This is a genomic window from Streptomyces barkulensis (genome assembly GCF_002843305.1).
Taxonomy (GTDB): domain Bacteria; phylum Actinomycetota; class Actinomycetes; order Streptomycetales; family Streptomycetaceae; genus Streptomyces; species Streptomyces barkulensis.
Window position 1 is genome coordinate 1 of the sequence record NZ_PGSG01000090.1, and the last position, 182,297, is coordinate 182,297.

Here is a 182,297-nt window from a genome sequence, read left to right on the forward strand (position 1 = left end):
CTGCCGAGGTCTACGCCCGCATCACCGACCGCAGGCGTGACCACCTGCACAAGCTCACCACTCGGCTCGTTCGTGAAAACCAAACGATCGTGATCGAGGACCTCACCGTCCGGAACATGGTGAAGAACCGGAGCCTGGCCCGCGCCATCAGCGACGCGGCCTGGTCGGAATTCCGGAGCATGCTGGAGTACAAGGCCCAGTGGTACGGCCGCGAGGTGATCGCGATCGACCGATGGTTCCCCTCCTCCAGGCTGTGCTCGACCTGCGGCACCTTGCAGGACAAGATGCCGCTGAACGTCCGCACCTGGACGTGCGACTGCGGGACGGCCCACGACCGGGACGTGAACGCGGCGAAGAACATCCTGGCCGTCGGGCTGACGGCGTCTGTCTGTGGAGCTGGTGTAAGACCTCAACGGAGTACTCCGGGCGGGCAGTCGGCGATGAAGCAGAAAACCCCACGGCGCGAGCCGTAGGAATCCCCCTCCTTCAGGAGGGGGAGGAAGTCAACGCACCGTAGGCATATGCCGGGGCATGGCGGCGGCCCCGGAAGGGAATACCCCTTCCAGGCCGGCTCCCGGCGCAGGGAGACGGCCCCGGGAGGGCCCCTTGCACACCACGGACGACCGTGCGGGCGGACGCACGCGAGGACGCGGAGGGCCGGCGCCCGGCCCGTGCACGGGCCGGAGCCCGGCCTCATCCCCCGCGACGCCGTCGCACCCCGACCTCTTCCGAGGGGGTAGGTCCATCCGTGGTGACCAGCACCAAGCGCCGGGAAGACCGGCGCACCTACGTCATCGACACCAGCGTCCTGCTCGCCGACCCGGCGGCCGTGACCCGCTTCGACGAGCACGAGGTCGTGCTCCCGGTGGTCGTGGTCACGGAGTTGGAGGCCAAGCGCCACCACCCGGAGCTGGGCTACTTCGCCCGCCAGGCCCTCAGACGGCTGGACGAGTACCGCGTACTGCACGGGCGGCTGGACGCCCCGATCCCGATCGGTGAGCTGGGCGGCACGCTCAGGGTCGAGCTCAACCACTCGGATCCGGCCGTGCTGCCCTCCACCATGCGCGGCGACCACGGCAGGCCGCTCGACAACGACTCGCGCATCCTGGCGGTGGCCAGGAACCTCCAGGCCGAGGGGTACGACGTCACGGTCGTCTCCAAGGACCTGCCGCTGCGCATCAAGGCGTCCTCCGTCGGCCTGCTGGCCGAGGAGTACCGGGCCGAACTGGCCGTCACCGAGTCCGGCTGGACGGGGATGACGGAGCTGACCCTGGCGGCCGAGGACGTGGACGAACTGTTCGCCGCGGAGAGCGTGTACGTGCCCGAGGCGGCCGAACTGCCGGTGCACACCGGCCTGGTCCTGCAGTCCGAGCGCGGCAGGGCCCTGGGCAGGGTCACGCCCGAGGGGCGGGTCGGGCTGGTGCGCGGGGACCGTGAGGCGTTCGGCATCCACGGGCGCAGCGCCGAGCAGCGCGTCGCGCTGGATCTGCTGCTCGATCCGGAGATCGGCATCGTCTCGATGGGCGGCCGGGCCGGCACCGGCAAGTCCGCGCTGGCGCTGTGCGCCGGGCTGGAGGCCGTGCTGGAGAGGCGGCAGCACAGCAAGGTGATGGTGTTCCGGCCGCTGTACGCGGTCGGCGGCCAGGACCTGGGCTATCTGCCGGGCACCGCCGACGAGAAGATGAACCCCTGGGCGCAGGCGGTCTTCGACACCCTCTCGGCGGTGACGACACGCGAGGTGATCGAGGAGATCACGGCCCGCGGCATGCTGGAGGTGCTGCCGCTCACGCACATCCGCGGCCGTTCCCTGCACGACGCCTTCGTGATCGTCGACGAGGCCCAGTCGCTGGAGCGGAACGTGCTGCTGACGGTCCTCTCGAGAATCGGGCAGGACTCACGGGTCGTCCTCACCCACGACGTCGCCCAGCGCGACAACCTGCGCGTGGGGCGGTACGACGGGGTGGCCGCGGTGGTCGAACGGCTCAAGGGCCACCCGCTCTTCGCGCACATCACCCTCACCCGGTCCGAGCGGTCGCCGATCGCGGCGCTGGTGACCGAAATGCTGGAGGACGGCCGGATCTGAGCCGGTTCGCGAACGGCCCCGTGCGGCGAAGCGCAGCAGCCTAGCCGTGCGGGGCTTTTCGCGCGCCCTTTCCTGCCAACCGGTCCGTGAAACGGAATGTGAGCTTTCCCACGTGTCACAGAATTGCATCCACGGTTCCGTCTCCGGCAGTGTGTGGGTCCTGTCAGGCCCCGCATACGGCACACGAACACCGTCCGCACCATCCGGCGCGGACCCACAAGTCAACAGCAGCGCGCCGTATGCCGCCCGAAGCACCACGCGGCCCCTCCCCTGCGGGGAAGGGTCCGGCCGGGCCAGCGCCTCCCGTGGCCAGTACGTGGGGAGGCCCGAGACAGGGGCACGATTGCGCCCGCGGGGTCACCTGAGCGGGCAGTGTGGAAGGAAACCGTGTGACTCGGATCTCGGTCCGGGGGTTCGCAGTGGCGTCCGCCACCGCGGTCACCACCGTCGGCGCCGTCGTCGGTGTGGCCTCGGGCAGTGAGCAGGGAACGGCCGAACCGGTCGAGGCCACTGCCGCTGACGCGACGCTCCTCGCCGACATACCCGCAGGCCAGCAGGCTCAGACAGCTTCCCTCACACAGCAGGCGGACAACGCCGTGGCCGCGGCCGACGCCGAGGCGAGGAAGGCCGCCGAGGAGGCGGCCCGCAAGCAGGCGGCCAAGGACGCACAGGCCAAGAGGGAGGCCGCCGAGAAGGCCGCCGAGGAGGCGAAGAAGCGGGAGGAGGCCAGGCAGCAGGCCGCCAGCCGTTCCGCGGAGCGCACCGACTTCGCGGTGCAGAGCTCCTACACCGTCGCCCAGGTCAAGGCGATGGCCCAGCAGATCGTGGGCGCCGGTCAGTTCCAGTGCTTCTCCAACATCGTCGAGCGCGAGAGCGGCTGGAACTACAAGGCCCAGAACCCGTCCTCCGGTGCGTACGGCCTCGTCCAGGCACTGCCCGGCTCCAAGATGGCCTCGGCCGGAGCCGACTGGCAGACCAACCCGGCCACCCAGATCAAGTGGGGCCTGAACTACATGAACGACCGCTACGGCAGCCCTTGCGGCGCCTGGGAGTTCTGGCAGGCCAACCACTGGTACTGAGCCGGTACCGAGGCCTTCGCGCCGAGCCGTCCCGGCTTCCGCCCCGAACCCCCCGCCCACCGGCGGGGGGTTTGGCATGTCTGCGAAGGAGCAACCCTTTACCCCGGTAGCGTCGTCCCCATATGGGACGGGTCGATGCGGCGGAAACGCCGGATCGGGGCGGAACCGGCCATACTGGGTCCGGTCGAACAGAACACCGGGGGCGAAGGAAGCGGCATGTCGAGACTTCAGAGTCTTAGGGCGGGGGTGTCGCGTGCCGCCAACCGGCTGTCCGAGCGGCTGGCACGCGCCGAGGAGAAGGACGGTCCCGACGGGCCGATGCCGCCCTCACCTCCCACCGGGCCGCCGCCGGGCGACCCGGCCCCCGCTCCTCTCCAGTCGCCCCCGGATCCGCCCCCGCCCGCGAGCATGGTGCCGTGGGGGGTGAGGGTGGCGGCCGAGGCCGGGTGGCGGCTGCTGGTCCTGGCCGGGGTCATCTACGTCCTGATGAAGGTGATCAGCGCCATCAGCCTGGTGGTCCTGGCCTTCACCATCGGTCTGCTGCTGACCGCGCTGCTCCAGCCGACGGCCGCCTGGCTGCGACGGCTGGGGATAAGCCGCGGACTGTCCGCCGCGATCACCTTCGTGGCGGGCGTGGCGATGCTGGGTCTGGTGGGCTGGTTCGTGGTCTGGCAGGTCCTGGAGAACCTCGACGACCTCACCCGGCAGGTCCAGGAGGGCATCGACGAGCTGAAGACCTGGCTGCTCAACAGCCCCTTCCACGTCACCGAGGCGCAGATCAACAACATCGCCGACAGCCTCAACGACTGGCTCGGCAGCAACAGCCAGGAGATCACCAGTGCGGGGCTCCAGGGCGTGACCGTGATCCTGGAGTTCTTCTCCGGCGCGGTGCTGGCGATGTTCGTGACGATCTTCCTGCTCTACGACGGCCGGAACGTGTGGAACTGGTCGCTCAACTTCGCGCCCCGGGCCGCCCGCGACGCCGTGGCGGGCGCCGGGCCCAGGGCGTGGATGACGCTCACCAGCTATGTGCGCGGCACGGTGCTGGTGGCCTTCATCGACGGTTTCTTCATCGGTGTCGGGCTGTACTTCCTGGACGTGCCGATGGCCGTGCCGCTGGCCGTGTTCATCTTCCTGTTCTCCTTCGTCCCCATCGTCGGTGCGGTGGTCTCCGGAGCGCTGGCGGTGGTCGTGGCGTTCGTGGCCAACGGTGTGGTCTCCGCGCTGCTCGTCCTGGCGGTCGTGCTGGCCGTGCAGCAACTGGAGGGGCATGTGCTCCAGCCGCTCATCCTGGGCCGGCTGGTGCGGGTGCACCCCCTGGGCGTGGTGCTGGCGGTGACCGGGGGCAGTCTGATCGCGGGCATCCCCGGCGCGGTGACGGCGGTGCCGCTGGTGGCGGTGCTCAAGTCCGTCGTCGTCTCCATGAAGTCCTACGCGGCGGCCCATGAGGTGCCGGCCGGAACGGCCGAACCGTCGTCCGTCGTGCCGCCGCCCGCCGTCGAGGCGCCCAGGTCGCCCAGGTCGCCCAAGTCGCCCGGGGACGAGCCGCCTCCGAAGCCGGGGGAGGGCGGGGAGCGGTAGACCGTCCCGAGCACGGGCTTTTTCCGTCCTTCCGTCCCGGGCCCCGCCGTACGGCGGGGCCCGGGCTTTTCGCACCCCACTCTTCCGCGAGGGTGAGGCACCACGATAAAGTGCTATCACTTTGCTAGAGAGTCGCTTCATGGAAACGGGGAACCGTCATGTCCGTCGAGACCGCGCAGTCCGCGCAGGCCGCCAGAGAACTTCCCGAGATGCCCGCCCCGCAGGTGCGCGAGAGGCCCGCGCACTCCGTCCCCGGCGGGCTCGCCCTGCTGCTGGGCCTGCTGGGACTGCTGGCCGGGGGCGGCGCCGTGGTGGGAGGTGCGCTGCTCGTCGAGGACGGCGCGCGCGGCATCGGGGCGACGCTGATCGTCGCCGGGGTGCTGCTGATGATCGGCTCGGTCTTCGCCATGGCCGGCCTCAACATGGTCGCGCCGGGGGAGGCCCGGGTCGTCCAGCTCTTCGGGCGCTACACCGGCACCATCCGCAAGGACGGCCTGCGCTGGGTGAACCCGCTGACCACCCGCAAGAAGGTCTCCACCCGGGTGCGCAACCACGAGACGGCGATCCTCAAGGTCAACGACGCCTACGGCAACCCGGTCGAGCTGGCGGCCGTCGTCGTCTGGCAGGTGGAGGACACCGCCCAGGCCACCTTCGAGGTGGACGACTTCGTGGAGTTCGTCTCCACTCAGACCGAGGCGGCCGTGCGGCACATAGCCATCGAGTATCCCTATGACGCCTACGACGAGGACGGCCTGTCGCTGCGCGGCAACGCCGAGGAGATCACCGAGAAGCTCGCCGTCGAACTGACCGCCCGGGTGCGGGCGGCGGGCGTGCGGATCGTCGAGTCGCGCTTCACGCATCTTGCGTACGCCCCCGAGATCGCCGCCGCGATGCTCCAGCGCCAGCAGGCGGGCGCGGTGGTCGCGGCGCGCCGGACCATCGTGGAGGGGGCCTGCGGCATGGTCGAGGACGCCGTGGAGCGGATCGCGTCCCAGGACTTCGTCGAACTGGACGAGGAGCGCAAGGCCGCCATGGTGAGCAATCTGCTGGTGGTGCTCTGCGGCGACCGCTCCCCGCAGCCGGTCCTCAACACGGGGTCGCTCTACCAGTGAGCACCCGGCCGGAGGGGCCGCCGGAGGGCGGCCCCGAGCAGGAGCGGCCGCGGCGGCCCCGGCGCGAACGCCGGCAGATGCTGCTGCGGCTGGACCCCGCCGTCCACGACGCACTCGCGAAGTGGGCGGCGGACGAGCTGCGCAGCACCAACGCCCAGGTCGACTACCTGCTGCGCAGGGCCCTGAACGAGGCGGGGCGCATGCCCGGCGAGGCCCGTCCCCATCCGCGCCGGGGCCGCCCGCCGCGCTCGGAGGAGTAGCCCGCAGCGCCTGTTCCTGTCCGTCCCGGCCTGCCCCGGTCCGCCCGTGCCGGACCCGCGGGTCCGGCACGGGCGGACCGGGGCGCGTGCACCGCTCGTATGCATAGTGTGTATGCACCGCGCGTATACATCGTGTGTATACACGTGGTGTACAGTCGTCGGCATGTCCATCGGCCACACTCTGCTGGGGCTTCTCGAAGCCGGGCCCCGCCACGGCTACGACCTCAAGCGCGCCTTCGACGAGCGCTTCGGCCACGACCGCCCGCTCCACTACGGGCAGGTCTACTCGACCATGTCCCGGCTGCTGAAGAACGGCCTGGTGGAGGTCGAGGGCGTCGAGCCCGGGGAAGGTCCCGAGCGCAAGCGCTACGCCATCACCGACGCCGGGGTCACCGACGTCGCCGGATGGCTCGGCCGGCCCGAGAAGCCCGAGCCGTACCTCCAGTCCACCCTCTACACCAAGGTCGTCCTCGCCCTGCTGACCGGGCGCGACGCGGGAGAGCTGCTGGACGTCCAGCGCTCCGAACACCTGCGCCTGATGCGGGAGCTGACGCGGCGCAAGAGAAACGGCGACCTGGCCGACCAGCTCATCTGCGACCACGCCCTGTTCCACCTCGAAGCCGATCTGCGCTGGCTGGAGCTGACCGCCGCGCGCCTGGACCAACTCGCCCGGGAGGTACGCGGATGACCACCGCCGACCCGCTGCTGAACGCCGCCGGACTGCGCAAGTCCTACGGCCCCACCCCCGCCCTGGACGGGGCGGACTTCTCCGTCCGCCCCGGCGAGGTCGTCGCGGTGATGGGCCCCTCCGGCTCCGGCAAGTCCACTCTGCTGCACTGCCTGGCCGGGATCATCCGGCCCGACTCCGGCACCGTCCACTACCGGGAGCGCGAGCTGTCGGCCATGTCCGACGCCGAGCGCAGCGCCCTGCGCCGCTCGGAGTTCGGCTTCATCTTCCAGTTCGGTCAGCTCGTGCCCGAGCTGACCTGCACCGAGAACGTCGCCCTGCCGCTGCGGCTGACCGGCATGGGCCGCAGGGAGGCCGAGAAGCGGGCCGCCGGGTGGCTGGAGCGGCTGGAGGTGGACGATGTGCGCCACCACCGCCCCGGACAGGTCTCCGGCGGCCAGGGGCAGCGGGTCGCCGTCGCCCGGGCCCTGGTCACCGGGCCGCGCGTGGTCTTCGCCGACGAGCCGACCGGCGCGCTGGACTCCCTCAACGGCGAGCGGGTGATGCAGCTGCTGACCGGCGCCGCCCACGACACCGGCGCGGCCGTCGTGCTGGTCACCCACGAGGCCCGGGTCGCCGCGTACTCCGACCGCGAGATCGTCGTCCGCGACGGCAGGGTGCGCGACATGGCGGGCGCCCTGTGAGCGCACTGGATTCCAGGGCGCCGCAGACACCCCCCGCCCCGGAGTCCGCTCCGGAGCCGGCTTCGCCCACCGGCCCGTCGGGGGCGGCCCGCTGGGCGGCCGACCTGGCGATGGGCGTCCGCTTCGCGCTCGCCGGAGGCCGCGAGAGCTGGGCGCGCACCGTGCTCACGGCCGTCGGCGTCGGCCTCGGTGTCGCCGTGCTGCTGGTCGCGGCCTCCGTGCCGAACATGCTGGGGGCCCGCGACGCACGCGGGGAGGCCCGGGAGACCTTCGGCTTCGAACAGGTCGAGCGCTCCGACCGCAGCGCCCTCTACACCTGGAGTGACACCGAGTTCCGCGGCGAGGGCGTCCGCGGTCGCTACATCGAGCCGGAAGGCGGCAATCCGCCGGTACCGCCGGGCGTGGAGCGGCTCCCCGGTCCCGGCGAGATGGTCGTCTCACCGGCGCTGGGTGAACTGCTCGCCTCCCCGGAGGGGGAGCTCCTCAGGGAGCGGCTCCCCCAGCGCATCACCGGCACCATCGGCGACGAGGGCCTGCTCGGTCCGAGGGAGCTCACCTTCCTGGCGGGCAGTGACACCCTCTCAGACTTCCCGGGCAGCGCGATGAGGATCGACCGGTTCGACGAGGTGGGCGAACCGGAGCCGCTGGACGCCGTACTGCTGCTGCTGGTGGTCGTCGTCTGCGTGGTGCTGTTGTTCCCGGTCTGGGTGTTCATCGCCACCTCGGTGCGCTTCGGCGGCGAACGCCGGGACCGCCGGCTGGCCGCACTGCGCCTGGTCGGCGCCGACAGCCGGATGGTTCGGCGCATCGCGGCCGGCGAATCGCTGGTCGGCGCGCTCCTCGGGCTGGCCGTCGGCGCCGCGCTCTTCCTGCCGGTGCGCGGGCTCATGGGACGGGCGGAGGTCTTCGACATCAGCGTCTTCCCCGCCGACGTACGGCCCAGCGCCCTGCTGGCCGCGCTGATCGTGGTGGTCGTCCCCGTCTCCGCCGTCGCCGTCGCCCTGTTCGCGCTGCGCGGGGTCGCCATCGAACCGCTCGGCGTCGTGCGCGACGCGGGCGTCCGCAGGCGCCGGCTGTGGTGGCGGCTGGTGCCGCCCGGGATCGGGCTGGTGCTGCTGCTGCCGCTGGTCGGCGGGGTCGACGCGGAGCGGGGGACGATCGACACCTACCGGATCGCCGCGGGCGTCGTCCTGCTGCTGGCCGGCGTCACGGCCGTGCTGCCCTGGCTGGTGGAGTGGGTCGTCAACCGGATGCGCGGCGGCCCCCTGGCCGTCCAGCTCGCCGTCCGCCGCCTCCAGCTCGACAGCGGTCCCGGGGCCCGGGCGGTCAGCGGCATCACCGTCGCGGTCGCCGGCGCCGTCGCCGTCCAGATGCTGTTCGGCGGGGTCGAGGACGACTACGTACGCCCCACCGGTCACGACACGTCCCGCGCCGACTTCCAGGTGATGCGGGACCTCCGGGACGGACCTCAGGCCCGGGAGCTGACCGAGCGGCTGGAGAAGACCCCCGGGGTGGAACGGGCACTGGGGACTGCGGTCCTGCACGTCCCGGAAGCCGGAGCGGCCCTCGACGTCGACGCCCCGTGGACGAGGGTCACCGTCGCCGAGTGCGCCACCCTGGAGCAACTGGCGCGGCTGCGTTCCTGCGAGCAGGGGGATGTCTTCGTCGTGCCCCCGGCCGAGGACGGGACGCAGGAGTCCGGCGCCCACCCCGGCGCCCGCCCCGGCGCCCGCCTCGACCTGAACAGCCCGGTCTACTCGCAGACGGAGGAGGCGTACGAACAGGCGGGCCGGCCGCGTCCCTGGTCCGTCCCGGCCGACGCCCCCGTGGTCGAGGCCCGGCCGGACGCCATGGGCCGGTACTCCGCGGGCGTCCTGGCCACCCCCGGGGCGCTCGACCTCACCCGGGCCACACATGTCCGCGCCGACATCTTCGTCAAGGCCGACCCCGCCGTGCCGGACGCGGCCGAGCACATCCGCAACGCGGTGGAGACCGGATCACCCCGGACCCAGGTCCTGAGGCTGAGCGAGACAGACCAGTCGAGCAGGTTCGCCGCCGTCCAGCGGGCGCTGTACGCGGGGGCGGCCGGGGTGATGCTCCTGATCGGCGCCAGCATGGTCGTCTCCACCCTGGAGCAGTTGCGCGAGCGCAGGAAGCTGCTGTCGGTGCTGGTCGCCTTCGGCACCCGGCGCTCCACTCTGGGCTGGTCGGTGCTGTGGCAGACCGCGCTGCCCGTGGCGCTCGGCCTGTTCCTGGCGGCCGCGGGCGGGATCGGGCTGGGCGCGGTGCTGCTGAAGCTGGTCTCCGTGCCGGTCGCCGTCCACTGGACGAGCCTGGGCGTCATGACGGGCATCGGCGCCGGGGTGGTGCTGCTGGTGACCGTCCTCAGTCTGCCGCCGCTGTGGCGGATGATGCGCCCGGACGGGCTGCGCACGGAGTGACCGCCCGCGCGCGGCACCGGGCGTGAGCCCGCCGCGCATAGCCGCGCACACCGCCCGTACGGCCCGGAGGAGGGCCGTACGGGCGGTGTGCGCGTGCACGCATCCGGCCGGCGGAGCGGAAGGCGGTACGGAGACGGGGTGTCAGCGGCGCAGGTCCCGCAGGCGCTTGCCGCGCTCCGCCTTCGCCTCGACCCCGCCGAAGACCGCCACGCCGCGCACCACGACCACCGGGGCGTCCGGATCCTCCGACTCCCCGGCCTCCACGTCGTAGCCGCCCATGATCCCGCTGCCCGAGCCGCGCAGGGTCACGTTCTCCGGCACCTTGATCTCGATGCCGCCGAAGACGGCCGTGGCGTTGACGACGAGTTCCCGCCGCTCGAAGAGCGCCTCGGTCAGGTCGATCTCGATCCCGCCGAACAGCGCGAAGGCGCTGGTCCTCGCGCCCACCCGTCGGCGTCCCTTGCGCGAGGCCCCGCCGAAGACCGCGATCACGCTGTCGCCGTCCCCGCCGGACGCCGGGCGGCTCGAGTGGGGAGCAGCCTCCCGCCCGGCCGGGAGGTCGCGCACCAGCGGCCGCAGCTCGCCCACCGTCCTGGCCCGGTACACCGCCTCGATCCGCTCGGCGTGCTCGTCGGTGTCCAGCCGCCCCTGAGCGAGCGCCTCGCGCAGGATCTCCGCCACCCGGTCGCGGTCGGCGTCGGAGGCGCGTACGTCCGCCGGGGACGCGGCCGAGGGCCGTGCCGCGGGCTGCTTGCGCAGGGAGGTCTTCTCGTCCACACCGCCACCCTAGCGAACGCGATACATCGCGACCAGTGCCGCGTCGGCCAGGGGTCGGTCAGGGGTCGGTCAGGGGTCGGTCAGGAGCCGGCCGGTCTCGGCCGGGAGCCCGGGCCGGGAGCCCGGCCCGGCGGCTGAGCCGCACCTCACACCACCGCCACCCGTTCGGGGGTCATACCCTGTGAGGCGCCACCGTCGAGAGGAAGAGACCGTCCATGCCTGCCGACCCCCGCCCGTCCCACGCGGCCTCCCGCCCGGCCTCCGAGGAGTTCGACTACACCGAGCTCCTCCCCCTGGGCGAGGACACCACCCCCTACCGCCTGGTCACCGCCGAGGGCGTCAGCACCTTCGAGGCGGGCGGACGCACCTTCCTGAAGGTCGAGCCGGAGGCCCTGCGCAAGCTCGCGGCCGAGGCGATGCACGACATCTCCCACTACCTGCGCCCGGCCCACCTGGCCCAGCTCCGCCGCATCCTGGACGACCCCGAGGCGTCCCCCAACGACCGCTTCGTGGCGCTGGACCTGCTGAAGAACGCCAACATCGCCGCCGCCGGCGTCCTGCCGATGTGCCAGGACACCGGCACCGCGATCGTGATGGGCAAGCGCGGCCAGAACGTGCTGACCGGGGGGGATGACGAGAAGGCCCTGTCCGGCGGCGTCTTCGACGCCTACGACCAGCTCAACCTGCGCTACTCCCAGATGGCCCCGCTGACCATGTGGGAGGAGAGGAACACCGGCACCAACCTCCCGGCCCAGATCGAGCTGTACGCCGCCGACGGCGACGCCTACAAGTTCCTTTTCATGGCCAAGGGCGGCGGCAGCGCCAACAAGTCCTTCCTCTACCAGGAGACCAAGGCCGTCCTGAACGAGGGCGCCATGATGCGCTTCCTGGAGGAGAAGATCCGCTCCCTGGGCACGGCCGCCTGTCCGCCGTACCACCTGGCGATCGTCGTCGGCGGCACCTCGGCCGAGTACGCGCTCAAGACCGCCAAGTACGCCTCCGCCCACTACCTGGACTCGCTGCCCACCGAGGGATCCCCGGCCGGCCACGGCTTCCGGGACCTTGAGCTGGAGGAGAAGGTCTTCGAGCTCACCCAGAAGCTGGGCATCGGCGCCCAGTTCGGCGGCAAGTACTTCTGCCACGATGTGCGCGTCGTCCGCCTGCCGCGCCACGGCGCCTCCTGCCCGGTGGCCATCGCCGTCTCCTGCTCCGCCGACCGCCAGGCGCTGGCGAAGATCACCGCCGAGGGCGTCTTCCTGGAGGAGCTGGAGAGGGACCCGGCGCGCTTCCTGCCCGACACCACCGACGCCGACCTCGACTCGGACGTGGTGCGCATCGACCTCAACCGGCCGATGGACGAGATCCGCGCCGAGCTGTCCAAGTACCCGGTCAAGACCCGGCTGTCCCTGAGCGGCCCGCTGGTCGTCGCCCGCGACATCGCCCACGCCAAGATCAAGGAGCGGCTGGACGCGGGCGAGGAGATGCCGGCCTACCTGCGCGACCACGCCGTGTACTACGCGGGCCCGGCCAAGACCCCGCAGGGCTACGCCTCGGGCTCCTTCGGCCCGACCACCGCCGGCCGCATGGACGCCTACGTCGAGCAGTTCCAGGCCGCGGGCGGCTCCTTCGTGATGCTGGCCAAGGGCAACCGCAGCAAGCAGGTCACCGACGCCTGCGCGCAGCACGGCGGCTTCTACCTCGGCTCCATCGGCGGCCCGGCCGCGCGCCTGGCCCAGGACTGCATCAGGAAGGTGGAGGTCCTGGAGTACGAGGAACTGGGCATGGAGGCGGTCTGGCGGATCGAGGTCGAGGACTTCCCCGCCTTCGTCGTCGTCGACGACAAGGGCAACGACTTCTTCACCGACCCGGGCCCGGCCCAGCCCTTCGTCACCTCCATCCCGGTGCGCTCCGCGGACTGACCGGCCTGGTCCGGTTAGATTCGTCCCCATGACCGGGACGAGCGACGACAAGCGGCAATACCGGATCGAGCACGACTCCATGGGCGAGGTGCGGGTGCCCGCCCACGCCAGGTGGCGGGCGCAGACGCAGCGCGCCGTGGAGAACTTCCCCCTGTCCGGCCGGCGCCTGGAACGCGCGCACATCCAGGCGCTGGCCCGGATCAAGGCCGCCGCGGCCCGGGTCAACGCCGAGTTCGGCGTCCTGGACGCGGGCCTGGCCCGGGCCGTCGAACAGGCCGCCGAGGAGGTCGCCGAGGGCCGCTGGGACGACCACTTCCCCGTGGACGTCTTCCAGACCGGCTCCGGCACCTCCTCCAACATGAACATGAACGAGGTGCTGGCCACGCTCGCGAGCGAGAGCCTGGGCGCGCCGGTGCACCCCAACGACCACGTCAACGCCAGCCAGTCCTCCAACGACGTCTTCCCCTCCTCCATCCACATCGCGGCCACCGCCGCCGTCACCGGCGACCTGATCCCCGCGCTGGAACACCTGGCACAGGCGCTGGAGCGCAAGGCCGGGGAGTTCGCCGAGGTCGTCAAGTCCGGCCGGACCCATCTGATGGACGCCACGCCCGTCACGCTCGGCCAGGAGTTCGGCGGCTACGCGGCGCAGGTGCGCTACGGGGTGGAGCGGCTGCGCGACTGCCTGCCGCGCCTGGCCGAGCTGCCGCTGGGCGGCACCGCGGTGGGCACCGGCATCAACACCCCGCCGGGCTTCCCGGCGGCCGTCATCGCCGAGATCGCCCGCGCCACCGGGCTGCCGCTGACCGAGGCCCGTGACCACTTCGAGGCCCAGGGCGCCCGGGACGCCCTGGTGGAGACCTCCGGGCAGCTGCGCACCGTCGCCGTGAGCCTGACCAAGATCTGCAACGATCTGCGCTGGATGTCCTCGGGCCCGCGCACCGGGCTGGCCGAGATCCGCCTGCCCGATCTCCAGCCCGGCTCCTCGATCATGCCCGGCAAGGTCAACCCGGTGGTCCCCGAGGCGGTCCTGATGGTCGCCGCGCAGGTCATGGGCAACGACGCCACGGTCGCGGTGGCCGGCGCGTCGGGCAACTTCGAGCTGAACGTCATGCTCCCCGTCATCGCCCGGAACCTGCTGGAGTCGGTCCGGCTGCTGGCGAACTCCTCCCGGCTGCTGGCCGACCGCACGGTCGACGGCATCGAGGCCGACGCCGAGCGGGCCCGCGAGTACGCCGAGTCCTCCCCGTCCGTGGTGACCCCGCTCAACCGCTACATCGGCTACGAGGAGGCCGCGAAGGTGGCCAAGCGGTCCCTGGCCGAGCGCAGGACCATCCGCGAGGTCGTCCTGGAGGCCGGTTACGTCGAGCGCGGCATGCTCACTCTGGAGCAGCTCGACCGGGCCCTGGACGTGCTGCGCATGACCCGTCCCTGACCCGTCCCGGGCCTGCCCGCGGCCCGCGCCGCGGGCCGCGGGCAGGCCCGGATCCTGGGCCCGGCCCCCGGAGCGGGCCTAAGATCCGTGCATGACGGCGGACACGGCGGATCACACACACGCGGCGGGCGGCACCCGCTGGAGGGTCGGCGAGCACATCCTGTGGCGGTACCGGGCCAACGGCGGCGACGCCCTGCACATCTGCCGTCCGGTGACCGTCGTCCGCGACACCCCCGAACTGCTCGCCGTGTGGATGGCGCCGGGGACCGCCTGCGTCAAGCCGGAACTCGCCGACGGCACGCCCGTGCACCGTGAGCCGCTTGCCACCCGCTACACCAAGCCGCGCCGGGCGGTGCGGTCGCGGTGGTTCGGCACCGGGGTCCTCAAGCTCGCGCGGGCCGGTGAGCCCTGGTCGGTGTGGCTGTTCTGGGACCGCGGCTGGCGGTTCAGGAACTGGTACGTCAATCTGGAGGAGCCCCTGCACCGCTGGGCGGGCGGAGTGGACTCCGAGGACCACTTCCTGGACATCACCGTCCACCCCGACCGAACCTGGCAGTGGCGGGACGAGGACGAGTTCGAGCAGGCGCAGCGCGTCGGCCTGATGGACGCCGCCCAGGCCGGGCGTGTACGGGCCGCCGGGCGGCGCGCGGTGGAGGTGGTGCGCGACTGGGGCAGTCCCTTCCGCGACGGATGGGAGGACTGGCGGCCCGATCCCGGCTGGCGGATTCCGCCGCTGCCGGGCGACTGGGACCGCGAACCCGCACGGATCGGTTGAAAGGGATGGTGGGGCGGCCGCGCGTCTCGCATGATGGCGGAGGACGTTCCGCATTCCCTTGCTGTGCCCCCGGGCGTCGAAAGTAGGATCACCCCCGGACTCGGCGGAAAGCCCATCACAGCCAACTACCTTTCCATACAAGGTATTTGGCGCACCGCCGCGAGAGGAGCCCCAGCGTGAGCGACACGGAAGGCCACCAGGTGTACACGGGCTACGACAGAGCGGCGATCGACCGCGCCGGACAGGCCGAGGCGTTCGACGCGATCGGCGACCGATACGACGACGTCTTCCCCCACAAGGAGGGGCAGCTGACCGCCGGCGCCTGGCTGGCGAAGGAGCTGCCCGCCGGCTCGCGGGTGCTCGACGTCGGCTGCGGCACCGGGGTCCCCACCGCCCGGCAGCTCGCCGACGCCGGCCACCGGGTCACCGGCATCGACATCTCGCCCGGCATGATCGAGCTGGGCCGGGCCAACGTCCCCGGCGCCGACTTCCGCCTGATGGACCTGGCCGACCTGGAGACCGCCGGTCTGGGACCCTTCGACGGCATCGCCGCCTTCTTCTCGCTGCTGATGCTGCCGCGCAAGGAGATCCCCGTCGCCCTGCGGATGCTGCACGGGCAGCTGCGCCCCGGCGGGCTGCTGGCGCTCGGCATGGTCGAGGCGGACGTGGACGACTTCGCCATCCCGTTCCTGGGCCACACGATCCGGGTATCCGGTTATCTGCGGGAGGAGCTGCGCCAGGTGGTGTCCGACGCGGGCTTCGAGATCGACGGGGAGGAGTCGTTCGCGTACGCGCCGGCCAGTACGGACGTCTCTCCCGAGATACAGGTCTTCCTCAACTGCCGACGCCCCTGAGTCCTCAAGCGCTGGGCCCGCCCGATGCACGGCGCGGCCCCGGACGGATGGAAACCCAACGCGTGACGGAGTATCCGACCCCCCGACAGTCCGCTGCCCGGCCGACGGGCGGCGGTGCTCGTACGGCCGCGCCCGCGCCGGAGAGAACGGCCGGGCGCGCCGACGCCGCGCACGCCGCGCTTCCCGATCCCCGGGACGAGCCGGGCGCGTCGGATCTGGCGGCCGCCGCCCCCAGGGACGCCCCCGTCCCGCCGGAGGTGCCCGCACCGGCCGCCGGGCGCCGCCCGCACACCGGCCACGCCCGGCCCGCGGGCGGCGACGAGCCGGCCGGCCGCAGCCGCCCCGCCGAGCCGGAGCCCGCCGATCTGGGCGCCGGGCCGGCGGCGGCCGGGCACCCCGGCACGGAGGAGCCGGACGAGCGGGCCGAGCGGGAGCGGCGCGGGGGCGACCGGCTGCGCTTCGTGGGAGCCGCCACCCGGCGGATCGCCCGCGGCGTCGACCTGGACGAGACGGTGCTCGGGCTGTGCCGGGCCAGTGTCCCGGCGTTCTCGGACGCGATCCTGGTCTATCTGCGCGATCCGCTGCCGGTGGGGGACGAGCGGCCCACCGGGCCCTTCCTGCTGCGGCTGCGCCGCACCGACCGGCTGCCCGACTACGCCGCCCCGGCGTCCGCCGACGCCGACCCCTCCGACACCGGGGAGTTCCCGCTGCCCCTGCTCAACACCGTGCCGGAGGGCGCGGCGAGCGGGACGCCGGAGCTGATCGAGGTGCGCGGTGGTGGTCCGCTGGCCGAGGTGCTGCGCGGGGTGCGCCCGGTCTTCGGCGACGCGCCCACCGTCCGCGAGGCACTGCCCGAGCTGCTCGGCCCCGCCCGCGAGATCCCGGCCGGGCGCCGGGCGATCCTCGCCCCGCTGCGGGGACGCCGCCGGGTCATCGGCGCGGCCGTGTTCCTGCGCCGCGCCGACCGGGCCGCCTTCGAGGGCGACGACCTGCTGGTGGCCGCGCAACTGGCCACGCACACCGCGCTGGGCGTGGACAAGGCGGTGCTCTACGGACGCGAGGCGTACATCGCCGACGAGCTCCAGCGCACCATGCTCCCCGACGAGCTGCCCCAGCCCACCGGGGTGACGCTGGCCAGCCGCTACCTCCCGGCGGCCGAGACCGCCCGGGTGGGCGGCGACTGGTACGACGCGATACCGCTGCCCGGCGGCCGGGTGGCCCTGGTCGTCGGGGACGTCATGGGCCACTCCATGACCTCCGCGGCGATCATGGGCCAGCTGCGCACCACCGCCCAGACCCTGGCCGGGCTCGACCTGCCGCCGCAGGAGGTGCTGCACCACCTCGACGAGCAGGCCCAGCGCCTGGGATCGGACCGGATGGCGACCTGCCTGTACGCCGTCTACGACCCCGTGGCCCACCGGATCGTGGTGGCCAACGCCGGGCACCCGCCGCCGGTGATGCTGCACCGCGACGGCCACGCCGAGGTGCTGCGCGTCCCGGCCGGGGCGCCCATCGGGGTGGGCGGCGTGGACTTCGAGGCGGTGGAGCTGGACGCCCCGGCCGGCGCCACCCTGCTGCTCTACACCGACGGCCTGGTGGAGTCCCGTCACCGGGACGTGTGGACCGGCATCGAGCAGCTGCGCGAGAAGCTGACCGACACCGCCGGGCTGACCCGCCCCGACACCCCGCCGCCGCTGGAGCCTCTGTGCGACGAGGTGCTGGACATCCTCGGCCCCGGCGACAGGGACGACGACATCGCGCTGCTGGCGGCCCGCTTCGACGGCATCCCGCCCAGCGACGTGGCCTACTGGTACCTCGATCCGCGCGCCCAGACCGCGCGGCAGGCCCGCCGCCTGGCGCGGCGGGCGCTGGAGCGCTGGGAGCTGCAGGAGCTGTCGGACTCCGTGGAGCTGCTGGTCAGCGAGGTGGTGACCAACGCCGTCCGCTACGCCGAGCGGCCCATCACGTTGCGGCTGCTGCGCACCGACACGCTGCGCTGCGAGGTCGGCGACGACGTGCCGCAGCTGCCCAGGCTGCGGCAGGCCAGGGCGACGGACGAGGGCGGCCGGGGTCTGTACCTGGTCAACCGGCTGGCCCGGCGCTGGGGCGCGACCCGGCTGAGCACCGGCAAGGTGGTCTGGTTCGAGCTGCCCATGCCGTAGCGCGGCCGCAAGGCGAACGGAACGGACCCCGCACCACTGGTGGTGGTGCGGGGTCCGGTCCGTTCATGCGGAGGATTCCCGGCGGCCCGTCAGGCCGCGGCGCTCCCTCAGGCCGTGGCGGCCCGTCAGACCGCCGCGGCCGCCGGGACGTCCGCCTGCGCTCCGGCCAGCGTGGCCTCGGCGTCCAGCACCGTGCCGACGGCCTGGACGACGGATGCGATCTTGAAGGCCTCCTGGACCGTCTCGCGGTCCACACCGGCCTTGCGGAGCACCTGCTCGTGGGAGTCCAGGCACTGTCCGCAGCCGTTGACCGCGGAGACGGCCAGCGACCACAGCTCGAAGTCGGTCCTGTCCACGCCCGGGTTGCCGATGACGTTCATCCGCAGGCCCGCGCGCAGGGTGCCGTACTCCGGGTCCGACAGCAGGTGCCGGGTGCGGTAGAAGACGTTGTTCATCGCCATGACGGCCGCGGCGGCCTTGGCGGCGGTGTACGCCTCGGGGGAGAGGTTGGCCTTCGCCTCCGGCTCCAGCTCGGTGAGCACCTTCGGCGAGCGCGAGGCGATCGCGCAGGCCAGCACCGTGCCCCACAGCTGCTGCTGGGGCAGGTCGGAGTTGCCTATCACGGAGCCGAGGTTGAGCTTGAGGTCCTTGGCGTAAGCCGGCAGGGCCGACTTCAGGTCGTCGAGAGCCATGTCGTCGTCTCAGTCCCTCACTCGCCCGAGAGCAGCTTGACCGGGTCGAGGGTCTCCTCGCCCTTGGACCAGTTGCAGGGGCACAGCTCGTCGGTCTGCAGGGCGTCCAGGACCCGCAGGACCTCCTTGGGGTTACGGCCGACGGAGCCGGCGGTCACCATGGTGAACTGGATCTCGTTGTTCTGGTCGACGATGAAGACGGCGCGCTGGGCGTAGCCGTCCTCGCCCTCGACGCCGCAGTCCCGCATCAGCTCGTGCTTGGGGTCGGCCAGCATCGGGAAGGGCAGGTCGCGCAGGTCGGCGTGGTCCTTGCGCCAGGCGTGGTGCACGAACTCCGAGTCGCCCGAGACACCGAGGATCTGGGCGTCGCGGTCGGCGAACTCGTCGTTCAGCTTGCCGAAGGCGGCGATCTCGGTCGGGCAGACGAAGGTGAAGTCCTTCGGCCAGAAGAAGACGACCTTCCACTTGCCCTCGTAGGTCTTGTGGTTGATCTGCTCGAACGCCTTGTCGGCGTCGAGGTCCACACAGGCGGTCAGATCGAACTCGGGGAACTTGTCACCGACAGTGAGCACGCTCGCTCCTTGTTGCGTGGAAACGCCCCATGGCGGGGCTTTCCTGAGGGTTGGACGCGATCCACACTGCCATAGCCCACATTGATCACAGAAATAGCTAGACTCACTGGCATTGATCGGAGGTGGTTATCAGTGGCCCTGTCGGCACACAGGCCGCGCCGGGAGTCCCGCGGACACCCCCAGCAGGGGACGGCGCCCCACGGCCGGCGGACCCGCCGGCCCACGCTGTCCCAGTTGCGGGCGTTCGCGGCCGTGGCGGACAACCTTCACTTCCGGGAGGCCGCCGCGGAGATCGGGATGAGCCAGCCGGCTCTCTCGGGCGCCGTCGCGGCGCTGGAGGAGTCGCTGGGCGTGAGGCTGCTGGAGCGTACGACCCGAAGAGTACTGCTCTCACCGGCGGGTGAGCGTCTGGCGTCCAGAGCCCGGACAGTGCTGGACGCGGTGGAGGACCTGCTGGAGGAGGCGGAGGCGGCGCGCGCCCCCTTCACGGGCGCGCTGCGACTGGGAGTGATCCCGACCTGCGCCCCCTATCTGCTGCCGACGATCCTGAGGCTCGTTCACGATCGCTATCCGGCACTGGACCTGCAGGTGCACGAGGAGCAGACCGCCTCACTGCTCGACGGCCTGGTGGCCGGGCGGCTCGACCTGCTGCTGCTCGCGGTGCCGCCCGGCGCGCCGCAGGCCGCGGGCGCCGGCGGGGTGGAGACGGTGCCCCTGTTCGACGAGGACTTCGTGCTGGTGACCCCGTCCGGACACGAACTGGCCGGCCGGGACCGTCTGCCCCGCGAGACGCTGCGCGGTCTGGAACTGCTGCTTCTGGACGAGGGGCACTGCCTGCGGCAGCAGGCCCTGGACGTGTGCCGGGAGGCCGGGCGGACCGAGGGGGTGCCGGCCACCACGAGCGCGGCGGGGCTGTCCACCCTGGTCCAGCTCGTCGCCGGCGGCCTGGGCGTGACGCTGCTGCCGCGCACCTCGCTGCACGTGGAGACGGAGCGCAACGAACTGCTGGCGACCGCGTGCTTCGCCGACCCCGCGCCCGCGCGTCGGATCGGCCTGGCGATGCGGGCGGGAACGGCCCGGCGGGACGAGTTCGCGGTGCTCGCCAAGGATTTGCGGGAGGCAATGCGTCCGCTTCCGGTGCGCCTCGTGGACTGACGGTGCGCCGGATGCGCACCCCGGCCCGGCCCGCCGCACGTCACGCTGCGCACACGGCGGCCGTACGCCCTGCCGGGCACCTCCGGAAGGGTGCGCGGCGGGCCGTCCGGCCGTACGCCACCGTATGCATAAGCGTGCGCACAGTGGGTAGAGCCGATGCATCGTCTCTCGTACGGCCGCAGCGCGAACTGCCGTGCGCAGCAAGGCGGGTCAGGGTGACTCAATCGAAAGATCGAACAGCCGTAGCCGTCGTCAGGAGTGGACCGTGCTGCAAACGCCGCATCAGTCTCCGCAGGCCGCCGTCGTCCCCGTCCAGCGCACCTCATCGCGCGAGCAAACCGGACCGTGGCACTCCGAGGCGGTCTGCCGCAGGGACGAGGCCGGCCTGTTCTTCGCGCCCTCCAAGGAGCCCACGGCGGCCCGTCTTTCGCGCGAACAGGCGGCCAAGCGGGTCTGCGCCCGCTGCCCGGTGCTCGTCGAGTGCCGTGAGCACGCGCTGCTCCAGCCCGAACCGTACGGAGTGTGGGGCGGGCTGACCGCGGCCGAGCGCAGAGTGATGCTCGCCCGCCGCCGTCGCCGCGACGCCGAGCTGGGGCAGCCGGCCCAGGTGTCCCGTATCGCCTGACGGTTCCCGCCGTACCCCGGCCCCGCCCCGCGGCGGCGGGCCCGGCGGCCCGCCGCCGGGCGCGTCAGCGGGCCCGGTCGAAGTCGACCGCGCTGTAGGCGCGCAGTTTCGACAGCTTGTGGGTGGAGTCGATCTGGCGGATGGTGCCGGACCTCGACCGCATCACCAGGGACTGGGTGGTGGCCGTCTCCGCGCGGTAGCGCACCCCCCGCAGCAGGTCGCCGTCGGTGATGCCGGTGGCGACGAAGAACACGTTGTCGCCGCTGACCAGGTCGTCGGTGGTCAGGACGCGGTCCAGATCGTGACCCGCGTCGACCGCCTTGTGCCGCTCCTCGTCGTCCTTGGGCCACAGCCGGCCCTGGATCACACCGCCCAGGCACTTGATCGCGCAGGCGGCGATGATGCCCTCCGGTGTACCGCCGATGCCCAGCAGCAGGTCCACGCCCGTGCCCTCGCGGACGGCCATGATCGCGCCCGCCACGTCGCCGTCGGAGATGAACTTGATCCGGGCGCCGGACTCCCGGACCTCCTTGACGATGCCGTCGTGGCGCGGCCGGTCGAGGATGACGACGGTGACGTCCTCCGGCGTGCCGCCCTTGGCCTTGGCGACCCGGCGGATGTTGACCGCCGGCGGGGCGGTGATGTCGACGAACTCGGCCGCCTCCGGGCCGGTGGCGAGCTTGTCCATGTAGAACACGGCCGACGGGTCGAACATCGAACCGCGCTCGGCCACGGCCAGCACCGACACCGCGTTGCCCATGCCCTTGGCGGTCAGTGTCGTGCCGTCCACCGGGTCCACGGCCACGTCGCACTCCGGGCCGGTCCCGTCGCCCACGCGCTCGCCGTTGTAGAGCATCGGGGCCTCGTCCTTCTCCCCCTCGCCGATGACGACGACGCCGTTCATCGAGACGGTGGAGACCAGGGTGCGCATCGCGCGGACGGCCGCCCCGTCCGCGCCGTTCTTGTCGCCGCGGCCGACCCAGCGGCCCGATGCCATGGCGCCCGCCTCGGTCACGCGGACGAGTTCGAGGGCGAGGTTGCGGTCGGGTGCCTCGGGGCTTACTTCGAGCTGGGAGGGAAGGTGGTGGTGATCGGTCATCGTGACGCACCTTTCTGCACGTCTGTACGGCGTCCGAACGCGACGGCCGAAGTGTTGAGGGTGCCTTCGACCCTATCCGGAGCAGTGGCAAAGTGAGCAGGCTGCCCCACGGATGAGCGCGATGGGGGTGGTGGTCCGGGCGGAAACGGGCATGGGGGACGATGGAGGCGTGGCAAGCACGGAGAACAAGCGCGGTAGGCAGACGGCCCGGGACATGGTGCTGTCGTTGCTGGTGATCCTTCTGGGTGCGGGGTTCGTGTACCTGCTCGTCCCGCACGACGACTCACTGGACCCGGTGCGTCCGATCAGCTACGACGTGGAGCTGGTCACGGCGCGGCGCGCGGCGCCGTACCCGGTGGCGGCGCCCGCGGGGCTGCCGGACACCTGGCGCGCGACCTCGGTGAGCTACAAGCGGCAGAGCGACCTCGGGGCCGTGTGGCACCTGGGCTTCATGGACCCCGGCGACCAGTACGCGGCCGTGGAGCAGAGCGACGGCGAGCCGGAGAAGTTCATCAGGAGCGTCACCCACGGCGCGGAACCGGCCGACCGCACCCAGACGGCCGGCGGCGAGGAGTGGGAGCGCTACGAGGGCGCGAAGTACGACGCGCTGGTCCGGCGGGAGTCCGGGGTGACCACGGTGGTGACGGGCACCGCGCCCTTCGAGAGCCTCACGCGGCTGGCCGCCGCGCTGGAGGCGGAGCGGGCCGGGGAACCGGGGGAGAGCCCGGAGGAGAGCGGAGAGGCCGGGGCGGGCGGTGAGCCGGGTGAGCCGGGTGAGTCCCAGGAGACCACCGGGGCGCCCGGGAAGGACTGAGCGGAAGCACCGGCCGGCGGTGGGCGGCGTCCCCGCCCGCCGTGCGCGGCAGCGCCCGGACCGCCCGGGCCGTCCCCGTCACTCCCGCCCGTTCGCGGCTCCCGCGCCGTCCGCCGCCCCCTCGTCGTCCTCGGCGACCCCGTCGGCGGTGCCGTCAGCGGTCCCCTCCCCGTCCTCGGCCAGCACCGCGTCCAGCCGCGCACGGGCGCCCTCCAGCCGGCGGCGGCAGACCGCGGCCAGCTCCTCGCCCCGCTCCCACAGCGCCAGCGACTCCTCCAGCGTGGAGCCGCCCGCCTCCAGCCGGCGGACCACGGCGACCAGCTCGTCGCGCGCCTGCTCGTAGCCCATCTCCCCGGCCGGCGGGGCATCCGTGCTCGTGTCTGTCATGCCGCTCAGCCTAGTGTCGGGTCCTGACAGCGAGGCTTGCTCACTCCTCCTCGCCGCGCCGCGCGACCACCGTCAGCTCGCCGTCGGCCACCCGGGCGCGCAGCCGCTCGCCGTCGGCCACCTCCCGCGCCGTCCGCACCGCGCTCCCGTCGGCCCGCTGCAGCACCGCGTAGCCGCGTGCGAGCGTCGCGGCGGGGGAGAGGGCGACGACCCGGGCGGCGGTGTGCTCCAGCTCCGCCTCGGCCCGCGCCAGCAGATGCCCGAACGTCCGGCGGGCGCGGTCGAGCACCGCCGCGACCTGCTCCTCGCGCTCGGCCACCATCGCGTGCGGCCGGGCCATCACCGGGCGGCTCATGGTGTCCGCCAGCCCCCGCTCCTGCCGCTCCAGCATCCCCTCGACCGCCCGCAGCGCCCGCTCGCGCAGCTGCCGCACCCGCTCCAGCTCCTCGCGCACGTCCGGCACGACGTCCTTGGCGGCATGGGTGGGCGTACGGGAGCGCAGGTCGGCGACCAGATCCAGCAGGGGGGTGTCCGGCTCGTGCCCGATGGCCGAGACCACCGGGGTGACGCAGCCGGCCACCGCCCGCACCAGCCGCTCGTCGGAGAAGGGCAGCAGATCCTCCACGCTGCCGCCGCCCCGGGCCACGATGATCACGTCCACGGCCGGGTCGGCGTCCAGCTCCCGCACCGCGTCGATCACCTGCGGCACCGCGTGCACGCCCTGCACGGCCACGTTGCGCACGGCGAAGCGGACCGCGGGCCAGCGCTGCCGCGCCGTCTCCAGCACGTCCCGCTCGGCCGCGGAGGCACGGCCGGTGACCAGGCCGACCAGACCGGGCAGGAACGGCAGCGGCTTCTTCCGCTCGGCCGCGAACAGCCCCTCGGCGGCCAGCGACCTCTTCAGCTGCTCCAGCCGCGCCAGCAGCTCGCCCATCCCCACCGGCCGGATCTCGCCCACCCGCAGGGAGAGCTGACCGCGCGGCGCGTACCACTCCGGCTTGCCCAGCGCCACGATCCGGGCGCCCTCGCCCACCACGTCCGCCACCTTGTCGAAGACGGCGCGGTAGCAGGTCACGGTCAGCGAGACGTCGTAGGAGGGGTCGCGCAGGGTCAGAAACACCATTCCCGCGCCGGGGCGCCGGGAGAGCTGGGTGATCTGCCCCTCGACCCACACCGCGCCCAGCCGGTCGATCCATCCGCCGATCAGCCGCGACACCTCGCCGACGGGGACCGGCGCCTCGGGCGACGTGTTGAGAGCCATGGAAGGAGGCTAGCGGCACCCGCCGACAACCGGGGCCCGCCCGCCTGTCGGCCCGCCCGTCCCGCCCCGCCGGGCGCCCGCGGCCCGGGCCCGTACGATGGCCCCATGACTGCTACGACCGCACGCCGGGTCCTCCTCGCCGCGCCCCGCGGCTACTGCGCGGGCGTCGACCGCGCCGTGATCGCCGTCGAGAAGGCGCTGGAGCAGTACGGCGCGCCGATCTACGTGCGCAAGGAGATCGTCCACAACAAGTACGTCGTGGAGACCCTGCGGAAGAAGGGCGCGATCTTCGTCGACGAGACGGAGGAGGTGCCCGAGGGCTCCATCGTGATCTTCTCCGCCCACGGGGTCGCCCCGGTCGTCCACGAGGAGGCCGAGCGGCGGAAGCTGGCGACCATCGACGCCACCTGCCCCCTGGTGACCAAGGTCCACAAGGAGGCCGTCCGCTTCGCCAAGGACGACTACGACATCCTCCTGATCGGCCACGAGGGCCACGAGGAGGTCATCGGCACCAGCGGTGAGGCCCCCGACCACATCACGCTGGTCGACGGCCCCGGGGACGTGGAGAACGTCGAGGTGCGCGACCCGGAAAGGGTCGTCTGGCTCTCCCAGACCACGCTGTCGGTCGACGAGACGATGGAGACGGTCGACGCGCTCAAGGAGCGGTTCCCGGCGCTGATCAGCCCGCCGAGCGACGACATCTGCTACGCCACCCAGAACCGCCAGACCGCGATCAAGCAGGTCGCCGCCGAATCCGACCTGGTCATCGTCGTCGGCTCGAAGAACTCCTCCAACTCCGTCCGCCTGGTCGAGGTCGCCCTCGGCGCGGGCGCGAGGGCCGGCCACCTGGTCGACAACGCCTCCGAGATCGACGAGGCATGGCTGGAGGGGGTCGCCACCGTCGGCGTCACCTCGGGCGCCTCGGTGCCGGACGTGCTGGTCGAGGGCGTCCTGGAGTGGCTGGCCGAGCGCGGCTACGGCGATGTGGAGGTCGTCCAGCCGATGGAGGAGAAGCTGACCTTCTCCCTGCCCAAGGAGCTGCGCCGGGACCTGCGGGCCGAGGCCGGGAGCAGGGCCGCCGGCTAACCGGCGGGCTGCTCCCCGGCATCCCCGGCCCTCGCGCCGGCGGAGGCGGCCGGGGCCGCGGGCCGCTCCCGCGCCCCGTCCCCACCCCTTCCGGCCGCAGCCCTTCTCACCCCGCGGGGCCCGGCACGCCTGGTGCCGGGCCTGCGGCCGGCCCGCCCGCGGGCGACTGCGACGGCCACGGCGGTCAGGGTGCCCCCGTAGAGCCATCCGGCGTGTACGGCCAGCGCGGTCACCAGCTCCACCAGCCGGTCCGCAGGCCCGCCCGAGCCCGCGCTGACGAAGACCAGCCCGGCGGTGAACGCGATCGGCGCGGCGATCGGCGCGGCGGCCAGGTCGGCCGGGCGCACCCACAGCGCGCACACGGCGCTGACCAGTACGAAGGAGATCCCGTAGACGGCGGGCCGGCCGTCCAGCAGCAGCGCGTCCAGCCCGCCGGCCAGCAGCATCGCGCCCGTGGCCAGCAGCCCGCAGCCCAGCCCGGTCAGGCGCGCGCCCGGCGGCCACTCGCGCCGGGCGTCCCGTGTGGCCCGTGCGGCCCGGGCGTCCGTGCGGAGCGGGCCCGGAGCGGGCCGCTCCGGCGCGCTCCGGCGCGTGCTCTCCCCGGTTTCGGGGGACGAGCCGGTTTCGGGGGACGAGGACGAGGACTTCGTCGTCCGGCGTCGCGGACGGAGACGGGGGATGCGCGCACTGTGTTGCTCCACCGCACCAACGTAGGCCGGGCACCGGCCCGGAGCCCGGGACGGACACGCCAGGGCCGCCCTTTGGAGTGCCCGTAGACTGGTGGATCGGCCCCCATCCGGGCCGGTCCACCAAGATCCTCTCGCTACGGGAAGTCGCCACGTGTCGCTCACGATCGGAATCGTCGGCCTGCCCAACGTCGGCAAGTCGACCCTGTTCAACGCCCTGACCAAGAACGACGTCCTGGCGGCCAACTACCCGTTCGCCACCATCGAGCCGAACGTCGGCGTCGTCGGCGTCCCCGACTCCCGGCTCGCCCGGCTCGCGGAGATCTTCGGCTCCCAGCGCGTCCTGCCCGCGACCGTCGACTTCGTCGACATCGCCGGCATCGTGCGCGGCGCGAGCGAGGGGGAGGGGCTGGGCAACAAGTTCCTGGCGAACATCCGCGAGTCGGACGCGATCTGCCAGGTCATCCGCGCCTTCGACGACGAGAACGTGGTCCACGTCGACGGCAGGGTCTCGCCGAGGGACGACATCGAGACGATCGACACCGAGCTGATCCTCGCCGACATCCAGACCATCGAGAAGGTCCTGCCCCGGCTCCAGAAGGAGTCCCGGATCAAGAAGGACGTCCAGCCCAAGGTCAAGGCCGTCGAGGAGGCCAAGGCCATCCTGGACGAGGGCCGCACGCTGTTCTCGGCCGGCATCGTCCAGGGCTCCGAGCGGGCCGAGCTCCTGCACGACCTGCACCTGCTCACCACCAAGCCCTTCCTCTACGTCTTCAACGTCGACGAGGACGAGCTGACCGACGAGGCCTTCAAGGAGGAGCAGCGCAAGCTGGTCGCCCCGGCCGAGGCGATCTTCCTCAACGCCAAGCTGGAGTCCGACCTCGCCGAGCTGGACGAGGACGAGGCCCTGGAACTGCTCCAGTCGGTCGGCCAGGAGGAGCCGGGCCTGGCCACCCTCGCCCGCGTCGGTTTCGACACCCTCGGCCTCCAGACGTACCTGACGGCGGGCCCGAAGGAGGCCCGCGCCTGGACGATCAAGAAGGGCGCCACGGCCCCCGAGGCGGCCGGCGTGATCCACACCGACTTCCAGAAGGGCTTCATCAAGGCCGAGGTCATCTCCTTCGAGGACCTGGTCGAGACGGGCTCGGTGGCCGAGGCCCGCGCCAAGGGCAAGGCCCGCATGGAGGGCAAGGACTACGTGATGCGCGACGGCGACGTGGTGGAGTTCCGCTTCAACGTCTGATACGTCCGGTGAAAGGCTGTCTGACTTGCGGCGGAGCGAGTCGGGCAGCCTTTGCGGTCCACGCAGGGTCCGCGAGGACTCCGCGGTTGCTCCCTGCTGCCGTCACTGCTATGCCCCTCGGGACCGCGGGCCGGTCTGTGTCAGGGCCGTGATCAGCCAACGAGAGAGGAGATCGGGGTGCAGGGGCCGTCCTTATCACGGCGTTCAATCAAAAAGTGCGAGCAGGCGTGGCTCCAAGGGGTTACGCAGCTGAGACTGGGAAATCGGACTGCTGCGGCCGAATCCTTTCACGCCGCCGTCGCGCACAACCCGGTTGCCGCTGATGCTTGGCTGGGACTCCATGCCACGGGGGAGCTCCAGAGCCAATCCATCGAGGCCATGCACGGTCAAGCCCAGTCCTTCGGCGCCATGCGCATGAAACTCCGAACCCCTTTGTCCTCCCGGTTCCAGATCGGGAGCTACGTGACCTTCCGGCTGGAGACCTCCCGCGACCTGTGGCTCGCAAGGGCGGCGAACCTCTTGGACGACGGCCTGCTCGATCAGGTATGGAATATGCTCTCCCAAGCGGTGCTCGACTGTGACGAGACCCGCTTCGTCTGCGCACGCTACGCCGTCTTGAAGAAGAACTGGCCACTCCTTCTGACATTTGCCGAGGGAATCCGGGACCCTTTCCTGCGAGATGAGTCGCAGCTCTACGTTGCGGCCGGTCTCATCGCCCAAGGTGTATCCCATGAGGCGCTCAACGTGCTGAACCCACTTCCGCAAGTGCTTGCTGAAAACGCTGGGTTTCTCGGGGAGATCGCTTATCTGCGAGGCCATGCGTATGAGCAGCTCGGCCGGGCTGAGGAAGCTCTGAAGCAGTTCCAGACAGCGTTCCGGTACAGCCCGACCCTGGGCGATGTGGCCCAGCGGGCGAAGGCGGTGACCTCGCCTGCTACGCGCATGCCCGCCCAGGCTGCTGGGGTTGCGCAGGCGCAGGAACAGTGTGAGGACTCCTCCAGTGCGGTCTTGAGCGACGATGAACGTTCGGCGCTGCTGGACGAGGCGATGGCCGAACTGGACGAGATGGTTGGTCTGGTCTCGGTGAAACGCCAGGTCCGGAGCCTGTCGGCACAGCTGAGGATGGCGGCGGTACGCAGGAACCGGGGCCTGACTGCAGCGCCTGCTCCACAGCACTTGGTATTTGCTGGGCCGCCCGGCACAGGCAAGACCACGGTCGCCCGCGTCGTGGGCAAGGTCTTCGCAGGGCTCGGTTTGCTGGCCCGAGGCCACGTCGTCGAGGCCCAGCGCGTTGACCTCGTGGGGCAGCACCTCGGAGAGACGGCGATCAAGACGTCCAGGATCATCGACGAGGCCCTGGACGGAGTTCTCTTCATCGACGAGGCGTACGCACTCTCCAACACCGGGTACTCGGGCGGTGACGCCTTCGGCAAGGAAGCCCTGCAGGTGCTCCTCAAGCGAGCTGAGGACGACAGGCACCGCCTGGTTGTGGTTCTCGCCGGGTATCCGAACGAGATCGCCGATCTCCTGTCCACCAACCCAGGCCTCGCCTCCCGCTTCAACACCCGGGTGGATTTCCCCGCTTATTCGGCCGACGAGCTGGTGCTGATCGCGGAGTCGTTCCTGGAAGCTCAAGGTGATGCCCTCACTGACGAGGCAGCGGTTGCACTGCGCACATCATGTGACCTCGTCGTCACCAATGGCATGGTCGACCAGCTCGGTAATGGCCGCTTCGCGCGCGAACTTGCCCGGAAGGCTGCCGCGGCTCGGGACTTGCGGCTCTACGACGCGCATGGCAGCTCCGGAGTCCCGTCGGAGGACGAGGTGACCACACTGCATGTGGGTGATGTCATGGGCGCGTACCAGGAACTCGCTGATGGCCTTCCGCCGAACCGCTGACTGATCGCTCATGGCTTTCCCCGCACTCCGCAGGGCAGCCATGAGCGGTCGGCGAGCCCCAACGCCTGTCTGCGGCGAGGCCCCTGGGCTGTCTCCCGTGCTGGGACAGCCCAGGGAGGACCGATGCCTCTTCACCTGAGAACCGGGTCTCGACAGGGTTGCCCGTCGCCCCTTCCGTCCGTGCCGCAGAGAGGGCTGACGACTGTCCGGTATGTCCTCTGGTCGAGGAAGACGCGGCGACGGTCGGTGACTGTGGGTGCGGTCGAGACCGGACGCTGAGGCAGCGTACTAACATTCATGTAAGTAACATTACTGTTAGTGCCTTGCGTGGGAGTCGGAGAGCGTGGTGAATTTTGTAGGCCGTCGGCGGGAGCTGGCGACTTTGGAACGGGAGCTGCAGAAGGTGGCAGCAGGGGCGGGCGGGGAGCGCCCCGGCCGGTGCGTGATGTTGCGTGGGCGGCGCAGAGTGGGCAAGTCGCGGCTGGTCGAGCGGTTCGCAGAGCGCTCTGGGGCCCCGTTCCTGTTCTACGCGGCCACGGGCGCGTCCCCTCGGGACGACCTGGCACGGCTGGCCAGAGACGCCCAGGCGTCGACGCTGCCGCTGGCGCAGTTGGTGGCCGCAGCACGGCCGGAGAGCTGGGACGCCGCGTTCGACGTGCTGGCCGCAGCGCTGCCCGCCGACCGGGCGAGCGTGCTGGTCATCGATGAGGTGCCGTATCTGATGGATGCCGATGGTGCCTTTGAGGGAATGTTGCAGCGAGCTTGGGACCGGGTGCTGGAGACCAAGCCGGTGCTGCTGATCCTCATCGGCTCCGATCTATCGATGATGGAGGCTCTGAACAGCTACGGACGCCCCTTCCACCAGCGTGGCCGGGAGATGGTGCTCGGACCGCTGAACCCCGCCGAGGTGGGGCGGATGCTTGGACTGGGGCCGGCGGAAGCCTTTGACGCCGCGCTGGTCACCGGCGGGCTGCCGCTGATCTGTGCGGAGTGGCCGTACGGCGCGGGGCTGTGGGACTTTCTGGGTGAGGCCCTGAACGACCCCGTCTCGGCCCTGTTGGTGTCGGCCGAGCGCTCGCTGGCTGCCGAATTCCCCCCGCAGGCTCAGGCGCGTACGGTGCTGGCGGCCATCGGCAGCGGCGAGCGGACCTTCACCAACATCGCCCGTGCGGTCGGCGGAATCAGGGCCACGCCGCTGCAGCGAGCGCTGGAGCTGCTTGCGGACAAGCGGATCGTCGCCGCGGAACTGCCCGTATCACCGCGTCCGTCGAAGGACCGCCGCTACCGGGTGGCGGACCCGTACCTGCGCTTCTGGCTGTACCTGCTCGGCCCTTCCATCGAGGAGATCGAGCGGGGGCGGGGCGATCTGACCTTGGCGCGGATCCGGGAGAGCTGGACCAGTTGGCGCGGCCGGGCGATCGAGCCGCTCGTCCGCGAGGCGCTCGTCCGGATACTGCCCGACGACCGGCTCCCCGCGGCCCCCGTGGTGGGGGGCTACTGGACCCGCACCAACGACGTCGAGATCGACGTCGTTGGTGCGGATCGTGCTCCCATCGCCAAGGAACTGGTCTTCGTCGGTTCCGTCAAGTGGCTGGAGCAGTCGCCCTTCGACCGGCATGACCTGGCAGCTCTCCATCGGCACCGGGCTGCCCTCACCAGCGACCCCGTTCCAGTCGTGGCAGTCTCGCGCAGCGGAGTCGACTGCTCAGGGCTCGATGCCGTCTACGGCCCCGGGGATCTGCTGACCGCGTGGCCGCTGTGAGAGGCGGACGGCAGGAGGGGAGCGGGAACCGGTGAGCGCGATCGGGCCGCTCTCGCTATCCCGAGCCCGCCAGGGCCGCTCCGCACAGCATGAGGCCGGCGGCCAGACAGCAGGTGCCCCACCGCAGCCAGCGGTACTTGGAGTCGAGGATGAGGCTGACGTCCACCAGCTGCACCGTCAGCCACGACACCCGGTCGCGGGCCGCCGCGGTGATCGCCCGGACGAGCCGCTCGGTGTCCGGCGGCGCCACGACGATGTCCTTGAAGAACGTCATCCCGGGCCCCGGCCGGGCGGTGCCGGTGCGGGGCATGACGACCCAGGCCAGCAGCGCCGTGCCGACGGCCCACAAGGCGCCCCCGGCGGCGAACAGGACCTTCATGGCGCCGGTCACCGAGGACGGGGCCCACACTTCTCCGCCGAGGAGGAGCACGGGCACCGCGAAGGCGCCCGAGAGCAGCACGGCCGCCTTGCTGTCGGCCCGGGCGAGGTCCTCCCGAGCGGTGGCCAGAAGCCGTTCGGTCACGTAGACGGCCGACTCCTGGCCGGCCGGAGGCACGCCGGTGGCGGGCTCACCCGTCGTGCTCATCGGTGCCCTCCCGCTCCGGCCGGTACGGCTCCTGCCTGACGTGGTTCGCCTCCCCGTCGGCGGGCGACGCCGGCGGCTCCTCCCGCGTCCGCGCCGTGTCCGGCGGCATGGCGGGCGGAACGGGCGGCATGGGGGGAGCGCCCGGCGCGAGCGGTGCGGGCGGCGTGTCCGCGACCGGCGCGGCCGGCTCCCGGACCGTGGTGATCCACTGTCCGGTCGCCTGGTCGGCCGGCGGCACCGGCAGCGCCGTCGGGGGCTGCGGCAGACCGCTGTCGAACAGTGCTCTGCCGGTCGCCCGGGCGTAGTCGATGAGCTGCTGCACCTGCCCCTCCACCTGGTGGCGTTGTACGACGCCCTGGTCGATCAGCCGCGTGAGGTACTCCAGGGCCCCCTGCCGCTGCTGCCGCGCCTGGCCCTGCAGTTCGTGCAGGATCTCCTGGGCGCGGGCCGGGTCCTGCGCGAGCATGTGGGCGTACTGCCCGGCCTCGCCCGCGGCGATGAGCTCCTGCGCGGCGGCCAGGTTGGACTGCACCCGGGCGGCGTCCGCCTGGTCCTTCGCCGACTGCACGATCGCGGTGTGCTGCACGTTCAGCAGGGCCTGCTTGTGGTCGGCGGCGGCCCGGCCCAGGTCGATGCGCACGTACACCGTGGTGGTCAGGCCGAGGTCGGCACCGAGGGAGGCCTGGTTTCCGGTGGCCAGTTCGGCCTGGATCGCCTCGTCGGCCTGCTGGGCGCCGTCGAGTCCGTAGCGCCTGGTGAAGGTCCGCAGCCGGGCCAGCAGAGGGGCGCGCAGCATCTTCTCGACGTCCACCACCCGCTTCTCCGCGGCCAGCAGGAAGTCCTGGACCTCCCAGTGGATGTCCACCGCGCAGGTGAAGTCGCCCTCGTCGCCCCGGGTGGGCAACCGCATCTCGAAGGAGGTCTGGTGCCGGCCCTGGGCGATCATGCAGACCGACACCGGCCGCCTTCCCAGCCGGGGCCTGCCGTGGTGCCGCGCGCCGCGTACGGTGATGACGCTGTGGCCGCCGTTGCGGTAGTGCACGACGGCCGCCTGCTGCAGCCCGATGTGCTGGTAGGGGCCGTCCGGCGTGACCTCGAACAGGAACGGCCCCCGCAGGTCGCCCGGCAGCATCACACTGTTGTCGAAGGGCCTGCCTGCCGGTACTCGGTGGTGGATGTTCTGGTTCATCGGGTTCTTCCTGTCCGGACCGTCTGCAGGAGGCGGTGGGTGTATTCCTGGGCCAGCGGGTCGTCGGGGTCCTGGGCGAGTTTTCCGATCAGCGAGAGCATCCGCTGCCGGTCGTCGTCGGTCAGCACCAGCAGGGGCAGGAAGCCGAGCACGGCCGCCTCCCACGGCTTGCCGGGGCATGTGCGCAGCCAGGTGGCCACGGCATCCAGCGCCGCCCGGTAGGAGCGGCTGGTGTTGAGGGCGGTCCACAGCAGCCCGGCGACCTCGGACGCCTGGTCCGGACGTGTCGCGCAGATCGCCAGCGCCAGCGGCCACTTCCCGTGACCGGCGAGCTCCGCGGCCGGGTTCCACACGTTCTCCACCAGCGTCTCGGCCAGGAACAGCGTGCTGACCAGGCCGAGGTTCTGATGCTGCCGCCTGCTGTCGCCGAGCCACGCCCGGATCCTGGCCAGCGGTTCCCGGCCGGAGGCGGAGCCCGCCAGGTGTGCGACGCTCTCCGCCGCGATGGACCGCAGCCGGCCGTCCTCCCAGGTGCCGATCCGGCCGAGCCTGCCCAGCGCCTCTGCCATGGTCCGGGTCGCGGTACCCCGGCTGAGCACCGCGGCGGCCGTCCACCGGAGATTGCCGTCTCCGCGGGCGCCCCAGTTCTTCACCAGCGACCGCAGCGCCTCGCCGACCGCCGGGTCGTCGAGCACGTCCTGCAGGGCGGTGGCGACGAACAGGCCGCGACGGGCCTGGTCGGACTCGGCCATCGGGATGAGCAGTTCCCCGAGCGTGTGGGCGCAGTCGAGCCGGCACAGTTCGCCCGCCGCCACGGCGGCCCTGGTCCACACGTCCTCGCGCGGATCCCCGCAGAGCGAGTCCAGCCAGCGCAGCACCGGGCCGCGCATGTTGTGGTGGTGCTCCCACAGATGGGCGAGCAGGGCCGGAGCGAGGGCGGGGCCGAGGAACCGTACGGTGCGGACCGGGATGTCCTCGCCCGCCACCACCGGCTGGAGGCTGATCCGGGTGGTGGCGCGGGCCGAGGTGAGCCTGGTCTCCAGGCCGTCGCCGAGCAGCGGCCGTCCGGGCACCCGCTCGGGATCGGCGGTCACCGCCAGTTCCCAGGTGAGGAGTTCCGCGGCCTCGGCGGCGACGTTGAAGGAGCTGTTGCCGAACACCGCGAGTGCGATCCGGTATGCCGCGTCCCGCAGCGCGGGCAGGGTCTCGGACGCCGCGCCGCCCGCGAACCACTCGCGGACCTGCTCGGCGGCGAATCCGCGGCACGCGGTCAGCAGCTCCTCCTCGGTCAGCTCGCCGGTGACGTGCCGCGCCACGAGACCGGCGAGCCTGGCGGCCTCTGCGGGCAGCAGCGTCTCCAGTCCCAGCGCGGCCCGTACGGTGTCCCGGCGGGCCAGCAGCCGGGCCGCCTCTCTCGCCTCGGCGGGCGCGCTGTCGAGTTCGGCGGCCAGGTGTCCGTCGAGTACGGCGTCCTCGTCGGCGGGTGTGTGCGCGCGGCGGTAGCGGGCCTGCGGTGCGCCGGGGACGCCGGCGGCGGGTACGGACAGCAGCACGGCGTAGGCGCCGCGGTCGGCCAGCAGGCGGCACAGCCGGTCCAGGTGCAGTTCCGCGGGCAGCCGGCCGTCGGCCGGCTCCAGGGTGTAGCCGTGGCCCTCGGCGATGCGACCGCCCTCGTCGTCCGAGTCCAGGGCGGCGAGGTCGGATCCGGGGTCCAGCCGGGAGACCTTCCCGCGGGTGAGGTCGTCGAGGAGCGACAGGGCGGTGTACGTCCGTCCGCCGCCGGGCTGACCGCAGAGCACCAGCAGGCGGTCGTCACGCAGTTGCCGCTTGAAGTCCTCGTAGTCCGGCGGCCGGGTGAACCGCCGCCGCAGCCGCCGCAGTTCGTCCTCGGGCAGTGGTCCGGCGAGCAGGGACGCCCGGGCGGTGTCACCGAAGCGGAAGTTGACCGCCCCGATGGTGCCGCCGACGTAGGTGCTGGAGTCGCGCAGGAAGAACGCCCGGGACTCGCGCGCGATGCGGGCGGCGGCCCCTCCCGCCGCTGCCCGCCCCTCCTTGGCCGACGGGGCGGTCTCAAAGTCGCCGAAGAGTTCGTCCTCCGGGGGCCCGCCGGGCGCGGCGGGGCCGTCGTCCTGCCGTGGTCCGCGGTCCTGCCCTCCGGGCCGGTCCGACTGCGGTCGGCCGCCGCCTCCGCCGCTTCCGCCGCTTCCGCCGCCTCCGTCCGTTCCGGGCGCGCTGTCCGCCCGGGCCTCGGGGGCGTCCGTGTCACCGGCGCTCATGCGCGTCCTCCGGAGCCGTCGGCACCGCCGCGACGCCGGTCGAAGGTGAGGTCACCGAACTTGCCCTGCAGCACTTGCCCGGAGCCGTAATGGGTCACGGTGCCGAACCGGAAGTCGTCCCCGGCGCCGTCCCGCCGTCCGGTGTCCTCCTCCGGCGGCCCGTCCTCCTCCGGCGGTACGGCGCTCTCCTCCCGGCCGGGGAGCGGTGGCGGTGCGGTGCGGCCCGGCACCGTGAACCAGGGCTGTTGCGCCCCCTCCCGGAGCGGGACGTGGTACTGGCGGTAGTGGTCCGGCTCGATCCACCGGCCGCCGTGCCGGACGACGTCCCGGTAGAGCTGCTCGGTGACGGCCACCAACAGCGGCGAGTCCGGTGCGGCGGCCAGTACGGCCTTGGCCTCGGGGCAGTTGCCGATCCGGCAGGCGAGGTCGACCGCGGCGCCGGAGAAGCCCTGTCCGTCCGGGGTGAAGGGGCCGACGTTGAGCCCGGCGCGCAACCGCAGCGGCCGGTTCAGCTCCCTGTTGACCTGGCGCAGGTTCTGGTGGAGGTACTCCACCCACTCGCCCGCGAGTGCTTCGGTGCGACGCGGCTCCACCACGGCGAGAATGCCGTCGCCGCGGTCCTCCTGGGCCAGCCTGGCGTCGCTGATGCCCGCCCTGTCGAAGGCGTCCTCCGCCACCTGGTAGATCCGCGCGCGCAATCCGGGGCGGTCCGGATCGGGGACCGTGCCCGACCCCTGGGCGTCCAGGCTGATGATGAATCCGTACCGCGTCTCGCCGTGCATCGCCTCACTGCCTCTCGCCCCGGGCTTCCCGGTGTCCGCTTCGGCCTCGTCGTCACTGTCCCGCAGCGGGTGGGGCCGCGCTGTAGCCGTTTACACACCCCGCCCGTCACGTCGGCGCCGCCGAACCGCCGAGCAGCCGCAGCGGTTCCGGATCGGTGACCGTGATGACCTTCGGCCCGGTGCGCACCAGCCCCTCCTCGCGGAGCAGCCGCAGCGCCTTCGCCACCGCCTCACGGGTCGCGCCCACCGCCGCGGCGATCTCGTGCTGCGACAGCGGGAGCCGGATCACCGTCGAGCCGCTCTCGGGGCGGCCGGTACGGTCGGCGAGTTCGACGAGGCAGGCGGCGAGCCGTTCCAGGACGGTGGCCGAGGCCAGGGAACGGCGCTGGTCGTCGGCGCTGCGCAGCCGCTCGGTGAGCTGCGCCATCACGAGGCCGGTCACGAAGGGGCGGGCCGACATGAAGTGCCGGAAGCGGTCGCCCGGCACCACGAGGGCCTCCACGGTGCCCAGCGCACTCACAGTGGCGCTGCGCGGGCGTCCGTCCAGGGCGGCCATCTCGCCGACGATCTCCCCGGCCTGACGCAGCGCCAGGATGAGGCGCCCCCGCTCGGTGGCCCGCCACACCGTGCACCAGCCGGTGAGGATCAGCAGGACGAAGGTGGTCGACGAGCCCTCACCGACGAGTTCCTCCTGCGACCGGTAGACCCGCCGGTGTCCGAGAGCCAGCAGCGACTGCCGGTCGGCATGGGCCAGTCTGCTCAGGAAAACCTGATTCTCTCCGAATAACCCCACGGTCCCCCCATGGTGCTCGGCAGGGCACACAGAGTAGTTCAGCGGGTGCCGTCTTTCAGCCGGGTGACCGAAGTGGCACAGGGCATCGGTGAGCGGTGTCCGGCGAACCGGCGCGGAGCCCGCGCGGCGCCCCGGTCCTCCCCCGTCCGTACCGCCCGGTGGCGGAGGAGGCGTGGAGGCCGAGGAGCGTGGACGTCCCGGCCGTCGTCAACGGCCCGCAGGGCCGTCCGAGGACGCCCGCACGGCACCCGTACGACACCTCGGGGACGGCCGGCGTCCGCCGCGGAGAGCGGCGTTCCGCGCGCACCTGTCCGAGGCCCTCGTACGCCAGTACGCTGTGCCCCCGAGCCACGGACCGTCGCGGAGGGCGCGTGGATGGGGGATCCGACTTTCGGGGTGCTGGGGCCGCTGAGGGTGAGGGGGCGCGGTGCCGAGGTCCGCATCGGCGGCCCCAAGCCGAGGGCGGTCCTCGCCACGCTGCTGCTGCAGCCCGGGGCCTTCGTCTCGCTCGACATGCTGATCGAGGTCCTGTGGCCCGGCGGCGCCCCCAGGTCCGCCGTCGCCAACGTCCGCACCTATGTGCGCGCACTGCGCCGCGCCCTGGAGGAGGCGGGGGTCGCCACCGGCGGGCTGAGCACCCGGCCGTCGGGGTACGCGCTCGACGCCGCGCCCGGCGACATCGACATGTCGCTCTTCGAGCAGCGGCTGGAGCGGGCCCGCGCGGAGCGCGACCGCGGCGACGACGAGGCGGCGCTGCGCCGCTACGAGTCGGCCCTCGGTCTCTGGCGCGGCAGCGTGCTGCAGGACGTGCCGTCCAGCGTGGTGTGGGATCCGGTGGTCGCCAGGGCCGAGGAGGCGCGGTCGGCCGCGGTCGGCGAGTGCCTCGAAGTGCGGCTTCGCATGGGGGAGTACGCGCCGCTGGTCGCGGAGCTGCGCTCCCGCCTCGCCGAGGACCCGTTGCGCGAGGACCTGTGGCAGATGCTGGTGCGGGCGCTGCACGGGGCGGGCCGCACCGCGCAGGCCCGTGCCGCCTACGCCGAGGCCGAGCGGATCCTGGCGGCCGAGCTCGGGGTCGAACCGGGCGCCTCCCTGCGCCGCACCGGGGAGGAGGTAAACGGCTACACCGGCCGGCGCCGGCCGGTACCGGCCGAGCCGGTGCGCCAGCTGCCGATGGACGTACCGGACTTCACCGGCCGGTCGGAGGAGGTCGGCGCGCTGGAGCGGCTGCTGTCGGCGGCCGGCCGGCAGCCGGTCGTCGCCGTCCTGTCGGGTCCGCCGGGCTCGGGCAAGACGACCCTGGCGGTCCATGTGGCCCACCGGGTGTGCCACGCCTTCCCCGACGGCCAGCTCTTCGTGGACCTGGGCGGGATGAGCGACCGCCCGCGCGAACCGGCCGACGTCCTGGCCGAGATGCTGCGGGGGCTCGGCGTCATCGACAGCGCGGTTCCCGGTGAACCGGGCGAGCGGGCCGCGCTGCTGCGCTCGCGTATGGCGCAGCGCCGGTTCCTCGTCGTCCTCGACGACGCGGCGGGCGCCGCGCAGGTGCGCCCCCTGCTCCCGGGGACCGGCGGATCGGCGGTGCTCGTCAGCTCGCGCCGCCGGATGCCGGGGCTGCCGGCGCACCACTTCCCCATCGGCGTGATGAGACACGACGAGGCCCGCGCGCTCCTCGGCGCGATCGTGGGGGAGGACCGGCTGCGCCGGGAGGGCGCCGACGCCGACCGGGTGCTCGCCGGCTGCGGCTCGCTGCCGCTGGCCGTACGGATCGCCGGCTCCCGGCTGGCCAACCGGCCGGGCTGGAGCGTCGGCACGCTGGCCGACTTCCTCCACGACGAGCGCGGACGGCTGGACCAGCTCCAGACGGGCGAGATGGAGGTGCGGGCGAGCGCGGAGCTGAGCTACCGCCATCTGCCCGAGCAGGCGGCGGCGGCCTTCCGGGCCTTCGGGCACCTGACCGGCGACGCGGTGCCCGGCTGGCTCGTCGCGGTGGCGATGGGCCGCCCCGACGGGGCCGCGGGAGAGCTGGAGGCGCTGGCCGACGAGCATCTGGTCGAGGTGGTGGGCACCGACCGGCTGGGGCTGCAGCGTCACCGGATGCACGACCTGCTGCGCTGCTACGCCCGGGAGCTGGCCGAGGCGGACGGAGCGGGTGTGCTCCGGCGGCGCCGGCTGCAGGTCGTCGACGCCCTGATCGCGCTCGCCCGCTGCGCGAACTCGGCGATGCCCACCCGCTTTCTGGGGGTGCTCGGGGAACCGGCCCGGCCGACCGGGCCGGCCGCCGAGGTCGCGGGCGCGGTGCGCGCCCGGGCCGTCGAGTGGTTCGAGACCGAGCGCCGGCTGCTGGTCCGGTCGGTGGAGTCCGCGCTGCGGCTGGGCGATGTCTCCCGGGCCGCCGATCTCGCCATCGAGCTGGCGGGCTTCTTCGACATGCGCGGCTACTACGGCGACTGGCTGAGAACACACCGGCTCGTACTCGACGCGATGCCGGAGCCGGCCGGCGCCCGGGCCGCGGCGCTGCTGCGCAACCTGGGCCAACTCCACCTCTACCAGGACCGGTACACGGACGCGCTGGAGTCGTTCGTCACCTCACGGGCGCTCTTCGCCCGGCTGGGGCATCCGTCGGGCGAGGCGGTCGCCGCGGTGGGGGCCGGTTCCGTGCACCGGGTGGTGGGCGATCTCGACGCCGCTCTGAAGGAGTTCACCGACGCGCTGCGCGGGTTCGGCGGCGCGGGCGACCCGCACGGCGAGGCGGTCGCGCACAACGCGATCGCCTCGGTGTGGCTGGAGCGCCGGGCCCCGGACGCCGCGGCGCCGTGGCTCGACGGCGCCCTGGAGCTGTCCCGTGCCGTCGGCGACCGGCACCGGGAGGCGCAGGTGCGCCGCCGGATCGCGGTGCTGCACGAACTGCGCGGCGAACCGCACGCCGCGCGGGCCGAACTGGAGCGGGCGCTCGGCATCTTCGACGAGCTGGCCGACACGCACTGCGCGGCCTATGTGCAGCAGAGCGTCGGGGAGCTGTGCCTGCGGCAGGGCGACGCGGGCCAGGCGTCGGCGCTGCTGGTGGACGCGCTCGCCGTGCAGCGGCAGCTCGGCGACCGCCGGGCCGAGGCGCGCGTCGCGTGTCTGCTGGGCGAACTGCACCGGGCGACCGGCCGGGAGCAGACCGCCAGACGCTATTTCCACCGTTCCCTGTCGACGTGGCGCCGGCTCCAGGTGTGCGAGCAGGCCGAACTCGTGGACGCGAAGCTGCGTTCGCCGTGCTGACGTGTTCGCGGGGCGTGCCGCCTCCGGCGCCGGAGGCGGCACGCCCCGCGGGGGCGGACGTCAGGTGCGGCGGACCCGGCCGCCCGTCACGGCGCGGGCGTCACCTCAGCACCTGTTGGTGCTCTTCTGGTAGCGCGTCGTGTAGTCGGGGTAGCTGACCCCCTGCACGACCGCGGTGACGACCGACCCGTTGTAGATCTGCTCGTAGTGCAGGTGGGGGGAGAGGTTGTACTTGGCGGACGACTTGCCGACCCGGCCGATCCGCTGGCCGGCCGTGACCTTGTCGCCCTTGCTGACCCCCCGGCTGTACAGGTGCGCGTAGCGCGTCCGCCAGCCGTTCCCGTGGCCGATCACGATGGTGTGGCCGTAGCCGGTGGTGGTGGAGTAGTGGGAGGAGAGGACGGTGCCGCCGGCGCTGGCGAACACCCGGCGCTTGAAGTCGTCCGGGTTGCCGTTCGCGTCGTAGTGGTTCCAGTCGATGGAGCGGGCCGGGCTGTGTCCGTTCCAGTTGCTGCCGCGCCAGACCTGGCCGCAGAGGAACGGCATCTTGAAGTTGGGCCGGGCCAGGGCCTGCACGGCGTCCGGTGAGCTCTCCTGCGGTGTCGCGACGGCGTTGGGGGCCGTGGCCGCGAGGGCGGCGACCGCGCTCGCGGCCGCGAGTATCCGACGGGAACGTCTCTGCATGGGCTTCCCCTTGTGGTCGGTGACGGGGCGATTGAAGGGGGCGCTCATACAAAGCGGATACAACCGCCGGGCCCCGTCCGGCGGCCGGGCGGACCGGCGCGGCGGCACCGGTTCCGGAAGCCGGCGTCCCGTGGCCGGAAGTGTGTTGACGGCATGTGACATGTACGTGTCTTCGTGCACGCACCCTTGTGTCTTTCCTATGGATCGGCGAATCTTTCGAGCGGCGAACCGTTCGGGCACCGCGCACCTCCCGGTGCCTGGTTTGTCATGCTCATGCGCAATCCCTCAGTAGCGCACCCCACAGGAGGAGGACCCCCACATGGCAGCGATGCGTCCCACCCGACGCAGACGTGCCCGTGCGGCCACGGTGACCGCCGCGGCCCTGGCCATCGGCTTCGTGCCCGCGGTGACCGCCGTGGCCGCTCCGCCCGCCGAAGGCGTGATCCAGAACGCCGGCGCCCCCGGAGCGATCAAGAACAGCTACATCGTGACCCTCGACGAGGACGCGGCCGACGCCGGCTCCTCGAAGGGCAAGTCGCTGGTGAAGAAGTACGGTGCCAGCATCAAGCGCACCTACCGCGAGGCGCTCAACGGCTACGCGGTCCGGCTGACCGAGGCCGAGGCGAAGAGGCTCGCCGCCGACCCGGCCGTGGACGCGGTGGCGCAGGACCAGAAGGTCTCCATCGCCGGCACCCAGACCAACCCCCCGTCCTGGGGCCTGGACCGCATCGACCAGCAGTCCCTGCCGCTCGACGACAGCTACACCTACCCGGACTCCGCCGGCCAGGGCGTGAACGCCTACATCATCGACACCGGCGTGCGGATCAGCCACAGCGACTTCGGCGGCCGGGCCGTGAACGGCTACGACGCCGTGGACGGCGACAACGTCGCGCAGGACGGCAACGGCCACGGCACCCACGTCGCCGGCACCGTCGCGGGCACGTCCCACGGCGTCGCCAAGAAGGCGAAGATCGTGGCCGTGCGCGTGCTGGACAACAACGGCTCCGGCACCATCTCCGGCGTGGTCGCGGGCGTCGACTGGGTGACGCGGAACGCCGTCAAGCCCGCGGTGGCCAACATGAGCCTGGGCGGCGGCGCCAACTCCACCCTCGACACCGCCGTGCGCAACTCCATCGCCTCCGGCGTCACCTACGCCGTGGCCGCGGGCAACTCCAACACCAACGCCTCGACATCCTCGCCCGCCCGGGTCGCCGAGGCCATCACCGTCGGATCCACCACCAGCTCCGACGCGCGCTCGTCGTTCTCCAACTACGGCAGCGTCCTGGACATCTTCGCGCCGGGTTCGTCCATCACCTCCACCTGGCACACCTCGGACAGCGCCACCAACACCATCTCCGGTACGTCGATGGCCGCGCCGCACGTCGCCGGCGCCGCCGCGCTGTACCTGGGGGACAACCCCGGCGCCACCCCGTCCCAGGTCGCGTCCGGGCTGGACTCCGCCGCCGTCACCGGCGCGATCTCCGGCCCCGGCAGCGGCTCCCCGAACAAGCTGCTGAACGTGGGCGAGGGCGACCCGGGCGACCCGGGCGACCCCGGTGACCCGGGCGACCCGGGTGACCGCTTCGAGAACACCGCCGACTACCCGGTCCGCGACAATTCCACCGTGGAGTCCCCGATCACCGTCTCGGGTGTCAGCGGCAACGCCCCCTCCGACCTGAAGGTCGAGGTCGACATCCGGCACACCTACAGCGGCGACCTCCGGGTCGACCTGGTCGCCCCCGACGGCAGCGCCTACCGCCTCAAGGACTACGGGACGGGCGGCAGCGCCGACAACGTGATCGGCACCTACACCGTCGACGCCTCCTCGGAGACCGCGAACGGGACCTGGAAGCTGCGGGTCAGCGACAACGCCTGGTGGGACACCGGCACGATCAACTCCTGGGCGCTGCAGTTCTGAGCCCCGCGGTTCCCACTTCGCGGTCCGGCCTCCGGACCGGCGTCCGGAGCGATCTTCGGACCGGCCTTCGGCGGCTCTGACCGCTTCGCACCGCCCCGGCCCCCACGGCTCTGCCGTGGGGGCCGGTTCCGTGCTTGAAACCTGCCCTGAGCAGCACTTCATCACATCGGGTGAAACCCTGGCCGATTATTGCGGCGTACAACCTTCCGTTGCCAAGCTGTTGCACACCGTCAAGCCGTTGGGAGGACATGTGCCTTTCGGTGAGCAGCCCGCATATCTGCGTGTGGCCGGGGATCTCCGCCGGAAGATCGCCGACGGCACGCTTCCGCCGCGCACCCGGCTGCCGTCGCAGGCCCGCATCCGCGCGGAGTACGGCGTCTCGGACACCGTCGCGCTGGAGGCCCGCAAGGTGCTGATGGCCGAGGGGCTGGTCGAGGGCCGCTCCGGGTCGGGGACGTACGTGCGCGAGCGGCCCGTGCCGCGCAGGGTGATCCGCACCGGCTACCGGCCGGCCGGCGAGGTCGGTCCGTTCCGTCAGGAGCAGGCAGACGAACGGGTGTCGGGCACCTGGGAGTCGCACAGCGAGCAGGAGGAGGCGGGCCCGGCGGTCGCCGAGCGGCTGCGGATCAAGGAGGGGGAGCGGGTGATGCGCACCCGCTACCTGTTCCGTGTCGGCGGGGAGCCCTCGATGCTCTCCACCTCCTGGGAGCCGCTGGCCGTCACCGGGCGCACCCCCGTGATGCTGCCGGAGGAGGGACCGCTCGGGGGGCGGGGGGTGGTGGAGCGGATGGCGGCCATCGACATCGTCGTGGACAACGTGGTGGAGGAGGTCGGGGCCCGTCCCGGGCTGGCGGAGGAGATGCTGGCGCTGGGCGGGGTGCCGGGGCACACCGTGCTGGTGATCGAGCGGACGTACCGCGCCGGCGGGCGTCCGGTGGAGACCGCGGACGTGATCGTGCCCGCGGACCGCCACCGCGCGGTGTACCACCTCCCGGTGCGCTGAACCACTCCCGTGCGCCCCTCCGGACGCCGCCGCCAGTCGCACACATGGCCGAAATCATGCCGCATTGTGCCAACGCGAATGCGCTGAGTGAAGTCCGGGCGTAGGCTCGGGCATATGCAGACCGGTGGATCGTTGGGGGAAGTCGCACGGCGCGGGGCGCCGGGCGGGAGGGGCGCACGATGAGTGAGAGCAGGACCGTGCTCCCCTGGATGGTCATACGGCAGGATCCGAACGGCAACCGCTACCGCGTCGGCCGTTACGCCACCCGGGCCGAGGCCCAGAGCATGGCCGAGCGGCTGGGCGGGGGCCGGGCGGACGGCGCCGGGGCGGAAGGGGCGGAAGCGGCGGACGGAAGGGCACAGGAGCGGCGCTACCTGGTCGAGCGCCTGCGCCGTGGAGGCGGTGATCACGCCTGACCCATTGCACAATCGGGTATACGGACAAACAGTCCCAAAGGCCCGGGTGCGCGCCCGGGCGAGAGCCCGAGCGTGGACGAGGACGGCGTGAACGACCCACCCAAGGCATTCCACGGCGCGGTCGAGGGCGTGACCACCTCGCTGCTCGACACCCTGCGCGTCGGTGTCGTCATGTTCGACACCGACGGCTACATCATGCTGTGGAGCCCCACGGTCGAGGAGATCCTCGGATGGCCCGCCCAGGCCATGGTCGGCCACTACTACGGCGGCTACCTCACCGAGGCCCCCGTCGAGGCGGCCTCGGGAACCCCCGTCCCGCACGGCGAGATCTACCGGGCGCTCCGGGAGAACGGGTACTGGCGCGGCAGCATGCGCGTGCGCCATCGCGACGGCTACACCGTGGAGGTCGAGGGCCGCGCCTCCCTGCTCACACCCCCCGACTGCAAACCGTTCGTTCTGGCCAACATCGTCGAGACCTCCCGGCTGCGCGCCGTCGAACAGGACCTCGCCGCGCTCGACGCCCTCTTCGCCACATCCCCGCTCGGCATCGCCGTCTTCGACACCGAGCGCCGCTACGTCCGCGCCAACGAGGCACTCGCCCGGCTCAACGGGAGGCCGGTCCACGAGACCCTCGGCAGGACCGTCCACGAGGTCCTGCCGCAGAACATGGCCGACACCCTCGCCCATATCCAGTCCCTCGTGCTGGAGACCGGCCGCCCCGTGGTGGACACCGTCCTGGCCGCACCCGACGGGCACGGCTGGCGCTCGGTGTCGTACGGCCGGCTCACCAGCCCCGACGGACGCGTCCTCGGCGTCAGCTCCACGGTGATGGACGTCACCGAGCGGCGCGACGCGATGGAGAAGATCGAGCGCGCCCGGCAGCGGCTGAAACTCCTGGACGACGTCGGCGTGGCCCTCGGCGACCTGCTCGACGTCCCCAGAATCGCCAGGACGCTCGCCGGCGCCCTCGTCCCGCGCTTCGCCGACTACTCGAGCGTGATGCTCTACGGCGCCGTCGCCCACGGCGGCGAACTGCCCCGCGCCGCCCGGCCGTCCGGCGCCCCGCTGCTCCAGCTCGGCGCCGCGGCCAAGGACCGCGGCCCGGTCGTGGAACGGATGCTGAGGGTCGGCCAGGACATCGCCCTGGAGAGGGGGTCGATCTTCGAGAGCGTGCTCACCTCCGCCGCCCCCCATCTGGTGATGTCCCGAGAGGAACTGGTCTCCGCCTCCTACCCGGGCGACCCCAAGGTCCAGGCCGCCCTCGACCTGGACATCCACTCCCTGATGGTCGTCCCGCTGCGCGCCCGGGGCACCGTTCTGGGACTGCTGCTGCTCAACCGGGCCGAGGGCCGCGCCGCCTTCGACCGCGACGACCTCGCGCTCGCCATGGAACTGGCCGGGCGCGCCGGCATCAGCCTGGACAACGCCCGCCTCTACGCCCGCGAGCGCGAGAGCGCCCTGATGCTCCAGCGCAGCCTGATGCCCCAGCAGGTGCCCTCGCCGCCCGGAGTGCAGATCGCCTACCGCTACGTCCCCGGGGGCAGCCACGCCGAGGCCGAGGCCGAGGCGGGCGGCGACTGGTTCGACGTGATCCCCCTGGCGGGCGGCCGGGTCGCCCTCGTCGTCGGCGACGTGATGGGCCACGGGCTGCGCGCCGCGGCCACCATGGGGCAGCTGCGCACGGCGGTGCGCACCCTGGCCGCCCTCGACCTGCCGCCCGACGAACTGCTGCGCCGCGTCAACGACCTGGCCGACGACCTCGCACAGGGCCCCGACGAGCCCCTGATGGCCACCTGCGTCTACGCCGTCTACGACCCCTCCACCCGCCAGTGCGTCCTGGCCACCGCCGGGCACGTGCCGCCGCTGCTGCTGACCGGCCGGGGCGACGGCTGGGAGGTCACCCAGATCGAGGCGCCCTCGGGCGCCCCGCTGGGCGTCGGCGGGGTGGAGTTCGAGTCCCTGACCCTGGAGGTGGAGGACGGGTCGGTCCTCGTGCTCTACACCGACGGACTGATCGAGCACCGCGGCGAGGACATCACCGAGGGGCTGGACCGCCTGATGTCCCTGCTCGGCGGCCTGCCCGCCCAGCCGTTCCTGGAGGACGTCTGCGACCGGGTGCTCGGCGACCTGGACCCGGGCACCGCGTCCTCCGCCTCCGCCTCCGCCGGGCCCGCCGGCCCGGCGGGCTCGGTGGATGACGTGGCGCTGCTGCTGGCCCGGCTCGGCGGCCTGCCCGAGGACAGCGCCGCCTCCTGGACCTTCCCCGCCGAGACCTACGCCGTGCGCCGGGCCCGTGACGCCGTCCGCGGCGTCCTGCGCGGCTGGGGACTGGAGCCGCTGACCGACGACACCGTGCTGCTCGTCAGCGAACTGGTCACCAACTCCATGCGCCACGCCCACGGGCCCATCGGCGTACGGATGGTGCGCGGTGCCTCCCTGCTGGTGGAGGTCTCCGACCCGCTGCCCGTCCCGCCCCGCGAACGCAACGCCGCCGTGGACGACGAGGGCGGGCGCGGCATCCAGCTCGTCGCCCGAGGGGCGCGCCGCTGGGGAACCCGCCACGGCCCGATCGGCAAGACCGTGTGGTTCGAACTGAGCCTGCCGTGACGGCGATGGGCTCGGTTCCATCCCCGTACCCCGGAACAGCGGTCCCACCTGCGCCTTGACGCTGTGTCCAACACACCGGAAAAATTGCGCCACGCCACATCGTGCGCCCTGCGCTTCCGGCCGCGGTGCCGCCGCCGGGCCCGGTCGGGGACGGCCACGCCGTCACGGCGCGTGGTTCGAGCGGACTCCGTCTGGTTAGGAGAGAGGGGACGGGAGCGGCCCGGTCCCGCCGGAAGTGGCGGAAACCGTGCGGCGGACGGGACCAGCGGGTTCCGGGCGGAGCGCGCCCGGAAGGATGCTGGACCGGAACAGGAAGGGGCGGCGTTGAGCGACATTCCGGCCGAGGCGGGAAAGCCCGACGACGTACGCCGGGCCCTGGCGCTGCTGAACGCCGCGGGGGCCCGGATAGGCAACTCCCTGGATCTGGACACCACCGCCCGCGAACTCCTCGACGTGGCCGTGCCCCAGTTCTGCGACCTGGCCTCCGTGGACCTGTATCCGGAGGTGTTCTCCGGGGAGGACCCCCGGGTGGCGGACGGCCTGGACGGCACCCGTCCGCTGCGGCGCGTGGCCTTCGCCAGCGCCGTCTCCGACGGCCCGATCACCCTCGGCCACCACACGGGCGGCGCCCCCGACCCGGACCACGTCGAACCCGGCGGCATCCACCGCTACCCCGCCGGCTCCCCGTACGCCGACGCGCTGCGCACCGCCCGCGTCCAGCGCGTCACGGGCACCCTGGTGCGGTCCACCCTCGCCGTGCCGATGGTCGCGCGCGGCCGGGTGCTCGGGCTGGTGCAGTTCTCCCGCACCATGGGCAGCGAGCCCTTCGGCGAGCGGGACGCCGCCCTCGGCGCGGAGTTGGCCGCCCGCGCGGCCGTGTGCGTCGACAACGCGCGGCTGTACCGCAGGGAGCACGAGCGCGCGCTCATACTCCAGCGCAGCCTGCTGCCCCCGGACGACCCCGAGGCCGCCGGGCTCGACATCGCCTGCCGCTATCTGCCGGGCAGTACGGCCAGCGAGGTGGGCGGCGACTGGTTCGACGTCATCGAACTGCCCGGACACCGCACCGCCCTGGTGGTCGGCGACGTGATGGGCCGCGGCCTGCGCGCGGCCGTGGCCATGGGCGAACTGCGCACCGCGGTGCGCACCCTGGCCCTGCTGGACCTGGAACCCGCCGAGGTGCTGGGCGCGTTGGACGAGATCGCCCGGGGACTGGGCGCCTCCCGAGACGGCCGCGGCGGCCGCGACGGTCACTGCGGCCCGGCCGCGGACCTCTCCGAGGTGTACCTGGCCACCTGTGTCTACGCCGTCTACGACCCCGTCACCCGCCGCTGCACCTTCGCCAACGCCGGGCATCTGCCGCCCGTACTGGTCGAGCCGCGCGACGACGGCGGCGAGCAGTCCGCGCTGCTGCTGGAGGTCCCCAGGGGCGTGCCGCTGGGGGTGGGCGGCGAGCCGTTCGAGGAGACCGAGGTCGAGCTGCCGGACGGCGCCCTGCTCGCCCTCTACACCGACGGCCTGGTCGAGTCCCGCCACCAGTCCCTGGACGAGGGGCTCCAGGCGCTGCGCACCACCCTGTCGGGCCCCGACCGCCCGCTGGAGGACGTCTGCGACGAGGTGCTGGGCGCACTGGAGACCCATCACGGCGAGGACGACATCGCCCTGCTGCTGGCCCGGATCCAGGGGCTGCCCGCCGATTCGGTGGGCGACTGGCGGCTGCCGGCCGAGCCCCGTTCGGTCGCCCGCGCCCGTGATCTGACCCGCCGCCTGCTCGCCGCGTGGGATCTGGAGGACCTCGCCGACACCGCCGAACTGCTCGTCAGCGAGCTGGTCACCAACGCCCTGCGCCACGGCATGGGGGTCTCCTCCGCGCAGCCGGGGACGGGAGCCCTTCCCGCGCAGCCGGGGGTGGGGGTTCCCCCGGCAGGGCCGAGGGGAGAGATACGGCTGCGCCTGCTGTTGGACCGCACCCTGGTCTGCGAGGTGTGGGACTCCGGGCTCGTCCAGCCCCGCCGCCGCCGCGCCCGCGACACCGACGAGGGCGGCCGCGGTCTGCAACTGGTCGACCTGCTCTCCTCGGGCTGGGGCAGCCGCCGCACTCCGCGGGGGAAGACGGTCTGGTTCGAGCTCGCCCTCCCCCGGGAGGGTGAGCCCAAACCGCCGGACTCGGCCGAGGCCCTGCTGAGCATGTTCTGAAAGGGGCCGCCGACGCCGTCTCAGCTTCCGCCCGCCGTGCGCGCGGGCGGGAGTGCCGCACGTCACACCGCCCTCGCGGGGGAGCCGCGCCCGCGTCCCGGCGCGGGGCGAAGCTCCCGGTCGGCGGGCGGTCACCCCGGCGTCACCGGGCGGACACGGGCAAGGCCTACGGTCGCGGCAGGCGCGGTCCGGGGGCCATGGGGAGCCGCGGGGCCCCGTCCACCGGCGCCGGGCCCGTAACATGGAGGGATGACAGGCCGTGGCGATGATCAGCCCGGCGGGCGCGCGACGCACCGGTCGCGCCGCCATCCACGATTCCGGGAGAAGCGCCCCCAGTATGCCCACGCGCCACGACATCCGTAACGTCGCCATCGTCGCCCACGTCGACCACGGCAAGACGACCCTGGTCGACGCCATGCTCAAGCAGGCCGGCGCCTTCGCCGCCCACCAGCTCGACCAGGTGGACGACCGCGTGATGGACTCCAACGACCTGGAACGCGAGAAGGGCATCACCATTCTCGCCAAGAACACCGCGGTCAAGTACCACCCCAAGGACGGCGGCGCCCCCGTCACCATCAACATCATCGACACCCCCGGCCACGCCGACTTCGGCGGCGAGGTCGAGCGCGGCCTGTCCATGGTGGACGCGGTGGTGCTGCTGGTGGACGCCTCCGAGGGCCCGCTGCCGCAGACCCGCTTCGTGCTGCGCAAGGCGCTCCAGGCCCGGCTGCCGGTCATCCTGTGCATCAACAAGACCGACCGGCCCGACTCCCGTATCGACGAGGTCGTCGACGAGGCCTACGACCTCTTCCTGGACCTGGACGCGGACGAGGAGCAGATCGAGTTCCCCATCGTCTACGCCTGCGCCCGCGACGGCGTGGCCTCGCTGACCAAGCCGGCCGACGGCACCGTCCCGGCCGACAGCGACAGCCTGGAGCCGTTCTTCTCCACGCTGCTGGAGCACGTCCCCGCCCCCTCCTACGAGGAGGGCGCCCCGCTCCAGGCCCATGTCACCAACCTGGACGCCGACAACTTCCTCGGCCGCATCGCGCTGCTGCGCGTGGCCCAGGGCGAACTGCGCAAGGGCCAGACGGTGGCCTGGATGAAGCGCGACGGCTCGGTGCAGAGCGTGCGCATCACCGAGCTGCTGATGACGGAGGCGCTCACCCGCAAGCCGGCCGAGGTGGCGGGCCCGGGCGACATCTGCGCCGTCGCCGGAATCCCGGACATCACCATCGGCGAGACGCTGGCCGACCCGGAGAATCCGGTCGCGCTGCCGCTGATCACCGTCGACGAGCCGGCGATCTCCATGACCATCGGCACCAACACCTCGCCGCTGGTCGGCCGGGGCGGCACCGGCAAGGGCGCGGACGCCAAGGCGGCCGTCAAGGACCGCAAGGTCACCGCCCGCCAGGTCAGGGACCGCCTCGACCGCGAGCTGATCGGCAACGTCTCGCTGCGAGTGCTGGACACCGAGCGCCCCGACGCCTGGGAGGTGCAGGGCCGCGGCGAGCTGGCGCTGGCCATCCTGGTGGAGACCATGCGCCGGGAGGGCTACGAGCTGACCGTCGGAAAGCCGCAGGTGGTGACCAAGGAGGTCGACGGCAAGGTCCACGAGCCGGTCGAGCGCCTGACCATCGACGTGCCCGAGGAGCACATGGGCGCCGTCACGCAGCTCATGGGCACCCGCAAGGGCCGGATGGACAACATGTCCAACCACGGCTCGGGCTGGGTCCGCCTGGAGTTCGTCGTGCCCTCCCGCGGCCTGATCGGCTTCCGCACGGAGTTTCTGACCCAGACCCGCGGCACCGGTATCGCGCACTCCATCCACGAGGGCCACGAGCCCTGGTTCGGCGAGCTGAAGACCCGCAACAACGGCTCGCTCGTCGCGGACCGCGCAGGGGCCGTCACCGCCTTCGCGATGACCAACCTCCAGGAGCGCGGCGTGCTCTTCGTCGAGCCGGGCACCGAGGTGTACGAGGGCATGATCGTCGGTGAGAACTCCCGCTCCGACGACATGGACGTCAACATCACCAAGGAGAAGAAGCTCACCAACATGCGGTCCTCGACCGCCGACGTGACCGAGTCGATCGTCCCGCCGCGCAAGCTGTCGCTGGAGCAGTCCCTGGAGTTCTGCCGTGACGACGAGTGCGTGGAGGTGACCCCGGAAGCCGTGCGCATCCGCAAGGTCGTCCTCGACCAGAAGGAGCGCGCCCGCGCCGCCTCCCGGGCCAAGCACGCCTGACGCGCCCGGCGATCCCTTCCGGAGGGGCGCCGCGGACCGCACCGGTCCGCGGCGCCCCTCCGCGCCGTCCGGGACCGTACGGGACCGTCCGGGACCGTCCGGGACAGCCCGGGGCCGTACGGCCCCGGGCTGTCCCGGCGGGGTGCGGGAGCCGTGCGGCATCCGGGCGGCCGCCGGAGCACTCCGCGAGCCCGTTCGGCGTAGCGGCGGGAAAAGTCTCTTATGGGGTGATATGGCTCCGGAGAGAGGATGTCCAGGCCCTGAAGGAGGCGCTCGTGCGAGGAGCCGTTCCCACCGCTTCGGCGGAGGCGGTCCGCCGTGTCCGCGCGGCGCCGCCGCGCGGCCGGGCCCGCCCGCTCCCGCTACCGCGCCCGGGGGAGGGTCCGGGGGCGGGCCCGGCGGACGTCTGCGGGGCCTGCGCGGCGGGCGGGTGGAACGGGTGGTTCCGCGAGGCTCCGCCCCCGTCGGCACCATGGCGTGGAACGGGCCGCGCGAACATGCCATTGTTTGCCATCGCAACGGCTCTGGCGGCCGCCTGCGCGAGGTGGGTCTACGCGCGTCCGCTCTTTCGGGGGACATCTCCGGGGTTGCGGGCGTGTCACGAGAGGTCCGTACGCAGTTCAGAACGGCGCGTTCGTATATCGGCGCAGCGACGGCTAGGTTGCGGATTCATTAACTCTTTATGAGTCCAATGTGGCTATATGTCCGACTCTTCTGGAGCTTGTCAAGCACGCTGGGACCTCAATCTGCAAAACCTTCGCTCAAGATGTGCGGAGAGTGGCCGACCGAGGGCCAAGACCTCTTGACTGAGCTGGGAACCGATTGCAAAAGTCCGCTCAGCCCATGGCATTTCCCAGTGCCGAAGAAAGAGCGGGTTCCGCCAACACCCACAGCGCGGGGGCGCAACGCGATGACGAGTCCAACCCAGGCTGCGACAGCCCAGGCCGACAACCCTGGCCCGGACGCCGAGAGCCTGAGCAAAGAGCAGACCGCCGGCAGTGGCGGCCAGCTCGCCGGCCGTTCACCCGGCCAGCTGATGTGGCTGCGCTTCAAGCGCGACCGTGTCGGTGTGATCAGTGCTTTCGTGGTGATCTTCTTCTTCCTGATCGCCGCGCTCGCACCGGTCGTCTCCTGGCTCTACGGCAAGGACCCGTACACGCTGTACGGTCAGGAGCAGTACGACCTGCTGGACGAGTTCGGCTTCCCGGCCGGTCCCAACGGAGGCATCTCCTCCGAGTTCTGGTTCGGCATCGAGCCGGAGCTCGGCCGCGATGTCTTCATGCAGCTGCTGTACGGCATGCGGACATCGCTGTACACCGCTCTGCCGGTGACGATCCTGATGGTGGCCACCGGTGTGCTGATCGGTCTGGTCGGCGGCTACTTCGGCGGCAAGGTCGACTACTGGATCGGCCGGGTCACCGACTTCATGATGGCCCTCCCCAGCCAGCTCACCCTGATCGCGGCGATGCCCGTGGTGGTGGCCGTCTTCGTGTCGCCCGTCGACGAGACCCCGGTCTACGTCCGGGCGTCCGCGATCATCGTCGTCCTGTGGCTGCTCGGCTGGATGGGCATGGCGCGCCTGGTGCGCAGCCAGGCCCTCACCCTGCGCGAACGCGAGTTCGTGGAGGCCGCCAAGGTCTCGGGGGCCTCGCCCTGGCGGATCATCCGCAAGGAGCTGCTGCCGAACCTGGTCACCCCGATCCTGGTGCAGGCCACCTACATGCTTCCCGCGACGATCCTCTCCGTGGCCTTCCTGTCCTTCGTGGGCGTGGGCTACGTGGAGCCGACGCCGGACTGGGGGCGCATGTTCAGGACCGCCGCCACGATCTACCAGGACAACCCGACGTACATGTTCTTCCCCGGTATCGCCATGGTGATCTTCGTGGTGGCCTTCAACCTTCTCGGCGACTCCGTGCGGGACGCCTTCGACCCCAAGTCCGGACGCTGATCACGTCCATCTGAGGGGGGCTGCCACCCCCGCACCCGGGCGACCGGAGGCGACAGGGCAGCAGACGGATCCCAACTGACAGGCAGGTGCACAAGCATCATGAATCCCATCCGATCGCGCACACTGAGGGGCGCGCTCATCGCCCTCGCGGCAGGCTCGCTGGTGCTGACCGGCTGCGGCGGCGGCAGCAGCGACAGCGGCGACAAGAGCAATGAGAGCGCCAAGGACAAGGAGGCCGCCAAGGCCCAGTCCGCGGCGGTCGAGTACGGCGACGCCGCCGCCTCCAAGGGCCCGGCCAAGCCGGTCGAGGGCGCCCAGGAGGGGGGCACCATCCGGGTCTACCAGGAGGACGACTTCTCCCACCTGGACCCGGGCCAGATCTACGTCAGCGACGCCGGCCAGCTCTCCGGTCTCATCCACCGCGGTCTGACCACCTACACCCAGGCCGAGGACGGCAGCCTGACCGTCGTGGGCGACCTCGCCACCGACTCGGGCAAGCAGTCCGACGACGGCAAGACCTGGACGTACACGCTCAAGGACGGCATCAAGGACCAGGAAGGTGACCCGATCACCTCCAAGGACGTCCGCCACACCATCGAGCGCCTGTACGCCAAGCACATCACCGACGGCCCGACCTACATCCAGCAGTGGCTGTCCGGTGGCCCCGGCTACCGCGACGAGCTGCCCGACGGTCCGTACGAGGGCGACCACCTGCCCGACTCCGTCCTGGAGACCCCGGACGAGAAGACGATCGTCTTCCACTTCGAGACCGCGCAGCCCGACCTGCCGCAGGCGCTCGCGATGCCGGGCTACTCCATCGTCCCCGAAGAGGACGACACCAAGGCGAAGTACGACCAGAAGCCCGTGGCGCTCGGCCCGTACAAGATCGCCGAGTTCAAGCCCGGCAAGTCCATGAAGCTGGTCAAGAACACCGAGTGGGACCCGAAGACGGACCCCTCCCGCCACCAGTACGTGGACGGCTGGAACATCACGTTCAACCACGACCGCGCGGACCAGACCGAGCGCATCCTGGCCGACCGCGGTGAGTCCGCCAACGCCATCCAGATGAGCGGCTCGGTGGACTCCACCAAGATCAAGCAGGTCATCGAAGAGGCCGACAAGCGCACGATCAAGGGCTACCAGCCCTACGTGTGGCAGCTCAACATGAACATGGACCGCCTCAAGGACAAGAAGGTCCGCGACGCGATCACCCACGCGCTGCCCAACGGCCAGATCCTGCGCCCCGACGGCGGCTCCTACGCCGGTGAGCCGGCCGGCGGTCTGCTCGCCCCGACCCTGCCGGGCTACGAGGACGGCTACGACCCGTACGGCAAGCTCGACAAGCCCAACGGCGACATCGAGAAGGCGAAGCAGCTTCTGAAGGAAGCCGGCAAGGAGGGCATGAAGCTCACCTACGCCTACGCCAACGCCCCGCACCGCCAGAAGCAGGCCGTCATCATCGAGACCGCCCTGGAGAAGGCCGGCTTCGACGTCCAGAAGAAGGACATCGACCCGTCCACCTGGTACGAGCAGGTCGGCAAGGTCGACAACAAGCTGGACATCTACATGACCGGCTGGGGCCAGGACTGGCCGTCCATCTCCACCGTCATCCCGCCGGTCTACGACGGTGACCAGATCGCCGACGGCGCGTCGAACTACTCGCACATCAACGACAAGCACGTCAACGGCGAGATCGACCGGATCTCCAAGATCCAGGACCCGGAAGAGGCCACCAAGGAGTGGGTCGAGCTGCACAAGTACATCGTGGAAGAGGTCAACCCGGCCGCTCCGCTGTACTACACCAAGCAGCTGCAGATCTACGGCTCCAACATCGGTGGTGCCCGGTACAGCACGGTCAAGAGCTACATCGACCTCACCCAGCTGTACCTGAAGAAGTAACCGGCTCATGAGGTGGGTCCCCGGGGGAGAACCCCCCGGGGACCCGCCCACGGGCTTTCGCTTCGCACGTCCCACCCCCGTCGTCGTTGTCGCCGTGCTGAGAGCTGCGAACCACCACCATGTTTAAATTCCTCATTCGCCGGTCGGTCGGCGCCCTCGTCATCCTGATCCTGATCAGTGCCTTCACCTTCGCCATGTTCTTCGCCATCCCGCAGGACCCGGCCCTGCTGGCGTGCGGCAAGAACTGCACCCCGCAGAACCTGGCGATCATTCACGAGAACCTCGGACTGGACAAGCCGATCACGGCGCAGTACTGGGAGTTCATGAAGGGCATCGTGGCGGGGCGGGACTTCGCCGTCGGCCACTGCGACGCCCCCTGCTTCGGTGTGTCGTTCAACGACGACCGGTTCGTGTGGGACACGATCATCGACCGGCTGCCCCTGACCCTCTCCCTGACCGTCGGCGGCCTGGTCATCTTCCTGACCCTCGGTCTCGGCGCCGGCATGATCGCCGCCCGCAACAAGGGCACCTTCATCGACAAGGCCTTCAGCTCCGCCTCGCTGGTCCTCAGCTCGATGCAGATCTACTTCCTGGGCCCGATCGTGCTGGGCCTGCTGGTCTACAGCACCGGCTGGCTGTCCTCCCCGAAGTACGTGCCGATAACGGAGAACCCGGCGGCCTGGTTCGTAGGCCTGCTGATCCCGTGGTTCGTGATGTCGCTGATCTTCACCGCGAACTACACCCGTATGTCGCGGTCCACCCTGATCGAACAGTTGCAGGAGGACCACGTCCGCACGGCGAAGGCCAAGGGCATGTCCGAGAAGTACGTCTTCTTCCGCTACGCCTGGCGCGGCTCGCTGACCCCGATCGTCACGATCCTGGGCATCGACCTGGGCGCGCTGCTCGGCGGCGCCATCGTGACCGAGCTGACCTTCAGCCTCGCCGGCGTCGGACGCCTGGCCGTCGAGTCGGTCCTCTACAAGGACCTGCCCCTGACCATGGGCGTCATGCTGGTCAGCGCCGCCTTCATCCTGCTCTGCAACCTCGTCGTGGACGCCGTGTACGGGTTCATCGACCCGCGTGTGCGCCTGTCCTAGGAGAACGACCGTGACCACACTCACCAAGACCGAGGGCGCGCCGTCCCCGACCGGGGCGGGTTCCTTCCTCTCGGTTCGCGACCTCCACGTCCGGTTCTCCACCGAGGACGGCATCGTCAAGGCCGTGAACAACCTCTCCTTCGAGGTCGAGCGCGGCAAGACGCTCGGCATCGTGGGCGAGTCCGGCTCCGGCAAGTCGGTCACCAACCTCGCCATCCTGGGCCTGCACAACCCGCGGTCCACGGAGATCACCGGCGAGATCGTCCTGGACGGCCAGGAGCTGACCGGCGCCTCCGAGAAGACGATGGAGGGCCTGCGCGGCAACAAGATGGCGATGATCTTCCAGGATCCGCTGACCGCGCTGTCGCCGTACTACACCATCGGCCGCCAGATCGGGGAGCCCTTCCGCAAGCACACGGGCGCCTCCAAGCGCGAGGCGCGCGAGCGCGCCATCGAGATGCTGGAGAAGGTGGGCATCCCCCACCCCAAGACCCGCGTCGACGACTACCCGCACCAGTTCTCGGGCGGTATGCGGCAGCGCGCGATGATCGCCATGGCGCTGGTGTGCGACCCCGACCTGCTGATCGCGGACGAGCCGACCACCGCCCTGGACGTCACCGTCCAGGCCCAGATCCTCGACCTGCTCAAGGACCTCCAGCAGGAGTTCGGGTCGGCGATCATCTTCATCACCCACGACCTCGGCGTGATCGCGGACGTGGCCGACGACATCATGGTGATGTACGGCGGCCGGGCCGTGGAGCGGGGCACCACCGGCGAGGTGCTGCGGGCCCCCCAGCACCCCTACACCTGGGGTCTGCTCAGCTCGATGCCCCGGCTCGGCGGGGACGTGAACCAGAAGCTCCGGCCGATCGAGGGCACCCCGCCCAGCCTGCTCAACCCGCCGTCGGGCTGCCCCTTCCACCCGCGCTGCGAGTTCAAGGACAAGGTCCCCGGCGGTGTGTCCTGCGCCGGCGACAGGCCTCTGCTGCCCGAGGGCCGCGGAGCCGCCTGCCACCTGACGCCGGAGCAGAAGCGGACGTACTTCATCGAGCAGATCAAGCCCCGGCTGGGCTAGGGAGCAACGAGACATGAGCGACGAACTCACCCTGACCAGGCCGGCGGCCCCGGCCGCGGGCACAGGCGAGCCCCTGCTTGAGGTCAAGGGGCTGACCAAGCACTTCCCGATCAAGGGCGGCTTCCCGATCAAGCGGACCGTCGGCGCGGTCCAGGCCGTGGACGGGGTCGACATGAGCGTGCTCGCGGGCGAGAGCTTCGGCCTCGTCGGCGAGTCGGGCTGCGGCAAGTCCACCACCGGCCGGCTGCTGACCCGGCTGCTGGAGCCGACCGGCGGCACGATCAACTACCGGGGCCAGGACATCACCCACGCCAAGCGCAAGCAGCTGGCGCCGATCCGGTCCGAGATCCAGATGATCTTCCAGGACCCGTACTCCTCGCTGAACCCGCGCCAGACGGTCGGCAAGATCATCAGCGGGCCGATGGAGATCAACGGCATCAACCCGCCCGGGGGCCGCGAGAAGCGGGTCCAGGAGCTGCTGGAGATCGTCGGGCTCAACCCCGAGCACTACAACCGCTTCCCGCACGAGTTCTCCGGCGGTCAGCGCCAGCGCATCGGAGTGGCCCGCGCGCTCGCGCTGGAGCCGAAGCTGATCGTCGCCGACGAGCCGGTCTCCGCGCTGGACGTCTCCATCCAGGCGCAGGTCGTCAACCTGCTCCAGCAGGTGCAGCGGGACATGGGCATCGCCTTCGTCTTCATCGCGCACGACCTGGCGGTCGTGAGGCACTTCTCGCAGCGCGTCGCGGTGATGTACCTCGGCAAGATCGTGGAGGTCGGGGACCGCGAGTCGATCTACAACCGGCCGCGGCACCCCTACACCCACGCGCTGCTGTCCGCCGTCCCCGAGGCGGTGCTGCGCGACGAGGACGAGACCGAGGGGCGCGAGCGCATCCGCCTCGCCGGCGACGTGCCCTCGCCCATCTCGCCGCCGTCCGGCTGCCGCTTCCGCACCCGCTGCTGGAAGGCGCAGGACAAGTGCGCCACGGAGGCCCCGCCGCTGGTGCAGATCGAGGGCAACGCCCCGGGCCACCTGACGGCGTGCCACTTTCCGGAGGAGGGGACCACCGGGGGCGGCAGGGAGGTCGTCCTCGACCCGGGCCTGGCCGCCATGGAGCACAGGGACATCGGGTCCGCGGGGGCCGCCGGCTCCGGCAAGGAGTCCTGAGCACAGCGCCGACACGACGCGGACGCCGCCGCGCCCCCGAAAGGGGCGCGGCGGCGTCCGCGTCGTGTCGGCCGTGCGGTCCGGGCGCGGCCCGGCGCGCCCGGTGCGGTCACGCCACGCCCAGCGACCTCTTGAGGAAGGCCACCTGGAGCAGCAGCAGGTTCTCGGCCACCTGCTCCTGCGGGGTCATGTGCGTCACCCCGGACAGCGGCAGCACCTCGTGCATACGGCCCGCGGCCAGCAGCGCCGAGGACAGCCGCAGGGTGTGGGCGGCCACCACGTTGTCGTCGGCCAGACCGTGGACGATCATCAGCGGCCGGTGCGGATCGGCCGGCGCCGACAGCCCCTCGTCGGTGACCAGGGAGTTGGCCGCGTACACCTCCGGCCGCTCCCGGGGCAGGCCGAGGTAGCGCTCGGTGTAGTGGGTGTCGTACAGCCGCCAGTCGGTGACGGGCGCGCCGGCCACCGCCGCGTGGAAGACGTCCGGGCGGCGCAGCACGGCCAGCGCGGCCAGGTAGCCGCCGTAGGACCAGCCGCGGATGCCGACCCGGCCCAGGTCCAGGGGGTGGTTTTCGGCCAGCGCGTGCAGGGCCTCGACCTGGTCGTCCAGGGTGGTGCCCGCCAGATCGCCCGCGACCGCCTTCTCCCAGGCGGGGGAGTTGCCGGGGGTGCCGCGGCCGTCCGCGACCACCACGGCGAACCCCTGGTCGGCGAACCACTGCGAGGTCAGGTGCGCGTTGTGCGCGGCCACCACGCGCTGGCCGTGCGGGCCGCCGTAGGGGTCCATCAGGACCGGCAGCACCCCGTCGCCGTCGCGGTACCCGGTGGGCAGCAGCACGGCGGCCGGAATCCGCCGCGCGCCCGCGCGCAGCAGCCGGGGGCGGGCGGTCAGCACGGGCGTCTCGGCGTGGGAGGCGATGACGGCCAGCGGCGTCGGGGCGCCCTTGCCGGTCTCGGGCAGGCGCAGCGCCTCGGCGCGGGCGCCGGGGCGGTCCGGGGCCGCGGTGGACAGCACCACGGTGTCCCCGCCGCGGACGGCGGAGGCGATGTGCGCGCCGCCCTCGGGGGAGACCCGCTCCCAGCCGCCCTGGTCGCCGCTGCCTCGGAACCAGGCCCGGTAGACGGCGATCTCGCCCACGGGGGAGTCCTGTGGCGCGTCCGGCCCGGCCGAGGCGGAGAACAGCACGTCCTCGTCGCCGACGTCCAGCACCGCGCGTACGTGCAGGGCGGCCGAGGTCAGCGGCCGGTCCCCGACCACCAGGACGCGCGCCCCGCCCTCGTCGGCGATCCGCACCAGGCGCCCGTCGGGCGTCCAGACGGGCACGCCGGGGAAGAGCTCCAGCCAGGCCGGGTCCTCGTCCGCGTGCAGCGGCGCGGTGCGGCCGGTGGCGGTGTCGACGGTCAGGTAGAGGTGGCTGCGCTGGTCGCGCGACTGGACGAGCAGCAGGGGCGGTCCGGCGGCCGACCAGTGGACGCGCGCCAGGTAGGGGTAGCGGACGCGGTCCCAGACCACCTCGGTGCGGCCCGCCTCCCCGGCCGCCCCTCCGGTGTCTTCCCCGGTTCCCTGCCCGTCCCCGACGTCGAGCAGATGGAGCGTCACCTCGGCGTTGTCCGTGCCGGCGGCCGGGTAGGCCACCTCGGCCGGCTCGCTCTCGGGATCGGCCGGATCGGCGATCCACCAGCGGCGCACGGGCGAGTCGTCCACCCGGGCGGCCAGCATCCGGGTGCCGTCCGGGGACCACCAAAAGCCCCGGGAGCGGTCCATCTCCTCGGCCGCGGCGAACTCCGCCAGCCCCCAGGTCGTACGGCCGCCGCCGCGGGTCTCCTCCGGCTCGGCCACCGCCCGGTCGCCCCCGCCGTCGCGGTCCGCCACGCGCAGGGCGCCGTCCGCCACGTAGGCGACGCGCCGGCCGTCCGGACTGGGTCGGGGATCCACCACCGGGGTGGGGGTGGGCAGCTCGCGTACGGCGGCCGTGCGCAGGTCGGCGGTGAACAGCCGTCCGGACAGGGCGAAGGCCGCCGTCTCCACCGCGGAGTCGGTCGCGTAGCCGACCACCCCGGCCGACCCCTCGCGGCTCCGCTCGCGCCGGGCGCGCTCCTCGGGCGACAGCTCCTCGTCCGCACCGCCGAGCAGCTCCGCCGGATCGGCCACCGGGCGCTCCCCGTCCCCGTTGCCGCCCCCGTCGCCGTCCGGGCCGGGGCCGCCGGGGCCGCCGAGATCCCGCACCCACAGCAGGTTCGCCCGGTCGGTGCCGCCGCGGGAGCGGAGGAAGACGATCCGGGAGCCGTCCGGGGCCACGGTGAAGGCGCGCGGCGCCCCCAGGGAGAAGCGCTGCGTTCTGGCGTACTGGCGTGGAAACGACATGACCATGGGGCGAGCGTACGGCGTCGCGGGACCGTGCTCCCGGGGGTGCGTCCGCCGTCGGCCCCCGCGCCTCCTCCGGGGGGTCTTCGGAGATTCTCCGGAGCCCCTTCGGGATCCTTTCGGGGTCCTTTCGGGGTCCTTTCGAGAGGCCCTGCGGCCGGTCGGGAGAAGGGGACGTGTCCAAGGTCACACAGGTGTGCGCCCCTCTTCTGCACCCGTGCACCGATCCGTGCCGACTCACGGAAAGTTATGATCCGTTGCGCATGGTTCGCGGCGGGGTATGTAGCTTCAGAACTGCCCTGTCGTACAAGCATCCTGATTCCGTGTCGACCGCGCGCTCTTGGAGGTGAACCGCCGTGGCACTCTCGATTTCGGCGGTGGTGCTGCTGGCGATCATCGTCTTCCTGCTGATCAAGAAATCAGGGCTGAAGACCGGACACGCACTGGTCTGCATGCTCCTGGGCTTCTACATGGCCAGCTCGTCGATCGCTCCCACCATCAGCGAACTGACCTCGAACGTCGCCGGCATGATCGGCAGCATCAAGTTCTGACACCGGCGGCGTAGGCTCGCCCTCATGACCGAGCTTCCCGCGCGCCGCCTGATGCTGGTCCACGCGCACCCCGACGACGAGTCGATCACCAACGGCGTCACCATGGCCCGATACGCCGCCGAGGGTGCGCTGGTCACCCTGGTGACCTGCACGCTGGGGGAGGAGGGCGAGGTCATCCCGCCCGCCCTGGCGCATCTCGCGGCCGACCGCGAGGACGGTCTGGGGCCGCACCGGATCGGCGAGCTGCGGCACGCCATGCGGGAGCTGGGCGTGGCCGACCACCGCTTCCTGGGCGGCCCCGGCCGCTACCGGGACTCGGGGATGTTCGGCACCCCGGCCAACGAGCGCCCCGACTGCTTCTGGCGGGCGGACGTCGACGAGGCCGCATCCCACCTCGTCGAGGAGATCCGCCAGGTGCGCCCCCAGGTGCTGGTCACCTACGACCCGAACGGCGGATACGGCCACCCCGACCACATCCAGGCCCACCGGGTCGCGACGCGCGCGGTGGAGCTGGCGGCCGACCCCGCGTACCGCACGGAGCGGGACGGGACGCCGCACCGGGTCGGGCGCGTCTACTGGAGCTGCGCGGCACGCTCGGTGGTCGAGGAGGGCTTCGCCCGCCTGCGCGCCGCGGACGGCGGCCCCTTCCCCGAACTCGCCTCGGCCGGGGACGTCCCCGGCGTGGTGGACGACGCCGAGGTGGACGCCGTCGTCGAGGGCGGTGAGGCCGAGGTCGTGGCCAAGGCCGCGGCGATGCGGGCCCACGCCACCCAGATCGTGGTGGCCGACTCCCCCTCCGGGCCGCCCGAGTCCTTCGCCCTGTCCAACCGGCTCGGCCAGCCGCTGCTGCACACCGAGCACTTCCGGCTGGCCGACGGCGCGGAGGTTCCCGGCGGGCCGCTGCGCGACCTCTTCGAGGGGCTGGTGGGGACGGCCGGGGGCGCGAGGGGTCCGAGGTGAGGGCGCGCGGGGCGCGGATCGCCGCGTACGCCGCGCTGGCCGTGCTGGGCGGTGCGGTGGCCGTCGCGGGCTCCCTCGTCCAGGCCGGCTGGTTCCCGCTGGGGCTGCTGCTGGCGCTCGGCGGGTCCGTCGCGCTGTTCCACGGCGGCGCGCGGCTGACGGGCACGAGGGTCGGAGCGGCGGCTCCGGCGGCCGGCTGGACGCTGGTGGTGCTGCTGCTGACCGCATCGCGCCCCGAGGGCGACTTCCTGTTCGGCACCGGGACGGGCACCTACCTCTTCCTGCTGGGCGGGATGTTCGCCGCCGTGATCTGCGCCACGGTCACGCCCGCCGGGCAGCTTCCGCCCGCGGGGACCACGGGCCCCGCGGATCTCGTGAAAGGACGGTGAAACGGCCGGAGGCGACCGGCCTCCGGTCGACAACCGGCCCCCGGTTGGCCGAGAATCCGCGCGGCGACATGCCGGCGCGGCATCCGCACACACGGTCCGCCGGGGCGGTGATTCGGCACTCCCGGGGCCCCGGTCGGCGGCCCCCCAGTAAGGTGGTGCGCGCCGGCGAGCCGCTCGTGCGAGCCGATCGGAACCATGACGGGCGGCGAATCCAACCGGGAGATCCTGCATTGAGCCGTGAAACTGACAGTTCGTCCTCCGGGCCCCAGGCGCGGGGCGGTGCCCCCCACCCGCCGGGGAGCGAGCCGTACCCCGCGCCGGCGGGCGAGCCCACCGCGCAGCCGGGCGAGCCGAAGACCGAGACCACGCTGACCACCCGTATCCGGATCAACATCCCGGGTTCCCGCCCCATCCCGCCCGTCGTCGTGCGCAAGCCCGTCGGCGAGGCCGGTGGTGAGAGCGGCGAGGAGGCCGGCGGTGAGACGTCCGGCGCCGACGGGAGCACGGCGGGGCCTGGAGGTCCGTCGGGCGCCCCGGGCGGCGCGGCGCCGTTCACGGCGGGTACGCCGGGGCCGAACGGGGCGCCCGGGAAGCCGGGTTCGCCCGGTCCCGGGGGTTCCTCGGCCAACGGCGGCGGAAAGCCGACCAGTTCGTGGTTCGCCCCGCGCAAGTCCCCGCCCGGCGGCGCGCAGGGCGACCCCGCCGGCGCGAACGGCGGCGCGCCCGCCCCGGGGGCCGCGGCCCCCGCGGGACCGCCGCGGCAGCGCACCGACACCCCGCCCCACGGCTTCTCGGCCGACCGGGCGGACACCGGACCGATCGGAGTCCGCCCGGTCGGCACACCGCCGCCCGGACCGGAGGGCACCGGGCCGCACGGCTTCCCCGCCGCGCCGCCGCCGGCCCGGGGCGAGGGCCCCAACGGGCCGACCACCGGACCGGCCACCGGCGGAATGCCGTTGCTGCCGCCGGGGTTCCGGCAGCAGGGCGGCGCCGTGCCGCCGCCCGGTCCGGGCGACACCGGGCCGCAGCCCACCGTGTCCGCGGCCCCCGGCCCCTTCGCGGCCCCGTCCCCCGGCCCCGGCCCCGGCGCGGCTCCGGCCCCCGGCCCCGCCACCGCGCCCGAGCCGCCGCGCACCGGCGGACCGGCGCTCGACCTCGGCGGTCCCGCCGGCGGACCCGGCTTCCCGGCGGACCCGGCGGCGGCCCCCGGTCCCTCCGAGGCCCCGGGCCCCGGCCCCGCCGGCGACAGGGCCTTCGGCGACACCCTGGTCAGCGGCATCCCGCGGGTGCCCGCGGCCGACGACGACGGTCGGCCCGCCCCCTCGGCGGACGACCACGACTCCCGGCCGCCCGCGCCGGCTCCCGCCAAGCGGGGCCGCTCCAAGCTGGTCCTGCTCGGCGTCGCCACCTTCGGCGTGCTCGGCGTCGCGTACGGCGCCGGCCTGCTGCTGGACCACGCCGACGTCCCCAACGGCACCACCGTGCTCGGTGTGGACATCGGCGGCACGGACAAGGACGAGGCGATGAACAAGCTCGACGCCGTTCTCGGCGAGCGGGCCCGTATGCCCCTGGTCCTGGAGGTGGAGGGCGAGCAGAAGACGCTCAAGCCGAGCGTCGCGGGCCTGTCGCTGGACACCGAGAACACCGTGCGGGGCGCCTCGGGGCGGGACTACAACCCCGTCTCCGTGATCGGATCGCTCCTCGGCGGCGCCCGGCAGGCCGAGCCGGTCTTCAAGGTCGACGAGGAGAAGCTCACGGCGGCGCTGAAGGACCTCGCCGGATCGTCCGGCGGCGCGCCGCGGAACGGAATGGTGAAGTTCGCCGACGGCAAGGCCGTCGGCGTCCCCGGCAAGCCGTACAAGCAGGTCGACGCCGACAAGGGCGCCGGCGTGCTGGAGGACGCCTACCGGACGCAGGTGGCCACCGGGAGGAGTGAGGCGGTCGAGCTGCCGGTCGCCCTCACCCAGCCCTCGGTCGACCAGGAGGAGATCGACCGGGCGATCCGGGAGTTCGGCGAGCCGGCGATGTCCGGGCTGGCCACGGTGAGGGCGGGCGACAGGTCGATCCCGTTCAGCCCCACCGGGTCGCTGCCGAAGTTCCTGTCCATGAAACCGGTGAACGGCAAGCTCGTGGACACCTACGACCTCAAGGTGCTCAAGGAGCTGTACGGCAGCACCTTCGACGGCATCCTGGTCACCCGCGGCAACGGGACCAAGACGCCGGTCACCCCCCAGGACGTCGCCGGCGCGCTGCGCGAGGCGCTCCGCGAGACGGACCCGGCCAAGCGGGTCGGCGTCATCGAGCTCGACCCGCAGTAGCGGGCGGGCCCGCCTCCGGCCGGCGCCGCAGTCGCGCCGGCCGGAGGCGCCCCCACGCCGTGTTGTCGGGGTTGTCGGGGTTGTCGGGCCTGGGCGCAGCACGCTGTGCTCCCGGCCCCGCCCTCTCCGCCCTGCCGTCGCACGCACCTGGCGCCGCCCCGCGCGCCCTGCGGGCGCACGGCGCCGCTTTCACGACACGCCCTAGTTGAGCCGGGAGCGGGCCGCCCGCGCCTCGTGGCGCACGACGGTCGCGGCGTTGGGCTCCATCGTGGCGACCATGCCGGCGTACTCCTCCAGCTCCCGCGCGCCGCCGGTGAAGTCGCCCCGCTCCACCAGCAGCCGTGCCCGCTCGTAGCGCAGCCGGGCCGGGTGGTGCGGCAGCAGCAGGGACAGCTCCACCGCCCACAGCTGGACGTCGGTGTGCTCGGGGCGGGCCGCCGCCCACGCGCGGATGTTGTTCAGCACCCGCAGCACGATCTCCACGGGGCCGGCCGGCTGGAGCATCGCCTCCGACAGCGGCGTTCCCGCCGTTCCCGCCACCAGCAGTTCGACGTCCTGCCCGGTCAGCGGCAGACCGCCCGCGAAGGGGTCGGCGAGGACGTGCTCGCCGCGGGGGTCGCCGAAGCCGACCACGAAGTGCCCGGGCAGGGCGACCCCGTACACCGGCGCGCCCGCCCGGCGCGCGACCTCCAGCCACACCACCGACAGCAGGATCGGCAGCCCGCGCCGCCGCCTGAGCACCTCGTTCAGCAGTGAGGACTCCAGCCGGCGGTAGTCGGCGGGCGTGCCGTGGAAGCCGTGGCGCCCGCCGAGCAGTTCGGCCAGGGCGTGTGCCCACTGCGCGGGGGTGTGCGAGGGCGCGTACGGCAGCAGGCCCGTCAGCCGGTCCAGTTCGATCTGGGCGGCGTCGACGAGGCCGTCCACACCCTTGCCGCCCTCCGCTCGTACGGCGGGATCGGCCTCGGCGCCGATCAGCAGGCACAGCAGTGCCAGATCGGGCCGCTCGGCCCGCGCCGCCCGTGCGAAGCGCTCCCGCACCGAGTCGGCTCCCGCGATGTCCGGACTGTCCACAGGCCCTCCCTGCCCGGCTCAGCCGTGCGGCGCCCGGCGGTAGTGGTAGGAGTGATGGTCGGTGAAGCCCATCCTGGCGTACATCGCCCGTGCGGCGGTGTTGTCCGGCTCAACCTGGAGGTACGCGGCCGAGGCGCCCTCCGCCAGCGCCGTGCGGGCCAGCTCTGCCATCACCGCCGTGGCCAGCCCCTCGCGCCGCCGCTCGGGGGCGGTCTCGACGGCGGCGAATCCCGCCCACCGGCCGTCCACCACGCACCGTCCGATGGCCGCCGGCGCGCCCCGCGGGCCGTCTCCCGGCACGGTGGCGAACCATACCGACGGGCCGCCGGCCAGCACCTTCAGCGCGTCGCCGGCCGCTGCCCGGGCGCCGCGGCCGTAGGCGGACAGCCAGGCCGCGTCCGGTCGCCGCGACAGCCTCACCCGGCCGTCCGGCTCGCGGTCGGCCAGCGGCGCGAGCGCCCCGGTGCACAAGACCGCGAACCGTTCGGCCGTCCAGCCGCGCCGCTCCAGCTCGGCGGCCAGCAGCTCGTCGGCCCCGGCGGCGCCCGTGGCGATCCGGACCAGCGCGGGCAGCCCGCGCTCGCCGTACCAGCGCACGGCCTCGGCCAGGGCCGCGTCCAGGTCCGTGCCGGGGTCGCCCAGGGGGAGGACGGAGTTGGCGCGGCCGGTGAAGCCGCCGGAGGCCCGCAGTAGCCACTCGCCCAGGCGGGCGGTCTCCACCGCGGGCCAGCCGCGTGCCGCCGCCTCCGCCAGCTCCCGCACCCCCGCCGCCGGGCCGCGGCGGCGGGCGGGTTCGGCGGGCACGGTCTTCCCCGCGACCAGGGCCGACTCCTCGATCACCACGCTCTGCCCGCCACGCCGTGTGATGGAGAGCACACCGTCCTTCCAGGATGTGAGAACGCCGACCGTGTCGGTGAAGGCGGCACCGGTGTCCGCGGAACCGGTCAGACTACGCACAGAGACACGTTTCCCCACGTCGTCGGCGCTGATGCGAAGCTCGAGTCGTCCGCCCACGGTGAACTCCACGGTCGTTGTCACCCCTCCTGTTCGTCTCCTGCCCGGGAACGGAGATACTAGAGGCGGGCATCGACGACGCCGCGCTCCCGCGCGCCACGCGGCTCAGCCACAACCGGACCGGCTGCCCGCGCCCTACCGAGGAGGAACGACAGCGTGACCTACGTCATCGCGGAGCCTTGTGTGGACCTGAAGGACAAGGCATGCATCGAGGAGTGCCCCGTCGACTGCATCTACGAGGGCCAGCGGTCCTTGTACATCCACCCGGACGAATGCGTCGACTGCGGGGCCTGTGAGCCGGTCTGCCCGGTGGAGGCGATCTTCTACGAGGACGACGTCCCGGAGGAGTGGAAGGACTACTACAAGGCCAACGTGGAGTTCTTCGACGAGCTGGGCTCGCCCGGCGGCGCCAGCAAGCTCGGCCTGATCGAGCGCGACCACCCCTTCGTCGCCGCGCTCCCGCCGCAGAGCCACGACGAGTGACCCCGCGCCACCCGCAGCACTGACCCCGGTCCCGTACGGCCCCGCCGTGCGGGACCGGGGCTTTTCCAGGAAAGAGAGCGAAGCCAAGTGCCACCCCTGTCCTCACGCCTGCCGGTCTTCCCGTGGGACCGGCTGGAGCCGTACAAGAAGACCGCGGCCGAACACCCCGACGGCATCGTGGACCTGTCCGTGGGCACCCCCGTCGACCCGGTGCCCGAGGTGGTCCGCCGGGCGCTGGCCGGGGCCGCCGACAGCCCCGGCTACCCGACGGTCTGGGGCACGGCCGAGCTGCGGGACGCGATCGTCGGCTGGAGCGAGCGGCGGCTGGGCGCCCGGGGACTGGCGCACACCCACGTCCTGCCGGTCGTCGGCTCCAAGGAGCTGGTGGCCTGGCTGCCGGTCCAGCTCGGTCTCGGAGGCGGCGCCGGCGGGGACGCGGGCGGGGACAGGGTGGCGTACCCGCGGCTGGCGTACCCGACGTACGAGGTGGGGGCGCGGCTGGCGGGTGCCGAGCCGGTCGCCTACGACCGGTCGCCGCGCGAGCTGGACCCGGAGGGCCTGCGGCTGCTGTGGCTGAACTCCCCCTCCAACCCCACCGGCCGGGTGCTGCCCAAGGAGGAGCTGAGGGCCACCGTCGCCTGGGCGCGCGAGCACGGGGTGCTGGTCTTCAGCGACGAGTGCTACCTGGAGCTGGGCTGGGAGGCCGAACCGGTCTCCGTCCTCCACCCGGACGTCTGCGGCGGCAGCCACGAGGGCATCGTCGCCGTCCACTCGCTGTCCAAGCGCTCCAACCTGGCCGGCTACCGGGCGGCGTTCCTGGTCGGGGACGAGGCGATCCTGGAGGAGCTGCTGCGGGTGCGCAAGCACGGCGGGATGATGGTGCCCGCCCCGGTGCAGGCCGCCACGGTGGCGGCGCTCGGCGACGACGCGCACGTGGCCGAACAGCGCGAGCGCTACGCGGCACGGCGCGCGGCGCTGCGCACGGCGCTTCGGGCGAGCGGTTTCCGGATCGAGCACAGCGAGGCGTCGCTGTACCTGTGGGCGACGCGCGACGAGCCCTGCTGGGACACGGTCGGGGAGCTGGCCCGGCGCGGCGTGCTGGTGGCGCCCGGCGACTTCTACGGCTCCGCGGGCGAGCGGTTCGTACGGGTCGCCTTCACGGCCACCGACGAGCGTGTCGGGGAGGCGGTGCGGCGCCTGACCGCGTGAGGTGAGCGGGGAAGAGCGGGTGGGGCCCGGGGATCGCTCGATCCCCGGGCCCCACCCGTCCGCGGTGCGTGCGCCCGTCGGCGCCGGGCCGGCGCCGGAGCGGTGTCAGAGCAGCGGCAGGTTCTTGCCGACCGGCGGCAGCTTGCCGACCGCCGGCAGGCCGTCGGTCAGCGAGTCGGCCTTCACCCGCTTGCCGACGGCGGGCACCTTGCCCTTGGCGGACTTGACGGCCTTGCCGGCCTTGGTGGCCCTGCCCTTGCCGCCGGTGGCGGGCCCGGTGGTCTCACCGAGGAGGGAGCCGGCGGTCTCCACCGTGTCGTCGGCGGTCTTCTGCACGGCGGGGACGGCGGCCTTGCCCGCGGCTCCGACGGTCCTGCCCGCGGCCGGCACGGTCTTCTTCACGGCCTTGCTGCCGGTGTCGGCCACCTGGCTGCCCGCCTTGCGCGAGGTGTCGTCGATGGTGTCGCCCAGGTTCGCGCCGTCCAGGTTGCTCACTCCGCCCAGGTTCTTGGCGGGCGGCAGGAGTTCGGCGGCGTTCGCGGAACCGGCCGCACCGACTGCGGAGGCGGCACCCGCTGCGACCAGCAGCGCGGTCCGTGCGATCCGGCGCGAGAGGGGGAGGGACATGTTGCTCCTTCGACGGAGAAGAGGCTTGCTGAGGTTTCCCGCGGGCCGTCGGGCCCGGAGGGCGTCGTTGCGCATCCGGCCGGGGCGGCGCCCCCCGGACGCTGTGCCTATCGGGCCGGGAGGCCCGGAGGTTGCGGCCGTCCGGGTAAAGGATTGGCAATGCGCGGGTCGCTCCGGCGGTGGGGGAGGCGGGGGGCGGGGCCGCCCGCAGGGGGCTCCGGAAAGCACCGGATCCCGGTGCGGCCATGGGTTTTCCGCGATTTCGCCGGGCCGGGCCGGGGACCGCGCAGATGGCTTCCGGGGGCCTGGCCGCCGTGACGCACGATCCCCCGTTCGGGTGACGGGGGGAGACGCCGTGCGGTGACGCGGCCGATGCCCCTCGGCCCCGGCGCCGCGTCACCGCACGGCGGCCGGGGCGGGGCCGGCGTGGAGGCCGGGGGGTGGAGGTCAGCGCGAGGTGGCGATGACGACCTCGGTGCCCGCGCCGTCCCCGGCCGTGCGCCAGCCCTCGGCGGCTCGGCCGGCCTCCCAGACACGCTTCCCGTAGGAGACGCGCTCGATCCCGAGCTCCTGGGAGTGGGCCACGGCCCAGTGCGCCAGTTCCCAGCCGCGGCGGTCGGCCTCCGCCTCGCCGGCGCGCGCCGGGGTGTGGACGGGGACGGAGACCACCGGTCCGGGCGCGCTGCGCCCGGCGCCGCCGTCGAGGCCGGGGGCATCCGGCAGGACGTCCGCGCCGAACTCGCGTACCAGCCGCTCGCGCACCCGCACCGGGTCGCCGGCGGCCGTCTCCTTCGGAGCGGCCTTCGCGGGCACGCAGCTCAGGGCCGCGGCCCGGCGACCGGTCAGCGCGGCCGTCAGAAGCGCCGCTTGGGGCTCGTGCTTGGCGTAGGCGTCGGGGAAGCCGCTGCGCTGCACCCGCTGGGCGGCGACGGTCAGGGGAAGCCGGGAGTAGCCCGGGATCTCCACCAGATGCTCGTAGAACTTCCCGGCCGAGTACACCGGGTCCATGATCTGCTCCGCGGTCCCCCACCCCTGGGAGGGCCGCTGCTGGAAGAGACCGACGGAGTCGCGGTCGCCGTAGTCGATGTTGCGCAGCGCCGACTCCTGCATGGCCGTGGCCAGGGCGATGGTGACGGCCCGCTCGGGCAGCCCGCGGGCGGAGGCGACGGCCTGGATGGTCGAGGCGTTGGCGGCCTGCTGCGGTTCGATGACGTACGGCTCGCCGCCTGCCGCGGTCACGGTGCAGCGTGCCGGTCCGGACCCGCCGGGATCGTGGCGCACGAGGAGGTACCCGGCGAGTCCGAGCAGTACGACACACGCGGCGGCCAGGCGCAGCAGCCTGCCGCGGCGCGGAGTTGAAGCTCGCTCGGACACGCGACAAAGGTACCGGCCCCGCCGTGTCCGGGACCCGGACGTGACGCGGATCCCACGGAAGGACGCCAGGTAGGGTCGGCCGCATGGAGAGTGCTCCCGAAATCCCAGGAACCGCCCACCGGGAGGACCCGGTCCTGGACCTGAGCCTGGACGGGGCGTCGCTGACCGCGCGCCTGGTCGACATCCCCTCGGTCAGCGGGGACGAGAAACCGCTCGCGGACGCGATCGAGACCGCGCTGCGCGCCCTGCCGCACCTGCGTGTGGACCGGTACGGCAACAACGTCGTCGCCCGTACCGCGCTCGGCCGGGCCGAACGGGTCGTCCTCGCCGGGCACATCGACACCGTGCCGGTCGCGGACAACGTGCCCTCGCGGCTGGAGGACGGCGTGCTGTGGGGCTGCGGCACCTCCGACATGAAGGCCGGGGTCGCCGTCCAGCTCAGGATCGCCGCCACCGTGCCCGAGCCCAACCGCGACCTGACCTTCGTCTTCTACGACAACGAGGAGGTCGCGGCCCACCTCAACGGTCTGGGCCACCTGGCGAGCGACCGTCCCGACTGGCTGGCCGGGGACTTCGCGGTGCTGCTGGAGCCCTCCGAGGGGCAGGTCGAGGGCGGCTGCCAGGGCACGCTGCGGGTCGTGCTGCGCATGGCCGGTCAGCGCGCCCACTCGGCGCGGAGCTGGAAGGGCGCCAACGCCATCCACGCCGCCGCGCCGGTCCTGGCCCGGCTGGCCGCGTACGAGCCCAGGCGCCCGGTGGTCGACGGGCTGGAGTTCCGCGAGGGCCTCAACGCCGTGGGGATCACCGGCGGCGTCGCGGGCAACGTCATCCCCGACGAGTGCACCGTGACCGTCAACTACCGCTACGCGCCCGACCTCACCGAACAGGAGGCGCTCGCCCATGTGCGGGAGGTGTTCGCCGACTGCGGTGTGGCGCGGTTCGAGGTGGAGGACAGCTCCGGCCCGGCGCGGCCCGGTCTGACGCACCCCGCCGCGGCGGCCTTCGTCGAGGCGGTCGGCGGCGAGGCACGGCCGAAGTACGGCTGGACCGACGTCTCCCGCTTCAGCGCGCTGGGTGTGCCCGCCGTCAACTACGGCCCCGGGGACCCGAATCTGGCGCACAAGCGGGACGAGAGGGTCGACACGGCTCTGATCGGCCACTGCGAGGAGCGGCTGCGCGCCTGGCTTACGGCCTGACCCGCCGGGTATCGGCTGATCCGCGGGGCCCGCACCGTCGGTGCGGGCCCGCGACATCCGGTGGCCGCCGGTGCGTCCGGGAGAGTTCCGCTCCGTGTGATCCGGGCCTGCGTACCCTGGCGGCCTGTACGTCGGCGTAGACATAGGGAGTACGGCATGGCCAGTGCGGAGGAGTTCGAGCAGGGGGAAGCGCCGCGGGAGCAGCGTTTCGGACCGGTGTTGCGCCGCCACGGCCAGGTGCAGCACAGCACCACCGACCAGCGTCTGCTGGACACCGCCGGCCCCTCGGACTGGCTGCACCAGGACCCCTGGCGGGTCATGCGCATCCAGTCGGAGTTCGTCGAGGGTTTCGGCACCCTGACCGAGATCGGTCCCGCCATCAGCGTCTTCGGCTCGGCGCGCACGCCCGGGGGATCGCCCGAGTACGAGGCCGGGGTGCGGATCGGACGGGCGCTGGTGGAGGCCGGCTTCGCGGTGATCACCGGCGGCGGCCCGGGTGCGATGGAGGCGGCCAACAAGGGCGCCAGGGAGGCGGGCGGCACCTCGGTCGGCCTGGGCATCGAGCTGCCCTTCGAGCAGGGGATGAACCGTTATGTCGACATCGGCGTCAACTTCCGCTACTTCTTCGTGCGCAAGACGATGTTCGTGAAGTACGCCAGCGGCTTCGTCGTCCTGCCGGGCGGCATGGGCACGATGGACGAGCTGTTCGAGGCGATCACCCTGGTCCAGACGCGGAAGGTCACCCGCTTCCCGATCGTGCTGTTCGGCACGGACTACTGGCAAGGGCTGGTGGACTGGCTGCGTGCCACCGTCGTGCCCAGCGGGAAGATCAGCCCTCACGACATGGAGCTCTTCCACCTCACCGACGATGTGGACGAGGCGATCGCGCTGGTCACCAAGGAGACCTCCGGCAGTGGCGCGCCGGGGGACGGGTTCAGGGCGGAGGACCCGGACTGACCGTTCCGGCCGTTCCGGCCGTTCCGACCGGTCCGGGCCGACCGGTCGGCCCGGACCGGCCGGAACGGGACGCGGAAGCGGCTCAGGCCAGGCCGCGGCGGGCCACGGCCGGCGGGCGCAGACCCGCGATGGAGGCCACCATGTCGAGCACCTGCCGGGTCTCGGCCACCTCGTGGACGCGGTAGACCCGCGCGCCCAGCCAGGCGGAGACCGCGGTCGTGGCCAGGGTCCCGGTCAGCCGCTCCCTGACGGGCCGGTCCAGGGTCTCCCCGACGAAGTCCTTGTTGGACAGCGACACCAGCACCGGCCACCCGGTGGCCACCATCTCCTCCAGCCGCCGGGTGACCTCCAGCGAGTGGCGGGTGTTCTTGCCGAAGTCGTGGCCGGGGTCGATCAGCACCGCCTCCCGCCGCACCCCGGCCGCGACCGCGCGTTCGGCGAGCGCGACCGTGCGGCGCAGCACGTCGGCCATGACGTCGTCGTACGCCACCCGGTGCGGGCGGGTGCGCGGCGCGGCGCCGCCGGTGTGGGTGCACACCAGCCCGGCGCCGTACCGCGCCGCCACCTCGGCCAGCTTCGGATCCACGCCGCCCCAGGCGTCGTTGAGCAGGTCCGCGCCCGCCTCGCAGACCGCCTCGCCCACCTCGTGCCGCCAGGTGTCCACGCTGATCACCACGTCCGGCCAGCGCCGCCGCACCTCGGCGACGAAACCCGCGGTGCGCCGCACCTCCTCCTCGGCGGAGACCTCCTCGCCGGGGCCGGCCTTCACACCCCCTATGTCGATGATGGCGGCACCCTCCGAGACCGCCTGCTCGACCCGGTCCAGGGCCGGTTCGTCGCGGAAGGTGGCGCCCCTGTCGTAGAAGGAGTCCGGAGTCCGGTTCACGATGGCCATGACCACCGTCTCGCGCTCGCCGAACTCGCGCCGTCCCAGCCGCAGCATCCGCTGTCCTCTCCTCCCGCGGTCCCCCGGCACCGCACAGTGCCCCGCAGCCGACCCTAGCCGTCCCGCCGTGGCACGATCGCAGCAGACCTGTACCTGCCGTTTGGTGTGTCTGACCCGGGGAGATGGCGTGTTCTGGTTTCTGCTGATCGCGTTGGTCGTGGTGGTCGCCGCGGTCGCGCTGGCCGTGGCGGGGGGCGGTGACGGGCCGGGCCGCACCGCGACGGGCGGACTCGCCGACGCCCTGCCGGACCGGACGGAGGCCTGGCTGCCGCCCGACCGTCCCCTGAACCGCTCCGACCTGGAGGCGCTGCGGCTGCCGCAGGCCGTACGGGGCTACCGGATGGAGGAGGTCGACGACGTGCTGGACCGGCTCGGCGCCGAACTGGCCGAGCGCGACGCCCGGATCGCCGAGCTGGAGGCGTCGCTGGCGGGCGCGCAGGCGACCGCGCTGGGCGGGCCCGACATGTTCGGCGAGCCCGGCGGCGGCCCCGGGGACCGCCCCGGCGCGGCTCCCGGTGAAGAGCCCGGCGGACCGGGGGAGGCGCGGTGACCGCCGAGGGCACGGCGCTCCCCGGCCCGGACGGGCGGCTGCGCTGCCCGTGGGGCCTGTCCACCGAGGACTACACCGCCTACCACGACACCGAGTGGGGCCGCCCGGTGCACGGCGACGACGCGCTGTTCGAACGACTGTCCCTGGAGGCGTTCCAGTCCGGGCTGTCCTGGCTGACCATCCTGCGCCGGCGGGAGGGTTTCCGGGCGGCGTTCGCGGGCTTCCGGATCGCGGAGGTGGCGGAGTTCACCGACGCCGACCGGGAACGGCTGCTCGCCGATCCGGGCATCATCCGCAACCGCGCCAAGATCGACGCGACCATCGCCAACGCGAGGGTCGCCGCCGGGTGGGAGCCGGGCGAACTGGACGCACTGGTGTGGTCCCACGCCCCCGACCCGTCCGCCCGTCGCGCACCGCGCACGCTCGCCGAGGTGCCCGCGATCACACCGGAGTCCACGGCGCTGTCCAAGGAGCTGAAGAGGCGTGGCTTCCGCTTCACCGGTCCCACCACGGCCTACGCCCTGATGCAGGCGTGCGGCCTGGTCGACGACCACCTGGCGGACTGCTGCGCCCGCGCCCCGCGCGCCGCCGGCTGAGCCCGGCGCCCGGCGCCCGGCGTCCCCGGACGCCGGGCGCTTCCCGACGGGGCGTCAGCGTCCGCGGTGGACGGGCTTCTCCTTGGCGACGAACGCCTCCACCGCGGCCTTGTGGTCCTCCGAGGCGCCGGCCCGGGCCTGGAGTTCGGCCTCCTTCTCCAGCGTCTCGGCCAGTGAGTGCGAGGAGCCGTGGGCGAGGGACTCCTTGAGCGCGGCGTACGCGACCGTCGGCCCCTCGGCGAGCCGCCGGGCCGCGTCCTCGGCCTCGGCCGCCAGCCGGTCGGCCGGGACGACCCGGTTGGCGATGCCCAGCTCCAGGGCCTCCTGCGCCTTCACGCTGCGCGGGAAGAGCAGCAGTTCGGCGGCGCGGCCCGGGCCGACCAGGCGCGGCAGGGTCCAGGACACCCCGGAGTCGGCGGTGAGCGCCACCCCGGCGAAGGAGGTGTTGAAGGAGGCGGTGTCGGCGACCACCCGGTAGTCGGCGGCGAAGGCGAACCCCGCCCCCGCGCCGGCCGCGACGCCGTTGACGCCCGCCACCACCGGCTTGGGCATGGAGGCGATCGCCAGGGTGATCGGGTTGTAGTGCTCGCGCACGGTGTCCAGCGCTGCGCCGCCGCTGCGCCGCAGCTCCTCGACATGCTCCCTGAGGTCCTGCCCCACGCAGAACGCCCGCCCGTTGCCGGTCAGCAGCACCGCGCGTACGGCCGGGTCGCCGGCCGCCTCCCGCAGGGTGTCCCGCAGCGCCTCCTTGAGCGCGGTGTCGAGCGCGTTCATGGCGTCGGGGCGGTTGAGGGTGACGGTCGCCAGCCCTCCGGACACTTCGTAGACGACGTTGTCTGACATGGGGGCCAGCATGGCAAGGAACGGTGGGGGCCGGTACGGGTCCGTACACGAGCCGCGTGTGACCTGCGTCAAACGGCCGCGGTGCTCTCCGGGGGGAGAAAGGGCGCAGTATTGCAGCCTGATCCCCGAATTGGGTGGTTTTGCGCGAGGGTGTTGTGCAAGGGATACGGACCGATGTTGGTCACGAGGTCGTGCGATGCGGGATAATGGCAGGGAAGCAATGTGTTCGACGCCGGCGACACCTGGGTTGCCCGGCTGAGATCAGCTGGTTTCAGGAAGGGGAACGAGCATGGCGGCCATGAAGCCGCGGACGGGCGATGGCCCGCTCGAGGTGACCAAGGAGGGGCGGGGCATCATCATGCGCGTTCCGCTCGAAGGCGGTGGACGACTCGTCGTCGAGCTCACCCCTGACGAGGCGGATGCACTCGGCGAAGCTCTGAAGAAGGCCTGCGGCTGAGGAGCGATCGAAGACCTCCGGCGCCACACCGCCTTCGCACCACCACCGCCGCCCCCGGGAGAGCACGGCCCGGGGGCGGCGGTGTGCTGTCGGCCGGCCCGGTGGTCCCGGCGGCCGGCCCGGTGGTCCCGGCGGCCCGGGGCCGGCCCGTGGTCAGCGGTGGCGCTTGACCGCGCACAGCAGGCCGTCGCCCACCGGCAGCAGCGAGGGCAGCAGCGAGGTGCTGTCCCGGACGGTGCGCAGCAGCTCGCGCAGTCTGAGGACCTCCGCGGGCTGTGACGAGGAGTCGACGGTGCGGCCGTCGGCGAAGACGCCCTCGAAGCAGACCAGCCCGCCCGGGCGCAGCAGGCGCAACGATTCGCCCAGGTACTCCAGGCACTCCATCCGGTCGCCGTCGCAGAAGACCAGGTCGTAACCGCCGTCGGCGAGCCGGGGCAGGACGTCCAGGGCGCGGCCGGGGATGAAGCGGGCGCGGTTGGCCGCGAAGCCCGCGGCGCGGAACGCCTGGCGGGCGATCTGCTGGCACTCCGGCTCGGTGTCCACGGTCGTCAGCACGCCGTCGGGCCGCATGCCGTGCAGCAGGTGGATGCCCGACACCCCGGTGCCGGTGCCGATCTCGGCCACCGCCTTGGCGTCCACGGCCGCGGCCAGCAGCCGCAGCGCGGCGCCCGTGCCGTCCGACACCGCGCGCAGGCCCGCCTCCCGGGCCCGGTCACGGGCCCAGCGCAGCGCCGCCGAGTGCTCGGAGCGCTCGGCGTGCTGGACGTTCTCCGCGCCGTACGCGTCGGCGAACGCCCAGCTCGTCTGCCGGTTGCCGGTAATCGCCCTCTCCTGTCCCCGTGGTGCCCGCATCCGTGACTGTATCCGTTGGCGCCGGGAACCCGCAGATGGGACCGCGCGTTGGTTGTGCAGGGGCCGTGCGGCGAGCGGCGGGGGAACGTACATGGCACATGGCCGCAAGAGGGTCAAAGAAACTTATCCGGAGCTAACGGGCGAGGTGGCTATGGTAGGGACTCCACTGGACACCACCAGAGCCGACAGGGGAGGTGCGGCTGCGGCCGGTGACCGGAAAGTGCGCAGGCGCTTTTTCAGGTCGTCCGGCGAGCCGAAATCCGTGAACGACACCGCTGACCACCGCCGCGCCGCCGACTCCGTGACCACCGCGACCTTCGCAACCGACGCGGACGCTCCGGCGTGGACGCCTCCCACCTGGGAGGAGATCGTCAGCACCCACAGCGCACGGGTCTACCGCCTCGCCTACCGCCTCACCGGGAACCAGCACGACGCCGAGGACCTGACCCAGGAGGTCTTCGTCCGGGTCTTCCGCTCGCTGTCCACCTACACCCCCGGCACCTTCGAGGGCTGGCTGCACCGCATCACCACGAACCTCTTCCTGGACATGGTGCGGCGCAAGCAGCGCATCCGCTTCGACGCCCTCGGCGACGACGCGGCAGAGCGGCTGCCCAGCCGCGAGCCCTCGCCGCAGCAGCACTTCAACGACACCCACTTCGACGCCGACGTCCAGCAGGCGCTGGACACCCTCGCCCCGGAGTTCCGGGCGGCGGTGGTGCTCTGCGACATCGAGGGGCTGTCGTACGAGGAGATCGCCGCGACGCTCGATGTGAAGCTCGGCACGGTCCGCAGCCGCATCCACCGCGGTCGCTCCCACCTGCGCAAGGCCCTCAAGCACCGGTCCCCCCGGGCACGCGCCGAGCAGCGCGCCCTGGCCGGGGCGCTCCCCGGTGCCGTGGGAGGGGAGGGCGGCACCGCGTGAGCGGCACACACGACGGCGTACCCGATCCGGAGCCGACCCCGGCCGAGCAGCACCTGGGCGACCGGCTGGCGGCCCTGGTGGACGGCGAGCTGGGGCACGAGACGCGCGAGCGCGTCCTGGCGCACCTGGCGACCTGCCACACCTGCAAGGCGGAGGCCGACGCACAGCGCAGGCTGAAGAGCGTCTTCGCGGACGCCGCGCCCCCACCGCCCTCGGAGGGGCTGCTCGCCAGGCTCCAGGGGCTGCCCGGAGGGCTGGGCGACGACTCCGGGCGGGGCCGGGGCGGGCCGCGGGACTCCTCCTCGTCCGCCTCCCCGTCCCCCTGGGACTTCGAGTACCTGCCGGCCGGCGGCGTGCTCACCTCCGACCGCGGATTCCGCATCCACCGGGTCCACGAGACGGACCGGCCGTCCTCGCGCGGCCGCCGCTTCGCCTTCGCGGCGGCGGGCGCGGTCTCGCTGGCGGCCTTCGCCATCGGCGGCGCGCTCACCTCCGCGGCCACCGGCGGCTCCACGGTCGCCGCGGGCGGGGACGGCGGTACGAGCGCCCGCTCGCCGCGCACGGCGGCCGTCGGGCCGGAGCGCGGCAGCGAGCGGAGCGGCGGCAGACCGGGACAGCGAGCGGCCGGTACACCGAGCGGACCGGCCGTGGCGCCGAGCGGACCGGCCGTGGCGCCGACGCGGCCGCCCGTGCTGTCGGTGTCACCGCTGGAGGCCGCCTACGCCCCCCGGCCCCACGGGCTGACGGTGGTGCCGGTGATCGATGTGCTGCCCACCCTGCACCCGCCGCTGATACACCCCACGCAGTACCAGGCACCGTCCGGCGAGGAGTCGCCGGAGCAGTACGTGTCCGTCAGGCAGCCGCTCATCGCGGCCACGCCCATGGCCGCCGCTCCCACGGCCACGGCTCCCACGGCCACGGCCACCGCTCCGGTGGGCGCCACCCCGGCGCCCACGCTCCCGCCGGGCCGCTGACCGGCTCCGGGCCCGCGCGGACCACCCGTCCGCGCGGCACCCGCGTACGGTCTGCCCGTGTCCCTGACCGGTCCCCGTGAGTCAGCCGCCCGCAAGGGCCGCCGGGGCGCCGGCGCGCCCCGGCGGCCCTTGCGGGGGAAACCCCGCGGGCCCCGGCCGGTCCGGCTTCGCCGGCACAGGCGGAACTGGTTGAATCGTGGGGATGTGGTGCGAGTCCGCGCGGAGCGCGACGCGGGCCGATGCTGGGGAGAACATGGATGAGGGGAAGGCCGCCGGACAGCGGCCGACGTGGTGGAGCCGTCCACGCGGGGTCTCGGCCCCGCGTCCGGTGGCGAAGGACGCCCGTACGGCCCGGGGCGCGCCGGCGCCACTGCACGGGGAGGACCCGTACGGCACCCCGCCCTACGGCGGCCCCGGCCCCTGGGCCCCGGCCCCGCCCGTCCAGCGGCCCACGGCGACACCGGCCCGGGGCACCCTGCTGCCGCCCCAGGCGCAGGCCGCCGGGCCCGCCCCCGAGCACACCGCCGGGTCGGTCCCCGAGCACGCCGCCGGACACACCGCGTCGCCGGGGGTCTTCGCGCGCTACGACCCCTGGGCGCCGCCGTCCGCGGCACCGCGCCCGTCCGCCCCGCACACCACTCGCCCGCCGCACCCGGAAGCCCCCTCGCGGCGCCGGGGCCGGCCGGCCGCCACCGTCGCCGGGGCCGTCCTGCTGGCACTGGTCGCCGGGACGGTGGGCGGCGGCATCGGGGCGTACGCGCAGCGCCAGGGCGACATCGGCACCGTCCGGCTCTCCCAGGCCCCGGCACAGGACACCGGCCGCGCCCCGGACAGCGTGGCCGGCATCGCCGGGCGGGCCCTGCCGGGCGTGGTGACCATCCAGGTGCGCGGCGCCGGGGAACCCGGAGAGCTGGGCACCGGCACCGGCTTCGTCCTGGACGGCCGAGGCCACCTCCTCACCAACCACCATGTGGTGGAGTCCGCCGGGAACGGGAACGGGGACGGCGGCGGCGTCAGGGTGGTCTTCCACGGTGGCGAGACCGCCACCGCCGAGATCGTCGGCACCGACAGCGGCTACGACCTCGCCGTGCTGAGGGTGGAGGGGGTCAGCGGCCTCAGTCCGCTGCCGCTGGGCAACTCCGACTCCGTGCGGGTGGGCGACCCGGTCGTGGCGATCGGAGCGCCGTACGGCCTGGCGGGCACGGTCACCACCGGGATCGTCAGCGCCACGGAGCGCCCCGTCACCGCGGGCGGCGAGGGGGAGGGCGGAGGCAGCGACATCAGCTACGTGGAGGCGCTGCAGACCGACGCCCCGATCAACCCCGGCAACTCCGGCGGCCCGCTGATGGACGCCGGGGGCCGGGTGATCGGCGTCAACAGCGCGATCCGCTCCGCGGGCGGCGACCTGCCCCGGGCGGACACCGGCGGCAGCATCGGCCTGGGCTTCGCCATCCCCGTCAACCAGGCCAGGCGGGTGGCCGAGGAACTGATCAACACCGGCCGCGCCACCCATCCCGTGATCGGCGTCACCATCGACATGGGACATCCCGCGGAGGGCGCCCGGGTCGGCCTGCCCGCCGGGCGTGAGGGCACGGCGGTCGTGCCGGGAGGGCCCGCCGACACGGCCGGCATCGAGGAGGGCGACGTGATCACCGAGGTGGACGGCGTCCGGGTGCGCAGCGGTGAGGAACTGATCGTCAGGATCCGTGCCCGGCGCCCCGGCGACCGGCTGGAACTCACGGTCGAGCGCGGTGGCGGCCGGCGCTCGGTGGAGGTGGTCCTCGGTTCGGCGGGCGGCCCGTGAGACCCGTCACGCCTGCCGCCACGACGGCCGTTGTTCGCCCCGCCGACTCCCGCCCCGCCCCCGCGCCGGGTACCGTGACTGTGGCCGCACGGGTCGTGGACGCACATGAGGGAGCTGAACGGTGTTCTTCGACATAGGACCCCTCGAGCTGATCGCTCTCGTCATCCTCGCGATCCTCGTCTTCGGTCCGGAGAAGCTGCCGAAGGTGATCCAGGACACCGCGCGGTTCGTCCGCAAGGTCCGGGAGTTCTCCGACAGTGCCCGGGACGACATCCGCAGGGAACTGGGACCGGAGTTCAAGGACTTCGACTTCGAGGACCTCAATCCCAGGAACTTCGCGCGCAAGCACCTGCTGGAGAACGAGGACCTGGGGCTGAAGGAGATCCGCAACGGTTTCGACCTGCGCCAGGAGCTCGCCGAGGTCACGGACGCGGTCAACGGCAGGGAGATCACCTCGGGCGGCCCGGCCGCGCCCGCCCCGGGCGGTTCCGCGGTCGACCTGCGCAAGGACGGCACGGCGCCCAGGAACGACCCTCCGCCGTACGACGCCGACGCCACCTGAGGCCGCCTGACGCCACCTGAGGCCATCCCGCCGGTGAACCGTGAGGGCCACCTCCCGTACTCCGCAGCCGGTCCTGCCCGGTTCGGTGCACAGGGGTGGCTATCCTCCCTGTGTCCGGGGTCGGGCCGCCCGAGGGGGGCGGGCCTCCCACGACACGGGGCACACGAGGAGGCGTCGCACAGATGGAGACGACGGGCCGGGTAGGGCCGAGAGACGTACCCGCGTCCGGGGCGGACCGGGTGATCGACGGCTATCTGATGGCCGGCTTTCCCTGGTACGGCCTCGACGAGGCCTTCACCGGCCCGCGCTGGCTGATGCGGGTGGGAGCCGCCGCCGACGGCACGGTCGAGCACGGCTCGACCGGCCACGGGGACGAGCCCTCCCTCCGGGCCGAGCCGGGTCCGGAGGGCCGGCGCTTCGCCGTCGTCGTGACGGTCGCCGACCGCCCGGTGCGCAGCAGCCCGGACGGCACGGGGGTTCTGGAGGCCACCTCGGTCTCGTCGGCCGCCTGGCTGGCCGGATCGGGGCTGCTGTCATGCACCTGGCCGTCACAGATGGAGCGCGGACTCAGACAGAGCTGGCTCGACCAGCAGACGGCGATCGCCTGGGAACTGGCCGACGACCTGGACGGCTCCGCCTGGTCCACCCTCTCGCTGCCGGTCGACGGCCTCCCCACCGACTTCCGCTACCGGGAGTCGGAGTACGGGTGGGTGCTGGCCGGCCCCGCGCACGAGGGCGTGCACATCGGCGCCTACGGGCGGGGGATGAGCGCGTACGGACTGGGCTTCTCGGTGATCAAGGACCTCGGCGAGTACGAGCGCTGAACGCCCGCGCGCCCGTACGCCCGGCCGGGCGTACGGGCGCGCGGGGGGAAGTGCGCCGGAGGGCCTTCAGAACTTGTTGCGCGGGGTGATCCCCAGCGACATGCCCGCCAGCCCGCGCTGGCGCCCGCCCAGCTTGCCCGCGACCGAGCGGATCGCGGAGCCCGCGGGGGAGTCCGGGTCGGTCAGCACCACCGGCCGGCCCTCGTCGCCGCCCTCGCGCAGCCGTACGTCGATCGGGATGGAACCGAGCACGGGCACGGTGGTGCCGGTGGTCCGGCTCAGCCCGTCGGCGACGCGCTGGCCGCCGCCGGTGCCGAAGACGTCCACCATCTCGTCGCAGTGCGGACAGGGCAGCCCGGACATGTTCTCGACCACGCCCACGATCTTCTGGTGGGTCTGCACCGCGATGGACCCGGCGCGTTCGGCCACCTCGGCGGCCGCCTGCTGCGGGGTGGTCACCACCAGGATCTCGGCGTTGGGGACGAGCTGCGCGACCGAGATGGCGATGTCGCCCGTGCCCGGCGGCAGGTCCAGCAGCAGCACGTCCAGGTCGCCCCAGTAGACGTCGGCCAGGAACTGCTGGAGCGCGCGGTGCAGCATCGGTCCGCGCCACACCACCGGGGCGTTGCCCGGGGTGAACATGCCGATCGAGATCACCTTCACGCCGTTGGCGGACGGCGGCATGATCATGTTCTCGACCTGGGTGGGGCGGCCGTCGGCGCCCAGCATGCGCGGCACCGAGTGGCCGTAGATGTCGGCGTCCACGACGCCCACCTTCAGACCGTCGGCCGCCATCGCCGCCGCCAGGTTGACCGTCACCGAGGACTTGCCGACGCCGCCCTTGCCGGAGGCGATCGCGTAGACGCGGGTCAGGGAGCCGGGCCTGGCGAACGGGATCTCCCGCTCGGCCTGCCCGCCGCGGAGCGTGGCCGCCAGCTCGCGGCGCTGCTCGTCGCTCATCACGTCCAGGGAGACCGTCACGTCCGTGACGCCCGCCACACCGCGGACCGCCCGGGTCACGTTCTCGGTGATCGTCTCGCGCATCGGGCAGCCGGACACCGTCAGATAGACCGTGACCGCGACCGAGCCGCCGTCGCCGATCTCCACCGACTTCACCATGCCCAGATCGGTGATCGGACGGTGGATCTCGGGGTCGTCGACGGTCGCGAGCGCGGCGCGGACCGCGTCCTCGGAGGGGGCGGGGCTGGATGCCGCGGACGTGTCAGTAGCCATGCCCCGATGGTACGGCGCGCCGGCGCCGGCGCCGAAGACGGCGGATGAGACGCGGGTCACCGCCGGGGGCGCCCGCCCGGGGCCGGATCACCGCTCGCGGTCGGGCGGCGGCTCCAGGGCGCCGCGCTGCTCCAGCTCCTTGAGCAGGTCCTGGAGTTCGGAGCGGATCCAGTCCCGGGTGGCGACCTCGCCCATGCCCATCCGCAGCGCGGCGATCTCCCGGGTGAGGTACTCGGTGTCGGCCATCGAGCGCTCGGTGCGCTTGCGGTCCTGCTCCAGGTTCACCCGGTCCCGGTCGTCCTGCCGGTTCTGCGCCAGCAGGATCAGCGGTGCCGCGTAGGAGGCCTGGAGGGACAGGGCCAGGGTCAGGAAGATGAAGGGGTACTCGTCGAAGCGCAGATCCGGCGGGGCCACGATGTTCCAGATGACCCACACCACGATGGTGAACGTCATCCAGACGATGAACCGCCCGGTCCCCAGGAAACGGGCGATCCGCTCCGACAGCCGCCCGAACGCCTCCGGGTCGTACTCCGGCAGCGGGCTGCGGCGCGGCACCATCGGCTGGTCCAGCCTGGCGCGGGCCGCGCGCCCGGTGGCCGGCGGAAGGCTCCGCTCGCGTTCCCTGCGCGCCATGCGCTCGTCCCGTTCCCTGTCACCCATCGGCGGGCCCCCGGCCGTCCTGTCGGCTCTCCGTCGGCTCGTGCACTGCGAACATCTCCCGGGCGGCGGCCTCCCGCCAGTCGTCGGGCAGCAGGTGGTCCAGTACGTCGTCGACGGTGACGGCGCCCAGCAGCGATCCGCTCTCGTCCACCACCGGCACCGACACGATGTTGTACGCGGCCAGATAGCTGGTCAGCGTGGGCAGCGGGGTGTCCGGCGGCAGCGGCCGCAGATCGGTGTCCACGACCGAGCCGACCAGGGTGCCCGGCGGCTCGCGCAGCAGCCGCTGGAAGTGCACCAGCCCCAGGTACTTGCCCGTCGGGGTCTCCTCCGGCGGCCGGCACACGTACACCTGGGCGGCCAGCGGCGCCGAGAGGTCCTGCACGCGCACCCGGGCCAGCGCGTCGGCGACCGTGGCGTCGGGCCGCAGCACGATCGGCTCGGTGGTCATCATGCCGCCCGCGGTGCGCTCCTCGTACGTCAGCAACCGCCTCACCGGGGCCGCGTCCTGCGGCTCCATCAGCTCCAGCAGCCGGTTCATGTCGCCTTCCGGCAGCTCGGACAGCAGGTCGGCGGCGTCGTCGGGGTCCATCGCCTCCAGCACGTCCGCGGCGCGCTCCTCCTTGAGCTTGCCGAGGATCTCCACCTGGTCGTCGTCGGGCAGTTCCTCCAGCACGTCCGCCAGCCGGTCGTCGTCCAGCGCGGCGGCGACCTCCGCCCGGCGCTTGGGCGACAGATGGTGCAGGACGTTGGCCAGGTCGGCCGGGCGCAGCTGCTCGAAGGTGGCCAGCAGGTTGGCCGCGCCCTGGCCCTCCTCCTCCAGCGACAGGCCGGTCACCGCCGACCACTCCACGGTCAGCGTCTCGCCCGACCGCCGCCGGCGCAGCCCGCCACCGCCGCCGCGGCGCACGAAGACCTTGTCGATCAGCCAGTCGCGGCGCCCGGGGACCTGGGTGAGGCCGACGTCGAGCACGGTGACCTTCTCGCCCGTCTCGACCAGCGTCACCTGGCGGTCCAGCAGTTCGCCCAGGACCAGCGTCTCGGTGGGCCGCTGCTCGAAGCGCCGCATGTTGACCACGCCGGTGGTGATCACCTGCCCCGACGCGACGCCGGTCACCCGGGTCATGGGAAGGAAGACGCGCCGCCGGCTGACGACCTCGACGACCAGTCCGAGCACGCGCGGCGGACGTCCGCCGACGCGCAGCATCGCCACCACGTCCCGCACCCGGCCGACCTGGTCCCCGACGGGGTCGAAGACGGCCACGCCGGAGAGGTGCGAGACGAAGACCCGCTGGGCGCCCAGCACCATGGTCCATCCTCCGCTTCCCACTCGTGTCCGCCGCGCGCGGCGATCTCCCCGCCCGCCGTGCGCGCCGTGCCTGCCGTGTGTGCCCGTGTACCCGCGTGTGCCCGTGTACCCGCGTGTGGCCGAGTGTCCGCATGTGGGACGTGATCCGAATGCGGCTTCAAGGCTAACGCGCCCCGTTGTCGGCCCCGTGCGACGGCACCGGCCGCACGGTCGCCCGCGACCCGGTCCCGGGCCCCCGGTAGGGTGCCGTCGTCCTGCCCCGGCATCAGGAGGAAGAGCTGACGTGACTGCGTGGGTCCACGGTGTTCGCGCCCGGAGTACGGCCGTGTCGGTGGGGGCGGTCTGCGCGGTCCTGCTGACCCTGCTCACGGGGTGCGGTTCGAAGGATCCGAACGAGGGGACCAACGGGGTCGGCAGGCTCCCGGCCGCCGAGATCGAGGAGAGGGCGGGCAAGGCCGCCCGGGCGGCGCAGTCCGTACGCCTGTCGGGCAGTGTGGTCAGCAATGGACGCACCTACCGGCTGGACATGCGGCTGAAGGACGACGGCGGCCTGGGCGAGGTCTCGGCCAGGGGCGGTCCCCGCTTCGAGCTGCTGCGGGCCGGCGAGGACCTCTACCTCAAGGCGAACGCCGACTTCTGGGCGAACCAGGGCAAGGACGGCGAGAAGCCGGACGAGACCGATCTCGCGGCGGCCCGCAAGCTGGAGGGCAAGTACGTCAAGGTGCCCCCCGGCGACCCCGCCTACAAGCAGCTCAGCGGATTCACGGACAAGGACGTGCTGCTCGACGGGCTGCTCACCCTGAACGGCGAGCGCGGGGTCGGGGACCACGGCGAGGTCGACGGCGTACGGACGGTCGAGGTGCGGGCCGCCGAGGGCGACGGCGGGATACTCAGCGTCTCGCTGATCGGCACGCCCTACCCGCTGCGGCTGGAGCGCGGCGGCGACGCGGGCGTGGTCCAGATGCTGGAGTGGGACAAGGAGTTCACCCTGCGCGCCCCGGAGAAGGACCAGATCGTCGACTACGGCAAGAAGATCTCGGCGGCCGAGTGACGTTCCGGCTCCTTCCCCCGGTTCCTTCCCCCGGTGTTCCTCCCGCCCGGCTCCTTCCCCCGGTTCCTCTCCGGTGTCCTACCGGTCCTTCCTCCCCGGCCGGCCGCGGCGCAGCAGCTTCGGCAGCCCGGCCGGGGCCGGGCGGCGCGTGGTCGCCGGCGTCGGCGGCGGGACGGCGGCCCGCAGATCCTCCGGCATCGAGCCGGGCCCTTCCGCAAGCGGCCCGGCCGGTTCCAGCCGCAGCACACGGCACTCGCGGGCCCAGCGCTCGGCGATCGTCGTGGCGTCCGGTGCGTTGAGCCGCTTGCCCGCCAGCCCGGCCACCGCCTCCCGCCACTGTTCGCCGCCCGGCGGCAGTTCCACCACCCGGGCCGGCCAGACGGCCAGCAGCCCGCCCTTGTCCTTGCTGCGCACCGAGACCGTGGCGGTGGCGCCGTCGGCGAGCCCCAGGGGCTCCAGCGGCTGCTCCGCGGGCCCGTCGCCCACCAGGTGCACGGCGCCGTCGTGCCAGACGTGCCACAGCGCGCGCCGCGGCCCCCGGGGGCCGCGCACCCACACCAGCGCGGACTTCTTCGCCGACTCCTCGATCAGCGCCCGGTCGGACACGGACAGGGGCGCCCGGGGCGTTCGGGAGCCGGCGGGAACGGACGGATCGGCCATGGGGCGACCCTACCGCCGCGCCCGGCACCCGCACCGTGCGCGCCGTGGGCCCGGGGCGGGATTCCGGCAGCCGGACGGTCAGTACCGCGGCATGGTCACGCGCCTTACGCTGGTGGCCGGCGGCGCGGCCCACCGAGCGCCCCGACCCGTTCTCGTCCCCGAACCCGGACTCCGGAGCCCCGGTTCGGACCCCAGCCCCGGAGAGGAGCCCCGTGCGCGCCGTCAGGACCCGTACCGCCGCGCCCCGACAGGCGGCCGGAGCCGTGGCGGGAGGCCCGGGCACCGGCCTGGACCTGTTCCTGCTGGCGGTCGCCGTGTCCGGCATCTCCCTGTCCGCGCCCCTGATCGCGGCCACCGCCGCCCCGGCCCTGGCCATCGCCTTCTGGCGCAACGCCATGGCGGTCGGCGTCCTCACCCCGCTGGCCCTCGTCCGCCACCGGGCCGGGCTGCGCGCCATGGGGCGCCGCAACGTGCTGCTGGCCGCCGCCGCCGGGGCGCTGCTCGCGCTGCACTTCGGGCTGTGGCTGCCCAGCCTCCACATGACCTCGGTCGCCTCCTCGACCGCGCTGGTCACCACCACCCCGATCTGGACCACCCTGCTGCTGCGGCTGCGCGGCCGGAGCTCGCCCGGCCTGGTCTGGGCGGGCACCGCGGTCGCCTTCGCCGGAGTGGTGATCCTCACAGGGGTCGACCTGTCGCTCTCGCCGCGGGCGCTGGCGGGCGACGCCCTGGCACTGGGCGGCGGCATGGCGGCGGCCGGGTACGTCCTGCTGGGGGCGGAGGTGCGCCGCACGGTCTCCACGACCGCGTACACCTACGTCTGCTACACCACCACCTCCGTACTGCTGCTGGCCGCCTGCCTGGTCTCCGGCGCCGACCTCGGCGGCTACAGCGGCGAGACCTGGATCAAGCTCGCCGTCCTCACCGTCACCGCGCAGCTGCTGGGCCACTCGCTGCTCAACCGGGTGGTGCGCGGGCTCGGACCGTCGGTCACCTCCACCGCGATCCTGCTGGAGACACCGGGCGCGGCGCTGATCGCGGCGCTCTGGCTGGGACAGAACCCGCCGGCGGCCGTCTACGGGGCGCTGGCGGTGATCCTGCTCGGCCTGGCCCTGGTGGTCCGGGGCAACGCCGGGCCCGCGCGAGGCGCGCGGGCCTGACGCCCCGTCCGGTCCCGTTCCCCCGCCCGTCTCCGGGCCTTCCGCGACCGGCGGGCCCGGTGGGCCCTACAGCCAGCCGTTGCGCTTGAAACCGCGGTGGATGGCGTAGCAGATCCCGACGATCACGGTCATGACGGCCGGATAGCCGTAACGCCACTGGAGTTCCGGCATGTACTCGAAGTTCATGCCGTAGATCCCGGCGATCATCGTCGGGACGGCGAAGATCGCCGCCCATGAGGTGATCTTCCGCATGTCCTCGTTCTGCGCGACCGTCGCCTGGGCCAGGTTCGCCTGGAGGATGGAGTTGAGCAGGTCGTCGAAGGAGAGCACCTGCTCGTTGACCCGGGTCAGATGGTCCGCCACATCGCGGAAGTACTTCTGGATGTCGGGGTCGACCAGCCGCATCGGCCGCTCGCTCAGCAGCTGCATCGGCCGCAGCAGCGGCGAGACCGCCCGCTTGAACTCCAGCACCTCGCGCTTGAGCTGGTAGATCCGCCCCGCGTCGCGGCCCCGGCGGCCCTTGCCCGCGCTCTCGGAGAAGACCTGGATCTCCACCTCGTCGATGTCGTCCTGCACCGCGTCGGCGACCGCCAGATAGCCGTCCACCACCTGGTCGGCGATGGCGTGCAGTACGGCCGAGGGGCCCCTGGCCAGCAGCCCGGGGTCGTCCTCCAGCCGGTGGCGCAGGGTGCGCAGTGAACCCTGGCCGCCGTGCCGGACGGTGATGATGTAGTCCCGGCCGGTGAAGCACATCACCTCGCCGGTCTCCACCACCTCACTGGAGTCGGTGAGTTCGGCGTGCTCGACGTAGTGGATCGTCTTGAAGACGGTGAACAGGGAGTCGTCGTACCGCTCCAGCTTCGGCCGCTGGTGCGCGTGCACCGCGTCCTCCACGGCGAGCGGGTGCAGGCCGAACTCGCGGGCGATGCCGGAGAACTCCCGCTCGGTGGGCTCGTGCAGGCCGATCCACACGAACGCCCCGCCGCCCGGACCGTCCTGCCGCCCCTGCTGCCCCTGAGCCTCCCCCGGCTCGCGGTGGCGCAGGGAGCGCAGGGCCTCGGCCGGGGTCATGTGCCGCGACTCGCGGCGACCGTTCCGGTAGACGGCGCAGTCCACCACCGCGCTGGTCGCGGTGGCGTCGACGACGGAGCCGTCGTGGACGTAGGGGTAGGGGGAGCGGCCCCCCCGGCGCAGGGCGGGGCGGACCGCGGCGCGCAGGTCACGGATCATCGACATGCTGGGCTCCTTCGCGTGCCGAGCCGCCGGTGAACGGGCGCAGCGCTGCCCGGAATGGGGGCCTACGGGACCGAGGGACGGGAAGTCCACGGGCCGGAGGTCTGCAAAGCGGGCACCACGCGGGACCGTACGCACAGGCGGCATTCGCTGAGAACGTCGGTCGAGCAGGGGGACTCACGCGCTCTTCCGCGAAGCCGGTCCGCAGGGGAAAAAGGAGGGGACTTCCAAGGTTTCACCGCCCGGCGGTGGGGGGAGGAAGGCCCTCAGGCAAGGGGACGTGGCTGCCGTACGGAAGAGCGGCTGGTACTGCACGGTCGACTCGGATCCATCGCAGCCCCACCTCCTCCGGCCGGTCCCCGCTGGGGGAAATCTGTGTACACGCCTTGACCAGCAGTCAACGGTAGCACTCGCAGGCGCCCGTCCATCCCGTTCCGGGGCCGACGCGTACCCTCTTTGCCTGATCAATACACGATCTATGCTCGCCGTATGGCACACGTTCTGGAACTGGTCGAGGCCCGGCTGCGCAGCGCCCTGGGGGAGCCCGACGCACGGGCGGCGGTGACCTTCCTGGGCGCCGACCGGATCGAGGTGCTGCGCTTCCCGGACGCCGGGGAGGGCCCCGGCGGCGGGAACGGCCTGGTGCGCTACGCCACCCTGGGGATGTCGGCGGCCCCCATGGCCGACCCCTCCGACGTACTCGCCGACCCCGAACGAGGGCCCCGCGCCGAGCTGGTGCTGACGGTGCGCGCCGGGGCGGCCGACACCGACAAGGTGCTGCGCCCGCTCGCCGTGCTCGCCGCCTCCCCCCAGGTCGAGGGTGTGGTCGTGGCCCCCGGAGCCTCGCTGGACGTGGGCGAGCCGCTGTGGCCGGGCGCCCCCTTCACCTCCGTGCTGGTCGCCGAGCCCGGAGGTCTGGTGGAGGATCTGGAACTCGATCCGCCGATGGACCCGGTGCGCTTCCTCCCCCTGCTGCCGATGACGCCCAACGAGGCGGCCTGGAAGCGGGTGCACGGCGCGGCGGAGCTCCAGGAGCGCTGGCTGGCCCGCGGCACGGACCTGCGCGATCCACGCCGGGCGTCCGTGCCCCTGACGGACTGAATCCGGCCGGAGGGACGCGGCCGATCCGTACGGGTGACCGTCCTTGACGCGCGGCTCCCCGGGGAGGAGCGTGGGGCCCATGAGGGGCGAACCCAGTTGCCCGAAGTGCGGCGGCCGTGTCAGGGCGCCCGGTCTGTTCACCGACTCCTGGCAGTGCGACGTGCACGGCGCGGTCCATCCGCTGCAGCCGGTCCTCCCGCCGAGCGTCGAGGCGCTCGGCGTGGTCCTCCACAGAGCCCAGGTCCCGGTGTGGATGCCCTGGCCGCTTCCGGTCGGCTGGCTGTTCACCGGGATCGCCTACGCGGGCGACGACCGCAGCGGCGGCCGCGCCACGGCAGTGGCCTGCTCCGGCCCCGGCCCGCTCGGCGGCCCCGGCGAACTGCTGCTGATCGCCGAGGAGCTGGGCGTCGGGCTCGGGGCGCGCTACGCCGGAGTGCCCGGCCCCGACCCCGGCCCGCTGATCGACGTGGACCGGCCCCCGCACGCGAAGGTCCTGGCGGCGGGACGGCCCACCCCGCTGTGGCTGGTGGGCGAGGCTCCCGAGGACCGCGCGGTGTTCGCGGGGGAGGCGCGCGGCCTGTGGCTGTGGGCGATCGTCTGGCCCGAGCAGTCCGGGATGCTGATGTACGACGAGCTGGTGCTCACGGATCTGCGGGAGGCGGGGGCCGAGGTGGAGCTGGTGCCGTGCGGGGCGCTCTCCCCCCAGCTGCTCACACGCCCCGGGGGCTGACCGGCGGTCGTGCTCCGGCGGCTGTGCTCCGGCTGCCGGCCGGGCGCGGGACGGACCGGGCGCGCGTCTGTTCTACCCTGGAGTGTCCGCCTCAGCCGTCCGCCGTGGGAGCTACGTACCGTGCGCATAGACCTGCACACCCACTCCACCGCTTCGGACGGCACCGACACCCCCGCCGAGCTGGTGCGCAACGCCGCGGCCGCCGGACTGGACGTGGTGGCGCTGACCGACCACGACACGGTCGCCGGGCACGGCGAGGCGATCGCCGCCCTCCCCGCGGGCCTCACCCTCGTCCCCGGCGCGGAGCTCTCCTGCCGTCTGGACGGTGTGAGCCTGCACATGCTGGCCTATCTGTTCGACCCGGCCGAGCCCGAGCTGGCGCGCGAGCGCGAACTCGTCCGCGACGATCGGGTGCCGCGGGCGAAGGGCATGGTGGCCGCACTCCGCGAGCTGGGCGTGCCGATCACCTGGGAGCGGGTGGCCGAGATCGCCGGGGACGGCTCGGTGGGCCGCCCGCACATCGCGAGCGCGATGGTGGAGCTGGGCGTCGTCGAGACCGTCTCCGACGCCTTCACCGCCGAGTGGATCGCCGACGACGGCCGCGCCTACGTCGGCAAGCACGAACTGGACCCCTTCGAGGCGATCCGGCTGATCAAGGGCGCCGGCGGAGTCGCGGTCTTCGCACACCCCCTGGCCGTCAAGCGCGGGCGGTGCGTGCCGGAGAGCGCCGTCGCGGAACTGGCCGCAGCCGGGCTCGACGGCATCGAGGTGGACCACATGGACCACGACGCCGCGGCCCGCGAGCGGCTGCGGGGCATGGCCCGCGACCTCGGCCTGCTGGCCACCGGCTCCAGTGACTACCACGGCAGCCGCAAGACCTGCCGGCTCGGGGAGCACACCACCGACCCCGACGTCTACGCCGAGATCGCCGCCCGCGGATCAGGCGCGGCGCCCGTCTCCGCCTGAACCGCCCTCAGAACCACACCGCGCGCACCGCGCACCTCACGCAAGGCAGCACCGTGTTCGACGTCGCCCTCTTCGGATCCGTCTTTGTCACACTTTTCGTGATCATGGACCCGCCCGGCATCATCCCGATCTTCCTCGCCCTCTCCTCCGGACGCCCGGTCAAGGTCCAGCGGAGGATGGCGCTGCAGGCCACCGCCGTCGCCTTCGGGGTGATCGCCGTCTTCGGCCTGCTGGGGCAGCAGATCCTGGACTACCTGCACGTGTCGATCCCCGCGCTGATGGTCGCGGGCGGTCTCCTGCTGCTGCTGGTCGCCCTGGACCTGCTCACCGGCAGGGCGGAGGAGCCCACGCAGACCAAGGACGTCAACGCCGCGCTGGTGCCGCTGGGCATGCCCCTGCTGGCCGGGCCCGGCGCGATCGTCTCCGTCATCCTGGCCGTGCAGCGGGCGGACGGTCCGGCCGACCACGCCGCGGTGTGGACGGCCATCGCCGCGCTGCACATCGTGTTGTGGCTGGTGATGAGGTACTCGCTGCTGATCATCCGCGTCATCAAGGACGGTGGCGTGGTCCTGGTGACCCGGCTGTCGGGCATGCTGCTGTCGGCGATCGCGGTCCAGCAGATCGCCAACGGTGTCACGCGGTTCATCCAGGGCGGCGGCTAGACGGAACCGGCCCCGGCCCCCGCCCCGGTTCCGTGCCCGTCCCCCGCGCCGTTCCGGCAGCCGTGCCAGAAGGCGGCCAGCGCCTCGGCCGTCTCCCCCGGGCGCTCGGCCCCCGGCGAGTGCTCGGCGCCCGCCACCACCGTGCGCCGGGCGTCCAGCCGCCGCGCCATCTCGTCCATCAGCGGTACCGGCCAGGCGTAGTCCACCTCGCCCGACAGCACGTGCTTGGGCAGCGGTACGGCCGCCAGCTGACCGACCCGGTCCGGCTCGGTCAGCAGCTGGCGGCCGGTGGCGACGAGCTGCTCGGGGACGGTGGCCAGCCAGCGGCGGTGCAGGAACTCGGCCACGGCCGTGCCGGTGGACTCGTCCGCGGCCTCCGGCGGGTCCAGGTCGCGCATGGCCCGCCACACCGACTCCATGTCCAGCACCGCCAGCGCTTCGATCAGCATCCTGGTGCGCTCCTGCTGGAGACGCGTGATGGCGGCGGGCCCGGAACTCATGATCGTCAGGGAGCGGAAGGGGGCCGCGTCCCGCAGCACGGCGGCGCGGGCGATCAGTCCGCCCAGGGAGTGTCCCAGCAGATGGACGCCCCCGCCGTCCCCGCCGAGCGCCTCCGCCTGGGCCAGTACGTCCAGGGCCAGCTCGTCCTGGGCGTACGCGCCGAGCTCGCGCGGCCCCTCGGTCTCGTACTGCCCGCGGCCGTCCACGGCCACCACGCGGAAGCCGGCGCGGGCCAGCGGGGCGAGCAGGGCGATGAAGTCCTCCTTGCTGCCGGTGAACCCGGGCACCAGCAGGGCCGTACCGGCACGCGGCTCACCCGCGTCGTGCACGGCGAACCCGCCGCGCGCGGTCCGAAGGCGGTACGCCCGGGCGCCGGGCGGCAGGGTCAGGGTCGGCGGCTTGCTCATGAGGGCGAGGCTAGCGCCGCGTCGGCCGAGAACCCAGGTGGAACAACTACACGCGGCTTCCGGCCGCCTTGCGATCGCGTCCCCTCGGCCCTGCGGGCCTGGGGAGGCCCCAGCACCTGGGGGTCCCCCCGGCCGGAGGCCGGGGGGACCTCGCTACCGGGCAAACCTTGACCGGCGCGGCACCAGCGGCCCTCCGCCCGCGCCCATGACGGCGCCCGCCCCCGCCGCGGGTGCGGCGGGGGCGGGCATCGTCGTGATCACGGGCACGCGGCGGTGTACGCCGCCGCGCATCCGTCAGCTCTCCGGGGTGGCCTCCGTGGCCGCCGGGCGGGCACCGGCTCCGGCGCGGGTGCGGCGGCGGCGGCGCGGCCTGCGGGCCTCGCCGGAGGAGTCCCCCGGTCCGTCCGCGGAAGCGCTCTCGCCGCCCTGCGCGGCCGGGGCCTCGGCGTGCGCGGAGTGCTCGGCCCGGCCCGTCTGGGAGGCGGTGCCGGCTCCGGCGCGGGTGCGGCGGCGGCGGCGCGGCCTGCGGGCCTCGCCGGAGGCGTCGGCCGGCGCACCGGAGTCCTCCGCCTCACCGGCCGGACCCGCCGGCTCCGGGGCGGTGCCGGCACCGGGGTGCTCCAGGGCCTGGCCGCCGCGGGTGCGGCGGCGCCGGCGCGGGGTGCGGGTGCGCGGCGCGGGCTCCTCGGTGGCGGTGGCCCCGCGGCCGCGGCCCCTGCCGCGTCCCCCGGTCTCGCCCAGGTCCTCGACCTCCTCGGCCGCGAGCCCGGCACGGGTGCGCTCGGTGCGCGGCAGTATCCCCTTGGTGCCCTCGGGGATGCCCAGCGCCTCGTACAGGTGCGGGGAGGTGGAGTACGTCTCCGGCGGGTCGTTGAAGTCCAGGACGAGCGCCTTGTTGATCAGCTGCCAGCGCGGGATGTCGTCCCAGTCGACGAGGGTGACGGCCGTACCCGTGTTGCCCGCGCGGCCGGTGCGGCCGATGCGGTGCAGATAGGTCTTCTCGTCCTCCGGCGTCTGGTAGTTGATCACATGCGTGACACCCTCGACGTCGATGCCGCGGGCGGCGACGTCGGTGCAGACGAGCACGTCGATCTTGCCGTTGCGGAAGGCGCGCAGAGCCTGCTCGCGCGCCCCCTGGCCGAGGTCGCCGTGCACCGCGCCCGCTGCGAAACCGCGGCGGGAGAGCTGGTCGGCCACATCGGCCGCCGTCCGCTTGGTGCGGCAGAAGATCATCGCCAGTCCGCGGCCGTCGGCCTGCAGGATCCGGGAGACCATCTCCACCTTGTCCAGCGAGTGCGCCCGGAAGACGTGCTGCGCGGTGTTGGCCACCGTCGCGCCCTCGTCGTCCGGCGCGGTGGCGCGGATGTGGGTGGGCTGCGACATGTAGCGCCGGGCCAGGGAGATGACCTGCCCCGGCATGGTCGCGGAGAACAGCATCGTCTGCCGCTTGACGGGCAGCTGCTGGATGATCTTCTCGACGTCCGGCAGGAAGCCGAGGTCGAGCATCTCGTCGGCCTCGTCCAGCACCAGCGTACGGATGTGCGCCAGGCTCAGCTTGCGCTGGCCGGCCAGGTCGAGGAGGCGGCCCGGGGTGCCGACGACCACGTCGACGCCCTTCTTCAGCGCCTCGACCTGGGGCTCGTAGGCGCGGCCGCCGTAGATCGCCAGCACCCGGACGTTGCGGACCTTGCCCGCGGTCAGGAGGTCGTTGGTGACCTGCTGGCACAGCTCGCGGGTGGGGACGACCACGAGCGCCTGCGGGGCGTCGGTCAGCTGGTCCGGTGCGGCCCGGCCGGCGTCGACGTCGGCCGGGACGACGACGGACTCCAGGAGCGGCAGACCGAAGCCGAGGGTCTTGCCGGTGCCGGTCTTGGCCTGGCCGATGACGTCCGAGCCGGACAGCGCGACCGGGAGGGTCATCTCCTGGATGGGGAACGGGGACGTGATGCCGACGGCTTCCAGGGCCTCGGCGGTCTCGGGAAGGATCCCGAGCTCTCGGAATGTGGTGGTCAGGATGCTTGCCTCTTCCGTGAGACGCGGGACGGGGGAGCGAGGGCGCACCCCGGGGGAGCGGGGTGGGTCGTACCGCACCGGACGCCGGCTGCCTGTCGGGCGGCCTCGCGGCGCGGGACCACGGGCTCTCGCTCAAGCGCTCGTACCGCGCGAGCGGGCCCCTCACCGCGGCCCGTGCGGAACGCCCGGCCGTGTGTGTCCACAGCCGTCACTCCGCATACGGCCCACGTGGAGGGCGGTCGTGTCGGAGCCGATCGGGCCACCGACCGGGCATCCGTTGCGGGCCCGGAGGACGTCCCCGGAGCCCGGATAACACAGTATGCGCAGAACCCGCTGTCAGGAAGCGGGCCCAATATCACTGTACCCCCTGATCCCGCATCCGCGCCCGGCCGATCTCCGCAGAAGGCCGCCGCCGGGGCGGCGCCGGACCGCGCCGGACGCCTCCCGGGCAGGTCGGACGGCCTGGCGGCGGGCTATTGTGCCCGGCATGGAGACGTCTGACACATCCCCCGCCGACCCCGAGGGAACCGAGGGAACCGGGAGAGCCGAGAGGGCCGAGAGGGCCGCAGGAACCGGGGACACCGAGGGGACCGCCGTCCAGGACTGGGCCGCGGCCTCGGCCGACCCCCAGTACCGGGCGGCGGTCGTGGACCTGCTGGGCGCACTGGCCTACGGGGAGCTGGCCGCGTTCGAACGGCTCGCGGAGGACGCCAAACTGGCCCCGACCCTTGTGGACAAGGCGGAGCTGGCCTCCATGGCGTCGGCGGAGTTCCAGCACTTCGAGCGGTTGCGCGGCCGGCTCGCGGAGATCGGCGAGGACCCCGCGGCGGCGATGGAGCCGTTCGCCGCCGCGCTGGACGAGTTCCACCGCCAGACCGCGCCGTCGGACTGGCTGGAGGGCCTGATCAAGGCGTACGTCGGCGACTCGATCGCCTCCGACTTCTACCGGGAGGTCGCCGCCCACCTCGACTCCGACACCCGGGCCCTGGTGCTGGGTGTGCTGGACGACACCGGGCACTCGGGCTTCGCGGTGGAGAAGGTGCGCGGGGCCATCGAGGCCGATCCCCGGGTCGGCGGCCGGCTCGCCCTGTGGGCCCGCCGTCTGATGGGCGAGGCGCTGTCGCAGGCCCAGCGGGTGGTCGCCGAGCGCGACGCGCTGTCGATGATGCTGGTCGGCGGGGTCACCGCGGGATTCGACCTGGCCGAGGTGGGCCGGATGTTCTCGCGGATCACCGAGGCCCACACCAAGCGCATGGCCGCGCTGGGGCTGGCGGCCTGACGAGTGCGCCCCGTCGCCCGGCGCGGCGGGGCCCGCCCGGGCGGCGCCGCCTCAGGCAGCGCCCACGTGAGGCCGGCCGGCCGCCGGACCGCCGCGGCGGACCAGCAGGGACAGCAGGGCCGCCGCGACCAGGGCGGCGGCCACGAAGGTGGGAAGCGCGTACCCGGGGCCCAGCACCACGCGCGTGATCACGCCGCCGCAGAGGGCGGCCGCGGGCCCGGTGACCAGAACCAGGGACCGGTCGCGGAACCGGTCCGCGAAACGGCGGCCTGCGACGAGCGCGACGGCGAGACCGACGAGCGCCGAGCCGAGCACTTCCCAGAGCATTGGGTCCTCCTGCGGGCCGGTGGGGTGCGCATCGGGCTACTCGGTCCTACCCAGGGTGTGCCGAGGGCGAAACGGAAAGCACGGAAAGGGCCGGGCGGGATTCCCGCCCGGCCCTCCGCAAGCCGCTGTCACCGGCCTCACGGCCGGTCTCCTCACCGGATTCCGCGGTCCCGCGGGGTTTCGGCAGAGCCTTGCGGGGCTCTGCCGAAACACCGCGGATCCTGCGCTCCTCCACAGAGCCCCGTGTCTACAGAGCCCCGAAGCCCACCTTGCGGCCGCTGGGCTCGCCGATGTCCACGTAGGCCAGCCGGTCGGCCGGGACGACCACCCGGCGACCGTGCTCGTCCACCAGGCTGAGCAGCTGCGACTTGCCGGTCAGCGCCTCGGCGACGGTGCGCTCGATCTCCTCGGCCGTCTGCCCGCTCTCCAGAACGATCTCGCGGGGCGCGTGCTGCACGCCGATCTTGACCTCCACGGCTATGTCCCTTCCGAACGGTTGGTGATTCTCCCTGGCTGAGCCGGGGCGGGGTGCGCGGGCAGGCCGCGCCGTCATGCCAGCAACACTAGTCCTCGCGGGGGCGGTGGGCCGCTCGTGAACGCACGCCGACAGCGAACACCGGGCGGCCGCGAGCCCCGGGCGGCCGTGGATCAGCCGTGCATCGGGAAGCCCGCGATACCCCGCCAGGACAGCGATGAGATGAGCCTGGTGGCGGTGTCGCGCGGGACCTTCTGTCCGGCGCTGAGCCAGTACCGGGCGGTGATCTGCGCCATGCCGCACAGCCCGACGGCCAGCAGCATCGCCTGGTCCGGCGGCAGATCGGTGTCCTCGGAGATCACCTCGCTGACCGCCTCGGCGCAGTCCAGGCTCACCTTGTCCACCCGGTCGCGCACCGCGGGCTCGTTGGTCAGGTCGGACTCGAAGACGAGACGGAAGGCCCCGCCCTCGTCCTCCACGTACGCGAAGTAGGCGTCCATCGTCGCCGCGACCCGGTGCTTGTTGTCCGAGGTCGAGGCCAGTGCCGCGCGCACCGACCGGACCAGCGCCTCGCAGTGCTGGTCGAGCAGGGCCAGGTACAGGTCGAGCTTGCCGGGGAAGTGCTGGTAGAGCACCGGCTTGCTGACGCCCGCGCGCTCGGCGATGTCGTCCATGGCCGCGGCGTGGTAGCCCTGGGCGACGAACACCTCCTGCGCCGCACCGAGCAACTGGTTGCGTCGGGCCCGGCGTGGCAGCCGTGTGCCACGCGGGCGTGCCTCGGTCTGCTCGATGGCTGTCACGCTCGCCTCCTGGGGTCTCCCTGGAACGCCTCCCGGGCAGGGCCCGGACCGAGCCCCGGGGGTTTGGGTGCCCGGGGAATCCGGAGAGAGGTCGTCGGTACTTCCGCGCGCGGGGTGCGCTGCGTCCGCCATCGTACTTTTGGGTAAACCTTCTGTGCGTCCGGCGGGCACAGAAATCCGTGTCCCGAACGCACGATGTCGCGGTTTAGCGGTAATCGTCCTCGTCCAGTTCGACGACGCGTGCCTGCTCGGCGGCGTCCGCGGGGTTCACCTCCGACGAGCCGGCGGCCAGTAGCCGGGCGTTCTCACGGGGCAGGACCTCCGCGTGCTGTTCGGCCGCGTCCGCCTCGGGAGCCTCGACTCCGAACCGATCGGCCGCGGGCCTCTCGTCCTCGTCGTCGAACCGGTCGAAGGTGTCGGGATCGGTGGGGTCAACAGACATGACGATCCCCTTTCCAGCCCGGAGGGGTTCCACACGGGCCCGGCGGAGGAGAATTCCGGCAGGCCGGGAGGTGTGATCCCGAACACGTGAGAGCGGCAGTGATCGTCTCGTAACATTGCCCCATGTCATCGACCGAGCAGCCGCAGGCGGCGGCCCCGTTCGAGGTCCCCCCTTCGGGCCGGTCGCGCGCAGGGGAGGGCGAGACGCACAGATCCGTGTCACTGCCCGGCCTGACCCTGTCGGTGCGCGGGCGGCCGGGCCGGCGCGCGGGACTGCCCGCCGCGCTGTACGTCCACGGTCTGGGCGGGTCCTCCCTCAACTGGTCCGCGCTGATGCGGGAACTGGCCGACGAGGTCGACGGCGAGGCGGTCGACCTGCCGGGCTTCGGCCACTCGCCGCCGCCCGACGACGGCGACTACTCGGTCTCCGGGCACGCGCGCGCCGTCATCCGCTACCTCGACGCCTCCGGGCGAGGGCCGGTGCACCTGTTCGGCAACTCCCTGGGCGGCGCGGCCGCCACCCGGGTCGCGGCGGTCCGGCCGGACCTGGTGCGCACCCTCATCCTCGTCTCGCCCGCCCTGCCCGAACTGCGTCCGCAGCGCACCGCGGTGCCCACCGCCCTGCTGGCGGTGCCCGGGGCCACCAGGTTCTTCGGGCGGATGACCCGCCACTGGACCGCCGAGCGGCGCACCCGGGAACTCCTGGCGCTGTGCTACGGAGATCCGGCGGCGGTGTCGCGGGAGGAGTTCGAGGCGGCCGTGGCGGAGTACGAGCGCCGCCTGGCGCTGCCGTACTTCTGGGACTCGCTCTCCCGGTCCGCGCGCGGTCTGGTGAACGCCTACACCCTCGGCGGCCAGCACGCGCTGTGGCGCCAGGCCGAGCGGGTGCTGGCGCCGACGCTGCTGGTGTACGGCGGGCGGGATCTGCTGGTCTCGTTCCGCATGGCGCGCAGGGCCGCCGCCGCGTTCCGCGAATCGCGGCTGCTGGTGCTTCCCGACGCCGGGCACGTCGCGATGATGGAATACCCAAAGGCGGTGGGGGGCGCCTTCAGGGAACTGCTGGGAGAAACCGATACGGGCAGGGGTTGACGAGTCGTGGGACGTCACAGTCGCCGGGGCCGGCCGGGCAGCGTGAAGCCGGCGGTCACGGCCACCGGGCAGCGGCCCGCGGCCCGGCCGGCGGCGGAGGAGGCCCCGCGTCCCCGCCCGGCCCCGGCCCCGCCGCCCCCGCCGTTCGAAGGCCGCCCCGCCGGCCCGCACGGCATGCCCCCGGTCCGCGGCGGCCACCCCGAACAGCGCGAGCCGGGCGGCGGCTGGGGGGCGCCGCGGCGGCCACCCGCCCCGGACCCCGGGCGCGGGCCCGCCGGACCGCCGCGGGAGACGGTGTACGGGACGGGGCGGATGCCGCGGCGCGAGTACGTCGAGGCGTTCGAGGACGGTGTCTACGGCGCGCCGGGCGTACCGCGCGCGGACGGGTCCGGGCCGGGGCCCGCTGCGGAGGCCGAACGGCCGGGAAGCGTCCCCCGTACGGATGCGGACGAGCCGGACGGTGACGGCGGCGACGGCAGTGACGGCAGTGACGGCGGCGGCCGGGGCGGGCGTGCCGCACACGGCGGGCGCGGCGGCCGCGGCCGGGCCTTCACCGGCGTCGCGGCCGCGGCCGTGACCACCGTGCTGGCCGTCGTGGTGGCCGGACAGGTCGCCGACGACCGAAGCGGCATGGACCGGCAGTTGCGGGCGGGCGGCGAGGCCCCGCGAGAGGGAGCCCCGGACACCTCCCGGTTCGAGACGCGCCCCACCCCCTCGGGCGGAAAGGACGAGGGGAAGGCCCCGTCCGGGACACAGGCCTCCTACGGCGAACGGATGGGGCGGCTGTTCGACCTGGCCCCGGACTTCCGGGGCTCGGGCCGGCTCGCCGCCGTCGCCGGACGGGACGAGGCGCCCGGCAAGGGGGAGGTCGTCCGCTACCGGGTCGACGTCGAGGACGGGCTGCCGCTGGACGGGGAGCTGTTCGCCGAGGCCGTCCACCGCACCCTCAACGACGAGCGGAGCTGGAGCCACGGGGGCGCCCGCACCTTCGAGCGGGTCTCCGGGAAGCCGGGGGAGTCCGGGAAGCCGGGGGAGTCCGAAGGCGACGCCCCGGTCTTCGTGATCACGCTCGCCTCCCCCTCCACCACCGCGAAGTGGTGCGCCAGATCGGGCCTGGACACCACGGTCGACAACGTCTCGTGCGACTCGGCCTCGACCGAGCGCATCATGATCAACGCCTACCGGTGGGCGCGCGGCGCGGAGACCTTCGGCCCGGACCGGATCCGGGAGTACCGGGAGATGCTCATCAACCACGAGGTGGGCCACCGGCTCGGCAAGGGCCATGTGAACTGCCCGAGGGAAGGGGCCCTGGCGCCGGTGATGATGCAGCAGACGAAGTACCTGACGGTGGGCGGGGCGACCTGCCGGCCCAACGCCTGGCCGTTCCCCGACGCCTGACGGCCCCTTCGGTCCGCGGTAGGCGACCGAACGTTCAATCGCGTCGAAAGTCACGGTAGTTCACCCCTTCCGGTGGTGTGACGGACAACCGTCCGCCGCGCCGCCCCACCTCGCGCATAACGTCTTCCCGCGACGCCACGGCGACGGCCGGTGGCCTGGAGGAGGAACGGGGGTGGACAGGTGCGCATCGCACTGCTCACGGAGGGTGGTTATCCCCATCCGCGCGGTGACTCGTACGCGTGGTGCGACCGGCTGGTGCGCGGCCTGGACGGCCACGACTTCGAGGTCCACGCGCTCGGCAGCGACGAGCGGCACAGGGAGGGCGCCTGGCCCGCGCTGCCGGACAACGTCCGAAGGGTGCGCACCGCACCGCTGTGGGGCCCCGCCCCCGGGGGAGGCGGACGCCGGGGCGGATACGGGCGGCGCCTCGGGCGCCGCTTCGGCGAGCACTTCGCGGACCTGGCCCGCGCGGTCTGCGCCGGGGCGGGCGGCGCGGGAGCGCGGGACACGGAGGGCGGGGACGGAGGGGCCGCCGCCGAGGCGGACCGTTTCGCCGACGGCCTCCACGGGCTGGCCGACCTGGCCCGGGAGCACGGCGGGCTCGCCGCGGCCCTCCGCTCCGAGCAGGCGGTCCGGCTGCTGGAGGGGGCGTGCCGCGCCCCCGGCGCACTGCGGGCCGTGCGCTCCGCGACACCGGCCGACCTGCTCACGGTCGCCGAGCAGTTGGAGAGGGCGCTGCGACCCCTGTCGCTGGACTGGTACGGGGCCGGGGAGACCTGCGGGCTCGCGGCCGCGGACGTCTGCCACGCGGTGGGCGCAGGCCCCGCCGCACTCCCCGGTCTGCTGGCCCGGCGCCTTTTCGGCACCCCCCTGCTGGTGACCGAGTACGGTGTGCGGCTGCGCGAGCACTACCTCGCCAGCGCCGCTCACGCCGTCGCGCCGGACGCCGTGAGCGCGCCGGTACGCGCCCTGCTCGCCTCCCTCCACGGGAACCTGGCGCGCGAGGCGTACCGCCGCGCCGAGATCGTCACCTCCGGCAACACCCACGCCCGGCGCTGGCAGGAGAGGTGCGGGGCGGACCGCGGGAGGCTGCGCACGGTCTACCCGGGCATGGACGCGCCGGAGCTGACCGGGATCGAGGAGGACACGGGGCGGCGGCGGCCGGACCCGGTGCTGGTGTGGGTCGGGCGGACCGGTCCCGCCAGGGACCTGATCGGCCTGCTGCACGCCTTCGCCGAGGTCCGCAGGGCCGTGCCCGGCACCCGGCTGCTGATCGCCGAACGGCCCGGCGGCCCGGCCCCGGAGGAGGACCCGGAGCCGGCCCGGTACCTGGCGCACTGCCGGGCGCTGGCCGCCCAGCTCTTCCCCGACGAGGCCGCCGGCCCCCTCAGCGTCGGGGAGAACCCGGTCTGCTTCGCGCGGATCGGCGACCCCGCGCTGCCCCGCCTCGCCGACGCCTACGCCGCCGCCGACGTCGCGGTGCTCTCCAGCGTGGTGGAGGGCTTCCCGGTCTCCCTGGTCGAGGCGATGCTCGCCGGCCGGGCCACGGTCTCCACGGACGTCGGCGCGGTGTGCGAGGCCATCGGCGGCACGGGGCTGGTGGTGCCGCCGCGCAACCCCCGCGCCCTGGCAGACGCCTGCACGGCCCTGCTGCGCGACCCGGCCCGCCGCGCCCGGCTGGGCGCCGCGGCGCGGGCCCGGGCGCAGGAGCTGTTCACCGCCGAGCAGAACGTCGCGGCGTTCCGCGGCGTCTATCTGGAGCTGCTCTCACAGCGCCCGATGCCCGCCGGACCGGCCGTCGCCGCGCTGCCGTTCGCCCGGCCGCCCGAGGCCGGCCTCCCCGGCCGCTGGACCGCGCCCGCCGCACCCGCCTCCCCGGCGGCGGCCGCCCGCCTCGGCGGACGCCCGGCCCGCACCCCGAGCTGGGCCCGTACGGCCGCGGCGGGCGTGCCCGCCGGGCAGGGGAGGGGAGACCGGTGAACGCCCCGCCGTACCCGCACCGGCCCGCCGACCCCGTGCGCTCGCTGCTGCACCGCCACCGGGAGCTGTGCGCACGGGCCGTGGACCCGCTGGAGATCGCCGCGGCCCTGGAGGCGCACGGGATCACCGACCGCACCGCGGCGCGCTACCGGCACCGGGACGTGTTCTCGCTCGCCGAGGAGCTGTACGCCCGCACCCCCCGCGAAGCGGACGGAGCGGACGGAGCGGACGGAGCGGACGCGGCTCACGGGGCGGACGGGCCCGACGCCGGAGGTCCCGGGGGCGGGGCGCCCGCCGCCCGGGCCCCACGGCACGGCCGGGGAGCCGGACGGGCGCGCTCGGCGGGAGCCGCGCTGCTCCCCCTGCTGCCCGGCGGGCTGTGCGCGGCGGCACCGGCCGCGTACGCCCTGTCCGCGGGCCTCCCGGCGCCCGCCCGTACCGTCGCCGGCGCGGCCGGGGTCCTGCTCGTCCTGCTGTCCGTGCGGCTGTGCCTGCGCGGTACGGCCCTGAACCGGACCGCCGTGCTGGGCGGCTGCCTGCTGGCCGGACACGCGCTGGCCGGCGGTCTCCCCCTGGCCTGGGCGCTGGACGGACACCCGCCCGCGGCCGACGTCTTCGCGGACGCCTTCCCGGGCGAGTGGTGCGTGCCGCTGGGCCTGGCGCTGGCCGTCGCGCCCGCCGTGTGGTGCGCGCGCTGGTTCGCCGCGCGGGCGAGGCGGCGGCTGGGCACCAGCCGCGGCCTGGAGGAGTTCGCGGCCCGGACGCGTCCGCTGTTCGCCGCGGCCGTCGCGCTGTTCGCGGTCGCCCAGCTCGCGGTGCTGGCCGTCGCGCACGCGGTGGTGGACGGCGGCCCCTCCGGCGGCCCCTCCGGCAGTCCGTCGGGGGGCCCGTCCGGCGGTGTGGCCGGCGCCGTGACCGCCGCCGCCACCGGACCGGAGGGCGCGCGGATCGCCGGGGCGGCCGCGCTGGGCACCCTGCTGTTCGTCGCCATGCTGCTGTCCGCCCACGGCTTCCCGGCCGCCGCCGCGGGAGGCGTCGTCGCGGCCTGCGCGCTGGAGGCCGCCGCGCTCGCCGCGGCGGCGGCCTCCGGGCATCTGCGCCCGGCGCTCCCGGGCCACCCCGTGGAGGCGCTGGCCACCGCCTGGGGACCGGCGGCCGTACCCGCCGCGGCCTGCGCCGGCGCGGCCATGGCCCTGTCGGTGTTCGCCGCCTCCCGCCTCACCGGCGCGTCCGCCCACCACCGGGAGGGGCCGTGACCCGGCCTTCGGTCCCTCCCGCCCCCTCGACCGTCTCAGCCGGCGCACACCACCCTCGTGCGCCGCGCACCATCGACCAAGGAGCACACCCGATGACCGTTTCGCGCCCCACCGGCGTCACCGCAGCAGTACGGGAGGACGTCCGATGAGAGTGCTGCTGATCGGTGCGAACGGATACCTCGGCCGCCATGTGGCCGACCGCCTGCTCGCCGACCCCGCCGTCCAGCTCACCGCGCTGGGCCGGGGCGACGACGCCGACGTCCGCTTCGACCTGTCCACCGGAAGCCCCGGAGCGCTCACCCGCTTCCTGGACGCCGTCCATCCCGGCGTCGTCGTCAACTGCGCCGGCGCCACCCGTGGCGGCGCGCGGGACCTGATCCGGCACAACACCGTGGCCACCGCCACCGTCTGCGAGTCGCTGCGCCGCAGCGGCTGCGGGGCCCGGCTGGTCCATCTGGGCTGTGCCGCCGAGTACGGGCCCTCTCCGGCCGGCTCCTCCACCGGGGAGGACGCGGTGCCGCGGCCCGGCAGCCCGTACGGCGTCAGCAAGCTCGCCGCCAGCGAGCTGGTGCTGGGCTCCGGGCTGGACGCCATCGTGCTGCGCGTCTTCTCCCCGGTCGGCCCCGGCACCCCCACCGGCTCGCCGCTGGGGCGGCTGGCCGAGGCGATGCGCCGGGTGATGCAGCAGGGCGAGGGTGAACTCAGACTGGCCGGGCTGTCCGTCCAGCGCGACTTCGTGGACGTGCGGGACGTGGCCAGGGCGGTGCACGCCGCCGCCCTGTCGGCCGCCCAGGGCGTGGTCAACATCGGCTCCGGCCGTGCGGTGCGGCTGCGCGAGGTGGTCTCCGTGCTGGGCCGGGTGGCCGGCCACACCGGAGCGGTGCACGAGATGGACGAGCAGCCCCTGGCCGGCGGCGGTCCGCAGGTGCCCCCGTACCCCGACGGCTGCGGCCCCTGGCAGCAGGCGGACGTGCGCAGCGCGCGCGACCGGCTCGGGTGGCGGCCCCGGATCGGACTGGAGGAGTCGCTCGCGGACATCTGGATGGAGGCGGCATGCCGTATCTGACCAGTTCCGGCCGGCGCAGACCGGCCGCCGGAGTGCCCGGCCGCCTCGGCGTCGGGGTGCCCGGCTACGCGCACCCGATGGTGGCGCCCGTGGAGTGGGCCGAGCTGAACAGACCGGGCGCACCGGTGCACTGGGCGGTGCTCAACGTGGCGCGCGGGCCGGGGGAGCGCTCCGACCCGTACTGCGCGGCGGCCGTCACCGGGCTGCACGAGGCCGGGGTGCGGGTGCTGGGCCATCTGGACCTGCGGCACGGCACCCGCGACTTCGGCCCGCTGGTCCACGACGCGCACCGTTTCCTCGACTGGTACGGGGTGGACGGCTTCTACCTGGACCGCTGTCCGGGCGACCGCGCCGCCCTGCCGGAGGTGAGCCGGGTGACGGCCGCGCTGCGCGCCCTGGGCGGGGACGCCCACATCGTCCTCGGGCACGGCACCCATCCCTTCCCCGGTTACGCGGAGCTGGGTGACCAGCTCGTGACGTTCTCCGGGTCGTGGTCCGACTACCGCTGGTCGCAGGTGGCCGAGTGGACGGCGGACCACTCGCCGGAACGCTTCTGCCACCTGGTGCACGGGGTGCCGCGCACCCATCTGGAGGAGGCCGTGCGCATCGCTCGCTGGCAGGGGGCGGGCACCGTCTGGTTCACCGACCGCACCCGCCGCGGGCGCCGGGGCGAGGCCGTGGACCCCTGGGAGGCCATGCCCGGCTACTGGGACGAAATCGTCTCGCGCCTCGGACCGGGTGTCTCGGAATGAGATCGGGCGTGGCAGTGTTACGGAAGGAACAACCGTCCACCGACCAACCCTGTTGAGGTCTCCGTGTCGCTGCCACCCCTGGTCGAACCGGCCTCCGAGCTCACTGTCGACGAGGTCCGCAGATACTCCCGTCACCTGATCATCCCGGATGTCGGGATGGACGGGCAGAAGCGTCTGAAGAACGCCAAGGTGCTCTGCGTGGGCGCGGGCGGCCTCGGCTCGCCCACCCTGATGTACCTGGCCGCCGCGGGTGTGGGCACGCTCGGCATCATCGAGTTCGACGAGGTCGACGAGTCCAACCTCCAGCGCCAGGTCATCCACAGCCAGGCGGACATCGGCCGCCCCAAGGCCGAGTCCGCGCGGGACACGGTGCTCGGGATCAACCCGTACGTGAAGGTCAACCTCCACACCGAGCGGCTGGACTCCTCCAATGTGATGGAGATCTTCGCCGACTACGACCTGATCGTGGACGGCACCGACAACTTCGCCACCCGCTACCTGGTCAACGACGCCTGCGTGCTGCTGAAGAAGCCGTACGTGTGGGGCTCGATCTACCGCTTCGACGGACAGGCGTCGGTCTTCTGGGCCGAGCACGGGCCGTGCTACCGCTGCCTGTACCCCGAGCCCCCGCCGCCGGGCATGGTCCCCAGCTGCGCCGAGGGCGGCGTGCTGGGCGTGCTGTGCGCGTCCATCGGCTCGGTCCAGACCACCGAGGCGATCAAGCTCCTGGCGGGCATCGGCGAGCCGCTGCTCGGCCGCCTGATGATCTACGACGCCCTGGAGATGACCTACCGCCAGGTCAAGGTCCGCAAGGACCCCGAGTGCGCGGTCTGCGGCAAGAACCCGACGGTCACCGAGCTGATCGACTACGAGGCGTTCTGCGGTGTGGTCTCCGACGAGGCCCAGCAGGCCGCGATGGGCTCGACCATCACCCCGCAGCAGCTCAAGGAGTGGATCGACGAGGGCGAGAACATCGACATCATCGATGTCCGCGAGCCCAACGAGTACGAGATCGTCTCCATTCCGGGCGCGCGTCTGATCCCGAAGAACGAGTTCCTGATGGGCAACGCGCTGGGCGAGCTGTCGCAGGACAAGCGGATCGTCCTGCACTGCAAGACGGGTGTCCGCAGTGCGGAAGTCCTCGCGGTCCTGAAGAACGCGGGCTTCTCCGACGCCGTCCACGTCGGCGGCGGCGTCGTCGGCTGGGTCACCCAGATCGAGCCGGAGAAGCCGGTCTACTGACGGTCTGTTCGTTCCGCGCCCGCGAGCGGGCGCGGAACGAACACCGGAGCGGCCCCGGGACGACACCGTCCCCGGGGCCGCTTCCACGCGTCAGCGCGAGTGGCCCAGCCAGCGTCCGCGCAGTGCGACCAGGACGGCCGCCGCCACGGCGAGCAGCAGCAGCGAGACCGAGGTCGCGGCGGCCGGGTCCTGCTGGAGGAGCAGATAGACCTGGAGCGGCAGGGTCTGGGTGGTCCCAGGCAGATTGCCCGCGAAGGTGATCGTCGCGCCGAACTCGCCCAGCGCCCGCGCCCAGCACAGCGCGGCGCCCGCCGCCAGGGAGGGCGCCACCATCGGCAGGGTGACGTACCGCAGGGTCTGGGGGAGGGTCGCGCCCATGGTGGCGGCGGCCTCCTCGTAGCGCGGGGCGATCCCGGCCAGCGCCCCCTCCAGGCCGATGACCAGGAACGGCATCGCCACGAAGGCCGCGGCGACCACCGCGCCCGCGGTGGAGAACGGCAGCGTCACCCCCACCGCCTCCAGCGGTCCGCCCAGCAGACCGCCGCGGCCGAAGCCGCGCAGCAGGGCGACGCCCGCCACGGTCGGCGGCAGCACCATCGGCAGCAGTACCAGGGAGCGCACCAGGGCCTTGCCGGGGAAGTCGGCGCGGGCCAGCAGCCACGCCAGCGGCACGCCCAGGACGAGGGAGAGCAGCAGGGCGAGGACGGAGACCAGCAGGGACAGCCCCAGTGCCCGGAGGACGCCGGGCGAGGTGAGCTGCCCGGCCAGGTCCCGCCACGGCGTGTGGGCCACCACCCCGGCCAGGGGCACGGCCAGGAAGGCCGCCGCCAGCGCGGCAGGCCCGCCGAGCGCGGCGGGTGTGCGGGTGCGTGCCGCGGGTGTGCGGCCGCGTACGCGTGGCGGCAGGGCGCGGGGTTCGGTGCGGTGGTTCACGGCAGCAGGAAACCGGCCTCCCGCAGCAGGCCGCGGGCCGGTCCGGAGCTCAGCCAGGCGATGACGTCCGAGGCGTGCCCGGGGTGGGCGGTGTCCTTCAGCGGCGCGGCGGGGTAGCGCACGCCGGCCCCGCCGCCGGGGACGGGCACGGCCTCGACGCGGCCGGCGGAGGCGGCGGCGTCGGTGGCGTACACCAGCCCGGCGTCCGCCTCGCCCAGCGCCACCTTGCTCAGCACCGCCCGCACGCTCGGCTCCCGGGAGACCGGGTGGACGGTGACGCCGTGCCGCTCCAGCAGCCGCTGCCCGTACCGCCCGGCCGGTACCTCGGGGGCGGCGAGCACGGTCGTCACCCCCTCGCGGGCGAGGTCGTCCGGGGCGCCGATGCCCAGGGGGTTGCCGGGGGCGGTGGCGATGACGAGCCGGTTGCGGGCGATCACGGTGGGCGGGCCGGTGAAGTCCCGCAGGGACTCCATCGTCGCGGTGTCGGCGGTGACGACCAGATCGGCGGGCGCGCCCTGGCGGATCTGCGCGGCCAGCTCCTGGGAGCCGGCGAAGGACAGGCGCAGCCGTACGCCGGGGTGCTCCTCCTCGTACGCGGCGCCCGCCTCGGTGAGGACGTCGGTGAGGGAGGAGGCGGCCAGGACCGTCACGGTGGCCGTCCGGCCGCCCTCGCCGGTGCGGCCGAGAGCCCCGCCCCCGCAGGCCGCCGTCAGTGCGGCCAGCACCAGCAGGACGGCCGGCAGCAGGGCGGCCGCCCCGCCGGCCGCGCGCGGTCGGCGCGGCCGGCGGGAGGGCCGCCGGGGCGAGCGGGGGGCGCGGGGGGCGCGCGTACCGGTCGTGTCGGGCATGCCGGTCCGCCTCACGCCCGGTCGATGTGCACGTTGGTGGACTTCACCCGGGCCACGGCCTCCATGCCGACCGCCAGCCCCAGTTCCTCCACGGCCTCCCGGGTCAGCAGGGAGACCAGCCGGTGGGGACCCGCCTGGATCTCCACCTGGGCCGCGACGTCGCCGAGGCGGACGGCGGTGACGATTCCGGGGAAGGAGTTGCGGACGCTGGTGTGCGGCCCGTCGTCGTCCCGCTCGGAGCCCCCGGAACCCCCGGAGCCCCCGGGCCCCTCCGACGCGAGGGCTACGGCGAAGGCGGCCAGGTCCTCGCCCGCCACCAGCCGCCTGCCGCCCTCGTCCCGGCTGGTGGGCAGCCGTCCGGCGTCCGCCCAGCGGCGCACCGTGTCGGGACTGACACCGAGCAGCCGGGCCGCCCGGCCCATGGAGTAGGAACGCATGCGCACGACGTTATGGCGTACCGGCTCGCACATGCAAGGCGGACCGGGCCTCGGGCCTCGCAGTCGCGAGTCCGGCGGGAGGCGGTGCGCCCGCGCCGGCTCAGGCGGTCAGAGCGACTCCCGGCGCGTGAGGTGGGTGAAGGAGAGCCAGCCGGGCAGGACCGGCAGCCAGAAGGTCATCAGGCGGAAGAGCAGGACCGCCGGGGTGGCGATCTCCTGCGGCAGCCCGAACGCGATCAGACCCGCGATCAGCGCCGCCTCCACCGCGCCCAGACCGCCCGGGGTGGGCGCCGCCGAGCCCAGCGCGTTGCCCGCCAGGAAGACCACCGCGATGCTCGCGTAGCTCAGCTCGCCGCCGAAGGCGCGCACCGACGCGTCCAGGCACAGCACGAACGACACCGTCAGCAGCAGCATGCCGCCGATGCCGCTGAGCAGCTTCTGCGGGCGCTGGACGACGTCCAGCATCCGCGGGACGACGCCGGCGAACAGCGCCCGCACCCGCTCCACCACGAACTTCCGCAGCGCCGGGACCGCCGTCACGATCAGGGACAGCACCGCCACCGTCAGCAGTCCGGCGATCACCGTACGGGACGGGGAGAGGGTCGGGGTGCGCTCCGTGCCCGTCAGATAGCCGAAGACCAGCAGCAGCAGGACGTGGCTGCCCAGGCCGAACAGCTGGGAGGCGCCGACGCTGGCGACCGCGTGGCCGGGCCGGACCCCGGCGCGCTGCAGGAAGCGGGTGTTGAGCGCGACGCCGCCGACCGCCGCCGGCGCCACCAGCTTGACGAAGGAGCCCGCCACCTGGGCGACCACCGTGCGCAGGAAGGGGACCTTCTCGGGCACGAAACCGAGCAGGCTCATCGCCGCCGCGAAGTACGTCAGGGCGGAGAACAGCAGCGCGGCGGCCACCCAGCCCCAGTTCGCCTCGACGACGACCTGCCGGAAGTCCACATGGGTGAGCTGGGAGAGCAGGAAGTACGCGGCGAAGGCCCCGGCGATGAAGCTGACCAGGGTGCGCGGCCTGACGCGCTCCAGCCGGGCCGGCTGTATCGGGGCCTGCGGCCGGACCAGCAGCACCTGCCCGCGGATCTGCGCCAGCAGGTCCTCCTCGCGCGCCTCCTCCAGGGCCTCCATGACGGCCTGTTTCTCGGCGTGCTTCTCCGCCCGGAGCGACTTGCGGTCGCCGGCGGGCGCGTGCCCCTGGGCGTGGCGCGTCTCGCGGCTGTGGCGGGACGCCTCGATGGCCGCCTCCCGCTCGCGCTGCGCCCGCTCCTTGGCCAGTCTGCGCAGGGTGGCGCGGGTGCCGCGGCTGAGCGCGATCGGCTGGAGCAGTGGAAGGCTGTCGGCCACCGCGTCCGGACCGAGCACCTCCACCGCCGCCGCGACCGAGCGCTCGGCGCCGACGCGCAGACCGAAGGTGGTCAGCAACTGCGCCACGTCCATCCGCAGCACCAGATCGCCGGCCGCGATCTCACCGGCGCTGAGGTCGGTGAGGAACACCTCGCCGGAGGGGGCCACCATCAGCGCGTCGTCCTCCAGCCTGCGGTGGGCGATCCGCCGCGACTGGAGCGCGCGCACCTGCCGCCAGACCGCGCGCATCAGCTCGTCGGTGACCTCCTCGTCGGGCAGGGAGCCCAGACTGTGCCCCTCGACGTGCTCGTAGACGAGCATGACGGCGTCGGGGCCCAGCTCGGAGGTGGCGATCAGCTTCGGTGCGTTGGCCCCGGCGGCTATGGCCGCGTACGCCAGCAGGGCCTCCTGCTCCAGCGCCTGGCGCAGCGACTGGAGGCTGCGGCGCTGGGTGATGCCGCGCAGCGCGAGGCGGCGCCAGGCGCGGTAGAAGTAGCCGTGCGCCTGCTGCTCGCGGTCCACGACGGTGACGTCGAGCGGCGGGCCCTCCTCCAGGGTGACCAGATAGCGCCGGGCCCGGTCGCTCTGCTCGGTCCGCTCCGGATCCACGGGGTCGGCGGGGTCCAGCCGCAGCGCCCTCACCGGCCTGAAGCCCACCCGCCGCAGCCCGGCCAGCAGGTTCTGGCCGGTGGGGCGGACGTTGGGGGAGCCGACGGCGTAGAGCGTGCCGTAGGCGACGGTCCAGCCGATCAGCACGGTGACCAGGATCGAGAACGGCGTGGTGTATCCGCCGACCAGCACCGCGAAGGCGTCCAGCAGCAGCACCGCCCACAGCAGCACCCGCCAGCGCGGTCGGCGGGCCATGCCGACGGCCGTCATGTAGGCGATGACGGGGGCCAGATAGCCGTGCACCGGGTCGGTGAGCCCGCCTTCCGGGGCCGGGCTGGTCAGCGCGTTCCGGATGGAGCCGGGGGCCTGCTCGGCGACCCACAGGTCGGTGGCGAGCGACGCGCCGTGCGCCAGGACGGCGGCGAGGACGCCGTCGGCGATCCGCAGCCCGTCGCGTTTGATCAGCCGCTCCAGCGCGAAGGCCACCGGCACGATGAGCACGGCGACGCTGGAGGCGAAGCCGGCGAAGCTGATCAGCAGGGGAGGGGCCTGGCCCGCCCCCTTGCCGATGTCCTGCTCCAGGCCCGCGGTGGTGCCGTGCGCGAAGGCGGCGACGATCAGGACGACGGCGATGCCGAGGGTCCCGAGCAGCAGCCGCATCAGGTCGGAGGGGCGGTGCACCCGGGCGGGGAGGATCGGCTCGTCGCCCTCGACGTGCTCCGGGCCCGTCTCCCCGACGGCCCTGCCGGTTCCGCCGGTTCCGCCGGTGTCCCGCCGCGCGGGCCCCGGGCCGGGGCCGCCGGTGTGCGGGGACGAGTGAGCGGAACGGGGCTCCTCCCGCGGAGGGGGCCCGCCCTGGTCCTCGGACCGCTCTCCGGTCCCTTTTCGCTCTCGTATCACCTGTCACCGCCGGGACGATGGTGGCACGAGGAGGCGGCGGGCCGGTCAGGGAGGTCGCTTTTCTCCGCGGAAAGCCGAGTTTGCGCGTGTCGTGCGCACCCGCGTGCCGCCGCCGGCGCGGGCCGGCGGCCGTATGGGGCACCATGGCCGCCATGACCGGGCCCGCCGGCGAGCTGCCGGACTACGCGGAGAGGGTGCTGGCCGTGGTGGAGCGCATCCCGCCCGGCCGGGTGATGACGTACGGCGACGTGGCCGAGTGGCTGGAGGAGGGAGGCCCGCGGCAGGTGGGCCGGGTGATGTCCCTCTACGGCGGCGCGGTGCCGTGGTGGCGTGTGGTGCGGGCCGACGGGACGCCGCCGCCCTGCCACGAGGGCCGGGCGCTGGCCCACTACCGCCAGGAGGACACCCCGCTGCGCGGGGGCCGGGGCGGTACGGCCGGTCAGGCCGCCGCGGCGGTACGCGTCGACATGCGCCGGGCCCGGTGGGACGGGGAAGCGGGCGGGAGCGGGGACGGGGCCGGCGCCGCCGAGCGGCCCGACCGGCGTTCGTGACCGCCCGGTTGTGGGACTCCTCACACGTACCAGCTTCCGCCATGGCCCCGCCGTACACGTCGCCGTGCACGTCGCCGTGCACTTTGCCGTGCACGCGGTGAGCCGTCCGAACGGGGTGCGGGCGGGGGTGCGACGCCGTGCGCCACGACTGTCCCCTGGCGTACCGTCTGCACCATCCAGCACAGCGACCAGGACCGGCGATCCACGTGAGTTCCTCCCTCAAGTCCGATACGTACCGGTTGGTGCGTACCCCGCCCGGTCCGGCGAGCCTCCCTGCCTTGGACGCAGCCCAGCGCTCGGTGGTTGACCACCGCGGCGGACCGCTGCTCGTCCTGGCCGGGCCCGGCACCGGCAAGACCACCACCCTGGTGGAGTCCGTCGCCGAGCGCGTGCGGCGCGGGGGCGATCCGGAGCGGATCCTCGTACTGACCTTCGGCCGCAGGGCGGCGGTCGAACTGCGGGACCGGATGGCGGCCCGCCTGCCCGGACCGGCGCCGCGGACCCCGCAGATCACCACCTTCCACTCGTACTGCTACGCCCTGGTCCGCGCCCACCAGGACGCCGATCTGTTCGCCGAACCGCTGCGGCTGCTGTCCGGCCCCGAGCAGGACCTGCGCATCCGCGAACTGCTGGCCGGCCAGGCGGAGCTGGAGGACACCGGCCGGGAGCGGGCCCGCTGGCCAGAGGAGCTGCGCGCCTGCCTGACCACCCGCGGTTTCGCCGACGAACTGCGGGCCGTCCTCGCCCGCAGCCGCGAGCTGGGGCTGGGACCGGAGGCGCTGGACGCCTTCGCCCGCCGCACCGGCCGCCCCGACTGGCGGGCCGCCGCGGCCTTCCTGGCCGAGTACCTCGACGTGCTGGACCTCCAGGGCGTGCTCGACTACGCCGAACTGGTCCACCGCGCGGTGCTGCTCGCCGAACGGGAGGAGGTGGGTGCGGATCTCGCCGCGCGCTACGACGCGGTGTACGTCGACGAGTACCAGGACACCGACCCGGCGCAGGTGCGGCTGCTGCGAGCGCTGGCCGGCCAGGGCCGCACCCTGGTCGCCTTCGGCGACCCCGACCAGGCGATCTACGCCTTCCGGGGCTCGGACGTCAACGGCATCCTCGACTTCCCCGGCGTCTTCCGGCAGCGCGACGGGGCCCCGGCCCCGGTGGCGGTGCTGCGCACCGGCCGCCGCTCGGCCTCGGTGGTGCTGGAGGCCACCCGGCGGATCACCCACCGCATGCCGCTCACCCGGCTTCCGGCCGAGGCCGTACGCGCCCACCGGGGGCTGTCGGCGGCCCGGGAGGGCGGCCGGGTGGAGGTGTACACCTATCCGACCCCCGGGGCCGAGCTGGACAACATCGCCGACCTGCTGCGCCGCGCCCGTCTGGAGGAGGGAGTGCCGTGGCGGGAGATGGCGGTGCTGGTGCGCGCCGGCCACCGCACCATCCCCGCGGTGCGGCGGGCGCTGTCGGCCGCGGGCGTCCCGGTGGAGACCGACGGCGACGATGTGCCGCTGAGCCGGGAGCCGGCGGTGGTGCCCCTGCTGACCGCGCTGCGGGTGGCGGCGCGGGCCGCCGTCGCGGACGCCGCCGGAGCGGACCGGGCCGGCGGAGCCGGGCGGCCCGCGGGGGAGGACGGCGGCACGGACGGTGGTGCGGGTGGCGGTGCGGACGGCGGCACGGACGGTGGTGCGGGCGGTAGCGCGGACGGGCCCTGGATCGGGGTGGAGACCGCGCTCACCCTGCTGACCTCCCCGCTGGGCGGCATGGACGGCGCCGACCTGCGCCGTCTGGGCCGGGCCCTGCGCGAGGAGGAGCGCGCCGCGGGCCGCGCCGTACCCCGCCCCTCGGACGAGCTGCTGGCCGAGGCGCTGTCCGAGCCCGAACGGCTGGTCGCGCACGACCCGTCGTACGCGCGCGGCGCACGTGAGCTGGGGCTGCTGCTGCGCCGGGCGCGCGAGGCGCTGGCCGGCGGCGCCACGGCCGAGGAGGCGCTGTGGCTGCTGTGGAACGACGGCCTGGGCGGCGACCGGGACGGCCGGTGGCCCGCCCGGCTGCGGCGCGCGGCCGCACGCGGCGGCGCCGCCGGCCGCAACGCCGACCGGGACCTGGACGCCGTCTGCGCGCTGTTCGCCGCCGCCGCCCGCGCCGAGGAGCGGGCCGGCGGGCGCGGCGCGCTCAACTTCCTGGAGGAGCTGGACGCCCAGGACATCGCCGGCGACACCATCGCCCCCCGCGCGCTGCGTCCCGACGCGGTGCGGCTGATGACCGCGCACCGGGCCAAGGGCCTGCAGTGGCGGCTGGTGGTCGTCGCCGGGGTGCAGGAGGGGCTCTGGCCCGACCTGCGGCGGCGCGGCTCCCTGCTGGAGCCCGACCGGATAGGCCGCGACGGGCTGGCCGAGCCGCTCACCCCCGGCGCGATGCTGGCCGAGGAGCGCCGGCTGTTCTACGTGGCGGCCACCCGCGCGGCCGACCGCCTGGTCGTCACCGCGGTGAAGACGGCGGCCGAGGACGGCGACCAGCCCTCCCGCTTCCTGACCGAACTCGGCGTCGAGCCCAGGGACGTCGCCGCCCGCCCGCGCCGCCCGCTGTCGGTGTCCGCGCTGGTCGCCGAGTTGCGCGCCACCACCGTCGACCCCGCCGCCACCCCCGCGCTGCGCGAGGCCGCCGCCGAACGGCTGGCCGCGCTGGCCGCGCTGCGCGACGACGACGGCGTCCCCCTGGTCCCCGCCGCCCATCCGCACCGCTGGTGGGGGCTGTACGAGCCGACCCGCGGCGAGGTGCCGCTGCGGGACAGGGACCGGCCGGTCGCCCTCTCCGGCAGCGCGCTGCACCAACTGGCCACCACCTGTTCGCTCCAGTGGTTCCTGGGCCGCGAGGTGAGGGCGGAGCCGCCCGCGACCGCGGCCCAGGGCTTCGGCAACGTGGTGCACGTCCTGGCCGACGAGGTCGCCTCCGGCGGCACCCCCGCCGACCTGTCCGTCCTGCTGGAGCGGCTGGACTCGGTGTGGGACTCGCTCGCCTTCGACGCGCCCTGGAAGTCGCGCCAGGAGAGGGAGAACGCCCGCGCGGCCCTGGAGCGCTTCCTGCGCTGGCATGTGATGGAGCGTGACCTCGGGCGCGAGACGGCCGCCACCGAGCACGACTTCGACGTGACGCTGGAGGCGGGCGGCCACCGGGTCCGCGTGCGCGGCTCCATGGACCGGGTCGAGCGCGGGCCCGACGGCCGGGCCTACGTTGTCGATTTCAAGACCGGCAGGAACAAGCCGACCGCGGCCGAGGTCGAGCGCCACCCCCAGCTGGCCGTCTACCAGATCGCGGTGCGCGAGGGCGCCCTCGACGGGGTCGAGGGCTTCACCGGGCGTCCGGAGCCGGGCGGCGCGGAACTGGTCCAGCTCAGGATCGGCGCGCCCAAGCGGGAGGGCGGCGACGAACTCCCGGCCGTGCAGCGGCAGCCCGCCCTGTCCTCCTACGACGGGGACGGGGAGTGGGTCGGCGAGCTGCTGGCCGACGCCGCCGGGCGGGTCCTGGACGAGCGGTTCACCCCCTCTCCCGGACGGCACTGCGACACCTGCTCGTTCAGGGGGGCGTGCAGCGCCCGGCCCGAGGGGCGCCACGTCGTGGAGTGAGTGTGCGGGCGAGCACCGCCCCGGGCCGGAGCCCCGGCTTCGGCCCCGGTCCCGGGCCCCCGGAACCGGTTGTCGGCGCGGTGTGGTCCCATGTTCCGGTACGGCATCGCGGAAACGGAGGCGGCACAGCGGTGGGGGACAAACGGGGGACTCTGGCGGCGGCACTGGTCTGCGCCATGGCAGCGGGACTGACGGGCTGCTCCGGAGGGCCGGGCGGTACGGGCGGACCGGACTCCGGGCCGGGAGGCGGCCTTCCGGCGGGGATCGGCAGGGCGGATCCGGACGCCCCGGAGAAGCCGGGCCGGGAGGGGGACGCCCCCTTCGCCGGGGGATTCGGCGGGACGAGGCTGGAGCGGAGCTCCGCCGGGGAGATCATGGAGCGGTCCGCCGAGGCGATGAAGCGGGCCGAGTCGCTGCGCATCACCGGCTGGGTGGCCGGGGACGACGGCAGGATGACGATCGACCTGGCACTCGCCGGGGACGGCGACTGCACCGGCACCATGACGATCGGCGAAGGCACCGCCGAGGTCCTCTCCGCCGACGGGCGGATGTACATGAAGGGCGACGAGGGTTTCTGGGAGAGCCAGAGCGACGGCGGCCCCGGTGAGGACATGGCCGTCGAGATGCTCTCGGAGCGCTGGGTGAGGACGGACACCGGGAAGTCCGGCGCCGGCCCGGGCGGCTTCTGCGACCTCGACGAGCTGCTGGAGGACATGGAGTCCGGCGGCTCCGGGGAGACCGGGAAGCGCGAGCTCGCCGACCTCGACGGCCGGGAGGTCATCCCGCTGGTCCAGGAGGAGGACGGCGAGGGGACCACCACCGCCTATGTCGCCAACGACGACGACCGGCCCTATCTGCTGCGGATGGAGAACGAGGGGAGCGACGAGCCGGGTGTGATGGACTTCACCGGCCACGGGGAGAAGGTCGTCGTCGAGGCGCCGGATCCGGACGAGGTCCTCGACCTGGGCGAGATGCGTGAGGACTCCGGCCGACACGAGTCGGTCTGAGGGCGGTTGACGCCCCGTCGGAACGGGAGCGCCGTACGGCCGGCGGCCTCCGCCCGACTTCGCCCGCCACCGCCGCGCCGCGGCTGTCGGCGCGGCGCGCTAGCGTCTGGTGGGTGCCCGCACAGCTCAACGACCCCGACGACCTCCGGCGGCTCCTCGGCATCCCCTTCACCGCCGAGCAGATGGAGTGCATCACCGCTCCGCCCGCGCCGCAGGTCATCGTGGCCGGAGCCGGGTCGGGCAAGACGACGGTGATGGCCGCCCGGGTGGTCTGGCTGGTAGGCACCGGGCAGGTCGCGCCCGAGCGCGTGCTGGGCCTGACCTTCACCAACAAGGCGGCGGGCGAGCTGGCCGACCGGGTGCGCGGGGCGCTGCGCAGGGCGGGAGTGCTCGACCCCGACCCGGCCGCCCCCTCCGCCCCCTCCGACCCCTCCGACCCCGAACAACCGCCCGGCGAGCCGCGGATCTCCACGTACCACGCCTTCGCCGGGCAGCTGCTGGGCGACCACGGGCTGCGGCTGGGCATCGAGCCGTCCGCCCGGCTGCTGGCCGACGCCACCCGCTACCAGCTCGCCGCCTCGGTGCTGCGCACCGCGCCCGGCCCCTTCACGGCGCTGACCAAGTCCGTCGGCGAGCTGGTGCGCGACCTCCTCGCCCTCGACGGCGAGCTGTCCGAGCATCTGGTGGAGCCGGAGCGGCTGCGCGCGTACGACCGTGAGCTGCTCGACCTGCTGGAGAGCGGCGAGGTGAAGCTCACCAACGCCGCCCTGCGGAAGGTGCCCGAGACCGCGCGGGGCCGCCTGGAACTGCTGGGGCTCGTCGAGGAGTACCGCAGGCGCAAGCGGGAGCGCGAACTGCTCGACTTCGGCGACCAGATGGCCCTGTCGGCGTCCCTGGCGCGTGATGTGCCCGAGGTCGGGCGGATCCTGCGCGAGGAGTACGCCGTGGTGCTGCTGGACGAGTACCAGGACACCTCCGTGGCCCAACGCGTCATGCTGGCGGGCCTGTTCGGGGCAGGGGCGGCCCCGAACAGGACAGGGGGGAGCACCGGCCACGCCGTCACCGCCGTCGGCGACCCCTGCCAGGCCATCTACGGCTGGCGCGGCGCGTCCGTGGCCAACCTCGACGACTTCCCCGAGCACTTCCCCCTCGCCGACGGCACTCCCGCCCGCCGCCAGTCCCTGAGCGAGAACCGGCGCAGCGGCGGACGGCTGCTGGACCTGGCCAACACCCTGGCCGCGCCGCTGCGCGCCCGCCACGCGGGCGTGGAGGCGCTGCGCCCCGCACCCGGCGCCGAGCACGACGGCCTGGTGCGCTGCGCGCTGCTGCGCACCCACGCCGAGGAGATCGCGTGGCTGGCCGACTCCGTCGCCCATCTGGTGAACACCGGCACCGAGCCCGGCGAAATCGCCGTGCTGTGCCGCACCGCCGGCGACTTCGCGCAGATCCAGGGCGCGCTGGTGGAGCGCGGGGTCCCGGTCGAGGTCGTCGGCCTGTCGGGCCTGCTGCATCTGCCGGAGATCGCCGATCTGGTCGCCATGTGCGAGGTCCTCCAGGACCCGACCGCCAACGCCTCCCTGGTACGCCTGCTCACCGGCCCGCGCTGGCGCATCGGCCCGCGCGACCTCGCCCTGCTGGGCCGCCGCGCCCGGCTGCTGGTGCCCGGCGGCCCGCGCACCGGCGACGGGGAGGCCGGCGTCCAGGAGCGGCTGGCGGCGGCCGTGGAGGGAACCGACCCGGCCGAGGTGGTCTCGCTCGCCGACGCGCTCGACACCTTCCTGGGCACCAGCGGCCACGACGACCCGCTGCCGTTCTCGGCCGAGGCCCGGGTGCGCTTCGCCCGGCTGGCCAAGGAGATACGCGATCTGCGGGCCTCGCTGGCCGACCCGCTGATGGACGTGCTGCACCGGGTGCTGTCCGTCACCGGCCTGGAGGTCGAGCTCTCCGCCTCTCCGCACGCGCTGGCCGCCCGCCGCCGGGAGACCCTCGGTACCTTCCTGGACATCGCCGCCGGATTCGCCTCGCTGGACGGGCAGTCCACCCTGCTGGCCTTCCTGGGCTTCCTGCGCGCCGCGGCCGAGTACGAGAAGGGACTGGACAGCTCGCTGCCCGGCGCGGAGAACACCGTCAAGGTCCTCACCGCGCACAAGTCCAAGGGCCTGGAGTGGGACGTGGTCGCCGTTCCCGGGCTGGTGGCCGGCAACTTCCCCAGCGGGCAGGCCCGCGAGTCCTGGCTCTCCCAGCCGAAGGTGCTGCCGCCCGCGCTGCGCGGCGACGCGGCGACCCTGCCGGAGCTGTCCGGCTGGACGGCGAAGGACCGCAAGGCCTACGACGAGGCGGTCAGGGACCACCAGCACACCGAGGAGCTGCGGCTGGGCTACGTCGCCTTCACCCGCCCCCGCTCCCTGCTGCTGGGCTCGGGCCACTGGTGGGGGCCCAGCCAGAAGAAGCCGCGCGGCCCCTCCTCCTTCCTGGAGGCGCTGCGCGCGCACTGCGAGGCCGGCCCGCGGCACGGCGAGGTCGAGCACTGGGCCGCAGAGCCTGCCGAGGGCGAGGAGAACCCGGCGCTGGAGGAGCCGGCCGAGGAGCGAGCCTGGCCGCTGCCGCTGGACGAGGAGGCCTGGGCGCGCCGCCGTGCCGCCGCCGCGCGCGTCATGGCCCACCTGGACGGACGGACGGGCGAGCGGACCGAAGGGCGGACCGAAGGGCGGACGGACGGGCGGAGACTGCCCCGCCCCCGTACGGCCCCGGAGCCCGCCCCGGCGGAGGAGCCCGCACCGGCCCCGGCGGAACCTGCCCCGCAGGACGCGCCGGAGCCGGAGCTCGCCCCGGAGGACGCGCGGACCGTCGCCTCCTGGGACCGCGACATGGAGGCGCTCACCGCCGAACTGCGCCGGGCCCGGTCGGGCGTGCGGGAGGTGCCGCTGCCCCCGGCGCTCTCCGCGACCCAGCTCGTACGCCTGGCCGCCGACCCCGAGGCCTTCGCACGGGATCTGGCCCGACCCATGCCGCAGCCGCCGCGGCCCGCCGCGGCCCGCCGGGGCGCCCGCTTCCACGCCTGGGTGGAGTCCCGCTTCGAGGAGCTGGAGCTGCCTCTGCACGACCCCGAGGAGCTTCCGGGGGTCGGGGAGGAGGGCGAGGCGTATCCCGGCGGCGACGACGGGATCGCCGACGAGAAGGACCTCGCCGCGCTCAAGGAGGCCTTCGGCCGCACCCCCTACGCGCACCGCACCCCGTACCGCGTCGAGGCGCCCTTCCGGCTGGTGCTCGCGGGCCGGGTGATCCGGGGCCGGATCGACGCGGTGTACCGCGACGGGGAGGGCCGCTTCGAGATCGTCGACTGGAAGACCGGGCACTCCGGCAGGGCCGACCCGCTCCAGCTCGCCGTCTACCGCCTCGCCTGGGCCGAGCGGCACGGGCTGCCGCCCGAGGCCGTGAGCGCCGCCTTCCTCCACGTCCGCAGCGGGGAACTGGTCCGGCCCGCCCGGCTGCCGGGCCGCGCCGGTCTGGAGAGGCTGCTGCTGCACGGCACGCAGGACACGGCCGTCCCGGACCGGGACGCTCCGGACATCCCGGGCGGCCGGGAGGCGCCCGGCGTCCGGCGGGACGCGGCGACCGATTCCGGGGCGGGCGGAACGGCCGGATAGGCTCGGGGCATGAGCACCACCCCGGCCGCTCGTGGACACCGCCGTCCGCGCGCGCACCGCAGGCCGGCCCGCCGTCCCCGCGGACGGTCGGCGCCCCCCTTCCCCCGGCACGGGGGAGCGGCAGGGACGGCTGTGCGCGGGCGCCGCCGCGGACGGAGAGGAACGGGTCTTCCATCGCACCCGGATCGCACGGAATGGTCCGGCGGCCGTCGTACGCACCCGAACCACCGCTCACGCAGCAGGGGAAGTTGGTAGCAGCCGTGATCACCTGGCCCGACCACACCACCGACCGTCCTCCGATCACGCTCACCGCCACCGGCGGCATAGACCGGGCCTCCCACCACCGGCTGGACGAGGCCTGGCTCGGGGCGGCCTGGAGCCACCCGACGACCCGCTGCTTCGTGGTCTCCGGCGGGCAGGTGCTGATCGAGGACACCGGTGACGGGGGCGCGGAGCTGGTGACCATGCCCTCCTTCGACGCCCCGCTGACCGAGGCGCACCGCTACTTCCTCGGCATCGACGAGGACGGCGTGCGCTACTTCGCGCTGCAGAAGGACGCGCTGCCGGGCCGGATGGACGACGCGGCCCGGCCGGCCGGGCTGCGGGAGGCGGGCACGCTGCTCTCCGAGCGCGACGCCCAGCTGATGGTGCACGCCGTGGCCCTGGAGAACTGGCAGCGCATGCACCGTTTCTGCTCGCGCTGCGGCGAGCGCACGGTCATCGCCGCCGCCGGCCACATCCGCCGCTGCCCGGCCTGCGGCGGCGAGCACTACCCGCGCACCGACCCGGCCGTGATCATGCTGGTGACGGACCCGGAGGGCCGTGCGCTGCTGGGCCGCCAGGTGCACTGGCCCAAGGGCCGCTTCTCCACGCTCGCGGGCTTCGTGGAGCCGGGCGAGTCCATCGAGCAGGCGGTCGTCCGCGAGGCGGGCGAGGAGGCGGGCGTCACGATCGGCAGGGTCGAGTACGTCGCCAGCCAGCCGTGGCCCTTCCCGTCCAGCCTGATGCTGGGCTTCGTGGCGCACGCCACCTCCACCGAGATCCGGGTGGACGGCGAGGAGATCGAGGAGGCCCGCTGGTTCTCCCGCGAGGAACTGCGCGCCGCGTTCGCCTCCGGCGAGGTGCTGCCGCCGTCGGGCATCTCGATCGCGGCCCGGCTGATCGAGCTGTGGTACGGGCAGCCGCTGCCGGGCCCGCTGTGACGAGCGGTCCGCCGCGGACCCGGTGAACCGGGCCCGCGGCGGACCGCCTGCGGTGGTGCGTCAGGCTCCCAGAACGGCCTTCACCGTCGCGATCGAGGGGTTGGGCAGGGCCGAGCCGTCGGGGAAGAGCACGGTCGGGACCAGCTGGTTGCCGTTGTTGACCTTCTCGACGAAGGCCGCGGCCTCCGGGTCGTGCTCGATGTTGACCTCGGTGTACGCGATTCCCTCGCGGTCCATCTGGCCCTTGAGCCGACGGCAGTAGCCGCACCAGGTGGTGCTGTACATCGTGACCGTTCCCGCCATGGGTTCTCGTGCTCCTCGTCTCGGCGTGTCGGCGTACTGGCATCGGTGGAACGTTCAACCGGCCGGACCCATTCCCGGCCCAGTCCGGACCCATTCCCGGCCCCGGTCCGGCCCCGGCCCGGAGCGATCCCGGACCGGGGCCGGCGCGGGGCCGGCGCGGGGTGCGTTCCTGTTACGAGTTCCCGCCGCCTGTGGACGACGGTTACGGGCCCCTCGGCCGACCTGGCAGCATGGCGGGGTGACAGCAGCAACGCCCTCCTCCCTCTTCCCGCACGTCCCCGACTCGCCCGACGCGGTGCTCGAAGGGCTCGATCCCGAGCAGCGCGAGGTGGCGACGGCACTGCACGGCCCGGTGTGCGTGCTGGCGGGGGCCGGTACGGGCAAGACCCGCGCGATCACGCACCGGATCGCGTACGGGGTGCTGGCGGGAGTGCTCCCGCCCGCGAGCGTGCTGGCCGTCACCTTCACCAACCGCGCGGCGGGCGAGATGCGCGGGCGGCTGCGCCAGCTCGGCGCGGGCGGTGTGCAGGCCCGCACCTTCCACTCCGCCGCCCTGCGCCAGCTGCAGTTCTTCTGGCCGAAGGCGATCGGCGGCGACCTGCCGCGTCTGCTGGAGCGCAAGGTTCAGCTCGTCGCCGAGGCAGCGGCGCGCTGCCGCATCCGGCTCGACCGCAACGAGCTGCGCGACGTGACGGGCGAGATCGAGTGGGCCAAGGTCACCCAGAGCGTCCCGGAGGACTACCCGGCCGCGATGGCGAAGTCCTCGCGCGAGGCCCCGCGCGACCCGGCCGAGATCAGCCGGATCTACGGGCTCTACGAGCAGCTCAAGCGCGAGCGGTCGGTCATCGACTTCGAGGACGTGCTGCTGCTCATGGTCGGCATCCTCCAGGAGCGGCCGGACATCGCCGACACCGTGCGGCGGCAGTACCAGCACTTCGTGGTGGACGAGTACCAGGACGTCAGCCCCCTGCAGCAGCGGCTGCTGGAGCTGTGGCTCGGGGACCGGGAGAGCATCTGCGTCGTCGGCGACGCCAGCCAGACGATCTACTCCTTCACCGGGGCCACCCCCGACCACCTGCTCGACTTCCGTGCCCGGCACCCCGGCGCCACGGTGGTCAAGCTGGTGCGCGACTACCGCTCCACACCGCAGGTGGTGCATCTGGCCAACGGGCTGCTGGCCCAGGCCCGGGGCCGGGCCGCCGAGCACCGGCTGGAGCTGGTCTCCCAGCGCGAGACCGGGCCCGAGCCCGTCTACACCGAGTACCCGGACGAGCCCGCCGAGGCCGAGGGGGTGGCCCGCCGCATCCGGGAGCTGATGGACGCCGGGGTCCCCGCGAGCGAGGTCGCGGTGCTCTACCGCGTCAACGCCCAGTCCGAGGTCTACGAACAGGCCCTGGCGGACGCGGGAGTGCCCTACCAGCTGCGCGGCGCCGAGCGGTTCTTCGAACGGCCCGAGGTGCGTGAGGCCGGGGTCGCCCTGCGCGGCGCGGCACGCGCCGGGGACAACGACCCGCTGCTGGCCGACGCGGTGGACCTCCCCTCCCAGGTGCGTGCGGTACTCGGCGGCACCGGCTGGACGCCGCGGCCCCCGGCCGGATCCGGGGCGGTACGCGACCGCTGGGAGTCCCTGGCCGCCCTGGTGCGGCTGGCCGAGGACTTCGCACGGGCCCGGCCGCGGGCGACGCTGGCCGACCTCGTGGCCGAACTGGACGAGCGGGCGAACGCCCAGCACGCCCCCACCGTCGAGGGCGTCACCCTCGCCTCACTGCACTCCGCCAAGGGCCTGGAGTGGGACGCGGTCTTCCTGGTCGGGCTGACGGACGGGACACTGCCGATCAGCTACGCGAAGACCGACGAGCAGGTCGAGGAGGAGCGCCGGCTGCTCTACGTGGGCGTCACCCGGGCCCGGCGCCACCTGTCCCTGTCCTGGGCGCTGTCACGCTCGCCGGGCGGCCGGGGCGGCCGCCGCCCGAGCCGGTTCCTGGCGGGGCTGCGGCCCGGCTCCTCGCCGGGCGGCCGCCCCGGCGGCGCCGCCGGGGTGGAGCGCGGCGGCGGACGGTCGCGCAGGCGGCGCGGTCCGGTGCGGTGCCGGGTGTGCGGGCGCACCCTCACCGACGCGGGCGAGATCAAGCTGATGCGCTGCGAGGGCTGCCCCTCCGACCTCGACGAGGAGCTGTACGAGCGGCTGCGCGAGTGGCGTTCGGCCCAGGCGCGGCAGCTCGGTCAGCCCGCCTACTGCGTCTTCACCGACAAGACGCTCATGGCGATCGCCGAGGCCCTGCCCGACAACGAGACGGAGCTGTCGCGGATCCCCGGCGTGGGCGGGCGCAAACTCCAGAGGTTCGGCGCCGATGTGCTGGCCCTGTGCGCGGGCGAGGAGATCGGTGCGGACGCCGGGGAAGCCGCCGGCGAACGAACGGACGAACAGGCGGACGAACAGGCGGACGAAGGGATTCCGGAATCTGTCACAGAGGCTGTTACGAATCCGCCGGGAAAATAGTTTGCGCGGGCCGTCCAAACCCTCATAGCCTTCCGGACATGGACGAGCGGGGCCTACTGGCTCCATCGGATCCATGCTGTACTGAACCCTGAACGTCCGGATCGACACACACGTCGATCCCCAAAGCGCCGAGAGGAGGCGAGCTTCGATGACCACCACGATCACCACGATCACCACGATCACGACGGAACCGACCGGTCGCGAGGTCCTCGCCTCCTGCCTGTTCGGCTCCCGTCTGTCCGGCACCCGTGCCTTCGGCTTTACGGCCGCGCGTCCGGCATCCCTCGCGGTTCTGTCGATTCGCGAGCGGGCCGGCGAGCGACCGACCCAGGCACCCGCGGTAGTGGCGGCGGCACAGGCTGATGCCTATGCCCTCACCGACGCGGCCAACGGTGCCGGCAACGGACAGAAGCAGGCCAAGCACCACACGATGTGGGCCTTCCGTGGGCTCGAACCCTGGAGAGATCCAGCCTGATCGGCACGATCAGGTCGGCACCTTCCAGGGCCGCGGAACCCACACCGGGATCCGCGGCCCTTCTGTTTTCCCCAAGTGGCCCGGCCACCAGCCGGGTCGAAGAGACGACACACAGACGAGGAATCCACCGCCGTGCACATCCAGACGCACGCCCCGTCCGTACAGCCCGACCCGATCCGAACGTCCGATTCCACGGAGGACTCCTTGACCCCGCTCACCACGCTCACCGAGCTCGACGACGCCATCGAGCGTCTCGGTGTGGCCGTGCCCTGCCGCAGCTACGACCCGGAGGTCTTCTTCGCCGAGTCGCCGGCCGACGTGGAGTACGCCAAGTCCCTGTGCCAGACCTGCCCGCTGCGCGAGGCCTGCCTCGCCGGTGCGAAGGACCGCCGTGAGCCCTGGGGCGTCTGGGGCGGCGAGCTGTTCGTCCAGGGGGTGGTCGTTCCCCGCAAGCGGCCGCGTGGCCGCCCCCGCAAGAACCCGGTCACGGCATGAACACCGTCGGCACGATCGATCACCCCGCGACGCACGGTCCCGCGATGCGTCCCTTCCCGAAGCCGGAATCCGCGATGACCCTCAACACCGACAACCACGCGAGCACACAGCCCGGCGCCACCGCCTCGCTCCAGAACAGGACCCGCGACATGCAACTCATCCCAGAAGCCATGGCCCGTGCCCATATGCGTGAACGCATGCGGGAGGCCGAGTCGGAACAACTCGGCCACCGGGTGATCACCGCCCGCCGTATGCAGCGCCGCGCCGAGCGGGCCTCCCTGCGGGCCCGCCGTGCTCTGGCCCTGGCCATCATGCAGTGACGGCTCGCCGCCCCGGTCGCCGCCGGGGCCGGCGACCGTTCCTGCCCGCCGCCCTGACGGGCCGGAGCCGAGACCGGACAGGCCGGACAGAAGAGACCGGTGGAGGCCGGAGGGGCGGCCGGGGCGGCGGACGGCGGCAGACGGCAGACGACAACAACGGACGGGACGGGGGCCGGGGCGGTGACGCCACGGCTCCCGCGTCCTTCCGGGCGGGCGCGGCGAGCCCCGCCCGGGGCCCTCAGGCGGAGGTCTCCGTCACCTCCGCACCCTCCCCGGCATCGTCGGAGTACTCCTCCTCGTCCTCCTCCGGAAGGAAGCCGGGCACCCACGCCTCCATCTCCTCGTGCATGCGTACCTGTGCGCCGAGCTGGCACAGCACACCGATCGTGCTGAGCGTCACCCGGTGGATCAGCAGGTAGGAAGGCGGCAGGTTGAGCTGCTTGCCCAGCTGGTAGGCGGGGGAGCGCGGATCGGCGACCCGCGCGGCCTGCTCCCGCATCCAGTCCCGGGAGAAGACGAACTCCTCCTCCTGTGCAGGCTCGATGATCGGCAGGAGGTACTCCAGCACCGCGTCCGGATCCAGCTCGACGGACGGCTTGATGAACCCCTCGTCGCACAGCAGCTCGTGGACCGCCTCCGCATCGCCGTCGAGCGCCATCCGCAGCGCGACGCCGATCGTCGGCGGCAGTCCCTCCGGCAGCCGGTCGACCGTGCCGAAGTCCATCACCCCCAGCCGCCACTGCTCGGGCGGCCCGTCGGGCGCGTCGCCGGTCAGCAGCCGGAAGTTCCCCGGATGCGGGTCGGCGTGCAGCAGTCCGGTGCGGGCCGTGCCGGAGAAGAGGAAACGCGCCAGCAGCTGCCCGGCCCGGTCCCGTTCCGCACGGCTGCCGTCCCTGATCACATCGGCCAGCGGCACACCCTCCAGCCACTCGGTGACCAGCACCTGGTCGCACTGGTACACCACGTCCGGCACCCGCACGTCCGGGTCGTCGGCGAACTCCTCCGCGTACGCCCGCTGGGCCCGCGCCTCCAGTTCGTAGTCCAGCTCCTCGCTGAGCCGGTCGCGCATCTCCGACACCAGCGGCTTGATGTCCACACCGGGGATGAGCGGGCCCAGCAGCCTGACGAAGCGCCCCAGCTGGTTCAGATCCGACAGCAGCGCCTCGCCGGCGCCGGGGTACTGCACCTTCACGGCCACCGGGCGGCCGTCGTGCCAGACACCGCGGTGGACCTGCCCGATCGAGGCCGCCGCCGAGGGCTTGTCCTCGAACTCCTCGAACAGCTCCCGCCAGTCCTCGCCCATGCGCTCGGCCAGCACGGCGTGCACCGTGGCCACCGGCATCGGCGGTGCCGCCTCCTGGAGTTTGGTCAGCGCCGCGCGGTAGGGGCCGGCCACCTCCTCCGGGAGCGCCGACTCGAAGACCGACAGTGCCTGGCCGAACTTCATGGCACCTCCCTTCAGCTCCCCGAGGACCTTGAACAGCTGCTCGGCGGTCCGCTGCTGCAGTTCCTGCCCGACCAGGTCCGCGGAGTATCCGCCGATCCGCTTGCCCAGGCCCCAGGTCGCACGCCCCGCCATCCCCAGCGGCAGCGCGGCCAGCTTGGCGGTACGGGTGACGGCCTTACGCGGAAGATCCGACATGTGCCCCTCCAACTTCCCGACAGCACGACCAGGTGGCAGCGCCGAGGACAGCGGTCATGTGGCCATTGTGGACCGCCGGGCCCCGTCCGCCGAGAGTGGGCGGCCGCCGTGCCCGGAAGCCGCACCGCACGGACACTCCGGACGGGGCGGCACCGGCTCGCACTCGGCGCGCAGCCGCGGCAGCACCCAGTGCTGCCGCGAGTCCGTGACACAGTTCTCGTCCCCGTCCAGGAAGCTCAGCGCACAGGAGGCGGTGGCCCCCGCGACCACCGTCGCCAGCGCCACGTCGCAGGCGGGCACCGCCGACCGCCGTGCCGACCTCCACTGTGCCACCACCAGCGGCCAGGTGGGTTCCCGCTCGGTGCACCCGAGCATCAGGCACTCCGCGCAGGCCGCCGTGCCCGGCAGCACCAGCGGCCCCACGAAGCCGGTGGCCTCGACGACACCGGCGTACAGATGAGGCTGCCCGATCCGGACCAGCTCCTCGGCCGCGGCGGGATCCGGGGCGTAGGCGGCCAGGCCGTCGCGCGGGGCGATCACCACCAGGGCGAGCGCCGCGGCGCCGTCCCCCCGGCCGGGGCGGGGCGGCCGGGCCCCGGCGGCCGCCCGCCGTACCGCCCGGTGGGCGGCCGAGGCCCGCCGCTCGCCGGCCTGCTCGGGCGCGATGCCCCCGGGCGCGGTGTCCCACGGTGCCACGCAGCCTCCGTCCACCACGTCCACCTGCCCCACCCCGGCCGCCGACAGCAGTGCCGCCACCGTCGCCCCGACCCGTCCCGCGCCGCGCACCTGTACCCGGGCCGCCGCCCGGGCGGCCAGCCGGCGCACCCCGCCGCCCGGCTCGGGCCGGAGCACCGAGAGCGACCCCAGGTCCGGACGGAGCCGGTCGTCCACCCGGGCCGCCGCCCGCCGGTGAGCGGTGGCGTCGTCCAGCAGCCCCGCGGCCGTCAGCCGCGCCACCAGCCGGTCGGCCGCGTCCGCCCCGAGCCCCATCGCCTCGGCGGCCTGTCTGAGCTGGGGGAGGCTGCGGGTGCCGTCGAAGAGATCCAGGAAACCGCCGGTCGCGGTGTCCACCGGACCCAGCAGTACCGCGTGCGCGGGCGCCACCCCGTACCGCACGGTGTTCCGGTCCCGCCAGGCACGCCGGAGTGCGGGTTTGATCATCGGATGCACGGCAACTCCCCGAACCACTGCTGAACCACTGCTGAGCCCCTCCTGGCGGCGGCGCACCCGGCGCCGGGAAGAGGGCCGGACGGACCCAGCCTGCGTCCTTCAGCGCGTCCGCCGCGGAGAGCCGTCCACAGGGTGCGGCGTTCGTCATACCGGGTGTGCGGGGGCGCTCGGGGGGCGCGCCACCGGCTCGCACGCAGGCGCGCGGCCCCGCGAGTGACCCGGAGGCGGGACTTCCGCCGATGTCGGCGGGTAACGTCGTGGCATGCCCGCAGACCCGCTGAACAGCGTCGAGAAGCCGCGCCCCGGCCCGGACGGCGCGGCCGCGGGCGGCACGGCGCCGCGGCCGGACGCGGTCGAGGTCCGCCGCAGCACACGCCGCCGTCGTACGGTCTCCGCCTACCGGGAGGGCGGCCGCACCGTCGTCCTCATCCCGGCCCGGATGTCGAAGGAGGAGGAGCGGCGCTGGGTGGGCGTCATGCTCGACAAGCTGGCCGCCCAGGAGAGCCGGAGGACACTCGACGACGGAGAGCTGGCCGCCCGTGCGGTGCGGCTGTCCGAGCAGTACCTGCTCGGGCGCGCCCGCCCGGCCACCGTGCGCTGGGTCACCAACCAGAACACCCGCTGGGGCTCGTGCACCCCCGCCGAGGGCAGCATCCGCCTCTCCCACCGTCTGCAGGGAATGCCGGAGTACGTCCTGGACTACGTCCTCCTGCACGAGCTGGCCCATCTGCTGGTCCCCGGTCACGGCCCGGAATTCTGGCGGCTGTTGGAGACCTATCCGCGTACGGAGAGGGCCCGGGGATTCCTCGAGGGCGTGATCGCCGCGGGCCGGCTGCCGAATCTTCCCCGCGACGGGGGCGAGTGAGCCGCGGGGAGCACCGGTTAGCCTGGCGCAACGCAATTCACCGCTTCGGATGGGGGACGGTCGTTACGCATGGCCAGGGAATTCCAACGAGGCCACAAGGCCAAGATCAGTGATCTGACGGCCGGGACGGACCTGTACGTGGGCGTACGGATCTCCGCGCCGGGGCTGTCCTTCGACATCAGCTGCTTCGGGCTCGACGCCGACGAGCGGCTGTCGGACGACCGCTACTTCGTCTTCTTCAACCAGCCCGAGTCGCCGGAGGGGTCGGTCCGGCTGCTGGGAGCCCAGGCGGGCGACACCGAATCCTTCAGGGTGACGCTGGACCGCATTCCCGCGAATATCCGGAAGCTCTCCTTCACCGCCACGATCGACGGCGACGGGCAGATGTCCCGGACCGATCCCGGCTATCTGCGGATCGTCGCGGGCGGTGAGGAGGTCGCGCGCTATTCGTTCGACGGCTCGGAGTTCACCACCGAGCGGGCCGTGATGCTCGGCGACTTCTACCTCAAGGACGTCTGGCGCTTCGCGGCGGTCGGGCAGGGGTTCGACGGAGGACTGGAGGCGCTGCTGAAGCACTTTGGCGGTGAGGTCCTGGAGGAGGAGCCCGCCCCCGCCCCCGCTCCGGCTCCGCAGGCGGCGCCCGGTTTCGCGCCGCCCGCCGGACCGGCGCCCGGCTTCGCGCCCCCGGCGGCCCCCGCGGCTCCGCAGCAGGCGCCCGCACCGGCGCCCGCCCCCGCCCCCGCACCAGCACCGCAGGCGGTGCCCCCGCCCGCACCGGCTCCCGCACCGGCGCCCGCCCCCGCCCAGCCGCCCTTCGGGCAGCCGGCGCAGCCCGCCGGACCCTCCTACGGAGGCGGGCCCACCCAGCCGGGCTTCCCGGGACAGGCGGCCCCGCCCGCCATGCCCCCGTCCGCCCCGACACCCCCGGCCCCCACCGCTCCGGGCCAGGCCGTGCCCAACCCCTTCGGGCAGCCGCCGGCTCCGCAGCCGCCCTTCGGGCAGGCCCCCGGCCACCCCGGCGCCCCGCAGATACCCCAGGGACCGGCGGCCGGTATCGGCGCCGCGCTGGAGAAGTACCGCGAGGCGCCCACCGGGCAGCGCTGGACCCTGCAGAACCCGGCACTGATCCGCGCCGATCTCTCCCACGACGGCCAGGGCGTCCTGGCGCGCCAGGGCAGCATGGTGCTCTACCAGGGCAAGGTCGACTTCTCCTACAAGGGCGCCGGATTCGCCGGCCGGATCGTCGGCAACGCCACCGGCCAGGAGATGCAGCTCATGCGCTGCACCGGCCGAGGCCAGGTGTTCTTCGCCGAGAACGCCGCGCACGTCCACCCCATCGAACTCCAGGGTGACGCCGTCTGCGTCTCCGCCGACAACGTGCTCGCCTTCGACGAGACCCTCCAGTACGAGGTGCGCCGGATCGACGGCCACGGCATCCCCGGCGGCGCGCTGTTCACCATGCAGTTCCAGGGCACCGGCACCGTCGTGGTCAAGACGCAGGGCACCCCGGTCGTCCTGCCCGTCACCCCGACCACCTTCGCCGACTGCCAGGCCGTCGTCGCCTGGTCCGCCGGTGCCCAGGTGATCATCTCCAGCCAGGTGCGGCTGCGCCGCAACGCCTACCCGGGCCACAGCGGGGAGACCGTGAACCTCCAGTTCCGCGGCGCGCCCGGCAACTTCATCGTCGTCCAGCCCTACGAGGTCTGAGGGAGCCCGTCATGGACCAGACAGTGACCCCGGGGGTCTCGGGCTACGCCCCGACCCCGCCCGCCGCCCGCATGGAGAACCACGGCTCGCACATGGTGAAGATCGCCATGGCCGGCGGCCAGGACGTCTTCGCCCGCTCCGGCTCGATGGTCGCCTACGAGGGCTTCGTCCAGTACGAGGCCAACCCGCCGGCCGTCCGGCAGGCCGCCTCCCAGTGGCTCACCGGAGAGGGCGCCCCGCTGATGAAGTGCAGCGGCGACGGACTGCTCTACCTGGCCGACTACGGCGCCGACGTCGTCTGCCTGAACCTCGACAACGAGGCGATGTCCGTCAACGGCACCAACCTCCTCGCCTTCGACGCCCACCTCCAGTGGGGCGTCGAGCGCGTCAAGGGCCTGGCGAAGTTCTCCGGACAGGGCATGTTCAACGTCGGGATATCCGGCACCGGCTGGGTCGCCCTCACCTCCCGCGGCACCCCGATAGTCGTGGACTGCGGACGCGGCGAGGACGAGACGTACGTCGACCCCGACGCCCTGGTGGCCTGGTCCTCGGGGCTGAAGATGAAGGGCAAGCGGAGCATGAAGGCGGGCGCGCTGATCGGCCGGGGCAGCGGAGAGGCGTACCAGATCGCCTTCTCCGGCCGGGGATTCGTCGTCGTACAGCCCAGCGAGGACAGCACCGACCGCCTGCGCGTGCGGGGCTGAGGGGGGAAGGAAGAACCATGCAGAGTCCGCTCTTCGGCCACACCGAGGTGCAGAGCCAGGACCGCTACGCCCTGCAGAACCCGCAGCTGCTGCGGGTCCTGCTCGGCGGCCAGGACGACGTACTCGCCCGCAAGGGCGCGATGGTCGCCTATCAGGGCCTGATGGAGTTCGACGGGGAGTACCAGAGCGGTGGGCAGCGCCGCAGACGGTCCCGGACCGGCGAGAACCTGGAACTGATGCGCTGCTCCGGGCAGGGCACGGTCTACCTGGCCAACCTCGCCCAGTACATCCACATCATGGACGTGGACTCCGAGGGCCTGACGGTCGACAGCGCCTACGTGCTGGCGCTGGACTCCTCCCTGCACTGGGAGGTGATCGCCGTGGACAGCCAGTTCGGGATCTCCGGCTCCGGCGCGTACAACCTCAACATCACCGGGCGCGGCAAGGTCGCGCTGATGACCTCCGGCCAGCCACTGGCGCTCCAGATCACCCCGGACCGGTACGTCAGCGCCGACTCCGACGCGGTGGTCGCCTGGTCCAGCTCGCTGCGGGTGCAGATGCAGGCCCAGACCAGCTCCCAGAGCGTGTTCCGCCGGCGCGGCAGCACGGGGGAGGGCTGGGAGCTGAACTTCATGGGCCAGGGCTTCGCCCTCGTCCAGCCCAGCGAGCTGCTGCCGCCGCAGAACGCGACGGCCGGCCTGGGCGCGCAGTACGGCATGGGCCAGCACGGCGCACGCGGCCAGAACCAGGGCAACATCTGGACCAACTGACCGGCCGGAGGACATCGGGGCGCGCGGCCCCACTTCAGAGGACTGCCCGCGCGCCCCGGCGTCAGAGCAGTGCGCGGGTGCGCTCCGCCAGCCGTACGACGGAGTCGTCGGCCACGCCCGCGACCTCGTCCCAGCCGAACCAGCGCAGCTCCAGCGACTCCTCGCTGACCTCCTCGGCCGCGTCCTCGGGCGCCAGGGCGGCGTACTGCACGTCCAGGTGCCAGGCGCACGGCGTGTGGTGTCGGTCGAGCCGCACGGGCCCGTCCGGCAGCAGGGCGAGCCCCGCGATGCCCGACTCCTCGGCGGCCTCCCGCAGAGCGGCTCCGGCGAGGACGGTGTCACCGGGCTCGCAGTGCCCGCCCGTCTGGAGCCACATCCGCAGCTTGCGGTGGTGCGTCAGCAGGACACGGCCGCGGCGCGGGTCCACCACCAGCGCGCTCGCCGTGATGTGCCCGTCCGCGCAGGACCGCCACACGCCGTCCGGGCGGGCGGCCAGATGGTCGAGGTAGGCCAGGCGCAGTGCCTCCTGGGCGTCGTCCGGCGCGGACCACTCCTTGAGCGTCCGCGCCGCGTCCTCGTGCAGGCTCACCGGGCGCCGCCGCGCTCGTCCCCGCCGTCCCCGCGCTCGTCCTTCTCGCCGTCCGAGTCCGAGTCCGGCTCCGAGCCGCGCCCGCTCTCCGCGCCGCCTTGCGCACCGGACTCCTTGCCCAGCAGCCCCTCCAGCTCGGAGAAGTCCAGCTGCTCGCGGTGGACGAAGCCGTCCGGGTCGTCGAGGTCCCCGGCGGTCGGCAGCATGTCCGGGTGCGCCCACAGCCCGTCGCGGCCGTCCACCCCGCGGGCGTCGGCGAGCGAGGCCCACAGCCGGGAGGCGTCGCGCAGCCGCCGGGGCCGCAGCTCCAGGCCGATCAGCGTGGCGAACGTCTGCTCGGCCGGGCCGCCGCCGGCACGGCGGCGCCGCAGCGTCTCGCGCAGGGCGGAGGCGGACGGCAGATGGGGCTCGGCCGCGGCGTGGACCACCGCGTCCACCCAGCCCTCGACCAGTGCCAGCGCCGTCTCCAGCCGGGCCAGGGCGGCCTTCTGCTCGGGGGTGTCCTCGGGCTGGAACATGCCCTGCTGCAGCGCCTCCTGCAGCTCCTCCGGGCGTGAGGGGTCGAGCTGCCCGACGACGTCCTCCAGCTTGGCCGTGTCCACCCTGATCCCGCGCGCGTACCCCTCGACCGCGCCGAACAGGTGCGAGCGCAGCCACGGGACGTGGGCGAACAGCCGCTGGTGCGCCGCCTCGCGCAGCGCCAGGTAGAGCCGCACCTCCTCCAGAGGCACGCCCAGGCCCTCGCCGAAGGCCGCGATGTTGGCCGGCAGCAGCGCCGCCCGGCCCTTCGGCCCCAGCGGCAGCCCGATGTCGGTGGAGCCGACCACCTCGCCGGCCAGCACGCCCAGCGCGTGACCGATCTGGGTGCCGAACATCGCGCCGCCCATGGAGCGCATCATCCCCAGCAGCGGGCCGGCCATGGCCTGCATCTCGTCGGGGAGCACGTCGCCCATGGCCGCCCCGACCCGCTCGGCGACCGGGTCCACCAGGTCCTTCCACACCGGGAGGGTGGACTCCACCCACTCGGCGCGGCTCCAGGCGAGGGCCGAACCGGAACCCGAGGGCAGCGAGGTCACGCCGTCCAGCCACAGGTCGGCCAGGCGCACGGCCTCCTCCACGGCCTCCCGCTCCCGCGGACCGACGCTCGGGTCCTTGGTGCCGTCGGGGGCGCCGGCGGCGACGGTCTGCCGGGCGATGTCCTTGGCCATGTCCCAGTTGACCGGCCCGCCCTCGTAGCTGAGCATCTGGCCGAGCCGCTGGAACGCGGCGCCCAGGTCGCTCGGGTCGAACCCGCCGGGGCCGCCGCCCAGCGATCCGAACATCGCCGCGAGCGGGTTGTCGGCGCCGCCCGTGCCGCCGAACCCGAACGGGTTCTGCGGGCCGCCCTGGCCGCCCTTGTCGCCCTTCTTCCGCCCGTCGTCGCCCTCCTCGGGCTCCTCGGGCGGCATGCCGAATCCGAATGGGATGTCACTCACGGGGTTCCTCGGCTCTGGTGGATGGGACGGTGGGACGTCGGTGGGATGGTGTGCGATGTGGCGGGCTCTACGTCCAGCCTAGACACCTCTCGTGCAGGATGGAGCCTGCGCAGGTCGTACCCACAGACAACCGCGGGAGACACCGGGTGAGTTCCCAGGAGCCAAACGTTCGCGGTCCGCGTAACGGATCCGCAGGGTCCGTCGTCGCGGTCACCGGCGCCGCATCGGGGGTCGGCGCGCTGCTCACCGAGCGGCTCGTCGCCTCCCCCGAGGTGGGGCGGGTCATCGCGCTCGACGAGCGCCGCGGCGCGGTGGACGGCGCGCGGTGGCACGTCCTGGACGTGCGGGACCCGGCCATCGCCGACCGGCTGCGCGGTGACGGCGAGCCGGTGGACACCGTGGTCCACCTCGCCCTCGACCTGGACCTGGAGACCGACCCCGCCGCGCGTACCGCCTACAACGTGCGCGGCACCCAGACCGTGCTGACCGCGGCCGCCGCCGCGGGCGTGCGCCGGGTGGTGCTGTGCACCTCGGCGATGGTCTACGGGGCCCTGCCCGACAACGACGTGCCGCTGGCCGAGGACGCGGAGCTGCGGGCGACCGCCGAGGCCACCGGGGTGGGCGACCTGCTGGAGATCGAACGCCTCGCCCGGCGCGCCCCCCGCGCGCACCCGGGGCTGAACGTCACGGTCGTGCGTCCCACCGTCCTGGTCGGCGGCACCGACACCGCCCTGACCCGCTACTTCGAGTCCCCGCGACTGCTGGTCGTGGCCGGCTCCCGGCCCTGCTGGCAGTTCTGCCACGTCGAGGACCTGGCCGGCGCCCTGGAGTACGCGGCGCTGGAGAAGGTGGAGGGCGAGCTGGCGGTCGGCTGCGACGGCTGGCTGGAGCAGGAGGAGGTCGAGGAGCTGTCCGGCATCCGCCGCATGGAGCTGCCCTCCGCCGTCGCGCTCGGCGCCGCCTCCCGGCTCCACCGCCTGGGGCTGACGCCCTCCCCGGCCGGTGACCTGGCGTACACCATGCACCCCTGGGTGGTCAGCGGCTCCCGGCTGCACGAGGCGGGCTGGCGGCCGAAGTGGACCAACGAGGAGGTGCTGGCCGCGCTGCTGGAGGAGGCGGCCGGGCGCCACGCGGTCGCGGGCCGCCGCCTGGGCCGCAAGGACGCCACGACGCTCGGCGCCGCGGGCGCGACCGTCGCCCTGGTGGGCACCGCGGCCCTGGTCCGGCGTGCCCGCAAGGCCCGCCGCCGGGTGTGACGCCGCAGGGCGGCACCGGTGTGTCGGCGGGCCGCCGCCGCGCGTCCGCGCCCGTACGGCACCATGACCCCATGGCACAGACGTACGACCACCCCGGGGAGCGGGCGGCGCCCGACCCGATCCGCCTCCTGGCGATCCGCGACACCCCGCTCTCCGTGGACGAGGTCCTCACGGCCGTCGGCGACGCCTCGGCGGGCGGTACCGCGCTGTTCGCGGGCACCGTGCGCGACCACGACGGGGGCGCGGGGGTGACCGGGCTCGGCTACTCCTGCCACCCCACGGCCGTCGCCGAGCTCCGCCGGGTCGCGGAGGAGGTCGCGGAGGCCTTCCCCGTACGGGCGCTCGCCGCGGTCCACCGGGTGGGGGACCTGTCGGTCGGCGATCTGGCCGTGGTCGTCGCCGTCTCCTGCGCGCACCGCGCCGAGGCGTTCGAGGCGTGCCGCCGGCTGATCGACGACCTGAAGCACCAGGTGCCGATCTGGAAGCACCAGACCTTCGCGGACGGCACCGAGGAGTGGGTGGGGGCCTAGGGACCGGCCGGAGGGAACCGGCCGGAGCTCGCCGGTGCGTCTTCCGGGCGGCCGTGCCGGGGCCGCGCGGGGTGTGCCGCGTCGGCGGCCGGGAACAGTCCCCGCAGAGCCGGCGCCGAGGAGCGGGCGGTTTCCCGGGGCGCGGAGTTGCGGAAGGGCACCCCTGCCGGAACGGTTGACTCATCCGGGATCTAGTCTGCTCATAGGCCGTATCTCCGGCGCACTCGAGGATCGGGAGGTCACTGTGGCGGCACTCGCCTGGTTGCTGATTCCGTTCGTCGCCGCGGTCGGGGCGGCCGTGTGGTCCGTGTGGGCCTCGCGCAAACCCAGCGGTTTCGGGGACGCCGACGGGGTCGCCGGATACGAGGCCTTCCGTGCGGCCATGGAACGTCCGCACGGCCACGGGACGGGCCGGGAGGACTCCGCCGCCATGTCCCGTACGACCCCGGACGGCCGGGCCCCCGCAGCCGACTGACGCGCGGTTCCCGTACTGTCGTGCCATGCCACGCCGGACCGCGACGATGCTCACCTCGACCCTGCTGCTCATAGCCGTGCTCTGCGCCGCGGTCCTGATCAGGGTGCCGTACGCCGAGATGTCACCGGGCCCCACCGTCAACACGCTCGGCGAGCACGACGGCGAACCGGTGCTGAGCATCGAGGGCAGGAAGACCTACGAGCCGTCCGGGCATCTGAACATGACCACCGTCCGCGTCACCGGCGCCGACTACCGGATGAACCTCGTGGAGGCCGTCTACGGCTGGCTGGCCGGGGACAGCGCCGTCGTCCCGCACGAGACCCTCTACCCCGACGACAAGTCGGCCGAGGAGGTGCGCGAGGAGAACGCCGAGGAGTTCACCCAGTCGCTGGAGAGCGCCAAGGTCGCCGCCCTGCGGGAGCTGGAGGTCCCGGTCGGCGAGCGGGTGGTCGTCGCCTCCGTGGTCAGGGGCGGGCCGGCCGAGGACCGGCTGCACGCCGGGGACGTGATCACGGCCGTGGACGGCGAGGCGGTGAAGCAGCCGGGAGACGTCGCCGAGCTGGTGACCGAGCACGAGCCCGGCGAGGACGTGGTCTTCACCGTCGTTCCGGCCAAGGCCGCCCGGGCGGCCGAGAAGACGGGCGAGGAGCCCACCGGCTTCCGGAAGGTCGCCGTCACCACCGGTGAGGCCGACGACGACGGGCGGGCCGTCGTCGGAATCCGGGCGGGACTCGACCACACCTTCCCGTTCGAGATAGACATCGAGCTGGCCGACGTCGGAGGTCCCAGCGCCGGGCTGATGTTCGCCCTCGGCATCATGGACAAGCTCACCCCCGGCGATCTCACCGGCGGCGAGTTCGTGGCCGGTACGGGCACCATCGACGGCGAGGGGCGGGTCGGCCCGATCGGCGGCATAGGGATGAAGACCATCGCCGCCCGGGACAAGGGCGCCGAGTACTTCCTCACCCCCGAGGACAACTGCGCGGGCGCCGCCCGCGACGTCCCCGAGGGCCTGACCCTGGTGAAGGTCGGCACGATCGACGACGCCCTGGGCGCCCTGGAGGACATCAGGGAGGGGGAGACGGCCGGCCTGCCGCGGTGCACGGCGGGCTGACCCCCTCCCCTCCCGCGGGCGCCCTCCCGGCGGGCACCCGTCCGCGGCCTCCGCCGCGGGCCGGCCGTCAGTCGCCGAAGGTCGCGGCCAGCGCCTCGGTGAGCCCGGGCACCAGATCCGGGCCGGTCAGCACCTCGGTCGGCGAGTCCTTCTCGCGCAGCCGCAGCGCGGACTCCCGTGCGCCGTCGCGCAGCACCGCCACGGTCATCCGGACCTCCTGGCGCTCGGGGTGCTCGGCCACCCAGCGGGCCAGCCGCTCCTCGGCGCCCTCCTCCTGGAGGTTCTCGGGAACGGACGCCTCCGCCGAGGGCGGCAGCATCAGCCGCTCCACCGTCATCGCGCATCCGGAGACCGCGTCGGGCCAGGCGATGGTGCCGAGGAACTCGTCCAGAGGGATCCCGGCGGGCAGCTCGTCCTGCTCGACCGGGGTGAGGGGGGCCGGGGCGGGGGTCTCGCCGCCCTGCCGCTCCTCACCCTCCAGTCCGAGCTGCTCGGCCAGGGCGGGTTCCTCGGTGCGCAGCCGGTCGGTGTCGACCAGGGCGAACAGTCGGGCGGGCTGGTCCCAGCCCAGGCCCGCGACGTACTCGTCGATCTCGAGCACGGCACGGGTCAGCGGGCTGGCGGCCACGGGTGTGCCGTCGATTGGAAGGTTGTTCATCCTCATATCGTGCCGCTGAACCCCCCGGGACCGGGAACCGGGTAAAGGTTCAGTAAGTTGCATGGGTGGGGCCCTAGCATTCGGGGCCAGTCCCATCCGCTGCGATTCTCGAGGTGCGCACCTTGGCTTTCCAGATGCCGGACCGGGGCCCGGGCGGGCCCTCAGGACCACGGATCAGTGTCGGCAGGCCCTCCAGGCGCGCCAAGACCCTGCTCATGACGGTGGGGGCGCTGGCCGTGCTGGCCATGCTCTTCGTCATGTTCGCGGGGTTCTGGACCGACTGGCTGTGGTATCGCTCGGTCCGATACACCACCGTCTTCACCACCACCCTGTGGACCAAGATCGGCATGTTCGCCGTCTTCGGTCTGCTGATGGCCGCGGCCGTCGGCTTCAACATCTGGCTGGCCCACCGCCTGCGGCCCCCGCTGAGCGCGATGTCGCTGGAGCAGCAGAGCCTGGACCGTTACCGGATGGGCATCGCCCCGTACAAGAAATGGGTACTCCTCGGGGTCACCGCGCTGGTGGGACTGATCGCCGGCGCGTCGGCGGCCGGCCAGTGGCGCACCTGGCTGATGTGGGTGAACGCCGTCCCGTTCGGCACCGCCGACCCGCAGTTCGGCAAGGACGTGGCGTTCTACGCGTTCGACCTGCCCTGGTACCGCTTCCTGCTGAGCTTCGGCTTCGCGGCCGCGGTGCTCTCCCTGCTGGCCGCCGCGCTGGTGCACTACCTCTACGGAGGGCTGCGCCTGACCACCCCGGGCGCCCGCGCGACGTCCCAGGCCACCGGCCACCTGTCGGTGCTGCTCGGCGTCTTCGTGGCGCTCAAGGCGGTGGCGTACTGGCTCGACCGCTACGGCCTGGCGGTGAAGTCCGGCGACTTCAAGGCGACGGACAACTGGACGGGACTGCGGTACGTCGACGCCAACGCCTACCTCCCGGCGAAGACGATCCTGTTCTTCATCGCCGCCATCTGCGCGGTGCTCTTCTTCGCCACCCTGTGGCGGCGCACCTGGCAGCTGCCGGTGATCGGCTTCGGCCTGATGGTCCTCTCGGCGATCCTGATCGGCGGCCTCTACCCGGCGATCGTGCAGAAGTTCCAGGTCCAGCCGAACGAGCAGGCCAAGGAGGCGCCGTACATCAAGAAGAACATCGACGCCACCCGTGACGCCTACGACATCGACGACTCCAAGGTCTCGAACTACTCGGGGGAGAGCGAGGCGAGCAACGAGGAGTTGCGGGAGGCGGCCGACACCACCGCCAGCATCCGGCTGCTCGACCCGAACGTCGTCTCGCCCAGCTTCCAGCAGCTCCAGCAGGTCCGCAGCTACTACCAGTTCCCGGCCACCCTGGACGTGGACAGGTACTCCACCGAGGACGGCGCGGAGCAGGACACCGTCGTCGGTCTGCGCGAGATCAACATCAACGGCATCACCGAGCGCAACTGGATCAACGACCACTTCAAGTACACCCACGGCTTCGGCATGGTGGCCGGCAAGGGCACCGAGGTGGCCTCGACCGGGGCGCCGGCCTTCATCGAGAAGAACCTCCCGCCGGAGGGCGAGCTCGCCGAGGACGGCTACGAGCCGCGGGTCTACTACGGCGAGAAGACCACGCAGTACTCCATCGTCGGCGGCCCGCAGAAGGAACTGGACTACATCGCCGGCAGCGAGGAGAAGACCTACAGCTACAAGGGCGACAGCGGGGTCAGCCTGGGCAGCATCGCCAACCGCGCGGCGTACGCGGTGACCTTCAACGAGCCGCAGATCCTCTACTCGGGCGCGATCGGCGAGGGCTCGCGGGTCCTGTACAACCGCACGCCCAAGGAGCGCGTCGAGGCGGTGGCCCCCTGGCTGACCATCGACGGCGACCCCTACCCGGCGGTGGTGGGGGACCGCATCCAGTGGATCGTGGACGCCTACACCACGACCAACCAGTACCCCTACTCCTCCCGCACCACCCTGGGCGAGACCACGGCCGACGCGCTGACCGACGGCCAGCGGGCGGTCATCGCCCAGCAGAACCGGGTCAACTACATCCGCAACTCGGTCAAGGCGACCGTGGACGCCTACTCGGGCGAGGTGAAGCTCTACGAGTGGGACGAGCGGGACCCGGTGCTGAAGACCTGGACGAAGGCCTTCCCCGGCACGGTCGAGCCGAAGAGCGAGATCGACGAAGAGCTGATGGACCACTTCCGCTACCCGCAGGACCTGTTCAAGGTCCAGCGCGAGCTGCTGACGCGCTACCACGTCACCAGCGCGAGCCAGTTCTACAGCGGCAGTGAGCGCTGGCAGGTGCCGGACGACCCGACGCAGAAGGGCAACGCGGTCCCGCCGTACTACCTGAGCATGAAGATGCCGGACCAGGAGGAGCAGACCTTCTCCCTGACCACGACCTTCAACCCCAGCGGCCGTGAGACGCTCGGCGCCTTCATGGCGGTCAACGCCGACGCCCGCAGCGACGACTACGGGACCATCAGGATCCTGAAGCTGCCCTCCAACACCACGGTGTCCGGCCCGCAGCAGGTGCAGAGCCGGTTCAACTCCGACACCGACATCGCCAACGAGATCAACATCCTCAGGCGCGGTGACTCGGAGGTCGAGTACGGCAACCTGCTCACGGTGCCGCTGGAGGGCGGCCTGCTCTACGTCGAGCCGGTCTACGTCCGCGGCGCCGGCACCAACTACCCGCTGCTGCGCAAGGTGCTGGTGACCTACGGCGAGGAGACCGCCTTCGAGGACACCCTCGGCGAGGCGCTGAACTCCGTCTTCGGGGTCGAGGGCACCGAGGAGCCGCCCCCGGGCGAGGAGGAGACCACTCCGCCGCCCGCGGAGGGCTCTGAGGACCCGACGGTCCAGGAGGCCCTCCAGGACGCCCAGGAGGCGTTCGAGGCGGGTCAGGAGGCGCTGGGCAACCAGGACTGGGACGCCTACGGCCAGGCCCAGCAGGATCTGGAGGACGCGCTCGAGCGGGCCGCCGAGGCACAGGAGTCGGCGGGCGGCGACGGCGGCTCCGACGGCGAGAACTCCGACGGCAAGAACTCCGACAACGACGAGGGACGCAAGGAAGAGTGAACCGGTGGTGAGCGAGCTCCCTCCGCGCCGTGGTAAGGTTGTGAACACAACGGCGCGGGGTGGAGCAGCTCGGTAGCTCGCTGGGCTCATAACCCAGAGGTCGCAGGTTCAAATCCTGTCCCCGCTACTGACGAAGAAGGACCCGGAGTCACTGACTCCGGGTCCTTCTTCATGCCCTGGGCATGGGAGAAGAGAGGCGCGTGGTAGCGCTTTGCGTTTGGATGGTAGCTGTATCGGGAAGTCGACAAAACGCTGAAGTGACTTCCTTGGCGGCGGTATACCAGATGTACGCGGGTTGCGGGTGGTGCGACGATGGGCCTCATGGGGGACAAGGCGAGGGATGAGGGTACGGGGGGCGGTGTGAGCCGCACGGACCTCCGGGACCACCGCGACACGGACGCCATCAGCGCGCTCGGTGCCCGGCTGCTGCGCCGGGGCGACCTTGAGGGGGCCGAGCCGTATCTGCGCGCCGCCACCGCCGCCGGCGACCGCGCCGCCGCGAACAACCTGGGGGTCCTGCTCCACCAGCTCGGCCAGGCCGAGGAGGCCGCCGGCTGGTGGCGGGTCGCGGCCGTCGCGGGTTCGGCGGCCGCCGCCCACTCCCTGGGCCGCCACCACCGCGAGCGCGGCGACGAGACGGCCGCCGAGTACTGGCTGCGGCAGTCCGCGGAGTCCGGCCACCCCCTCGGCGCGTACGCCCTCGCCGACCTGCTGGAGCACCGGGGCGAGGACGGCGCCGAGGAGTGGTTCCGGGCCGCCGCCGAGCGCGGTCACCGCGAGGCGTCCTACCGCATCGCGCGGATTCTGGCGCGCCGTCAGGAGGGTGGCGCCGAGGCCGAGCAGTGGTACCGCCAGGCCGCGGCGCGCGGCCACCGGCGTGCCGCTCTGCGGCTGGGCACGCTCCTGGAGGAGCGCGGCGAACTGCGGGAGGCGGCCCGCTGGTATCTGACGGCGGCCAAGGACGGGGAGGCGCGCGCCGCGCGTGCCCTGGGCTTCCTGCTGCGCGACGCGGGCGACACCGACAGCGCCGCCGAGTGGTGGCGCCGTGCGGCCCAGGACGGCGACGGCAGCGCGGCCAACGCCCTGGGCGCACTGCACGCCGAGCGGGGCGAGCGGCAGACCGCGGAACGCTGGTACCGCGCCGCGCTGGAGGCGGGCGACATCAACGGCGCCTTCAACCTCGCGCTGCTGTGCGCCGCCGAGGACCGCACCGCCCAGGCCGAGCAGTGGTACCGCCGCGCCGCCTACGCCGGGCACCGCGAGGCCGCCAACGCGCTGGCCGTGCTGCTGCTCCAGCGCGGCGACGCGGCGGGGGCGGAGCCGTGGTTCTCCAAGGCCGCCGAAGCGGGCAGCGTGGACGCCGCGTTCAACCTCGGCATCCTGCACGCGGGCCGCGGCGAGGAGGAGGCCGCCCGGCAGTGGTACGAGCAGGCGGCCGCGGCCGGCCACACCGAGGCGGCGCTCCAGGTGGGCATCGCGCTGCTGCGCGAGGGCGACACCCACACCGCCGAGCGGCATCTGCGCCGCGCGGCCGGCGGCGGCAGCGTGGAGGGCGCCTTCCGGCTGGCGGCGCTGCTGGAGCGCCAGGCCCCGACGGCCGACGCCCTGGACGCGCACGGTCCGCCGGCCGAGTACGAGGAGTGGTACGAGCGGGCCGCCGAGCAGGGGCACCGGCGGGCACAGGTACGGCTGGGCATGTGCGCGGCGGCGCGCGGCGACGTGGTCCGGGCCGCGCACTGGTACCGGGTCGCGGCGGAGGCGGGCAGCAGCAACGGCGCCTTCAACCTCGGGCTGCTGCTGGCCCGTGAGGGCAGTGAGCCGGAGGCCGCCCTGTGGTGGACGCGTGCGGCCGAGGCGGGCCACGGCCGGGCCGCTCTGCGCCTGGCGCTGCTGAACGCCCGGCGCGGTGAACTGGCCGCCGGGCGTCACTGGTGCGCCCGTGCGGTCGAGCTGGGGCCGCCGGAGGTCGCCGACCGTGCCGCGCGGCTGAGCGAGGCCCTCCACGAGGAGCTGACGGCCTGAGAGGCGGGCACGGTCGCGGGCGGTCGCGGGGTGCCCTCGCGGTTTGCGTTGATCGCCGCGGTGGGTTAAGGTTGTGAACACAACGACGCGGGGTGGAGCAGCTCGGTAGCTCGCTGGGCTCATAACCCAGAGGTCGCAGGTTCAAATCCTGTCCCCGCTACTGATGGGCCGGAGCCCGGATCCGAATCAAGGATCCGGGCTCCGGCCGTTTTGGCGTATCCGCAAGGAGGGGGGAGACGCGGTCCCCGGGAGTTCCGGGCGCGTCAGGCGGAGGCGCAGGAGGGGCACAGCCCCCGGTAGGTGACCGTCGCATCGCCGAGAGTGAACCCGTAGCGTTCTTTCTCGGGGAGCAGGGCGAGCGGATCGCCGGAGGGGCGGACGTCGCGGATCACGCCGCACCGCGAGCACACCAGGTGCTGGTGGGAGTGGTGAGCGTTCGGGTCGTACCGCTTGGCGCGGCCGTCCGTGCTGACCTCGATCACCTCGCCGATCGAGACCAGCTCGCCGAGGGTGTTGTAGACGGTGGCGCGGGAGATCTCCGGCAGTTTCTCGGTCGCGCGCGCGTGCACCTCGTCGGCGGTGTAGTGGACATGCTCACCATCGAGGACCTCGGCGACCACCCGCCGCTGGGCGGTCAGCCGCCAGCCGCGATCCCGGAGACGTTGTAGCAGGTCACTCATGTTTCCACCTTAGCAGTGCGTGTCCATGGCCGGATCGTGTCAGCTCTTCGCCATCTTCTTGACTTAGACAATGTCCAATGTAGGATCGCGTTCGGCTCAAGCCAAGGGGACAGGACAGATTCAGGAGGCGCATGTGACTGCCCAGATCGAGAACACCGGGCCGCTGACCACGGAGGCCGGTGCTCCCGTCGCGGACAACCAGAACAGCGAGACCGCCGGTTCGGGCGGCCCGGTCCTGGTCCAGGACCAGCTCCTGCTGGAGAAGCTCGCCCACTTCAACCGCGAGCGCATCCCCGAGCGGGTCGTCCACGCCCGCGGCGCGGGCGCCTACGGCACCTTCACCGTCACCGCCGACGTGACGAAGTACACCCGGGCGAAGTTCCTCTCCGAGATCGGCAAGGAGACCGAGGTCTTCCTGCGCTTCTCGACGGTCGCCGGCAACCTGGGGGCGGCCGACGCGGTGCGCGACCCGCGCGGCTTCGCGGTGAAGTTCTACACCGAGGAGGGCAACTACGACCTCGTCGGCAACAACACCCCGGTGTTCTTCATCAAGGACGCCATCAAGTTCCCCGACTTCATCCACACCCAGAAGCGCGACCCGTACACCGGCTCCCAGGAGGCCGACAACGTCTGGGACTTCTGGGGCCTGAGCCCGGAGTCCACGCACCAGGTGACCTGGCTCTTCGGCGACCGCGGCATCCCGGCCTCGTACCGCCACATGGACGGCTTCGGGTCGCACACCTTCCAGTGGAACAACGAGGCGGGCGAGGTCTTCTGGGTCAAGTACCACTTCAAGACCGACCAGGGCATCAAGTGCCTCACCCAGGACGAGGCCGACCTCCTGGCGGGCAAGGACCCCGACAGCCACCAGCGCGACCTGCGCGAGTCCATCGAGCGCGGCGACTTCCCGAGCTGGACCGTCGGCGTCCAGATCATGCCGGCGGCCGAGGCGGCGAACTACCGCTTCAACCCGTTCGACCTGACCAAGGTCTGGCCGCACGCGGACTACCCGGTCATCGAGATCGGCAAGCTGGAGCTGAACCGCAACCCGCAGAACATCTTCGCCGAGGTCGAGCAGTCGATCTTCTCCCCGCACCACTTCGTGCCGGGCATCGGCCCCTCCCCGGACAAGATGCTCCAGGGCCGGCTGTTCGCCTACGGCGACGCGCACCGCTACCGGGTGGGCATCAACGCCGACCACCTGCCGGTGAACCGCCCGCACGCCGCCGAGGCCCGCAGCCACGGTCGGGACGGCTTCATGTACGACGGCCGCCACGGCGGGGCGAAGAACTACGAGCCCAACAGCTTCGGCGGTCCGAACGAGACCGGCCGCGCGCTGTGGCAGCCGGTCCCGGTCGCCGGGACCACCGGTGACATCCCCGCGCCCTCGCACGCCGAGGACAACGACTTCGTCCAGGCGGGCAACCTCTACCGCCTGATGACGGAGGAGGAGAAGGGGCGCCTGATCGACAACCTGGCCGGCTTCATCTCGAAGGTCTCGCGCGACGACATCGTCAAGCGGGCCATCGAGAACTTCCGCCAGGCCGACGAGGACTACGGCAGGAGGCTGGAGGCCGCGGTCAAGGCCCTGCGCGGCTGACCCATCGGCTCCTCGCCGTACGAACCCGGAGGGACCGGACGCCAGTGGGCTCCGGTCCCTCCGGTGCGTCGCAGGGCGTGTTCCGGGGTGCGCCGAGAGGCGTGTCCCCGGCCGCCCTCAGGCGGCCACCGTGCCGGCGGGCGCGGCCGGTGTGTCCCGGCGCGCCGAGGACCAGCAGCGGACGATGTCGCGCACCGACACCACCCCCACCGGCTCCCGGTCGTCGAGCACGATCAGATGGCGGAACCCGCCGAGGGTCATGGCCCGTGCGGCGTCATCCAGGGTCCAGCCGGGGGCGGCGAAGACCACGTCGGTGGTGGTGTGCAGATGCGCGGGCTCCCGGTCGGGGTCCTGCCCGGCCCCCACGGAGTTGAGGATGTCGCGTTCGGTGAGGATGCCGACGCCGCCGGCGTCCGGGTCGAGGACGACGGCCGCGCCGACCCGCCGGGCGGACATCAGCCGGGCGGCCTGGCGGAGGGTGTGGGCGGGGCCGATGGTGAGAACCACTGTGCTCATGGCGTCACGGACGAGGGTGGTCATGACGGTTGGTGCCACCTCCTTGGTGAACCCCCGCACTGGAGAAGGGATTCACAAGCTCACAAGCGGGCGGATTCTCATGTTCACATGCCGCGGGAGCCGCAACAAGGGGCGTGCGGAGGCGGATTGACCTGGATTCAGCGGCGTGCTCAGTCCCCGATGTAGGCGAGCAGATCCTCGTGGAGCAGCCCGTTGGAAGCCGCCGCGTTCCCACTGTGCGGACCCTCGCGCCCGTCCAGACCGGTGAAGGAGCCGCCCGCCTCCTGCACGACGATCGCGTTCGCCGCCATGTCCCACAGCGACAGCTCCGGCTCCGCGCACATGTCCACCGACCCCTCGGCGACCATCATGTACGGCCAGAAGTCGCCGTAGCCACGGGTGCGCCAGCAGTCCCGGGTCAGGTCGAGGAAGCCGCCGAGCCTGCCGCGCTCCTCCCAGCCGCCGAGCGAGGAGAACGCGAACGAGGCGTCCTGCACCCGGGCCACCCGCGAGACCGACAGCCGGGTCGCGGACGTCAGACTGCGGCCGGTGTACGCGCCGGCGCCCAGCGCCGCCCACCAGCGCCGGTTCAGGGCCGGGGCCGACACCACGCCGACCACCGGCCGGTCGCCCTCCTCGGTCCGCTCCATCAGCGCGATCAGCGTGGCCCACACCGGGACGCCGCGCACATAGTTCTTGGTGCCGTCGATGGGGTCGATCACCCAGCGGCGCGGCCCGCGCCCCTCGCTGCCGAACTCCTCGCCCAGCACCGCGTCGCGCGGCCGTGCCCGCTGCAGGGAGGTGCGGATCAGCTCCTCGGCCGCCTTGTCGGCCTCGCTCACCGGCGTCATGTCGGGTTTGGTCTCGACCTTGAGGTCGAGGGCCTTGAACCGCTCCATCGTCGTGGCGTCGGCGGTGTCGGCCAGCACGTGGGCGAGACGCAGGTCATCGTGGTAGTCGGGCATGAACGAACAGTATCCAGCGGCGCGGGCGGCCAGCCACAGGGGAGTGGCCAACCGGGTGTGCGGCCGTACCCCCGCGGCGGTGAGGCGGTGCGAGGCGTCTTGACACCCTCCGCCACCGCGCCGATGCTGTGCGCGACCCGCCGTGTCCGGGGAGGCGCTGATGACCTCGGTGACGCCCTCTGCCGAAGACCCCGCCGAAGACTTCCCCGGGGGACCGGCCCGGCCGCCCACGGCGCGCCAGGCCCTGCTGCGCGCCGCCCGCGCCGAACTCCACGACAGACCGTGGCCCCGGGTCCGCATGGTCGAGGTCGCCGCGGCGGCCGGCTTCTCCCGCCAGACCCTCTACAGCGAGTTCGGCTCCAAGGACGGGCTCGGCGCGGCTCTGGTGGCCCGTGAACTGGAGGTCCTCCTCGACCGCTCCGCCCGTGCCGCGCGGCTGGCGGCCCGGTCGGCTTCCGGCCCGGCCACCGACCCCGTCGCGGGCTGCGCCGCGGCCGCCGTCTCGGTGGTGCGTGCCGCATGCCGCGACCCGCTGGTGCGCGCCGCACTCACCGGCTGCTGGGATTCCCGGCTGCCGCCGCCCGGGCCGGAGGCGGACCGGGCGGCGGCGGGACTGCGCGACCGTACCGCCGCCGCGCTGGTGTCCGCGGGGGCCACCGCCGACGGCGCGACCGGACCCGCCGCGCTGCGCCACGCCTGCGAGGTCGGCCTGCGGCTGGCGCTGTCCTACGTCGTCGCGCCCTGTGACGGCCCGCCCGAGGCGACCGAGGAGGCCGCGGGTACCCATGTCACCCAGGTGCTGCGGGCGCTGCTCCACTGATCCCCGGGGGCGGTCCGGGGCGGCGTACAGCGGTCAGTCGCCCTCCCGGCGCTCCCGTGTGGCCAGCAGACGGCGCAGGGAGAACAGCCGGGCCGGGTCCGCGTGGCCGTCGGCGACCCAGGAGTCCAGCGCGCAGTCCGGCTCGTCGTGGCCGCAGGCGCGCGGACAGCCGGCCGTGCCCGGCTCCAGGTCCGGGAAGGCGTGGATCACCCGGGACGGGTCGATGTGGTTCAGACCGAAGGACCGCACACCCGGGGTGTCGATCACCCAGCCGCCCCCCGGCACCGGCGGGAAGGAGACCTCGCCGGGCAGCGGCAGCGCCAGGGCCGAGGTCGTGGTGTGGCGGCCGCGCCCGGTGACCGCGTTGACGTGGCCCGTCGCCCGCCTGCGGTCGGGCGGGACGAGCGCGTTGACCAAGGTGGTCTTGCCGACTCCGGAATGGCCCACGAAGGCGGTGGTCCGGCCCCACAGGAACTCGCGAACCCGGTCGGCGGCGGCGCCGTCGGCCAGTTCGTCGCGGTCGGTCACCACATGCCGCACCCCCAGCGGGGCGTACGTCTCCAGCAGCGTGTCGGGTGGCGCCAGGTCCGACTTGGTGAGGACCAGCAGCGGTTCCAGGCCCGCGTCGTAGGCGGCCACCAGACAGCGGTCGATCAGCCGGGGGCGGGGCTCGGGGTCGGCCAGGGCGGTGACGATGGCGAGCTGGTCGGCGTTGGCGACGACGACCCGTTCGTAGGGATCGTTGTCGTCGGCGGTGCGCCGCAGCACCGAGGAACGCTCCTCGACCCGCACGATCCGCGCCAGGGTGTCCCTGGCCCCCGACAGATCGCCGACGACCGCCACCCGGTCGCCGACCACGGCGCCCTTGCGGCCCAGCTCGCGGGCCTTCATGGCGGTGATCGTGCGGCCGTCCACCAGACAGGTGATCCGGCCCCGGTCGACGGTCAGGACGAAGCCGGGAGCGGCGTCCTCGTGCTTGGGCCGGATGCTGGTGCGCGGGCGGCTGCCCCGGCGGCCCGGACGGATCCGGATGTCGTCCTCGTCTGTGTGCTTGCCGTAGCGGCGCATGGCCGGTCTCGCCTCTTACCCTCTGTCCCCGTCCCCTTCGAGGTCCCCTTCGAGTGCTCCTTCGAGCATGGCGCTCCACAGCTCTGGGAAGTCGGGCAGGGTCTTGGCGGTCGTCGCGACGTTCTCCACCTCCACACCCCCGACGACCAGGCCGAGCACCGCGCCCGCCGTGGCCAGCCGGTGGTCCTCGTAGGTGTGGAAGATCCCGCCGCGCAGCGGGCGCGGGCGGATGACCAGCCCGTCCCCGGTCTCGGTGACGTCGCCGCCGAGCCCGTTGATCTCCTTGGTGAGCGCGGCCAGCCGGTCGGTCTCGTGCAGCCGCAGATGCGCCACGCCGCGCAGCCGCGACTCGGAGTCGGCCAGCGCCGCGACCGCCGCGATGCCGGGGGTCAGCTCGCCCACCTCGCTCAGGTCCACGTCGATGCCGTGGATCCGGCCGGTGCCGGTGAGGGTCAGACCGCGCTCGTCCAGCTCGCAGCGCCCGCCCATCTCGGTGAAGATCTCGCGCAGCGCGTCCCCGGGCTGGGTGGTGTGCGCCGGCCAGTCCGGGACGGTCACCCGGCCGCCGGTGACCAGCGCGGCGGCGAGGAACGGCTGGGCGTTGGACAGGTCGGGCTCGACGACCAGATCGCGGCCGAGCAGCGCGCCGGCCGTGACCCGCCAGACGTTCGGTTCGCCCCCGGACTCGGGGGTGTCCACCTGGGCGCCCGCGGCGCGCAGCATCTCCACCGTCATCCGGATGTGCGGCATGGACGGCAGCGGGCCGCCGGTGTGGCGGACCTCCACACCCTGGTTGAAGCGGGCGCCGGACAGCAGCAGGGCGCTGACGAACTGGGAGGACGAGGAGGCGTCGATCTCCACCGTGCCGCCGGTCAGGGAGCCGCCGCCGTGCACGGTCATCGGCAGCGCGCCGCGCCCCCCGTCGTCGATACGGGCGCCCAGCGCGCGCAGCGCGTCGATCACGCCGTGGAGGGGGCGCTCGTGGGAGCGCTTGTCGCCGTCGAAGCGGACCGGGCCGTCGGCCAGGGCGGCCACCGGCGGCAGGAAGCGCATCACGGTGCCGGCGTTGCCGACGTCCACGCTCGCGGGACCGTGCAGCCCCGCGGGGATGACGCGCCAGGCCTCGCCGCCGCCCCCGGGGCCGGCGGCGCCGGACGCGACGGGCGCGGAGTTGGAGGACACCGTCTCCTCGACGCCCACCCCCATGGCACGCAGCCCCTCGGCCATCAGCAGGGTGTCACGCGAACGCAGCGGACGGCGCAGCCAGCCGGGCTCGGAGGCGAGGGCGGCGAGCACCAGACCGCGGTTGGTGACCGACTTCGATCCGGGCACGGTGACGGTCGCGTCGACGGCGCCGGACGCGAGCGGCGCAGGCCAGAGGGCGGTGTGGTCGGTCATGGGGGCAACTTTAGTGGCTCCGGCGGGGCGGGAATCCTGACCGGACACGGAGAGGGCGCGGACGAGGGCCGCCGCATGGCGCACCACCGGGCGGGACCGGGCGGCGTCCGGGTGAGCCGGGCCGTGCGGGAGGCCGCGGGCCCCGGGCCCGCGGCGGGCACCCGCCGCGGGGGCGTCAGAGCCCCAGCAGCCACCGTCCGCCGCCGGTCAGCGAGCACAGGGCGACGGCGTGGAAGAGCAGCAGCCACAGCGGCGCGGGCGCGTTCGTCAGCCGCGCGAGCTGGTCGGCGTCGGAGTCCGGCGCCTCGCCCCGGCGCCGTTTGCCCTGGAGCTCGAAGACGGGCCGCACGCCGCCCAGCAGCAGGAACCACACCACCCCGTACGCGAACGCCGCCTGCACCTCGGTTCCGGTGAACCACGAGACCAGGAAGAACACCCCGCCGGTGAGGACGACGGTGAGCACCCCGTAGGCGTTGCGCACCATCACCAGCATCGCCAGCAGCAGCGCCGTGGCCCCCCACAGCAGCGCGGTGACGTGCCCGGCGGCCAGCAGCCACGCCCCCGCCAGGCCGAGCAGCGACGGCGCGGTGTACCCGGCGGCGGCCGTCAGCACCATTCCGATCCCGTTCGGCCGCCCCCGGGAGACGGTCAGCCCGGAGGTGTCCGAGTGCAGACGTATGCCCTCCAGCCGCCGCCCGGTCAGCAGCGCCACGATCCCGTGCCCGCCCTCATGGGCGATGGTCACCGCGTTCCGCGCCACCCGCCACGGTCCTCGCGCGGCGACGACGGCCAGGGCCACCAGCCCGGTGGCCGCCACGACCGCGAACGACGGGTCGGGCTGCGTCCCGACGACGCGGTCCCAGACCTCGGTGATGCTGTCCGTGTCCATGCCCGGCCGGCCCCTTCCCCTGCGGTCCGCCGCGTCCGCCTCGGCCTGTCGCGGCCCGTTCCGCCCCGTTCCGCCCCGTTCCGCCGCCCCGCGCGCCGTGCTCCTCCGGCCGCGAAGCGGTGCTCCGCAGTGTGTCACGGCCTCTGTGCGGAGCCCGTACGGCCGTTCACGGTGCCGCCGGCCGCACGGGCGTGGCAGGGTGGCGTACATGTGCGGACGGTATGCGGCGAGCCGATCGGCCGGTGAACTGGCCGGGCTCTTCGGAGTGGAGAAGCGGGACCCGGCCGAGGAGCTGGCGCCCGACTGGAACGTGGCCCCGACCAAGCAGGTGTACGCGGTGCTGGACCGGCCGCTGAAGGACAGCGGTGATCCGAGCCCCGTACGCCAGCTCAGGACGCTGCGCTGGGGGCTGGTGCCCTCCTGGGCGAAGTCCCCGGACGTGGGCGTGAAGATGATCAACGCACGGGCCGAGACGGTGCACGAGAAGCCCTCCTACCGCCGCCCCTTCGCCGCCCGGCGCTGTCTGCTGCCCGCCGACGGGTACTACGAGTGGGTCACCGGGACGGCCGAGCGGCAGGAGGAGGAGAAGGGCAGGCGCAAGCGGCCGCGCAAGCAGCCGTACTTCGTGACCCCCGCCGACGGCTCGGTGATGGCGATGGCCGGGCTCTACGAGTTCTGGCGGGACAGGACGCTGCCCGAGGACCACCCCAGGGCCTGGTGGTCCACCTGCACGGTGATCACCACCGAGGCGCAGAGCGAGCCGTTCGCGGGCGCCGGCGAGGAGGGGCCGCGCTCCCTGGCCGACATCCACCCCAGGATGCCGCTGGTGCTCACCCCCGACCGCTGGGACGCCTGGCTGGACCCGGCCCGCACCGACGCCGAGGACGTGCGCGGACTGCTGGTCCCGCCGCCGCCCGGGGCCATGCGGGCCTATCCGGTGCGCGGCGAGGTCAGCAACGTGCGCAACAACGGGCCCGAGCTGCTGGAGGAGCTTGACGCGCCCGAGGCCGGGACGCTGTTCTGAGCCGGTGAGCACCGACAGCACCGACAGCACCGACAGCACCGACAGCACCGACAGCACCGGAACCGGCGCGGGCACCACCGGAACCACCGAGGAGGTCGCCACGCCGGCCGGCCCGGCCCGGATCACCTGGCGGCGTGCCGCCCGGCCGCGCCTGGTCCTCGCGCTCGGACACGGCGCCGGGGGCGGGGTCGAGGCGCGGGACCTGCGGGCCCTGGCGGACGCGCTGCCCGCGCACGGCGTCTCGGTCGCCCTGGTCGAGCAGCCCTGGCGGGTGGCGGGAAGGAAGCTGGCGCCCGCACCCGGGAAGCTGGACGAGGGATGGCGGGCGGTGTGGCCCGTTCTGGAGGGGGAAGGGCTGCCGGTCGTCTCCGGGGGGCGCAGCGCCGGGGCGCGCGTGGCCTGCCGGACCGCGGCCGGACTCGGTGCGCGCGCCGTGCTCGCGCTCGCCTTCCCCCTGCACCCCCCGGGGAAGCCGGAGCGTTCCCGGGCCGGCGAGCTGCTGGAGGCGGGGGTGCGGACCCTGGTCGTCCAGGGCGGTCGCGATCCCTTCGGGCGGCCCGGGGAGTTCCCCGGGGGCACGGAGGTCGTCGAGGTGCCCGGGGGCGACCACGGCTTCGCCGTGCCGAAGCGGGCGGCACTCGGCCAGGAGGAGGCGCTCGGCGTGATCACCGGCGCGGTGCGCGAATGGCTGGCGCGGGAATGATCCTCCGCGCGGCCGTGTTGTCCTGCTGCAGGACACGTACGGACCGCACGCACGCGCGAGGAGAGGGAGTCCACCCGACATGGGTTCGATCGCATGCCCGTCCCGCCCTGTGGGTACCCGTGCCACAGCCGCCCAGGTGGACTGGGCGACACTGAGGCTCGCCGGACCCGTCGGGGACGTTCCCTTCCCGGCAGCGGAGGGGACGGACCGTCGTCTATTCTCCGGTTCGAATGGGTCCGGCAACGGACTCGAAGCCGCATCGGAGGAGGTGGGTCCGGTCGCCGCGACCGACGACGCTGCGCCCAGGGAGCCCGTGGAGACGGACGCCGAACGGAACGCGCGCTTCGAACGGGACGCCCTCGCCTTCCTGGACCAGATGTACTCCGCCGCGCTGCGCATGACGCGCAACCCCGCGGACGCGGAGGACCTGGTGCAGGAGACGTACGCGAAGGCGTACGCGTCCTTCCACCAGTTCCGCGAGGGCACCAACCTCAAGGCGTGGCTGTACCGCATCCTCACCAACACCTTCATCAACTCGTACCGCAAGAAGCAGCGCGAACCGCAGCGCAGCGCGGCCGAGGAGATCGAGGACTGGCAGCTCGCGCGCGCCGAGTCGCACATGTCGACCGGGCTGCGCTCGGCCGAGTCGCAGGCGCTGGACCGGCTGCCCGACTCGGACGTGAAGGAGGCGCTCCAGGCCATCCCCGAGGAGTTCCGGATCGCGGTCTACCTCGCGGACGTCGAGGGGTTTGCGTACAAGGAGATCGCGGACATCATGGGGACACCCATCGGCACGGTGATGTCCCGCCTGCACCGCGGTCGCCGGCAGTTGCGGGGCATGCTGGAGGACTACGCCCGCGAGCGCGGGCTGGTTCCGGCGGGTGCGAACGGCGCCGCCGCACCCGAGGAGTCGCACGACCGGAAAGGCTCGGGCTCATGAGTTGCGGAGAGCCGCACGAGACGGACTGTGCCGAGGTCCTGGACCACCTGTACGAGTACCTGGACTGCGAGATGCCCGACGGCGACCTGACGAAGTTCAGGGAGCACTTCGAGGAGTGCTCGCCGTGTCTGGAGAAGTACGGCCTGGAACAGGCCGTGAAGAAGCTGGTCAAGCGGTGCTGCGGGCACGACGAGGTGCCCGGTGGCCTGCGCTCCAAGGTGATGGGCCGCATCGAGATGATCCGTGCCGGGCAGGCCGTGCCGGAGCAGCCCGTGACGGAGCCCGGGGCGGGGCGGCCGGACCAGCCCCGCACCGCTCCCCTCGGGAGTCCGGGCGAGGCCGGCGGGGAACGGCTCTGACGGCCGCCCGGGCCGAACCCGTGTCCGCGCCGCCCCGCACCGTGCTCCGTGCCGTACGGGCGGCGTCCCGGCCGCGGTTCCGGGCGCAGTCCCGGCCGTAGTCCCGGCGCGGACGCCTCCGCGCGCCCTGTGCGCCGCGTCGGCCCGCGCCTTCGCAACATCACCCGAACGTGTTAACCCGCTCGGCTTCGACCCGGCTGTGACACGGGCGGTCGAGGGTCCCTCCGCGACGCCGTGCCGGGCGTTCCTCCGCGCCCCGGACCGCTCGGTACCCCCACGACCGACGGGTAATGAGCGCGCACCGGGGTGGGCATGGTTGGATGCGAACCGGGAACCGCGGCTGGGAGAAGATCGCGGCACGGACACCGCGGCGGGGACCGCGGGAAGACGGCCGCGAGGACGGTCGGGAGCAGCAGGCGGGAGTCAGGCGGGAACATCGTGAGGATCTTCGGCAAGGCAAGGCACCGGCCCTCCGCCGACTGGCGGGTGGTCACCGACCGCGCGTTCACGCTCATCGGTGACGGACGCTACGAGGACGCCGGCACGCTGCTGACCCGTGCCGCCGATCTGGAGCCGTGGCTGTCGGAGTCCTGGTTCAACCTCGCGCTGTTGCACAAGTTCCGGCACGACTGGGAGCAGGCGCGCGCGGCCGGACTGCGCGCCGTCGCGCTCCTGGACCGGTCGGCCGGGGCGCCCGACTGGTGGAACGTGGGCATCGCGGCCACCGCGCTGCAGGACTGGGCCCTGGCCCGGCGTGCCTGGCAGGCGTACGGCCTGCGGGTGCCGGAGACGGCGGCCGGCGGTGACGACGCCCGTACCGGCCCGCCGGCCGGCATGGACCTGGGCAGTGCCGCGGTGCGCCTGTCGCCGGAGGGCGAGGCCGAAGTGGTGTGGGGGCGGCGGCTGGACCCGGCCCGCATCGAGGTGCAGAACATCCCGCTGCCGTCCTCCGGGCGCCGCTGGGGCGAGGTGGTGCTGCACGACGGGGTGCCGCACGGCGAGCGGACCACGGCCGCGGGCCACGCCTATCCGGTCTTCGACGAGATAGAACTCTGGGCGCCCTCGCCGGTGCCCACCTGGGTGGTGCTGCTGGAGGCGGCGACCGAGACGGACCGGGACGCGCTGGAGCGGCTGGCGGCGGACGCGGGCTTCGCCGCCGAGGACTGGTCCTCGTCGGTGCGGCTGCTGTGCCGCTCCTGCTCGGAGAGCCGGATGCCCAGCGACGAGGGCGAGGGCGCCCCCCGGCACGATCCGCACGACCACAGCGTGCCCGGGCATCCGGGGCCGCTGGGGCACATGACGTCGGGAGAGCTGTGGGTGCCCGAGCGCGAGTGCGGGCTGGCGGCCCCGGCCTCCCTGGTGCGCGGGCTGCTGGACGGCTGGGTCGCCGACAGCCCGGACACCCGCGAGTGGCGGGACCTGGAAGAGGTCTGCTGATACCGGCCGGCCGCGTACGGAGCCGGGAGTCTGCCCGTACTCTGTACGGGTTGTGGTGGAGCACCGAGGAAGGCGTACGGCGAAGATGGCGGAGCACGAGACCGGGCAGCGGGTGGACGACGAGGGGTTCGTCGTCGACACGGAGGACTGCGAGGAGCGCGAGCGGACCCACCGCGAGCGCGGCACCGCCCGTCCGATCACCGTCGTCGGCAACCCGGTGCTGCACCGGGAGTGCCGGGACGTCACCGAGTTCGACGGCGAACTGGCCAAGCTGGTCGACGACATGTTCGCCAGCCAGCGCGCGGCGGAGGGCGTCGGCCTGGCCGCCAACCAGATCGGTGTCGACCTGAAGGTCTTCGTCTACGACTGCCCGGACGACGAGGGCGTGCGGCACGTCGGCGTCGTCTGCAACCCCGTGCTGGAGGAACTGCCCGCCGAGCGGCGGGTGCTGGACGACTCGGGCGAGGGCTGTCTGTCGGTGCCGGGCGCGTACGCCTCACTCGCGCGCCCCGACTACGCCGTCGTGCGCGGGCAGGACGCCGAGGGCAGGCCGATCACGGTGCGCGGCACCGGGTACTTCGCGCGCTGCCTGCAGCACGAGACGGACCACCTCTACGGCCGCCTCTACATCGACCGCCTCTCCAAGCGCGAACGCAAGGACGTGCTGCGGCAGATGGCCGAGAACACCCCGCGCTACGAGACGGTGCCCAACGACTGAGCGGTGCGGTTCCCGGGCCCGCGGGCCGGTGGTGAACGTCGTGTGACGGTGGGCGGGCCTCCAGTGGCCCGCCCATTGGCATTTCCGGAAGGATGTTGACGCGGGTAGACATCCTCCGCCACTCTCAAAGTCCCCACTGTTCCAACACGGAGGCACCATGCTCAGAGGCACCGTCCGTCTCATCCTCAGTGTTGTCATGCTCGCGGCAGCAGCACTGGTCGGCACGGTCACCACCGCGGGCACCGCCCAGGCCGACACCTGCTACACCTGGAACCGCACCCTCTCCCAGGGCGCGTCCGGCTCGGACGTCGCCCAACTCCAGATCCGCATGTCCGGCTATCCCGGTTACGGCAACGTACTCGCCATCGACGGCTCCTACGGCCCGGCCACCGCCGCCGCCGTCAAGCGGTTCCAGGCCGCGTACGGCCTGTCGGCCGACGGCGTCGCCGGCCCGCAGACCTTCAGCAAGATCTACGCCCTCCAGGACGCCGACTGCACCCCGGCCCACTTCTCCTACTCCGAGCTGAACAGGTGCAACTCCACCTGGAGCGGCGGCGCGGTGAGCGCGGCGACCGCCAAGCGCAACGCCCTGATCTCCATGTGGAAGCTGGAGGCGATGCGCCACGCCCTGGGCGACGCGCCGATCCGGGTGACCAGCGGCTTCCGCTCCTACTCCTGCAACAGCGCGGTGGGCGGCTCCTCCAACAGCCGCCACCTCTACGGTGACGGCGTCGACCTCGGCGCCGGCTCGCACACCCTGTGCAGGATGGCGAAGCAGGCCCGCTACCACGGCTTCCGGGGCATCCTCGGCCCGGGCTACCCCGGCCACAACGACCACACCCACGTCGACCACCGCTCCAGCCGCTTCTGGTCGGCGTCCAGCTGCGGCATCTGACCGCGCCCGCCCCCTTTCGGAGCGCATCCGGAGCGCATCCGGAACGCACCCGGAGCGCACCTTCCCCCAACGGCGCCTGCCCCCGGAAAGCCCCGCACGGGACTTTCCGGGGGCACGCGTCCGACCGGAGGCGGGAGATCAGAAGTCGTCGTCGAAGGAGACCGAGCCCTCGACCGCGACCTGATAGGCCGAGGCGCGGCGCTCGAAGAAGTTGGTCAGCTCCTGGACGTTCTGCAACTCCATGAAGGAGAACGGGTTGCGGGCGCCGTAGCGGGCGGGGAAGCCCAGCCGGACCAGCCGCTGGTCCGCCACGCACCGCAGGTACTCGCGCATCGACTCGGTGTTCATCCCCGGCAGGCCCTCGCCGCACAGGTCCCGGGCGAACCGCAGCTCGGCCTCGACGGCCTCCTCCAGCATCTCCTCGATCTGCCGCCGCAACTCGTCGTCGAACAGCTCCGGTTCCTCCTGCCGGACGGTGTCCACCACGTCGAAGGCGAACGACATGTGCATCGACTCGTCGCGGAAGACCCAGTTGGTACCGGTGGCCAGCCCGTGCAGCAGACCGCGGGAGCGGAACCAGTAGACGTAGGCGAAGGCGCCGTAGAAGAACAGGCCCTCGATGCACGCCGCGAAGCAGATCAGGTTCAGCAGGAAGCGGCGGCGGTCGGCCCGGCTCTCCAGCCGGTCGGTCCTCTCGATCTCGTCGATCCACTTGAAGCAGAACCGCGCCTTCTCCCGGATGGAGTCGATGTTCTCCACCGCGTCGAAGGCGGCGGCGCGCTCGTCCGGGTCGGGCAGATAGGTGTCCAGCAGGGTCAGGTAGAACTGGACGTGCACGGCCTCCTCGAACAGCTGCCGCGACAGATACAGCCGCGCCTCGGGCGAGTTGATGTGCTTGTACAGCGTCAGCACCAGGTTGTTGGCCACGATCGAGTCGCCGGTGGCGAAGAAGGCGACCAGCCGCCCGATCAGGTGCTGCTCTCCCGGGGAGAGCTTCGCCAGATCGGCCACGTCGGAGTGGAGGTCCACCTCCTCCACCGTCCAGGTGTTCCTGATCGCGTCCCGGTACCGCTCGTAGAAGGCCGGGTAGCGCATCGGCCGCAGGGTGAGCTCGAAGCCCGGGTCCAGCAGGTTCCGGGGGCGGTCGGCGAAGGGTCCGGCGGCGGGGGTCTCGGGGGTGGTGGCGGTCACTGGCATGCCTCGCAGGACTCGGGGTTCTCCAGGGAGCAGGCGGCGCCGGCGGCCGGCGCTGCCTGCTCCACGGAAACGGGTACGGGGGTGGGGGAGGTGGGGGCGGGAACGGCCGCGGAGGCGCCGCCCGCGGCTCGTGCGATACGGGTCGCGGGACGCGAGCGCAGGTAGTACGTGGTCTTCAGACCGCGCTTCCAGGCGTAGGCGTACATCGAGCTGAGCCGGCCGATGGTCGGCGACGCCATGAACAGGTTGAGCGACTGGCTCTGGTCCAGGAACGGGGTGCGGTCCGCGGCCATGTCGATCAGGGCGCGCTGCGGGATCTCCCAGGCCGTGCGGTACAGCGCGCGGATCTCCTCCGGGATCCAGGGCAGTTCCGCGACCGAGCCGCTGGACTCGCGCAGCGCCTCGCGGGTGCGCTCGTCCCACAGACCCAGCCGCTTGAGGTCCGCCACCAGACAGGGATTCACCTGGAGGAACTCGCCGCTGAGCGTCTCGCGCTTGAAGAGGTTGGAGACCTGCGGTTCCACGCACTCGTAGACACCCGCGATCGAGGCGATCGTCGCGGTCGGCGCGACGGCCAGCAGCAGGGAGTTGCGCAGGCCCGCGGCGGCGATCCGCTCCCGCAGCGCGGCCCAGCGCTCCGGCCAGGTGATCTCCGCCTGCGGGTAGTGGTCGACGTGGAGCACCCCGCGGGCGGCGCGGGTCGCGGACCAGGCCGGGTGCGGGCCGTGCCGCTCGGCGAGGCCGGCGGACGCCTCGTAGGCGGCGAGCATGATCCGCTCGGAGATCCGGGTGGACAGCCGCCGGGCCTCGGGGGAGTCGAAGGGCAGGCGCAGCCGGAAGAACACGTCCTGCAGGCCCATCAGCCCCAGACCCACCGGACGCCAGCGGGAGTTGGAGGCGGCGGCCTGCCCGGTCGGGTAGTAGTTGACGTCCACCACGCGGTCGAGGAAGAGCACGGCGGTGCGGACGGTGGCGTCCAGCCGCTCCCAGTCCAGCTCCTCACCGGGGCGCGGGTCCCCGTCGGCGCCGGCGCGCAGATGGGCGGCGAGGTTGACCGAGCCCAGGTTGCACACGGCCGTCTCGCCGTCGTCGGTGACCTCCAGGATCTCGGTGCAGAGGTTGGACGAGTGGACGACGCTGCCCGGCTCGGCGGTCTGGTTGGCCGTGCGGTTGGCGGTGTCCTTGAACGTCATCCAGCCGTTGCCGGTCTGGGCGAGGGTGCGCATCATCCGGGCGTAGAGGGTGCGGGCCGCAACCGTCCGCACCGCCAGCCCGGCCGCCTCCGCCCGGCGGTAGGCGGCGTCGAACTCCTCGCCCCACAGGTCCACCAGCTCGGGGACGTCGGACGGGGAGAACAGCGACCAGTCGGCGTCCGACTCGACCCGGCGCATGAACTCGTCCGGGATCCAGTGGGCGATGTTGAGGTTGTGGGTGCGGCGGGCGTCCTCGCCGGTGTTGTCGCGCAGTTCGAGGAACTCCTCGACGTCGGCGTGCCAGGTCTCCAGGTACACGCAGGCCGCACCCTTGCGGCGGCCGCCCTGGTTGACGGCCGCGACCGAGGCGTCCAGGGTCTTGAGGAACGGCACGATGCCGCCGGAGTGGCCGTTGGTGCCGCGGATCAGCGAACCGCGCGAGCGGACCCGGGAGAAGGGCAGCCCGATGCCGCCGGCGTGCTTGGACAGCCGCGCGACCTGGTGGTAGCGCTCGTAGAGCGAGTCCAGCTCGTCCCGGGGGGAGTCCAGCAGATAGCAGGAGGACATCTGGGGGTGCCGGGTGCCGGAGTTGAACAGGGTGGGGGAGGAGGGGAGATAGGACAGCGTGCCGGTGAGCCGGTACAGCTCGGCGACCTCCTCCAGCGCCCGCTCGGAGGAGTCGGCGGCCAGCCCGCAGGCCACACGCAGCAGGAAGTACTGCGGGGTCTCGATCACGGCGCGGGTCACCGGGTGGCGCAGCAGATAGCGGGAGTGGACCGTGCGCAGCCCGAAGTAGCCGAAACGGTCGTCGGCGCCGCCGGCGAGGGCTTCCTCGGCCAGCGCGTCGAGCCGCCGCGCGTGCTCGGCGACGAAGCCGGCCGTGCGGTCGGCGATCAGCCCCTGCCGGTGGCCGACCGCCACCGACGCGGAGAAGGACACCGCGCCCTGCCCGGCCGCCTCCCGGCGGATCGCCGGAGCGAGCAGCCGCGCCGCGAGCCGCGAGTACTCGGGCTCCTCGGCGATGAGGCCGGCCGCGGCCTCGGTCGCCAGGGAGAGCAGCCGGGCCTCGTCCGCGCCGGGGTGGCGCCCGCGCAGCGCGGCGGCGGCGACCCGCCCGGGGTCGGTGGCGGGCAGGTCGGAGGCGAGCTCGGTCAGGGTGCGCAGCAGCGCCGCGCCCGGGCGGTCGTCCTGTGGTGCGCGGGCCGGTGCGGAGGCCGGCGTACAGGCCGTGGCGGGCTCCGCTGATGAGATGGTCACTCGGTGCTCTCCCTCGTGGGCCGGCGGCCCCGGAGGGAGGAGGAGCAGGCGCGTACGGGCACACCCGGCCGGAGGAGGGCGCACCGCTCGCGTCCGCCGGCCCAACCCACGAGGCCCGGACGTGTCAATGAACACCGTCGGCAGGTCCTCGGACTCGCGGCGGACGGCCCTGACCGTGCGAACGACACGGGGGCAGCCCGCCGCACACCGTTGCGGGACAGCTCCGGACTCACACCGGATTCCCCTGCGGCGACAGCGAGATGAGCATACATCTAGTGCCGCTCCGGCGAAGTGACCCCAGATGTTGTGTTGGAGGGCTTCTCAGGCGGAGTGCCGCACCACGGCCCGGCGCCCTGTGCTCACCTCAGGTCCAGGGCGAAGGTCAGCAGGGGGACGTCCTTGACGGGACGCCAGTCGCGGTCGGGGGTGCGGACGAACCCCAGTCGCCCGTAGAGGCGGTGGGCGGTGTGCATCATGGGATGGCTGGAGAGCGTCAGCCGCTCCAGGCCCAGCGCGCGGGCCCGGTCCACGCACTCGCGCACCAGGGTCTCGCCCACGCCCCGGCCGCGTGCCCCGGGGCGCACCGCCAGCATCCGGAACTCCCCCTCGCCGGGGCGTGCGATCTCCGCGTACTCGCCGCCGTGCACCGCGAAGGTGACGGTGCCCAGAACCTCCTCGGCCCCGTCGTCCCCGGGGCCCGCGGCCACCAGCAGTTCGGCGTGCCCGGCCCGGCGCCGGGCGTCGCGCAGCACGGCGAGGTACGGGTCCCGCGCGCCGAGGTCCAGCAGTCCGTCCCCGAGGTACGCCCCGGCCGTCAGCTCCCCGACGGCCTCGAACTCGTGCGGGCGCGCGGCCCTGATGGTGATGTCCATGGCGGTCATCATGCGGCATCCCGGCCGTGGTGGTGCAATGGCTCTGCGCAGGCGTGACGACCGGGGGAGGGCCGGGAGAGAGCCGGGGCTTTTCCGCGGTCCGGGCCGGTGGCCGGCCCTCCGCTCACCGCCCCCGGCCGGGGCGCTGGAGGCGGGCGACGAACTTGTAGCGGTCGCCGCGGTAGACCGAGCGCACCCATTCCACCGGCTCGCCCTCGGTGTCGCGCGAGTACCGGGAGAGCATCAGCATCGGCAGGCCGACGTCCGTGCCCAGCAGGCCCGCCTCGCGCGGGGTGGCCAGGGAGGTCTCGATGGTCTCCTCCGCCTCGGCGAGATGGACGTCGTACACCTCGGCCAGGGCCGTGTAGAGGGAGGAGTACTTCACCAGACTGCGGCGCAGGGCCGGGAAGCGCTTCTGCGACAGATGCGTGGTCTCGATGGCCATCGGCTCGCCGCTGGCCAGCCGCAGCCGCTCGATGCGCAGGACGCGGCCCCCGGAGGGGATGTCCAGGAGCCCGGCGAGCCGGTCGTCGGCGGTGACGTAGCCGATGTCCAGCAGCTGGGAGGTGGGCTCCAGCCCCTGGGCGCGCATGTCCTCGGTGTAGGAGGTGAGCTGGAGCGCCTGGGCGACCTTGGGCTTGGCCACGAAGGTTCCCTTGCCCTGGATGCGCTCCAGCCGTCCCTCGACCACCAGCTCCTGGAGTGCCTGGCGCACGGTGGTGCGGGAGGTGTCGAACTCGCCGGCCAGTGTCCGCTCCGGCGGGACCGGAGTGCCCGGGGGCATCGTCTCGGTCATCTCCAGCAGATGGCGCTTGAGCCGGTAGTACTTGGGCACGCGCGCGGTGCGTCCGGCGGCGCCGCCCCCGGCGGAGCGGGTGCCCGCCCCGGCAGTGGTGTCCGTGGCCCCGTCGCCCTCCATCGCGCGCCTTTCCGAGTCGTGTCGTGACTTCTCCAGTGCCGTCACCGGCTTCCTCCGTACGTAGCGGATCACATCGTGGCACGGCCGCCGTCCCCGGGGGCGTCCCGGCTCAGATGTCGGTCCGGTAACGGATGCGACCGCGAGCTTTATACACCGTTGACAGCGATATAGGTCTAGGCCAAGCTGCGGGCACTGGTCTAAACCACTATAGGCCAGCCCAGCCCCACGGGCCGTACTCGTCGCATGTCGACGCACCCCGGCGCCCGCCACGCACGGTACGGCAGACGCGGCCATCCGGCGGGAGCGGAGATCTCGGACGGCGGGCGGGGGGACTTCTGGCATCCCGAAGGAGAAGCACGTGAAGCACAAGCTCGTAGCGGCGATCGGTGCCGCGGCGATGATGACCGGCCTCGTCGCCTGCGGCGGGGACGGTGGGGACAACTCCTCCAAGGCCCCCGAGGAGCGTGACGAGACGCTCACCGTCTGGCTGATGAACGACGCCCAGAGCACCTGGCCCGAGCTGGTCAAGGACGTCAACGCCCAGTTCAAGAAGAAGTACCCCAAGGTCAAGGTCAAGGTCCAGTACCAGCAGTGGGGCGACAAGGCCAAGAAGCTCGACACCGCGCTGGGCGGCGACAAGTTCCCCGACGTGGTCGAGCTCGGCAACACCGAGACCATGACCTACATCCTCAACGGGGCCCTCGCCGAGATCGATCCGGAGAAGTACGACAACTCCGACACCTGGATCCAGGGCCTGAAGGACACCTGCACCTTCGAGGGCAAGCTCTACTGCGTCCCCTACTACGCCGGGGCGCGCGTGGCGATCTTCAACCAGGAGATGTTCGACAAGGGCGCGGGCACCAAGGAGCTTCCGCAGACCGAGGACGAGCTGAAGAAGGCGCTGGACGAGGTCGCCGACGAGTACGGCGACGACAAGGCCTTCTCCCCCCTCTACCTGCCCGGCCGCTACTGGTACGCCGCCATGTCCTACGTCGCCGCGTACGACGGCCGGATCGCCGAGTACGACGAGGGCAAGGGCGAGTGGAAGGCCACCCTGAGCACCCCCGAGGCGCGCAAGGGCATCGAGCACTTCATCAACCTGGTCAACGAGTACAACAACGGTGACCGGACCAAGGACGAGCAGGACCACGCCAACGTCATGGCGAACAAGAAGGCCGCCCTGATCTACGGCAACGGCTGGGAGGCCGGCTCCGTCTTCGGGGGCGAGAACGGCAACCCCGAGCTGGAGGGCAAGATCGCCACCGCCGGCATGCCCGGCCCCAACGGCAAGGCCCTGCCGTCCTTCATCGGCGGCTCCGACCTCGCGGTGATCCAGAAGTCGGAGGCGAAGGACCTCGCCGAGGAGTGGATCTCGCTGTTCACCAGCGAGAAGTCGATGGAGGTCCTGGCCTCCAAGAACATCCTGCCGAACAACACCAAGCAGCTCGAACCGCTGAAGGAGAAGCCGGAGACCGCTCCGATCGCCAACGCGGTACCGGACGCCTGGTTCACCCCGATCGCCCCCGGCTGGACCGCGATCGAGAGCCAGAACGTGCTGGAGAACATGCTGCTGGACATCCTCAAGGGCACCTCGGTGGCCGACGCCACCGAGAAGGCCGACGAGGAGATCGACAAGCTGATCAACAACGAGGTCTGAGCCGCGGCCGGGGGCCCGCACCCCCCGGCCGTCCCTGCGGCAGGCGGGAGCCGCGATCCTCGGCTCCCGCCTGCCGCACCCCTTCGGTGAAGAGAACGAACGGAAGGCCAGCACCGTGACCGCCGCCGACACCAAAGCCGCCGACCCGCCGGCAGCCCCACCGCAGAAGCCGGGGAAGGTCGCCCCCGGGCCGTCAGGGGGCGGAGTGCGCCCCAGCCGGAAACCGCGCCCCAAGCTGCCGTACCTGCTGATCGCCCCGGCGATCGTGGCGATCGGCGCGGTCTTCGGCTACCCGCTGGTCGAGACCGTGATCATGTCCTTCCAGGACATGCGCCGCGCGCATCTGTGGGGCGGCACCACGCCGCCGTGGGTGGGGTTCGAGCAGTTCACCAACATCCTGGGCGACCCGGAGTTCTGGTGGGTCGCCTTCCGTACCGTGCTCTTCATGGTCGTCTGTGTGGTGGCGACCATGGGGCTGGGACTGCTGACCGCCCTGCTGATGCAGCGGCTGTCCACCTGGGTGCGGCTGCTGCTCACCGGCGCCCTGGTCGCGGCCTGGTCGATGCCACTGCTGGTGGCGACCTCGATCTTCCGGTGGCTCTCCGACTCCGACTACGGCGTGGTCAACAGCACGCTGAGCAAGATCCCCGGCCTGGACTTCCAGGGCCACAACTGGTTCCTCGACCCCTGGCAGGGATTCACCGTCATCGGCGCGGTGGTGGTCTGGGGAGCGATCCCGTTCGTGGTGGTCACCCTCTACGCCGCGCTCACCCAGGTGCCCAGGGAACTGGAGGAGGCCGCGCAGCTCGACGGCGCCGGAGTGATCGGGGTCTTCCGCAACGTCACCTTCCCGGTGATCAAGCCGGTCTTCCAGATGGTGGCCACCCTCTCGGTGATCTGGGACTTCAACGTCTTCGGCCAGATCTTCCTGATGCGCGGCAACAAGCCGGAACCCGAGTACGAGCTGCTGGGCCTTTACTCGTTCAGCAAGGCGTTCGACAGCGCCTCGTTCAGCCAGGGCACCGCCATCGCCCTCATCACCGTGCTGCTGCTCTCCGGTGTGGCCGTGTACTACCTGCGTCAGCTCATGAAGACAGGAGAGGTCGAGTGAGCACCTCCGTAACCTCCACCACGCCCGCCAAGGCACCCGAGGCCGCCACCAGCGGTACGGGCGTCTACGAGCTGCGCCCCGACCGCAAGAAGCACCGCCTGGCCTACAACGTGCTGGGGCTGGGAATCTTCGTGGTGATGGCCTTCCCGGTCTACTGGCTTCTCGTCAGCGCCTTCCGGCCGAACCACGAGATCCGCAGCTACGACCAGACGCTGTGGCCCAGCTCGTTCACCGTCGACAACTTCGTCCGGGCCACCGAGGCCCCGAACTTCTGGACCGCGATCCAGAGCAGCCTGATCATCTGCGTCACCTCGGTCGCCGGCGCCATGCTGATCGGGACCATCGCCGCCTTCGCCATCGGGCGTTTCGACTTCTACGGCCGCAAGCCGTTCATGACGGTCCTCATCCTGGTGCAGCTGCTGCCGCCCACGGCGATGCTCATCCCCATCTACATCCAGCTCAACAACATAGGCGCGCTCAACGAGTACTGGGGCGTGATCATCGTCTACCTGGTCTCCGTCCTGCCCTTCACCACCTGGATGATCCGCGGCTTCGTGATCAACGTGCCCAAGGAGCTGGAGGAGTCCGCGATGGTGGACGGCTGCACCCGGATGGGCGCGTTCTGGCGGGTCATCTTCCCGCTGGTCGCCCCGGGGCTGGCCGCGGCGTCCATCTTCGCCCTCATCACCGCCTGGAACGAGTACCTGTTCGCGTACATCCTCCTGCAGGACAACGAGAAGTACACGCTCAACGTGTGGCTGATGAACTTCACCACCGACCGCGGCACGGACTACGGCGCGCTGATGGCCGCCTCCGTCCTCATCTCCATCCCCGTGGTGGTCTTCTTCATGATCGTCCAGAAGAAGATGGCGGCGGGGCTCACCTCCGGCGCAGTGAAGGGATGACGTCGCCCATGACGACTCTCACCGGCACCACCGGCAGCACCCTGGTCCGCGACGCACTGGCCGTACTCCAGCCGGGCTTCACCGGCACCACCGCACCCGACTGGCTGCTGCGCCGCCTGGACGAGGGGCTCGCGGCGGTGGGCCTGTTCGGCCGCAACATCACATCCCCCGCGCAGCTGGCCGCGCTCACCGCCCAGCTGCGCGGTGTCCGCCCCGACGTGCTGGTGGCCATCGACGAGGAGGGCGGCGACGTCACCCGGCTGGAGGCGCGCACGGGCTCGTCCTTCCCCGGCAACCACGCCCTGGGCACGGTCGACGACACCGCGCTGACCCGCGCCGTCGCCCGCGAACTGGGGCGCGGGCTCGCCGAGTGCGGGGTCAACCTCAACTGGGCGCCCTCGGCCGACGTCAACTCCAACCCCGACAACCCGGTCATCGGCGTCCGCTCCTTCGGCTCCACACCGGATCTGGTGGCCCGGCACACCGCCGCCTGGGTCGAGGGGCTGCAGTCCGCCGGAGTCGCCGCCTGTACCAAGCACTTCCCCGGGCACGGCGACACCTCGGTCGACTCCCACCACGCCCTGCCGCGCATCGACGCGGACCCGGCCACGCTCGCGGAGCGCGAGCTGGTCCCGTTCCGGGCGGCGGTCGACGCGGGCAGCAAGTGCGTGATGAGTGCGCACATCCTGCTGCCCGCCCTGGACCCGGCGCTTCCGGCGACGCTCAGCCCGGCCGCCCTGACCGGCCTGCTGCGCGCGCCCCGCGGCGAGGGCGGGCTCGGCTTCGAGGGCCTGATCGTCACCGACGGCATGGAGATGCGGGCCATCGCGGCGACCTACGGCATCGAGCGCGGCAGCGTACTGGCCGTCGCCGCGGGCGCGGACGCCCTGTGCGTCGGCGGCGGACTGGCCGACGAGGAGACCGTGCTGCGCCTGCGCGACGCCCTGGTACGGGCCGTGACCGAGGGCGAACTGTCCGAGGAGCGGCTGGCCGAGGCGGCCGACCGGGTCCGTGCCCTGGCCCGCTGGACCGCCGAGGCGTCAACCCGCGCCGGGGGAGTGGTGCCCTTCGAGCCCGGGGTCGGGCTGGAGGCCGCCCGCCGCGCGCTGAAGGTCACCGTCCGGCAGGACCACACCCCCCTGACCGGGCCGCCGTACGTCGCCGCCTTCACCCCCGTGGCCAACATCGCCGTCGGCGACGAGACGCCCTGGGGGCTGGCCGCCGAACTGGCCGAGCTGCTCCCGGGCACCGCGACCGGCTCCTGGAGCCGGTCGCGGGCCGAACGGGCCGGGCAGGGAGGACCGGCCGCACAGGTGCTGGAGGAGGCGGCCGGCCGCAGGATCGTCGCGGTGGTGCGCGATGTCCACCGGCACCCCTGGATGGCGAACGCCCTGGACGCCCTGCTCGCCGCCCGGCCGGACACGGTGGTGGTGGAGATGGGCCTGCCCCAGGCACCGCCCCGCGGAGCACTCCACATCGCGACCCACGGGGCCGCCCGCGTCTGCGGACAGGCGGCCGCGGAGGTCATCGCCGGCCGGGAGACCGACGGCTGAGTCCGCTCCCCCCACGACAGCCGGGCCCGCGCCTCCCCTGACCCGCGGGCCCGGCCACCGTCGTGTTCGCCTTCCGTACGCACGCCGCGGGGCCGGACAGGACACGGCGGGAGGCAGGGGCAGACGGCGGGAGACGGGGGACGCGGCGGAAGGCCCCCCCCGGGGGTGGCACCGGAAAGCCCGGAGGATCCGGGGAGGCTGCTCAGGACACCCGCGGGCCGCGGCGCCGGGACGGGACCCTCAACCCGTCCGGCACCGCAGCCCGGAGCGATCGGAGACCCGGCGCAGTCAGGGCAGAGAGCGCCCGGTCTCGTTCCACCCTCCTGTGCGGGGAGGGCGGAAGCCCGCCGCCATTGTGGACTGGACCACAGGCCCGTGTCCACGCCTTGAACGCACCACCGGTTCGCCGGGGCGGCTGCCGTCAATTCTTGCGCACGACGGCGCGTATGCACAGACGTACGACCGGATCGGTCGCCGGTTAGGCTCACACCGTGCCCTCCATGAACGACCTCGTACGCCAGCACACCGCCCTCAGCGACTCCGACCTGGAGTGGCTGCACCTGCTGGTCTCCGAGTGGCAGCTGCTGTCCGACCTCTCCTTCGCCGACCTGGTGCTGTGGGTCCCGACCCGGGACGGCACGCGCTACGTCTCCGTGGCGCAGATGCGCCCCAACACCGGGCCCACCTCCTACCAGGACGACATGGTCGGCCATCTCGTGCCCAGAGGACGCCGGCCGCTGCTGGACGCCGCCCTGGACGAGGGACGGATCGTCCGCGAGGGCGACCCCGAGTGGCGCGAGGAGGTGCCGGTGCGGGTGGAGTCCATCCCCGTACGCCGTGAGGGCCGTGTCCTGGGCGTCATCGCCCGCAACACCAACCTGCTGACGGTGCGCACGCCCAGCCGGCTGGAGCTGACCTATCTGCAGAGCGCCTCGGATCTGGCACAGATGATCGCCGCGGGATCGTTTCCCTTTCCCGATCAGCAGGTCGACATGGACGCCTCCCCGCGGGTCGGCGACGGACTGATCCGGCTCGGCGCCGACGGCGCCGTCCAGTACGCCAGCCCCAACGCGCTCTCCGCCTACCACCGGCTGGGCCTGGCCGCCGATCTGGTCGGACTGCACCTGGGCCGGGCCACCGCCGAACTGGCGCCCTCCCGGGGCCCGGTGGACGAGTCGCTGGTCAAGCTCGCCAGCGGCTGGGCGCCGCGCGAGACCGAGATCGAGGGCAACGGCTGCGTCGTCCAGTTGCGGGCCATCCCGCTCAAACCGAAGGGGGTGCGCATCGGTTCGCTCATACTGCTGCGCGACGTCACCGAACTGCGCCGCAGGGAGCGGGAACTGATCACCAAGGACGCCACCATCCGGGAGATCCACCACCGGGTGAAGAACAACCTCCAGACCGTCGCCGCCCTGCTGCGGCTCCAGGCCCGGCGGATCGGCGCGGGCACCGGCGGCACCGCGCGGGAGGCGCTGGAGGAGGCCGTCCGCCGGGTCGGCTCGATCGCGATCGTCCACGAGACGCTCTCCCAGACACTGGACGAGCGCGTGGAGTTCGACGAGATAGCCGACCGGGTGCTGGCGATGGTGGCCGAGATCTCCCCGGGCATGGTCACCGGGCGGCGCACGGGCCGCTTCGGCGTGCTGGCGGCCGAGGTGGCCACCCCGCTGTCCATGGTGCTCACGGAGGTGCTGCAGAACGCCCTGGAGCACGGTTTCCGGCCGGGGGAGCGGGGCACGGTCGAGGTCGCCGCCGTCCGCGGCACGGGCGCCGACCGCGGGGAGGGGCGGCTGCTGGTCACCGTGCAGGACGACGGGCGCGGTCTGCCGGAGGACTTCGACGTGCGCACCGCCGGGAACCTGGGGCTGCAGATCGTGAGGACGCTGGTGGAGGGGGAGTTGGAGGGAGGCTTCGACATGCTCCCGGCCCCCGGGGGCGGTACCCGGGTGGTCCTGGACATCCCCGTGGAGCCGGAGAGGCGCTGACGCCCGCCCGGCGGGGGCTCGGTGCTGTGCGGGGTCCGGCGCCGGGCGGCGGTGCCGGACCCCGCACGGCGCCGAGCCCCGGACCGTGGGCACGGTCCGGGGCTCGGTGTCGTCGTTGCGGTGCGCACTGTGGGCACTGCGTGCTGCGGCTCGGGGGCAGCAGGTGGCGGGGTGGGCGTCAGGCAGTGGCCTTGCGCGCCCGGTTGCGGGCGGCGCGGCGCTTCATCGCGCGGCGCTCGTCCTCACTGAGGCCACCCCAGACACCGGAGTCCTGGCCGGACTCCAGGGCCCACTGCAGGCACTGCTCCATCACGGGGCAGCGGCGGCAGACGGCCTTGGCTTCCTCGATCTGCAGCAGCGCAGGACCGGTGTTGCCGATCGGGAAGAAGAGCTCGGGGTCTTCCTCGCGGCAAACGGCGTTGTGACGCCAGTCCATGGCTGCTCCATCTCCTACGCGTTGCGGTAATTGCTTGTGAATGTGAACGCTTTCACGAATCCCTCCACAAGGGAAGGGGCATCGCCCGGCTTCGCCGGGAGTGTCCCGAGGGATGAGGAGGTGGATTCGGGGCTCTCAAGGGGGTCGGCGTCGACCGTCCCGATCGCCATGAAGAGACTCGCAAACCTCGGCGGCGGATACAACCCCTTCCGGAAAGTTTTTTTTGATTCCTTGGTGTCGACTAGGTCACAGCCGTACTTCCAGGGGGTGGAACCTGGCCTAAACGTTCGAGTGAAAGGACTTTCACCACATCCACTTACACAATCACACGCAGTGCACGGCGTACGCCTGTGAACGTCACGCTCGTACGCAGTCCCAGGTGGTCGCCGTCCATCTGAAACGGCAATGGCACCTGCGATTCCAAGGTGAAGTCGGTCAGGTCGTGGAGCGAGACCGTGTGCTTGCCGTGCGGGCCGCGCTCGGGCGAGGAGGTCAGCAGCTGGGTGCCGTAGCGGGTCACCGCGGAGGGGGTGAGCCGGGTCAGTCCGAGCACGTCGAGGGCGGTGTCGAAGGAGGCGCGGGGGGCCGCGTACACCGGGCGGTTGCCCAGATAGGTCCAGGGCGCGGTGTTGCAGACTATGGACAGCGCCAGCTCCTCGACCGGCTTCTCGCCGGGCCGCCGCAGGGTGATCGTTCCGTGGCGGCGGTAGGGGTCGCCCAGGAACTGCCGTACCACCTGGCGCACGTAGAGGGCGTGCGTCGAGCGCCTGCCGCCCTCGCGCTTCTGTTCGACCCGCCCCACCACACCCGCGTCGAAGCCGAGGCCCGCGCAGAAGGTGAACCATCGGGGCGGCACCTCCGCGTCCTCCGTCCCCGGCGTACCGGCCGCCAGGCCCAGGCCCACCGTGCGCTCGCCGCCGGAGTTCAGCGCGTCCAGCAGTGCGCCCGTCGCCTCCACCGCGTCGTTGGGCAGCCCCAGGGCGCGGGCGAAGACGTTGGTCGAACCGCCCGGCACGACGGCGAGGCGGGGGAGGGCGTCGGGGGCGGGGCCGGCGTGCAGCAGCCCGTTGACGACCTCGTTGACCGTGCCGTCGCCGCCGAGCACGATGACCAGCTCGATCTCCCCGCGCTGGACCGCCTGCCGCCCCAGATCGCGCGCGTGCCCCCGGTACTCGGTGGTGGCGACCTCCAGCTTGAGGTCGCTCGCCAGGGCGTGGATGAGTACGTCGCGGGTGCGGGCACTGGTGGTGGTGGCTGCCGGGTTGACCACGAGGAGCGCGCGCATGGTGTGCAGCGTACCCAGCCGTTCGCGGCCGAGACGGGCGGCCCCGGGGCGGGCGGCCCCGAGACGGACGGCCCGGAACCGCAGTGGACGGACGGCGGTCCGGCAGGCCCCGCTACCCTGGCGGTGTGACCACGGAAGCATCCTCCGCAGACGGCCCCCGCACCCCCGAGTCCCCCCGGCCCGGGCGGATCACCGCCGCGGCCGCCGTGGTGGCGGCACAGGGAGTGGTGGTCGCCGGCCTGGGGGTGACCATGCTGGTCATGCTGCTGACCGGCAGCCGGGCCGACGACACGGTGCAGGCCCTCACCGGAGCCGTGACCGTGCTGGCACTGGCGGTGCTGCCACTGGCCGCCGCACGGGGACTGTGGCTGCGGCGGCGGTGGAGCCGGGGGCCGGCGGTGATCGTCCAGCTGATGGCGCTTCCGGTGGGCTGGCAGATGGCGCAGAACGGCGGTGTGTGGCTCGCGGCCGGGGCGGCCATCGCGCTCACCGCGCTGGCCGTGCTGGGCTCCCTGATGAGCCCGGCGGCCGCCGGGGCACTGGGCATCGGCCCGCACGAGCCCCGGGACGCCTGACCGGACCGGCAGGCGCCCTGCTCCAGGGCTGCCCCCGAGGCTGCCCAGGGGTTCTCCGCCCCCGCTACTCCTCGATCAGCAGCCGGTCGCGCAGCTGGGCCAGGGTGCGGGCCAGCAGGCGTGAGACGTGCATCTGCGAGATGCCGACCTCCTGGGCGATCTGCGACTGGGTCATGTTGCCGAAGAAGCGCAGCAGCAGGATCTTCTTCTCGCGCGGCGGCAGCTCCTCCAGCAGCGGCTTGAGCGACTCCCGGTACTCCACGCCCTCCAGGGCGTCGTCCTCCGCGCCCAGGGTGTCCGCGACGGCCGGGGACTCGTCGTCGGTGTCCGGGACGTCCAGGGAGAGCGTGCTGTAGGCGTTCGCCGACTCCAGGCCCTCCAGAACCTCCTCCTCGGAGATCGACAGCCGCTCGGCCAGTTCGTGGACGGTCGGGGCGCGGCCGTGCTGCTGGGACAGCTCGGCGGTGGCCGTGGTCAGCGACAGCCGCAGCTCCTGGAGCCGGCGGGGCACCCGCACCGCCCAGCCCTTGTCGCGGAAGTGCCGCTTGATCTCGCCGACGACCGTGGGGGTGGCGTAGGTGGAGAACTCCACGCCGCGCTCCGGGTCGAAGCGGTCCACCGACTTGATCAGGCCGATCGTGGCGACCTGCGTCAGGTCGTCCAGCGGCTCTCCGCGGTTGCGGAAGCGCCGCGCCAGATGCTCCACCAGCGGCAGGTGCATCCGCACCAGGGCGTCGCGCAACTCGGCGCGCTCCGGGGAGCCCGCCGGGAGGCCGCGCAGTCTGACGAACAGGTCCCGCGCGCCGCTGCGGTCCTGGGGATCCGGCTGGCGGTGCACATAGGCGGCCTTCTCGCCGACCCCTTCGTCCTCGCGCATGTCGTGCTGCTGGTCCTCCATGGCAACCGCCCGCTCCGCCCGCTGATCAGGTTCGACCGGGTGGGGCCGGGCGTACTGCTCGGGAATGACCGGGCCCGCCGCCTTCTCGTGGCGGCCCGTCCGCGTTTCGCTCTCCAGGTCGTTCACACCGACCCCCTTGTCCCGTACCGGCCCGTGTGTGCCGGTCACGGCGCCCCTGGGCCGGCGCCGCGCTTCTTGTGCAGGCTGATGCTGACCGTGCGGTCCTCGGCCACGGCCGAGTCGACCTCGCCCGCCAGTGCGGAGAGCACCGTCCAGGCGAAGGTGTCGCGCTCGGGGGCGCGGCCGTCCGTGGTGGGTGCGGAGACCGTCACCCACAAAGAGTCCCCGACGAGGTTGAAGACGCAGCTCAGTACGCTGCCGGGGACCGCTTGCTGGAGCAGGATGGCGCACGCCTCGTCGACGGCGATGCGCAGATCCTCGATCTCGTCGAGGGTGAAGTCCAAGCGGGCCGCGAGACCGGCGGTGGCGGTACGCAGAACCGAAAGGTAGGCGCCCGCAGCGGGCAGCCGGACCTCGACGAAGTCCTGCGTCCCGGGCTCGCCTGCGATCTGGGACACCCTCACCTCCAAGGTGGCACAAGCTGGTGGCTGCCGTGTACGCCCGCCCGGCGACCCCGTCACGACGGGGCAACAGGTCAACGGACGGGCGCGGCAGATCGTTCGACTGCGACGCTATCGCGATCCGGGGCATGCTGTCGCCCGGGCCGAGGAGGCACCCTTCCTGCGGTAGTCACCCATAGTAAACACATGGGCACTGTCCGTGGCTAGGGGTCTGCGATACCCAATTCATCTCCGCTCACGCCGGGTTCACAGCGTCGCGGGGCCGCGGTTTGTTCCCGGCGGCCCCGGGGATCCCGGTGCCGGCCCGGCCGCCGGTTCGGCACCGGGCGGCTCGTGGAAACCGATGGCGGGCTCGTTCCAGTTCACTACCCACCACCGGAGGCGTTCGTAACTCCGCCCGGCGCGGACGCGCGCGAGTTCGGCCGGACCGGGCTCGGCCGGACCGGGCACGGGGACTGACCGGTGACCACGGCGGCCACCGCCGTTCCCCGGGGGAAGGCGCCCTCGCCGGCCAGGGCCGCCAGGCCGTACAGCGTCTTGGCGACGTACACGCGGTCCAGGTCCGGCAGTCCGTGCCGGGCGGCGAAGCCCCGGGCGAAGGACTCCAGCGCGTCGGTGGTGCGGGCGAAGCCGCCGCAGTGGAAGCGGTCCTCCACACTCCACGCGCCGCGGCGTCCGCCGAAGGCGGCCCGCTGGAGCCGCTCCACCTCCCCGGCGAGGAAGCCGCCGCGCAGGGCGGCGAAGCCGATCGCGCGCTGCCCGTCGGCGAGTCCGGCGGCGAGCCCGGCGAGGGTGCCGCCCGTGCCGCAGGCGACGGCCACCACGTCCGCCGCGCCGCGCAGTTCCCGGCCCAGCTCCGCGGCGCCCCGCACGGCCTCGGCGTTGCTGCCGCCCTCCGGTATGAGGCGGAACGGGCCGAAGCGGTCGCGCAGCGCGGCCGTCCACTCGGGGTCGTCCCTGCGGCGGTAGTCCGCCCGTGTCACGAAGTGCAGCCGCATGCCGTCGGCGGCGCAGCGGGCCAGGGAGTCGTTGAGGGGCCGGCCGGCGAGTTCCTCGCCCCGTACGACTCCGATCGTCGACAGGCCCAGCAGGCGCCCGGCGGCGGCGGTGGCGCGCAGATGGTTGGAGTAGGCCCCGCCGAAGGTCAGCAGCGTGTGCTCGCCGGCCCGTGCGGCGGCGCGCAGATTGGGCACGAGCTTGCGCCACTTGTTGCCGACGAGGTCCGGGTGGATCAGGTCGTCGCGTTTGAGCAGCAGCCGGACGCCGTGGCGCGAGAAGTGTTCGTCGGCGGCCTCGGTCAGGGGGGAGGGCAGGCGCGGTGCGAGGGACTCCAGGGACTCCAGGGGCTTCAAGTGCTCCAGGGTCTTCGGGGGCGTCTGTGACGCGGGGGACCCCTGGGGGGCGGACGGGGGAGGCGGTGCGCTGCTCACCCCGCCATTGTCACGCCGGTGTGGCACCCCGTGTCACCGGTCGGCCGGCACGGCGGGACGCCCGTGCGGAGGCAGCCGGGACCGCGGCCGCCGCACGGGCGTCGCCGAGGCCGCCGCGCGCCGGCAGGGGATTGCGTTCGTGACGGCATATGCCCGCCGGAAGGCGCGGAGCCGGAACCTCCGGGGGTGTGTTGGGGTACGGCCCGCCGCGTGGAAGGGCGCGCCCGGCACGGGGGCGAGAGGGCGAGGACTTCGCCGCCTCTTCGAGAGCGGTTGTGAGATCGGTCATACGACGCATCGGACTTTTCCTTCCCCAACGCACTCCGGGGTGAAGGCCGGCGGCCCAGGGGGCGGAAGGAGGCCGAGGTCGACGACGCGGTGGGCGGAAAGGGGAGGGTGTCGGACGGGGGTGCTCCGGTGCACCGTCATCGCAGGTGACCCGTATGCCTTCGCGAACGCCGCGACCCGTGCCGTATGAAAGCGCTTTTCCCGGGCACATGGGTGTATGCCCCGGTCGACGGAAGCTCGCTGTCGCGCCTCCCCCGGGCCAGGGCTGATACGAGGTGGCTGCGCACCTCTGAGCCGTCTGTTGTCAAGTTTTCTTGACCTGGGCTATACAGATGGACGGAGGGCATTGCACTCAGTGCCGCACCGCCGACTGCCCCGCGCTCCTGGCGGGGCAGCGGGCGACGGCCCGTGCCGACCACCTCACCGGTACCAGTCAGTACGGAAGGGGAGATGGATCATGCGGTGGAGCGAGTTCGTGGCGCAGGTACGCGAGCGGGGGCAGTACCCGACGGCCAAGGAGGCGGAGCGCGTCTCCCGGATCGTGCTCTCGGCGCTCGGCGGCCATCTCACCGGTGCCGAGCGCACGGAACTGGCCGTCCGCCTTCCGCAGGAGGGCATGCGTGTGCTGACCGACCAGCTCAAGGTGGTCAAGCCGCTCAGCGGCGCGCAGTTCGTCGACAGCGTCGCGGCCCGCATCGAGGGCGCGACCCCGGCGACGGCGCGCTGGGACGTCAGCTCGGTGCTGAGCGTGGTCGCCGAACTCGCCGACGAGGAGCTGCTCGACCGGATCATCGACCGGCTGCCGCCCGGCTACGCCCTGCTGTTCGGGCGCGCCCAGCTCGCCCGCAGGACCGGCCAGCTCGTCTGAGAGACGACGACCGGCCGGGCCGGCGGTCCGCCGCTGCGTCCGGGGGCGGGCACGGATCCCGCGAGCCCCCGGACCGTGGGCGGGGTGGCGCCGGGAGGCCTCGGCGGCCAGCATGGCCCGCATGACGGACACAGGGGGACCGGACAGTGGTCGGGGCGGCATGCCCGCCGCGGCGTCGGACAGCCTGCGCGGTCTGGCGCTGGGCGACGGTTTCGGGCAGCGGTGGTTCTTCCGCGAGCCGCCCGAGGCGGCCGCGATGATCCGTGCCCGCCGGATCCCGGACGAGGCGCCATGGCACTGGACCGACGACACCGCCATGGCGCTGTGCGTGGTGCGGGTGCTGCTGCGGGCGCGGGCGGTCGACCCGGAGGCGCTGGCGCGCGAGTTCGCCGCGGCGTACGCGGCCGATCCGGGACGGGGCTACGGCTACGGCATGCACGAACTGCTGCCGCGGCTCGCACTCGACCCGGGCGGCTGGGAGAGCGGGGCGCAGGCGCTCTTCGGCGGCGGAGGCAGCCTCGGCAACGGCGCCGCCATGCGGGCCGCCCCACTGGGCGCCTGGTTCGCGGGGGACCCGGAGCGCGCCGCCGCCGAGGCCGCCGCCTCGGCGGCCGTCACCCATGCCCACCCCGAGGGCATCGCCGGGGCCGTGGCGGTCGCGGTGGCCGCCTCCCTGGCCGCCGGCGGACGCGGCCGCGAGCCGCACAACCCCGGCGACCTGCTCGGCGAGACGGCCGGGGCCACTCCCGGGGGACCGGTGCGCGACGGGCTGCTGGCGGCCGCCGCCCTGCCGGCCGGCACCCCGGCCCACCGCGCCTCGGACATCCTGGGCAACGGGGCGCGCGTCAGGGCCGCGGACACCGTGCCGTTCGCCCTGTGGAGCGCCGCCCACCACCTCGGCGATCTGGTGTCGGCACTGTGGAGCACGGCCGAAGGGCTGGGGGACGTGGACACCACCTGCGCGATCACCGGCGGCGTCGTGGCCGCCCGTACGGGCCTGGAGGCCGTCCCCGCCGCCTGGCGCGAACTGTGCGAACCCCTCCCGGACTGGGTGGACGCGCCGGGGAACGGCGAGACGCCCTGAGCGGGGCCTCACGGACGGGGCAGGGGCCGGTCACTGCAGTTCGCTGAAGCGCTCGGTCTGGCGGGTGTGGCCGGCCACGATGATGGTGTCGCCCTCCTCCACGACGGTGTCGGCGGTGGCGTAGGTGAAGCCCTCACCGGGACGCTTGACGGCGACGACGGTGACGCCGTGGCGGGTGCGCACCCCGCTGTTGCCCAGCGTCAGGCCGATGATGTCCTCCGGAGGGCTGGTCTTGACCATGGCGAAGTCGTCCTCGAACTCGATGTAGTCCAGCATCCGGCCGCGCACCAGATGGGCGACGCGCTGGCCCATGTCGTGTTCGGGGTAGACGACGTGGTGGACACCGAGCTGGGTGAGGATGCGGCCGTGGGGCTCGCTGATGGCCTTGGCCCACACGTTGGGGATGCCGAAGGAGACCAGCAGGGAGGCGGTCAGGATGCTGGCCTCCAGATCGGTGCCGATGCCGACCACGGCCCGCTCGAACTCGTGCACGCCGAGCTGCCGCAGGATCTCCTCCTTGGTGGAGTCGGCGCGTACCACGTGGGTGAGGGAGCCGGACAGGCTCTGTACCACTTCGGCCCGGTGGTCGATGCCCAGGACCTCGGTGTCCTCGTCGGCCAGCTCCATGGCCAGGGCGCTGCCGAAGCGGCCCAGGCCGATGACGACCACGGAGTCGCGGCGGGCCTCGCGGCGACGCGCCTCGCGGCGGCGGGGCCTGGCACCGCGCCCCTGGTCCGGTGCCGCCTTCTTGCTCGATGCGGGGTGCTTAGCCAATGACGGGTCGCTCCTCGGGCAGGTCGTACATGCGGACGCGGGGGCGCAGGGCGAGCGCGGAGGCCACCGTGATCGGGCCCAGGCGGCCGATGAACATCAGCACCACCAGCAGGACCTGCTCGGTCGAGGGCAGGTCCGCGGTGATACCGGTGGACAGCCCCACGGTGGCGAAGGCGGAGGTGACCTCGAACAGGGACCGGTCGAGGTTGATGTCGGTGAAGACCATGAACACGATCGTGGAGGCGGCCACGGCGGCCACCGACAGAAGCACCACGGTGAGCGCCTGCCGCTGGACGTCGCCGTGCAGACGGCGGTTGAAGATGTTGACCGCGCCCTCGCCGCGGACTTCGGCGTATATAACGAAGAACAGTACGGCGAAGGTCGTGATCTTGATACCGCCGGCCGTTCCCGCGCTGGATCCCCCGACGAACATCAGTACGTCCGTGACCAGCCAGCTGGCGGGATTCATCTGCCCGACGTCGAGGCTGTTGAAGCCGGCGGTGCGCGGCATCGCGCCGCCCTGGAAGAAGCCGGCCAGCAGCTTCCCCGGCACGTCCAGCGGTCCGAGAGTTGCGGGGTTGGACCATTCCAAGGCCGTGATGAACACGGTGCCGCCCGCCAGGAAGATCCCGGTGCCCCACAGCACGATCTTGGTGTGCAGCGACCAGGCGCGCGGTCGGCGCAGGCGGCGGCGCAGCTCGAACAGCACGGGGAAGCCCAGTCCGCCGGCGATGACGGCGAAGGCGATGGGCAGGCAGATCCACGGATCGGTGACGAAACCCATCAGACTGTCGGTGTAGAGGGCGAAACCGGCGTTGTTGAACGCGGAGACCGCGTGGAAGACGCCCAGCCACACCGCCCGCGGCCACGGCTCGTCGTAGCCCAGGGCGAACCGCAGGGTCAGCGCCAGGGCGGTGACCGCCTCCAGCACCAGGCTGACCTTGACCACCCCGGCCACGACGGAGCGCACCTCGCCCAGCCCCAGAGTCTTGGTCTCCGCCGCGGCCGTGAGACGGGCGCGCAGCCCGAGGCGGCGGGAGACCAGCACCACCAGCAGGGACGCGAAGGTCATGATCCCGAAGCCGCCGACCTGGATCAGCGCGAGGATCACCGCCTCGCCGAAGCCGGTCCAGTAGACCGGGGTGTCCACCACCACCAGCCCGGTCACGCAGACCGCCGAAGTGGCGGTGAACAGGGCCTCCAGCACGCTCGCGCCGCCGGGGCCTTCTCTGGCCACGGGCAGCATCAGCAGCACCGTCCCGACCAGGACGGCCGCGGCGAAGCCGGACACGACGACCTGGGCCGGATGCCGGAACCGCAGCCGGTGCCAACCCAGGCGGGCTACCACAGCGCTCCCGTTCCACCACAGGAACGGCTCTCGCTCGTATGCACCAGAAGACGATAGCTACTCCGGCGCCGGGACTCGTGCCAGGGGCGCGGCTTGCCTACAGTGCTGCCCATGACACCTGTCCTCCGGTCGGTGCCGGAGCTGCCCACGACAGTCACCGGGGGGCCGGTGCGCCTCCTCGCCCACCGGGTGCGCGCCGCCGGCCGCACCGGTGCTCGGATGTGATCGGGTGAAGGGACCCCTCTTCGACAGCGGTGTCCGCAGGATCATCGCCGCCCTGGCCGTCGCCGCCGTTGTCCTGGTCACCGTGGGCTTCGTCCTGGAGATGGTCTGGCTCCTCGGCATCGGCGCGTGGTTCCTGATCACGGCGGGCCTGCTGGAGATGATCTACCGCCCCTGAGGCCGCACCCCTGCTCCGGCCGGCTGCCGGGGCCGGGGGGCGGGCGGAGCCCACTCCCGTGCCGGTGGACCCAGGTCCTGCGGGTGCGCTCGGCGCGCAGTCCGTGGTCGAGTTCGTCATTGACGGAGACCTCAGCGTGCGCCGGGTACGGCACGTTGTCGGAGCGGGGTCCCTCAAGCGGTCGGCAGGAGGTGGTGGCTGCGGCCGGTCGAGCCTCGTCACGAGAACGGTACCCATGCCGACGGGGCTACGGAGTGGATCCTGCCCGGGCAACCGCTTCGGCAGGGACAGCGCCGGCGAACTCATCCGCTCCTGGGCGTCCTGCGACCAGTGGTGGTTGTCGCGCTGCCGGCTGTGGCGGAGGCGGACCCGCGTCCGTCTGAGCCCGGAGAAAGGGCCGCGCCCGGCCCGCGGGTTCCGGGTGGGGAACTGGCGGGCCGGGCGCGGAAGGAAGGACCGGTGGGTCCTGGACGGGCCGGGGACGGGCCCCGGAACCCGGGTCAGGCCTTCTTGGTCTCC

Annotated in this window: 158 protein-coding genes, 2 tRNA genes, 1 pseudogene and 1 riboswitch; of the genes and pseudogenes, 102 read left to right on the plus strand and 59 right to left on the minus strand. The window is 73.2% G+C overall.

Going from position 1 to position 182,297, the window contains the following annotated elements; genetic code table 11:
• The 9 genes from CUT83_RS17800 to CUT83_RS17840 form a co-directional block, all read left to right on the plus strand.
• Window positions 1-473: RNA-guided endonuclease TnpB family protein (locus CUT83_RS17800; RefSeq protein ID WP_143688532.1), on the plus strand; the 473-nt coding region annotated here is incomplete at its 5' end.
• A gap of 275 nt (window positions 474-748) precedes the next feature.
• The gene (gene phoH2 / locus CUT83_RS17805) at window positions 749-2,083 is read left to right on the plus strand and encodes an RNA 5'-3' helicase PhoH2 (RefSeq protein WP_101256850.1); all 1,335 of its coding nucleotides are present in this window, start codon (window positions 749-751) and stop codon (window positions 2,081-2,083) included.
• Between the two features lie 389 nt (window positions 2,084-2,472).
• Complete coding sequence (locus CUT83_RS17810) at window positions 2,473-3,162, plus strand: aggregation-promoting factor C-terminal-like domain-containing protein (RefSeq protein WP_101256851.1); 690 nt, start codon at window positions 2,473-2,475, stop codon at window positions 3,160-3,162.
• 216 nt (window positions 3,163-3,378) lie between these two features.
• Window positions 3,379-4,743 carry an AI-2E family transporter gene (locus CUT83_RS17815; protein WP_101256852.1) on the plus strand — a complete coding sequence of 455 codons (1,365 nt, stop codon included), beginning with the start codon at window positions 3,379-3,381 and terminating at the stop codon, window positions 4,741-4,743.
• Between the two features lie 158 nt (window positions 4,744-4,901).
• Window positions 4,902-5,855: an SPFH domain-containing protein gene (locus CUT83_RS17820; RefSeq protein WP_101256853.1), complete on the plus strand. Its 954-nt coding sequence runs from the start codon at window positions 4,902-4,904 to the stop codon at window positions 5,853-5,855.
• A complete protein-coding gene (locus CUT83_RS17825; protein WP_101256854.1) occupies window positions 5,852-6,115 on the plus strand; it encodes a type II toxin-antitoxin system antitoxin in 264 nt (87 codons plus the stop codon). Before CUT83_RS17820 ends, CUT83_RS17825 begins: the two co-directional genes overlap by 4 nt.
• A 163-nt stretch (window positions 6,116-6,278) precedes the next feature.
• Window positions 6,279-6,803, plus strand: a complete 525-nt coding sequence (locus tag CUT83_RS17830) for a PadR family transcriptional regulator (protein WP_101256855.1) — start codon at window positions 6,279-6,281, stop codon at window positions 6,801-6,803.
• Complete coding sequence (locus CUT83_RS17835; protein ID WP_101256856.1) at window positions 6,800-7,486, plus strand: ABC transporter ATP-binding protein; 687 nt, start codon at window positions 6,800-6,802, stop codon at window positions 7,484-7,486. Before CUT83_RS17830 ends, CUT83_RS17835 begins: the two co-directional genes overlap by 4 nt.
• Window positions 7,483-9,927: an FtsX-like permease family protein gene (locus CUT83_RS17840; RefSeq protein ID WP_158239030.1), complete on the plus strand. Its 2,445-nt coding sequence runs from the start codon at window positions 7,483-7,485 to the stop codon at window positions 9,925-9,927. The genes CUT83_RS17835 and CUT83_RS17840 overlap by 4 nt, the downstream gene beginning before the upstream one ends.
• 141 nt (window positions 9,928-10,068) lie before the next feature.
• Here CUT83_RS17840 and CUT83_RS17845 read toward each other — a convergent pair whose 3' ends face one another.
• Window positions 10,069-10,704 (minus strand): DUF1707 SHOCT-like domain-containing protein, encoded by a 636-nt coding sequence (locus CUT83_RS17845; protein WP_101256858.1) that lies wholly within the window; start codon window positions 10,702-10,704, stop codon window positions 10,069-10,071.
• A gap of 215 nt (window positions 10,705-10,919) precedes the next feature.
• Between CUT83_RS17845 and CUT83_RS17850 the strand changes: the two genes are divergently transcribed.
• The 5 genes from CUT83_RS17850 (at window position 10,920) to CUT83_RS17870 (ending at window position 17,849) form a co-directional block, all read left to right on the plus strand.
• Entirely contained in the window at window positions 10,920-12,623 is a 1,704-nt protein-coding gene (locus CUT83_RS17850; protein ID WP_101256859.1) for a fumarate hydratase, read from the plus strand.
• 28 nt (window positions 12,624-12,651) lie between these two features.
• Complete coding sequence (locus CUT83_RS17855; RefSeq protein WP_101256860.1) at window positions 12,652-14,058, plus strand: class II fumarate hydratase; 1,407 nt, start codon at window positions 12,652-12,654, stop codon at window positions 14,056-14,058.
• A gap of 91 nt (window positions 14,059-14,149) precedes the next feature.
• A complete protein-coding gene (fomD, locus tag CUT83_RS17860; protein WP_101256861.1) occupies window positions 14,150-14,833 on the plus strand; it encodes a cytidylyl-2-hydroxypropylphosphonate hydrolase in 684 nt (227 codons plus the stop codon).
• Between the two features lie 176 nt (window positions 14,834-15,009).
• Window positions 15,010-15,687: a class I SAM-dependent methyltransferase gene (locus CUT83_RS17865; protein ID WP_101256862.1), complete on the plus strand. Its 678-nt coding sequence runs from the start codon at window positions 15,010-15,012 to the stop codon at window positions 15,685-15,687.
• A 47-nt stretch (window positions 15,688-15,734) separates the two neighbouring features.
• A complete protein-coding gene (locus tag CUT83_RS17870; protein WP_101256863.1) occupies window positions 15,735-17,849 on the plus strand; it encodes a SpoIIE family protein phosphatase in 2,115 nt (704 codons plus the stop codon).
• Window positions 17,850-17,974: 125 nt separating this feature from the next.
• Here CUT83_RS17870 and CUT83_RS17875 read toward each other — a convergent pair whose 3' ends face one another.
• Both CUT83_RS17875 and CUT83_RS17880 read right to left on the minus strand, forming a co-directional pair.
• Window positions 17,975-18,541, minus strand: a complete 567-nt coding sequence (locus tag CUT83_RS17875; protein ID WP_101256864.1) for an alkyl hydroperoxide reductase — start codon at window positions 18,539-18,541, stop codon at window positions 17,975-17,977.
• Between the two features lie 17 nt (window positions 18,542-18,558).
• On the minus strand, window positions 18,559-19,113 hold the full coding sequence (locus CUT83_RS17880; RefSeq protein ID WP_093847990.1) for a peroxiredoxin: 555 nt from the start codon (window positions 19,111-19,113) through the stop codon (window positions 18,559-18,561).
• Window positions 19,114-19,338: 225 nt separating this feature from the next.
• On the opposite strand from CUT83_RS17880, the gene CUT83_RS17885 reads away from it, so the two are divergent.
• Both CUT83_RS17885 and CUT83_RS17890 read left to right on the plus strand, forming a co-directional pair.
• Window positions 19,339-20,268 carry a LysR substrate-binding domain-containing protein gene (locus CUT83_RS17885; protein WP_240957928.1) on the plus strand — a complete coding sequence of 310 codons (930 nt, stop codon included), beginning with the start codon at window positions 19,339-19,341 and terminating at the stop codon, window positions 20,266-20,268.
• A 265-nt stretch (window positions 20,269-20,533) separates the two neighbouring features.
• Complete coding sequence (locus CUT83_RS17890; RefSeq protein WP_101256865.1) at window positions 20,534-20,893, plus strand: WhiB family transcriptional regulator; 360 nt, start codon at window positions 20,534-20,536, stop codon at window positions 20,891-20,893.
• A 64-nt stretch (window positions 20,894-20,957) separates the two neighbouring features.
• Here the strand turns inward: CUT83_RS17890 and glpX are convergent, their stop codons facing one another.
• Window positions 20,958-21,992 (minus strand): class II fructose-bisphosphatase, encoded by a 1,035-nt coding sequence (glpX, locus tag CUT83_RS17895; protein ID WP_101256866.1) that lies wholly within the window; start codon window positions 21,990-21,992, stop codon window positions 20,958-20,960.
• A gap of 169 nt (window positions 21,993-22,161) precedes the next feature.
• On the opposite strand from glpX, the gene CUT83_RS17900 reads away from it, so the two are divergent.
• Complete coding sequence (locus CUT83_RS17900; protein WP_338104165.1) at window positions 22,162-22,806, plus strand: DUF4245 domain-containing protein; 645 nt, start codon at window positions 22,162-22,164, stop codon at window positions 22,804-22,806.
• Window positions 22,807-22,884: 78 nt separating this feature from the next.
• Here the strand turns inward: CUT83_RS17900 and CUT83_RS17905 are convergent, their stop codons facing one another.
• A complete protein-coding gene (locus CUT83_RS17905) occupies window positions 22,885-23,193 on the minus strand; it encodes an exodeoxyribonuclease VII small subunit (RefSeq protein WP_101256867.1) in 309 nt (102 codons plus the stop codon).
• 40 nt (window positions 23,194-23,233) lie between these two features.
• Complete coding sequence (xseA, locus tag CUT83_RS17910; RefSeq protein WP_101256868.1) at window positions 23,234-24,454, minus strand: exodeoxyribonuclease VII large subunit; 1,221 nt, start codon at window positions 24,452-24,454, stop codon at window positions 23,234-23,236.
• 105 nt (window positions 24,455-24,559) lie between these two features.
• On the opposite strand from xseA, the gene CUT83_RS17915 reads away from it, so the two are divergent.
• The gene (locus tag CUT83_RS17915; RefSeq protein ID WP_101256869.1) at window positions 24,560-25,540 is read left to right on the plus strand and encodes a 4-hydroxy-3-methylbut-2-enyl diphosphate reductase; all 981 of its coding nucleotides are present in this window, start codon (window positions 24,560-24,562) and stop codon (window positions 25,538-25,540) included.
• Here CUT83_RS17915 and CUT83_RS17920 read toward each other — a convergent pair.
• Window positions 25,537-26,241, minus strand: coding sequence for a DUF6542 domain-containing protein (locus CUT83_RS17920; protein ID WP_101256870.1), 705 nt, complete (start codon window positions 26,239-26,241; stop codon window positions 25,537-25,539). The genes CUT83_RS17915 and CUT83_RS17920 overlap by 4 nt on opposite strands.
• A 139-nt stretch (window positions 26,242-26,380) precedes the next feature.
• On the opposite strand from CUT83_RS17920, the gene ychF reads away from it, so the two are divergent.
• The 3 genes from ychF (at window position 26,381) to CUT83_RS17935 (ending at window position 31,130) form a co-directional block, all read left to right on the plus strand.
• Window positions 26,381-27,469 (plus strand): redox-regulated ATPase YchF, encoded by a 1,089-nt coding sequence (gene ychF / locus CUT83_RS17925; RefSeq protein ID WP_101256871.1) that lies wholly within the window; start codon window positions 26,381-26,383, stop codon window positions 27,467-27,469.
• Between the two features lie 255 nt (window positions 27,470-27,724).
• On the plus strand, window positions 27,725-29,368 hold the full coding sequence (locus CUT83_RS17930; protein ID WP_101256969.1) for an AAA family ATPase: 1,644 nt from the start codon (window positions 27,725-27,727) through the stop codon (window positions 29,366-29,368).
• A gap of 343 nt (window positions 29,369-29,711) precedes the next feature.
• The gene (locus CUT83_RS17935; protein ID WP_101256872.1) at window positions 29,712-31,130 is read left to right on the plus strand and encodes an ATP-binding protein; all 1,419 of its coding nucleotides are present in this window, start codon (window positions 29,712-29,714) and stop codon (window positions 31,128-31,130) included.
• A 55-nt stretch (window positions 31,131-31,185) separates the two neighbouring features.
• On the opposite strand, the gene CUT83_RS17940 is transcribed toward CUT83_RS17935, so the two are convergent.
• From CUT83_RS17940 to CUT83_RS17960, 5 genes are all read right to left on the minus strand, one after another.
• The gene (locus tag CUT83_RS17940) at window positions 31,186-31,716 is read right to left on the minus strand and encodes a Pycsar system effector family protein (protein ID WP_240957911.1); all 531 of its coding nucleotides are present in this window, start codon (window positions 31,714-31,716) and stop codon (window positions 31,186-31,188) included.
• Complete coding sequence (locus tag CUT83_RS17945) at window positions 31,700-32,905, minus strand: hypothetical protein (protein WP_101256873.1); 1,206 nt, start codon at window positions 32,903-32,905, stop codon at window positions 31,700-31,702. Before CUT83_RS17945 ends, CUT83_RS17940 begins: the two co-directional genes overlap by 17 nt.
• Entirely contained in the window at window positions 32,902-35,181 is a 2,280-nt protein-coding gene (locus CUT83_RS17950; protein WP_101256874.1) for a hypothetical protein, read from the minus strand. Before CUT83_RS17950 ends, CUT83_RS17945 begins: the two co-directional genes overlap by 4 nt.
• A complete protein-coding gene (locus tag CUT83_RS17955; RefSeq protein WP_101256875.1) occupies window positions 35,178-35,963 on the minus strand; it encodes a hypothetical protein in 786 nt (261 codons plus the stop codon). Before CUT83_RS17955 ends, CUT83_RS17950 begins: the two co-directional genes overlap by 4 nt.
• Before the next feature lie 106 nt (window positions 35,964-36,069).
• Window positions 36,070-36,756, minus strand: coding sequence for a Crp/Fnr family transcriptional regulator (locus CUT83_RS17960; protein ID WP_101256876.1), 687 nt, complete (start codon window positions 36,754-36,756; stop codon window positions 36,070-36,072).
• Between the two features lie 375 nt (window positions 36,757-37,131).
• On the opposite strand from CUT83_RS17960, the gene CUT83_RS17965 reads away from it, so the two are divergent.
• On the plus strand, window positions 37,132-40,020 hold the full coding sequence (locus CUT83_RS17965; RefSeq protein ID WP_101256877.1) for an AfsR/SARP family transcriptional regulator: 2,889 nt from the start codon (window positions 37,132-37,134) through the stop codon (window positions 40,018-40,020).
• A 105-nt stretch (window positions 40,021-40,125) separates the two neighbouring features.
• Here CUT83_RS17965 and CUT83_RS17970 read toward each other — a convergent pair whose 3' ends face one another.
• Complete coding sequence (locus CUT83_RS17970; RefSeq protein ID WP_173915094.1) at window positions 40,126-40,704, minus strand: M23 family metallopeptidase; 579 nt, start codon at window positions 40,702-40,704, stop codon at window positions 40,126-40,128.
• A gap of 319 nt (window positions 40,705-41,023) precedes the next feature.
• Between CUT83_RS17970 and CUT83_RS17975 the strand changes: the two genes are divergently transcribed.
• The 11 genes from CUT83_RS17975 to CUT83_RS18025 all read left to right on the plus strand — a co-directional run bounded on the left by CUT83_RS17975 (window position 41,024) and on the right by CUT83_RS18025 (window position 58,273).
• The gene (locus CUT83_RS17975) at window positions 41,024-42,622 is read left to right on the plus strand and encodes a S8 family peptidase (protein WP_101256878.1); all 1,599 of its coding nucleotides are present in this window, start codon (window positions 41,024-41,026) and stop codon (window positions 42,620-42,622) included.
• Window positions 42,623-42,872: 250 nt separating this feature from the next.
• Window positions 42,873-43,625: a GntR family transcriptional regulator gene (locus tag CUT83_RS17980; RefSeq protein ID WP_101256879.1), complete on the plus strand. Its 753-nt coding sequence runs from the start codon at window positions 42,873-42,875 to the stop codon at window positions 43,623-43,625.
• Window positions 43,626-43,804: 179 nt separating this feature from the next.
• On the plus strand, window positions 43,805-44,041 hold the full coding sequence (locus CUT83_RS31740) for a hypothetical protein (protein ID WP_101256880.1): 237 nt from the start codon (window positions 43,805-43,807) through the stop codon (window positions 44,039-44,041).
• Between the two features lie 87 nt (window positions 44,042-44,128).
• Window positions 44,129-46,648, plus strand: a complete 2,520-nt coding sequence (locus CUT83_RS17990; RefSeq protein WP_240957912.1) for a SpoIIE family protein phosphatase — start codon at window positions 44,129-44,131, stop codon at window positions 46,646-46,648.
• A 324-nt stretch (window positions 46,649-46,972) separates the two neighbouring features.
• The gene (locus CUT83_RS17995) at window positions 46,973-48,844 is read left to right on the plus strand and encodes an ATP-binding SpoIIE family protein phosphatase (RefSeq protein WP_101256881.1); all 1,872 of its coding nucleotides are present in this window, start codon (window positions 46,973-46,975) and stop codon (window positions 48,842-48,844) included.
• A 337-nt stretch (window positions 48,845-49,181) separates the two neighbouring features.
• Complete coding sequence (gene typA / locus CUT83_RS18000) at window positions 49,182-51,089, plus strand: translational GTPase TypA (RefSeq protein WP_101256882.1); 1,908 nt, start codon at window positions 49,182-49,184, stop codon at window positions 51,087-51,089.
• Between the two features lie 910 nt (window positions 51,090-51,999).
• Window positions 52,000-53,037, plus strand: a complete 1,038-nt coding sequence (locus CUT83_RS18005; RefSeq protein WP_101256883.1) for an ABC transporter permease — start codon at window positions 52,000-52,002, stop codon at window positions 53,035-53,037.
• A 99-nt stretch (window positions 53,038-53,136) separates the two neighbouring features.
• Window positions 53,137-54,936: an ABC transporter substrate-binding protein gene (locus CUT83_RS18010; RefSeq protein ID WP_101256884.1), complete on the plus strand. Its 1,800-nt coding sequence runs from the start codon at window positions 53,137-53,139 to the stop codon at window positions 54,934-54,936.
• Between the two features lie 119 nt (window positions 54,937-55,055).
• The gene (locus tag CUT83_RS18015) at window positions 55,056-56,033 is read left to right on the plus strand and encodes an ABC transporter permease (RefSeq protein ID WP_101256885.1); all 978 of its coding nucleotides are present in this window, start codon (window positions 55,056-55,058) and stop codon (window positions 56,031-56,033) included.
• A gap of 10 nt (window positions 56,034-56,043) precedes the next feature.
• Complete coding sequence (locus CUT83_RS18020; RefSeq protein ID WP_101256886.1) at window positions 56,044-57,108, plus strand: ABC transporter ATP-binding protein; 1,065 nt, start codon at window positions 56,044-56,046, stop codon at window positions 57,106-57,108.
• A gap of 13 nt (window positions 57,109-57,121) precedes the next feature.
• Window positions 57,122-58,273, plus strand: a complete 1,152-nt coding sequence (locus CUT83_RS18025; protein ID WP_101256887.1) for an ABC transporter ATP-binding protein — start codon at window positions 57,122-57,124, stop codon at window positions 58,271-58,273.
• Between the two features lie 109 nt (window positions 58,274-58,382).
• On the opposite strand, the gene CUT83_RS18030 is transcribed toward CUT83_RS18025, so the two are convergent.
• Entirely contained in the window at window positions 58,383-60,644 is a 2,262-nt protein-coding gene (locus tag CUT83_RS18030) for a S9 family peptidase (protein WP_101256888.1), read from the minus strand.
• Between the two features lie 350 nt (window positions 60,645-60,994).
• On the opposite strand from CUT83_RS18030, the gene CUT83_RS18035 reads away from it, so the two are divergent.
• The 4 genes from CUT83_RS18035 to CUT83_RS18050 all read left to right on the plus strand — a co-directional run bounded on the left by CUT83_RS18035 (window position 60,995) and on the right by CUT83_RS18050 (window position 64,856).
• Window positions 60,995-61,189 carry a hypothetical protein gene (locus CUT83_RS18035; protein ID WP_093661216.1) on the plus strand — a complete coding sequence of 65 codons (195 nt, stop codon included), beginning with the start codon at window positions 60,995-60,997 and terminating at the stop codon, window positions 61,187-61,189.
• Between the two features lie 24 nt (window positions 61,190-61,213).
• On the plus strand, window positions 61,214-62,149 hold the full coding sequence (mshB, locus tag CUT83_RS18040) for an N-acetyl-1-D-myo-inositol-2-amino-2-deoxy-alpha-D-glucopyranoside deacetylase (protein WP_101256889.1): 936 nt from the start codon (window positions 61,214-61,216) through the stop codon (window positions 62,147-62,149).
• The gene (locus CUT83_RS18045) at window positions 62,146-62,538 is read left to right on the plus strand and encodes a DUF6113 family protein (protein ID WP_101256890.1); all 393 of its coding nucleotides are present in this window, start codon (window positions 62,146-62,148) and stop codon (window positions 62,536-62,538) included. Before mshB ends, CUT83_RS18045 begins: the two co-directional genes overlap by 4 nt.
• A 230-nt stretch (window positions 62,539-62,768) precedes the next feature.
• On the plus strand, window positions 62,769-64,856 hold the full coding sequence (locus CUT83_RS18050; protein WP_101256891.1) for a peptidoglycan binding domain-containing protein: 2,088 nt from the start codon (window positions 62,769-62,771) through the stop codon (window positions 64,854-64,856).
• 201 nt (window positions 64,857-65,057) lie between these two features.
• Here CUT83_RS18050 and CUT83_RS18055 read toward each other — a convergent pair whose 3' ends face one another.
• Together CUT83_RS18055 and CUT83_RS18060 are read right to left on the minus strand one after the other, a co-directional pair.
• Window positions 65,058-65,927 (minus strand): transglutaminase family protein, encoded by an 870-nt coding sequence (locus tag CUT83_RS18055; RefSeq protein WP_173915095.1) that lies wholly within the window; start codon window positions 65,925-65,927, stop codon window positions 65,058-65,060.
• Window positions 65,928-65,945: 18 nt separating this feature from the next.
• Complete coding sequence (locus tag CUT83_RS18060) at window positions 65,946-66,953, minus strand: GNAT family N-acetyltransferase (protein ID WP_101256892.1); 1,008 nt, start codon at window positions 66,951-66,953, stop codon at window positions 65,946-65,948.
• Between the two features lie 144 nt (window positions 66,954-67,097).
• Between CUT83_RS18060 and fdxA the strand changes: the two genes are divergently transcribed.
• Window positions 67,098-67,424, plus strand: coding sequence for a ferredoxin (fdxA, locus tag CUT83_RS18065; RefSeq protein ID WP_071372957.1), 327 nt, complete (start codon window positions 67,098-67,100; stop codon window positions 67,422-67,424).
• Between the two features lie 87 nt (window positions 67,425-67,511).
• Window positions 67,512-68,633: a succinyldiaminopimelate transaminase gene (dapC, locus tag CUT83_RS18070; protein ID WP_101256893.1), complete on the plus strand. Its 1,122-nt coding sequence runs from the start codon at window positions 67,512-67,514 to the stop codon at window positions 68,631-68,633.
• Between the two features lie 105 nt (window positions 68,634-68,738).
• On the opposite strand, the gene CUT83_RS18075 is transcribed toward dapC, so the two are convergent.
• Both CUT83_RS18075 and CUT83_RS18080 read right to left on the minus strand, forming a co-directional pair.
• Window positions 68,739-69,260, minus strand: a complete 522-nt coding sequence (locus CUT83_RS18075; RefSeq protein WP_101256894.1) for an ATP-binding protein — start codon at window positions 69,258-69,260, stop codon at window positions 68,739-68,741.
• A gap of 447 nt (window positions 69,261-69,707) precedes the next feature.
• Window positions 69,708-70,634 (minus strand): VldE C-terminal domain-containing protein, encoded by a 927-nt coding sequence (locus CUT83_RS18080; protein WP_101256895.1) that lies wholly within the window; start codon window positions 70,632-70,634, stop codon window positions 69,708-69,710.
• Window positions 70,635-70,717: 83 nt separating this feature from the next.
• Here CUT83_RS18080 and dapE point away from each other — a divergent pair, with 83 nt between their 5' ends.
• A complete protein-coding gene (dapE, locus tag CUT83_RS18085) occupies window positions 70,718-71,830 on the plus strand; it encodes a succinyl-diaminopimelate desuccinylase (protein ID WP_101256896.1) in 1,113 nt (370 codons plus the stop codon).
• A 156-nt stretch (window positions 71,831-71,986) separates the two neighbouring features.
• A complete protein-coding gene (locus tag CUT83_RS18090; RefSeq protein WP_101256897.1) occupies window positions 71,987-72,787 on the plus strand; it encodes an LOG family protein in 801 nt (266 codons plus the stop codon).
• 82 nt (window positions 72,788-72,869) lie between these two features.
• On the opposite strand, the gene folP is transcribed toward CUT83_RS18090, so the two are convergent.
• Window positions 72,870-73,730, minus strand: coding sequence for a dihydropteroate synthase (gene folP, locus CUT83_RS18095; protein ID WP_101256898.1), 861 nt, complete (start codon window positions 73,728-73,730; stop codon window positions 72,870-72,872).
• Between the two features lie 130 nt (window positions 73,731-73,860).
• Here folP and CUT83_RS18100 point away from each other — a divergent pair, with 130 nt between their 5' ends.
• Both CUT83_RS18100 and CUT83_RS18105 read left to right on the plus strand, forming a co-directional pair.
• Window positions 73,861-74,283, plus strand: coding sequence for a DivIVA domain-containing protein (locus tag CUT83_RS18100; RefSeq protein ID WP_101256899.1), 423 nt, complete (start codon window positions 73,861-73,863; stop codon window positions 74,281-74,283).
• The gene (locus CUT83_RS18105; protein WP_101256900.1) at window positions 74,280-74,879 is read left to right on the plus strand and encodes a DNA-3-methyladenine glycosylase I; all 600 of its coding nucleotides are present in this window, start codon (window positions 74,280-74,282) and stop codon (window positions 74,877-74,879) included. The genes CUT83_RS18100 and CUT83_RS18105 overlap by 4 nt, the downstream gene beginning before the upstream one ends.
• A gap of 54 nt (window positions 74,880-74,933) precedes the next feature.
• On the opposite strand, the gene CUT83_RS18110 is transcribed toward CUT83_RS18105, so the two are convergent.
• Window positions 74,934-75,722 (minus strand): enoyl-CoA hydratase/isomerase family protein, encoded by a 789-nt coding sequence (locus CUT83_RS18110; RefSeq protein WP_101256974.1) that lies wholly within the window; start codon window positions 75,720-75,722, stop codon window positions 74,934-74,936.
• Between the two features lie 289 nt (window positions 75,723-76,011).
• Between CUT83_RS18110 and CUT83_RS18115 the strand changes: the two genes are divergently transcribed.
• Window positions 76,012-76,179, plus strand: coding sequence for a DUF3117 domain-containing protein (locus CUT83_RS18115; protein WP_014137929.1), 168 nt, complete (start codon window positions 76,012-76,014; stop codon window positions 76,177-76,179).
• Window positions 76,180-76,332: 153 nt separating this feature from the next.
• On the opposite strand, the gene CUT83_RS18120 is transcribed toward CUT83_RS18115, so the two are convergent.
• Entirely contained in the window at window positions 76,333-77,031 is a 699-nt protein-coding gene (locus tag CUT83_RS18120; protein WP_101256901.1) for an O-methyltransferase, read from the minus strand.
• A gap of 151 nt (window positions 77,032-77,182) precedes the next feature.
• Here CUT83_RS18120 and sigE point away from each other — a divergent pair, with 151 nt between their 5' ends.
• The 5 genes from sigE (at window position 77,183) to CUT83_RS18145 (ending at window position 82,117) form a co-directional block, all read left to right on the plus strand.
• The gene (gene sigE / locus CUT83_RS18125; RefSeq protein ID WP_101256902.1) at window positions 77,183-77,953 is read left to right on the plus strand and encodes an RNA polymerase sigma factor SigE; all 771 of its coding nucleotides are present in this window, start codon (window positions 77,183-77,185) and stop codon (window positions 77,951-77,953) included.
• The gene (locus CUT83_RS18130) at window positions 77,950-78,927 is read left to right on the plus strand and encodes an anti-sigma factor family protein (protein ID WP_101256903.1); all 978 of its coding nucleotides are present in this window, start codon (window positions 77,950-77,952) and stop codon (window positions 78,925-78,927) included. The genes sigE and CUT83_RS18130 overlap by 4 nt, the downstream gene beginning before the upstream one ends.
• Before the next feature lie 253 nt (window positions 78,928-79,180).
• Entirely contained in the window at window positions 79,181-80,731 is a 1,551-nt protein-coding gene (locus tag CUT83_RS18135; RefSeq protein ID WP_101256904.1) for a trypsin-like peptidase domain-containing protein, read from the plus strand.
• Window positions 80,732-80,852: 121 nt separating this feature from the next.
• The gene (locus CUT83_RS18140) at window positions 80,853-81,293 is read left to right on the plus strand and encodes a sec-independent translocase (protein ID WP_101256905.1); all 441 of its coding nucleotides are present in this window, start codon (window positions 80,853-80,855) and stop codon (window positions 81,291-81,293) included.
• A 182-nt stretch (window positions 81,294-81,475) separates the two neighbouring features.
• Entirely contained in the window at window positions 81,476-82,117 is a 642-nt protein-coding gene (locus tag CUT83_RS18145) for a hypothetical protein (RefSeq protein ID WP_101256906.1), read from the plus strand.
• Between the two features lie 66 nt (window positions 82,118-82,183).
• On the opposite strand, the gene CUT83_RS18150 is transcribed toward CUT83_RS18145, so the two are convergent.
• From CUT83_RS18150 to CUT83_RS18160, 3 genes are all read right to left on the minus strand, one after another.
• Window positions 82,184-83,350, minus strand: coding sequence for an Mrp/NBP35 family ATP-binding protein (locus CUT83_RS18150; protein ID WP_101256975.1), 1,167 nt, complete (start codon window positions 83,348-83,350; stop codon window positions 82,184-82,186).
• 87 nt (window positions 83,351-83,437) lie between these two features.
• Complete coding sequence (locus CUT83_RS18155; protein WP_374228502.1) at window positions 83,438-84,010, minus strand: DUF1003 domain-containing protein; 573 nt, start codon at window positions 84,008-84,010, stop codon at window positions 83,438-83,440.
• A complete protein-coding gene (locus CUT83_RS18160) occupies window positions 84,003-85,319 on the minus strand; it encodes a magnesium transporter MgtE N-terminal domain-containing protein (RefSeq protein WP_101256907.1) in 1,317 nt (438 codons plus the stop codon). Before CUT83_RS18160 ends, CUT83_RS18155 begins: the two co-directional genes overlap by 8 nt.
• Before the next feature lie 283 nt (window positions 85,320-85,602).
• On the opposite strand from CUT83_RS18160, the gene CUT83_RS18165 reads away from it, so the two are divergent.
• The gene (locus tag CUT83_RS18165; protein WP_173915096.1) at window positions 85,603-86,370 is read left to right on the plus strand and encodes a hypothetical protein; all 768 of its coding nucleotides are present in this window, start codon (window positions 85,603-85,605) and stop codon (window positions 86,368-86,370) included.
• 78 nt (window positions 86,371-86,448) lie between these two features.
• Here the strand turns inward: CUT83_RS18165 and CUT83_RS18170 are convergent, their stop codons facing one another.
• Window positions 86,449-87,030 (minus strand): hypothetical protein, encoded by a 582-nt coding sequence (locus CUT83_RS18170; RefSeq protein WP_173915097.1) that lies wholly within the window; start codon window positions 87,028-87,030, stop codon window positions 86,449-86,451.
• Window positions 87,031-87,242: 212 nt separating this feature from the next.
• On the opposite strand from CUT83_RS18170, the gene CUT83_RS18175 reads away from it, so the two are divergent.
• Window positions 87,243-88,190 (plus strand): DMT family transporter, encoded by a 948-nt coding sequence (locus tag CUT83_RS18175; RefSeq protein ID WP_101256908.1) that lies wholly within the window; start codon window positions 87,243-87,245, stop codon window positions 88,188-88,190.
• 66 nt (window positions 88,191-88,256) lie between these two features.
• Here the strand turns inward: CUT83_RS18175 and CUT83_RS18180 are convergent, their stop codons facing one another.
• Window positions 88,257-89,426, minus strand: coding sequence for a magnesium and cobalt transport protein CorA (locus tag CUT83_RS18180; RefSeq protein WP_101256909.1), 1,170 nt, complete (start codon window positions 89,424-89,426; stop codon window positions 88,257-88,259).
• Between the two features lie 486 nt (window positions 89,427-89,912).
• Here CUT83_RS18180 and CUT83_RS18185 point away from each other — a divergent pair, with 486 nt between their 5' ends.
• The 4 genes from CUT83_RS18185 (at window position 89,913) to CUT83_RS18200 (ending at window position 92,882) form a co-directional block, all read left to right on the plus strand.
• Window positions 89,913-90,524 carry a suppressor of fused domain protein gene (locus CUT83_RS18185; protein WP_101256910.1) on the plus strand — a complete coding sequence of 204 codons (612 nt, stop codon included), beginning with the start codon at window positions 89,913-89,915 and terminating at the stop codon, window positions 90,522-90,524.
• Window positions 90,525-90,603: 79 nt separating this feature from the next.
• On the plus strand, window positions 90,604-91,254 hold the full coding sequence (locus CUT83_RS18190; RefSeq protein WP_101256911.1) for a DUF6758 family protein: 651 nt from the start codon (window positions 90,604-90,606) through the stop codon (window positions 91,252-91,254).
• 120 nt (window positions 91,255-91,374) lie between these two features.
• Window positions 91,375-92,220, plus strand: coding sequence for a PHP domain-containing protein (locus CUT83_RS18195; protein ID WP_101256912.1), 846 nt, complete (start codon window positions 91,375-91,377; stop codon window positions 92,218-92,220).
• Window positions 92,221-92,273: 53 nt separating this feature from the next.
• Window positions 92,274-92,882 (plus strand): MarC family protein, encoded by a 609-nt coding sequence (locus CUT83_RS18200; protein ID WP_093847891.1) that lies wholly within the window; start codon window positions 92,274-92,276, stop codon window positions 92,880-92,882.
• Here the strand turns inward: CUT83_RS18200 and CUT83_RS18205 are convergent.
• Window positions 92,879-93,790, minus strand: a complete 912-nt coding sequence (locus tag CUT83_RS18205; protein WP_101256913.1) for an alpha/beta fold hydrolase — start codon at window positions 93,788-93,790, stop codon at window positions 92,879-92,881. The genes CUT83_RS18200 and CUT83_RS18205 overlap by 4 nt on opposite strands.
• A 294-nt stretch (window positions 93,791-94,084) precedes the next feature.
• A complete protein-coding gene (locus CUT83_RS18210) occupies window positions 94,085-95,881 on the minus strand; it encodes a DEAD/DEAH box helicase (RefSeq protein ID WP_101256914.1) in 1,797 nt (598 codons plus the stop codon).
• 409 nt (window positions 95,882-96,290) lie between these two features.
• On the opposite strand from CUT83_RS18210, the gene CUT83_RS18215 reads away from it, so the two are divergent.
• On the plus strand, window positions 96,291-97,082 hold the full coding sequence (locus CUT83_RS18215) for a ferritin-like fold-containing protein (RefSeq protein WP_101256915.1): 792 nt from the start codon (window positions 96,291-96,293) through the stop codon (window positions 97,080-97,082).
• A 51-nt stretch (window positions 97,083-97,133) separates the two neighbouring features.
• Here CUT83_RS18215 and CUT83_RS18220 read toward each other — a convergent pair whose 3' ends face one another.
• From CUT83_RS18220 to CUT83_RS18235, 4 genes are all read right to left on the minus strand, one after another.
• Window positions 97,134-97,409 carry a hypothetical protein gene (locus CUT83_RS18220; protein ID WP_101256916.1) on the minus strand — a complete coding sequence of 92 codons (276 nt, stop codon included), beginning with the start codon at window positions 97,407-97,409 and terminating at the stop codon, window positions 97,134-97,136.
• 247 nt (window positions 97,410-97,656) lie between these two features.
• Window positions 97,657-97,884, minus strand: a complete 228-nt coding sequence (locus tag CUT83_RS18225) for a DUF3107 domain-containing protein (protein ID WP_093661275.1) — start codon at window positions 97,882-97,884, stop codon at window positions 97,657-97,659.
• Between the two features lie 173 nt (window positions 97,885-98,057).
• The gene (locus tag CUT83_RS18230; protein ID WP_101256917.1) at window positions 98,058-98,684 is read right to left on the minus strand and encodes a TetR/AcrR family transcriptional regulator; all 627 of its coding nucleotides are present in this window, start codon (window positions 98,682-98,684) and stop codon (window positions 98,058-98,060) included.
• Window positions 98,685-98,889: 205 nt separating this feature from the next.
• Window positions 98,890-99,126, minus strand: coding sequence for an Rv3202a family protein (locus CUT83_RS18235; RefSeq protein ID WP_101256918.1), 237 nt, complete (start codon window positions 99,124-99,126; stop codon window positions 98,890-98,892).
• Window positions 99,127-99,248: 122 nt separating this feature from the next.
• Here CUT83_RS18235 and CUT83_RS18240 point away from each other — a divergent pair, with 122 nt between their 5' ends.
• From CUT83_RS18240 to moeZ, 7 genes are all read left to right on the plus strand, one after another.
• Window positions 99,249-100,214: an alpha/beta fold hydrolase gene (locus CUT83_RS18240; protein ID WP_101256919.1), complete on the plus strand. Its 966-nt coding sequence runs from the start codon at window positions 99,249-99,251 to the stop codon at window positions 100,212-100,214.
• Window positions 100,215-100,526: 312 nt separating this feature from the next.
• Window positions 100,527-101,612, plus strand: a complete 1,086-nt coding sequence (locus CUT83_RS18245; RefSeq protein ID WP_240957913.1) for a DUF3152 domain-containing protein — start codon at window positions 100,527-100,529, stop codon at window positions 101,610-101,612.
• A 180-nt stretch (window positions 101,613-101,792) separates the two neighbouring features.
• Window positions 101,793-103,592: a DUF3492 domain-containing protein gene (locus CUT83_RS18250; RefSeq protein ID WP_101256920.1), complete on the plus strand. Its 1,800-nt coding sequence runs from the start codon at window positions 101,793-101,795 to the stop codon at window positions 103,590-103,592.
• Window positions 103,589-104,848, plus strand: a complete 1,260-nt coding sequence (locus tag CUT83_RS18255) for a hypothetical protein (protein WP_101256921.1) — start codon at window positions 103,589-103,591, stop codon at window positions 104,846-104,848. Before CUT83_RS18250 ends, CUT83_RS18255 begins: the two co-directional genes overlap by 4 nt.
• 145 nt (window positions 104,849-104,993) lie before the next feature.
• Window positions 104,994-105,914: an NAD-dependent epimerase/dehydratase family protein gene (locus tag CUT83_RS18260; RefSeq protein WP_101256922.1), complete on the plus strand. Its 921-nt coding sequence runs from the start codon at window positions 104,994-104,996 to the stop codon at window positions 105,912-105,914.
• Window positions 105,902-106,666: a spherulation-specific family 4 protein gene (locus tag CUT83_RS18265; RefSeq protein WP_101256923.1), complete on the plus strand. Its 765-nt coding sequence runs from the start codon at window positions 105,902-105,904 to the stop codon at window positions 106,664-106,666. The genes CUT83_RS18260 and CUT83_RS18265 overlap by 13 nt, the downstream gene beginning before the upstream one ends.
• A 63-nt stretch (window positions 106,667-106,729) precedes the next feature.
• The gene (gene moeZ / locus CUT83_RS18270) at window positions 106,730-107,908 is read left to right on the plus strand and encodes an adenylyltransferase/sulfurtransferase MoeZ (protein WP_101256924.1); all 1,179 of its coding nucleotides are present in this window, start codon (window positions 106,730-106,732) and stop codon (window positions 107,906-107,908) included.
• Window positions 107,909-108,010: 102 nt separating this feature from the next.
• On the opposite strand, the pseudogene CUT83_RS18275 reads toward moeZ, so the two are convergent.
• From CUT83_RS18275 to CUT83_RS18290, 4 genes and pseudogenes are all read right to left on the minus strand, one after another.
• Window positions 108,011-108,814, minus strand: a pseudogene (locus CUT83_RS18275) (ABC transporter permease); the annotation flags it as partial.
• Between the two features lie 23 nt (window positions 108,815-108,837).
• On the minus strand, window positions 108,838-109,689 hold the full coding sequence (gene modA, locus CUT83_RS18280; protein ID WP_101256926.1) for a molybdate ABC transporter substrate-binding protein: 852 nt from the start codon (window positions 109,687-109,689) through the stop codon (window positions 108,838-108,840).
• Window positions 109,690-109,700: 11 nt separating this feature from the next.
• Window positions 109,701-110,126 carry a TOBE domain-containing protein gene (locus CUT83_RS18285; protein ID WP_093847859.1) on the minus strand — a complete coding sequence of 142 codons (426 nt, stop codon included), beginning with the start codon at window positions 110,124-110,126 and terminating at the stop codon, window positions 109,701-109,703.
• A gap of 108 nt (window positions 110,127-110,234) precedes the next feature.
• Window positions 110,235-112,745 carry a lysylphosphatidylglycerol synthase transmembrane domain-containing protein gene (locus CUT83_RS18290; RefSeq protein ID WP_240957934.1) on the minus strand — a complete coding sequence of 837 codons (2,511 nt, stop codon included), beginning with the start codon at window positions 112,743-112,745 and terminating at the stop codon, window positions 110,235-110,237.
• Between the two features lie 383 nt (window positions 112,746-113,128).
• Between CUT83_RS18290 and CUT83_RS18295 the strand changes: the two genes are divergently transcribed.
• From CUT83_RS18295 to nudC, 5 genes are all read left to right on the plus strand, one after another.
• Window positions 113,129-113,536: an MGMT family protein gene (locus tag CUT83_RS18295; protein WP_101256928.1), complete on the plus strand. Its 408-nt coding sequence runs from the start codon at window positions 113,129-113,131 to the stop codon at window positions 113,534-113,536.
• A 278-nt stretch (window positions 113,537-113,814) separates the two neighbouring features.
• The gene (locus CUT83_RS18300; protein ID WP_173915098.1) at window positions 113,815-117,153 is read left to right on the plus strand and encodes an ATP-dependent helicase; all 3,339 of its coding nucleotides are present in this window, start codon (window positions 113,815-113,817) and stop codon (window positions 117,151-117,153) included.
• Window positions 117,154-117,284: 131 nt separating this feature from the next.
• Window positions 117,285-118,160, plus strand: coding sequence for a LolA-like protein (locus CUT83_RS18305; RefSeq protein ID WP_101256929.1), 876 nt, complete (start codon window positions 117,285-117,287; stop codon window positions 118,158-118,160).
• A 113-nt stretch (window positions 118,161-118,273) separates the two neighbouring features.
• Window positions 118,274-121,807 carry an ATP-dependent DNA helicase gene (locus CUT83_RS18310; protein WP_101256930.1) on the plus strand — a complete coding sequence of 1,178 codons (3,534 nt, stop codon included), beginning with the start codon at window positions 118,274-118,276 and terminating at the stop codon, window positions 121,805-121,807.
• Window positions 121,808-122,067: 260 nt separating this feature from the next.
• Window positions 122,068-123,009: an NAD(+) diphosphatase gene (gene nudC, locus CUT83_RS18315; RefSeq protein ID WP_173915099.1), complete on the plus strand. Its 942-nt coding sequence runs from the start codon at window positions 122,068-122,070 to the stop codon at window positions 123,007-123,009.
• A gap of 60 nt (window positions 123,010-123,069) precedes the next feature.
• Here the strand turns inward: nudC and CUT83_RS18320 are convergent, their stop codons facing one another.
• Window positions 123,070-123,312, minus strand: coding sequence for a mycoredoxin (locus CUT83_RS18320; protein ID WP_093661309.1), 243 nt, complete (start codon window positions 123,310-123,312; stop codon window positions 123,070-123,072).
• Window positions 123,313-123,550: 238 nt separating this feature from the next.
• Here CUT83_RS18320 and CUT83_RS18325 point away from each other — a divergent pair, with 238 nt between their 5' ends.
• The 4 genes from CUT83_RS18325 to CUT83_RS18340 all read left to right on the plus strand — a co-directional run bounded on the left by CUT83_RS18325 (window position 123,551) and on the right by CUT83_RS18340 (window position 127,102).
• Window positions 123,551-125,812: a UvrD-helicase domain-containing protein gene (locus tag CUT83_RS18325; RefSeq protein WP_173915100.1), complete on the plus strand. Its 2,262-nt coding sequence runs from the start codon at window positions 123,551-123,553 to the stop codon at window positions 125,810-125,812.
• Between the two features lie 148 nt (window positions 125,813-125,960).
• Entirely contained in the window at window positions 125,961-126,287 is a 327-nt protein-coding gene (locus CUT83_RS18330) for a hypothetical protein (protein WP_101256931.1), read from the plus strand.
• A 132-nt stretch (window positions 126,288-126,419) separates the two neighbouring features.
• A complete protein-coding gene (locus CUT83_RS18335) occupies window positions 126,420-126,782 on the plus strand; it encodes a WhiB family transcriptional regulator (RefSeq protein ID WP_093661313.1) in 363 nt (120 codons plus the stop codon).
• Window positions 126,779-127,102, plus strand: coding sequence for a putative WhiB-interacting protein (locus CUT83_RS18340; protein ID WP_101256932.1), 324 nt, complete (start codon window positions 126,779-126,781; stop codon window positions 127,100-127,102). The genes CUT83_RS18335 and CUT83_RS18340 overlap by 4 nt, the downstream gene beginning before the upstream one ends.
• A gap of 238 nt (window positions 127,103-127,340) precedes the next feature.
• Here the strand turns inward: CUT83_RS18340 and CUT83_RS18345 are convergent, their stop codons facing one another.
• Entirely contained in the window at window positions 127,341-128,744 is a 1,404-nt protein-coding gene (locus CUT83_RS18345) for an ABC1 kinase family protein (protein ID WP_101256933.1), read from the minus strand.
• Window positions 128,745-128,798: 54 nt separating this feature from the next.
• A complete protein-coding gene (locus CUT83_RS18350; RefSeq protein ID WP_194074718.1) occupies window positions 128,799-129,914 on the minus strand; it encodes a ThiF family adenylyltransferase in 1,116 nt (371 codons plus the stop codon).
• A gap of 262 nt (window positions 129,915-130,176) precedes the next feature.
• Between CUT83_RS18350 and CUT83_RS18355 the strand changes: the two genes are divergently transcribed.
• The 4 genes from CUT83_RS18355 to CUT83_RS18370 all read left to right on the plus strand — a co-directional run bounded on the left by CUT83_RS18355 (window position 130,177) and on the right by CUT83_RS18370 (window position 133,960).
• On the plus strand, window positions 130,177-130,779 hold the full coding sequence (locus CUT83_RS18355) for a M48 metallopeptidase family protein (RefSeq protein ID WP_101256934.1): 603 nt from the start codon (window positions 130,177-130,179) through the stop codon (window positions 130,777-130,779).
• Between the two features lie 69 nt (window positions 130,780-130,848).
• Window positions 130,849-132,486 carry a TerD family protein gene (locus tag CUT83_RS18360; RefSeq protein ID WP_101256935.1) on the plus strand — a complete coding sequence of 546 codons (1,638 nt, stop codon included), beginning with the start codon at window positions 130,849-130,851 and terminating at the stop codon, window positions 132,484-132,486.
• A gap of 11 nt (window positions 132,487-132,497) precedes the next feature.
• Entirely contained in the window at window positions 132,498-133,190 is a 693-nt protein-coding gene (locus tag CUT83_RS18365) for an AIM24 family protein (RefSeq protein ID WP_093847829.1), read from the plus strand.
• Window positions 133,191-133,207: 17 nt separating this feature from the next.
• On the plus strand, window positions 133,208-133,960 hold the full coding sequence (locus CUT83_RS18370; RefSeq protein ID WP_101256936.1) for an AIM24 family protein: 753 nt from the start codon (window positions 133,208-133,210) through the stop codon (window positions 133,958-133,960).
• A 61-nt stretch (window positions 133,961-134,021) separates the two neighbouring features.
• On the opposite strand, the gene CUT83_RS18375 is transcribed toward CUT83_RS18370, so the two are convergent.
• Window positions 134,022-134,549, minus strand: coding sequence for an NUDIX hydrolase (locus CUT83_RS18375; RefSeq protein ID WP_101256937.1), 528 nt, complete (start codon window positions 134,547-134,549; stop codon window positions 134,022-134,024).
• Complete coding sequence (locus CUT83_RS18380; RefSeq protein ID WP_101256938.1) at window positions 134,546-136,024, minus strand: zinc-dependent metalloprotease; 1,479 nt, start codon at window positions 136,022-136,024, stop codon at window positions 134,546-134,548. The genes CUT83_RS18375 and CUT83_RS18380 overlap by 4 nt, the downstream gene beginning before the upstream one ends.
• 146 nt (window positions 136,025-136,170) lie before the next feature.
• On the opposite strand from CUT83_RS18380, the gene CUT83_RS18385 reads away from it, so the two are divergent.
• The 4 genes from CUT83_RS18385 to CUT83_RS18400 all read left to right on the plus strand — a co-directional run bounded on the left by CUT83_RS18385 (window position 136,171) and on the right by CUT83_RS18400 (window position 139,399).
• Window positions 136,171-137,280, plus strand: coding sequence for an SDR family oxidoreductase (locus CUT83_RS18385; RefSeq protein WP_101256939.1), 1,110 nt, complete (start codon window positions 136,171-136,173; stop codon window positions 137,278-137,280).
• 71 nt (window positions 137,281-137,351) lie between these two features.
• A complete protein-coding gene (locus tag CUT83_RS18390) occupies window positions 137,352-137,810 on the plus strand; it encodes a molybdenum cofactor biosynthesis protein MoaE (protein ID WP_101256940.1) in 459 nt (152 codons plus the stop codon).
• 244 nt (window positions 137,811-138,054) lie between these two features.
• A complete protein-coding gene (locus tag CUT83_RS18395) occupies window positions 138,055-138,285 on the plus strand; it encodes a hypothetical protein (RefSeq protein WP_101256941.1) in 231 nt (76 codons plus the stop codon).
• Between the two features lie 25 nt (window positions 138,286-138,310).
• Window positions 138,311-139,399, plus strand: a complete 1,089-nt coding sequence (locus CUT83_RS18400) for a YlbL family protein (RefSeq protein WP_101256942.1) — start codon at window positions 138,311-138,313, stop codon at window positions 139,397-139,399.
• Between the two features lie 67 nt (window positions 139,400-139,466).
• Here CUT83_RS18400 and CUT83_RS18405 read toward each other — a convergent pair whose 3' ends face one another.
• Window positions 139,467-140,063 (minus strand): PPA1309 family protein, encoded by a 597-nt coding sequence (locus CUT83_RS18405; protein ID WP_420882416.1) that lies wholly within the window; start codon window positions 140,061-140,063, stop codon window positions 139,467-139,469.
• Between the two features lie 128 nt (window positions 140,064-140,191).
• Between CUT83_RS18405 and CUT83_RS18410 the strand changes: the two genes are divergently transcribed.
• From CUT83_RS18410 to CUT83_RS18425, 4 genes are all read left to right on the plus strand, one after another.
• Complete coding sequence (locus CUT83_RS18410) at window positions 140,192-143,128, plus strand: UPF0182 family membrane protein (protein WP_240957935.1); 2,937 nt, start codon at window positions 140,192-140,194, stop codon at window positions 143,126-143,128.
• A 53-nt stretch (window positions 143,129-143,181) separates the two neighbouring features.
• A tRNA-Met gene (locus CUT83_RS18415) sits at window positions 143,182-143,255 on the plus strand.
• Window positions 143,256-143,440: 185 nt separating this feature from the next.
• Window positions 143,441-145,150 carry a tetratricopeptide repeat protein gene (locus tag CUT83_RS18420; protein ID WP_101256944.1) on the plus strand — a complete coding sequence of 570 codons (1,710 nt, stop codon included), beginning with the start codon at window positions 143,441-143,443 and terminating at the stop codon, window positions 145,148-145,150.
• An 86-nt stretch (window positions 145,151-145,236) separates the two neighbouring features.
• Window positions 145,237-145,310: transfer RNA gene (locus tag CUT83_RS18425), tRNA-Met, on the plus strand.
• Window positions 145,311-145,413: 103 nt separating this feature from the next.
• On the opposite strand, the gene CUT83_RS18430 is transcribed toward CUT83_RS18425, so the two are convergent.
• Window positions 145,414-145,830 (minus strand): Fur family transcriptional regulator, encoded by a 417-nt coding sequence (locus tag CUT83_RS18430; protein WP_101256945.1) that lies wholly within the window; start codon window positions 145,828-145,830, stop codon window positions 145,414-145,416.
• Window positions 145,831-145,963: 133 nt separating this feature from the next.
• Between CUT83_RS18430 and CUT83_RS18435 the strand changes: the two genes are divergently transcribed.
• Window positions 145,964-147,430, plus strand: a complete 1,467-nt coding sequence (locus tag CUT83_RS18435; protein WP_101256946.1) for a catalase — start codon at window positions 145,964-145,966, stop codon at window positions 147,428-147,430.
• A gap of 117 nt (window positions 147,431-147,547) precedes the next feature.
• Here CUT83_RS18435 and CUT83_RS18440 read toward each other — a convergent pair whose 3' ends face one another.
• Both CUT83_RS18440 and hisN read right to left on the minus strand, forming a co-directional pair.
• Window positions 147,548-147,970, minus strand: coding sequence for a CBS domain-containing protein (locus tag CUT83_RS18440; RefSeq protein WP_101256947.1), 423 nt, complete (start codon window positions 147,968-147,970; stop codon window positions 147,548-147,550).
• A gap of 146 nt (window positions 147,971-148,116) precedes the next feature.
• Window positions 148,117-148,911 carry a histidinol-phosphatase gene (gene hisN, locus CUT83_RS18445; protein ID WP_101256948.1) on the minus strand — a complete coding sequence of 265 codons (795 nt, stop codon included), beginning with the start codon at window positions 148,909-148,911 and terminating at the stop codon, window positions 148,117-148,119.
• 160 nt (window positions 148,912-149,071) lie between these two features.
• On the opposite strand from hisN, the gene CUT83_RS18450 reads away from it, so the two are divergent.
• A complete protein-coding gene (locus CUT83_RS18450) occupies window positions 149,072-149,731 on the plus strand; it encodes a TetR/AcrR family transcriptional regulator (protein WP_101256949.1) in 660 nt (219 codons plus the stop codon).
• Between the two features lie 33 nt (window positions 149,732-149,764).
• Here CUT83_RS18450 and rsgA read toward each other — a convergent pair whose 3' ends face one another.
• From rsgA to CUT83_RS18465, 3 genes are all read right to left on the minus strand, one after another.
• The gene (rsgA, locus tag CUT83_RS18455) at window positions 149,765-150,799 is read right to left on the minus strand and encodes a ribosome small subunit-dependent GTPase A (protein WP_101256950.1); all 1,035 of its coding nucleotides are present in this window, start codon (window positions 150,797-150,799) and stop codon (window positions 149,765-149,767) included.
• A 15-nt stretch (window positions 150,800-150,814) separates the two neighbouring features.
• Window positions 150,815-152,197, minus strand: a complete 1,383-nt coding sequence (aroA, locus tag CUT83_RS18460; protein ID WP_101256951.1) for a 3-phosphoshikimate 1-carboxyvinyltransferase — start codon at window positions 152,195-152,197, stop codon at window positions 150,815-150,817.
• Between the two features lie 175 nt (window positions 152,198-152,372).
• A complete protein-coding gene (locus CUT83_RS18465; protein WP_101256952.1) occupies window positions 152,373-153,086 on the minus strand; it encodes a M50 family metallopeptidase in 714 nt (237 codons plus the stop codon).
• A 208-nt stretch (window positions 153,087-153,294) separates the two neighbouring features.
• Here CUT83_RS18465 and CUT83_RS18470 point away from each other — a divergent pair, with 208 nt between their 5' ends.
• The 7 genes from CUT83_RS18470 to CUT83_RS18500 all read left to right on the plus strand — a co-directional run bounded on the left by CUT83_RS18470 (window position 153,295) and on the right by CUT83_RS18500 (window position 159,162).
• Window positions 153,295-154,110, plus strand: coding sequence for an SOS response-associated peptidase (locus CUT83_RS18470; protein WP_101256953.1), 816 nt, complete (start codon window positions 153,295-153,297; stop codon window positions 154,108-154,110).
• 121 nt (window positions 154,111-154,231) lie between these two features.
• Window positions 154,232-154,813: an alpha/beta hydrolase family protein gene (locus tag CUT83_RS18475; RefSeq protein WP_101256984.1), complete on the plus strand. Its 582-nt coding sequence runs from the start codon at window positions 154,232-154,234 to the stop codon at window positions 154,811-154,813.
• A 268-nt stretch (window positions 154,814-155,081) separates the two neighbouring features.
• Window positions 155,082-155,753, plus strand: a complete 672-nt coding sequence (locus tag CUT83_RS18480) for a sigma-70 family RNA polymerase sigma factor (protein WP_165869470.1) — start codon at window positions 155,082-155,084, stop codon at window positions 155,751-155,753.
• Window positions 155,750-156,112, plus strand: a complete 363-nt coding sequence (rsrA, locus tag CUT83_RS18485) for a mycothiol system anti-sigma-R factor (RefSeq protein ID WP_101256954.1) — start codon at window positions 155,750-155,752, stop codon at window positions 156,110-156,112. The genes CUT83_RS18480 and rsrA overlap by 4 nt, the downstream gene beginning before the upstream one ends.
• 438 nt (window positions 156,113-156,550) lie before the next feature.
• A complete protein-coding gene (locus tag CUT83_RS18490) occupies window positions 156,551-157,549 on the plus strand; it encodes a tetratricopeptide repeat protein (protein ID WP_101256955.1) in 999 nt (332 codons plus the stop codon).
• Between the two features lie 85 nt (window positions 157,550-157,634).
• Window positions 157,635-158,267 carry a peptide deformylase gene (gene def, locus CUT83_RS18495; protein ID WP_101256956.1) on the plus strand — a complete coding sequence of 211 codons (633 nt, stop codon included), beginning with the start codon at window positions 157,635-157,637 and terminating at the stop codon, window positions 158,265-158,267.
• 157 nt (window positions 158,268-158,424) lie between these two features.
• Window positions 158,425-159,162, plus strand: a complete 738-nt coding sequence (locus CUT83_RS18500) for a D-Ala-D-Ala carboxypeptidase family metallohydrolase (RefSeq protein WP_101256957.1) — start codon at window positions 158,425-158,427, stop codon at window positions 159,160-159,162.
• 138 nt (window positions 159,163-159,300) lie between these two features.
• Here the strand turns inward: CUT83_RS18500 and CUT83_RS18505 are convergent, their stop codons facing one another.
• The 4 genes from CUT83_RS18505 to CUT83_RS18520 form a co-directional block, all read right to left on the minus strand.
• Window positions 159,301-160,359 (minus strand): ribonucleotide-diphosphate reductase subunit beta, encoded by a 1,059-nt coding sequence (locus tag CUT83_RS18505; RefSeq protein ID WP_101256958.1) that lies wholly within the window; start codon window positions 160,357-160,359, stop codon window positions 159,301-159,303.
• Complete coding sequence (locus CUT83_RS18510) at window positions 160,350-162,809, minus strand: ribonucleoside-diphosphate reductase subunit alpha (protein WP_173915102.1); 2,460 nt, start codon at window positions 162,807-162,809, stop codon at window positions 160,350-160,352. The genes CUT83_RS18505 and CUT83_RS18510 overlap by 10 nt, the downstream gene beginning before the upstream one ends.
• A 122-nt stretch (window positions 162,810-162,931) precedes the next feature.
• Window positions 162,932-163,112, minus strand: a riboswitch (cobalamin riboswitch).
• A gap of 56 nt (window positions 163,113-163,168) precedes the next feature.
• On the minus strand, window positions 163,169-163,681 hold the full coding sequence (locus tag CUT83_RS18515; protein ID WP_101256986.1) for a GNAT family N-acetyltransferase: 513 nt from the start codon (window positions 163,679-163,681) through the stop codon (window positions 163,169-163,171).
• Window positions 163,682-163,805: 124 nt separating this feature from the next.
• A complete protein-coding gene (locus tag CUT83_RS18520; protein WP_173915104.1) occupies window positions 163,806-164,600 on the minus strand; it encodes a GntR family transcriptional regulator in 795 nt (264 codons plus the stop codon).
• Between the two features lie 358 nt (window positions 164,601-164,958).
• Here CUT83_RS18520 and CUT83_RS18525 point away from each other — a divergent pair, with 358 nt between their 5' ends.
• From CUT83_RS18525 to CUT83_RS18545, 5 genes are all read left to right on the plus strand, one after another.
• Complete coding sequence (locus CUT83_RS18525; RefSeq protein WP_101256959.1) at window positions 164,959-166,257, plus strand: sugar ABC transporter substrate-binding protein; 1,299 nt, start codon at window positions 164,959-164,961, stop codon at window positions 166,255-166,257.
• A 115-nt stretch (window positions 166,258-166,372) separates the two neighbouring features.
• Complete coding sequence (locus tag CUT83_RS18530) at window positions 166,373-167,368, plus strand: carbohydrate ABC transporter permease (protein WP_101256960.1); 996 nt, start codon at window positions 166,373-166,375, stop codon at window positions 167,366-167,368.
• Window positions 167,369-167,439: 71 nt separating this feature from the next.
• Window positions 167,440-168,273 (plus strand): carbohydrate ABC transporter permease, encoded by an 834-nt coding sequence (locus tag CUT83_RS18535; protein WP_101256987.1) that lies wholly within the window; start codon window positions 167,440-167,442, stop codon window positions 168,271-168,273.
• A gap of 8 nt (window positions 168,274-168,281) precedes the next feature.
• On the plus strand, window positions 168,282-169,826 hold the full coding sequence (locus CUT83_RS18540) for a glycoside hydrolase family 3 protein (RefSeq protein ID WP_101256961.1): 1,545 nt from the start codon (window positions 168,282-168,284) through the stop codon (window positions 169,824-169,826).
• Window positions 169,827-170,326: 500 nt separating this feature from the next.
• On the plus strand, window positions 170,327-171,811 hold the full coding sequence (locus tag CUT83_RS18545) for a PAS domain-containing sensor histidine kinase (RefSeq protein WP_101256962.1): 1,485 nt from the start codon (window positions 170,327-170,329) through the stop codon (window positions 171,809-171,811).
• A 178-nt stretch (window positions 171,812-171,989) separates the two neighbouring features.
• Here CUT83_RS18545 and CUT83_RS18550 read toward each other — a convergent pair whose 3' ends face one another.
• Window positions 171,990-172,247, minus strand: a complete 258-nt coding sequence (locus tag CUT83_RS18550; RefSeq protein WP_028427873.1) for a WhiB family transcriptional regulator — start codon at window positions 172,245-172,247, stop codon at window positions 171,990-171,992.
• Between the two features lie 316 nt (window positions 172,248-172,563).
• Window positions 172,564-173,532: a diacylglycerol/lipid kinase family protein gene (locus tag CUT83_RS18555; RefSeq protein ID WP_101256988.1), complete on the minus strand. Its 969-nt coding sequence runs from the start codon at window positions 173,530-173,532 to the stop codon at window positions 172,564-172,566.
• Window positions 173,533-173,657: 125 nt separating this feature from the next.
• On the opposite strand from CUT83_RS18555, the gene CUT83_RS18560 reads away from it, so the two are divergent.
• On the plus strand, window positions 173,658-174,107 hold the full coding sequence (locus CUT83_RS18560) for a hypothetical protein (RefSeq protein WP_101256963.1): 450 nt from the start codon (window positions 173,658-173,660) through the stop codon (window positions 174,105-174,107).
• A gap of 64 nt (window positions 174,108-174,171) precedes the next feature.
• Here CUT83_RS18560 and CUT83_RS18565 read toward each other — a convergent pair whose 3' ends face one another.
• From CUT83_RS18565 to CUT83_RS18575, 3 genes are all read right to left on the minus strand, one after another.
• Window positions 174,172-175,281 carry an RNA polymerase sigma factor SigF gene (locus CUT83_RS18565; RefSeq protein ID WP_420882419.1) on the minus strand — a complete coding sequence of 370 codons (1,110 nt, stop codon included), beginning with the start codon at window positions 175,279-175,281 and terminating at the stop codon, window positions 174,172-174,174.
• Window positions 175,170-175,583: an ATP-binding protein gene (locus CUT83_RS18570; RefSeq protein ID WP_093847771.1), complete on the minus strand. Its 414-nt coding sequence runs from the start codon at window positions 175,581-175,583 to the stop codon at window positions 175,170-175,172. The genes CUT83_RS18565 and CUT83_RS18570 overlap by 112 nt, the downstream gene beginning before the upstream one ends.
• A 368-nt stretch (window positions 175,584-175,951) precedes the next feature.
• Window positions 175,952-176,947: a 1-aminocyclopropane-1-carboxylate deaminase/D-cysteine desulfhydrase gene (locus CUT83_RS18575; protein ID WP_240957938.1), complete on the minus strand. Its 996-nt coding sequence runs from the start codon at window positions 176,945-176,947 to the stop codon at window positions 175,952-175,954.
• Between the two features lie 814 nt (window positions 176,948-177,761).
• Here CUT83_RS18575 and CUT83_RS18580 point away from each other — a divergent pair.
• Together CUT83_RS18580 and CUT83_RS18585 are read left to right on the plus strand one after the other, a co-directional pair.
• The gene (locus CUT83_RS18580; RefSeq protein WP_165869472.1) at window positions 177,762-178,172 is read left to right on the plus strand and encodes a DUF2267 domain-containing protein; all 411 of its coding nucleotides are present in this window, start codon (window positions 177,762-177,764) and stop codon (window positions 178,170-178,172) included.
• 121 nt (window positions 178,173-178,293) lie between these two features.
• Entirely contained in the window at window positions 178,294-179,256 is a 963-nt protein-coding gene (locus tag CUT83_RS18585; protein WP_101256965.1) for an ADP-ribosylglycohydrolase family protein, read from the plus strand.
• 30 nt (window positions 179,257-179,286) lie between these two features.
• Here the strand turns inward: CUT83_RS18585 and CUT83_RS18590 are convergent, their stop codons facing one another.
• Complete coding sequence (locus tag CUT83_RS18590) at window positions 179,287-180,030, minus strand: potassium channel family protein (protein WP_240957920.1); 744 nt, start codon at window positions 180,028-180,030, stop codon at window positions 179,287-179,289.
• A complete protein-coding gene (locus CUT83_RS18595) occupies window positions 180,023-181,378 on the minus strand; it encodes a TrkH family potassium uptake protein (RefSeq protein ID WP_206282623.1) in 1,356 nt (451 codons plus the stop codon). The genes CUT83_RS18590 and CUT83_RS18595 overlap by 8 nt, the downstream gene beginning before the upstream one ends.
• 229 nt (window positions 181,379-181,607) lie before the next feature.
• Here CUT83_RS18595 and CUT83_RS30145 point away from each other — a divergent pair, with 229 nt between their 5' ends.
• Window positions 181,608-181,778, plus strand: a complete 171-nt coding sequence (locus tag CUT83_RS30145) for a hypothetical protein (RefSeq protein ID WP_158239031.1) — start codon at window positions 181,608-181,610, stop codon at window positions 181,776-181,778.
• Window positions 181,779-182,297: the final 519 nt, after the last annotated feature.

What these genes read in the sequence shown, in the direction of transcription:
- CUT83_RS17815 (WP_101256852.1), top strand. Translation starts at nt 3,379, where the DNA reads ATGTCGAGACTTCAGAGTCTTAGGGCGGGGGTGTCGCGTGCCGCCAAC.
- CUT83_RS17820 (WP_101256853.1), top strand. Translation starts at nt 4,902, where the DNA reads ATGTCCGTCGAGACCGCGCAGTCCGCGCAGGCCGCCAGAGAACTTCCC.
- CUT83_RS17830 (WP_101256855.1), top strand. Translation starts at nt 6,279, where the DNA reads ATGTCCATCGGCCACACTCTGCTGGGGCTTCTCGAAGCCGGGCCCCGC.
- CUT83_RS17835 (WP_101256856.1), top strand. Translation starts at nt 6,800, where the DNA reads ATGACCACCGCCGACCCGCTGCTGAACGCCGCCGGACTGCGCAAGTCC.
- CUT83_RS17850 (WP_101256859.1), top strand. Translation starts at nt 10,920, where the DNA reads ATGCCTGCCGACCCCCGCCCGTCCCACGCGGCCTCCCGCCCGGCCTCC.
- CUT83_RS17855 (WP_101256860.1), top strand. Translation starts at nt 12,652, where the DNA reads ATGACCGGGACGAGCGACGACAAGCGGCAATACCGGATCGAGCACGAC.
- fomD (WP_101256861.1), top strand. Translation starts at nt 14,150, where the DNA reads ATGACGGCGGACACGGCGGATCACACACACGCGGCGGGCGGCACCCGC.
- CUT83_RS17870 (WP_101256863.1), top strand. Translation starts at nt 15,735, where the DNA reads ATGGAAACCCAACGCGTGACGGAGTATCCGACCCCCCGACAGTCCGCT.
- CUT83_RS17875 (WP_101256864.1), bottom strand. Translation starts at nt 18,541, where the DNA reads ATGGCTCTCGACGACCTGAAGTCGGCCCTGCCGGCTTACGCCAAGGAC.
- glpX (WP_101256866.1), bottom strand. Translation starts at nt 21,992, where the DNA reads ATGACCGATCACCACCACCTTCCCTCCCAGCTCGAAGTAAGCCCCGAG.
- CUT83_RS17905 (WP_101256867.1), bottom strand. Translation starts at nt 23,193, where the DNA reads ATGACAGACACGAGCACGGATGCCCCGCCGGCCGGGGAGATGGGCTAC.
- xseA (WP_101256868.1), bottom strand. Translation starts at nt 24,454, where the DNA reads ATGGCTCTCAACACGTCGCCCGAGGCGCCGGTCCCCGTCGGCGAGGTG.
- CUT83_RS17915 (WP_101256869.1), top strand. Translation starts at nt 24,560, where the DNA reads ATGACTGCTACGACCGCACGCCGGGTCCTCCTCGCCGCGCCCCGCGGC.
- CUT83_RS17940 (WP_240957911.1), bottom strand. Translation starts at nt 31,716, where the DNA reads ATGAGCACGACGGGTGAGCCCGCCACCGGCGTGCCTCCGGCCGGCCAG.
- CUT83_RS17945 (WP_101256873.1), bottom strand. Translation starts at nt 32,905, where the DNA reads ATGAACCAGAACATCCACCACCGAGTACCGGCAGGCAGGCCCTTCGAC.
- CUT83_RS17950 (WP_101256874.1), bottom strand. Translation starts at nt 35,181, where the DNA reads ATGAGCGCCGGTGACACGGACGCCCCCGAGGCCCGGGCGGACAGCGCG.
- CUT83_RS17955 (WP_101256875.1), bottom strand. Translation starts at nt 35,963, where the DNA reads ATGCACGGCGAGACGCGGTACGGATTCATCATCAGCCTGGACGCCCAG.
- CUT83_RS17965 (WP_101256877.1), top strand. Translation starts at nt 37,132, where the DNA reads ATGGGGGATCCGACTTTCGGGGTGCTGGGGCCGCTGAGGGTGAGGGGG.
- CUT83_RS17970 (WP_173915094.1), bottom strand. Translation starts at nt 40,704, where the DNA reads ATGCAGAGACGTTCCCGTCGGATACTCGCGGCCGCGAGCGCGGTCGCC.
- CUT83_RS17975 (WP_101256878.1), top strand. Translation starts at nt 41,024, where the DNA reads ATGGCAGCGATGCGTCCCACCCGACGCAGACGTGCCCGTGCGGCCACG.
- CUT83_RS31740 (WP_101256880.1), top strand. Translation starts at nt 43,805, where the DNA reads ATGAGTGAGAGCAGGACCGTGCTCCCCTGGATGGTCATACGGCAGGAT.
- typA (WP_101256882.1), top strand. Translation starts at nt 49,182, where the DNA reads ATGCCCACGCGCCACGACATCCGTAACGTCGCCATCGTCGCCCACGTC.
- CUT83_RS18005 (WP_101256883.1), top strand. Translation starts at nt 52,000, where the DNA reads ATGACGAGTCCAACCCAGGCTGCGACAGCCCAGGCCGACAACCCTGGC.
- CUT83_RS18010 (WP_101256884.1), top strand. Translation starts at nt 53,137, where the DNA reads ATGAATCCCATCCGATCGCGCACACTGAGGGGCGCGCTCATCGCCCTC.
- CUT83_RS18015 (WP_101256885.1), top strand. Translation starts at nt 55,056, where the DNA reads ATGTTTAAATTCCTCATTCGCCGGTCGGTCGGCGCCCTCGTCATCCTG.
- CUT83_RS18025 (WP_101256887.1), top strand. Translation starts at nt 57,122, where the DNA reads ATGAGCGACGAACTCACCCTGACCAGGCCGGCGGCCCCGGCCGCGGGC.
- CUT83_RS18030 (WP_101256888.1), bottom strand. Translation starts at nt 60,644, where the DNA reads ATGGTCATGTCGTTTCCACGCCAGTACGCCAGAACGCAGCGCTTCTCC.
- mshB (WP_101256889.1), top strand. Translation starts at nt 61,214, where the DNA reads ATGACCGAGCTTCCCGCGCGCCGCCTGATGCTGGTCCACGCGCACCCC.
- CUT83_RS18075 (WP_101256894.1), bottom strand. Translation starts at nt 69,260, where the DNA reads ATGTCCCTCCCCCTCTCGCGCCGGATCGCACGGACCGCGCTGCTGGTC.
- dapE (WP_101256896.1), top strand. Translation starts at nt 70,718, where the DNA reads ATGGAGAGTGCTCCCGAAATCCCAGGAACCGCCCACCGGGAGGACCCG.
- CUT83_RS18090 (WP_101256897.1), top strand. Translation starts at nt 71,987, where the DNA reads ATGGCCAGTGCGGAGGAGTTCGAGCAGGGGGAAGCGCCGCGGGAGCAG.
- folP (WP_101256898.1), bottom strand. Translation starts at nt 73,730, where the DNA reads ATGCTGCGGCTGGGACGGCGCGAGTTCGGCGAGCGCGAGACGGTGGTC.
- CUT83_RS18110 (WP_101256974.1), bottom strand. Translation starts at nt 75,722, where the DNA reads ATGTCAGACAACGTCGTCTACGAAGTGTCCGGAGGGCTGGCGACCGTC.
- CUT83_RS18115 (WP_014137929.1), top strand. Translation starts at nt 76,012, where the DNA reads ATGGCGGCCATGAAGCCGCGGACGGGCGATGGCCCGCTCGAGGTGACC.
- CUT83_RS18120 (WP_101256901.1), bottom strand. Translation starts at nt 77,031, where the DNA reads ATGCGGGCACCACGGGGACAGGAGAGGGCGATTACCGGCAACCGGCAG.
- sigE (WP_101256902.1), top strand. Translation starts at nt 77,183, where the DNA reads ATGGTAGGGACTCCACTGGACACCACCAGAGCCGACAGGGGAGGTGCG.
- CUT83_RS18135 (WP_101256904.1), top strand. Translation starts at nt 79,181, where the DNA reads ATGGATGAGGGGAAGGCCGCCGGACAGCGGCCGACGTGGTGGAGCCGT.
- CUT83_RS18145 (WP_101256906.1), top strand. Translation starts at nt 81,476, where the DNA reads ATGGAGACGACGGGCCGGGTAGGGCCGAGAGACGTACCCGCGTCCGGG.
- CUT83_RS18150 (WP_101256975.1), bottom strand. Translation starts at nt 83,350, where the DNA reads ATGGCTACTGACACGTCCGCGGCATCCAGCCCCGCCCCCTCCGAGGAC.
- CUT83_RS18155 (WP_374228502.1), bottom strand. Translation starts at nt 84,010, where the DNA reads ATGGGTGACAGGGAACGGGACGAGCGCATGGCGCGCAGGGAACGCGAG.
- CUT83_RS18160 (WP_101256907.1), bottom strand. Translation starts at nt 85,319, where the DNA reads ATGGTGCTGGGCGCCCAGCGGGTCTTCGTCTCGCACCTCTCCGGCGTG.
- CUT83_RS18170 (WP_173915097.1), bottom strand. Translation starts at nt 87,030, where the DNA reads ATGGCCGATCCGTCCGTTCCCGCCGGCTCCCGAACGCCCCGGGCGCCC.
- CUT83_RS18180 (WP_101256909.1), bottom strand. Translation starts at nt 89,426, where the DNA reads ATGTCGATGATCCGTGACCTGCGCGCCGCGGTCCGCCCCGCCCTGCGC.
- CUT83_RS18185 (WP_101256910.1), top strand. Translation starts at nt 89,913, where the DNA reads ATGGCACACGTTCTGGAACTGGTCGAGGCCCGGCTGCGCAGCGCCCTG.
- CUT83_RS18190 (WP_101256911.1), top strand. Translation starts at nt 90,604, where the DNA reads ATGAGGGGCGAACCCAGTTGCCCGAAGTGCGGCGGCCGTGTCAGGGCG.
- CUT83_RS18205 (WP_101256913.1), bottom strand. Translation starts at nt 93,790, where the DNA reads ATGAGCAAGCCGCCGACCCTGACCCTGCCGCCCGGCGCCCGGGCGTAC.
- CUT83_RS18215 (WP_101256915.1), top strand. Translation starts at nt 96,291, where the DNA reads ATGGAGACGTCTGACACATCCCCCGCCGACCCCGAGGGAACCGAGGGA.
- CUT83_RS18220 (WP_101256916.1), bottom strand. Translation starts at nt 97,409, where the DNA reads ATGCTCTGGGAAGTGCTCGGCTCGGCGCTCGTCGGTCTCGCCGTCGCG.
- CUT83_RS18235 (WP_101256918.1), bottom strand. Translation starts at nt 99,126, where the DNA reads ATGTCTGTTGACCCCACCGATCCCGACACCTTCGACCGGTTCGACGAC.
- CUT83_RS18240 (WP_101256919.1), top strand. Translation starts at nt 99,249, where the DNA reads ATGTCATCGACCGAGCAGCCGCAGGCGGCGGCCCCGTTCGAGGTCCCC.
- CUT83_RS18245 (WP_240957913.1), top strand. Translation starts at nt 100,527, where the DNA reads ATGCCGCGGCGCGAGTACGTCGAGGCGTTCGAGGACGGTGTCTACGGC.
- CUT83_RS18260 (WP_101256922.1), top strand. Translation starts at nt 104,994, where the DNA reads ATGAGAGTGCTGCTGATCGGTGCGAACGGATACCTCGGCCGCCATGTG.
- CUT83_RS18265 (WP_101256923.1), top strand. Translation starts at nt 105,902, where the DNA reads ATGCCGTATCTGACCAGTTCCGGCCGGCGCAGACCGGCCGCCGGAGTG.
- modA (WP_101256926.1), bottom strand. Translation starts at nt 109,689, where the DNA reads ATGCCCGACACGACCGGTACGCGCGCCCCCCGCGCCCCCCGCTCGCCC.
- CUT83_RS18285 (WP_093847859.1), bottom strand. Translation starts at nt 110,126, where the DNA reads ATGCGTTCCTACTCCATGGGCCGGGCGGCCCGGCTGCTCGGTGTCAGT.
- CUT83_RS18290 (WP_240957934.1), bottom strand. Translation starts at nt 112,745, where the DNA reads ATGCGGCTGCTGCTCGGGACCCTCGGCATCGCCGTCGTCCTGATCGTC.
- CUT83_RS18295 (WP_101256928.1), top strand. Translation starts at nt 113,129, where the DNA reads ATGGCCGCCATGACCGGGCCCGCCGGCGAGCTGCCGGACTACGCGGAG.
- CUT83_RS18320 (WP_093661309.1), bottom strand. Translation starts at nt 123,312, where the DNA reads ATGGCGGGAACGGTCACGATGTACAGCACCACCTGGTGCGGCTACTGC.
- CUT83_RS18330 (WP_101256931.1), top strand. Translation starts at nt 125,961, where the DNA reads ATGACCACCACGATCACCACGATCACCACGATCACGACGGAACCGACC.
- CUT83_RS18340 (WP_101256932.1), top strand. Translation starts at nt 126,779, where the DNA reads ATGAACACCGTCGGCACGATCGATCACCCCGCGACGCACGGTCCCGCG.
- CUT83_RS18345 (WP_101256933.1), bottom strand. Translation starts at nt 128,744, where the DNA reads ATGTCGGATCTTCCGCGTAAGGCCGTCACCCGTACCGCCAAGCTGGCC.
- CUT83_RS18355 (WP_101256934.1), top strand. Translation starts at nt 130,177, where the DNA reads ATGCCCGCAGACCCGCTGAACAGCGTCGAGAAGCCGCGCCCCGGCCCG.
- CUT83_RS18360 (WP_101256935.1), top strand. Translation starts at nt 130,849, where the DNA reads ATGGCCAGGGAATTCCAACGAGGCCACAAGGCCAAGATCAGTGATCTG.
- CUT83_RS18365 (WP_093847829.1), top strand. Translation starts at nt 132,498, where the DNA reads ATGGACCAGACAGTGACCCCGGGGGTCTCGGGCTACGCCCCGACCCCG.
- CUT83_RS18370 (WP_101256936.1), top strand. Translation starts at nt 133,208, where the DNA reads ATGCAGAGTCCGCTCTTCGGCCACACCGAGGTGCAGAGCCAGGACCGC.
- CUT83_RS18390 (WP_101256940.1), top strand. Translation starts at nt 137,352, where the DNA reads ATGGCACAGACGTACGACCACCCCGGGGAGCGGGCGGCGCCCGACCCG.
- CUT83_RS18400 (WP_101256942.1), top strand. Translation starts at nt 138,311, where the DNA reads ATGCCACGCCGGACCGCGACGATGCTCACCTCGACCCTGCTGCTCATA.
- CUT83_RS18405 (WP_420882416.1), bottom strand. Translation starts at nt 140,063, where the DNA reads ATGAGGATGAACAACCTTCCAATCGACGGCACACCCGTGGCCGCCAGC.
- CUT83_RS18410 (WP_240957935.1), top strand. Translation starts at nt 140,192, where the DNA reads ATGCCGGACCGGGGCCCGGGCGGGCCCTCAGGACCACGGATCAGTGTC.
- CUT83_RS18420 (WP_101256944.1), top strand. Translation starts at nt 143,441, where the DNA reads ATGGGCCTCATGGGGGACAAGGCGAGGGATGAGGGTACGGGGGGCGGT.
- CUT83_RS18430 (WP_101256945.1), bottom strand. Translation starts at nt 145,830, where the DNA reads ATGAGTGACCTGCTACAACGTCTCCGGGATCGCGGCTGGCGGCTGACC.
- CUT83_RS18440 (WP_101256947.1), bottom strand. Translation starts at nt 147,970, where the DNA reads ATGACCACCCTCGTCCGTGACGCCATGAGCACAGTGGTTCTCACCATC.
- hisN (WP_101256948.1), bottom strand. Translation starts at nt 148,911, where the DNA reads ATGCCCGACTACCACGATGACCTGCGTCTCGCCCACGTGCTGGCCGAC.
- CUT83_RS18450 (WP_101256949.1), top strand. Translation starts at nt 149,072, where the DNA reads ATGACCTCGGTGACGCCCTCTGCCGAAGACCCCGCCGAAGACTTCCCC.
- rsgA (WP_101256950.1), bottom strand. Translation starts at nt 150,799, where the DNA reads ATGCGCCGCTACGGCAAGCACACAGACGAGGACGACATCCGGATCCGT.
- aroA (WP_101256951.1), bottom strand. Translation starts at nt 152,197, where the DNA reads ATGACCGACCACACCGCCCTCTGGCCTGCGCCGCTCGCGTCCGGCGCC.
- CUT83_RS18465 (WP_101256952.1), bottom strand. Translation starts at nt 153,086, where the DNA reads ATGGACACGGACAGCATCACCGAGGTCTGGGACCGCGTCGTCGGGACG.
- CUT83_RS18470 (WP_101256953.1), top strand. Translation starts at nt 153,295, where the DNA reads ATGTGCGGACGGTATGCGGCGAGCCGATCGGCCGGTGAACTGGCCGGG.
- rsrA (WP_101256954.1), top strand. Translation starts at nt 155,750, where the DNA reads ATGAGTTGCGGAGAGCCGCACGAGACGGACTGTGCCGAGGTCCTGGAC.
- def (WP_101256956.1), top strand. Translation starts at nt 157,635, where the DNA reads ATGGCGGAGCACGAGACCGGGCAGCGGGTGGACGACGAGGGGTTCGTC.
- CUT83_RS18500 (WP_101256957.1), top strand. Translation starts at nt 158,425, where the DNA reads ATGCTCAGAGGCACCGTCCGTCTCATCCTCAGTGTTGTCATGCTCGCG.
- CUT83_RS18505 (WP_101256958.1), bottom strand. Translation starts at nt 160,359, where the DNA reads ATGCCAGTGACCGCCACCACCCCCGAGACCCCCGCCGCCGGACCCTTC.
- CUT83_RS18515 (WP_101256986.1), bottom strand. Translation starts at nt 163,681, where the DNA reads ATGGACATCACCATCAGGGCCGCGCGCCCGCACGAGTTCGAGGCCGTC.
- CUT83_RS18520 (WP_173915104.1), bottom strand. Translation starts at nt 164,600, where the DNA reads ATGGAGGGCGACGGGGCCACGGACACCACTGCCGGGGCGGGCACCCGC.
- CUT83_RS18540 (WP_101256961.1), top strand. Translation starts at nt 168,282, where the DNA reads ATGACGACTCTCACCGGCACCACCGGCAGCACCCTGGTCCGCGACGCA.
- CUT83_RS18545 (WP_101256962.1), top strand. Translation starts at nt 170,327, where the DNA reads ATGAACGACCTCGTACGCCAGCACACCGCCCTCAGCGACTCCGACCTG.
- CUT83_RS18550 (WP_028427873.1), bottom strand. Translation starts at nt 172,247, where the DNA reads ATGGACTGGCGTCACAACGCCGTTTGCCGCGAGGAAGACCCCGAGCTC.
- CUT83_RS18555 (WP_101256988.1), bottom strand. Translation starts at nt 173,532, where the DNA reads ATGCGCGCGCTCCTCGTGGTCAACCCGGCAGCCACCACCACCAGTGCC.
- CUT83_RS18580 (WP_165869472.1), top strand. Translation starts at nt 177,762, where the DNA reads ATGCGGTGGAGCGAGTTCGTGGCGCAGGTACGCGAGCGGGGGCAGTAC.
- CUT83_RS18585 (WP_101256965.1), top strand. Translation starts at nt 178,294, where the DNA reads ATGACGGACACAGGGGGACCGGACAGTGGTCGGGGCGGCATGCCCGCC.